The following is a 228,948-nucleotide window of genomic DNA, read 5'->3' on the forward strand; positions in this document are numbered from 1 at the left end:
AACGATGTGGAAGGGCTCCTTGTCCTTCGAAACACCGATGCTGTGGGCGGTCGGCTTCCTGATCACCTTCACCTTCGGTGGTCTGACCGGTGTCATCCTGGCCTCGCCGCCGATGGACTTCCACGTCTCGGACTCGTACTTCGTGGTGGCGCACTTCCACTACGTCGTCTTCGGCACCGTCGTCTTCGCGATGTTCTCCGGCTTCCACTTCTGGTGGCCGAAGATGACCGGCAAGATGCTCGACGAGCGCCTCGGCAAGATCACCTTCTGGACGCTGTTCATCGGCTTCCACGGCACCTTCCTGGTCCAGCACTGGCTGGGCGCCGAGGGCATGCCGCGCCGGTACGCCGACTACCTGGCGGCCGACGGCTTCACCGCGCTGAACACGATCTCGACGATCAGCTCGTTCGTGCTCGGCCTGTCGATACTGCCGTTCCTCTACAACGTGTGGAAGACGGCCAAGTACGGCAAGAAGGTCGAGGTCGACGACCCGTGGGGCTACGGCCGCTCGCTCGAGTGGGCGACGTCCTGCCCGCCGCCGCGGCACAACTTCCTCACCCTGCCGCGGATTCGCAGCGAATCCCCGGCGTTCGACCTGCACCACCCCGAGATCGCCGCTCTCGACCAGCTCGAGAACGCGCCTCACGGTGAGAAGGCTCTCGCGGGCGGCAAGGAGGCCGGCAAGTGAAGATCCAGGGCAAGATGTTCATGTGGCTGAGCGTCTTCGTCCTCGCCATGGCGGTCGTCTATGGCGTGTGGTCGAAGGAGCCGGCCGGTACCACGGCCCTCTTCCTGGCCTTCGGCCTGTGCATCATGATCGGCTTCTATCTGGGCTTCACCGCCCGGCGGGTCGACGCGGGTGCCCAGGACAACAAGGAGGCGGACGTCGCGGACGACGCCGGCGAGGTCGGGTTCTTCAGCCCGCACAGCTGGCAGCCGCTCTCCCTCGGGATCGGCGGCGCGCTCGCCTTCCTGTCGGTCGCGATCGGCTGGTGGCTGATGTACTTCTCGGCTCCGCTGATCTTGATGGGCCTGTGGGGCTGGGTCTTCGAGTACTACCGCGGTGAGAACCGCACCCAGTAGCACACGCCGAGCGCTCTGGAGCCCGGACACTCCGACACGGAGGGTCCGGGCTCCTGCTTTTGCCGCAATCCGGTTCACTCGTACGTGTCGCCCAGCGCGCCGCGGTTGACGGGGCTTCCTAGCGTGAAGCCATGAACCACTCACCCCGCACCACCCGCACCGCAGTCGGCTGCACGCTGCTGGTGATCGCCCTCGGCGCGGGCGTCACGGGCTGCGGCAGCGACGGCAACCCGCTGTCCGCCGCGCCGTACGACGCGGCGGACCAGATCGCCTTCAACGGCCCCTCCAAGGGCGAGAAGAAGGCCGACCCGGACAAGCCCCTGGAGGTCACCGCCGAGGGCTCGGACGGCCGTATCACGGACGTCACGGCCATGGACGGCAGAGGCCGGTACGTGGCCGGTGAACTCTCCGCCGACGGCTCCCGCTGGCACAGCACCTCACCACTCGCCGCGGACGCCCACTACACGGTCCGGGTGAGCACGGAGGACGAGGACGGTGCGCCCGGCCGCAAGGTCCTCACCTTCGACACCGGCAAGCCCCTCACGAAGAAGCGACTGAAGGTGGCATTCGGGCCGCAGGCGGGCACGTACGGCGTCGGCCAGCCCATCACGGCCGAACTGGACCAGCCAGTCAAACTGAAGGCCCAGCGGGCCGTGATCGAACGGGCCCTCAAGGTCGAGTCCACGCCGGCCGCTGAGGGCGCCTGGCACTGGGTGGACGACAAGGAACTCCACTACCGTCCCAAGGAGTACTGGCCCACCCACGCCACCATCCGGGTCCGCAGCACCCTGGAGGGCATAAAGATCAGCGACCGCCTCTGGGGCGGCAGCACCAAACCACTGAAGCTCACCACGGGCGACAGGGTCATCGCCGTGACGGACGCGTCGTCCCACTCCATGACCGTCTACAAGAACGGCGAGGCGATCAACGACATCCCCGTCACCACCGGCAAGGCCGGCTTCGAGACCCGCAACGGCGTCAAGGTCGTACTCGGCAAGCAGTACTTCGTACGAATGCGCGGCACCAGCATCGGTATCGCCGAGGGTTCCTCGGAGTCGTACGACCTGCCCGTCTACTGGGCGACCCAGGTCACCTACAGCGGCGAGTACGTCCACGCCGCCCCCTGGTCCGTCGGCTCCCAGGGCTACGCCAACGTCAGCCACGGCTGCACCGGCATGAGCACCGGCAACGCCGCCTGGTTCTACGAGAACGTCCGCGCGGGCGACCTCGTCGAGGTCGTCAACTCCTACGGCGAAACGATGGAACCCTTCGGCAACGGCTTCGGCGACTGGAACCTGGAGTGGAAGAACTGGCGGCACGGCAGCGCCCTGCTCAAGGGCAACCCGGAGGGTCCGAAGCCGGAGGACGCGTCAAGGCTGCGACCTGCGGCCGTGTGACCTGCCTAGGCGCTCAGCGCACTCTTCCCGCGCAACAAGGAAGCCAACGCCGAGGCGAACTCCACCGGATCCACCGGCAACGTCACGGCGGCCTCGGCCCGGCTCCAGGTAGCCAGCCAGGCATCCTGAGGCCGCCCGATGAGCACCAGCACCGGCGGGCAGTTGAACACCTCGTCCTTGATCTGCCGGCAGACGCCCATGCCACCCATCGGCACGGCCTCACCGTCCAGGACGCAGACGTCGATCCCGCCCTTGTCCAGCTCCGTGAGCACGGCAGCCGGCGTCGCACACTCCACGAACTCCACGACGGGCACGTCCGGAGCCGGCCTGCGCCCGGTCGCCAGCCGTACCTGCTCACGGGTGTTGGAGTCGTCGCTGTAGACCAGCACCGTGGCGGTCGCCTGCATTGTTCCTCCGCGTCGTTGGTCGGGAACCTGCCGCGGATGCTACTCCCTCGGACTCTCCGTCAACACCTGTTGGAACACCCCTGCGATGGGCCATACGGGCAGTCCACGAGCTGCGAACACTCCGAACGGCACCCCCCGGAGTGAGGGCGGGATAAGCGACCGACATAATGTCGGTCGTGGCGACAGCAACGACAGTAGATACCGGGCACGCGCACCCGTCGGTCAACCGGCCGAACCTCACCAGCGTCGGAACCATCATCTGGCTGAGTTCCGAGCTGATGTTCTTCGCGGCCCTCTTCGCGATGTACTTCACCCTGCGATCGGTGACGGGACCCGATCACTGGAAGGAGATGGCGCACGCCCTCAACGTCCCCTTCTCCTCGGTGAACACCACGATCCTGGTGCTCTCCTCCCTCACCTGCCAGCTCGGCGTCTTCGCCGCCGAGCGCGGTGATGTGAAGAGGCTCCGGGGCTGGTTCATCATCACTTTCATCATGGGTGCGATCTTTATCGGCGGTCAGATCTTCGAGTACACGGAGCTGGTGAAGAAGGACGGGCTCTCGCTCTCCTCGGACCCGTACGGCTCGGTGTTCTACCTGACCACCGGCTTCCACGGCCTGCACGTGACGGGCGGCCTCATCGCCTTCCTGTTCGTTCTCGGCCGCACTTACGCGGCCAAGAGGTTCACTCACGAGCAGGCGACCGCCGCCATCGTCGTGTCCTACTACTGGCACTTCGTCGATGTCGTCTGGATCGGCCTCTTCGCCACGATCTATTTGATCAAGTAGCCGGGCCCGCTCCCGAACATTCCAGAAGCATCGACGCAGAAGATCCTGACACCGGGGTAATCCGTGAAAAAGCTCTCCGCACGACGACGCCATCCGCTGGCGGCGCTCGTCGTCCTACTCCTCGCGCTGGCATGCACCGGGGGGCTGTACGCCGTGTTCGCGCCTGCGGACAAGGCGCAGGCAGATACAACCGCCCAGTCCCTCGCCATCGACGAGGGCAAGAAGCTCTACGCCGTCGGCTGCGCCAGCTGCCACGGCACCGGCGGTCAGGGCACCTCTGATGGTCCGAGCCTCGTGGGCGTGGGCGCCGCGGCCGTCGACTTCCAGGTCGGCACCGGCCGCATGCCGGCCCAGCAGCCCGGCGCGCAGGTCCCGAAGAAGAAGGTCATCTACTCGCAGGCAGAGATCGACCAGCTGGCCGCGTACATCTCCTCGCTGGGTGCCGGTCCGACCGTCCCGACCGAGGCGGAGTACGGCCCCGAGGGCGCCGACATCGCCAAGGGCGGCGAGCTGTTCCGCACCAACTGCGCGCAGTGCCACAACTTCACCGGCAAGGGCGGCGCGCTGACGCACGGCAAGTTCGCACCGGACCTTGAGGGCGTCGACCCGAAGCACGTCTACGAGGCCATGCAGACCGGCCCGCAGAACATGCCTTCCTTCCCCGACACCACGCTGTCGGAGCAGAACAAGAAGGACATCATCGCGTACCTCGACGCGGTCAACGGCGACGACACCGAGAGCCCCGGCGGTCTTGAGCTGGGCGGACTCGGTCCGGTCAGCGAGGGCCTGTTCGCGTGGGTCTTCGGACTCGGCGCGCTGATCGCGGTCGCCGTCTGGGTCGCCGCTCGGACCGCAAAGGCCAAGAAGTCATGAGTAGCCAAGACATTCCAGAAGAGAACCTGCCCGCTGAGCAGGACACGCACGGCGCAGTAGGCGTCGCGGACGAGAAGCACCCGTTCGCCGACCCCGGTCTGCCGCCCCACGAGCACCGCGTCCAGGACATCGACGAGCGGGCCGCCAGCCGGTCCGAGCGCACGGTGGCCATGCTGTTCACGCTGTCGATGCTGGCCACCGTCGGCTTCATCGCGTCGTTTGTGACGATCCCCGCCGACAAGTCGGTCTACATCTTCCCGCTGGGCCACATCAGCGGGCTGAACTTCGCGCTGGGCATGACGCTCGGCATCGCCCTCTTCGCCATCGGCGCGGGCGCGGTCCACTGGGCCCGCACGCTGATGTCCGACGAGGAGATGGTCGACGAGCGCCACGCGATCGAGGCGGAGCCCGAGGTCAAGGCCAAGGTCATGGCCGACTTCAAGCAGGGCGCCAAGGAGTCCGCGCTCGGCCGCCGCAAGCTGATCCGCAACACGATGTTCGGCGCGCTGGCCATGGTCCCGCTCGCCGGCGTCGTCCTGCTGCGCGACCTCGGCCCGCTGCCCGAGACCAAGCTCCGCCACACGAGCTGGCGCAAGGGCAAGCTGCTCGTCAACATGAACACCGACGAACCGCTGCGTCCCTCCGACGTCGTGGTCGGCTCGCTCACCTTCGCCAAGCCCGAGGGCCTGGAGGAGCACGACGAGGACTTCCAGCAGCACATCGCCAAGGACGCCCTGATGATCGTCCGGATTCAGCCGGACAACATCAAGGACAAGCGCGAGCTGGAGTGGTCCCACGAGGGCATCGTGGCGTACTCGAAGATCTGCACCCACGTCGGTTGCCCGATCTCCCTGTACGAGCAGCAGACGCACCACGTCCTCTGCCCCTGCCACCAGTCCACCTTCGACCTCTCCGACGGTGCCCGAGTGATCTTCGGTCCCGCCGGTCACGCCCTGCCGCAGCTACGCATCGGCGTGAACGACGAGGGCTACCTCGAGGCGCTCAGCGACTTCGAAGAGCCCGTCGGTCCTGCATTCTGGGAGCGCGGATGAGCACTGAGACGACCACCAACGACTCGCGCTCGCGCGAGAAGGCGCCGGGCGGCGAGCGCGTCGCCGACTGGGCCGACGGCCGGCTGGGGATCTACTCCCTGGCCAAGACCAACATGCGCAAGATCTTCCCCGACCACTGGTCGTTCATGTTGGGTGAGGTCTGCCTCTACAGCTTCATCATCATCATCCTCACGGGTGTGTATCTGACGCTGTTCTTCCACCCGTCGATGAACGAGGTGGAGTACCACGGCAGTTACATCCCGCTTCAGGGCCAGCTGATGTCGGAGGCGTTCAGCTCCACGCTGCACATCTCCTTCGACGTCCGCGGCGGTCTGCTCATCCGGCAGATCCACCACTGGGCGGCGCTGGTCTTCCTGGCCGCCATGTTCGTGCACATGATGCGGGTGTTCTTCACGGGCGCGTTCCGCAAGCCGCGTGAGGTCAACTGGCTGTTCGGCTTCCTGCTGTTCGTCCTGGGCATGTTCACCGGCTTCACCGGCTACTCGCTCCCGGACGACCTGCTCTCCGGCACCGGTGTCCGCTTCATGGAGGGCGCGATCCTGTCCGTGCCCATCGTCGGCACGTATCTGTCGTTCTTCCTCTTCGGCGGCGAGTTCCCGGGCGGCGACTTCGTGGCCCGCTTCTACTCGATCCACATCCTGCTGCTGCCGGGCATCATGCTCGGCCTGGTGGTCGGCCATCTGATCCTGGTCTTCTACCACAAGCACACGCAGTTCGCGGGCCCCGGCCGCACCAACAAGAACGTCGTCGGCATGCCGCTGCTGCCGGTGTACATGGCCAAGGCCGGAGGCTTCTTCTTCCTGGTCTTCGGTGTCATCGCGGCCATCTCCGCGATCGCCACGATCAACCCGATCTGGGCCATGGGCCCCTACCGTCCGGACCAGGTGTCGACCGGCGCCCAGCCCGACTGGTACATGGGCTTCTCCGAGGGCCTGATCCGCGTCATGCCCGGTTGGGAGGTCAACTTCTGGGGTCACACACTCGTCCTGGGTGTGTTCATCCCGCTGATGATCTTCCCGCTGGTCCTGGTCGCGATCGCGGTCTACCCGTTCATCGAGTCCTGGGTCACCGGCGACAAGCGCGAGCACCACATCCTGGACCGCCCGCGCAACGCGCCGACCCGTACGGGCTTCGGTGTCGCCTGGATCACCTGGTACATGGTGCTGCTGATCGGTGGTGGAAACGACCTCTGGGCCACCCACTTCCACCTGTCGATCAACGCCATCACCTGGTTCGTCCGGATCGCGTTCTTCGTCGCCCCGGTCCTCGCGTTCATCGCCACCAAGCGGATCTGCCTCGGCCTCCAGCGTCGTGACCGGGACAAGGTGCTGCACGGCCGTGAGTCGGGCATCATCAAGCGTCTGCCGCACGGTGAGTTCGTCGAGATCCACGAGCCGCTCAGCCAGGACGCGCTGTACACCCTCACGGCTCATGAGCAGTACGAGCCGGCCGAGATCGGCCCGCTGGTCGACGAGAACGGTGTCGAGCGCAAGGTGAAGGGCTCCCAGAAGCTGCGCGCCAAGCTCAGCAAGGCGTACTACGGCGACGAGAGCCAGATCGCCAAGCCGTCCGTCGAGGAGTACAAGGAGATCACCAGCGGCCACGGCCACCACTGACGCTCCGCTGAGTGCCGGTGATATGTCCGTTGTCGTCTGCGGCGCCGTTGTGGCTGGTCGCGCAGTTCCCCGCGCCCCTAAAGGGGCGCGGCCGAACCGCGGACTCGTCAGGACCGCTAGCCACGCCACGGTTGAAGGGCCCCCGTCCGGTCTTCGGACGGGGGCCCTTCGCCATGCCCGCGGCTGGATAGGGTGGGCTCACACTCTTCTACGACCCACAGGAGCGGCTATGAGCGCTGTGACCCCCGCTGGAGGCGACATCGCGGCGGGCCGTTCCTGGCCAGAGGTGCTGAACGGGCTGCTGGAGGGCCGGGACCAGAGCGCCGACGACACGGCCTGGGCGATGGACCGGATCATGCGTGGCGAGGCGACCGACGCACAGATCGCCGGGTTCGCGGTTGCGCTGCGCGCCAAGGGCGAGACCGTGGAGGAGATCGCCGGGCTCGTCCGGACGATGTACGAGCACGCGAACGTGATCGAGGTGCCGGGGCGTACGGTCGACATCGTCGGCACGGGCGGTGACGGCGCCAGGACGGTGAACATCTCCACCATGTCCTCGATCGTCGTCGCCGGTACGGGCGCGAAGGTCGTCAAGCACGGCAACCGGGCCGCGTCCTCGGCGTCCGGCGCCTCGGACGTCCTGGAGAAGCTGGGCGTCAATCTGGAGCTGACGCCGCAGCGGGTCGCCGAGGTCGCCGAGGTCGCCGGGATCACCTTCTGTTTCGCGGTGAAGTTCCACCCGGCGCTGCGTCATGTGGCGGCGGCGCGTGGCCAGTTGGGGATCCGGACGACGTTCAACTTCCTCGGGCCGCTGACCAACCCGGCGAAGGTGAGGGCCCAGGCGGTCGGCGTCGCGGACCTCCGGATGGCGCCGATCGTGGCCGGCGTCTTCGCCGAGCGCGGCAACTCCTCCCTGGTGTTCCGCGGCGACGACGGACTGGACGAGCTGACCACCACGGCCACCTCCCGGGTGTGGATCGTCCGCGACGGCAAGGTCACCGAGGAGTCCTTCGACCCGCGCGACGTCGGCCTCGAAATGGTGCCGGTGGAGGCGTTGCGGGGCGCGGACTCCTCGTACAACGCGGAGGTCGCCCGGCGCCTGCTGGACGGCGAGACGGGCCCGGTGCGGGACGCCGTGGTGCTGAACTCGGCGGCGGCGCTGGTGGCGCTGGAACCGGCCGGTACGTCGCTCGTGGAGCAGATCCGCGCCGGGATGGAGAAGGCCGCCGAGTCGATCGACTCCGGCGCGGCCAAGCTGACGCTGGAGCGCTGGGTGGCCGCCAGCAACAAGTAGCGGTCCACGGTCACGTCCCGCAATCCGGACACGGGTTGCGGGACGTCGATCATTTCACGTACTTTCCTGCCCAGGTCATGAGTGACAGTCATGAGGCCCCGGCCGACTGTCCGGCAACCCTCCGTCCGTGGCGGGGTGCCCCGGGTGAAGACCAGGCCGTAGGCAGCGAGGTCTGCGGCAAGCGCGGGCCCCTCGAAAGACACCAGGGGTCCTGGTCGTCGAGGAGCCTTCTGTGTCTGTCACCACCACTCGGTCCATTTGTGCCCCGCTGTCCGTCCTCGGCCGGGATGTCACCGTCCCGCTCGTCACCGGCGGCGAGGTCACCTACGCCGCGCTCGACTACGCGGCCAGCGCGCCCGCGCTCCAGCGGGTCTGGGACGACGTGGCGGCATACGCGCCCTACTACGGCAGTGTCCACCGCGGCGCCGGCTACCTCTCCCAGCTGTCGACCGACCTCTTCGAGAACGCGCGCAGGACCGTCGCCGAGTTCCTGGACTGCCGTACCGACGACCAGCTGGTCTTCACCCGGTCCACCACGGATTCGCTGAACCTCCTCGCCGCCGCCCTCCCCGCCGACTGCCAGGTCTTCGTCTTCGAGACCGAGCACCACGCCTCGTTGCTGCCGTGGCAGGACGCGAAGGTCACCTACCTCAACGCGCCGCGCACCCCGCAGCAGGCCGTACGGACCCTGGAGCGGGCCCTCGCCGAGCGTGACCCGCGGGGCCCGGCCCTCGTCTGTGTCACCGGCGCTTCCAACGTCACCGGTGAGCTGTGGCCGGTGCGGGAGCTGGCCGCCGCCGCGCACGCCCACGGCGCCCGGATCGTGCTCGACGCCGCCCAGCTGGCCCCGCACCACCCGGTCTCCGTCCAGGACCTCGACGTCGACTGGGTCGCCTTCTCCGGGCACAAGCTGTACGCCCCCTTCGGCTCCGGTGTCCTGGCCGGCCGCGCCGACTGGCTGAAGGCCGCCGACCCCTACCTCGCGGGCGGCGGCGCCAGCCGCAAGGTCACCCGGCGCACGGACGGGGGAGTGGATGTGGAGTGGCACGACACCGCCGCCCGGCACGAGGCGGGCTCTCCGAACGTCATCGGCGCCTACTCCATCGCCTCCGCCTGCAAGGCCCTCACCGAGGCCGGTTTCGACGCGCTGGTCGCCCGTGAGCAGTACCTGATCGACATCGTGCGTGCGGGGCTCGCCGAGGTGCCCGAGGTCAGGATCCTCTCCCTCTTCGGCGACGACGCCCCGCGCGTCGGGGTCATCTCCTTCGTCGTCGACGGCTGGAACAGCTCGCACTTCGCCGCCGCCCTCTCCGCCGAGTACGGCATCGGCGTCCGCGACGGCCTCTTCTGCGCCCACCCCCTGGTCCGCACCCTGCTCGGCAGCGACCCGCAGAGCCAGGGCGAGTGCGGCGCTCCCGAAGCCGCGCCCGGCGAGAAGTCCCTCAACGCCATCCGCGTGAGCTTCGGTGCGGGCACGCCGGACGAGCACGTCGAGCGTTTCGTGACGGCCGTGAAGGAGCTCGTCCGGGACGGCGCCCAGTGGAACTACCGCACGGAGGACGGGCGTTGCGTTCCCGACACCTCCGCGTGAACCGGTAGCCGGGCGCCCAGCAGGATCATCCTCAGCGCGCGCTCGGTGGCGTCGGTGAGCAGTTCCGAAGCCCGCACCAGCGCCTCGGCCAGCGCCATCGGCGCCGGCAGGATCCCGCTGCACGCGTCCACGCCCGGCACGTCGTGCGCGCCCTCGCCGAGGGTGCCCGCCAGCGCGAGCACCGGGCGTCCGTGCAGCTTGGCCCGCCGCGCCACCTCGGCGGGGACCTTCCCGCGCGGTGTCTGGTGGTCCAGGGCGCCCTCGGCGGTGACCACCAGGTCGGCGCGGGCCAGCCGGGCGTCCAGGTCGAGGTGGTCGAGCAGCACGTCGAAGCGGGGGAGGAGACGGGCGCCGAGGGCGGCGAGCCCGGCGCCCAGGCCACCGGAGGCGCCGGTGCCGGGACCGCCGTACAGATCGGTGCCGGTGACGGCCAGGTCGCGGGTGAGGACGCCGGCCCAGTTCTCCAGGCCTGCCGACAGCTCCTCCACCTGCGCGGGTGTCGCCCCCTTCTGCGGTCCGAAGACACGGGCCACGCCCCGCTCTCCGCACAGCACGTTGTACGGGTTGCAGGCGACGAGCAGCTCGACCTGCCGCAGGCGCGCGTCGAGGCCGGAACCGTCGATCCGGCGCAGGCGGCTCAACTCACGGCCGCCGTGAGGGAGTTCGAACCCGTCCGCGTCCAGCAGCCGGGCCCCGAGTGCCTGGAGCGCGCCCGCGCCACCGTCCGACGTACCCGAGTCGCCGCAGCCGACCAGGATCCGCCGTACGCCGGTGTCGAGCGCGGCGCGGATCAGCTCGCCGACGCCGTAGGTCGTGGTGGCGCCCGGGTCGCGCAGGGTGCGGGGGACGAGGGAGAGGCCGGCCACCGCGGCCATCTCCACGACCGCCGTGTCCCCGGAGCCGAGCAGCGCGAAGTGGGTGCCGAGGGTCTCACCGACCGGGCCCCTGGCGGGCAGCGCGACGAGCCGTCCCCCGGTCGCGGCGGCCAGCGCGGCCGCGGTGCCCTCACCGCCGTCCACCAGGGGGATGAGGTCGAGGGCGGCGTCCGGGAGGACCCGGCGGACGCCGTCGGCGATGGCGTCGGCGGCGGCCTGGGCGGACAGGGACTCCTTGAAGCCGCTGGGCGCTACGACGACTCGGGTCAGCATGGGATCTCCTAAGCGGTCTTGGGGAATTCGGGTGCGGAACCGCGCCCCGCAAGGGGCGCGGGGAACTGCGCGACCAGCCCCCACCGGCCCGCGGCGAACGAACCGCATATCCAGCGGAGCGCTTAGCGGGTCGGCGGGACGCCGAGCAGCGGCCATACCGCGACGGCGAAGAGCAGGACGAGCGCCGCCGTCAGCGGTGCCAGGACGGCGGACAGACGCAGCAGGTCGCGGGGTGTGTAGGTGGGGGTGCCGGGGATCTCCGCGAAGAGCGTGACCGGCTTGGCCGAGGCCGGGAGCGTGTGGCAGAAGCCCGCGGCGGCGGTGGACGCGAGGGCGGCGGCGACCGGGTTGACCCCGGCGCCGACGGAGGCCGCCACGACCAGCGGGACCAGCACCGACGAGCGGGCCGAGCGTGACTGGAGTACCAGGTGCGCGGCCGTGCTGACCGCGATCACGACCGCCAGGAAGACGGTCGGGGTGACTCCCGCGGGCAGCCCCGAGACCAGCCACCGCGCCGCGCCCGAGTCGGCGAGCGCGACACCCATCGCCATGGTCGCCGCCATGAACAGCAGCAGTGACCACGGCACCGTTTTCAGGGCGTCCTTCAGGCCTACGGTGCCCAGCGCGGGCGAGGCCGCCACGACCGCGCCGATCAGCGCGACGACCGCGGGCGGCACCCGGTGCAGCGGCTCGCAGCACCACAGCAGCACGACCGTGCCGAGCAGCAGCGCGCAGCGCGTCTCGGCCTGTGTCCAGGGACCGGTGACCGGGGTGTCGGTGTGCCGCTGGATCTGCTCGGCGGTGATGTGCACGGGGCCCCGGCGGTCCGCGCGGCGGGTGGTCGTCAGCAGGACGGCCTCCGCGGCCAGGTGAGAGGAGGCCACGGCCAGCGGCAGCCCCAGCAGCAGCCACTCGGTGAACCCGATCCGCTCGCCGGCCGCCTCCCACAGCACCGACACGGTGATCAGATGTGCGCCCGCCCCGATCAGCGTCGCCACCGCAGACAGAAGGATCACGGTCGGGAACAGCAGCGCCAGCATCACGACCAGTCGTTTCCGGTCGGCGAGCGCCTTGGCGAGGGCCAGGAAGACCGGGAGCGCGAGCGCCGCCCGGCCCGAGGTCGCCGGTACCGCGAACGCCGTGACCACCAGCGCGGCCGTCGTCAGGTGCACCAGCTGCCGTACCGTGCGGGCCCCGCCCACCAGGAACGCCGCCGCCCGCCCGGCGAGCCCGGTCCGGGCCACCGCCGCCGCCAGCACGAAGGCACAGATCAGCAGCCACACCGTGGAGTCGCCGAGGGTGCCGAACAGGGTGTCGCTGCTGATCACCCCGGTGACCGTGAGGGCGAGTCCGGCGCCCAGCGCGATGTACGTGTCGTCGATCGGCGTACCGATCCAGGCGCACGTCGCCAGCGCGAACACGACGAGGGTCAGCCGCGCCTCCCCGCCCAGACCGGGGAAGTTGCCCGGGACCGCGAGCAGTGCGCACAGGGACAGCGCCACGCACAGGGCGGTGGTGAGGCGGAGGTTCAGGGTCACGTCATCGAGAGTTCACCCGGGCCGTGAGTCTGCGATGAGCCGTGGATGAAGGGAACTTCACGCGGGCAGCCGGTACCCCATGCCACGGACGGTCTCCAGCCGCTCGGCACCCAGCTTCCTGCGCAGCGCCCGCACATACACGTCCACGATGTTGGAGCCCGGGTCGAAGTCGTAGCCCCACACGTGCGACAGGATCTGCTCGCGGGAGAGCACCTGGCCCGGATGGCGCAGGAAGAGTTCCAGCAGGACGAACTCACGGGCCGTCAGGTCGACCGTGCGTTCCCCGGCCCGTGCCCTGCGGGTCCGCAGGTCCAGGCTCAGCGTGCCGGACCTGAGCACCGTCACCTCCGGCGCGCGGGCCGCCGTACGCAACCTGAGGCGCACCCGGGCGAGGAGTTCCTCGAAGCGGAACGGCTTGGTCATCCAGTCGTCGGCGCCGCCCTCCAGACCGGCCACCGTGTCCCGTACCGAGTCCCGTGCGGTCAGCACGATCACCGGGACCGTCACCCGGGCCTCGCGCAGCTGCCGCAGCACGGTGAAGCCGTCCTGGCCGGGCAGGCCGATGTCCAGGACGACCAGGTCGAAGCTGCCGGTCAGGGCGTACTCGTAGCCCGCGTCACCATCGCCGACGACGGTGGTGGTGAAGCCGTTGGCACGCAGGCCCTTCTCCACGAACGAGGCGATGCGCTCCTCGTCCTCGACGATGAGAATGCGGTTCACGCGCGTGCCTCTTCCAGGGTGAGTACGAAGGTGGCGCCGCCGCCCTCGGTGTCGTGCAGGCGGATCCGGCCGCCGTGCGCCTCCGCGATCGCCCGCACGATCGACAGGCCGAGCCCCGCGCCCGAACCCCGGGCGCCGCGCCGGGCCGCGCCACGCCGGAAGCGATCGAAGATCACCTCGACGTCCTGGGGCTGGACGCCGGGCCCGGAGTCGGCGACGTACAGCTCGATGCGCGGCCCTTCGGCGCGGGAGCCGATGCGGACGGTCTGGCCGGGTGTGGTGTGCTGCACGGCGTTCTGCGCGAGCTGCACCATGGCCTGGGTGATCCGCTGGGCATCCAACTGGCTCTCCCGGTCGGCGACTTCGGCGAGCCTCCAGTCGCGGTCGCCGAGGGTGCGGGCCTTGACGTAGACGTCGGCGGTGAGTTCGGCGAGCTGGACCGGCTCGGGGGTGACGAAGTCGGGGCGCTCCGCCTTGGCGAGCAGCAGCAGGTCCTCCACGATCCGGCTCATCCGGTCCAGCTCGTCGGTGACCAGGCGGATGGTCTCCTCGCGCTCGGCGGGGTCGTCGCCCATCAGCTCCAGATGGCCGCGGACGATGGTGATCGGGGTGCGCAGCTCGTGGCCGGCGTCGTCGACGAACTCGCGCTGGGCGGCGAAGGCGCGCTCCAGCCGGTCGAGCATCGCGTTGAACGTCTCGGCGAGGGCCGCGATGTCGTCGTGGCCGTGCACCGGGATACGGCGGGTGAGGTCCTGTTCGGTGAGCTGTGCGGCGGCGGTCCGCACCAGCCGTACCGGCATCAGGATCCGTCCGGCGACCACCCAGCCGATGCCGGTGGTCAGCAGCAGCGCGACCCCGGAGATGGCGAGCAGGATGCGGAACACCTCGTCCGCGCGCGCCTGTTCACGCTCCGGGTGGAAGGCGACGACGAACGCCGCGTCGGGTGCGCTGCCGTGCCGCGCGACGGCGACCTTGGCCCAGCGGATCCCGCCGGAGGGCCGGTCCAGGGTGCCGGTGGAGTCGGGGGAGTCGAAGATGCGGCGCCGGGCGTCGGCGTCCTTGTGCAGGGGTACGGCGACCGGGATGTCACGTGGCTGGCGGATCTGCGCCGGGCCGCGGTCCGCCCGGCCGACCAGGCCGATCAGCTCCTCGTCCGAGTCGACGTACTGCCGCTCCAGGAAGACCGTGAGCAGCCGGGCGGGGTCGGTGAAGGGGCGGCCCGTCGCCGGGTCGACGCCGCGTTCCTCGAAGTTGGTGAACTCGCCCGCCTCCTGGGCGAGCAGGCCGCCGATCCGGTGGTCGGTGTCCCGCAGCAGGATCGAGCGGGTCGTGGTGGCCACCGAGGCGAGCGCGACCGTCATCACGAACAGCAGCCACAGCAGGATGCGGACCCGGGCGGTGACCCGGCGGGGCGGGCCGTCAGCCGTCGCCGAGTCCGTCGTCGGCAGGTCCGTCGTCCGATCCGTCCTGGCCTCGGTCGTCGTCATCGTCGTCCCCCGAGGGGCTGTCGGTCACCTCGGGCCGCGAGACCACCTCGTCGCTCGGGGTCGGCCCGGGCCGGGTGGGCGGGGCCGAGGGTGAGCCGCTGTCCAGCTCCACCTGGGAGGGGACCTTCGGGGACTGCGGGCTGTCGGCGAGAGCGAAACTGGTCGCGGCGATGCCGAGGGGGATCACCACGACGGCGGCGAGGGCCGCCAACCGGCGGGAGAAGACCATGGGCCCGATCCTGAGGGTCTCTCCCGGCGGCCCGGATGAGTGCAGGATGAAGAACTCTTCATCCTGGAAGGCGCGGGACCCTCAGTTGTCGAGCCCGATCGCGAACGCCGCCTCCAGGTCGTGCTGCGAGTACGTCCGGAACGCCACGTGCGTGTCGGTCCCCTCCACGCCGGGGATCTTGCTGATGCGGCCCGGGATGACGTCGGCCAGGTCCTCGTGCTCCTTCACCCGGACCATGGCGATCAGGTCGTAGGTGCCGGTGACGGAGAAGACCTCGCTGACCGAGTCCAGGGCGGCGATCGACTCCGCGATCTCGGGGATCCGGTCCACGCTGGTCTTGATGAGCACGATCGCGGTGATCACGGCTGTTTCTCTCCCTCGGGGGCCGGCGTCGCTGGGGTGCGCCTCACTCTAGTGGTACGGCTGAATCGGACCCACGCGTAACAGAGGCCGAGGCCGAAGCCCGCCAGGTGGGCCAGATACGCCACGCTCGGGCCCTGGGAGACGCGGGCCGCCGCCAGCCACTGGAGCGCCGCCCAGAAGGGCAGGACGACCCAGGCCGGGAAGCGCAGGGGCAGGAAGAACAGGAAGGGCAGAAGACTGGTCACCCGGGCCCCGGGGAACAGGTACAGGAACGCACCGAGGACCGCTGAGATCGCCCCGGAGGCGCCGACCAGGGACTGCTCCGAGTCGGCGTTGGCGGACGCGTAGGCCAGCAGGGCCAGATAGCCGCAGCCGAGGTAGAAGAGGGTGAACTGGAAGCGGCCCATCCGTTCCTCGGTCATCACCCCGAAGACGTAGAGGAAGAGCATGTTGCCCAGCAGATGCACCCAGCTGCCGTGCAGGAACAAGGCCGTGGCCGGAGTGAGCACCGCCCGCGCGGACCCCTCGAACAGCTCTGCGGGGACCACCCCCCAGCGATGGAAGTAGTCCCGCTGGGCGGTGAGCAGCGCGTCCCCGGTGCCGTACACCGGATTGAGCCCCGCCGCCGGTCCGATCAGGAAGAGCAGACAGCAGGCGGCGATCAGGGTGTACGTCATCGGTGCCGACGGCGCCCGGATGGCCTTGACCGCCGACGCGCTCCAGTTGCTGATCATGACCACAGAGCATGACGTAACGGGACGCAGCCGCACAGACCGCCTCGCCGCCGGGTGGGCCCGGTGGACGGACGGGCGTCGAGTACGCGCCAGGCCGTAGGGTTACGAGCCACACGCATCAGGGAAGCTGGCGTGTCACGGACACTAGAAGGAAAGCGAACAGTCACGATGACGGTTCCCCTGCCGACCGCCACGACGCGGTGGCGCTGCACCCTCTGCGGCAATCTCACGCGCTTCGACGTGACCCGCTCCTCGAAGGTCGTCGAGTACGTCCATCTCGACCTCGCCGGTGAGCCGAAGGTCGAGGAGCGCGAGGTGGTCACCGAGGCGGTCGAGTCGGTGCGGTGCCGCTGGTGCAACGCGGTGGATCAGGTGGAACTCGTGGACAGGCCGGGTGCCGGCTCCTGACGGGAGCGGCCCAGCACGGGCGATCCCTGCTCCGGGGGTCCCGCACAGGTGATGGGGTGTGACGGATGGTGGAGAGTACAGGCGGGGGGCCGGGCGACGGCGCCGCTGAGGTGCTCGACCGTCCGCTGCCCGACGGGGTGCGCCGCAGAGTCGTACAGATCGTCTCCGACGGTTTCGGCGGGCTGACCGTCGGGGAGCTGCCCGCACAGCTGCGGCAGTACGCCCGCTTCGCCCCCAATCGCCGGGCCAAGTTCGCCGGCAACGCGATGGCGGCCGCCCTGGAGACCGATCCGCTGTTCCGGCAGCGCATCGGCGAGAAGTTCAGAGAAGCCCAGCCGGAACTGTCCGGCGCCCTCGACTCCGGCTCGCCGCCCCCGGCCGCGGACCCGCTCGACGTGGCGGCCGCGGCCTATGTACTGCGCCCGACCGGCTGGGTGAAGCTCGTGACCGCGGCCGGCGAGGAGGCCCAGCGGGCCGACGCCGAGCGGGCCGACGAGGAGAGCCGCGCCGAACTGGAGCGGCTGCGCACCGACCTCGACCGGGCCCGTGAGCACACCCGGGCCGAGACCGAGCGGCTGCGCACCGAGCTGGACGCGGCGAAGAAGGAAGCCGACTCCCTCCATCGCAAGCTGCGCGCCGCCCTCAGTGACGTCAAGCGCGGCGAGGCGGCGCTGCGCAAAATGCACGGCGAGGTCGAGGCCGTACGCGCCGAGACGCACGCGCAGGTGTCCGCCGCGGAGAGCGAGTCCCGGCGGCTCAAGGCCCGGCTCGGGGAGGCGGAGGCCACGCTGGAGGCCACGCGCAGGGCGGCCCGGGAAGGCCGCAGCGTCGAGGACATGCGCGTACGGCTGCTGCTGGACACCGTGCTCGACGCGGCCCAAGGGCTGCGGCGGGAGCTGGCGTTGCCGCCGGTGTCGGTGCGGCCGGCCGAGACCGTGGATGCGGTCGAACCGGGACGAATGACCCCCAAAGACATCGCGGCGCGGGCATTGTCCGAAAACGACCCCGCGATTCTCGACCAGCTCCTGGCGCTGCCGCAGGCGCATCTGGTCGTCGACGGCTACAACGTCACCAAGACCGGCTATCCCCAAATGCCGCTGGAGAAGCAGCGGTTGAGGCTGCTGGGTCAGCTCTCGCAGCTCGCCGCGCAGACCGGCGCCGAGGTGACCTGTGTCTTCGACGGGGCCGAGCTGGCGGCGCCGGTGTTGCTCGCGCCGCCGCGCGGTGTGCGGGTGCTGTTCTCCAAACCGGGCGTCACGGCCGACGAGTTGATCCGCCAGCTGGTGCGCGCGGAGCCGCCGGGGCGTCCGGTCATCGTCGCCTCGACCGACCGTGAGGTCGCCGACGGGATCGCGAAGGTGGGCGCCCGGCCGGTCGCGTCTGCGGTGCTTCTCAAGCGACTGTCCTGAAGGTCAACGTACAGACTCAATGCCCGAATTGGCGGATCTGTCACGCAACGTAGTGTCAATCGTGCATCACCGCACGTGAGTTGCGGGTAAAGAATGCGGTCCGTAACCGGGATTTTTCGCCCAGGGATTTGATCTGATCACAGCTGTGTCACTAGGGTCTGGCTTCGAACCTCCGAGCGGGTGATCACTCTCAAGAAGGAGTTCGCCTCCGTGGCGTCCCATCGTCGACCCAAGCAGCCCAGTCGCACGCGCGTGACCGTGCTGACCACCGCAGCCGCTGCCGCTGTAGCGCTGAGCGCGCAGGCCGCCAACGCCGCGCCGAGCGAGAAGCCGAGCAAGGACGAGGTCAAGGCCAAGGTCGACAAGCTCTACGAAGAGGCGGAGCAGGCCACCGAGAAGTACAACGGGGCCAAGGAGAAGCAGGAGAAGCTCCAGAAGGAGATCTCCACCATCCAGGACAACGTGGCCCGCGGTCAGGCAGACCTCAACGAGCTGCGTGACTCCATGGGTCTGGCGGCCGCCGCGCAGTACCGCACCGGCTCCATCGACTCCTCCCTCCAGCTCTTCCTGTCGTCGAACCCCGACGACTACCTGGACAAGGCGTCCACCGCCGACCAGCTCAGCTCCCAGCAGGTCGAGCAGCTGAAGAAGATCCAGGACAAGCAGCGCGAACTCGCCCAGGACCGGTCCGAGGCGTCCGAGAAGCTCAAGGACCTCGCCTCCACCCGCACCGAGCTGGGCAGCAAGAAGAAGGAAGTCCAGGGCAAGCTCGCCGAGGCGCAGAAGCTGCTCAACTCCCTTACCGCCGCCGAGAAGGCCGCCCTCGCCGCCGCGGACGCACGCGCCAGCCGCTCGGCCTCCGAGCGCGTGGACCTCGGCAACACCGGCGCCGCCTCCGGCCGGGCCATGGCCGCCTTCCAGGCCGCCCAGAGCGTGATCGGCTCGCCCTACGTCTACGGCGCCTCCGGCCCGTCCTCCTTCGACTGCTCGGGCCTGACCTCCTGGGCCTTCGCCCAGGCCGGCGTCGGCATACCGCGCACCTCGCAGGCCCAGGCCACCGCCGGCACCCAGATCTACTCGCAGAGCGACCTCAAGGTCGGCGACCTGGTCATCTTCTACGGCGACCAGCACCACGTCGGCTTCTACGCGGGCAACGGCCAGGTGCTGCACGCTCCCCGCACCGGCGCGGTCGTGCGCTACGAGTCGATCAACAACATGCCGTTCCAGTTCGGCGTCCGGATCTGAGCCTGCGCTCAGCGCTCCAAGATCAGGACATCGTGCCGCCCGTTCGAGCGAATCACGACAACCGCAACTGACCCCGCGCCCCGCCGATGACCTGCGTCAGAGGCGGGGCGTCACGTTGTGTGCCCACGAAGGTCTTTGGTCGTCACCCCACCACGGGGCTACTGTCTGCCGCGTTTCCCTGTCCGCCAGCGGAAGGAGTGCGGCATCCGTGGGGTCCCATCGTCGCCTTGCACCGTCCGGATTCGACCGGGGCGCCAGCGCCGCGGTCTGTGTGCTGTCCGCCGCCGCCGCGGCCCTTGGCGCGTTTCCGGCGGGCGCCGCCCCGCACGACGACACGCGTGCCGAGGTGGACCGCCTCTACTCGGAGGCCGAGAAGGCCACCGAGGCCTACAACAAGGCCGACGAGCGCGCCGATGCGCTGCGCGACGAGGTCGGCAACGCCCAGGACCGGATCGCCCGGCAGCAGGAGCGCATCAACACGATGCGGGAGGCGCTCGGTTCGCTGGCCGGCGCCCAGTACCGCTCCGGCGGCATCGACCCCTCCCTCGCGCTGCTGTTCTCCGACGACCCGGAGGACTACCTCGACAAGGCCCTCGTCCTCGACCGGATCACCGCCCACCAGACGGGCGAGCTCAAGGATCTCCAGGACGCGATGCGCACACTCGCCGGGGAGCGCGCGGAGGCGGCCGGGAAACTCTTCGAGCTGGAGAAGAGCCGCAAGGCCGTCGCCTCCCACAAGAGGACCGTCGAACGCAAACTCGCCCAGGCCCGGCAGCTGCTCAACTCGCTGACCGCCGCCGACCGCGCCGCCTACGACCGCGCCTCCCGCTCCGGCCGCCTGGACCTGCCCGACTTCGGGGGCGCCGTTGCGCCCTCGGGCCGTGCGGCCGCCGCGGTCGCCGCCGCCATGTCCGCCGTGGGCAGGCCGTACGTCTGGGGCGCCAGCGGCCCCACCGGCTTCGACTGCTCGGGCCTGATGCAGTGGTCGTACGCCCAGGCCGGCGTCTCCCTGCCGCGCACCTCGCAGGCCCAGGCCGGAGCGGGCCAACAGGTCCCGCTGTCCGATGCCCAGCCCGGCGACCTGGTCACCTACCACGACGCCAGCCACATCGGGATGTACATGGGCAACGGCCAGGTGGTGCACGCCCCGTACCCCGGCGCACCCGTGCGCTACGACCCGGTGGGGATGATGCCGGTCTCGTCGGTGACGAGGGTCTGACCCGTACTCGACAGCCCCCGTACGATCGGGAACGTGGCTGGTCACGGGCGGGCATCAGGATCCGGAATCGCGGCGCTGTGTCTCCTGCTGCTCGTCGCCCTGGTGTCGTGCGGTGGGAGACCGGCGACCGACAGCACCCAGGCCGACGTACAACGCGTCCTCGACACCCGGGCGATGGCGATACTCGGCCACGACCAGGCGGCCTTCCGGCGCACGGGGGCGCCGGGCTGGTTCGGCAATCTGCGGGAAGTGCCCCTCGCCGACTGGTCCTACCGGGTCACGAGCGTGCTCGGCTCCGGTGACACGGCGACCGCCGAGGCCGAGCTGCGCTACCGCGTCGACGGGTACGACAAGGCACCCATCACCGTCGGCCGCACCCTCGACCTCAGCCGGCACGACGGGGGGCAGTGGTACGTCGACGCGGAGCGGCCCGAGAAGGAGTCCGCCGAGCAGCTGTGGGACCAGGGCGCGGTGAGCGTCGTACGGGGCGAGGAAAGCCTCGTGATGGGGGTCGGGCAGTCCCGGGAGCGGCTGGGCGAGTTCGCCGGTCTCGCGGACCGGGCGGTGCCCGCCGTGTCGGAGGCGTGGGGCATGGACTGGTCCCGGCATGTCGTGGTGCTCGTACCGAAGTCCCTGGAGGGCATGGCGGGGCTGCTGGGCTCGCCCGCCTCCTCGTACCGGGGGATCGCCGCGGTGACCACCGGCGAGACGGGCGCCCCGGCGGCCGCGCCCGCGGACCGGGTGATCGTCAACCCGGACGCGTACGGCGTCCTCGGCGACAGCGGCAAACAGGTCGTGCTCACCCACGAGACCACCCATGTCGCCACCCGCGCGCACACCGGCCCCGCGACCCCGCTGTGGCTGTCCGAGGGGTACGCCGACTGGGTCGGCTACCGGGCCTCCGGGCGCGCACCGTCCGAGGCCGCGCCCGAGCTGGAGCGCGCGGTGACCGACGGGCAGGTGCCGGCCGCGCTGCCCGAGGACGCCGACTTCGGCTTCTCCGGCGACGCGACCCGGCTCGCGCGCGCCTACGAGAGCGGCTGGATGGCCTGCCGGCTCATCGCGGACCACTGGGGCGAGGTACGGCTCGGCGAGTTCTACCGGGCCGTCGGCGACCACCAGGAGCGGGCGGGCGCGGTCGAGGACGCGATGAAGAGGGTGCTCGGGACGACGCCGGAGGAGTTCACCGAGCAGTGGCGGGAGTATCTGCGGGGCCAGTTCGGCTGATGCCCAGGTCTCAGGAGCGGAGGGAGGCCTCTTTGGTGCGGGTGGCCTGAGTGGGCAGGGGCATCGCGTCGGCGGCCGACACGGTCGATCGCCATAGGGCCCGGGCTGCCACGACCGTGGCGATCACCAGCAGGCCGTTGCGGACGAACAGGAGGGTGACGCCGAGGGTGTCGCTCGCCACGACATGGGCGAAGAAGACCGGGAACTCCAGCACCGTCACGAAGGACGCGGCCAGGACCAGCCCCGCGGGCAGCCGCATCGGGCTGGCGCGGAAGCACAGGCAGACGGCCGCCAGGCCCACCAGCCAGACCATGTACTGAGGGCTGATCACGCGGCTCGTGGTCGTGAACATCAGTACCGCCACGAACGCCGCGTCGGCGAGCGTGTGTGTCACGAACCGCCCGGCCATCAGCCGCCACAGCAGCAGCCAGCCGAAGGCGAGCCCGGTCAGGGCCAGGGCGGCGGTGCTCACGAGGCTCACGTACGGGCCGAGGAACTCGACCGAGCCGTAGTTGAGGAGCACCTCGCCGCTCCAGCCGAACTGCCGGGCCACATGGAAGACGAGGGCGCCCAGCGACTCGATCTCGGTGCCGCGGTCCCGCTGGAAGGTCAGGAAGGCGAAGGCACCCGGCATGGCGGCGGCGAAGAGCGCGGCCAGCGCCACCGCCGCGACCCCGGCCGCGGCCCAGGCCCGCCGCTTGAGCGCACCGACCAGCAGCAGCACCGGCCACACCTTGACCATCGCGCCCAGGCCCACCAGGGCGCCCATCACACGGGGGTGCCGGGCTCCGGCGAGCAGCGCGGCCACCGCCACGGCCGTGACCATCACGTCGTACCGCGCGTACACGGTCGGCCCGAGCAGCGGGACGCCCGCCACCCACACCCAGGCGCCGCGCAGCGAACGGCCGGGGCGCAGGCCCGCGTAGCGGAGCAGGGTGAGGACGGCCAGGTCGGCGAGGAAGGCCAGGACGAAGAAGGCGTTCGCGTAGTCCAGGAAGAACAGCAGCGCGGGGGAGAGGATCGCCAGGGCCGCGGCGGGCGGGTACTGCCAGGTGACGTCGTCGAGCGGGAAGGTGCCGGTGCGCAGCACCTCGAACCAGCCCTGGTAGATGACCGACACGTCGCTGGTGACGTCCGGGCCCGGGAAGACGAACACCTTGAAGACGAACAGCAGCAGCACCAGCCGGGTCAGGCCCCAGGTCCCCAGCAGCCACCCGAGCGACCGCCTCCCACCTGCAATGTCCACCTGAGCCCCTGTTCGTCCCGGTCCGGTCCTGGCAGGGCCATGATCTCCCACCGGTCTGTGCGTGAGCCATGGAGCACGGCCACCTGGACGCGCCCGGTAGGGTCGGCCGCGATGGACAAGACCCTCATTGTGACGAACGACTTCCCGCCCCGGCCGGGCGGTATCCAGGCGTTCCTGCACAACATGGCGCTACGGCTCGACCCGGAGCAACTCGTCGTCTACGCGTCCACCTGGAAGCGCAGCCGGGAGGGCATCGAGGCCACCGCCGCCTTCGACGCCGAGCAGCCCTTCACCGTCGTACGCGACCGTACGACGATGCTGCTGCCGACACCGCAGGTCACCCGGCGGGCGGTCGGGCTGCTGCGCGGGCACGGGTGCACGTCGGTGTGGTTCGGGGCGGCGGCGCCGCTCGGGCTGATGGCGCCGGCGCTGCGGGCGGCCGGGGCCGAGCGGCTGGTGGCGACCACACACGGGCACGAGGCCGGGTGGGCCCAGCTGCCAGCCGCGCGTCAACTGCTGCGCCGGATCGGGGAGTCCACGGACACGATCACCTACCTCGGCGAGTACACGCGCTCGCGGATCGCGGGCGCGCTGACGGCGCACGCCGCCTCGCGGATGGTGCAGCTGCCGCCGGGGGTGGACGAGAAGACCTTTCATCCGGGGTCGGGGGGCGCGGAGGTGCGGGCGCGGCTCGGGCTGACGGACCGGCCGGTGATCGTGTGCGTGTCCCGGCTGGTGCCGCGCAAGGGGCAGGACACGCTGATCCTCGCCATGCCCCGGATCCTGGCCAAGGAGCCGGAGGCCGTGCTGCTCATCGTCGGCGGCGGGCCGTACGAGAAGGACCTGCGCAGGCTGGCGGCCGAGACCCGGGTGACCGGCTCCGTACGCTTCACCGGTGCCGTGCCCTGGTCGGAGCTGCCCGCGCACTACGGCGCCGGGGACGTCTTCGCCATGCCGTGCCGCACGCGGCGACGCGGTCTCGACGTCGAGGGCCTCGGCATCGTCTACCTGGAGGCCTCCGCGACGGGCCTGCCGGTGGTCGCCGGCGACTCCGGCGGCGCCCCGGACGCGGTCCTCGACGGCGAGACGGGCTGGGTCGTGCGGGGCGGCTCCGCCGAGGAAGCCGCCGACCGCATAGTCACGCTCCTGGCAGACGCCGACCTACGCCGCAGGATGGGCGAGCGGGGCAGGGAGTGGGTCGAGGAGAAATGGCGCTGGGACCTACTGGCGGAAAAGCTCCAAACGCTCCTGTAGAGCAACGCCCTTAGGGGCGCGGGGAACTGCGCGACAAGCCACAGCCAACCCGCACCCGCCAACGATGAACGCGAGGCACCCCCCTAGGCGCCCCTACTTCTGATAAATCGCCTCGATCTCGTCCGCGTAGTCCTTCGCCACCACATTCCGCTTCAGCTTCAGCGACGGAGTCAGATGCCCCGACTCCTCGGAGAACTGAGACGGCAGAATGCGAAACTTCCGCACCGATTCCGCCTTCGACACCGCCGCATTGCCGTCATCCACCGCACTCTGGATCGCCGCGATCAGATCCGGGTCCTGATGCAGCGACGCAGCGGTGGAGCCCTCCGGCTTGCCGTGCTCGGCCGCCCAGCGACCAAGGAACTCCTCGTCGATGGTGATCAGCGCGCCCACGAACGGCCGCGCGTCACCGACCACCATGCACTCCGCGACCAGCGCATGCGCACGGATCCGGTCCTCGATCACGGCCGGGGCGACGTTCTTGCCGCCCGCGGTGACGATGATCTCCTTCTTGCGGCCGGTGATCCTCAGGTAGCCGTCCTCGTCCAGGGTGCCGATGTCACCGGTGTGGAACCAGCCGTCGGCCAGCGCCTCCTCGGTCGCACCCGGGTTGTTCCAGTACCCCGTGAACAGGTGCTCGCCGTGCAGCAGCACCTCACCGTCGTCCGCGATCCGCACCACGGAGCCCGGCAGCGGCTGGCCGACCGTGCCGATCTTCTGCCGGTCCCAGGGGTTGAACGCGGTCGCGGCACAGGACTCGGTCAGGCCGTAGCCCTCCAGGACCGTGAAGCCGATGCCGCGGAAGAAGTGACCCAGGCGCTCGCCGAGCGGGGCGCCGCCGGAGATGGCGTACTCGCCCTTGCCGCCGAGCACCGCCCGAAGCTTGCTGTAGACCAGCTTGTCGAACGTCTTGTGCTTGATCTTCAGACCGAGTGACGGGCCCGACGGGGTGTCCAGCGCCTTGCTGTAGGCGATGGCGGTGTCCGCCGCCTTGTCGAAGATCTTGCCCTTGCCGTCCGCCTGCGCCTTGGCGCGCGCCGAGTTGTAGACCTTCTCGAAGACGCGCGGCACGCCCAGAATCAGCGTCGGCCGGAACGCGGCCAGTTCGTCCGTGAGGTTCTTGATGTCCGGTACGAGGCCCAGCTTGATCGGCGCCATCATCGGCGCGACCTGCACGAGCCGTCCGAAGACGTGCGCGAGCGGCAGGAAGAGCAGCACCGAGCACTCGCCCGTGCGGAACAGCGGACGCAGGCGCTCCACGATGTTCCCGCACTCCGCGAAGAAGCTGCGGTGGGTGAGCACACAGCCCTTCGGGCGCCCGGTGGTCCCGGACGTGTAGACGATGGTCGCCGGGTCGTCGGCCTTCGCGAGCGAGCTGCGCTCCTCGACGGTCTGGTCGGCCACGTCCTGACCGAGCCGGCCCAGCTCCTCAAGACCGCCGGCCTCGATCTGCCAGACGTGCTTCAGGGCGGGCAGCCGGTCGCGCACCGACTCGACGGCGGCCGCGTGGTCGTCCATCTCCACGATGCAGGCGGTGGCGCCCGAGTCGCTGAGGATCCACTGCATCTGCTCCGGCGAACTGGTCTCGTACACCGGCACGGTGACCGCGCCCGCGCACCAGATCGCGAAGTCGAGCAGCGTCCACTCGTAGCGGGTACGGGACATCAGACCGACCCGGTCGCCCGGCTCGACGCCGGCGGCGATCAGGCCCTTGGCGGCCGCGTGCACCTCCGCCAGGAAGACGGTCGCCGTCACGTCCTGCCAGGCACCGCCCACCTTGCGGGCGATCACAGCGACGTCAGGATGCTGCGCGGCGTTTCTCCGGACGATGTCGGTGAGATTGCCGTCCGCAGGGACTTCGTACAAAGCCGGAAGGCTGAACTCGCGCAAGACTGCTGCTCCTCATAGGGCGCCGGCGCCACGACGTTGTGTGATGCGACGATGCGGTCCAAGACTCGGGCAGGTACTCGGGACCCCGACATGACCGTTGTTGAAAATGATCATTGTTGAAATCCTGAGTACGACTGGACTGCCCGGACGTTACCCGCCGGTATGGCGTCTTCGACAGGGGGTCCCGGCGAGATGTTCGCTGCGTCACACAGATTGGTGTTCCTTCGCGCACAGTAGTCCACGGTTTTGATGCCGTGCCAGTAACCGCAGGTCCAGCTGGCACTGTTCACGTACATCGCACACGCCTACCCTTGATCGCCATGGCACCCACACCAGCCGGTAACCGCCGGACACGTGTTCATGTGGTCAGTGACGTGCACGGAAACGCGCGTGACCTGGCCAGAGCCGGTGCGGGCGCGGACGCCCTGATCTGCCTGGGCGACCTGGTGCTGTTCCTCGACTACGCCGACCACTCGCGCGGCATCTTCCCCGACCTGTTCGGTGTCGCGAACGCCGACCGCATCGTCGAGCTGCGCACCGCCCGGCGCTTCGAGGAGGCGCGGGTGTTCGGGGCGAGCCTGTGGGCGGGCATCGGCGGGGACCGGGCCGCAGCGATCGAGAAGGCCGTACGCAAGCAGTACGCCGAGATGTTCGCGGCGTTCCCGACGCCGACGTACGCGACGTACGGCAATGTCGACATGCCGCCTTTGTGGGCCGAGTACGCAGGGCCGGGCACGACCGTCCTCGACGGGGAGCGGGTGGAGATCGGGGGCCGGGTCTTCGGCTTCGTCGGCGGCGGGCTCCGCACACCGATGCGCACGCCGTACGAGATCAGCGACGAGGAGTACGCGGCGAAGGTCGAGGCGGTGGGGGAGGTGGACGTGCTCTGCACACACATCCCTCCGGAGGTCCCCGAGCTGGTCTACGACACGGTGGCGCGACGCTTCGAGCGGGGCAGCAGGGCGCTGCTGGCGGCGATCCACCGGACCCGGCCCCGCTATGCGCTGTTCGGTCATGTCCATCAGCCGCTGGTGCGCAGGATGCGGATCGGGGCCACGGAGTGCGTGAACGTCGGGCACTTCGCGGGGACGGGGAAGCCGTGGGCGCTGGAGTGGTGACGGTCCCCCGACGGCGGTGAAGGCGGCAAGGCGGGTGCGCGGTAGCCTTCACGCTGCACACACGTGCTCACGAGGACGATCTCGATGGTCTACCGGCCCGCATCTGGAGGAGCCACAGCGATGGCGGAACACACCAGCTCGAGCATCACGATCGAGGCGGCACCGGCCGATGTCATGGAGGTGATCGCCGACTTCGCCCGCTATCCCGACTGGACCGGCGAGGTGAAGGAGGCGGAGGTCCTCCGGACGGACGGTCAGGGGCGTGCCGAGGAGGTCCGTCTGGTGATGGACGCCGGGGCGATCAAGGACGACCAGACGCTGGCGTACACCTGGACCGGGGAGCACGAGGTGTCCTGGACGCTGGTGAAGTCCCAGATGCTGCGGTCCCTGGACGGCTCGTACATCCTCAAGCCGGCCGGCGCCGGTTCGACCGAGGTCACCTACCAGCTGACCGTCGACGTCAAGATCCCCATGCTCGGCATGATCAAGCGCAAGGCCGAGAAGGTCATCACCGACCGGGCGCTCGCGGGACTGAAGAAGCGGGTGGAGTCCGGGGAGAAGTAGCCCTGGAGGCTGTGCCGGGCCCCGGTCCGGCCGACGGTACGCACAGGTACCGTTCACCCCCATGCGCACCATCCTGATCACCGGCCCGGGCGGCAGCGGTCGTACGACCGTCGCCGCCGCCACCGCGCTCGCCGCCGCCCGTGACGGCATCGAGACGCTCGTGCTGAGCGGCGATCGGACGGACACGCTCGGAGCCGCGCTGGGGGCAGATGTCGGACCGGCGCCGACCCGGGTCGCCCCGCACCTCACCGCCTGGCGACCGGACGCAGCCGGAGCGTTCCGTGCCGACCTCGCCGCCTTCCAGGAACGCGCGACCGCCGCCTTCGAACTGCTCGGTGCCTCCCGGCTCGACCCGGAGGAGGTCACCCCGCTCCCCGGCGCGGAAGAGCTCACGCTGCTGCGCGCACTGCGGGACGCCGCCCTCGCGGAGGCGCACGAACTGCTCGTCGTGGACCTGCCGGCCATCCCGGACGCCCTGGCTCTGCTCTCCCTGCCCGAGGAGCTCCGGCGCTATCTGCGCCGCCTGCTCCCGCCCGAGCGGCAGGCGGCCCGCGCCCTGCGGCCCGTGCTGGGGCGGCTCGCCGGGGTTCCCATGCCCGCGGAGTGGCTGTACGAGACCGCCGCCCGCTGGGACACCGAGCTCGCCGCCGTCGAGGCCGTCGTCGCCGACCGGAACACCGTCGTACGGCTCGTCGCGGAGCCCGGTCCGGGCGGCGCCGACGCCGTACGCACGGCCACCCTCGGTCTCGCCCTGCGCGGCCTGCGCCCCGATGTCCTCGTCGCCAACCGCGTCCTGCCCGACACCGCCGCCGACAGCTGGCTCTCCGGGCCCGTCGCCCAGCAGCGCAAGGCACTGGAGGACTGGGAGGGGGCGTACGAGGTCCACATCGCCCCGCATCTCGGCCGTGACCCCCGCGGCGCCGACGACCTCACCGCCCTCACCGTCCCCGTTGTCAACACACGCCCCTCCACCGTGGAGTGGCCGGTCACCGACCGGCTCGCCGACGACGGCGACAGCCGGATCTTCGTATGGCACATCCCGCTGCCCGGCGCCCTGCGGGACGACCTGGACCTCGTCCGGCGCGGCGATGAACTCGTCGTCAGCGCAGGGCAGTTCCGCCGTATCGTCGCGCTGCCGTCCGCCCTGCGCCGCTGCACCGTGGAGGGCGCCGCCCTGCGCGACGGCGAGCTGCGCGTCCGGTGCGCGCCGGACCCCGATCAATGGCCGAGGACCCGGTGAAACCGGTACGCCCGTTCGGGTAACGTCGTAGAGACGAACCGTAGTCAGGAGTCCGTCATGAGCGAAGAGCGCGAAGAGCGCCCCGCGTCCGACGCCGCTCAGGAGAAGCTCGAGAAGTACGAGACCGGCGAGCGGCAAACTGTCGACGAGGCACGCGCCACCGACGCCGACGCCTGGGCGACGGCGTGTGCCGAGGACCTCGCGGCGGAGAAGGCCCGCCGCCGCACTGCCTACGGCCCGCCGCCCGGCTCGGCCGCCGAGGAACTGCGCAAGTTCGTCGACACCGTCGCGGACAAGCTGTCCGGCCTTCAGTCCCCGCTGCTCGGTGCGGTCGCGGGGCCGGCCGCCGAGCAGGTGGTGCGGCAGGTGGTCCAGCAGGCGAAGGCCGCCGTCGAGCCCGTCATCGAACGCAACCCGGACATCTTCGACCACCTGGCGGCGGCCGGCAACGAACTCCTCGCCGCCTACCGCTCCGCCGTCCAGGCCCAGGAGGGCCGCTGGACCGGCCGGATCGACGAGCTCGACGAGTCCACCGACGACAACCCTGACGACCCCGGCGAGGGCACCGGCCCCGGCCAACGCATCGACTTGGACTGAAGCCCCTGTCTCGGGTGAGCGGCAGGTGCCCCCATCAGCTCCGCCGTGACTCCCTCCAGGCCCGCCCTACGGGCGGACGACGGGACCCTGGCGGCAGGCCCTCGGGTACGGTTGGCCGTAGCGGGGCTCGACCGAAACTGAGGGATTCATGGGACTCACCATCGGCGTCGACATCGGCGGCACGAAGATCGCGGCCGGCGTGGTCGACGAGGAAGGCAACATCCTCTCGACCCACAAGGTGCCGACCCCGGGTACGCCCGACGGCATCGTGGACGCCATCGCCTCCGCCGTGGAGGGGGCACGTGCCGGGCACAAGATCGTCGGCGTGGGTATCGGTGCCGCCGGTTACGTCAACCGACAGCGCTCGACGGTGTACTTCGCGCCCAACATCGACTGGCGCCAGGAGCCGCTGAAGGAGAAGGTCGAGCAGCGCGTCGGCCTCCCCGTGGTCGTGGAGAACGACGCCAACGCCGCCGCGTGGGGCGAGTACAAGTTCGGCGCCGGCAAGGGCCACCGCAATGTCATCTGCATCACGCTCGGCACCGGCCTCGGCGGCGGCATCATCATCGGCAACAAGCTGCGCCGCGGCCACTTCGGCGTCGCCGCCGAGTTCGGCCACATCCGGATGGTCCCGGACGGCCTGCTGTGCGGCTGCGGTTCACAGGGCTGCTGGGAGCAGTACGCGTCCGGGCGGGCCCTCGTCAGATACGCCAAGCAGCGCGCCAACGCCACCCCCGAGAACGCAGAGATCCTCCTCGGCCTCGGCGACGGCTCCCCCGACGGCATCGAGGGCAAGCACATCTCCATGGCCGCCCGCCAGGGCGACGCCGTCGCCGTCGACTCCTACCGGGAACTGGCCCGCTGGGCCGGCGCCGGCCTCGCCGACCTGGCCTCCCTCTTCGACCCCTCCGCCTTCATCGTCGGCGGCGGCCTCTCGGACGAGGGCGAACTGGTCCTCGACCCGATCCGCAAGTCCTACAAGCGCTGGCTGGTCGGCGGCAACTGGCGCCCGGTCGCCGAGGTGATCGCCGCGCAGCTGGGCAATGAGGCAGGCCTGGTGGGCGCGGCGGACCTGGCAAGGGAGCCGGACCCGATCATGTAACGGTCACTTGACGCCCTGAGGGGCGCGGGGAACTGCGCGACAAGCCACACACGACCGGTAGTCGCCCACCAACCCCGCGCCCCGAGCTGTTCGGCGTACATTGATCGACATGTCGCAGCTCCCTGACTCCCGCACAGAGCCCGACGGTTCAGCCCTCATCCGCGTCCTGAGCTACAACATCCGCTCGATGCGAGACGACCCCACCGCCCTCGCCCGCGTCATCAGCGCCTGCGCCCCCGACCTGGTCCTGATCCAGGAAGCCCCCCGCTTCTTCCGCTGGCGCAAGAAGCTCGCCCGCCTGGCACGCGCGGCGAACCTGGTGATCCTCTCCGGCGGAGGCACGGCAGCCGGACCCGCGATCCTGTGCAACCTCCGCGCCACGGTCGAGCGAACAGAGGACGTCCTCCTCCCGCTCACCCCGGGGCAGCACCGCCGAGGCTTCGCCACCGCCGTCGTACGCTTCGGCTCCACCCGCCTCGGCGTGCTGAGCTGCCATCTGTCGCTACAGAAGGACGAGCGCTACGACCAGTCCGGCATGCTCCTCGACCGCCTCGCCGGCATGGGTGTGGACCACGCGATCGCCGGCGGCGACCTCAACGAACGCCCCGGCGGCCGCGCCTTCACCCGGCTCACCGAGCCCCTCCAGGACTGCTGGGCCACCGCCCCCTGGGGCGGCGAAAACACCTGGACACACACCGAACCCCACCGCCGCATCGACGCGATCTTCGCCACGAAGGGCATCGAGGTACTCGGCTGCGGGGTACCCGTCGGCCACCCCGGAGTGACCGAGGCAGATCTGAGGATGGCGACGGATCACTTGCCCGTGCTGGCCGCCCTCAGAATTCCGGCCTCTTAGACGACCGCACCCCGCCCCGGATCGTCGTCGTCCTCGTCATCCGTGCGCATCCGCATCACCAGCGTGGCGAAGCCGCCCACGAAGCCGCCGATGCCGAGCGTGGTGAGCCACCAGGTCATTTCCCAGCCGAGCAGGACCGCGAGCAGCAGCAGGAGCGGCCCGCCGATCACACCCAGCCAGGCGAACTTGGAGGTGGCGTCGGCGGCCGGCAGCGGCGGCGGCTCGGGCGGTACGAAGTGGCCCTCGTCGTCCTCGGTGAAGTCGTCCTCGGACGGCTCGGGCGCGGTGTAGTCCCGGGGGCCGCCGACACCGGGCGCGAAGGAGACGGAGCTGCCCAGCGGCTTGGCCGGTTTGTCGCCCTCCGCCGGCTCCTCGGCCTCTTCGGCTTCCTTGGCCTCCGGCGTCTCCTTGGGGCTCTCGTCGTTGGTCTCCGGCTCCAGCAGCGCCAGGTCCTCGACGGACTTGAAGGGCTTGGAGCCCGGCGGGTCCGGCGGCTCGGCGCCGTACCCCTCGACGATCGCCTCCCACGCGGCGGCCTCGTCGAAGGGCACACCCTGCTCGTCCGGCTCGCGGTCCTCGCGGTCGGAGTCGTGCTCAGCCACCTGCGGCCGTCCCTTCCTTGCCGAGACTGGGTGCGAGCCGGCCGATGAACGCGAAGCTCTCCGCGAAGATCCGGTCCGCGTCGTGGTCCAACGTCGCCACGTGGTAGCTCTGTTCCAGCAGGATCTCCTGCACGTCCGTCGACGAGATCCGGCTGAGGACCCGCGCCGAGTCGGCGGGCGGCACGACGTGGTCCTGCGGGCTGCGCAGAAGCAGCAGCGGCTGGGTGACCTGCGGCAGCTCTCCGTCGACCTGCTGGAAGAACCTTCGCAGGGAGTGCGCCGCGTGCAGCGGCACCCTGTCGTACCCGATCTCCACGCTGCCGGGCAGGGCGATGTCGCTGGCGATCCCCTTCGTCGTACGGACGAGGTGGCGGGCGACCGGAAGGGCGTACGCCGCGAGGCCGTGCACCTTGTTGGCGGGGTTGACGACCACGACGCCGCTGATCGCGTCCCCGTGCTTGGCGGCCAGCCGCAGGGCCAGCGCGCCGCCCATGGACAGGCCCGCGACGAAGACCTGCGTGCAGCGCTCGCTCAGGGCGCGCAGCTCGCGGTCCACCTCGGCATACCAGTCCTGCCAGCCGGTGAGCTGCAGGTCCTCCCAGCGCGTGCCGTGCCCGGGCAGCAGCGGCAGGGAGACGGTCAGGTCGCGCTCGGCGAGATACTCCGCCCAGGGGCGCAGCGACTGCGGTGAGCCGGTGAAGCCGTGGCACAGAAGGACGCCGATCTCCCCGCCCTCGTGGCGGAACGGCTCGGCTCCAGGGAGGAGCGGCACCTTCGGTCTCCTGTTCTCGGGGGCGGTTGCAGGTACTTCACCGTACGCGACCGCACTGACACCGACCAGGGTCGTCGGGTCCTTTGACAGTGCGCCGGGTTAAGGTCTGACCGACGAACACAGGAGGCATTCGGTTGTTGTACGGCGCGATGAAGGTATCCATCGGGGGGCCGCTGAAGCTCGCCTTCAGACCCTGGGTGGAAGGCGTGGAGAACGTACCCGCCGAGGGCCCCGCGATCCTGGCGAGCAACCACCTGTCGTTCTCGGACTCGTTTTTCCTGCCCGCGGTCCTCGACCGCAAGGTCACCTTCATCGCGAAGGCCGAGTACTTCACCACCCCCGGCATCAAGGGCCGGATGACCGCCGCCTTCTTCAAGGGCGTCGGCCAGCTGCCCGTGGACCGTTCCGGTGCGCGGGGCGCCGGCGAGGCCGCCATCAAGAGCGGCATAGACGTGCTGGAGCGCGGTGAGCTGTTCGGGATTTACCCGGAGGGCACGCGCTCGCCCGACGGCCGCCTCTACCGGGGCAAGCCCGGCGGCCTCGCGCGCGTGGCGCTCGCGAGCGGTGCGCCCGTCCTCCCGGTCGCCATGATCGACACGGAGAAGATCCAGCCGCCGGGGAAGGTGATGCCGAAGCTGATGCGCCCGGGCATCCGCATCGGCAAGCCGTTGGACTTCAGCCGCTACAGCGGCATGGAGCACGACCGTTTCGTGCTGCGCGCGGTGACCGACGAGGTCATGTACGAGATCATGAAGCTCTCCGGCCAGGAGTACGTCGACATCTACGCGACCGCCGCCAAGCGGCAGATCGCGGAGGCGGCCAAGGCCGAGAAGGACGCGGAGAAGGCGGCCAGGGCCGCGCTCGCGCAGGCCGAGAAGGAACGTGCCGAAAAGGAGAAGTCCGAGTCCTAGGCAGGCAGTCCGGGACTCAGGGGGTGGGGGATATGACCAAGCGCGAGCGCGTCATGCGAATGTCGGTCGAGCAGCCGCTGTGGCGTGCCCTCACCGGCTACCGGATCCTGACCCTGCTCTATGCGATCGGGCTCTTCGCCACCTCCTACGACGAGTTCACCCGCCCCTGGGTGGCCATCGCCTTCTACGCCGTGCTGTCCGTCTGGACGTTCGCGACCCTGCCCCGGGTGGCGAACGCGGCGAGCTGCACCAAGCGGTTCCTCGCCGTCGACCTCACCATCGCGCTCACCGGCATCCTGCTCACCGGGCTCGCCGCCAGCCCCGAGCGGATCGACGCCGGCGGCTCGACCCTGCCGTCGATATGGACCGCCGGTTCCGTGCTCGCGTTCGCCATCAAGGGCGGCTGGCGCTGGGCCGTCTTCGCCTCCACACCGGTCGCCGTCGCCAACCTGATCTACCGCGGCGCCCCGGCCCGCGACACCGTCCACAACGTGATCCTCGTCTGGGTCGCCTCCATCGCCATCGGCTACGTCGTCGAGGTCGCCCGAGCCTCCGAGCGCACCCTCGCCCGCGCCCTGGAGATCGAGGCCGCCACCCGTGAGCGGGAGCGGCTCGCCCGGGACATCCACGACGGCGTCCTCCAGGTCCTGGCGATGGTGCAGCGGCGCGCCGCTGTCGTCGGCGGCGAGGCGGCCGAGCTGGGCCGCATGGCGGGCGAGCAGGAGGTGGCCTTGCGCACGCTGGTCTCCGGCGGCCTGGTGCCCGTCTCCCGGGTGTCGGAGGACGTGGCCGAGGGGGCGGTCGTACGAGCCGTCGAAGAACCGGACGACGACGGACCTGTGGACCTGCGCTCGCTGCTCGCCCCCTTTGCGGGCGCCCGGGTCAGCCTTGCCGAGCCCGGTGCCCCCGTGCCGCTGCCGTGGGCCGCGGCGAAGGAACTGGCCGCGGCCGTCGGAGCCGCCCTGGACAACGTCCGCAAGCATGCGGGGGAAGACGCCCGGGCGTGGATCCTGGTCGAGGACGAGGCCGACGAGGTCGTGGTGACCGTACGGGACGAGGGGCCAGGCATCCCCGAGGGACGGCTCGCACAGGCCGAGGGCGAGGGGCGGCTAGGGGTCGCCCTGTCGATCCGGGGGCGGCTGCGCGACATCGGCGGCAGCGCCGAGCTGATCTCGGTGCCGGGGCAGGGCACGGAGGTCGAACTGAAAATGCCGAAGCAGATGTCACGGGGGACGCGATGAGCGAGCGACAGAGCCCGATCAAGGTGATGGTGGTCGACGACCACCCCATGTGGCGTGACGCCGTCGCCCGGGACCTGGGCGAGTCCGGCTTCGAGGTGGTGGCCACCGCGGGCGACGGCGACCAGGCCGTGCGCCGTGCCAAGGCCGCCGTCCCGGACGTCCTGGTGCTCGACCTCAACCTCCCCGCGAAGCCCGGTGTCCAGGTCTGCAAGGAACTCGTCGGCCACAACCCGGGGTTGCGCGTCCTGGTGCTCTCGGCGAGCGGTGAGCACGCCGACGTACTGGAGGCGGTGAAGTCGGGCGCGACCGGCTATCTGCTGAAGTCGGCGTCGACCGAGGAACTGCTCGACGCGGTGCGCCGTACGGCCGTCGGTGACCCGGTGTTCACGCCGGGCCTGGCCGGCCTTGTCCTCGGCGAGTACCGGCGGCTGGCCTCCGAGCCCGAGTCGGCCGCGCCGGACGCCGAGCATCCCAGGGCCCCGCAGCTCACCGATCGGGAGACCGAGGTACTGCGGTTGGTCGCCAAGGGCCTGAGCTACAAGCAGATCGCCGAGCGTCTCGTCATCTCGCACCGGACGGTGCAGAACCACGTGCAGAACACCCTCGGCAAGCTCCAGCTGCACAACCGCGTGGAACTCGTGCGGTACGCCATAGAGCGCGGACTTGACGACGAGTAAACCGACCGCCGGATGATTCACCGGAATTGCGCTTCCGACCCATCCCTAGGTGACCTGGATCACTATTAGCGTGGCCCTCACCAGGCAACCGCGGCGAAGGGACATTTCCATGCGGGTCGGAGTACTGACCGGAGGCGGCGACTGCCCCGGGCTCAACGCCGTCATCCGGGCCATCGTCCGCAAGGGCGTGCAGGAGTACGGCTACGACTTCGTCGGCTTCCGGGACGGCTGGCGCGGTCCCCTCGAGAACGACACCGTACGGCTGGACATCCCCGCCGTACGCGGCATCCTGCCTCGTGGCGGCACCATCCTCGGCTCCTCGCGGACGAATCCGCTGAAGCAGGAGGACGGCATCCGCCGCGTCAAGGAGAACCTCGCCAAGCAGGAGGTCGAGGCACTCATCGTGATCGGCGGCGAGGACACCCTCGGTGTCGCGGCGCGGCTGTCCGACGAGTACGGCGTGCCGTGCGTCGGCGTCCCCAAGACCATCGACAACGACCTGTCCGCCACGGACTACACCTTCGGCTTCGACACCGCGGTCAGTATCGCCACGGAGGCGATCGACCGCCTCCACACCACCGCCGAGTCGCACATGCGTGTCCTCGTCTGCGAGGTCATGGGCCGGCACGCGGGCTGGATCGCCATCCACTCCGGGCTCGCGGGCGGCGCCAACGTCATCCTCATCCCCGAGCAGCGCTTCGACGTCGACCAGGTGTGCGCCTGGGTCACCTCCCGCTTCAAGGCGTCGTACGCCCCGATCGTCGTCGTCGCCGAGGGCGCCATGCCCAAGGACGGCGACATGGTGCTCAAGGACCAGTCCCTCGACTCCTTCGGGCATGTGCGGCTGTCCGGCGTCGGCGAGTGGCTGGCCAAGGAGATCGAGAAGCGCACCGGCAAGGAGGCCCGCACCACCGTGCTGGGGCACATCCAGCGCGGCGGCACACCCAGCGCCTTCGACCGCTGGCTCGCCACCCGCTTCGGGCTGCACGCCATCGAGGCCGTCCGCGACGGCGACTTCGGCAAGATGGTCGCGCTGCGCGGCACGGACATCGTCCGCGTCCCGATCGGCGAGGCCACGGCCAAGCTGAAGACGGTCGACCCGAAGCTCTACGAGGAGGTCGGGGTCTTCTTCGGCTGATCCGGCAGTGTGTGGTTATGGGCCGTACATTCGGCCCATAACCCCTCGGCACGTCCTCGACTACAGGGCCGGCCGTCGCTCGGAGAACGTGCTGGTGCCGTGCAGCTGACCGACCAGTTCACGGACGACGGCGGCGCCGTTCAGCGTCAGCACGGACTCCGGGTGGAACTGGATCCCGGCGAAGCCCGGGCCGCGCAGGGCGTGGACCTCGTACGACGCGCTGCGGCTGACCTCGATGCCGTGCGCGGCCAGTTCCTCGGCCGTCCCGTCGTCGCAGCGCGCCACGAAACTGTTGTAGAAACCGACGGTCTCCGGCCGCCCGAACAGCTCGATCTCCGTCTGCGCACCCTGGTACGGGACCTCCTTCCGTACGATCTCCAGGCCCAGCTCGGCCGCGATCAGCTCGTGCCCGAGGCAGACACCGAGGACGCCGTGCCGGTTGCCGCCACGGATCACCTCGGCGGTGAGGCCGCGCAGGAAGCTCATCTTGGGGTCTGTCAGGTCACTCGGGTCGCCAGGACCAGGGCCGAGCACCACCGGGCCGTCGTGCGTGACGACGGCTTCCCGGACGCCCGGTTCGTCGTAGCGGCGAACGGTGACGCTGAGCCCGGACGACCGCAGGACGTGCGCGAGCATCGCGGTGAAGGTGTCTTCCCCGTCGACGACCAGGGCGTGTCCGGCGAGCTCTGTGGAGGGCTCCTGCATCCGCAGCCAGAAGGGGGCCAGGGCTTCCCGGCGCCCGTCCAGCGCGGCCCTTACACGCGGGTCGTCGGCCAGCCGGGGTCGCTTGTTCTCCTCGCGCGGTCTGGACGGGCGTACGCCCAGAGCCGCCAGCACTCCGGCCGCCTTGGCGTGTGTCTCCGCGACCTCGCTCGCCGGGTCCGAGCCGCGGACGAGCGTGGCGCCGACCGGTACCCGCAGCCGTCCGTCCATGTCGATGTCGGCGGTGCGGATGAGGATGGGGGAGTCCAGGGTCTGGGCACCACCGGAGTCCTGGCCGAGCAGCGCGAGCGCACCCGCGTAGTAGCCCCGCCCGCCGACCTCGTGCCGCTCGATGACCCGGCAGGCGTTCTGCACGGGGGAGCCGGTGACGGTGGCCGCGAACATCGTTTCGCGCAGGACGTCCCGCACGTCCAGTGAGGACTTCCCCCGCAACTCGTACTCGGTGTGCGCGAGATGCGCCATCTCCTTCAGACGGGGCCCGACGACCACCCCGCCCATGTCGCCGACCGTGCACATCATCTTGAGCTCCTCGTCGACGACCATCGACAGCTCCTCGATCTCCTTGCCGTCGGCGAGGAAGTCGAGCAGGTGCTCGGGGGTGGGGCCTTCGGCCGGGTAGCGGTACGTCCCGCTGATCGGGTTCATGACGACGGTGCCGCCTGACATGCGCACGTGTACCTCGGGGCTCGCGCCGACCAGCGTGCGGTCTCCGGTGTGGACGACGAACGTCCAGTACGCACCCCGCTCGCCCTCCAGGAGCCGCCGGAACAACGCCAGCGCGTCGGCCCTGGAAAATCCGGGGATCTCACCCTCGTACGTCCGCCGGATGACGAAGTTGGCGCCCTCGCCCCGCCCGATCTCCTGCCGCAGCACCCGCCCGACGATCTCCGCGTACTCCTCGTCGCCCACGTCGAAGCCGCCGCCCTCGACCCGGACGTCATGCGTGGGGAGCTGTCGCAGGGCCTCGGTGAGCGGGATGCCGTACCGCTCCTCGGGCGTGAGCACCGTCAGCGGTGTGCCGTCGTCGCGGACGTCGAAGCCGCGCTCGCGGATCTGGCGGTACGGGATGAGCGCGAGGCCCTCGTCGGGGAGGTCGGCGAGGCGGTCGTACGTGCGGACCGGGCCGAGGAGCAGCTCGACGGTGTCCTGGTCGTGTCCTGGGGTGCGGCGGCGGAGCAGGGCGAAAGGGCGGTCGTCGTGCGGGAGCTGCGCCAGGTCCATGGTTCCTCTTCCGTGGGTGATCGGGGAGGAACGGTCCGGGTGCCGAAAACACCGAAGGCCGCCCCTCGGGCGGCCTTCGCGAAGTGGTGCGTACGCGCAGTCAGTGGGCCGCCGGAGAAGCGGTCCACCACCAGTTCTGGATCGAATGCGCGAACATGGGGCGCACCCTACCCGAAGTCCTGGCGTACCGGATGTCTCATTTCCTGGGCACCGTCCTGAGACCGTGACATCACCCCGTAATGTTGAGGTCGTGACCGTGAACGCTAAGACCAGCGCGCGCGCTGGCAACACCTGGCGAGACCTGCCCGCGGCGCAGCAGCCCGAGTACCCCGACACCGAGGCTCTGCGCACAGTCGTTGCGGAGCTCGAGTCGTATCCGCCGCTCGTCTTCGCGGGCGAGTGCGACCAGCTGCGTGCCCGGATGGCGGCCGTAGCCAAGGGAGAGGCGTTCCTGCTCCAGGGCGGCGACTGCGCGGAGGCCTTCGACGCGGTCTCCGCCGACCAGATCCGCAACAAGCTCAAGACGCTGTTGCAGATGGGCGCCGTGCTGACGTACGCCGCCTCGGTACCGGTCGTGAAGGTCGGCCGGATCGCCGGCCAGTACTCCAAGCCGCGCTCCAAGGGCACCGAGACCCGCGACGGCGTGACCCTGCCGACCTACCGCGGCGACTCGGTCAACGGCTTCGACTTCAACGAGAAGGCCCGGATCCCGGACCCCGAGCGGCTGAAGCGGATGTACAACGCGTCCGCGTCGACGCTGAACCTGGTGCGCGCCTTCACCACCGGTGGGTACGCGGATCTGCGTCAGGTGCATGCCTGGAACCAGGACTTCGTGAAGTCCTCCCCGTCCGGGCAGCGTTACGAGCAGCTGGCGCGGGAGATCGACCAGGCGCTGAACTTCATGCACGCCTGCGGGGCCGACCCGGAGGAGTTCAGGACGGTCGAGTTCTACTCCTCGCACGAGGCGCTGCTGCTCGACTACGAGTCGGCGCTGACCAGGGTCGACTCCCGCACCGGGCAGCTGTACGACGTCTCCGCGCACATGGTGTGGATCGGTGAGCGCACCCGGCAGCTGGACCACGCGCACATCGAGTTCGCCTCGAGGATCCGCAACCCGATCGGCATCAAGCTCGGCCCGACGACGACGGCCGAGGAGGCGCTGGAGTACATCGAGCGCCTGGACCCCGAGCGTGAGCTGGGCCGGCTGACCTTCATCGTCCGGATGGGCGCCGACAAGGTCCGGGACAGGCTCCCCGAGCTGATCGAGAAGGTCACCGCCTCGGGCGCCACGGTGGCCTGGGTGACGGACCCGATGCACGGCAACACCTTCGAGGCGGCCTCCGGGCACAAGACCCGCCGCTTCGACGATGTGCTGGACGAGGTCAAGGGCTTCTTCGAGGTCCACAAGTCGCTGGGCACCCACCCGGGCGGTATCCACGTCGAGCTCACCGGTGACGATGTCACCGAGTGCGTGGGCGGCGGCGACGAGATCTTCGTCGACGATCTGCACCAGCGCTACGAGACGGCCTGCGACCCCCGGCTGAACCGCAGCCAGTCCCTCGATCTGGCCTTCCTCGTCGCCGAGATGTACAGGGACCAGTGACGGGTTCGCCTGTTACAAGCACATGAAGTAGGGCGTGGATCACATACGATCCACGCCCTACAGCACTTTTAGGCCGCCCGTGAGACGGGTAAGGTTAGGTTAGCCTCACCGATTATCGGGACGGCACGACCTTACGAAATCCCGTCGGGAGGTGACCCGCGTGTACGTCTGCAACTGCTTCGGAGTGACCGAGGCGCAGGTGAAGAAGCACGCGGAGGGCGGCGCCTGCTCCCCCCGCCAGATAGCCTCGGCCTGCAAGGCGGGTACGGACTGCGGGTCGTGTGTACGCCGGATCCAGGCGCTCCTGGGCCGAGACGCGTGTCCCAGACGTGAGCCGGCCGATCGGGGCCAGCCGGCGCTTGCCGAACTGGAAGGGCTGGAAGAAGCCGCCTAGCCGGCCGCTCGACTAGCTCGGCTGCTCGATCTGCTGCGCGATGTAAAGCGCCTCCCCGAGCTTCTCGATGAGTTCCAGCTGTGTGTCCAGATAGTCGATGTGGTGCTCCTCGTCCTCGAGGATCGACTCGAAGATGTTCGCGGACGTGATGTCGCCCTTCGTGCGCATCACCTCGATACCGCGCTTGAGGCGGTCGATCGCCTCGACCTCCACCTGCCGGTCGGCCTGGAACATCTCGGTGACCGTCTGGCCGACCCGCACATGGAACAGACGCTGGTAGTTGGGCAGGCCGTCCAGCATGAGGATGCGCTCGGTGATCTTGTCCGCGTGCTTCATCTCGTCGATGGATTCTTCACGCGTGTACTTGGCGAGCTTGGTCCAGCCGTTGTTGTCCTGGATCCGGTAGTGCAGCCAGTACTGGTTGATCGCCGTCAGCTCGCCGGTGAGCTGTTCGTTCAGAAACTCGAGGACCTCGGGGTCGCCCTGCATCGCAGAGGCTCCTTCCAAGCGGGGAACTGGCAGGTTGCGCCGCATCCTTGCACCGGTGACAAAGATCGTCCAGTAAGTCTTCACTTAGTAAGTAAGGGCATGCTTAGTCCGATTTGTACGGCCGAGGGTGGGGCTGGTCGGGTGCACTGCCTCGGGTCTGTCAGGATGGAGACATGGGTCAGCCGGTGGAGAGCGAATCTGGAGGAGTGGCGCAGCCGGAGCTTCCGCCGGGGCAGCGAGTGCAACGCGGCTGGCCGGTCACGCACTACGGCCCCGTCCCCAAGTTCCGGCCCGAGCGCTGGGAGTTCAGGGTCTTCGGCGCCACCGCGGACGGCGAGAAGCGCTGCTGGACCCACGAGGATTTCGCGGCCCTGCCGTACGCCAGCGTCGTGGCCGATCTGCACTGCGTGACCAAGTTCAGCATGATCGGCGCGGAATGGGGCGGCATTCCGGCCCGTGCGATCCTCGAGATCGCCCCGCCCGCATCCGAGGTCACCCATGTGATGGTGTGGGCGGAGTACGGGTTCAGCTCCAACCTGCGCCTTGCGGACTTCGCCGCCGAGCGCACGATCTTCGCCACCCACAAGGACGGCGAACTGCTCACCGCCGAGCACGGCTTCCCGCTCCGCCTCGTCGTCCCCCATCTGTACGCCTGGAAGGGCCCCAAGTGGGTCCGCGGAGTGGAGTACATGACCGCCGACCGCCGTGGCTTCTGGGAGGAGCGCGGCTATCACAACCTCGGCGATCCCTGGAAGGAACAGCGGTACTCGTACCAGGAGGAGCCGGGGGACGGGCCCGACCTCTGAGCTCTCCCGGCGTGCCGGTCAGTGGTGGTACTGCTGCACCACCGCATGCCCCTTGCCCCGTCAAGGGCCGTTTCGCGCCGGTAAGCTCGTTGCCGGTTACTACGACAACCATGCAGGGAGCCCCGGATGGCCGTCTTCAACGTGATCTTCTCGGAGGCGGCGGCGCGGGTGCGCGACAGTCTTACGGACGACCGCCTTCTGGCGCTTCGGCGTGGCCTCGCCATACTGGCCGAGGACCCGCGCAGTAAGATCTCCGCTGCTATCTCGGGAGATGAGAACACCCGCTCGGTCGCGCTGACCCACACCATGGCGATCGAGTACGTCATCAGTGACGGCCTGCTGATCGTGCTCGTGGTCCACCTTGTCGACACCTCGCACGTGCTGGTCGAGACCGAGGACTGACCCGCGGAATCAGCCGTCGCGGAGCTTCTTCAGCCGCTCCACGTCCGCCGCGTGCCCCTGCTTTCCGCCCGGCGTCTCGATGATCAGCGGTACGCCCTCGGTCGCGGGGTGGGTCATCAGCGCGCGGAACGGGTCCTCGCCGATATGACCGGCGCCGATGTTCTCGTGCCGGTCCTTGTGGGCGCCGACGACGTCCTTGGAGTCGTTGGCGTGGATCAGCTTCAGCCGGCCCTCGCCGACCGTGTCCACCAGCAGGTCGAGCGTCTGGTGCATACCGCTCGGGCCGGTCAGGTCGTGTCCGGCGGCGAAGATGTGGCAGGTGTCCAGGCAGACGCCCAGCATCGGATGGGCGTCCAGCGCCTCGAAGTACGGCCCGAAGTCCCAGGTGCGGGAGCAGAGCGAGGCCCCCTGGCCCGCCGTCGACTCCAGCAGCAGAAACGGGTCGTCGTCGTGGGTCAGCTCATCCAGCAGCGGCAGCAGATACTCCCGTACCTGCTTGAGCGCCACGGAACGCTCGCGGCCGCCGGTCGCGCTGCCCGTGTGCACGACCACGCCCAGCGCCCCGATCTCCCGGCCGCGCCGAAGCGAGTGCCGCAGCGACTCCACCGACCTCTCCGCGGTGGCCTCGGTGTGCGAGCCGAAGTTGATCAGGTACGGGGCATGGACGTACGCCGGGATCGACTCGGCGGCACAGGCGGCCCGGAACTCCTCGTCCTGCCGTGGGTTCCCGGTGGGCGTGGCCCAGCCGCGCGGGTTCGCGACGAAGACCTGCACGGTCTCGGCCTTGAGGTCACGGGCGTACGACAGGCCTACGGAGTTCAGGCCGCCGGCGACGGGGACATGCCCGCCGACGGGATTGCGGAGCTGCTTGCCGGTCACGTGCGCGTGCGTCCCGTCAGCGGATCTCGATGGTGATCGTCGACCCCTTGGGGGCCGTCTTGCCGCCCTTCACGGACTGCTTCTTGACGGTGTCGCCGAACAGCCCGAGCAGCCCGCGGTCCTCCTCGACCTCGAAGCCGGCCGCCTCCAGTTCCGCCCTGGCGTCGTCCACGTTGTCGCCGACCACGTCCGGGACCTCGATCATCTCGGGGCCCTTGGACAGCGTCAGCGTCACCGTGTCGCCCTCGGCGGCCTCGCTGCCGGGGTCCAGGGACTGGCGGGCGACCTGGCCCTTGTCGAACTCCGAGTTGACCTGCTCGGCGGCGACCCGCACCTTCAGGCCTGCCTCCTCCAGCTCCGCCCGCGCGTCCTCCAGGCTCGCGCCGGTGACGTCGGCCACCTCCACCGGGCTGCCCTTGCTGACGGTGAGCGCGATCGCGGAACCGGAGCGCCGGGTGGTGCCCGCAGCCGGGTCGATGCTGATCACGAAGCCCGCCTCGACGTCCTCGCTGAACTCCCGGGTGACCATGCCCGGCGCCAGCCCTTCCTGCTTCAGCACGGACCTGGCCCGGTCGAGCTGGTAGCCCTCCACATCGGGCACCTTCACCGTCTGCGGGCCGTCGGAGACGGTGAGCGTCACGGAGTCGTTCTGCCGTATCCGCTCGCCCACCTCCGGATCGCTGCTGATGACCGAGCCACGCTTCACGGTGTCGCTGTAGGCGCGCTTGACCTGGCCGGTCTCGAGCCCGGCCGCCTCCAGGCGGTCGCGGGCCTGTGCCTCTGTCTTCGTCACCAGCGGCGGGACCTTGGTGAACTGGCCGGAGTTGATGTACCAGACGCCCGCGCCGAGGCCGAAGACCAGCAGGACGGCCGCGATGATCGTGAACAGCCGGCCCCGGGGCGCCCGGGCGGAGCGCCGCGGCGGCAGGGGCGGCGGGCTCTCGAAGCGGCTCGTGCGGTGGACCTCGGGCTCGTCCTCGTTCACCGGCAGTGAGCGCAGCATGGTCAGCGCACGCGGGATCACGCTCGTACGGTCGTCGGCGCCCAGGTGTTCGGCCGTGAGCGCCTGCGGTGGCACCGCGTCCAGCTGGTCCGCGCCGAGCGCGCCGCGGACCTCCCGCGCGTGCGCGAGCAGCGCCACGGCGTCGTACGGCCGGAGGTCGGGCGTGCGGGCGGTGGCCGACGCCACCAGCTCGTCCAGCTCGTACGCCAGTCCGGGCACGGCGGCCGACGGGGGCGGCACGTCCTCGTGCAGGTGCTTGTAGAGCACTATGGCGGGGTTCTCGCCCTGGTGCGGGCGGTCGCCGGTGAGCATCTCGTAGAGCATCACGCCGCACGCGTACACGTCGACGCGGGGGTCGGTGGTGCCGTTCTCTATCTGCTCGGGGGCGAGATACGAGACCGTCCCGAGGACCGCCCCGGTGGTGTTGGTGACCGTGTCCACGGCCCGGACGAGCCCGAAGTCGGCGACCTTGACCCGGCCGTCGTCCCCTATCAGCACGTTCTCCGGCTTCATGTCCCGGTGCACGAACCCGGCACGGTGCGCGGCGCCGAGCGCGGCGAGCACGGGCTCCAGGATGTCGAACGCGGCGCGCGGCTGGAGCGCCCCGCGCTCGCGCAGGACGTCACGGAGCGTGCAGCCGGCGACGTACTCCATGGCCAGATAGACGTACGACCCGTCGGTCCCCTGGTCGAAGACCTGCACCACATTCGGGTGAGCCAGCCGCGCCACGGACTTCGCCTCGCGAATGAACCGATCCACGAAGGAGCCGTCGGCCGCGAGGGTGGGGTGCATCACCTTGAGTGCGAGAACGCGGTCGAGCCGGGTGTCCACGGCCCGGTAGACCGTGGCCATCCCGCCGACGGCGATCCGCGCGTCCACGCGATACCTGCCGTCGAGCACCTGCCCGACCAGTGGGTCATGAAGGGTCGTATCCACGCAGGTGAGTCTACGAGCCGTCGCTGACACAACAGCAGTTTCGGCCGGGATCGGGGCGGGACTGAAGCGTACCTGTGACGCACGCCTCACCGAATCAGAAGGCAGGCCGCTCCGGGTCCAGCCGTGCCAGGCCCTCCGCCGGTGACGACGCCTCCGCGAAGTGCCGCCGGGGAATCCGCCCCGCCAGCCGGGCCAGCCGGCCCGCCTCCACCGCATGCCGCATGGCCTCAGCCATCCGAGCCGGCTCCTGCGCGCGCGTCACCGCTGAGGCAAGCATCACACCCGCGCACCCCAGCTCCATCGCCAGCGCCGCATCCGACGCCGTACCCGCACCCGCGTCCAGGATCACCGGCACGCGTGCGTGCTCCACGATCAGCTGGAAGTTGTGTGGGTTGCGGATGCCGAGCCCGGAGCCGATGGGCGAGCCGAGCGGCATGATCGCCGCGCAGCCGACGTCCTCCAGTTTCCGTGCCAGGACCGGGTCGTCGTTCGTGTACGGCAGCACCGTGAACCCGTCGTCCACCAGCGTCTCCGCCGCCTCCAGCGTCTCGATCGGATCCGGCAGCAGCGTCCGCTCGTCGGCGATGACCTCCAGCTTGACCAGGTCGCTGCCGAGCGCCTCCCGGGCCAGCCGGGCGGTGAGGACGGCTTCCCCGGCGGTGAAGCAGCCCGCGGTGTTCGGCAGCACCCGGATGCCGAGCTTCTCCAGCACCGACAGCACCGAACCGTGCACATCGGGGTTCACCCGCCGCATCGCGACCGTCGTCAGCTCCGTGCCGGAGGCGACGAGCGCCCGCTCCAGCACCTCCAGGCTGGGCGCACCGCCCGTACCCATGATGAGCCGGGACGAGAAGGCCGTACCGCCGATGACAAAGGGGTCGTCAGCCATGGGTCAGCCTCCTTGGACGGCGGTGAGGACTTCGACGCGGTCTCCCTCGGAGAGGGACGTGGCGGGCCACTCCGCGCGCGGGACGACGGTTTCGTTCAGGGCGGCGGCCACTCCGGAGGGCGCCGCGGTGAGGGACTTCACGAGCGTGTCGAGGGCGGTGGCGTCGGAGATCTCCCGGCGCTCACCATTGATCCAGACGTTCATACGGGCAGCTCCGAGAGGGCGCCGAAGCGCTTCGGGGTGAAGGGGCGGGCCACGTCCGGGAGTTCACCGGTGGCCAGCGCGTGCGCCATGGCGTCGCCGGTGACCGGCGTGAGCAGCACGCCGTTGCGATAGTGGCCGGTGGCCAGCAGGAGTCCGGGGAGTTCCGTCGGGCCGAGCAGCGGCGCGTTGTCGGGGGAGCCGGGGCGCAGTCCGGCCCGGGTCTCCGTCAGCGGCAGCTCGGTGATGCCGGGGACCAGCTCGTGCGCGTCGCGCAGCAGTTCGTAGACGCCGCCCGCCGTCACCGTGGTGTCCCAGCCCAGCTCCTCGCTGGTCGCGCCGACGACCAGCTCGCCGTTCTCGCGCGGCACCAGGTAGACATGGCTGCCGCGGACCATGGCGCGTACGGTGCGGCTCAGGAACGGCGCGCACCGCTCGGGCACGGTCAGCCGCAGCACCTGCCCCTTCACGGGGCGTACGGGCGGGAGTACGTCGTCCGGGACGCCCGCGAGCTGCCCGCTCAGGCTGCCGCCGGCGAGGACCACCTGCCCCGCGCCCACGGTCCCGCCGTCGCGCGTGACGACTCCGGCCGCCCGCTCCCGTACGACCGACAGCCGCTCGGCCCACGTCCGGTGGAAGACCACCCCCGCCCGCTCGCACGCGGCGACCAGCGCACGGGTGAGGCGCCGCGGGTCGATCTGGTGGTCCCCGTCGACCCGCAGCCCGCCGCGCACACCCGGCGCGAGCATCGGCTCCAGACGCCGGCACTCCCGCCCCGAAAGCCATTCGGAGCCCAGCCCCGACTCCCGTTGCAGCGCGTGCAGTTCGCGCAGATGGGCGCGGTCGTCGGCGTCCAGCGCGACGGCGAGCGTGCCGCACTGGCGGTAACCGAGGTCGTGGCCCGTCAGCTCGGTGAGCTCGGCCGCGAAGTCCGGGTAGCGGCGGGCCGAGGCGAGGTTCAGGCCGAGCAGGGTCTGCTCGCCGTAGTGAAGTTCCGTGACGGCGGCCAGCATCCCGGCCGCCACCTGTGCGGCTCCGCCGCCCGGTTCGGGATCCACGACGGCAGTGGCGAACCCGCGCTGCGTGGCCCGCCAGGCCGTCACGAGTCCGATGACCCCGCCCCCGATGACCAGGACGTCTGCTGTGTCGGATGCTTTGTCGGACGTATGCGACATGGGCGTCCAGCCCCTCCCTTCGCCGGCATGACCCGGATCAGGTTCGTACGGTCGGAGGCCGCCAGCCTCCCTCTCAGCCCGGTGCGTCCGGGCTCCCGCGAGTGCTTGTACGTTGGCCAGCCTAGCCCGACCCTCCGCGCCTCTGTAAGGGAGCCTGTTGTCATGCCCCGCTCGCTCGACGGCCTCGTCCTTGCCCCGGTCGCCGACCAGGCTCCAGGTCAGGTGGGTACGCGTACCCGGTTCACGTACCACGAGGTGGACGGGACGATCTGGGCCGAGTACGCGGGCGGGGATGTCGTACGCGGGCATCTGGTGGGCACGCGTGACGGCGACCGGCTCGACTTCCGGTACGTACAGCTCAAGCAGGACGGGACGACGTCCTCCGGGCGCTGCGTGTCGACGGTCGTCGAGCTGCCGGACGGGCGGGTGCGGCTGGACGAGACCTGGGAGTGGGAGTCGCAGCCGGGCAGCGGAACGAGCGTGGTGGAGCAGGTCGACGAGGTTGTGGAACAGATCACTGAACCCGGCCCCTGACTGACAGAACGTCAGTTGTCTATGGTGATCAGGTGAGCGAGCAGACGCAGGAACGAGGCACGTCACAGCCGCGGCGCGTGGTCGTGGCCGGCGCGGGCATGGCCGGCGTACAGACCGCGGTCGCCCTGCGCGAACAGGGCTTCACCGGCAGCGTGACGCTGATCGGCGCCGAGCCCCACCAGCCGTACGACCGGCCGCCGCTGTCCAAGGCCGTGCTGCTCGGCAAGGCCGAGGGCTCCGCCTTCGACGTGGACTTCGAGGCGCTCGGCATCGACCTGGAGCTGGGGCGCGAGGTGCTGGGCGTGCGCCCCGGCGACCACGAGCTGGACACCGAGACCGGGCCCGTCCCGTACGACATCCTGGTCCTCGCCACCGGCGCGGAACCGATCCGGCTGCCGGGCGCGGAGGGCATCCCCGGCGTCCATCTGCTGCGCACCCTGGACGACGCCGAACGGCTGCGGCCGGTGCTCGCCCGGCAGCACGACATCGTGGTCGTCGGCGCGGGCTGGATCGGCGCGGAGTTCGCCACGGCGGCGCGCGAGGCGGGCTGCGCGGTGACGGTCGTGGAGGCCGCCGACCGGCCGCTCGCGGGCGCGCTGCCCGCCGAGGTGGCCGCGCCCATGGCCGCCTGGTACGCCGACAGCGGCGCGGTGCTGCGGACGCACGCGCGCGTGGAGCGCGTCGAGCCCGGCTCGGTCGTCCTCGACGACGGCTCACGGCTGCCCGCGGACGCCGTCGTGGTCGGCATCGGCGCCCGGCCCGCCACCGCCTGGCTCGCCGGTTCGGACATCACGCTGGGCAGGTACGGCGAGGTCGTGGCCGACGACCGGCTCCAGACCTCCGTGCCGGACGTCTACGCGGTCGGCGACTGTGCCTCCTTCCCCTCGGGAAGGTATGGCGAGCGCCTGCTGGTCCACCACTGGGACAACGCCCTCCAAGGCCCCCGCACGGTCGCGGCGAACGTCATCGGCGAGGCCCCGGCGGTGTACGACCCGGTCCCGTATTTCTGGTCGGAGCAGTTCGGCCGCTTCGTCCAGTACGTCGGCCACCACGCGTCGGCCGACACGACCCTGTGGCGCGGTGACCCTTCCGGCCCGTCCTGGACGGTGTGCTGGCTCCGTGAGAACCGGCTGGTCGCCCTGCTGGCGGTCGGCCGGCCCAGGGACCTGGCCCAGGGACGGCGGCTGATCGAGGCGGGCGCCGAGATGGATCCGGTGCTGATCCCGGACCCGGCGAGGCCGCTGAAGACGGCGACGGCGTAAGGCGTCCGTGAGCGGCGGCCGGCGACGGTGTGAGCCGATCGGGCGTGGCGGAAGCGGACACGGCGTAACGTGTTCGCGCAGGTCGGACGGGCCTGGCTTCCGACTGTCAGTCCGGGATGGCACGCTTGTCCCGTGACCGAGATTGACGCAAAGATCGATGCTCTCGTCCCCGCCTGGCTCACCCTGCCCGACATCGCAGAGATGCTCGATGTCGAGGTGACGCGCGTCCGGCAGCTGGTCAAGGAGGGCCAGCTCATCGCCGTACGCCGTGGTGAGAACCGCGCGCTGCACGTCCCCGCCGCCTTCATCGACGGGGACAAGGTCGTCAAGGGCCTGTCCGGGACCCTGACGCTCCTGCGGGACGACGGCTTCTCCGACGAAGAGATGCTCGAGTGGCTGTTCACCCCCGACGCGAGCCTGCCCGGCACCCCCGCGCAGGCCTTGAGCGAGAATCGCGGCACGGAGGTGAAGCGCCGCGCCCAGGCGCTCGCCGTCTGATCACCGCACGCTGACCTGAACACCGTCCGGCGTACGGGCCGCGGCCCACGGAGGCCGCGGCCGCGGTCCGGTGCGGCCCACAGCGGCCGACGGACACCGGCGACGGCACGCGCCGTGGCCCGTACGCCACAGACATCGCGGTGGCCCGCAGGCCACCGAACAACGGGGGAGACCCATGCCCGACACCGCCGCCACTTCGCGCGCCCGGCTCGCCGACGCGCGGGTCTACCTGTGCACGGGCGCCCGCAAGCGCCAGGGCGATCTGCCCGAGTTCCTCGACGCGGTCCTGGCGGGCGGTGTCGACATCGTGCAGCTGAGGGACAAGGGCATGGAGGCGGCGGAGGAGCTGGAGCACCTCAAGGTCTTCGCCGACGCCTGCGCCCGGCACGGCAAGCTCTTCTCGGTCAACGACCGGGCGGACGTCGCCCACGCCGCCGGCGCCGACGTACTCCATCTCGGCCAGGGCGACCTGCCCGTCCCAGCGGCCCGGGCGATCCTCGGCGACGACATCCTCATCGGCCGCTCGACACACGCCGAGTCCGAGGCCGCCGCGGCCGCCGTCCAGGACGGCGTGGACTACTTCTGCACCGGCCCCTGCTGGCCGACCCCCACCAAGCCCGGCCGCCACGCCCCCGGCCTCGACCTGGTCCGCCACACCGCCGCCCTCGGCACCGACCGCCCCTGGTTCGCCATCGGCGGCATCGACCTGTCCAACCTCGACGAGGTGCTGGATGCGGGCGCCCGCCGGGTCGTGGTCGTCCGGGCGATCACGGAGGCCGAGGATCCGGGGGCCGCGGCGGCGGAGTTCGCGAAGCGGCTGAGGGCGACCTGAGCGGCCCCCGGCGAAGTCGGCCGGGGTTCGGCAGCGCCCCAAAGGGGCGCGGGGAACTGCGCGACCAGCCACGACGGACCCGCGGCCGACAGACGACCCCATCGCGGCACTACCCGCGGAGCGTTCCGCCAACTTGTCCGATGGGTGGACAGTAAGACGACAAACCGGGCAAATTCCCGGAGTCCGGTTGGGGGACCGCCGGGCCGCCACTAACCTGCCGGTATGGCCCTCGGAACCGCATCCACCAGGACTGACCGCGCACGCACCGTGCGTGACATGCTCGCCAGCGGCAAGAAGACGTACTCGTTCGAGTTCTCCGCACCGAAGACCGCCAAGGGCGAGAAGAACCTGTGGAACGCGCTGCGCAGGGTCGAGGCGGTCGCTCCCGACTTCGTCTCCGTGACCTACGGCGCCGGCGGCTCCACCCGCGCCGGCACGGTCAAGGAGACCCAGCAGATCGTCGCGGACACCACGCTCACGCCGGTCGCCCACCTCACCGCGATCGACCACTCCATCGCCGAACTGCGCAACATCATCGGTCAGTTCGCCGGCGTCGGCATCCGCAACATGCTCGCGCTGCGCGGCGACCCGCCCGGCGACCCCATGGCCGACTGGGTACAGCACCCGAAGGGCCTCACCTACGCCGCCGAACTCGTGCGGCTCATCAAGGAGTCGGGCGACTTCTGCGTCGGCGTCGCCGCCTTCCCGGAGATGCACCCGCGCTCCGCCGACTGGGACACGGACGTAGCGCACTTCGTCGACAAGTGCCGGGCCGGCGCGGACTACGCGATCACGCAGATGTTCTTCCAGCCGGAGTCCTATCTGCGCCTGCGTGACCGCGTCGAGGCCGCCGCCTGCGACACCCCGGTGATTCCCGAAGTGATGCCTGTCACCAGCGTCCGGATGCTGGAGCGGTTGCCGCAGCTCAGCAATGCCGCCATCCCGGCCGGTCTGAAAGACAGAATCCTCACAGCAAAAGACGATCCGGCCGCTGTACGCTCCATTGGGATCGAGTTCGCCACGGAGTTCTGCGCGCGACTGCTGGCCGAGGGAGTCCCCGGACTGCACTTCATCACGCTCAACAACTCCACGGCGGCGCTGGAAATCTACGAAAACCTGGGCCTGCACCACCCACCGCAGGCCTAGACCGGCCGCACGGGTATACGACACACTGCGTAACGGCCACTGGGAGAGGGGCGTACATGGGCTGGACGGTCCTCTACATCGCGTTCGGCATCGTCGCGCTATGGCTGCTCGGTGAGGTGCTGCTTCAGTACAAGGCGCGGCTGCGCTGGCGGCTGCTTGCCTTTGTCGGCTTCCTCGGCGTTGTACTCGGGGTGCTGATCCCTTCTGTCATCGTCATCGGCCTGGGCGCGGCTGCCTTCGCGGTCGGCCAGACCTACGTCACGCTGTCCTTCCGCCGCGGCTTCGCGGCCGGCTGGGCGGTCACCGGCCGCCCGTCCTTCGGCGGCAGCAAGCGCCGCCGCGGCGAACCGGACCGCCAGGACCCGACCCTGGAGGTCACCGACCTCCAGGCGTCCGACGGCGGCTACGGCCCCGACGACATCAAGTACGGCCGGCCCAACGCCGGTTACGGCCAGGACGACGAGTACGACCGCGACGACGTCTTCACGCCCCAGCGAGCCGCCAATCCCACGGCCGCCGAGACGACCGCGGTCTACGAACCCCAGCCCCTGCCGGACGACACCGGTTCCTACGGCATATACAGCGACGCCGCATACCAGGCCGGCGCCGACCCGTCGTACGCGGCCGCCGGCCAGCCCCAGGACCAGTACGCGGCGGCTGCCCAGACCCAGGACCAGTACGCGGCTGCCGCCCAGGGCACCGACCAGACCTACGCGTACGACTACTCGGGCTACGACCAGCAGCAGTACGGCTACGACGCCAACGGCCAGCAGCAGTACGCCGCGTACTCCGACCCGTACATCGGCACGCAGACCTACGACGGCTCCGGGTACGACCCCACCTACGGCGCCCAGCAGCAGTACGGCCAGCAGGGCTACGGCCAGGACCAGTACGCCACCGGCACCTACGGCACCGAGACCCCGTCCGGCGGTGTGTGGGTCCCGCAGCAGCGCACCGACGAGACCTACGGCGGCGAACTGCCGCCGGAACAGCCCTATCCGTACCAGGGCAATGGGCAGCCGCAGGGGAACGGGTACGACGAGCAGCAGTACCGGTTCTGAACCGCCCTCAGCCAGTCACGCATCGGCTCACTGAGAGCCGCGGAACTCCGGCCCCTCCACGATCAGTCCGGCGACGAGCGCGCCCGACATGCCTGCGTGGGGAAGACCCCCGCCGGGGTGCGACCAGCCACCGACGCTGAACAGGCCCGGTATCGCCGTGCTGTTGGCCGGGTGCAGCAAGGTCCCCTCCGCCGCGGCCAGCGAGGGTGCGGGGACGCCACCGCCCTCGGCGCCGGTCTCCTGCCGTGTGTGCTCCGGTGTACGGACCTCGCGCCACAGCGTCCGCTCGCGCAGCCCGGGTATCGCGCGCTCGGCCTCGGTGACCATCCGGTCCGCGAAGGCGTCGGCGGCGCCGGGCGCGGTCCAGTCGTGCTGGGTCTGTGACGGCACCGTCGCCGTGAGCACCACCGACTCGTGCGCGTCGTCGGGACGCAGGGCCGGGTCGTCCGGCCGGTCGATCCGGACCGTCGGCCGCGCGGGCGGCTCACCGAGCCCGAAGAGGTCCAACTCGCCCTCCCGGTCCGGGGTGTGCACCACCGTGCGGTGCGCGGTCCCCGCCTCCTGCGCTCCGCGCAGCGCCAGGCAGACCACGACCCGGCCGGGGGACATGCCCTCCGGGCTGGGCTCGACCGCCTCGGGCGGGTACAGCTCGCGGCCGCGCGGCAGACCGCCCAGACGCCACGGTCCGTTGCCGACCACCGTGTCCGCTTCCGCCACGCTCCCGTCGGCCAGCTCCACGCCCGCCGCCCGGCCGTCCTTCTCCACGACCCCGGTGACCTCGGCACCGAAGTGGAACTCGACCCTGCGGGCCAGACACCGCTCGTACACCGCGCGCGCCAACTCCCGCATACCGCCGCGGACATACCAGGTGCCGAAGGCGTGCTCCATGTACGGCAGCACGGCCGCGCCGGCCGGGGCGACTCGCGGATCCAGGCCGTACGCGAGCGCGTGGCTCTCCAGCAGGGAGGTGAGCCGGGGGTCGCGCAGCTCCCAGGCGCCGACCTCGGCGAGCGTGCCGGCCCGGCGGGTGCGCAGCAGGCGTTTGTGCGGGACCGCCGGGTAGGGCTCGCGCTCGGCCAGCACCGACCAGTCGGGCCACAGGGGCTCCTCCAGGAGCGGCCGGCGTGTGCGGTCCCAGGCCTCGCGGGCCCGGACCAGGAAGTCGCCCCAGCGGCCGCCGGCGCCGACGCCCAGCGCCTCGTCCAACGCCGCGACGACGCCCGCGCGCGAGGCGTTCGGCAAGCACACCTCGGTTCCGTCCGCGAAGACGTGCCGCGCCGACGGGTCGACCTGGGCCAGCTCGACGCACGCCTCCAGAGGCTCCTTGCCGGTCTTGAGGAACAGGTCGCGGTAGACCGCGGGCAGCGGCAGCAGTCCGGGGCCGGTGTCGAAGGCGAACCCGTCGCGCTCGAGTCGGCGCACCGCACCGCCGTACGTCTCCGTACGCTCGTACACCGCCACCCGGTGGCCCGCGACGGCCAGCCGGGCGGCAGCCGCCAGCGCGCCCATCCCGGCGCCGATCACCGCAATTCGTGCCATGCGTGGGACTTTATCGGCCGCCACTGACAACGCCGTCGCGGGAGGTCAGTCGGGGGATTTTTCCACCTGCGCGGCGATCCGTTTCTCCTCCCGGCGTTGGGCCCTGCGCCGCAGAAACCGCCGGATCCGGGAGACCAGGAAGAACAGCGTGCCCAGCCCGGCCACCAGCAGCACGCCCGCGATGATCGCCGCCGCCTCGGGGTTGAACATCGCGAACGTGACGATCCCGCCGACCCCGAGATCCTCGGCCAGACTCACGATCACGTTGCTGAACGGCTCCGGCGAGGTGTTGACCGCCATCCGCGTCCCGGCCTTGACCGTATGGCTGGCCAGTGCCGTCGAGCCGCCGATCAGCCCCGCCGCCACGTCGGAGAGCGAACCGCTCTGCCCCGCGAGCAGCGCCCCCACCCAGGCACCGGCGGCCGGCCGCACCAGCGTGTGCACCGAGTCCCACGCCGAGTCGACGTACGGGATCTTGTCCGCCACCGCCTCGCACAGGAACAGCACGCCCGCTGTGACGAGGACCTCAGGGCGCTGCAACGTCTCGGGGACGTCCTCGCTCACGCCCGTCGCACCGAACACGCCGAGCAGCAGCACCACGGCGTAGGCGTTGACACCGCTGGCCCAGCCGCTGGTGAAGACAAGAGGGAGTACGGACACGGACGCGATCGTAGCCAGTAGGCGGCACGGTGGTGTGGGCCCGCGTGCGCAGGACTGAGTACCCGTACCTAGTACGTGAGATGAGTACGCGCGCGGATGGGGCCCGACCTGCGTGAACGAGAGAGTGGAGGCACGGAGAGGGGCACGGCTTCGGCACCGGCGACACGGGGCGCCGGAACGGAGTCGGCCCACGATCCGCTCCTTCCGCCGGCGGATGCCGGCGGGAGCGAGACGGGGGACCCGGGGGAATGACCGAAACGGGGTCCAACGGGGGACACGGGGGACTACGGGGGAGCACGAGGAAGCGCCGGTTCGATGATGGCCCGCGGGGGACGCGGCCACATCGGACCGGCGCTTTCCTCTGCGCTCTCTTCCCTGCCGCTATCTCCTGCCGCTCACGCGTCCCTGGAGCAGCCGCGAGAGCGCCGCGTGCACATCGTCCAGCGACCGTTCCGGCTGGAAGGCCTGCCAGTCGAGGGCGGCCACCAGCACCATGCCGACGAGCGCGGACGCGGTCAGCGGGATGTCGATCTCGTCGCTGAACTCGCCGCCCTCGATGCCCTCGCGCAACACGTCCTCGACGACCGCCACGGCCTGCTGCCGCACCACCATCAGGGTGGACTGCCAGGACCGGTTGGTGCGCCACAGCTCGGCCACGTACAGCTGTGTGAACGCCGGATAGCGGTCGATGAAGACGAGCCCGGCCCGGATCATCGCGTCCAGGGCGTCGACCCTGCTGCCGCCCTCCCGGGCGGTGCGGTCGGCCGCCTCCCGAAGGGAGGCGGTGAGGAGCCCCACGCCGTGTCGCAGCAGCTCCTCGAAGAGGACGGACTTGCTGGCGAAGTTGTAGTAGACCGTGCCCTTCGCGACCCCGGCGCGCTCGGCGATCTCGTCCACGGTGGTGGCGGAGAAGCCTTGCTCGGCGATGAGCGTGACGGCTGCCTCGTAGAGCTTCTGCCGGGTGGCCTCGCGGCGTGCACTGCCGCCCGACGTGGCGCTGCTGCTTTCCATGGTCCCGATTCTCACAGGAGCCGTCTCAGGAGGAGTCACCGCAGGGCTCACAGGGTCAGTTCCGGGTGCAGCCGGTCCAGCGTCCACACCTGGCGACGGCGGGCCGACAGGGCGGTCAGTGCGAGGGCGCCCGCGGTGAAGGCGGTGAGCACCACGCACGCGTGCCACACCGGTTCCAGGCCGCCGCCCGTGATGAGCCTCCTCAGGGCCTCGACGACGTAACTCATCGGCAGGAAGGGGTGGATCGCGTTGAAGAAGCCCGGACTGGTCTGCACGGGGTATGTGCCGCCCGCGGACGTCAGTTGGAGCATCAGGAACGCGAGGACGAGGATCCGGCCCGCCGCTCCGAAGCGAGCGTTCAGCCACTGCACGATCGCCGCGAAGCACGCCGTCACCAGGAACAGGAAGCCCACCGTTCCGGCCGCCCGCGCCATCTCCAGGCCGATCGCCCAGTGCAGCACGGACATGAGGGCCACGGTCTGGAGCACACCGATCGCCACCACCGGCAGCCAGCCGGCCAGCGCGATCCGCCAGGCCGAGGCACCGGCGGCGAGTGCGCGCCGGTTCATCGGCGTGATCAGCATGTAGGCCACCATCGCGCCCACCCACAGGGACAGCGGGATGAAGTACGGGGCGAAACCGGTGCCGTAGTTGGGCGCCTTGTGCAGGTCCTGGGAGACGAGCCGGACCGGATCCGCCATCACCCGGGTGCGCTCGTCCCGGTCCTGCGTGTCGTAGTCGGGGATCTGGTCCGCGCCGTCGTGCAGTCCGCCGGCGAGCTGCACCGAGCCGTCGACGAGCTTGTACATACCGCCGCTGAGATCGTCCGCGCCGGTCTTGAGCTCCCCGACGCCCTCGTCCAGATCAGTCGCGCCGGTCTTGGCGGTGCCGAGCCCCGAGTACAGCTTCTTGGCGCCCGCGGCGACCTCCGTGGCCCCCTTGTTGAGGTCGTTGATCCTGGCGACGGCGGCGTCCAGGTCCTCGGAGAGGTGCGGCGCTCGGTCGGCGAGCGCCTGGGCCTGCTGCTGGAGCGTGCCGAGGTTGTTGTCGAGCTTCTTGAGGTCGCCGTTCTGGTCGGCGATCAGCGTGTTGAGGTCGTCGGCGATCTTCGCTACGTCGCTCGCGGCCTGCCGGGCCTTCTTCAGGTCGGCACAGGCGGTGTCGGGCAGTACGGCGTCCTCGCAGCGCCTTCTGTAGACGTCGTCCAGCGTCTCGGAGGCCGAGTGGGCGCCCTTCGAGGCGACCGGCGCGGCCTCCACGAGGGCGTCGAGGTGGTTGCGGATCGCGCCGGACGAGTCGGCGACCAGCTGGGCGGTGTCACCGATCGTCTTCTCGTTGCCCTTCAGGAACGGCCCGATCTTCTCGTCGACCCCGTTGACCTTGTCCGCGAGCGTCCGCGTGCCCTCCGCCACCCGCCGCGAGCCGTCCTCCAGATCCCCCGCACCCTGGTTGAGCTTCGCAAGGCCCCTGGACAGCTCGCCGCTGCCGTCCTTGGCGTCCTTCAGACCCTCCGCGAGATCCTGGGAACCCCTCTCCGCCTTGCCGATACCGCCCTTGAGCCTGTCGGCCCCGTTCGCGGCCTTGACCGTCTGCCCGTGGATGTCGGAGAACGAGATGAAGATCTTGTCGAGGAAGGACCGCGAAGCCTTCGTGGACGCGGCCTGGCGCACCTCGCCGAACACCGTCCGCGAGATCTGCCCGACGATGTAGTTGTTCGCGTCGTTCGTCCGCACCTGGAGCGCGCCCGTCTCGGGCGAGTCGCCCGCACTGGAGGCGACCCGGGCACTGAAGTCGGCCGGCATGGTCAGCGACAGGTAGTACGTGCCGTCCTCGACCCCCGCGCGGGCCTCGGCGGCGCTCACCTCGCGCCAGTCGAAGACCTCGCTGTCGCGCAGCCCCTCCGTGATGTCGTCGCCGGCCGTGAGCTTCCTGCCCTCGGCCGTCGCCCCCTTGTCGTCGTTCACCAGGGCCACGGGGATCTTGTCCAGACGGCCGTACGGATCCCAGAACGACCACAGGTACAGCGCGCCGTACAGCAGCGGCAGCAGCAGGAGTGCGACGAGCGCGGCGCGCGGCAACTTCCCCCGGCCGAAGCGCCTCAGTTCAAGCGCGGCCAGTCGCGGCGAGCGCATCGGCTTTCTCCTTCTCGTGGGTGGTCACAGTGAACGTGTCGTCCGGGGCCTGGCTGCACACCGCCACCACCGTCGTCCCGGACTCGGCGAGGGACCTCAGCAGCGCCCAGACCTCATCCCGCTCGGCGTTCGACAGCGTGAGGTCGGTGTCGTCGACGCCGAGCAGCCGCGGGCGCCCGATGAGAGCGAGGGCCAGCGACAGCCGCAGCGCCTCCAGCCGCTCCAGATCACGTACGGCCGTCCGGGACCCCTTGGGCAGGGCCTCCCGGTCGAGGCCTACGGCGGTCAGTGCGGCCTCGACCCGCAGCCCGTCCTCGGTCGCGCGCTCCCTGCGGGGCCGCACCAGAGCGCGCAGGGAGCCGCCGAACCGGCGCTGAAGCAGCGCCCGTTCGTGCAGGTGCTCCCCGACGGTCAGGGCCGGGTCGAGGTCGGTGACACCGGCGACGTGCGCGAGCGCGCTGACCCGGCGTACCGCCGCCATCCGCTTCGGCAGCCCGAACTCGCCGACGGTGGCCATCCCCTCCGTGGCCTTCATCCGCCCCGTGAGTGCGAGCAGCAGGCAGGTGCGCCCGGACCCGGACGGCCCCTCGACCGCGACGAGCGAGCCGGGCCCGGCCTCGAAGGAGACCCCGCGGAAAGCCCATCCGCGGGGTCCCTCGAGCCCGAAGTCCCGGGCCGTGACAGCGAGTCCGTTCACGGCTCCCCCTTCTCCGGAATTTGAACTGACTGGTCAGTGTAAAAGCTAACCCGAACTGTCGATCGAAGCAAAACACCAGGTCAGAACGGATTGTCAGTGGCATACCTCACGATGGGCACATACGGCACCTCGTAGCAGGGCGTGCCGTCCACAGACGACAGGAGGTTCGTCATGGCCAGCTATCACGCAGCAGCCGCCCGCCGGCGCCGTGCCACCGGCCCTGCCCCCTCACTGACCGGCCCGGCGAGCGACGTGCACCCCGTACTGCGCCGGGCCACGGCCCCGCCCGCCGCCCTCGACATGCTCGCCCAGGCCCGTGCCGGACTGGACGAGGCCGCCGTTCTGGAAACGCCGAACGAGCGCTATGCCACGGCTCACCTCGCGGCCCTGCGCACCGCTGCCGCCGTGCTCGCCGCCAGGGGGCGCCCGGAGCCCGCGCCGCGACGTCGGGCCCGTATCAGGAGCGCCTGGGAAGCGCTCCCCGAAATCGCGCCCGAGCTCACCGAGTGGAGCGCCTTGTTCGCTTCAGGGGCCCGGCGCCGGGCTCGGGCCGAGGCGGGCATCCAGGGTGCGGCCAGCCGCCGGGACGCCGACGACCTGATACGCGACGTGGCGATGTTCCTGCGCCTCGTCGAGCGGATGCTGGTCCTCCAGCCGGTCCTCCCCCAGCCACGCCAGGACGGGGATCATCCGGAGGAGGGCCGGGACGCCCCACGGGACATGCCGGACGCGGGCTGACCGGGGGCTCCTGTCCGGGGCGCGGAGCATCGCGGTGCCCGGCACCGCAGGAACCGGCTGCGGTGCCGGAGGCAATAGGGTGGAGAGCGCCTGACGCCTTTCCTGGTCCCGCTGCCGGGGCCGGGGAGGCAGCCCGTTCGCTCCGCCGTGTGAGGCGGTGCCGCGCCGAGGAGTCAACTGCCGTGTCGGACCCGATGCGCCCGCCCGTCTCCCACCCCCGCCCTCACTCGACATCGCTGAGCTCCGACCCCTCCCGGCCCCGCGCCTCTCTCCGTACCGCCGTGGTCTGGGACGTCCTCCAGGACGCCCTCGACCGCCGGGTCAAGGCCACGGGCCGGGAGTCGCTGGACGTTCTCGACACCGGAGGCGGCAGCGGCAACTTCGCGGTGCCCGTGGCCCGCCTCGGCCACCGCGTCACCGTCGTCGACCCCAGCCCGAACGCGCTGTTCGCCCTGGAGCGCCGGGCCGCCGAGGCCGGCGTCGCCGACCGTGTGCAGGGCGTGCAGGGCGACGCCCACGGCCTCTTCGACGTGGTCGAGCGGGGCGGCTACGACATCGTGCTGTGCCACGGCGTCCTGGAGTACGTGGACGACCCTGCCGAGGGCGTCCGCAACGCCGTGGCCGCCCTGCGCAGCGAGGGCATCCTCAGCCTGCTCGCCGCCGGTCTTGGCGGCGCCGTCCTGGCGCGTGCCCTCGCCGGTCACTTCAAGGAGGCCAAGCAGGCGCTCGAGGACCCGAACGGCCGCTGGGGCGCCGGGGACCCCACGCCGCGCCGCTTCACCGCCGACCAGCTCACCGGACTGGTCGAGGCCGCGGGGCTCGGCGTCGGCGCCGTGCACGGCGTACGCGTGTTCGCCGACCTCGTCCCCGGCGTGCTGGTGGACACCGAACCCGGAGCCCTGGACGCGCTGCTGAAGCTGGAGGCCGCGGCCGCCGAGCTCGCGGCGTTCCACTCGGTGGCCACGCAGCTTCATGTGCTCGGCGAGACTCGGGGTGCGCTCGAGGCCTGAGCCATCTCCCGTGGTGAGGCGCTGATCAGGTACTTGGCTGCACATGGAGTACGCCACAGGCCCCCCGATCGGGCGCTCTGCGCCGTATGATCGAGGGAGACCGCTCGGCATGACGGGTCGGCTGCTGGGGAATGGAAGCTTCAGCGGGCCGGGACGTCCATGGCGGATTCCGGTTGGCCAATTGGCGTAGAGGGGCGGGTTTCACGGGGGCGATTCCCTGCCTATCCTGAAGGGACCCCCCGGGTCGCCCCGGCGACTGCACGATGAGGAGGACTCCGTGCCGCTCTCGGAGCACGAGCAGCGAATGCTCGAGCAGATGGAGCGAGCGCTGTACGCCGAAGATCCCAAGTTCGCGACAGCGCTTGAGGGAAGCGGGCTGCGCACGTACACCCGGCGACGGGTCTACCAGGCGGTCGCGGGCTTCCTCGTAGGTATCGCGCTCCTCATGGCGGGAATGGTCGCCAAGCAGGTCTGGCTCAGTGTGGTGGGCTTCCTCGTCATGCTGGGCTGTGCGGTGCTCGCCGTGACCGGCTGGCGCAAGGCTCCCAAGCCGGGCGAACAGCCCGCCGCCACCGGCGCCGCCCCGCAAGCGGGCCGTCAGGGACGGCAGCGGCGTTCCCTGATGGACCGTATCGAACAGCGCTGGCAGCGCCGCCGCGATGAACAGGGCGGCAGCCAATAGCTCCACGTCCACGACTCGCTTGAGTATGGCGTGAGGGGGTGACCACCGGATGGTGGTCACCCCCTCACGTATGCCCTCCGACAGCTGTCCCGCAAGCGGCGGGCCCCTCCTTCCGAAGCGCTGAGGCTTCGGAAGGAGGGGCCCGACCGAGCGGATTCAGCCAGGTTCCGCGACCTGGTGCGGCTCGGCTCTCAGCTCTGCTGCCCCGACGGCTTGCGCAGGGTCGGTCGTGCGGCCGCCGCGCGTGCCTTGAACCCGGTCCACCAGGCCGACGTCGCCCAGACCACCCGTACGGCTGACCGCGGAGCGAAGAGTGCACGCAGCTTGGTGCCGCGGTCGGCCGTGCTCCGCAGGGCACCGATCACTTGGCGGACGTCCTCCGCGAGGCCCGCCGTCGGGCTCGGCTGCGGGGCGTAGAGGACCTGCTCCACCGCGTCCGCCACCCGGTGCACCGAGGCTGCGGCCACCGGATCGAGATGGCCGAGCCGGACGATGCGGGCGGCTGCCTTGCGCGGTGTCTGCGACTCCTCCGGCATGATGCCGAAGTCCCAGGCCGTGTCCGTCAGTTCCTGCCAGACCGACAGAGTGTGCAGCGCCGTGCCGGCCTCGCTGCGGCCGTGCGCCCCCAGCCGTGCGGCCCGGATGCGCAGCCGCCACAGCATCGGGGCCAGCGGGATCGCCACGGCCGCGAGCCCGCCGAGGATCCAGGCGAGGAAGACGTACCACTTCGGACCGTCGTCGCCTCCGCTGAGTGCGGCCGCCTGGGACTCGCTCGGGCACGCCTGAAGCTTCTTCTGCTCCGGCGTGCAGGTCTCGCTCGCCGAGGCGGACGCGGACGGCGCCGTGCTCGCCGACTCGGTCGGCTGCGTCACCTCCGGAAGCGTGCTGCCGGGGTTGTCCGGCTGGGTGTACTCCGGCGTCGTACCGCGCGTCGGGGTCGGCTCGAAGCGGGTCCAGCCCACGCCCTCGAAGTACAGCTCGGGCCAGGCGTGCGCGTCCCTCAGCGACACCGACACCGAACCGTCCGCCTGCGGCGAACCAGGGGCGAAGCCCACCGCCACCCGGGCGGGTATGCCCAGGCTGCGGGCCATCGCCGCCATCGCGAACGAGAAGTGGACGCAGAAGCCCTGCTTGTCCTTCAGGAAGCGGGCGATCGCCGCGGAGCCGCTGCCCACCTGGACCTGGGTGTCGTACTGGAAGCCGCCGGTCAGCGAGAAGTACTCCTGGAGCTTGACCGCCTGCTGGTAGTGGTTCGTCGAGCCCTCGGTCACATCGCGCGCCGTCTCGGACACCACCGACGGCAGCGAGTCCGGCAGCCGGGTGTACTCGCGCTTCAGGGCCGGGTCGGGCTCCGGCGCCGAAGACAGCTGTTCCGCCGTCGGCTGGACGGCGAGGCTCGTCACCTCGTACGTCTGACCGCGCGTGTTCTGGCCGTGGTCGCCGACCAGGGTCATGCCCACGGGTTCGTACCGCCAGCTGCCCTCGATGTCGACGCCGCTCGGCGGATACGGCATCGGCAGCCAGTTCTGGGCGTACCAGTCGGCCGCCGTGATGCGGGTCTGGACCACGGAGCGTCGGACGTCGGCCCCGAGGCCGGTCGGCGGCGGGAGCGAGTCCGGTACGGCGATGATGTCGCGGCGGGACGGCTTCCAGGTGGTGCCGTCGAAGTCGTCCAGGGACACGATCCGCAAGTACAGGTCCGAGGCGTCTTCCGGGTTGGTGCGCAGGGACATGACCTGGCGGTCCTCGTCCACGTTCAGATTGTCGCGCAGGGAGACCAGCGGGTTCACCGCGGAGATCGTGCCGCCGCCTCCGTTGCCGGAGCCGACGCCCGCCCCGGCGCCGTCCAGCAGACCGCCGTTCATCGACGGCAGGGCGAGTGGCACCACCAGGGCGAGGCCCAGCGCGACCACTCCGATGCGCCTGCCGGTGCGGATCGGCGCCACCGCGCCGCCGGTCTCCGTGCTCGGGCCACGTTGAGCGCCGCCGAAGACCCGGCCCCACTGGGAGAGCCGGTCGCGCCCCTCGGCGAGGAGCAGCATCAGGTAACCCGCGGCGGCGACCACGAACCACAGCCAGTCGGCGCCGCCGTCGGACAGCCCCGCCGCGACCGAGTACAGCGCGAGCAGCGGCAGTCCGGCCGGGGCCGCGCTGCGGAACGTCACCGCGAGGATGTCCACCGCCAGCCCGATGATCAGGACACCGCCGACCAGCATCAGCCGGATGCCGGGATTCAGCGGTGCCGGGATCGAGTAGCGGTTGATGTCGTCCGAGCCCTGCTGGAGCAGCACGCCGAACTGCTGGAAGGCCTCCGGTCCGGGGATCAGGCCGACGAGGGCCTGCTCACGGACGAAGGCGAGGGTCAGCAGCATCAGCGTGACCAGCGCCTGCACGACCACGGTCAGCGGCCGGGCCAGCGGCACCCGCCGGGTCGCCGCGCCCACGCCCATCTGGATCGCCAGCAGGAAGGCCGCCTGGAGCAGCCAGGTCGCCGGGTCGACCAGCGGCAACAGGGCCATGGCCGACATCAGCGTGGCCGCCCAGGCGCACAGCGCCAGTCGTGCCCGCCCGCTCATGACCGCCCCTCCCCGCTCGCCGCGGCCATACTCGTGCGCTCGCGGTCCGCCTGACGCCACAGGTCGTTCAGCGAAGAGCCCCGCGGCACGCTCACGGCAGTCCAGCCCGCCTCGCGCAGCATCCGCAGTCGCTCCTCGCTCCTCTCCAACGGCCCGGACACATCGGTCGGTTCCCGCACCCACGTGTCACTGTCCAGCAGGAAGGCGACCGCACCTCCACTGCGCTGCCGCATCTTCGCGGCCACCGTGGCCTGCTCCTCGTCGAGGTCACCGAGGAAGGCCACCAGCAGCCCTTCGTTGCCGCCGCGCAGCACGTCGTACGCGCGCGACAGACCCGCGCCGTCCGAGTGGTCGACCACCGCGAGGGTGTCCATCATCAGCCCGGCCGCGTCCGCCGACTCCTGGCTCGCGCCCGCGAACCCTTCGGCGCCCTCGCCCGGCACCGAGGTGCCGGTATCCGTCAACAGCCGTACCGAAAAGCCCCGTTCGAGCATGTGCACCAGCACCGAGGCGGCACCGGACACCGCCCACTCGAAGGCCGAGTCGGGGCCCGCGCCCTCGTAGGCGAGACCCCGGGTGTCGAGCAGCACCGTGCAACGAGAGCGCTGCGGCTGCTCCTCGCGGCGCACCATCAGCTCGCCGTAGCGCGCGGTCAGGCGCCAGTGCACCCGGCGCAGATCGTCGCCGTAGCGGTACCCGCGCGGGATCACGTCGTCCTCGCCGGCCAGGGCCAGCGAGCGCTGCCGCCCGTCGCCGTACCCCTTCGCCTCGCCGCTGAGCCGCACCGGCGGCAGCGGTTCCACGCGCGGGATGACGGTCAGGGTGTCGTACGTCGAGAAGGACCGGGTCAGTTCGCACATGCCGAACGGGTCGGTCAGACGCAGCTGGAGGGGCCCGAGCGGGTAGCGGCCGCGCAGGTCGGAGCGGACGCGGTAGGACACCTCGCGCCGGCCGCCGGCCTCGACCCGGTCCAGGACGAAGCGGGGGCGCGGGCCGAGGACGTACGGCACCCGGTCCTGGAGCATCAGCAGGCCGGTGGGCAGCCGCGAGACGTTGTCCATCCGGAGGTGGACCCGGGCCTCGCTGCCGGCGGGCACGCGCGCGGGGGAGAGCCGGCGACTGCCGGCGACCCGGTAGCGGGTGCGGTAGAGCACCGTCGCGCACACCAGGGGCAGGGCGGCCAGCAGCAGGCCGACCCGCAGCAGGTCGCTCTGCCCGAGGACGTACGCACAGATCGCCGCCGCCACTCCGGCGGCCAGGAACGAGCGTCCCCGCGTGGTCAGCCCCGCCAGCGCCGTGCGCACACCGCCCTTCTCGCCCCGGTCGTCCTCCGCCGCGTGCGGAGTGCCACCGGTGGTCATCACAGCCTCCGCGGCGGCTGTTGGCCGTACGCCGTGGCGCCGTGGGCCAGGCCGATGCCGGACTGCTGCTGGGGCGCCGCGGGAACCGGGGTGCGCTGGAGGATCTCCTGCACCACTTGCTCCGCCGTACGACGGTTCAGCTGGGCCTGGGCGGTGGGGAGCAGCCGGTGGGCCAGGACGGCCACGGCGAGGGCCTGCACGTCGTCCGGCAGTGCGTACTCCCGGCCGCTGAGGGCGGCGGACGCCTTTGCCGCGCGCAGCAGGTGCAGCGTCGCGCGCGGGGAGGCGCCGAGTCTGAGGTCGGGGTGGCTGCGCGTGGCGGCGACCAGGTCGACGGCGTACCGCCGGACCGCTTCGGCGACGTGCACCTCGCGCACGGCCTCGACCAGCTTCACGATCTCGTGCGCATGGGCCACCGGCTGGAGATCGTCCAGGGGGTTCACCCCGCCGTGGATGTCGAGCATCTGAAGCTCGGCCTCCGCGCTCGGGTAGCCGATGGAGACTCGGGCCATGAAACGGTCGCGCTGGGCCTCCGGCAGCGGGTAGGTGCCCTCCATCTCGACCGGGTTCTGCGTGGCCACCACCATGAAGGGGCTCGGCAGCTCGTACGTCGTCCCGTCGATGGTGACCTGGCGCTCCTCCATGGACTCCAGCAGCGCGGACTGGGTCTTCGGCGAGGCGCGGTTGATCTCGTCGCCGATCACGATCTGGGCGAAGATCGCGCCGGGCTTGAACTCGAAGTCACGGCGCTGCTGGTCCCAGATGGACACACCTGTGATGTCCGAGGGCAGCAGGTCAGGCGTGAACTGAATGCGTCGTACCGAGCAGTCGATGGACCGCGCCAGTGCCTTTGCCAGCATCGTCTTGCCCACACCGGGAACGTCTTCGATCAGAAGATGCCCCTCGGCGAGCAGTACGGTCAGCGAAAGCCGTACGACCTCGGGCTTGCCCTCGATCACTCCTTCCACCGAACTGCGGACACGCTCCACAGTGGCGGTCAGATCAGTAAGGCTCGCTCGATCGTCATAGGTCGTCACCCGGCCCTCCTCGGCCCGTTCTGTCCGGGCCGTCGCTCTGCGATGCGGACCGGCCCACCCCTGGAACACGGACACCACGCGTGAATGGTTCCGCGTGACGCCACACCCGCATTCTTGCTGCCGTTACCGATTCGTGTCACTCGCCTGTGGACAACTGGCCGCGATTTGCCGGTCTTATGGCCTTTTGGGGGCCACGGGACCGGAAATCAACAGCGAAACGACAGCTTTGGCGGGTGGTTACACGGGTCGATACGGACGGTTACGCGGGATCGATCTCCCGCAGCAGACCGGTCTTCACGTCAAATACGAAGCCCCGCACGTTGTCGCTGTGCAAGAGGAACGGCGAGGTGCGCACCCGCTGCATCGACTGCCGTACGTCCTGGTCGACGTCCCGGAAGGCCTCCACCGCCCAGGCGGGGCGCTGGCCGACCTCCATCTCCAGGTCGTGCCGGAAATCCTCGGTGAGGCTCTCCAGGCCGCAGCCGGTGTGGTGGATGAGTACGACGCTGCGCGTGCCGAGTGCACGCTGGCTGATGGTCAGGGAGCGGATCACGTCGTCGGTGACCACTCCGCCGGCGTTGCGGATGGTGTGACAGTCGCCCAGCTCCAGGCCGAGCGCGTCGTGCAGGTCGAGTCGGGCGTCCATACAGGCCACGACAGCGACCTGGAGAACGGGCCGGGCGTCCATCCCCGGATCGGTGAAGGCGGCGGCATACCGCTCGTTGGCCTCGACGAGGCGGTCGGTAACGGTCTCGCCGGCCGATATGGCGCCCTCGGGACCAGCGGGTACCGATGCAGAAGTCGTCATACCCATGACGGTACTGGTCACGTGCGATCGCGGCCCGCTGCGGGAGGGGACAAAGAACGTCATTGAGTCTTGTTGTGAGGTAACCCACAAGATGGACCGGAGAGCGTCCGGACGAGTGGTTTTCCGCGCCGGACCGCTTCGTGTGTGCCCCGAGCCGCGACGCGCAGGCCGGTTGATTGACCGCGAGACAGCGTGGACTAAAGTGACGCGAAGCGGGAGGCGAGACTCTCCCTGCTGGACTGAATTCCCCGGAGACCCCGGTGATTTTCCGGAGATCTCCTCGCGTGCGCGGCGCGTACGTACGGCTCGGCCTCCTCCCGCTCCCGGTCGGCTGACGCTTCCGGCGCCGGCCGGCCTCCCCTTCTCTGGGGGTCCCCCCGGATTGTCGGGGGAGGGCGGGGACCCGGCGGTGCGTGCGGGCCCGCCGGAACTGAGAGGGCCCCTTGAGCCAGAGTCGACACGTCCCGGTGATGCTCCAGCGGTGCCTGGACCTGTTGGCCCCCGCTCTCCAGACCCCGGGATCAGTGGTCGTCGACTGCACGCTCGGCCTCGGCGGCCACAGTGAAGCCCTGCTCACCCGGTTTCCCGAGGCCCGGCTGGTCGCCCTCGACCGGGACAAGGAGGCCCTGCGCCTGTCCGGCGAGCGGCTCGCGCCCTTCGGTGATCGGGCCACCCTGGTGCACGCCGTGTACGACGAGCTGCCCGACGTCCTGGAACGGCTCGGCATCGCGCGCGTGCAGGGCGTCCTGTTCGACCTCGGCGTCTCCTCCATGCAGCTCGACGAGGCCGACCGCGGCTTCGCCTACGCCCAGGACGCGCCCCTGGACATGCGCATGGACCAGACGACCGGCGTCAGCGCCGCCGAGGTCCTCAACACCTACCCGCCGGGTGAACTCGTCCGGATCCTGCGCGCGTACGGCGAGGAGAAGCAGGCCAAGCGGATCGTGGGCGCGGTCGTGCGCGAGCGCGAGAAGGAGCCGTTCAGCAACAGCGCCCGGCTCGTGGAGCTGATCCGGGACGCGCTGCCGCAGGCCGCCAAGCGCACCGGCGGCAATCCGGCCAAGCGCACCTTCCAGGCCCTGCGTATCGAGGTCAACGGGGAACTCTCGGTCCTGGAGCGGGCGATCCCGGCCGCCGTGAAGACGCTCGACGTGGGCGGACGCATCGCCGTCCTGTCGTACCACTCGCTGGAGGACCGGCTGGTCAAGCAGGTGTTCGCGGCCGGCGCCGCCACCACCGCGCCCCCCGGGCTGCCGGTCGTCCCCGAGCAGTACCAGCCCCGGCTCAAGCTGCTCACCCGCGGTGCCGAACTTCCCACGGAGGAAGAGGTCGCCGAGAACCGGAGAGCGGCACCGGCGCGACTGCGCGGAGCTCAGCGCGTCAGGGAGGACGTGGAGTGAGGGGTGTGAGGGGTTTGAGTGAGTTGGGAAACCGGACTCGGTACGGTCTGAGTGAGTTGGGGAACCGGACTCGGGGGAGGGCGAGTGAGTAGGAAACCCCAACTGAGGGGTCGGGCGGCCCGTCTTGCCCGGCTCTTCCCGGGAGCGACCGGCCGCAGCCAGGCCGCCCGTACCCCCTTCGTCCTCCTGGTCGTCCTCCTGCTCGGCGGCGGCCTCATCGGGCTCCTGGTGCTGAACTCGGCGCTCAGCGAAGGGGCGTTCCAGCTCGACGACCTCCAGAAGGAGACCAAGAGCCTCACCGACGAGGAACAGGCTCTCCAGCGGGACGTGGACACCTACTCGGCCCCCGACGCCCTCCAGCGCCGCGCCCGCGAACTCGGCATGGTCCCCGGCGGCGACCCCGCCTTCCTCGACCCCGACGGCACCGTGAAGGGCGTCCCCTCACCCGCCGACGCCGTCCAGTCCGACGCGTACGCCCCGCTCGTCCTCGCCCCCGAGGCGCTGCCGGCCGGCCCGGCGGCAGACACGGCGGCAGACCCGACGGCGCCCCCGACGCCCGCTGCACCGGCCGCCGCCGTACCGCAGACGCCCGCTGCGCCCGCACCACAGGCCCCCCTCGCCACCCCCACCCCGACCACGACCCCCGGCAGGTGACGGAAGTGTCCGACAGGGAACCGCCGCGCCGCCGAGTGCCCGGCCCGGCCCGGCCCGACCGCCCTCGGAGCCAGCGACGTCCGGGTCCGGGCGCGCGCCCGGCCCGCCGCCCCGGCCCGCCCACCGCCCGCCCCGGTGTCATCCGGCTGGGCAGCCCCCGCCCCCGGCTGCGTCTGGTCAGCCTCGCGCTGACCCTCGTGCTGATCGCGTTCGTCGTGCGACTGCTCCAGGTCCAGGCCGTCGACGCCGACACCCTGGCCGCCAAGGCCGGGCAGAACCGGTATGTGGGCCGCACCCTGGCCGCCGAGCGCGGTGAGATCACCGACCGCAACGGCGTCGCACTCGCGACCAGCGAGGACGCGTACGACATCACGGCCGACCCCACGCTGTTCAGCCCTGAGCAGCTGAAGATCGACGACGCACCCGAACAGGCCGCCGCGCTCCTCGCCCCGATCCTCGGCGTGGACCAGGACGGCCTGGTCAAGAAGCTCAGGCCGGAGAACAAGGAGCTCCGCTACGCCCTGCTGGCGCGTCGGCAGACGCCCCAGGTCTGGCAGCAGATCAAGGACCTGAAGAGCACGCTCGCCACCAAGGCCGCGAGCGACAAGAGCACGGTCAACGTCCTCGCGGGCATCCTCGCGGACCCCACCAGCAAGCGGGTCTACCCCAACAGCGACCTCGCCGCCGGGATACTGGGCTGGGTCAACGCCGACGGCAAGGGCGGCGGCGGTGTCGAGCAGCAGCTGAACTCCGAGCTGGCCGGCAAGGACGGCAAGATCCGCTACGCCCAGTCCGGCGGCCGCCAGGTCCCCACCGTGGGCTCCACCGAGACGCCCGCCGTGCCCGGCAGCGACGTCGAGCTGACCATCGACCGCGACATCCAGTGGGCCGCCCAGAAGGCGATCACGGACCAGGTGCGGGAGTCCGAGGCGGACCGCGGGTACGTGATAGTTCAGGACACCCGGACCGGCGAGATCCTGGCCATGGCCAACTCGCCCGGCTTCGACCCGGGCGACCTCTCCCAGGCCGACGCGGAGTCCCTGCACAACTGGGCCATCGAGGACGCGTACGAGCCCGGCTCCACCGCCAAGGTCATGTCGATGGCCGCCGTACTCGAAGAGGGTGTCGCGACTCCGCAGACGCATGTCGTCGTGCCCAACCGACTGCACCGCGGCGACCGGCTGTTCAAGGACGACATCGACCACGACACCTGGTACCTGACGCTCAACGGCGTGCTCGCCAAGTCCAGCAACATCGGCACGATCCTGGCGACCGGCCAGCTCGGCAAGACCCAGGCCGAGTCCAACCAGGTCCTCTACTCCTACCTGCGCAAGTTCGGCCTCGGCAGCTACACCGGGCTGGGTATCCCCGGCGAGACCAAGGGCATCCTCGCGCCGCCCGGCCAGTGGTCGACCTCGCAGCAGTACACGATTCCTTTCGGCCAGGGCGTGTCCATCAACGCGATGCAGGCGGCGTCCGTCTACTCCACGATCGCCAACGGTGGCGTACGCGTGGAGCCCTCGCTCGTACGCGGCACCACGGGCGCCGACGGCCTCTTCACTCCCGCCTCGACGCCCAAGAAGAGCAGGGTCGTCAGCGAGAAGACGGCCAAGACCCTCGCCCAGATGCTGGAGTCCGTCGTGGACGACCGGGACGGCACCGGCACCAAGGCGCGGATTCCCGGCTACCGCGTCGCGGGCAAGACCGGCACCGCCAACCGCGTGGATCCGGCCACCGGCCAGTACCACGGCTACACCTCGTCGTTCGCCGGGTTCGCGCCCGCCGACAACCCCCGCATCACGGTCTACTGCGCCATCCAGAACGCCACCGCGGGCAGCTACTTCGGCGGCCAGATCTGCGGACCTGTCTACAAGCAGGTCATGGAGTTCGCGCTGAAGTCCCTCCAGGTCCCGCCGACCGGGGCCAAGGCCGCCAAGCTCCCGGTCAACTACGGACCCTGATCAGTACCGAGCCACCGAGCCACCAGGAACCACCTCGTGACAACGAACACCCCCGATTCCGGGAACCAGGGCCTGCCCCCGCCCTCACTTCGCTCCGAGGCGGGTGGGCCCGGTACGCTCACCGCCGTGCCACAAGCTGATCAGTCCCAAACCACCCAGAAGGGCGCACCCGTGACATATCCGGGACCGCCCAGGCCGACTCAGGTCTCCGCCACAGCCCTCGCGGAGCTCGCCGACCAGCTGGGTGTCGCGCAGCCGGAAGTCGCCGCCGAGGTCACGGGCATCACCCATGACTCGCGCGCGGTCCGCCCCGGCGACCTGTACGCCGCCCTCCCGGGGGCCCGCATGCACGGCGCCGACTTCGTGACGCAGGCCGCCGGCCTCGGCGCGGTCGCCGTGCTGACCGACCCGACCGGCGCCGAACGCGCCGGAGCGACCGGGCTCCCGGTGCTGGTCGTCGACGACCCGCGCGGACGGATGGGCGAGCTGGCGGCCACGATCTACGGCCATCCCGGCCGCGATCTGCTCCAGATCGGCATCACCGGCACCTCCGGCAAGACCACGACCGCCTACCTCGTGGAAGGCGGCCTGAAGACGGTCAAGGCGACCGGACTCATCGGCACGGTCGAGATGCGCATCGGCGACGAGCGCATCAAGTCCGAACGCACCACCCCCGAAGCCACCGACCTCCAGGCCCTGTTCGCCGTCATGCGCGAGCGCGGTGTCGAGGCGGTCGCCATGGAGGTCTCCAGCCACGCGCTGGTCCTCGGCCGGGTCGACGCCTGCGTCTTCGACATCGCCGTCTTCACCAATCTCAGCCCGGAACACATGGAGTTCCACTCCGACATGGAGGACTACTTCCGGGCCAAGGCACAGCTGTTCACGCCGAAACGCAGCAAACGCGGCGTCGTCAACCTCGACGACGAGTACGGTCGCCGGCTCGCCAAGGAGTCCGCCGTCCCGGTCGTCACGTTCTCCGCCGAGGGCCACCCCGACGCCGACTGGCGTGCCGATGACGTACAGGTCGGGCCCATGGACTCGGCGTTCACCGCCATCGGTCCCAAGGGCGAGCGGATCGCTGCCAGGTCGCCCCTCGCCGGGCCCTTCAACGTGGCCAACACCCTCGCCGCAATCGTCGCCCTCGCCGTCGCGGGCCTCGACCCGCAGGCCGCCGCCGACGGCATCGCCGCCGTGCCGGGCGTGCCGGGCCGTCTTGAGCGGGTGGACGCCGGACAGCCGTATCTCGCGGTCGTGGACTACGCCCACAAGACCGACGCCGTCGAGTCGGTGCTCCGGGCCCTGCGCAAGGTCACCGAGGGCAAACTGCACATCGTGCTCGGCTGCGGCGGCGACCGTGACAAGACCAAGCGCGAGCCGATGGGCGCCGCCGCGGCCCGGCTCGCCGACACCGCCGTACTGACCTCCGACAACCCCCGCTCCGAGGACCCCCTGGCGATCCTCGCAACCATGCTTCAGGGCGCGGCGTCCGTACCAGCACATGAGCGCGGCGAGGTCCAGGTCTTCGAGGACCGGGCCGCCGCGATCGCCGCCGCCGCCGCCCGCGCGCAGCCCGGGGACACCGTGCTGGTCGCGGGCAAGGGCCACGAGCAGGGCCAGGACATCGCCGGAGTCGTCCGTCCCTTCGACGACCGCCAGGTGCTTCGCGAAGCTATCCAGAAGACCCAGGGATGAACTTGTGATCGCCCTCTCTCTCGCCGAGATCGCAGCAGTCGTCGGCGGGCAGACCCACGACATACCGGATCCGTCCGTCCAGGTCACGGGACCGGTCGTCCGGGACTCCCGTGAGGCGGGCCCCGGCAGCCTCTTCGTCGCCTTCGCCGGTGAGCGCGTGGACGGCCACGACTTCGCGGCCGCGGTCGTCGAAGCGGGGGCGGCCGCCGTCCTGGCGTCCCGCCCCGTGGGCGTCCCCGCCATCGTGGTCGAGGACGTCCAGGCGGCCCTCGGCGCGCTCGCGCGTCATGTCGTACGACGGCTCGGCACGACCCTCGTGGCACTCACCGGCTCCGCAGGCAAGACCAGCACCAAGGACCTCATCGCCCAGGTGCTCCAGCGCAAGGCGCCGACCGTGTGGACGCCCGGCTCGTTCAACAACGAGATCGGGTTGCCGCTGACCGCGCTCAGCGCCACCGAGGAGACGAAGTTCCTCGTCCTGGAGATGGGCGCCCGCGGTATCGGCCACATCCGCTATCTCACGGATCTGACGCCCCCGAAGATCGGCCTCGTCCTGAACGTCGGCACCGCCCACATCGGCGAGTTCGGCGGCCGCGAGCAGATCGCACAGGCGAAGGGCGAACTCGTCGAGGCCCTCCCCGAAGACGGCGCCGCGATCCTCAACGCGGACGATCCCCTCGTACGGGCCATGGCATCCCGTACGAAGGCGAAGGTGATCCTTTTCGGAGAGTCCGGCGAAGCGGACGTACGCGCCGAGAACGTGCGGCTCACGGACAGTGGACAGCCTGCTTTCACTCTCCACACACCCTCCGGTGCAAGCGACGTGACCATGCGCCTGTACGGTGAGCACCACGTGTCGAACGCGCTCGCCGCGGCCGCCGTCGCCCATGAGCTGGGCATGTCCGCGGAAGAGATCGCCACCTCGCTCTCCGAGGCCGGCTCCCTCTCCCGTTGGCGGATGGAGGTCACGGAGCGCCCGGACGGCGCGACGGTCGTCAACGACGCCTACAACGCGAACCCCGAGTCCATGCGAGCCGCCCTGCGCGCGCTCGCGGCCATGGGCAAGGGGCGGCGGACCTGGGCGGTGCTCGGCAAGATGGCCGAGCTCGGGGACGAGGCTCTCGCCGAGCACGACGCGGTCGGACGGCTCGCCGTCCGGCTCAACGTCAGCAAGCTCGTCGCGGTCGGGGGCAGGGAAGCGTCCTGGCTCCAACTGGGCGCATATAACGAGGGTTCGTGGGGTGAGGAGTCGGTGCACGTGTCCGACGCACAGGCGGCGGTCGACCTGTTGCGCAGCGAATTGCGCCCGGGAGACGTCGTACTCGTGAAGGCGTCCCGGTCGGTCGGGCTCGAGAGCGTGGCGCAGGCGCTCGTCGAGACCGGTGCCGAGGGTGAGGTTTCCGCCCGATGATGAAGCAGATCCTGTTCTCAGGAGTCATTGGCCTCTTTCTGACCCTGGTCGGCACCCCGCTGCTGATCAAGCTGCTGGCCCGCAAGGGCTACGGCCAGTACATCCGGGACGACGGCCCGCGTGAGCACGCCAGCAAGCGCGGTACGCCGACGATGGGCGGTATCGCCTTCATCTTCGCGACCATCGCCGCCTACTTCCTCAGCAAGGTGATCACCGGCTACGAGCCCACCTTCTCCGGGCTGCTGGTGCTGGGCCTGATGACGGGCATGGGTCTCGTCGGCTTCCTCGACGACTACATCAAGATCGTCAAGCGTCGGTCGCTGGGCCTCAGGGCCAAGGCGAAGATGGCCGGCCAGCTGATCGTCGGTATCTCCTTCGCGGTGCTCTCACTCCAGTTCGAGGACGCCCGGGGACAGACGCCGGCCTCGACGAAGCTGTCGTTCATCACGGACTTCGGCTGGACCATCGGCCCGGTGCTGTTCGTCGTCTGGGCGCTGTTCATGATTCTCGCGATGTCGAACGGCGTGAACCTGACGGACGGTCTGGACGGCCTGGCCACCGGCGCCTCCGTCCTCGTCTTCGGCGCCTACACCTTCATCGGCGTGTGGCAGTTCCAGGAGTCCTGCGCCAACGGCGAGACCCTGACGAACCCGAACGCCTGCTACGAGGTACGAGATCCACTCGACCTCGCCGTCATCGCCTCCGCGCTGATGGGCGCCTGTCTCGGCTTCCTGTGGTGGAACACCTCGCCCGCCAAGATCTTCATGGGCGACACCGGTTCGCTCGCGCTCGGCGGTGTGCTCGCGGGTCTGGCGATCTGCTCCCGCACCGAGCTGCTGATCGCCATCCTCGGTGGCCTGTTCGTCCTGATCACCATGTCGGTGGTCATCCAGGTCGGCTCCTTCCGCATGACCGGCAAGCGCGTCTTCCGAATGGCGCCACTCCAGCATCACTTCGAACTCAAGGGCTGGTCAGAAGTGCTCGTCGTGGTCCGCTTCTGGATCATTCAGGGCATCTGTGTGATCGTCGGACTGGGCCTCTTCTACGCGGGATGGGCAGCAGAGAAGTGACCGACTGGCAGGGGAAGCGTGTCACCGTCGCCGGACTCGGCGTCTCCGGCGTCCCGGCGGCCAAGGTCCTGCACGGCCTCGGCGCGCAGGTCACCGTCGTCAACGACGGCGATGACGCACGCGCGCGTGAACAGGCCGCGGAACTCACGGCGCTCGGCATCACCGTCCGCCTCGGCGACGGCGCGACCCTGCCCGAGGGCACCGACCTGATCGTCACCGCACCCGGCTGGAAGCCGGACAAGCCGCTGTTCACGGCGGCACGCGCCGCCGGCATCGAGATCTGGGGCGACGTCGAACTGGCCTGGCGGCTCCGCGGCCCGGACGCGGCGCCCTGGCTGGCGGTCACCGGCACCAACGGCAAGACCACCACCGTCCAGATGCTCGCCGAGATCCTGAAGGCGGCGGGCCTGCGCACGGCGGCCGTCGGCAACATCGGCATCTCCCTGCTGGACGCGGTCCTCGGCGAGGAGCAGTACGACGTCCTGGCGGTCGAACTCTCCAGCTACCAGCTCCACTGGGCACCCTCCCTGCGCGCCCACTCCGCCGCCGTCCTGAACCTCGCCCCCGACCACCTCGACTGGCACGGCTCCATGGAGGCGTACGCCGCCGACAAGGGCCGCATCTACGAGGGCAATCGCGTCGCCTGCGTCTACAACGTCGCCGACAAGGCCACCGAGGACCTGGTCCGTGCGGCCGACGTCGAGGAGGGCTGCCGGGCGGTCGGCTTCACCCTCGGCACCCCCGGCCCCTCCCAACTCGGCGTCGTGGACGGCATCCTGGTCGACCGCGCCTTCGTGGAGAACCGGCAGCAGAGCGCCCAGGAGCTGGCCGAGGTCACGGACGTCCGTCCGCCCGCCCCGCACAACATCGCCAATGCCCTTGCCGCGGCGGCCCTCGCGCGTGCCTTCGGGGTGCCCGCCACGGCCGTACGGGACGGGCTCAGGAACTTCACGCCGGACGCCCACCGCATCGCGCACGTCGCCGACGTGGACGGGGTCGCCTACGTCGACGACTCCAAGGCGACCAACACGCACGCGGCCGAGGCCTCGTTGGCGGCGTACGACTCGATCGTCTGGATCGCGGGCGGTCTGGCCAAGGGAGCGACCTTCGACGAGCTGGTCGCCAAGTCGGCGCAGCGGCTGCGCGGGGTGGTGCTGATCGGCGCCGACCGGGCGCTGATCCGTGAAGCCCTTGTGCGACACGCGCCCGAGGTACCCGTAGTCGACCTCGACCGGACCGACACTGGGGCGATGCTCGCGGCGGTCCAGGAGGCGCGGCGACTCGCTGTTGCCGGAGACACGGTGCTGTTGGCACCTGCCTGTGCCTCCATGGACATGTTCGCCAACTACAACAAGCGCGGAGACGCGTTCGCGGAGGCGGTTCGCGAACTCGGCGCCTGACCCGGCCGCCGCCTGCCGGGCGACCTTGGGAGGGACGCGTGGAGCCGTCGAGGCCGACGTACAGCGGAGGCACCGATGCCCAGTAGCCGTACCGGACGCCCGCCCGTGCAGCAGCGGGTCGGGCGGCCGGCGTCGTCCCGGACCCCGCACGAGAACCCCGTACAACGGCTGTACGCGCGCGTCCGAAAGGCCTGGGACCGCCCGCTGACGGCGTACTACCTGATCCTGGGCGGCAGCCTGCTGATCACCGTGCTCGGTCTTGTGATGGTCTACTCGGCCTCCCAGATCACCGCGCTACAGCTGTCGTTGCCGGGGTCGTACTTCTTCCGCAAGCAGTTCCTGGCCGCCGTCATCGGCGCGGCGCTGTTGTTCGCCGCCTCGCGGATGCCGGTCAAGCTGCACCGGGCGCTGGCCTACCCGATGCTGGCGGGCGCCGTGTTCCTGATGGCCCTGGTGCAGGTGCCCGGGATAGGGCTGGCGGTCAACGGCAACCAGAACTGGATCTCCATCGGCGGCCCCTTCCAGCTCCAGCCCAGTGAGTTCGGCAAGCTCGCGCTGGTGCTGTGGGGCGCCGACCTGCTCGCCCGCAAGCAGGACAAGAAGCTGCTCACCCAGTGGAAGCACCTGCTGGTGCCGCTCGTTCCGGTGGCTTTCATGCTGCTCGGGCTGATCATGCTCGGCGGCGACATGGGTACGGCGATCATCCTCACCGCGATTCTTTTCGGCCTGCTGTGGCTGGCGGGGGCGCCCACCAGGCTGTTCGTCGGAGTGCTGTCGGGCGCGGCCTTCGTGGGCGCGATCCTGATCAAGACCAGCCCGAACCGCATGGCCCGCTTCGCCTGTATCGGCGCCACCGAGCCCGGCACGGGCGCCGCGGACTGCTGGCAGGCCGTGCACGGCATCTACGCGCTGGCCTCCGGCGGACTCTTCGGTTCCGGACTCGGTGCGAGTGTGGAAAAATGGGGCCAACTCCCCGAAGCGCACACGGACTTCATCTTCGCCGTCACCGGTGAGGAACTGGGCCTGGCGGGGACGCTGTCGGTGCTCGCCCTCTTCGCGGCTCTAGGCTATGCGGGTATCCGCGTGGCCGGACGCACGGAGGACCCCTTCGTGAGGTATGCCGCGGGAGGTGTGACGACCTGGATCACCGCTCAGGCAGTGATCAACATCGGTGCGGTGCTCGGTCTGCTGCCGATCGCCGGCGTCCCCCTCCCGCTGTTCTCCTACGGAGGTTCCGCCCTGCTGCCGACCATGTTCGCCATCGGGCTGCTGATCGCCTTCGCACGCGACGAGCCCGCTGCGCGGGCGGCGCTGTCGATGCGGCAACCCCGCTTCGGCAGAAAGCGGGCGGGAGGCCCTGTGCGGGGGCCTCGGAGATGGAACACGATGCGACGGCGTGCCTCGGCGGCGCGCTCGTCCGGAGAGCGGTGAATTTCGGTGCATGTCGTACTCGCCGGTGGGGGGACCGCCGGCCACATCGAGCCCGCGCTCGCCCTCGCGGACGCCCTGCGCAGGCAGGACCCCACCGTGGGAATCACGGCCCTGGGCACGGAGCGCGGTCTGGAGACCCGACTCGTACCCGAGCGCGGTTACGATCTCGCGCTGATCCCCGCCGTACCCCTGCCGCGCAAGCCAACCCCCGAGCTGATCACCGTCCCGGGCCGGCTGCGCGGCACGATCAAGGCGGCCGAGCAGATCCTGGAGCGCACCAAGGCGGACGCGGTCGTCGGCTTCGGCGGCTATGTCGCCCTGCCCGGCTACCTCGCCGCCAAGCGCCTGGGCGTGCCGATCATCATCCACGAGGCCAACGCCCGCCCCGGCCTCGCCAACAAGATCGGCTCGCGGTACGCCGCCAAGGTGGCCGTCTCCACCCCGGACAGCAAGCTGCGTGACGCCCGCTACATCGGCATCCCGCTGCGCCGCTCCATCGCCACCCTCGACCGGGCCGCCGCCCGCCCCGAGGCGCGGCACCTGTTCGGCCTCGACCCCAACCTGCCCACGCTGCTGGTCTCCGGTGGCTCCCAGGGCGCCCGCCGCCTCAACGAGGTGGTCCAGCAGGTCGCCCCCTACCTCCAGCAGGCCGGGATCCAGATCCTGCATGCGGTCGGCCCGAAGAACGAACTGCCGCAGGTGCAGCAGATGCCGGGAATGCCCCCGTACATCCCTGTACCGTACGTGGACCGGATGGACCTCGCATACGCGGCGGCCGACATGATGCTCTGCCGTGCGGGCGCGATGACCGTCGCCGAACTCTCCGCCGTCGGACTCCCGGCCGCCTATGTCCCGCTGCCCATCGGCAACGGCGAACAGCGGCTGAACGCCCAGCCGGTGGTCAAGGCCGGCGGCGGGCTGCTGGTCGACGACGCGGAACTCACCCCCCAGTGGGTGCAGCAGAACGTCCTGCCCGTGCTCGCCGACCCGCACCGGCTGTACGAGATGTCCCGCGCCGCCAGCGAGTTCGGCCGCCGGGATGCCGACGAACTGCTCGTCGGGATGGTGTACGAGGCGATCGCCTCGCGTCGTGCACGTCACTGAGACTTGACGGAGGGCAGGGAGCGTGGCCGGACCGACGACCGCCGAACGCGGTGAAAGCCAGCAGGAGTCGGCCGGCCCGCCTCCCGTACGACGCTTGCGGCGAGCGAGGCTTCGTATGATCGTCATCCTGGCTGTGGCCCTGATGCTGGTCGGGGCCGGCTCGGTCTGGCTGCTCTACGGCTCGAAGTGGCTACGCGTGGAGCGCGTATCGGTCGCGGGGACACGGGTGCTGACGCCGTCTCAGGTGCGCGAGGCCGCCGACGTACCGGTCGGGGCGCCGCTGATTTCCGTCGAAACCGATGCGATCGAGGCACGGCTGAGCCGAAAATTGCCCCGAATTGACTCGGTTGACGTGGTCCGCTCGTGGCCCCATGGAATCGGCCTGAAAGTGATTGAGCGAGTTCCGGTTCTGATTGTTGAAAAGGGCGGAAAGTTCATCGAAGTGGACGATGAAGGTGTCCGATTCGCCACGGTTTCCGAGGCCCCGAAAGGCATCCCCGCACTCGAATTGACGCCGTCCCGCAAGGGCTCCAGCGCCGTGAGCCTGCGCCGCTTCGGCGAGGGCCGACTGGTGCGCGAGGCCGTACACGCCGCCGGTGCCATTCCGGCCGCCGTCGCCCGTGACACCCGGACCGTCAAGGTGAGTTCGTACGACGAGATCTCACTGGAGTTGAGCGACGGCCGGACCGTCGACTGGGGGAGTGCGGAGAACGGAGCCGCGAAGGCGCGCACTCTCACGGCTCTCATGAAAGCATCGCCGGATGCGCGGCACTTCGATGTCAGCGTTCCCACCGCCCCTGCGTCATCGGGGAGTTGACGCACATCCGCGCAGGCCAGCACCCTGGTTGGGCAGTGCTACGCCTGATCACATAGGGTGAAAAGAAAAACGGGAGGTTCGGCGTGTTCGTTGAACGTGCGCCACTTGTCGACTTAGTGTCCTGTTCAGAAGAGTCCAGGGAACAGACACACTGGTAACCCTAAACTTCAGCGTTAGGGTTCGGGTCGGCGTTCGGACCGTCCCAATCGGCATCAGTCGTCGGATCGCGGCGCACCCGCGAGAGGGCGACACGTAACTCGAGGCGAGAGGCCTTCGACGTGGCAGCACCGCAGAACTACCTCGCAGTCATCAAAGTCATCGGTGTCGGCGGCGGTGGTGTCAATGCCATCAACCGGATGATCGAGGTCGGTCTCAAGGGTGTCGAGTTCATCGCCATCAACACCGACGCCCAGGCCTTGTTGATGAGCGACGCCGACGTCAAGCTCGACGTCGGCCGCGAACTCACCCGCGGACTAGGCGCCGGAGCCAACCCGGCCGTCGGCCGGAAGGCCGCCGAGGATCACCGTGAGGAGATCGAAGAGGTCCTCAAGGGGGCCGACATGGTCTTCGTGACGGCCGGTGAAGGCGGCGGCACCGGCACCGGCGGCGCGCCCGTCGTGGCCAACATCGCCCGGACCCTCGGCGCCCTCACCATCGGCGTGGTCACCCGCCCGTTCACCTTCGAGGGGCGGCGCCGCGCCAACCAGGCAGAGGACGGCATCGCCGAACTCCGCGAAGAGGTCGACACCCTCATCGTCATCCCGAACGACCGGCTGCTGTCCATCTCGGACCGCCAGGTCTCGGTCCTCGACGCCTTCAAGTCGGCCGACCAGGTCCTGCTCTCCGGTGTTCAGGGCATCACCGACCTCATCACCACGCCCGGTCTGATCAACCTCGACTTCGCCGACGTCAAGTCGGTCATGTCCGAGGCCGGTTCGGCCCTGATGGGCATCGGCTCGGCCCGCGGCGACGACCGCGCCGTGGCCGCCGCCGAGATGGCGATCTCCTCGCCGCTGCTGGAGGCGTCCATCGACGGCGCCCGCGGAGTCCTGCTCTCCATCTCCGGCGGCTCCGACCTCGGCCTGTTCGAGATCAACGAGGCCGCCCAGCTGGTCAGCGAGGCCGCCCACCCGGAGGCCAACATCATCTTCGGCGCGGTCATCGACGACGCCCTCGGCGACGAGGTACGGGTCACCGTGATCGCGGCCGGCTTCGACGGGGGTCAGCCGCCGTCGAAGCGGGACAACATCCTCGGCTCGTCCTCGGTCAAGCGTGAGGAGCCGACTCCGGTACGGCAGGCCGAGAGCCGTCCGTCCTTCGGCTCGCTCGGCAGCGTCAAGCCGAAGGAGGAGCCGGAGCCCGCGCCGGAGCCGGTGAACGACATCCCGGTCGCCCCGCCGGTCCCGCCGTCCCGGTCCTACTCGGACAGCGCGGCCGAGGAGCTGGACGTGCCGGACTTCCTGAAGTGATAGGACAGCGCGGACACGTGAGCGGCGCGCACTTCGCCTTCACCGACCGGTGGGGCGGGGTGAGCGCCGCTCCGTATGAGGAGCTCAACCTCGGCGGCGCGGTCGGCGACGACGCAGACGCCGTACGGACCAATCGCGAACTGGCCGCCAAGTCGCTGGATATCGATCCGGCCGACGTGGTCTGGATGAACCAGGTGCACGGCAACGACGTTGCGGTGGTGGACGGGCCCTGGGGAGACCGGCCCGTTCCACAGGTCGATGCGATCGTGACCGTGCAGCGCGGTCTCGCCCTCGCCGTTCTCACCGCCGACTGCACGCCCGTGCTCCTCGCCGACCCGGTCGCCGGGGTCGTCGCCGCAGCTCACGCGGGTCGGCCCGGCATGATCGCCGGAGTCGTCCCCGCCGCGCTACGCGCGATGACGGACCTGGGTGCCGAGCCGTCCCGGATCGTCGCCCGCACCGGACCCACCGTCTGCGGGCGGTGCTACGAAGTGCCGGAGGCGATGCGCGCCGAGGTGGCCGCCGTCGAGCCGACGGCGTACGCCGAGACGAGTTGGGGCACGCCGGCGGTCGATGTGAGCGCCGGTGTGCACGCACAGCTCGACCGGCTCGGGGTGCGCGACCGGGAGCAGTCGCCGGTGTGCACGCTGGAGTCGGGCGATCACTTCTCGTACCGCCGCGACCGCACCACCGGTCGGCTCGCGAGCTATGTCTGGCTGGACTGATGGGGCATGACGGACCGTAAGGGCGAACTCGCCGTAAACCTGGCGAAAGTGGAGGAGCGCATCGTCGCCGCGTGCGTGGCCGCCGGGCGTAAGCGTGAAGAGGTGACCCTGATCGTGGTCACCAAGACGTACCCGGCGAGCGATGTGCGCATCCTGTCGGAACTCGGTGTGCGGGACGTCGCCGAGAACCGCGACCAGGACGCGGCGCCCAAGGCCGCCGAATGCTCGGATCTGCCCCTCGCCTGGCACTTTGTCGGTCAGTTGCAGACCAACAAGGTGCGCTCCGTGGTCGGTTACGCGGATCTCGTGCAGTCCGTCGACCGTTCCAAGCTGGTGACGGCACTCTCCAGGGAGGCCGTGCGGGCCGGGCGTGAGGTGGGCTGCCTGATCCAGGTCGCGCTCGACGCGGGCGCGGGCGCGGGCGGGAGAGGGGAGCGGGGCGGCGTGGCACCCGGCGGAATCACGGAGTTGGCCGATCTGGTGGCCGGGTCCGAGGGGCTGCGGCTGGACGGACTGATGACCGTCGCGCCGCTCACCGGTGAGTACGCGGGACGCGAACTGGCGGCGTTCGAGCGCATGATGGATTTGTCGACTGACCTGCGCCGGAGGCATCCGGCTGCGAACATGGTCTCGGCAGGAATGAGCGCGGACCTCGAACAGGCTGTGGCAGCCGGAGCGACACATGTGCGCGTCGGCACCGCGGTACTCGGAGTCCGCCCTAGGCTCGGGTAACGTCGCCAAGAGTCGGACCACAGCAGAAAATATGGTCATTACCGCTGAACAGCGGGCGTAACGACCTCGTGGATCCCTGGCACTTGGCAGTCGTCAGCCGATCCACCACAGAGCGGAGGACTCAGAGCAATGGCCGGCGCGATGCGCAAGATGGCGGTCTACCTCGGCCTCGTGGAGGACGATGGGTACGACGGCCGCGGTTTCGACCCCGACGACGACTTCGAGCCCGAGCTGGATCCGGAGCCCGAGCGGGACCATCGGCGACACGAACCGTCGCACCAGTCCCACGGATCACACCAGTCCCAAAGGGATGAATCGGTACGAGTGGTGCAGCCTCCGGCGCCGCGCGATCCGGTGCCCCACGCTGCCGCACTGTCCGCGGAATCCGGGCGTCCGGCGCGCATCGCGCCCGTGGCGTCCATCACACAAGAACGTCAAAGCATGGAGAAGAACGCACCGGTGATCATGCCCAAGGTCGTGTCGGAACGAGAGCCTTACCGGATCACCACACTCCACCCGCGGACCTACAACGAGGCCCGTACCATCGGGGAACACTTCCGTGAGGGCACCCCGGTGATCATGAATCTGACTGAGATGGATGACACAGACGCCAAGCGACTTGTCGACTTTGCGGCCGGTTTGGTGTTTGGTCTTCACGGCAGCATCGAGCGGGTGACGCAGAAGGTGTTTCTGTTGTCGCCTGCTAACGTCGATGTCACGGCGGAGGACAAGGCCCGTATCGCAGAGGGCGGGTTCTTCAACCAGAGCTGAGACGCACCACCGGAAACAGCAGTACCGAAAAGCATGGATCAGGGGAGAGGGAAGCAAGGGTCATGAGCGTGGTCCTGGATGTCGTCTACATCGCGCTGATGTGCTTCCTCATCGTGCTGATCTTCCGGTTGGTCATGGACTACGTCTTCCAGTTCGCCCGCTCATGGCAACCCGGCAAGGCGATGGTGGTCGTTCTGGAGGCCACCTACACTGTCACTGATCCACCGCTCAAGCTTCTGCGGCGGTTCATTCCGCCGCTGCGTCTCGGGGGCGTGGCGCTTGACCTGTCCTTCTTCGTACTGATGATCATCGTCTACATCCTGATCTCGATCGTGAGCCGGCTGTGAGCGATGTGAACTACCGTCTTGCCGATGCCGACGACTACGTTGAGGTGAAGAGATGCCGTTGACCCCCGAGGACGTGCGGAACAAGCAGTTCACGACCGTCCGCCTCCGAGAAGGCTATGACGAGGACGAGGTCGATGCCTTCCTCGATGAGGTCGAAGCCGAACTGACCCGCCTGCTCCGCGAGAACGAGGACCTGCGCGCCAAGCTGGCCGCGGCCACGCGTGCTGCTGCCCAGAACCAGCAGAACATGCGCAAGCCCCCGGAGGGTCCCGGTCCGCAGGACCAGCAGCAGGGTGGGATGCCGCAACAGGGCGGTATGCCGCAGCAGGGCATGCGAGGGCCGGGCGCCCCCGTGCCCGCCGGCATATCGGGCCCGCCGCAGCAGCAGATGGGTGGCCCCATGGGTGGCCCGCCCCAGCTGCCGAGCGGTGCACCGCAGCTGCCCGCCGGTCCTGGCGGTCAGGGTGGCCCGCAGGGTCCCGGTCCGATGGGCCAGGGCCCGATGGGTCAGGGTCACATGGGTGGCCAGCCCCCGATGCAGCAGCAGATGGGTGGCCCGATGGGCGGCCCCATGGGCGGTCCGATGGGCGGCCCCGGTCAGGGCCCTGGTGGCGACAGCGCCGCCCGTGTCCTCTCGCTGGCCCAGCAGACCGCCGACCAGGCGATCGCCGAGGCCCGTTCCGAGGCCAACAAGATCGTCGGCGAGGCACGTTCGCGTGCCGAGGGTCTCGAGCGTGACGCTCGTGCCAAGGCCGATGCCCTTGAGCGGGACGCGCAGGAGAAGCACCGTGTCGCGATGGGCTCCCTGGAGTCCGCCCGCGCCACGCTGGAGCGCAAGGTCGAGGACCTGCGCGGCTTCGAGCGCGAGTACCGCACGCGGCTGAAGTCGTACCTGGAGTCGCAGCTGCGTCAGCTGGAGACCCAGGCCGACGACTCGCTGGCTCCGCCGCGCGCCCCGGCCACGGCTTCCCTCCCGCCGTCCCCGGCGCCTTCCATGGCTCCGGCCGGTGCGAGTGCGCCGTCGTACGGCAACCCGGCGATGGGCGGTGCCCCGTCTCCTGCCGCTCCGTCCTACGGCGGCCAGCAGCAGATGTCGCCGGCGATGACCCAGCCGATGGCGCCGGTGCGGCCGCAGGGTCCGGGCCCGATGGGGCAGGCTCCCTCGCCGATGCGGGGGTTCCTCATTGACGAGGACGACAACTGACGGTTCGTAGTACGGCGTAGGCGTCGGCAGCGTTCAGGGCGGGGCCCCGGGTTTTTGATCCGGGGCCCCGCCCTTTGCTGTGCGCGTTCGCGGGAGTTTGCGGTGCTTGTTCGGGCCTGGGTGGCGTGTCCGACGCACACAACGCCGAAGGCCCGGGCCGACCAAGTTTTTCTTGGCGGCCCGGGCCCTGAAGGGGCGCGGGGAACTGCGCGATCAGCCACGGACCAGCCGCACGGGCAGACGAGACCTTGCTCGGCAGACGCGGGGCCTTCCAGCGGAGTGCTACGCCTTACGCAGGCGGAACGTCAGGGTCAGTCCCTCGTCGGCAAAGGCGGAGCCATACGTGTCGTCCGCCTCGCCCTGGGCGAAGTCCGTGGACAGGACCTCGTCGGCGATCAACTCCGAGTGTTCCGACAGAGCGGCGATCACTGCGGGATCCGTCGCCTCCCAGCGGAGCGCAATGCGGTCGGCCACGTCGAGGCCGCTGTTCTTGCGGGCCTCCTGGATCAGGCGGATCGCGTCACGGGCGAGGCCGGCCTGGCGGAGTTCCTCGGTGATCTCCAGGTCCAGGGCGACCGTCGCACCGGAGTCCGACGCCACGGACCAGCCCTCGCGCGGGGTTTCCGTGATGATCACCTCGTCGGGAGCGAGGGTGACCGTCTCGCCGTCGACCTCCACCGACGCCGTGCCCTCGCGGAGCGCCAGGGACAGCGCCGCCGCGTCCGCGTCGGCGACGGCCTTCGCCACGTCCTGGACGCGCTTGCCGAACCGCTTGCCCAGGGCGCGGAAGTTGGCCTTCGCGGTCGTGTCCACCAGGCTGCCGCCGACCTCGCTCAGCGACGCGAGCGAGGAGACGTTCAGCTCCTCCGTGATCTGCGTGTGCAGCTCGCGGTCCAGGGAGTCGAAGCCCGTCGCCGCCACCAGCGCCCGCGACAGCGGCTGACGGGTCTTGACGCCCGACTCCGCGCGCGTGGCACGGCCCAGCTCGACCAGCCGTCGTACGAGCACCATTTGATGGGACAGCTCAGGGTCGATGGCGGACAGGTCCGCCTCCGGCCAGGACGTCAGGTGCACCGACTCCGGGGCGCCCGGCGTGACCGGCACGACCAGGTCCTGCCAGACCCGCTCCGTGATGAACGGCGTCAGCGGGGCCATCAGCTTCGTGACGGTCTCGACGACCTCGTGCAGCGTGCGCAGCGCGGCCTTGTCGCCCTGCCAGAAGCGGCGGCGGGAGCGTCGTACGTACCAGTTGGACAGGTCGTCGACGAACGCCGACAGGAGCTTGCCGGCGCGCTGGGTGTCGTACGACTCCAGGGACTGGGTGACCTGGTCGGTGAGCGCGTGCAGTTCGGACAGCAGCCAGCGGTCCAGGAGCGGGCGGTCGGCCGGGGCCGGATCGGCCTCGCTCGGGGCCCAGTTGGAGGTGCGGGCGTACAGGGCCTGGAAGGCGACCGTGTTCCAGTAGGTGAGGAGGGTCTTGCGGACGACCTCCTGGATCGTGCCGTGGCCCACGCGGCGTGCCGCCCACGGGGAGCCGCCGGCCGCCATGAACCAGCGGACCGCGTCGGCGCCGTGCCGGTCCATCAGCGGGATCGGATCCAGGGTGTTGCCCAGGTGCTTGGACATCTTGCGGCCGTCCTCGGCGAGGATGTGGCCGAGGCAGACGACGTTCTCGTACGAGGACTTGTCGAAGACCAGCGTGCCGACCGCCATCAGCGTGTAGAACCAGCCGCGGGTCTGGTCGATGGCCTCGCAGATGAACTGCGCCGGGTAGCGGGCCTCGAAGAGCTCCTTGTTCTTGTACGGGTAGCCCCACTGCGCGAACGGCATCGAACCCGAGTCGTACCAGGCGTCGATGACCTCCGGCACGCGCGTGGCCGGCTTGGCGCACTGCGGGCAGTCGAAGGTGACGTCGTCGATGAACGGGCGGTGCGGGTCGAGCCCCGACTGGTCGGTGCCCGTCAGCTCGGTCAGCTCGGCGCGGGAGCCGGCGACCGTGAGGTGGTCGTCCTCGCAGCGCCAGATGGGCAGCGGGGTGCCCCAGTAGCGGTTGCGGGACAGGGCCCAGTCGATGTTGTTGTTCAGCCAGTCGCCGTACCGGCCGTGCTTGACCGTGTCCGGGAACCAGTTGGTGTTCTCGTTCTCCTGGAGGAGGCGGTCCTTGATGGCTGTGGTGCGGATGTACCAGGACGGCTGCGCGTAGTAGAGGAGCGCGGTGTGGCAGCGCCAGCAGTGGGGATAGCTGTGCTCGTACGGGATGTGCTTGAAGAGCAGGCCGCGCTGCTGGAGGTCTTCGGTGAGCCTTTCGTCCGCCTTCTTGAAGAAGACGCCGCCGACGAGCGGGACGTCTTCCTCGAAGGTGCCGTCGGGGCGGACCGGGTTCACGACGGGCAGGCCGTACGCGCGGCAGACCTTGAGGTCCTCCTCACCGAAGGCGGGGGACTGGTGGACCAGACCCGTGCCGTCCTCGGTCGTGACGTACTCGGCGTTGACCACGTAGTGGGCGGGCTCGGGGAACTCCACGAGCTCGAACGGGCGTTGGTATGTCCAGCGCTCCATCTCGGCGCCGGTGAAGGTCTGGCCGGTGGTCTCCCAGCCCTCGCCGAGGGCCTTGGCGACGAGCGGCTCGGCGACGACGAGCTGCTCCTCGCCGTTCGTGGCCACTACGTAGGTGACCTCGGGGTGGGCGGCGACGGCCGTGTTGGAGACCAGGGTCCAGGGGGTCGTCGTCCAGACGAGGAGCGCGGCCTCGCCGGCGAGCGGACCGGAGGTGAGGGGGAAACGGACGAACACGGACGGGTCGACGACCGTCTCGTAGCCCTGCGCCAGCTCGTGGTCGGACAGACCGGTGCCGCAGCGCGGGCACCAGGGGGCGACGCGGTGGTCCTGGACCAGCAGGCCCTTGTTGAAGATCTCCTTCAGAGACCACCAGACGGACTCGATGTACTCGGGGTCCATCGTGCGGTAAGGGTCATTGAGGTCGGTCCAGTAGCCCATGCGGGTCGTGAGCTCTTCGAAGGCGTCCGTGTGGCGGGTCACCGACTCGCGGCACCTGGCGTTGAAGGCGGCGATGCCGTACGCCTCGATGTCCTTCTTGCCGGAGAAGCCGAGCTCCTTCTCGACCGCCAGCTCCACCGGCAGGCCGTGGCAGTCCCAGCCCGCCTTGCGGGCCACGTGGTAGCCGCGCATGGTGCGGAAGCGAGGGAAGACGTCCTTGAAGACGCGGGCCTCGATGTGGTGGGCGCCCGGCATGCCGTTCGCGGTGGGCGGGCCCTCGTAGAACACCCACTCGGGGCGGCCCTCGGACTGCTCCAGGGTCTTGGCGAAGATCTTCTGCTCACGCCAGATATCGAGCACGGCGTGCTCGAGCGCGGGCAGGTCGACCTGGGCGGGCACCTGGCGGTACGTCGGCGTTGTCATCAGCGAGCTTCCTCCGGCGGACTTTCTGCCTTCCGACCGGAGGGACGAGAGCTACGTCTTTCCTTACGCCGCCTTCGGCGCGCTCCCGCGGTACCACCCTCCTTGGCTCCCCGGTGTGCCGTGCACACCAGTGAGCCCCCTCATTGGGGTCGCGATGCCGGGTCTACCACCCTTCACAGGGTTTCTTCCGGCGGCTCCGGGGTGATCTTCGCGTCGCGCTCGCCCCCGGGCTCTCACCGTCCCCGGGTCGCTCTGGGCTGCGTACGCCGCTACTCGTCCCCATCCACGCTTTTCGCTCCGCCCAGTGTACGGCGCCGCGCGGACAGTGGCCGACCGGATTTCCGGTGGCCGGCGGAGGACGGGCGGCGGGTCCCGGGATGACCCGATTGGTCAGGTGCGCGCGTTCGGATCCTGGGACGTCGGGCTGGGCGGATTACCCGGCGGCGAGCTGGGCACAACGGATGAAGGCTTCCCGCCCGGCGCTTGCGGGGCGGGCGAATCGGGCGGCGTGCCCCGTTGCCGCGGGACTCAAGTCGATTTATCGTCCCAGCACGATTCGCGAGCAAGATCACAATATGTGAAGGGGCCGCGGCCATGGTGGCGAAGAAGACCGCTGTACAGCAGTCGGCGTCCGGCAAGGCCGCGAGTACCTCCGGTGGTGCGGCCAAGGACGTGAGCGGCAAGAAGAGCGCGCAGGGGGGTTCCGCGGGGGAGGCGGGGAAGGCAGCGAAACCGGTGAAGACGGCGCGGGGGGCTACCGCCCGAGGGAAGGCGGCGGCAGAGAAGAAAGCAGTGGCTGAGAAGAAGGCGGTGGCTGAGAAGAAGGCGGTGGCTGAGAAGAAGGCGGTGGCTGAGAAGGAGGCCGTGGCATCCAAGGCGGCCGTGAAGAAATCGGCCGCCAAGAAGACAGCCACGAAGAAGACAGCCACCAGGGAAACGGTCGCCAAGAAAACGGCCGTCAAGAAGACCGCCGTCAGGAAAGAGACGGCGACATCGAAGGCTGCGGACGAGAAGACGACTGCCAAGAAGGCGGTGGCCAAGGAAGCCGTACCGAAGAAGGCCGCCGCGAAGAAGGACGCCACGGCGGACGCCACAAAGAAGGCGGGCGCGAAGAAGACAGCCGCTCCGAAGAGTGCCGCCGAGCAGGGCGGCACCCCGAAGGGCTCGCCTGCGAAAAGCACCTCCAAGAAGAGCGCGGCCAAGAAGAGTGCGGCCAAGAAGAGCACGGCCGAGAAGAGCACGGCCAAGACGGTGGGCGCGGCCGAGGCCGCGAAGCAGACGGGAGCCACGACGGTGGTTGCGAAGAAGACTTCTGTAACGGCCACGGCGGCGAAGACCGCCGTTCCCAAGGCACGGGTTGCCGCGGCGGTGGTGCCGGGCGAGCTCGCGGTGCGCCCGGGTGAGGACCCCTGGACCCCGGAGGAGGTCGCGGAGGCACGCGCCGAGCTGCTGTCCGAGGGGACGCGGCTGCGCACCGAGATCACGTCGTCCGAAGAGTCGCTCGCGGGTCTGATGCGGGACTCCGGGGACGGCGCGGGCGACGACCAGGCGGACACCGGTACCAAGAACATCACGCGAGAGCACGAACTGGCCCTCGCCGCCAACGCGCGCGAGATGCTCATCCAGACGGAGCGCGCCCTGAAGCGGCTCGACGCGGGCACGTACGGCCTGTGCGAGAACTGCGGGAACCCCATCGGGAAGGCCCGCATGCAGGCCTTCCCGCGGGCCACTCTGTGCGTCGAGTGCAAGCAGAAGCAGGAGCGCCGGTACTGACCGGCGGCCGAGTCGTCGTACGCCTCCTGCGCACATGGGTCCCAGGAGGCGTGCCGTACCCTCGTGCTCAGTCAGGCACCTAGGTTGAGGGACTCACGTGGCAGAGGCGGAGCGCATCATCGGTACGCCGGATTCCCCCGAGGGGGCTGGAGCGGAGTCGGAGCAGTCGCCCAGCCCTGATGGGCAGGAGAGCACCGGTGAGCGGCCCAGGGGCAAGCGCCGGATCGCCGTTCTGTTCGCCGTGGCCGCGTTCGCGTACGCCCTGGACCTGATCAGCAAGATGATCGTGGTCGCCAAGCTGGAACACCACGAGCCGATCGAGATCATCGGGGACTGGCTGAAGTTCGAGGCGATCCGCAACGCGGGCGCGGCCTTCGGCTTCGGCGAGGCCTTCACGATCATCTTCACCGTGATCGCGGCGGCCGTGATCGTCGTGATCGCCCGCCTCGCCCGCAAGCTGTACAGCCTGCCCTGGGCGATCGCGCTCGGCCTGCTGCTCGGCGGTGCCCTCGGCAACCTCACCGACCGGATCTTCCGCTCGCCGGGCGTCTTCGAGGGCGCGGTCGTCGACTTCATCGCGCCCAAGCACTTCGCGGTGTTCAACCTGGCCGACTCGGCGATCGTGTGCGGCGGCATCCTGATCGTGCTGCTGTCGTTCCGGGGGCTCGACCCGGATGGCACCGTCCACAAGGACTGAGCACGCGTTCGGGGGTGTCGGTGGTGTCCGGCATACTCGACGGGTGAGCACCGTTCCCGAGATCCGTACCCTGCCCGTGCCCGACGGCCTGGAGGGCGAGCGCGTCGACGCCGCCATCTCCCGCATGTTCGGCTTCTCCCGTACCAAGGCCGCCGAGCTGGCAGCGGCGGGGAAGGTCACGGTCGACGGCTCGGTGGTCGGGAAGTCCGAGCGGGTGCACGGCGGCGCCTGGCTCGAGGTCGAGATGCCGCAGGCGCCCGCGCCGGTGCAGGTCGTGGCCGAGCCGGTCGAGGGCATGGAGATCATTCACGACGACGAGGACGTGGTCGTGATCGACAAGCCGGTCGGCGTGGCCGCGCACCCGAGCCCGGGCTGGTCGGGGCCGACCGTCATCGGCGGGCTCGCCGCCGCCGGATACCGCGTCTCGACGTCCGGCGCCGCGGAGCGCCAGGGCATCGTGCACCGCCTCGACGTCGGCACGTCGGGTCTGATGGCGGTCGCCAAGTCCGAGCGCGCGTACACCTCACTGAAGCGTCAGTTCAAGGAGCGCACGGTCGACAAGCGCTACCACACGCTGGTCCAGGGTCACCCCGACCCGACCAGCGGCACCATCGACGCGCCCATCGGCCGCCACCCCACCCACGACTACAAGTGGGCGGTCACGGCCGACGGCAAGCCGTCCGTGACGCACTACGACCTCATCGAGGCGTTCCGCGCGGCCTCCCTGCTGGACGTGAAGCTGGAGACCGGCCGCACCCACCAGATCCGCGTCCACATGGCCGCCCACCGCCACCCCTGCGTCGGCGACCTGACCTACGGCGCCGACCCGACCCTCGCCAAGCGGCTGCACCTGACCCGCCAGTGGCTGCACGCCGTACGGCTCGGCTTCGAGCACCCCGGGGACGGGCAGTGGGTCGAGTTCGCGAGCGACTACCCGGCCGACCTCCAGAAGGCGCTGGACCAGGTCCGCGAGGAGACGTACGGATGAGCTCCCCCGCGCCGTCGTACGGGGTCCGGGTCGCCGACGGTCCCGCCGACCGCGAGGTGTGCTTCGCCGTGCGCAAGGAGGTCTTCGTCGTCGAGCAGGGCGTGCCCGAGGATCTCGAGTACGACGCCTACGACGCCGTAGCGGTGCATGTGCTGGCCGTGCGGGAGGACGGGGTGCCGCTCGGGGCCGGGCGCCTGCTGTGCGGCGAGGCCGCCGCCGCGAAGAACGGCGGTGATCCGTCGGTCGGCTCGCTCGGCAGGCTCGCGGTGACGGAGGCGGCACGCGGGCTGGGCCTGGGAGCGGCGCTGGTGCGGGCCATCGAGGACGCGGCACGCGCGCGTGGGCTGCGGGCCGTGGATCTGCATGCGCAGACCCAGGCGACGGGGTTCTACGAGCGGTTGGGGTACGCGGCGTACGGGCCGGAATTCCTGGACGCGGGGATACCGCATCGAGCGATGCGACGGTCTCTCTAGGAGCCAGGAAGGACCGGAAACAACGGGTGTGCGTGGCACGCTGGGCGTCTGGGTGTACTTGATCGTCTAGACCGCCGGAGTGCTGACCGTGGATCAGTTGGCCCTGCTGTTCGTGATGTTGCTCGGGGCCGTGGTGAGTGTCCCGGTCGGGGATCGGCTGGGGCTGCCGGCTCCGGTGCTGATGACGCTGCTCGGGATCGTCCTCGCGTTGCTGGAGTTCGTGCCCAACGTCAGTGTCGAGCCGGACCTGATCCTCCCGCTGCTGCTCCCGCCGCTGCTGTACGCCGCCGTACGAAGGACGTCGTGGCGGCAGTTCGCGGCGAACAGAAGGCCCATCTTCCTGCTGGCCGTGGCGCTGGTGTTCGTCACCAGCGTGTGCGTGGCCGTCGTCGCCAACGCGATCGTGCCGGGACTGCCGATCGCCGCCGCCGTCGCTCTGGGCGCGCTGGTGGCGCCGCCCGACCCGGTGGCGGCGACCGCCGTCGCCGGGCAGCTCGGGCTGCCGCGCCGGCTGGTGTCCATCCTGGAGGGCGAGGGGCTGTTCAACGACGTCACGGCGATCGTGCTGTACCACGTGGCGATCGCCGCCGCCGTCAGCGGCACGTTCTCGCCCTGGCAGGCCGGGCTCGACCTGGTGCTGTCGGCGGTCGTCGCGCTCCTCGTCGGGCTCGCGCTCGGCTGGGGTGCGAACAAGCTGATGGATCTGCTCGGGGACGCGACACTTCAGATCGGGCTGACGCTGCTGGTGCCGTACGCCTCGTATGTGCTGGCGGAGGAGCTGCACGGGTCCGGGGTGCTCGCCGTGCTGGTCACCGCGCTGTTCCTGGCCGAGTACGCGACGGATGCCGACGACGTGCTCACGCGGCTTGCCGGGCACACCTTCTGGGACGTCGTCGACACGCTGGTGACCGGCGTCGCGTTCGGGCTGATCGGCCTTGAGCTGCACAACGCCATCCGGACGGCGTCCGGGCGGTGGGGTGAGCTGCTCGGGTGGGCCGCGGCGATCGTGGGTGTGGTCGTGGCCGTACGGCTGTTGTGGCTGCTGCCGGCCAGCTGGCTCACGAAACGGTTGCATGCGCGGCGGGACTACGACGAGGAAATTCCGGTGGGCTGGCGGGAGACCGTCGTGATGTGGTGGTCGGGGATGCGCGGGGTGGCGTCCGTGGCGTTGGCGCTGGCGATTCCGCTGGAGACGGATTCCGGGGCCCCGTTTCCCGATCGGGACGAGATCGTCTTCATCGCGTTCGGGGTGATCATGGCGACCCTGGTGGTGCAGGGACTGACGCTGCCGTGGCTGGTGAAACGGCTGGGCGTGCAGGCCGACACCGAGCGGGAGAAGGAGTTCGAGCGGGCGCTGGCCGTGCGGGCGGCGAAGGCGGCCAAACGGAGGCTTCGGGAGATCGAGGCGGTGGAGGAGCTGCCGGAGGAGCTGTCCGAGCAGTTGCTGCGGAGGGCCTTCGACATCGGGGTGCGGATCAGTCCCGGGCTGGGGGAGGAGGAGCGGCGCGAGGGGCATGAGCAGCGGGTGCGGAGGGTCAAGCGGGTGCGGCGGATTCAGAGCGAGATGCTGAGTGCGGCGCGGCATGAGGTGCTGGCCGCGCGGAGTGAGGCGGGGGCGGATCCCGAGGTGGTGGACCGGGTGCTTCGGCAGCTGGATGTGCGGAGTTTGCGGTGACCGGTGGGTGGGGGTGGCTTGCGGTCGCAGGTTTGCCGTTCACCGCGCGGGAATCCCGCTCAACATCCTGACCGCACCCGCGTCAACGGTCCGACGCGCGCGGTGATTCATGGGCCCGCCGGGGTGCCGTGCCCTCGCGGGGAGCGCGGCCGTTGGACTGGCCCGGCGGCAGTACCGCGTCCGCCGTGTTCACGCGAGGCAGGGCGTACGGATGGTGCTCGGCCAGCCAGCGGATCATCCGCTCGCGCACCCTGACGCGTACCGTCCAGATGTCGTCCGCGTCCTTGGCCGTCACCAGCGCCCGTACCTCCATCGTGCTCGCGGAGGCGTCCGTGACGTCCAGGCCGTAGTGGCGGCCGTCCCAGGCCGGGCACTCGCGCAGGATGTCGCGCAGTTGCTCGCGCATCGCCTCCACCGGGGCCGAGTGGTCGACCTGCCAGTAGACGATGCCGGTCATCTGGGCGCCGCCGCGCGACCAGTTCTCGAAGGGCTTGGACGTGAAGTACGACACCGGCATGGTGATCCGGCGCTCGTCCCAGGTCCGTACGGTCAGGAACGTCAGCGTGATCTCCTCGACCGTGCCCCACTCGCCGTCCACCACGACGGTGTCGCCGATGCGCACCATGTCGCCGAACGCGATCTGTAGCCCCGCGAACATGTTGCCCAGCGTGGACTGTGCGGCGACACCGGCGACGATGCCGAGGATGCCCGCCGACGCCAGCAGCGAGGCGCCGGCCGCGCGCATCGCCGGGAACGTCAGCAGCATCGCGGCGACGGCCACCACGCCGACGATCGCCGCGACCACCCGTGTGATCAGGGTCACTTGCGTACGGACCCGCCGGACCCGGGCCGGGTCGTGGTGGGCGCGCGCGAAGCGGGAGTACGACGTCTCGACGACCGCCGCGGCGATCCCGACCACCAGCCAGGCGGCCGACCCGATCAGCACCAGCGTGAGGAAGCGGCCGACGCCGACCTTGTGGTCCTCCAGCAGCTTCGCCGCGTCGTACGACCCTCTGAGCATCGCCGCGCACAGCACGAGCTGGTAGGGAATCCGGGCGCGGCGCAGCAGACCCCACAGCGGCGTCTCGCTGTGCCGTTCGTCCGCCTTGCGCAACAGCAGGTCGGTGGCCCAGCCGATGAGCAGCGGCAGCACGATCGAGCCGCCGATGACGATCAGCGGGCGGAGTATGTTCTCCATGCCTCCGAACGTAACCGGCCGACCGGGGTCGTGAACATGCCGCCCCCGGCGTTGTCGTACCCGGCTGGCACCATGGCCTCATGAACATCGTGCTCTTTCACTCGACCTTTGGCCTCCGGCCCGCGGTGCGCGCGGCGGCCGACCGGCTGCGCGACGCCGGACACGAGGTGTGGACGCCGGACCTCTTCGAGGGGCGTACGTTCGAGACGGTCGAGGAGGGCATGGCCCACAAGGACGAGGTCGGCAAGGACGAGCTGCTGAAGCGGGCCGTGCTGGCCGCCGCGCCCTACTCCGAGCGGGGGCTGGTGTACGCCGGGTTCTCGCTCGGCGCCTCCATCGCGCAGACCCTGGCGCTGGGCGACGAGAAGGCACGCGGGCTGCTGCTTCTGCACGGCACGTCGGACCTCGCGCCGAACGCCTCGGTGGACGATCTGCCGGTGCAGCTGCATGTCGCCGAGCCGGACCCGTTCGAGACGGACGACTGGCTGAGCGCCTGGTACTTGCAGATGGGGAGAGCGGGGGCCGACGTGGAGATCTACAGATACGCCGGGGCGGGCCATCTGTACACCGACCCCGACCTTCCGGACTACGACGAGGAGGCCGCCGAGGCCACCTGGCGGGTGGCGCTCGGCTTCCTCGACAGCCTGGACTGAGCGTCCGCTACACCGGGTCGTAGGTGCGCTCGACCTTCTGCGTGCCGCTGCGGGTGCGGTACGAACGGGCCCAGGACGCGGTCGCGTTCTGCTTCGTCTTGTCGGAGAGGGCGTAGTAGTCCATCTGCGCGCGGTCGGCCGTGATGTCCAGGACGCCATAGCCGTGACGGTCGGTGTCGACCCAGTGGACGTGTCGGTTGGCGGCTTTGATGATCGGCGCGGCGATCGCGGAGACCGAGCCCTCGGGGACCTTCACGATGTCGTCGAGGTTGTCGGAGGTGACCGAGGTGATGACGAACTCCGTGGCGGCCGAGGCGGACAGCGGATACGTCCCGGCGTCCACCGGCACGTCGTTGGCCCACGCCATGTGGATGTCGCCGGTCAGGAACACGGTGTTGCGGATCGCGTTCGACCGCAGATGCGCGAGGAGTTCGCGGCGGTCGTCCGTGTAGCCGTCCCACTGGTCGGTGTTGAGGGCGAGGCCCTCCTGCGGCAGGCCCAGCAGCTTGGCCAGCGGCTTGAGCAGGTCCGCGGAGAGCGAGCCGATGGCGAACGGCGAGATCATCACCGAGTTGCCGACCAGCCGCCAGGTCGTGTCGGAGGACTTCAGGCCCGCCTTCAGCCAGTCGAGCTGGGCGCGGCCGGTGAGCGTACGGTTCGGGTCGTCGACGTCGCCGTTGCCGACGGAGACCTGCTGCGAGCGGAAGGAGCGCAGGTCGAGCAGGGAGAGGTCGACGAGCTTGCCGAAGCGGAGGCGACGGTAGGTGGTGCCGGCGATCGCCGGACGGACCGGCATCCACTCGAAGTACGCCTGCTTGGCGGCGGCCTGGCGCGCGGCCCAGGTGCCCTCCGTGCCCTCGGTGTGGTTCTCGGCGCCGCCCGACCAGGAGTCGTTGGCGATCTCGTGGTCGTCCCAGATCGCGATGACGGGCGCCTTCGCGTGCAGGGCCTGTAGATCCGCGTCCGTCTTGTGCTGGCCGTGCCGGGTGCGGTAGTCGGCGAGCGTGAGGATCTCGTGGGTGGGCGCGGTCTGCCGTACGACGGTGCCGCGCGTGCCGTACTCGCCGGTGCCGTACTCGTAGATGTAGTCGCCCAGGTGCAGCCAGGCGTCCAGGTCGCCGCGGGCCGCGAGATGGCGGTACGAAGCGAAGTAGCCGGCCTCCCAGTTGGCGCAGGAGACCACTCCGAAGCGGAGGCCCGCGACGGAGGCGTCGGCCGCCGGGGCGGTGCGGGTACGGCCGGCCGGGGAGTCGGTGCCGTCGGCCGAGAAGCGGAACCAGTAGTCGGTCGCGGGTGCCAGGCCGCGGATGTCCGCCTTGACCGTGTGGTCGGTGGCGGCGGTCGCCTTGGTGGAGCCCTTGGCGACGACGTTCGTGAACGCCTTGTCCGTGGCGACGGTCCAGCTCACCTCGGTGTCCGGACCGAGCCCGGAGCCGGGTATCGCCGCCGCGGTTGGGGTCACCCGGGTCCACAGCAGGACGCCGTCGGGGAGCGGGTCCCCGGAGGCGACGCCGTGCAGGAACGCGGGGGTCTCGGCGGCGGCTCGCGCGGGCAGCGCGGCGGCGAGCGGGCCGGCCAGAACGGCGGTGGCGGCCGCGGCCTTGACGACCGTACGGCGGCGCGGTGCAAGCGGGTTGGCGCTCTGTGAAGTTCTGTATCGACTGGTCACGAGCGATCAGGTTACTGATCGGTACGAACGAGAGCGGGCGAACTCGTAAAAGTTCGCCCGCTCTTCGGCTGGAGGTCGACTGGACCCGTGACGGGACCGTCAGGCCTTGAGGGCCGCCTCGATCGCCGTGTTGAAGTCGGCCACCGTCATGGGCACGTTGCCGTCGGAGGCCGTCAGCGTCTTGCCGTCCATCTTCAGCGTCGGGGTGCCGGTCACGCCGCTGTCGTTGAACGTGGCCGACATGTCCAGCGCCCACTTGTCGTAGGTGCCGTTGTTCACGGCGTTCTGGAACTCCTTGTTGTTCTTCAGGGCGTCGACCGTGTTCGCGATCTCGATCAGGTAGGCGTCGTCCTTGAACTTGTCGTCCGTCTCCTCCGGGTGCCACTTCGCCGAGTACATGGCGGTCTTGTACTCGAGGAAGGCCTCGGGGCTGACGTTCAGTGCGGCGCCGAGAGCGCTGAGCGCGTTCTTGGAACCCTCGCCGGGAGAGCCGTTGTCGATGAAGGTGGCGCCGACGTACTGGACCTTGAACTTGCCGTCCTCGACGTCCTTGTCGAGGGTCGAGCCGACGGCCTGCTCGAACTGGGCGCAGATCGGGCAGCGCGGGTCCTCGTACATGACCAGCGTCTTCTTGGCGCTGCTCTTGCCGATGACGACGGTCGTGCCGTTCTTGCCGGTGGTGTTGGCCGGCTTGACGAGCTTGTCGTCCTTCGCGGCCTCCCAGTAGCCGGGCTTGTTGCCCTGTACGACCGCGTAGCTGATGCCGCCGGCTATCGCGAGGACACCGACAATCGAGAGGGCGACGATGACCTGGCGCTTGACCTTGTTGCGCTTGGCCTGCCGCTCGCGTTCCTGGCGCAGCCGCTCGCGGGCGGCGGTCTTCGCGGCCTGGCTGTTCCGCTTGCTCATGGGGTTCTCCATTGGGGACGCGCACGTGTCGTGCGCGGGATACGTATGGGGGACTGCTGGTGCTCAGTGGCTGATCGCGTGAAGGCTCAGGCGAAGGCGGTCGGGCACGGCGGTCCGCGGCGTCCCAGGGAGTGCACGAGGATCCGGTCGCGGGAGATGGCCGGACGGTGGGCCGAGCGCGGCAGGCGGCGGGCCGACGCGGCCGGGCGTACCGTCACCGCGGCGGCCGCGAGGAGCAGCGGCCGGAACGAGGTGGCCGCCACCGCGCGCAGCAGCTGGGCCAGGGCCCGCTCGCCGCGGCGCAGATAGGCGGCGGCCAGGAGCCCGACGCCGATGTGTGCGCCCAGCAGCAGCCAGGCCGTCGCCGGGTCGGCGTGGGCCAGCAGGGCGGCGGCCCGGTCGGGGCCCGCGCCCGTGACCCGGGCGAGCGGGGTGCCGATCCCGGTGCCGTCGCCGCACAGGACGTCGAAGCCGACGGAGCGCAGTGGGCCCGCGACCGGGCCCCCCGCGGCGCCGTAGCAGACATGCTGGCCGGTGGTGAAGACCGTGTCGGCGGCCAGCTCCAGCGGGATCAGCAGGGCGGCGATCCGCCCGAACCCGCGCTCACGGCCGGCCAGTGCGAAGGCGATGACGAACACGGCGGCAGCGACCGCGGCCACCGTGTTCAACGGGAGCGGGACCCGGGACAGCAGCACGTGCGACGCGGTGCTGAGCGTCACGACGAGTGCCGTGAACAGCGCCGCGCGTACGGCTCTGAGCTGGGTCCCGGATATGTCCATAGCGGAGGAGAGTCTGTCACGTGGGCCTGTAAGGCACCCCTAAAGGAGCCCTGTGAGTGGCCCTTCCGTCACAGACCCGGAATCCGGCCGTTGCGGAACAGGTCCACGAAGATCTGGTGGTCGGCACGCGCGCGTGCGCCGTACTCGTGCGCGAAGTCGACCAGCAGGTCCGCGAAGCCGTCCTCGTCGGCGGCGATCGCCGCGTCGATGGCCCGCTCGGTGGAGAAGGGCACCAGGGACTCGCCGGACTGGTCGTCCGCCGCCCCGTGCATGCTTGCCGTCGCCCGGCCGAGGTCGGCGACGACCGCCGCGATCTCCTCCGGGTCGTCGATGTCGCCCCAGTCCAGGTCGACGGCGTACGGCGAGACCTCGGCGACCAGCTGACCCGTGCCGCCCAGCTCGGTCCAGCCCAGCCACGGGTCGGCGTGTGCCTGGAGGGCGCGCTGCGAGATCACCGTGCGGTGGCCCTCGTGCTGGAAGTAGTCGCGGATCGCCTGGTCGGTGATGTGGCGGGAGACGGCCGGGGTCTGGGCCTGCTTGATGTAGATCACCACATCGTTCTCCAGGGCGTCGCTGTGGCCCTCCAGAAGGATGTTGTACGACGGCAGACCGGCCGATCCGATACCGATGCCGCGGCGGCCGACCACGTCCTTCACCCGGTACGAGTCCGGGCGGGCCAGCGAGGTCTCCGGCAGCGTCTCCAGGTAGCCGTCGAAGGCGGCGAGCACCTTGTAGCGCGTGGCCGCGTCCAGCTCGATGGAGCCGCCGCCCGGCGCGAAGCGGCGCTCGAAGTCACGGATCTCGGTCATCGACTCGAGCAGCCCGAAGCGGGTCAGCGAGCGGGCGTCACGCAGCGCGTCGAGCAGCGGGCCCTGGGCGGTGTCCAGGGTGAAGGGCGGCACCTCGTCGCTCTTGGCGCCGGTCGCCAGGGCGTGCACCCGCTCGCGGTAGGCCGCCGCGTAGATCGACACCAGCTCGCTGATCTGCTCGTCACTGAGCGCCTTCGCGTACCCGATGAGGGCGATCGAGGCGGAGAAGCGCCTGAGGTCCCAGGTGAAGGGGCCGACGTACGCCTCGTCGAAGTCGTTGACGTTGAAGATCAGGCGGCCTGTGGAGTCCATGTACGTGCCGAAGTTCTCCGCGTGCAGATCGCCGTGGATCCACACGCGCGAGGTGCGCTCGTCGAGGTACGGGCCGCCCCGCTTCTCTGCGTCCATGTCGTGGTAGAAGAGGCACGCCGTGCCCCGGTAGAACGCGAACGCCGAGGCCGCCATCTTCCGGAACTTCACCCGGAACGCGGCCGGGTCGGCGGCCAGGAGCTCGCCGAAGGCGGTGTCGAAGACGGTGAGGATCTCCTCGCCGCGGTGCTCGGCGCTGAGCTGCGGGACCGACATTGCCTGGTGCCTCCTGGTGCGGGGTGGTGCGTGACATGTGGGGCGGATGTGACGTCCGTATGGACGGTGCCGTCCGTCCTCTTCCAACGCACGAAGGTACGTGGGAGTGCCCGCGGAGTGTCAGTCCCGAGGCATAGACTTCGACGCTGTCCCCCCAGACTGTCCGCAGCCTGTCGCCGAGCGTTTTCCTTGGAGGCCACGCCGTGTCAAAGCCGCCGTTCACGCACCTGCACGTCCACACTCAGTACTCGCTGCTGGACGGTGCCGCGCGGCTCAAGGACATGTTCAACGCGTGCAACGAAATGGGCATGACCCATATCGCCATGTCCGACCACGGCAACCTCCATGGGGCGTACGACTTCTTCCATTCCGCGAAGAAGGCCGGGGTCACCCCGATCATCGGGATCGAGGCCTATGTCGCCCCCGAGTCCCGGCGCAACAAGCGCAAGATCCAGTGGGGTCAGCCGCACCAGAAGCGGGACGACGTCTCCGGTTCCGGTGGTTACACCCACAAGACGATCTGGGCGGCGAACAGCACGGGCCTGCACAACCTCTTCAAGCTGTCCTCGGACGCGTACGCCGAGGGCTGGCTGCAGAAGTGGCCGCGGATGGACAAGGAGACCATCTCGCAGTGGAGCGAGGGCCTCATCGCCTCCACCGGCTGCCCCTCCGGTGAGCTCCAGACGCGTCTTCGTCTCGGCCAGTTCGACGAGGCCCTGAAGGCCGCCTCCGAGTACCAGGACATCTTCGGCAAGGACCGCTACTTCCTGGAGCTGATGGACCACGGCATCGAGATCGAGCGCCGGGTCCGCGACGGCCTCCTGGACATCGGCCGGAAGCTCGGCATCCCGCCGCTGGTCACCAATGACTCGCACTACACGTACGCGCACGAGTCGACCGCGCATGACGCGCTGCTGTGCATCCAGACCGGCAAGAACCTCTCCGACCCGGACCGTTTCAGGTTCGACGGCACCGGCTACTACCTGAAGTCCACGGACGAGATGTACGCGATCGACTCCTCGGACGCCTGGCAGGAGGGCTGCGCCAACACCCTCCTGGTCGCGGAGCAGATCGACACCACCGGCATGTTCGAGAAGCGCGACCTCATGCCGAGGTTCGACATCCCGGAGGAGGGCTACACCAACACCACCTGGTTCAAGGAGGAAGTGCGGCGCGGCATGATCCGCCGCTATCCGAACGGTGTCCCCGAGGACCGGCAGAAGCAGGCCGAGTACGAGATGGACATCATCATCCAGATGGGGTTCCCGGGGTACTTCCTCGTCGTCGCCGACTTCATCATGTGGGCCAAGAACAACGGCATCGCGGTCGGCCCCGGCCGAGGCTCCGCGGCCGGTTCGATCGTCGCGTACGCGATGGGCATCACCGACCTCGACCCGATCGAGCACGGGCTGATCTTCGAGCGGTTCCTCAACCCCGAGCGTGTCTCCATGCCCGACGTCGACATCGACTTCGACGAGCGCAGGCGCGTCGAAGTGATCAGGTACGTGACCGAGAAGTACGGCGCCGACAAGGTCGCCATGATCGGGACTTACGGCAAGATCAAGGCCAAGAACGCGATCAAGGACTCCGCGCGCGTGCTCGGTTACCCGTACGCGATGGGCGACCGCCTCACCAAGGCCATGCCCGCCGACGTCCTCGGCAAGGGCATCGACCTCAACGGCATCACCGACCCCACGCACCCGCGCTACAGCGAGGCGGGCGAGATCCGCGGGATGTACGAGAACGAGCCGGACGTCAAGAAGGTCATCGACACCGCCAAGGGCGTCGAGGGTCTGGTCCGGCAGATGGGCGTGCACGCCGCCGGCGTCATCATGTCCAGCGAACCGATCATCGACCACGCCCCGATCTGGGTGCGGCACACCGACGGCGTGACCATCACGCAGTGGGACTACCCGCAGTGCGAGTCGCTCGGCCTGATCAAGATGGACTTCCTGGGCCTCAGGAACCTCACGATCATGGACGACGCCGTGAAGATGGTGCGGTCCAACAAGGGCATCGACCTGGAGATGCTCTCGCTCCCGCTGGACGACCCGAAGACCTTCGAACTGCTCTGCCGCGGTGACACGCTCGGTGTGTTCCAGTTCGACGGCGGCCCGATGCGCTCGCTGCTGCGCCAGATGCAGCCCGACAACTTCGAGGACATTTCCGCCGTCTCGGCCCTGTACCGGCCGGGCCCGATGGGCATGAACTCGCACACGAACTACGCCGAGCGCAAGAACGCCCGGCAGGAGATCACGCCGATCCACCCGGAGCTCGAAGAGCCCCTGAAGGAGACGCTCGGTCTGACCTACGGCCTCATCGTGTACCAGGAGCAGGTGCAGAAGGCCGCGCAGATCGTCGCCGGGTACTCGCTCGGCGAGGCCGACATCCTGCGCCGCGTGATGGGCAAGAAGAAGCCCGAGGAACTGGCGAAGAACTTCACCATCTTCCAGGAGGGCGCCCGTAAGAACGGCTTCTCGGACGCGGCGATCCAGGCCCTGTGGGACGTCCTGGTCCCGTTCGCCGGATACGCGTTCAACAAGGCGCACTCCTCCGCCTACGGCCTGGTCACCTACTGGACCGCCTACCTCAAGGCCAACTACCCGGCCGAGTACATGGCGGCGCTGCTCACCTCGGTCAAGGACGACAAGGACAAGTCGGCCGTCTATCTCAACGAGTGCCGCCGCATGGGCATCAAGGTGCTCCCGCCGAACGTCAACGAGTCGATGCACAACTTCGCCGCCCAGGGCGACGACGTGATCCTCTTCGGCCTGGAGGCCGTGCGCAACGTCGGCACGAACGTGGTCGACTCGATCATCCGGTCCCGCCAGGCCAAGGGGAAGTACGCGTCGTTCCCCGACTACCTGGACAAGGTCGAGGCCGCCGCCTGCAACAAGCGCACCACCGAATCACTGATCAAGGCCGGTGCGTTCGACAGCATGGGGCACACCCGCAAGGGCCTCACCGCGCACTTCGAGCCGATGATCGACAACGTGGTCGCGGTCAAGCGCAAGGAGGCCGAAGGACAGTTCGACCTCTTCGGCGGGATGGGCGAGGAGGACACCAGCGAGCCCGGCTTCGGACTCGACGTGGAGTTCACGACCGACGAGTGGGACAAGACGTATCTGCTCGCCCAGGAGCGGGAGATGCTCGGTCTGTATGTCTCCGACCACCCGCTGTTCGGCCTGGAGCATGTGCTGTCCGACAAGGCCGACGCGGGCATCGCCCAGCTCACCGGAGGTGAGCACGCGGACGGCGCGGTCGTCACCATCGGCGGCATCATCTCGGGCCTCCAGCGCAAGATGACCAAGCAGGGCAACGCCTGGGCGATCGCCACGGTCGAGGACCTCGCCGGTTCCATCGAGTGCATGTTCTTCCCGGCGACCTACCAGCTCGTGTCGACCCAACTCGTCGAGGACGCCGTGGTGTTCGTGAAGGGCCGCCTCGACAAGCGCGAGGACGTGCCGCGGCTCGTGGCGATGGAACTCCAGGTCCCCGACCTGTCGAACGCAGGCACCAACGCGCCCGTGATCCTCACCATCCCGGCCACCCGGATCACCCCGCCCATGGTCAGCCGCCTCGGGGAGATCCTCAGCCATCACAGGGGCGACAGCGAGGTGCGGATCAAGCTCCAGGGGCCGACGAAGACGACCGTACTGCGCCTGGACCGGCACCGGGTGAAGCCGGATCCCGCGCTGTTCGGCGATCTGAAGGTGCTGCTCGGACCGTCCTGCCTGGCCGGCTGAGCCGCGGTCGTGAATGAGGGGCGCACCTGTGCCGGGTGCGCCCCTCGTCATGTGCCCGGGCTGCAACAGCCCGTTATGAAGATGTCAGTTGTGGCCGAAGCGCTTCTGCTTGCCCTTGCGCGCGACATCGCCGGGGGTCACCTGGGACATGCGCTGCTCGGCCTGCGCCTCCATCGAGGACTGCTGGGCCTGCTGCTGCCCGCGCTCGGACTGCGGCTGCTTTCGGTCCTTGTTCTTGTTCTTGGCCATGGTGATCTGCCTCCTGAGGGGGATCTAGGGGCCAGGGCCGCGACCAGATTCACATAGGCTGACAAAGAACGCATTTCGGATAATTACCGTGTGTGACAGGGCTTATCGGGGAGCGATGCGTCGAAACGCCACGCCGAAGATCGAGTTCGGGCCGTTAACCCAGGCGTGGTCGGGCAGACTCGAAGGAAGCCCGAAGCAAACCTCCCGGAAAGAGGGTGGATCGCGTGGACCGCTGCATCGTCCTGGTAGACGCCGGGTATCTGCTGGGGGCCGCCGCCTCTCTTCTCGCCGGAGAACCCTCCCGTTCCCGCATCACCGTCGACCACACCGCCCTCATCCAGGGCCTGCGCGAACGCGCCGAGTCGGATACGGAACGACCGCTGCTGCGCATCTACTGGTTCGACGGCGCCCCCGACCGCGTCCCGCAGCCCGAGCACCGCAGGCTGCGCGTGATGCCCCGGGTCACCGTCCGGCTCGGCGCCCTGACCCGCAGCGACGGCCGCTGGGCCCAGAAGGGCGTCGACGCCGCGATGCACGCCGAGCTGACCGAGCTGGCCCGTAACCGCGCCTGCTCCGACATCGTCCTGGTCACCGGCGACGGCGATCTGCTGCCGGGCATGATGGCCGCCAAGGAGCACGGGGTCGCCGTACACCTGTGGGCCGTACAGGCCGCCGACGGGGACTACAACCAGTCCGAGGACCTGGTCGCCGAGGCCGACGAGCGGCGCGTGCTCGACCGTACCTGGATCACCAAGGCGGTACGGGCCAAGGACCTCGGCGGGATCTGCGCGCCGCCCCCGGCGCCGAGGCCCGAGATCGCCGCGATCCTCTCCGCGCCGCTGCCGGAGTCGGCGCCCTCCTCGGGCGAGCGGCCCACCGAGGAGCGGGAGCACCCCCCGGCGGCCGCCGCTTCCGAGAACGGCACGCAGGAGCGGGTGCCATCACCCAAGGGTGTGCCCACCCCCAAGGACCTGGCCGCACTGCGCGCCCCCGGCACCCAGACCGACCGGCAGCCCGCGAGCGCGACGCTGCGGTGGTCCTCCGACAAAGGGTGGGTCGACCGGCCCGGCGGCGCGGCCGAGCCGCCCGAGGTCGCCTCGATGCCGACGCTGGCGCAGCTGACCACGGCGGAGCAGCGGTGGGCCGACCGGGAGGAGGACATCACCACGGTCGGCGGGGATCCGTACGAGGTGGGGCAGGTGTTCGCGCGGCGATGGATGGAGCGGCTCGGGGACCAGAGTCACCTACAGAAGCTGTCGGGGATGTATCCGCGGGTTCCGCACCGGATCGACGGGGAGCTGCTGCGGTACGCCGCCCGGTTCGGGCTGCTCGCGCACAAGGACGATCAGATCGACGAGCATGACCGGTATGCGATCCGCGCCGGGTTCTGGCGGGAGATCGATGTGCGGACGGCGGCGGAACACGCTCCCGCGGGGGAGTGAAACGGCACATACGCCGCCCCCAAGGGCGAGCGGAGGCGGTCGACCCCGTACTCTCATCCCTTGTGAGTACGCGCGCGGGACAGGCACTTCGGCACGGTGGGAATGTCGTGTGCGCGGTTCGCGGGCTGACCAAGACCTATCCGGCGGTAAGAGGCCGGCGCGGGGTTCCCGCGACGCCCGAGGTCAGGGCAACGGACGAGGTACGGCTGGACATCCGGCGGGGTGAGATCTTCGGGCTGCTCGGGCCGAACGGGGCCGGGAAGACCACCCTCGTACGACAGCTCACCGGGCTGATGCGGCCGGACAGCGGCAGCGTGGAGATCCTCGGGCACGACATCGTGCGGCATCCGGAGCGGGCCGCACGCATCCTCGCCTACCTCGGGCAGGAGTCCACCGCCCTCGACGAACTCACCGTGTCGCTCGCCGTCGAGACCACCGGGCGGCTGCGCGGGCTGGAGGTGCGGCAGGCGCGGGCCGAGCGGGACGACGTACTGGACGAGTTGGGCCTGACGCCGCTCGCCGGGCGGCCGCTGCGGAAGCTCTCCGGCGGGCAGCGGCGGCTGGCGTGCTTCGCGGCGGCGCTGGTGGGGGAGCGGCCGCTGCTGGTGCTCGACGAGCCGACCAGCGGCATGGACCCGGTGGCCCGGCGGGCCGTGTGGTCCGCCGTCGACCGGCGCCGGGCCGAACGCGGCACCACCGTCCTGCTGGTCACCCACAACGTCATCGAGGCCGAGACCGTCCTCGACCGGGTCGCCGTCCTCGACCAGGGACGCGTGATCGCCTGCGACACCCCCGCCGGGCTCAAGGAACAGGTCGCCGGGGAAGTGCGGGTCGAGCTGGTGTGGCGCGACCGGGCGCCGCTGGAGGTGCCCGAGGTCGCCGCGCTGCGGGAGAGGGCCGTGGAGTCCGGGCGCCGCTGGACGCTGCGGCTCGCGCCCGAGGAGGCCCGGGTGGCCGTCGCCACGGTCACCGGCGGGGCCGCCTTCACGGCCCTGGACGACTTCACGCTCGCCACGCCGAGCCTGGAGGACGTGTATCTGGCCCTGGGCGGCAATCCGAAAGGGCTGGTGAAGGCATGAGTGCGTGGGCCGTCGTATCCGTATGGGACGGAGCTAAGCGCTCCGCGGGCTGTGTCAGTTTGCGGCTCCGCCGCGGGGCAGCGATGGGCCGTCGATCGCCTGCGGGCCCGTTGTGGCCGGTCGCGCAGTTCCCCGCGCCCCTGCGGGGCGCTGCCGAACCGCAGCCGACTTCAACAGGCCCCGGAGCCGGAGTAGGCCGTACGAAGGGGAGCAGCTCGACGTGACTGTCGTATCCGCCGATGTTCTGCCGGGCGGTGCCCTGGGCGTGGAGGAGGCCGCCGACGGGGCGGCCGAGCTCGGGCCGCGGGCGCGGCTGTGGCCCTCGCTCGCCGCCGTGTACCGGGCGCAGCTGTCCCGGGCGCGGGTCGCGCGGATCCCGCTGCTGTTCGTGGCGACCTTCCAGTCGATCGGGATCATGATCCTGATGCGCGGAGTCGTGGACGGCGGTGACGAGGCCTGGTCCGTGGTGGCCGGGGCGTCGGTGCTGGTCGTGGCGTTCGTCGCGCTGAACCTGCTGGCCCAGTACTTCGGGCAGCTGCGGGCCAGCGGAGGGCTCGACCACTACGCGACGCTGCCCGTGCCGCCCGCGGCGGTGGTGCTGGGGGCGGCGGGCGCGTACGCGTCGTTCACCGTGCCGGGGACCGTCGTGACGGCGGTGTTCGGGTGCGTGCTGTTCGGGCTGCCGCTGTCGCATCTGTGGGTGCTGGTGGCGGTGATCCCGCTCGCCGGTGCCGCGCTCGCCGGGCTCGGCGCGGCCCTCGGGCTGCTTGCGCCGCGGCCCGAACTGGCCACGGTGCTGGGGCAGTTGGGGATGTCGGCGGCGCTGCTCCTTGGCGTGCTGCCGGCCGACCGGATGCCGGGGTTCGTGCAGTTCGCCCGCGATCTGCTGCCGTCGACGTACGGGGTCGAGGCCTTCGCGCGTACGTTCGGGCCGCATCCGGACTGGGCCTTCGTGCTGCGTGACCTCGCCGTCTGCGGAGTCGTGGGCGTGGTGTCGCTGGCCGTCGCCACCTGGGCGTACCGTCGAGCGGCCGTCCGGTGACGCGCCGCACAGGCGGGACTGGCACGATGTCAGGGTGACCGCACCGCTGACGCCTCCTCCGCCGCCACATGAACAGCCGCCCCACGGAGGGTGGCCGCCGTCGCCTGCGGGCCCTTCGCCGGCCGCGCCGGGATACGGGGCCCCTGCGCCGCGTGATGTCGGGTACGGGTACGGACAGGACGGGCCCGGGATGAAGACGGAAGTGCGGGAAGCCGCGGTCGTCACCGTCGCGGTGGCGCTGAGCGGGCTGCTGCTCGGGGTGCTGTGGGCGTGGCTGGCGCCGCGCGTGCCGCTGGTGGGCGACGTCGTCGACAAGAGCTGGGTCGTCTACCTCAAGGACACCGAGGGGGAGCAGGCGATCGGGGTCGATGGCACGTTCGCTCTGCTGGCGTTGGCCTTCGGCGTGGTGAGTGCGTTCGTCGTGTTCCTCGTACGGCGGCGTGGGGGCGTGCCACTGGTGGTGGGCCTGGCCGTCGGTGGGCTGCTCGGGTCGCTGCTGGCCTGGCGGCTCGGCATCTGGCTCGGGCCCGAGCAGGATGTGGTCGCCCACGCGAAGGACGTGGGCAAGGGCGTTGCGTTCTCCGCGCCCTTGGAGCTGGGGGCCAAGGGCGCGCTGCTGGCGTGGTCCCTGGCCGGGGCGGTGGTGCACCTGGGGCTCACGGCGCTGTTCGGGCCGCGGGATCCGGATCCGTACCAGCAGGGGTCGTACGGGGCGCCGCAGACGTAGGGCCGGGTTGCCTGCGGCACCCGTTGCTGTCGTTCAGCGAGTTACGCCGGTCGCCTCCCGTGATTCGCTCGGCCCTTCTTGATGCGCCACTTGCGTTTCCGGGTCTTCTTCGACATGTTCCCTCTGCTTAACCGAGGAAGGGACCGGCGTCGAGAGGTCAGGCGCGGGCGATCGGGGCCAGGGTGGCGTCCGTGAGGTCGGTCAGGTCTTTCGGGGACAGTTCGACCTCCAGCCCCCGGCGGCCCGCCGAGACGCAGATCGTGTCGAAGCCCGCTGCCGAGGCGTCCAGCACGGTGCGCAGCTTCTTGCGCTGGCCCAGCGGGGAGATGCCGCCCCGGACGTAGCCCGTCGTGCGTTCCGCGAGGGTCGGGTCCGCCATCGTCGCGCGTTTGCCGCCCACCGCTGTCGCCAGGGCCTTGAGGTCCAGGGAGCCGGACACCGGGACGACGCCGACCACCAGTGTGCCGTCGACGTCCGCGACCAACGTCTTGAACACCCGCTCAGGGGAGACGCCCATCGCCTCGGCCGCCTCCTCGCCGTAGGAGGGATGCGCGGGGTCGTGGTCGTAGGCGTGGACCGTGAACTCCGCGCCCGCCACCGTCAGGGCCACGGTCGCCGGTGTCCCGCCGGGCTGTTGCTGCTTCTTCGACTTCTTCGCCATCCGGCCTGTTCCAGGTTCAGTTCTGACTCGTCGGGCCGCGCGTCAGATCCGACGCCGGCAACGACGGCAGATTACGGATGATGGCCGTCTCGGAGCGAAGGAGTTTCAGTTCGTCGCGCAGCCGGGACGCGGTGTCCGGGGCCTGGAGCAGGCGCTGCTTCGCCGGTGTGTCCAGCATCATCGCGGCCGCCACCAGGTACGACACGACCGACGGCTCGTCCGGCAGCTCCGCGCCGGTCGTCAGCGACCGCTCCCGCGCGCCCGCCAGCCGCTTCTGGTACTGGCGGAAGGCCCGCAGCACGCCCTGGGCCAGCGGTCCCGCCTCGTCGCCCGGCTCCTCCGGCAGTTCCTCCAGCTCGGCCGTCAGGAACGGGCCGGATGAGTCGACCGACAGCAGCCGCACCCGGGTCGTCCCCGTCGCCAGTACCTCGAACGTACCGTCGGCCCGCTCCCGGATCGTCGCCGCGTCGGCCACACAGCCCACGCCGTGGAAGGCCTTGACGGGGTCGGCGCCGAAGCCGGCCGCGGGCCCGCGATCGGGCAGGGCTGTCGGGTCCGGCATGCCGGGCGCGCTGGCGGCCACCTCGTGGCCGTCGCGGATCGCCACGACGGCGAACCGGCGCGATTCGTCCTCGGGGGACTTGAGCAGTTCGCGCATCATGGCGCGATAGCGCTCCTCGAAGACGTTCAACGGGAGCACGAGTCCCGGGAACAGCACCGAGTTCAGGGGGAAGAGCGGAAGCCGGACGGTGGTCACGGCGCAAAAGCCTAGTGGGCGCGGGAGAACGCGCGTGCCCACCGCCCACCTGGTGGGCAGCTCGCGAACCTCCTCAGCTCCGTCGCAGCAGCCGCGTGGCCCCCGCCGCCACCGTCGTCGCGAGGATCCAGCCGAGCAGAATCATCGCCGCGGCCAGCCACTGCCAGCCGCCGCGCAGCTGCCAGAAACCCACCTGGCCAAGGTCGATGACCGGGAGGAGCAGGTCGAGGGCGAAGAGGGCCGGGTTCCACGCCGGGTGCTCGCCGGACTTGATCGGCGGATGGTCGGCGTGGACGAAGGCCACCGAACTCGCCGCCCACAACAACGCCATCCAGACCGCCGCCCGCCCTGGCCGGTAGCCGTAGGCCACCGTCAGGTCCTGCGCATACCCCCACAGCTTGGCCGCCGGCGGCAGGGTCTCGCGGCGGCGGCGCTGCTTGGCCAGCAGCACCTCGCGGGCGTCCTCGTCCTCGCCGCCGGCCCGCAGGACGGTGGCCAGCCGCTCGTACGGCTCCGGGTTGTACTCGGCGGTCGCGGCGGCCACCCACTCCAGCCGCTCGGCGAGCGGGAACGGGCCGCGCGGCACGATGTTCTCGTAGGCGAAGCCGCCCATGTGCAGCCGCCCGGGGCCGGGCCAGCTGTCCGTCCGGTCCATCAGGTTGACGATCTTCGCCCCCGAGAGCACGACCCGCCCACGCGCCGGCCGCTCCCCGAGGAAGCGCAACTCCGGCGTCTGTACCCGGCGCAGCGACAGCTCCTGCTCGTCGGTGAAGACGAACCGGGCCCGCTCGAAGTCGACGGAGTCCCCGAACCGCCCGTCGTCCAGCCGCACCCCGCCCTCGCACTCGACCCGCTGGACCCGGGTCCCGCGCGCGGGCGTGGTCCCGCTCAGCAGCACGCTCCCGACACCGGCGGGGGTCAGATACAGCGTCCGCCCGACGGTCAGCTGCGGCGCGTTCAGCGCGAACCGGGTGTACGGGTTGGCCAGCCGGGCGCCGCGCAGGCTCAGCGACACGCCGACGTTGGCCCCGCGCAGCCGCAGCTCGCCGTGCGACTCGAGCAACTCGGCCTGGAGGTCCTGCCCGATGGTGATGCCGTCGCCGGAGATGGAGCGCCCGCTGCGGTCGCGGTAGACGATGGCCTGGTTGAGCAGCAGATCCGTACCGATGTGCGCGTCGGTCAGCCGTACGCCGTTGTGGAAGCGGCAGCGCGGCAGATGCAGATCGCCCTCCGTCGCCACCCGCGCCGCCTCCAGGCGCGGCACCGAGCAGTCCACCAGCCGTACGGTCGTGAAGCGGGCCTCCGGCAGCAGGATCTCCCGCTCGAAGCGGCAGCCGCGCAGCTCGACATACGGGGTGATAGTGCCGCCCGCGAGGTCCAGGGTGCCGCTGATCTGGACTCCGGTGAGCTTCAGGGAAGCCACCCGGCCCGTGAGCGGGGGCGGTCCGTCCAGGAGCAGCCAGCACACGATCCGCGCCCGCACGGTCCGCTCGGGTCCCCACGGGTGTCCGCCGTGCGGATCGTCGACGATCGCGTCGCCGCTGCTCAGGTCGTACACGCTGCCGTTGCGGAAGGCCTGCCACATGCCGGCCTCGGCGGCGGTCAGATCGTCCGGCAGGTCTCCGGCGCGGATGCCGGCCCCCTCGGTCACAGTCGTCCCTTCCTCCTGTTACTGATGGGTTTCGTACAACTGTTCATGCCCGCTGAGTGACGCCCCGAACGCTAAAGGTGAAGGGGATCTTCCACGTCATGTATCAGCCATTGATACGTGCGAACGACGCCCGACTCCGGTCTGCGAGAATTGAGCCCGTGATCTCCCGAATCGATCTGCGCGGCGACGCCCTTCCCGAGGGCCCCGCCCTGCGCGACCTGCTGCCCCGAGCCGACTTCGACGTACAGGCCGCCCTGGAGAAGGTGCGTCCGATCTGCGAGGCCGTGCATCATCGGGGCGACGCGGCGCTGATCGACTTCGCGGAGAAGTTCGACGGGGTCAGGCTCGACCGGGTGCGGGTGCCGGCCGAGGCGCTCGAAAAGGCTCTCGAAGAACTCGACCCCGCCGTCCGCGCGGCCCTGGAGGAGTCCATCCGGCGCGCCCGTCTCGTCCACCGCGAGCAGCGCCGCGGCACGCACACGACCCAGGTCGTGCCCGGCGGCTCGGTCACCGAGAAGTGGGTGCCGGTCGAGCGGGTCGGGCTGTACGCCCCCGGCGGCCGGTCCGTCTACCCGTCCTCCGTGATCATGAACGTCGTGCCCGCGCAAGAGGCCGGCGTCGAGTCGATCGCGCTCGCCTCCCCGGCCCAGGCCGAGTTCGGTGGCCTCCCGCACCCGACGATCCTCGCCGCGTGCGCGCTGCTCGGCGTCGACGAGGTGTACGCGGCCGGCGGCGCCACCGCCGTCGCGATGTTCGCGTACGGCACCGAGTCCTGCCCGCCCGCCAACATGGTCACCGGCCCCGGCAACATCTGGGTCGCCGCCGCCAAGCGCTACTTCACCGGCAAGATCGGTATCGACGCCGAGGCGGGCCCGACCGAGATCGCGGTCCTCGCGGACGAGACGGCCGACCCCGTGCACGTCGCCTCCGACCTGATCAGCCAGGCCGAGCACGACCCGCTGGCGGCAGCCGTGCTCGTCACGGACTCCGTGGAGCTGGCGGACGCGGTCGAGAAGGAGCTGGAGCCGCAGGTCGCGGCCACCAAGCACATCGAGGACCGGATCGTCCCGGCGCTGAAGGGCCGGCAGTCCGCGATCGTCCTCGTCGACGGCATCGACGAGGGGCTGCGGGTGGTCGACGCGTACGGCGCCGAGCACCTGGAGATCCAGACCGCTCAGGCCGTCGAAGTCGCCGACCGGGTCAGGAACGCGGGAGCGATCTTCATCGGCCCCTGGGCGCCGGTCTCGCTCGGCGACTACGCCGCCGGGTCCAACCACGTCCTGCCCACCGGCGGCTGCGCCTGCCACTCCTCGGGCCTGTCGGTCCAGTCCTTCCTGCGCGGCATCCACATCGTCGACTACACGAAGGACGCGTTGGCCGACGTGGCGCATCACGTGGTGACGCTGGCGGAGGCGGAGGACCTGCCCGCGCACGGCGCGGCGATCAAGGCCCGTTTTGCCGGAGGCGAACAAATCGGGCACAGCGACTGGAAGGTACCCGAGGGCAAGTGACCGGCATCGACGATCTCCCCGTACGGGACGAGCTGCGCGGCAAGTCCCCTTATGGCGCGCCCCAGTTGGACGTCCCCGTACGGCTGAACACCAATGAGAACCCCTACCCGCTGCCCGAGCCGTTGGTCGAACGGATCGCCGAGCGGGTGCGCGAGGCAGCCCGGAACCTCAACCGCTACCCGGACCGGGACGCCGTCGAGCTGCGCACTCAGCTCGCCAGGTACCTGACCGACACCTCCGGTCACGAGGTCGGCCCGGCGAACGTCTGGGCGGCCAACGGCTCCAACGAGGTCATCCAGCAGCTGCTCCAGACCTTCGGCGGCCCAGGCCGTACCGCGATCGGCTTCGAGCCGTCGTACTCGATGCACGCGCTCATCGCGCGCGGCACGGGGACGGGCTGGATCTCGGGCCCGCGGGGCGACGACTTCACGATCGATGCCGAGGCCGCCGGGAAGGCGATCGCCGAGAACCGGCCGGACGTCGTCTTCATCACCACCCCCAACAACCCCACGGGCAACGCCGTTCCGCCCGAGACGGTCCTCGCGCTGTACGAGGCCGCGCAGGCGGCGAAGGCGTCGATGGTCGTGGTCGACGAGGCGTACATCGAGTTCAGCCACGGCGACTCGCTGCTGCCGCTGCTCGAAGGTCGGCCGAATCTCGTCGTTTCGCGGACGATGTCGAAGGCGTTCGGCGCGGCCGGACTCCGCCTCGGCTACCTCGCCGCGCACCCGGCCGTCGTCGACGCCGTCCAGCTCGTACGGCTGCCGTACCACCTCTCGGCGATCACCCAGGCGACCGCGCTTGCGGCCCTTGAGCACACCGACACGCTGCTGAAGTACGTCGAGCAGCTGAAGGCCGAGCGGGACCGGCTGGTGAACGAGTTGCGGGCGGCCGGCTACGAAGTCGTCGAGTCCGACGCGAACTTCGTGCAGTTCGGCCGGTTCGAGGACTCCCACACGGCCTGGCAGCGGATCCTCGACCAGGGCGTCCTGGTCCGGGACAACGGCATCGCGGGGTGGCTGCGGGTCAGCGCCGGAACCCCCGCTGAAAACGACGCGTTCCTCGACGCGGTACGTGAACTGAAGAAGGAGCAGAACGGATGAGCCGCGTAGGACGCGTGGAGCGAGTCACGAAGGAGACCTCGGTTCTCGTCGAGATCGACCTCGACGGCACCGGGAAGACGGATATCTCCACGGGCGTCGGCTTCTACGACCACATGCTCGACCAGCTCGGCCGGCACGGTCTGTTCGACCTGACCGTGAAGACCGAGGGCGACCTGCACATCGACTCGCACCACACCATCGAGGACTCCGCCCTCGCGCTGGGCGCCGCCTTCAAGCAGGCGCTCGGCGACAAGGTGGGGATCTATCGGTTCGGCAACTGCACGGTCCCCCTGGACGAGTCGCTCGCCCAGGTGACGGTGGATCTCAGTGGCCGCCCGTACCTCGTGCACACCGAGCCCGAGAAGATGGCGCCGATGATCGGCGAGTACGACACGACGATGACCCGGCACATCCTGGAGTCCTTCGTCGCCCAGGCCCAGATCGCGCTGCACGTGCACGTGCCGTACGGGCGCAACGCCCACCACATCGTGGAGTGCCAGTTCAAGGCGCTGGCGCGGGCGCTGCGGTACGCGAGCGAGAAGGATCCGCGCGCCGCCGGCATCCTGCCGTCCACGAAGGGTGCGCTGTAAAGCCATGAACGGTCTCTCCACGGTCCTGATCGTCGTCGGGCTCTTCCTGGTCGGCGGCATCATCTCCTTCGCCAAGCAGCAGATGCCGAAGGGCCTCATCGTGCTGCTCTCCATCGGTGCCGCGATGTGTCTTCTCGCCGGTGTCGTGAGACTGGAGGTGTGGAATTGAGCGCACCCAAGAGCGTGGTCGTCTTCGACTACGGCTTCGGCAATGTGAGGTCGGCCGAGCGTGCCCTCGCGCGCGCCGGGGCCGATGTCGAGATCACCCGTGACTACGACAGGGCCATGAACGCCGACGGGCTGCTGGTGCCCGGCGTCGGGGCCTTTGCGGCCTGTATGAAGGGGCTGACCGAGGCCCGCGGCGACTGGATCGTCGACCGTCGCCTCGCCGGCGGCCGTCCCGTCATGGGCATCTGCGTCGGCATGCAGATCCTGTTCGCGCGCGGCATCGAGCACGGCGTGGAAACCGAGGGCCTCGACGAGTGGCCCGGTTCGGTCGAGCCGCTCCAGGCCGACATCGTGCCCCACATGGGCTGGAACACCGTGGACGTCGCGCCCGGCTCCGAGCTGTTCGCCGGTCTCGACACGGACGCGCGCTTCTACTTCGTGCACTCCTACGCCGTCCACGACTGGCACCTCGAAGTGCAGAACCCGACGATGGCCGCGCCCAAGGTCACCTGGTCGACGCACGGCAAGCCCTTCGTGGCCGCCGTGGAGAACGGCGCGCTGTGGGCGACGCAGTTCCACCCCGAGAAGTCCGGCGACGCCGGAGCCCAGCTCCTCACCAACTGGATCGGAACACTGTGAGCAAGCTCGAACTCCTCCCCGCCGTCGACGTCCGCGACGGCCAGGCCGTCCGCCTCGTGCACGGCGAGTCCGGGACCGAGACCTCCTACGGCTCCCCTCTGGAGGCCGCCCTCGCCTGGCAGAGCTCCGGCGCCGAGTGGCTGCACCTGGTCGACCTGGACGCCGCGTTCGGCACGGGCGACAACCGTGATCTGATCGCCGAGGTCACGAAGGCCATGGACATCAAGGTGGAGCTGTCCGGCGGTATCCGCGACGACGCCTCCCTCGCCGCGGCCCTCGCGACCGGCTGCACCAGGGTGAATCTCGGTACCGCCGCGCTGGAGACCCCGGACTGGGTCGCCAAGGTCATCGCCGAGCACGGTGACAAGATCGCGGTCGGTCTCGACGTACGCGGCACGACCCTGCGCGGCCGCGGCTGGACCCGTGACGGCGGCGACCTCTACGAGACGTTGGAGCGCCTCAACGAGGAGGGCTGCGCGCGGTACGTGGTCACCGACATCGCGAAGGACGGCACGCTCCAGGGCCCGAACCTGGAGCTGCTGAAGAACGTCTGCGCGGCGACGGACCGCCCGGTCGTGGCCTCCGGAGGCGTGTCCTCGCTGGACGACCTGCGGGCCATCGCCGAGCTCGTACCTCTCGGCGTCGAGGGTTCGATCGTCGGGAAGGCCCTGTACGCCAAGGCGTTCACCTTGGAAGAGGCCTTGGAGGCGGTAGCCCGGTGAGCGACGTACGGCGTGTCACGACCGGTGCGCCCTGGGAGGAGGCCTTCGGCTACTCCCGCGCGGTGGAGCTGCCGAACGGCCTGGTGCTGGTGTCCGGTTGCACGTCCATAGTGGACGGGGAGATTGCCGGCGGCGGTCCGTACGAGCAGACGGTCAACGCCTTCAACGTCGCGTTCGCGGCGCTGGGGCAGCTGGGTCTCGGCCGGGACGACGTCGTACGCACGCGTATGTACATCACCCATGCCCGGGACGTGGACGATGTGGGACGCGCTCACAAGGAGCTGTTCGACGCCGTTCGGCCCGCCGCATCCATGATCATCGTCTCCGGCTTCGTGGACCCCAGTCTGGTCGTCGAGGTCGAGGTGGAGGCGTTCCGAGGAGATACCGCAGCATGACCCTGGCCGTACGAGTCATCCCCTGCCTGGACGTGGACAACGGCCGGGTCGTCAAGGGCGTCAACTTCCAGAACCTGCGCGACGCGGGCGACCCCGTCGAGATGGCCAAGGTGTACGACGCCGAGGGCGCCGACGAGCTGACCTTCCTGGACATCACCGCGTCGTCGGGCAACCGCGAGACGACGTACGACGTGGTGCGCCGCACCGCCGAGCAGGTGTTCATCCCGCTCACGGTCGGCGGTGGCGTCCGTACGGCCGAGGACGTGGACAAGCTGCTGCGGGCGGGCGCCGACAAGGTGGGCGTCAACACGGCGGCGATCGCCCGGCCGGAACTGATCCGCGAGATCGCCGAGCGCTTCGGCCGGCAGGTCCTGGTCCTGTCGGTGGACGCACGGCGGACTCCGTCCGGGAGCTTCGAGGTCACGACCCACGGCGGCCGCAAGAGCGCCGGCATCGACGCCGTCGAGTGGGCGCACCGGGCCGCCGAGCTGGGCGCGGGCGAGATCCTGCTCAACTCGATGGACGCGGACGGCACGAAGGACGGCTACGACATCGAGATGATCGAGGCTGTTCGCAAGCACGTGACGGTGCCGCTGATCGCCTCCGGCGGGGCGGGCACGCTGGCCCACTTCCCGCCCGCCATCGCGGCGGGCGCGGACGCGGTGCTGGCCGCGTCCGTCTTCCACTTCGGCGATCTGCGGATCGGTGAGGTGAAGGGGACGTTGCGGGGGGCGGGGCACCCCGTACGGTAGTTCGAGCTTTCGCTCTCGGTAGTGAACGCGGTAGTGATCAAGGTTCTGCGCTGCCTATGGTGCTCATATGCCTGGAATCACGATTGAGTTCACCGAAGAAGAGCTGGCCGAACTGCGCGCCGAGGCCAAGGAGCAGGGCGTCGCGATCAAGCGGCTGGCGCACGACATACTGACCGAGGATGTCGTGCGGAGGCGGCAGAAGCAGCGGTTCGTCGAAGGTGCCTCCAGGTACGCCCGGGAGATCATGGCCGACTTCGAAGAGCGCTTCCCGGAGGGGCTTCGGTGACGCTGTACGTCGACTCGGGCTGGGTCCTGAACGTTCAGATCGAGGTCTCGCCCGCGAACACACCGATCCGCGACTGGGGCGCGCTGTACTGCATGGCAGAGCGGCACAGATACGAGCGCATCGCGGACGAGCCCTACTACGAGGAAGCCGAGGCGCGCGCGGCGACGTTCCTGCACACAGCCCTGCGACTGCGGCCGTTCACGGACTACAACGCGTCGATCGGCATCGGCTGTGTACGCGCGTACATGGAGGAGTCCGGGTTCCCGATCAATCCCAAGGCCGGGGACTGGGCGATACTCGTCGCCGACATCCGCAGCGATGAGGCCGGACTCACGGAGACCGCCCGCCTGCTGCGTGCCTGGGCTTCGTGAGCCGGTGACCGACTCCGACATAGCCCCGCCCAGCCTCAGCACGCTCAGCACCGACCGCCCCGCCCACCGCGACCCCAACGTCCTGCGCTGGCTCGTCGCCTACACCGCCTCGATGATCGGCGACAGCGTCTACTACGTCGCCCTGTCCTGGGCGGCCGTACAGTCCGGCACGCCCTCGCAGGCCGGGCTTGTCATGGCGGTCAGCGCATTGCCGCGGGCGCTGCTGATGCTGGGCGGCGGAGTGGTCGCCGACCGGTTCGGGCCGCGCAGGGTCGTGATCGGCAGCGACTCGGTGCGCTGCGCGGCCGTGCTGGCGGTGGCGGCACTGCTCTTCTTCACCAGCCCCGGCCTGTGGCCGCTGGCAGCCCTTGCGTTGGTCTTCGGCGCCGTCGACGCCGTGTTCCTGCCCGCTGTGGGCGCGCTCCCCGCGCGCGTGACGACGCGTGGGCAGCTCGCGCGCGTGCAGGGCATGCGAGGCCTGGCGATCCGGTTCGCGCTCGTCGTGGGCGCGCCTCTTGGCGGCTTCGGCGTGGCGGCGGGCGGTGCGGCGACCGCGTTCGCGCTGGCCGGGCTGCTGATCGCCGTATCGGTGCCCCTGCTGGTGTCCATACGGATACGGGAGCTGCCGCCCGACGACGAAACCGACGCCCATGACTCCACCGCCTGGGGCGACCTTGGGGCGGGCCTGCGCTACATCCGCCGCCACCGCGTCCTCGCCCCACTGGTGCTCGCCATCGCCCTGGGCGATCTCGGCTTCGTCGGCCCGCTGAACGTCGGCCTGACCCTGCTGGCCGACGAACGCGGCTGGGGCGCCTCCGGGGTCGGCTGGGTGCTCGCCGGGCTCGGCACCGGCGCGGGGGCCGCCGCCCTGCTGCTGGCCGTACGCGGTCGCATCCCGTACGCCGGACACGTCGCCGCCTACGCCCTGCTCGCGGGCGCGGTCGCGATGGGTGCCCTCGCCTACGCGCCCGGCGTGATCGTGGCCGTCGGCACGGCCCTTCTCATCGGGCTGCTGGCCGGGCTGAGCGGTGCGCTGTGCGGGGCGCTGCTCCAGACCCAGTCCGACCCCGCCTACCTGGGCCGCGTGACCGCGGTGGCCGGCCTGGTCAGCCTCGGTCTGGCCCCGCTGAGCATGCCGGTGTCGGCGGCGGCCATCGGGGCATGGGGGACCGGCCCGGTGTTCGTGGTCAGCGCGGTGGTGTGCGGGCTCGGCGGGGTGGTCGCCCTGTGCGTGCGCGACCTGCGCCGCGCCGAGCTCCCCAGGTGACCGCTCAGATCCCCAGCTGCTTCGTCGCGCTCAATTTGGTGATCGCGTCCTCTTCGCCCTCCAGCTCCACCTTGGCGGCGCTCTGCCTGCCGTACGCGAACAGCAGCAGTTCCGACGGGGTGCCGGTCACCGTCACGACCGGTGTGCCGCGGTGTGCGACCGCCGTCTGGCCGTCCGGGCGGCGCAGGACCAGACCGGTCGGGACGCCACGGCCCATCAGACGGGCGGAGCGCTCCAGGCGGGACCACAGGGCGTCCTGGAAGACCGGGTCGAGCTCGCGCGGCGTCCAGTCGGGCTGGGCGCGGCGGACGTCCTCGGTGTGGACGTAGTACTCGATGGTGTTGGACATCTCGTCGAGCTGCTTGAGCGCGAACGGCGAGAAGCGCGGCGGGCCGGTGCGGATCAGCTGGATCAGCTCCTCGTACGGCTTGGCGGAGAACTCCGCCATCACCCGTTCCAGGCGCGGCGCCAGCTGCTTGATCAGGATGCCGCCGGCGGCATCGGGGCGACGCTCGCGCACCACCACGTGCGCGGCGAGGTCACGGGCCCGCCAGCCCTCGCACAGGGTCGGGGCGTCCGGGCCCTCGGCCTCCAGCAGGTCGGCCAGGAGAAGTCGTTCACGCTTGGCGAAAGTCGACATGCAGTCAGCGTACGGCCACACAACGGGTCCGCCCAATGGACGCAGCCCCGGGTTTGTCAGTACGGCGCGGCACAATGGTCGGCATGACCAGCACGCCCCGGCAGTCCAGCCGCCTCGCCCCGGAGATCGCCGCGCGCCTCAAGCGCAGCGCGGACGGGCTCCTGCCCGCCATCGCCCAGCAGCACGACACCGGTGAGGTGCTGATGCTCGGCTGGATGGACGACGAGGCGCTGCACCGCACCCTGACCACCGGCCGCTGCACGTACTGGTCGCGCAGCCGCCAGGAGTACTGGGTCAAGGGCGACACCTCCGGCCACTTCCAGCACGTCAAGTCCGTCGCCCTGGACTGCGACGCCGACACCGTGCTGGTCAAGGTCGACCAGGTCGGCGCCGCCTGCCACACCGGCGCGCGCACCTGCTTCGACGCCGATGTGCTGCTCAAGGACGGCGCCGACTCCGGCCCGTCCGCAGCGGATCAGTAGGGTCAGCCGCCATGGACCTCGAGACGTTCCGCAAGCTGGCCACCGACCGCCGCGCCATCCCCGTCACCCGCAAGCTCCTCGCGGACGGCGACACCCCGGTCGCGCTCTACCGCAAGCTCGCCGCCGAGCGCCCCGGCACCTTCCTGCTGGAGTCCGCGGAGAACGGCCGCTCCTGGTCCCGCTACTCCTTCGTGGGAGTGCGTTCGGCGGCGACGCTCACCGAGCAGGACGGCCAGGCCCACTGGCTCGGCACCCCGCCCGTCGGCGTCCCCGTGGACGGCGACCCGCTGGCCGCCCTGCGCGCCACCATCGAGGCCCTGCACACCCCCCACCAGGAGGGCATGCCGCCCTTCACCGGCGGCATGGTCGGCTACCTCGGCTACGACATCGTGCGCCGCCTGGAGAAGATCGGCCCCGGTGACCGGGACGACCTCCAGCTCCCCGAGCTGACGATGCTCCTCACCAGCGACCTCGCCGTCATGGACCACTGGGAGGGCTCGGTCCTGCTGATCGCCAACGCGATCAACCACAACGACCTCGACACGGGCGTCGACGAGGCCCACGCCGACGCGATGGCCCGCCTCGACGCCATGGAGGCCGACCTCGCGCGCGCGGTCGCCCAGCCGCCCGCCGTGCTCCCGCCCTCCGAACTCCCCGAGTACACCGCGCTGTGGGGCGGCCCCGACTTCCAGGAGGCCGTCGAGGACATCAAGGAGCGCATCCGGGCCGGCGAGGCCTTCCAGGTGGTCCCCTCCCAGCGCTTCGAAACGCCGTGCACGGCAAGCGCGCTCGACGTCTACCGGGTCCTGAGGGCGACCAATCCGTCGCCGTACATGTACCTGTTCCGCTTCGAGGGCTTCGACGTCGTCGGCTCGTCCCCCGAAGCGCTCGTCAAGGTCGAGGACGGACAGGCGATGGTCCACCCCATCGCCGGCACCAGGCCCCGCGGGGCCACCCCGCAGGACGACCAGGCCCTCGCCGACGAACTGCTCGCCGACCCCAAGGAGCGCGCGGAGCATCTGATGCTCGTCGACCTCGGGCGCAACGACCTGGGGCGGGTCTGCGAGCCGGGTTCCGTGGAGGTCGTGGACTTCATGTCCATCGAGCGCTACTCGCATGTGATGCACATCGTCTCGACGGTCACCGGCCGGATCGCTCCGGGCCGTACCGCCTTCGACGTGCTCACCGCCTGCTTCCCGGCAGGCACCCTCTCCGGCGCCCCCAAGCCCCGCGCGATGCAGATCATCGACGAACTCGAGCCGTCCAGGCGGGGGTTGTACGGCGGCTGCGTCGGCTACCTCGACTTCGCGGGCGACTCCGACACCGCCATCGCCATCCGCACGGCACTGCTGCGCCACGGCACGGCGTACGTCCAGGCCGGCGCGGGCATCGTCGCCGACTCCGACCCGCTCGCCGAGGACACCGAGTGCCGCAACAAGGCGGCGGCGGTGCTGCGCGCGGTGCACACGGCGAACCGGCTCGGAAAGTAGGACGGGTCTCACGTGAACCCCGGGTGACGGTTCGCCCGGTGTTGGAGCGATAGTGGAGTACGTGACTGCTGTTCCTCACCCCCGTTCCGAAGCCGCCGGACCCGCCCGGGCCGGCCGCCTCAGCCTCGCCGTCGCCCTTTTCGCCGGCGCGCTCGGCGCGGCCGTGGCGCTGCTGGCCACCCGCCAGCGGTGGTCGGAGGGCACCGCGACCGTGGCCGGCGGCTCCTTCCCGCTGACCGCGAGCGGCAGCGACGTCACGGGCGTGCCCGCGGCCCTCGCCATAGTGGGCCTCGCCGCGCTCGTCGCCGTCTTCGCCGTCCGCAAGGCCGGGCGCCTGCTGGTCGCGGCCCTGCTCGCGCTGTCCGGCGCCGGGATCGTCGCGGCGGCCCTGTTCGGCACCTCCGACAGCTCCGCGCTCGACGAGCAGGCCGCCAAGACCACCGGCGACACCGCCGCCACCGTCGACGCGCTCAGCCACACCGCATGGCCGTACGTCGCGGCGGTGGGCGGCGTCCTGATCCTGCTCGCCGGACTGCTCGCCCTGCGCTACGGCCGGCTGTGGCCCGCGATGTCCGGCCGCTACGAGCGCTCCGGTGCGCCCCGGCCGCGGCGCAAGGCCCCCGTCGTCGACCCCGACCGGCCCGAGGACCTGTGGAAGGCGCTGGACCGCGGCGAGGATCCCACCGGCGCGTGACGCTCCGCTGGGGGTGGCGGGATGGGTCGTCGTTTGGCTGCGGGCCCGGTGGGGGCTGGTCGCGCCCAGGCGGCGGAGCCGCATATCGATACAGCCCCGCGCCCCTTCGGGGCACGACCTGACCGGCGCGTCTGATCCACAGGGCCTACCCCCGAGCACGGCATGCGCGCCCGTGCGGGACAATGATGGCGAGCGTTCGGCTCACACAGGCATACAGCAACGAGGAGCAAGCAATGGCGGGCAGCAGCCACGGTCACACCCCGGCCGCCTGGACCGGTGTCACGATCGCCTTCATCGGTTTCTGCGTCTCGGGCGCCTTCATGGTGCTGGCCAACCCGGTGGGCTTCTGGGCGGGCATGGGCGTCGTGGTCATCGGCGGCATCGTCGCCTGGATCATGCAGGGCATGGGCCTCGGCCAGCCGAAGGACGCCCACGCGTCCTACCAGGCGCTCTCGGAGAAGCACGAGCCGGCCGGTGTCAACGGCTGAAGTCCCGTACAGCGCAAGCACCGTGTGAGGGGCGGACCGGCGTGGCGCCGGGGCCGCCCCTCACGCGTGCGCGGGGCACAATGCAAGACGTGAACCTCGACAGCCCGAACGCCACACCGTCCCACGCCGGGGCCGTCCTCGGGCGGCTGGCCGTGCCCGTGGGGATGATGGCGGCCGTCGCCGGGGCCTTCGCGTACGTCGGGACAGTGGACCCGAACGAGCCCGGTCACTACCCCGCCTGTCCGCTCCTCCAGTACACCGGCGTCTACTGTCCCGGCTGCGGCGGCCTGCGCAGCGCGCACGCCGTCGTCCACGGGGACTTCCTGGCGGCGCTCCAGGACAACGCGGCCGCGGTGGTCGGCTTCGCGCTCTTCGCCGTCGTATGGACCGTCTGGGTGGTCCGCGCGGCGCGTGGCCGGCGGCCACTGCGGATCGAACTCGGGTCGGCGCACCTGTGGACCGTCGGGGCATTGCTGCTGGTCTTCACGGTTGTCCGGAACTTGCCGTTCGGTGGCTGGCTCCACCCTTGATCAATTGGCGAACGTCCAGGTAATGGGACCGGCGTCAACCGGATGCGAGGCCTACGCCTTCCTCCGGATACCATCGAAGTGACCATCCGTTCTCGCTGGTCGCTGGAACTGTCAACCGTCTGGAAGGGGGCCGCTCGCGTGAGTGTGCTCGACGAGATCATCGACGGAGTCCGTGCCGACCTCGCGGAGCGGCAGGCGCGCGTCAGCCTCGACGAGCTCAAGGAGCGCGCGGCCAAGGCTCCCGCGGCCAAGGACGGTCTGGCCGCCCTGCGCGGGGACGGCGTCAAGGTCATCTGCGAGGTCAAGCGCTCCAGCCCCTCCAAGGGCGCGCTGGCCGCGATCGCCGACCCGGCCGGACTCGCCGCGGACTACGAGGCGGGCGGCGCGGCCGTCATCTCCGTCCTCACCGAACAGCGCCGCTTCGGCGGCTCGCTGGCCGACCTGGAAGCGGTCCGCGCCCGCGTGGACATCCCGGTCCTCCGCAAGGACTTCATCGTCACGTCGTACCAGCTGTGGGAGGCCCGGGCCTACGGCGCCGACCTCGTGCTGCTGATCGTCGCGGCCCTCGACCAGCCCGCCCTGGAGTCCCTCATCGAGCGCGCCGAGTCCATCGGGCTCACGCCGCTCGTCGAGGTCCACGACGAGGACGAGGTGGACCGCGCGGTCGACGCGGGCGCCAAGGTCATCGGTGTCAACGCGCGCAACCTCAAGACCCTCGAGGTGGACCGCGGCACCTTCGAGCGAGTGGCGCCGGAGATCCCCGAAGGCATCATCAAGATCGCCGAATCCGGCGTCCGCGGCCCCCACGACCTCATCGCCTACGCCAACGCCGGCGCCGACGCGGTCCTGGTCGGCGAGTCCCTCGTCACCGGCCGAGACCCGAAGTCCGCGGTGGCCGACCTGGTCGCAGCGGGCGAACACCCCGCACTCCGCCACGGCCGCGGCTGACCCCCCGCTAGGCTTGCCCCGATGACTCTCCCGATGACCGTGCCGACCACGGACCGCTACGCCCGCCTCGCGCGCGGCTGCCGCCCCCGTGGCTGCCGCGCGCCCGCACGCAGGGTGCACGGCCGCCGGGTCCGCTACGTCATCGGTGACGAACCTGGGCAGGTAAACGGCCAGCGATGGCAACGCCCCTTCTTTTAGGGGCGCGGGGAACTGCGCGACAAGCCACGGACGGCCGGCAGCCGTCCAGAAAGCCCCGCCCCCACGGCGAATAGTGTCATTCCACAAACTCACCGTGAGGTTTCCGCATGCCCAGCGACTTCTTCATCCCCGACCCGGAGGGTCAAATCCCCAGCCCCGAAGGCTACTTCGGAGCGTTCGGCGGCAAGTTCATCCCGGAGGCCCTCGTCGCCGCCGTGGACGAGGTGGCCGTCGAGTACGACAAGGCCAGGCACGACCCCGAGTTCGCCCGCGAGCTCGACGACCTGCTGGTCAACTACACCGGCCGCCCGTCGGCGCTCACCGAGGTTCCTCGTTTCGCCGCCGAAGCGGGTGGCTGCCGTGTCTTCCTCAAGCGCGAGGACCTGAACCACACCGGCTCGCACAAGATCAACAACGTGCTCGGCCAGGCCCTGCTCACCAAGCGCATGGGCAAGACCCGAGTGATCGCCGAGACCGGCGCCGGCCAGCACGGCGTGGCGACGGCGACGGCCTGCGCGCTGTTCGGCCTCGAATGCACCATCTACATGGGCGAGATCGACACCCGGCGCCAGGCCCTGAACGTGGCCCGGATGCGCATGCTCGGCGCCGAGGTCATCGCCGTGAAATCCGGATCGCGCACCCTCAAGGACGCGATCAACGAGGCGTTCCGCGACTGGGTCGCCAACGTCGACCACACCCACTACCTGTTCGGCACCGTCGCCGGTCCCCACCCCTTCCCCGCCATGGTGCGCGACTTCCACCGGGTCATCGGGGTCGAGACCCGCCGCCAGCTCCTGGAGCGCGCCGGACGGCTGCCCGACGCGGCCGTGGCCTGCGTGGGCGGCGGCTCCAACGCCATCGGCCTCTTCCACGCCTTCATCCCGGACCCGGACGTACGCCTTATCGGCTGCGAGCCCGCCGGGCATGGCGTCGAGACGGGCGAGCACGCGGCCACGCTGACCGCCGGTGAGCCCGGCATCCTGCACGGCTCCCGGAGCTACGTCCTTCAGGACGAGGAGGGCCAGATCACGGAGCCGTACTCGATCTCGGCCGGTCTGGACTACCCGGGCATCGGGCCCGAGCACTCCTACCTCAAGGACAGCGGGCGCGCCGAGTACCGGGCGGTCACCGACGACGCCGCCATGCAGGCACTGCGCCTGCTGTCGCAGACCGAGGGCATCATCCCGGCGATCGAGAGCGCGCACGCGCTCGCCGGTGCGCTCGAAGTCGGCCGGGAGCTCGGCAAGGACGGGCTGATCGTGATCAACCTGTCCGGCCGCGGCGACAAGGACATGGACACCGCCGCCCGCTACTTCGGGTTGTACGACACCGACGCCGAGGTCGCCGCCGACGCCGGCAGCGAGACCGCTGAGATCGAGGGGGACGCCAAGTGAGCGGCAACATCCAGCTGTTGACGGACACCCTCGCCGGCGCGAAGGCGGAGGGCAGGTCCGCTCTGATCGCCTACCTCCCGGCCGGATTCCCGACCGTCGACGGCGGCATCGAGGCGATCAAGGCCGTCTTCGACGGCGGCGCCGACGTCGTCGAGGTCGGCCTGCCGCACAGCGACCCGGTCCTCGACGGACCTGTCATCCAGACCGCCGACGACATCGCCCTGCGCGGCGGCGTCAAGATCGCCGACGTCATGCGCACGGTCCGGGAGGCGTACGAGGCGACCGGCAAGCCGGTGCTCGTGATGACGTACTGGAACCCGATCGACCGCTACGGCGTCGAGCGCTTCACCGCCGAGCTCGCCGAGGCGGGCGGCGCGGGCTGCATCCTGCCCGACCTGCCCGTGCAGGAGTCGGCGCTGTGGAGGGAGCACGCCGAGAAGCACGGCCTCGCGACGGTCTTCGTCGTGGCGCCCAGCAGCAAGGACGAGCGGCTCGCGCAGATCACCGCGGCGGGCAGCGGCTTCGTCTACGCCGCCTCGCTCATGGGTGTCACCGGCACCCGTGCGTCGGTGGGCGCGCAGGCCCAGGACCTGGTCCAGCGCACCCGGGCCACCGGCACCGACCTGGCGGTCTGTGTCGGGCTCGGTGTCTCCGACGCGGCCCAGGCCGCCGAGGTCGCCGGCTTCGCGGACGGCGTGATCGTCGGGTCGGCCTTCGTGAAGCGGATGCTGGACGCGGCGGACGACACAGCCGGTGTCGAGGCCGTCCGCGCCCTCGCCGGTGAGCTGGCGAAGGGCGTGCGCGGCCAGGCATAACGGAATATTCGGTCACTCGAACGGGTGGACCTGGGGCCGGGGAGGCGCGGTGCGCCTCCCCGGTTCGTTCTGTGGGGTGTGAGCGAGAAGAACCGTGAGGGAAAGCGCACCGCCCGCGAGCGGCTGGCGGACGAGCGCGAGAAGCAGAAGTCCGCGGACAAGCGACGACGGACCCTGATCGTGGGCGCGAGCGTCGTCTGCGTCCTGGGTCTCGCGGCGGTGATCGGCGTCGTCGCGGCGAACGCGGGCAAGGACGACAGCGAGAGCGCAGGGCCGCTCGTGGCGCCCTCGGGGGCGAACGGCGAGGAGAACCTCGCCATCCCGGTCGGCAAGAGCAGCGCCAAGTCGACGCTCACGGTCTGGGAGGACTTCCGCTGCCCGGCCTGCAAGGCCTTCGAGACGGCATACCGCTCGGCCATCCACGAACTGACGGACGCCGGGCAGCTCAGAGCCGAATACCGCCTCGCGACGATCATCGACGGCAACATGGGCGGCACCGGCTCCCGCAACGCGGCCAACGCCGCGGCCTGCGCCCAGGACGCCGGAAAGTTCACCGCGTACCACGACGTGCTGTACGACAACCAGCCGCCGGAGACCGACGACGCCTTCGGCAAGAACAGCAAGCTCATCGAGCTGGCCGCCAAGGTCGACGGTCTCGACACCCCGGCCTTCCGCACCTGCGTGGAGAAGGGGACGTACAACACCTGGGTCGGGAAGTCCGCGGACGCCTTCCAGAAGGGCGGCTTCAGTGGCACGCCGACCGTGCTGCTCGACGGCAAGAACATCTCGCAGGACCAGACGATGACGCCGGCGAAGCTGAAGCAGCTGGTACAGCAGGCGAACCAGGGGTGAGCCGGGGGCGCCCCCCGTTATGGACCCGTAGCCGGGCTGCTTGCCGTGGGTGCGGCCCGGCAGGGTAGCGTCGACCTTGCCATGGAACTTGCCTACATTCCCAGCCCGTCGCGCGGGGTGATCCACCTCGGCCCCATTCCGCTGCGCGGCTATGCGTTCTGCATCATCATCGGCGTCTTCGTCGCCGTCTGGCTCGGCAGCAGGCGCTGGGTCGCCCGGGGCGGTCGGCCCGGCACGGTGGCCGACATCGCCGTCTGGGCGGTGCCCTTCGGCCTCGTCGGCGGCCGGCTCTACCACGTGATCACGGACTACGAGCTGTACTTCAGCGAGGGCCGCGACTGGGTGGACGCCTTCAAGATCTGGGAGGGCGGCCTCGGTATCTGGGGCGCGATCGCGCTCGGTGCGCTGGGCGCGTGGATCGGCTGCCGCCGCCGCGGCATCCCGCTGCCCGCCTACGCCGACTCCGTCGCGCCCGGCATCGCTTTGGCGCAGGCGATCGGACGCTGGGGCAACTGGTTCAACCAGGAGCTGTACGGGCGGGAGACCGACCTTCCCTGGGCCCTGCACATCACGTCCTCGGCGGACGGCCGGGTGCCCGGGTACTACCACCCGACGTTCCTTTACGAGTCGCTGTGGTGCATCGGCGTCGCGGTTCTCGTCATCTGGGCCGACCGCCGCTTCAAGCTCGGACACGGGCGGGCCTTCGCGCTGTACGTCGCCTCGTACTGTGTCGGCAGGTTCTGGATCGAGTACATGCGGGTCGACGAGGCCCACCACATCCTGGGCCTCCGCCTCAACAACTGGACCGCCCTGGTCGTGTTCCTGCTCGCGGTGGTGTACATCGTGGTGTCGGCGAAGAAGCGGCCGGGGCGGGAAGCGATCGTCGAACCGGATCCGGAGGTCGATGCGGATGCGGATGCCTCCGGCGGTTCGGCCGAGGGTGCGGATAAGGGTGCGGATGAGGCCGGCGGTGCTGAAGAGGCCGACGGTGACGAGGAGAAGGACGGGGCTGAGACCGAGTCCGGGTCTGCGAAGAAGACCTGAGGTTTGGTTGTACGTGGATGAGGGCGCCCGTGTCGACACGGGCGCCCTCATCTGTGTGTGCGATCAGTTTCGGCGCGCCAGGGACAGTGTTCGCTGCGCCGCTGCCACCACCGCCGCGTCGATGAAGGTGCCGTCCGGGAAGGCCTGGGCGCCCTGGTCCTCCGTGGCCGCCTTGATGATCGTCTCTGCGTGTTCCAGCTCCTCCTCCGTAGGGAGGTAGGCGCGTTCGATGACCGGGAGTTGGCGGGGGTGGATGGCGGCGCGGCCCAGGAAGCCGAGGGTGCGGCCGTGGGCGCAGGATGCGGTCAGGCCGTCCAGGTCGCGGGTGTCCGGGTGGACCGACTGGGGCGGTGGCGGGAGGCCGGCCGCACGGGCGGCGACGATCACGCGGGAGCGGGGCCAGTCCAGGCCCGCGTCGTCCCGTACGCCCAGGTCGGCCCGGAGGTCCGCCTCGCCCAGGGCGATGCCGTGGAGTGCCGGGTGGGCGGTCGCGATCGCATGGGCGTGTTCGATGGCGAGGGCTGTTTCCAGGAGGGCGTACAGGGGTGGGCCGGTGTGGAGTTCCGCGATGTGGACGACCTGTTCGGGGGTTGCCACCTTGGGGAGGCGCAGGCCTGAGACGCCCGGGAGGGGTGCCAGCGTCCTGAGGTCGGCCGTCACGAACGGGCCGTCCAGGGCGTTGACGCGGACGTGGACCGGGAGCGGCTGGGGGGCGCGGAGGAGTTCGGCCGTCGCCGCGCGGGCGTACTCCTTGCGGTCCGGGGCGACCGCGTCCTCCAGGTCGATCACCACCACGTCGGCGCCCGAGGCGAGGGCCTTGGTGACGATGTGCGGGCGGTCGCCGGGGACGTAGAGCCAGGTCAGGGGGAAGGTCACCGTACGGCTCCCTCTTTGCGCAACGCCTCCAACTCGGCGGTCGTCAGGCCGAGTTCGGTGAGGACCGGGTCTGTGTCCGCGCCGTGCGGGCGGCCCGTCCAGCGGATCGCGCCGGGGGTTTCGGAGAGGCGGAAGAGGACGTTCTGCATGCGCAGGGGACCCAGTTCCGGGTCGTCGACGGTGGTGATCGTGTCGAGGGCCTGGTACTGCGGGTCGGTCATCACATCCCGTACGTCCTGGATCGGGGCCACCGCCGCCTCCGCCTTCTCGAAGGCCGCGAGGACCTCGGTGCGGGGGCGTTCGGCGATCCAGGTGCCGACCGCCTCGTCGAGGACGTCGGCGTGGCGGGCCCGGTCGGCGCCCGTCGCGAACCACGGTTCGTCGATCAGGTCCGGGCGGCCGACGAGACGCATGACGCGTTCCGCGACCGACTGGGCCGAGGTCGAGACGGCGACCCAACTGCCGTCCGCGGTGCGGTAGGTGTTGCGCGGGGCGTTGTTGGCGGACCGGTTGCCGGTGCGTTCCTGTACGTATCCGAGCTGGTCGTACCAGGTCGGCTGCGGGCCGAGCACCGTCAGGATCGGTTCGATGAGGGCCATGTCGACGACCTGGCCCGCGCCGGTGCGGTCGCGGCCGGCGAGTGCGGTCATGACGGCGTACGCCGTCGCGAGGCCGGCGATCGAGTCGGCGAGGCCGAAGGGCGGGAGCGTCGGGGGTGCGTCCGGTTCGCCGGTGATCGCGGCGAAACCGCTCATCGCCTCGGCGAGGGTGCCGAAGCCGGGGCGGTGGGCGTAGGGGCCGAACTGGCCGAAGCCGGTGATCCGGGTGAGGACCAGACGGGGGTTGGCGGCCGACAGTTCCGGCCAGCCGAGGTCCCACTTCTCCAGGGTGCCGGGACGGAAGTTCTCGATGACGACGTCGGCCGTGGCGGCGAGGCGGAGGAGGGTGGTGCGGCCGCCGGGTTTGGAGAGGTCCAGGGTGATCGTGCGCTTGTTGCGGCCGAGCAGCTTCCACCAGAGGCCGATTCCGTCCTTGGACGGGCCATGACCTCGGGCGGGGTCCGGTCTCCTCGGATGCTCGACCTTGATGACCTCGGCGCCGAAGTCCCCGAGCAGGGTGGCGGCGAGGGGGCCGGCGAAGAGGGTGGCCAGGTCGAGGACGCGGAGGCCGGTGAGGGGCGGTGCAGTCATGACGTGACCTGCGCGTCGATCTCCTGGCGGGTCGGCATCGACGCCGACGCCCCCGCCCGCTGCACGGACAGTGCGGCCGCCGCGGCCGCCCACGCCAGCGCCTCCCGCACGGGGCGGGTCTCGGCGAGCGCCACCGCGAGGGCGCCGACGAAGGTGTCGCCCGCGCCGGTCGAGTCCACGGCGGTGACCTGCGGGGCCGGTACGGTGACCGGCTCCTGGCCGCGGGCCGCGTACAGGCTGCCGGCCGCGCCCAGAGTGATGACCACTTCCGGCACCTGGTCGAGCAGCACGTACGCGGCGGCGCGGGGGTCGGGGACACCGGTCAGGGTGGCCGCCTCGTGCTCGTTCGGAACCAACAGGTCGGTGGCGGCGAGGAGTTCGGGGGGCAGCGGCTGGGCCGGGGCGGGCGTGAGGATCGTACGGACGCCATGGGCCCGTGCCGCCCGGGCGCCGGCGAGGACCGCGGCGAGCGGGATCTCCAGTTGGAGGAGGAGTGCGTCGGCGGTGGCGATCAGGCCCTCGTCGCCGGGGGCGAGGTGGTCGACGGTGCCGTTGGCGCCGGGGATCACGACGATCGCGTTGCTGCCCTCGTCGTCGACCACGATGTGGGCGGTGCCGGACGGGCCCTCCGTGGTGCGCAGGTGGTCGGTGTCCACGCCGGAGTGCTCAAGGGTGGAGCGCAGGCGGCTGCCGAAGCCGTCGTTGCCGACCGCGCCGATCATCGAGACGGTGGCGCCCGCGCGGGCCGCGGCGATCGCCTGGTTGGCGCCCTTGCCTCCCGGGATCGTACGGAACTCCCGTCCCGTCACTGTCTCTCCGCGGGCCGGGGCCTTCTCGACGTAGGCGACGAGGTCCATGTTCGTGCTGCCGAGTACGGCGATATGGGTCATGGGCGAGACGCTTCCAGGTGGGTGAGGTGGGCGAGGGCGTCGAAGGCGGTGCCGTCGAAGTCGCCGACGGAGGTGGCGAGGCGGTTCTTGAGGGGGGCCGTCCAGCGGTCGGGGAGTTCGGCGGGGGAGCCGGCGAGGAGGGCGGCGATGCTGCCGGTTGTCGCGCCGTTGGAGTCGGTGTCCCAGCCGCCGGAGACGGCACGGCAGATGGAGGTGGTGAAGTCGCCGTTCGCGTGGGTGAGGGCGGCGGTGATGAGGGCGGTGTTGGGGATGGCGTGGACCCAGTGGTGGTCGGCGTAGGTGGTGTGGAGTTCGTCCACGACGGCTTCGAAGTGCGGGTGCTTTTGCGCGAGTTGGATGCCGTGGTGGACGGCTGCTGCCAGGCGGGACTGCGGGGGGACGACTGTCAGGCCCGTTCGCAGGCAGGTGTGGATGTCGTGGGTGCCGGTGGCGGCGGTGGCGATGACGGCCGCGGTGAACATCGCCGCGTAGACGCCGTTCGCCGTGTGGGTGAGGGTGGCGTCTCGGTGGGCCTGGGCCGCGGCTGCCGCCGGGTTGCCGGGGTTGGTCCAGCCGTGGATGTCCGCGCGGATCAGGGCGCCGATCCATTCGCGGAAGGGGTTGCGGTGGCGGGCCGTGTGCGGGGGGCTGATGCCGGTGAGGAGGTTGCGGTAGGCGACGCGTTCGGCGGTGAAGGTGCGGCCTGCGGGGAGTTCGTCCAGCCAGAGGGTGGCTACGTCTTCGGTGGTGAAGGTTCTGCCGTGGCGTTGGAGCAGGAGGAGGTTGAGGAGGGGGTAGTTGAGGTCGTCGTCCTCGGGCATCCCGTCGATGTTCTCGGCGAGGGAGGTTGGTGCGGAGCGGCGGTTCCAGGGGTACTTCGCTGCGAGGTCTGAGGGGAGCCCTTCGGCTGTGAAGTACGTGTTGAGGGGCCAGTTGCCGGTGGCCTTGGCGAGGTGGCGGATGGCGTGGAGAGGGAGCTTCTCTACTGGTTTGCCCAGGAGGCAGCCTGCTGCTCTGCCCAGCCAGGCGGCTTCCAAGTGGGCCTGCGTTGTGGCTGGGCGGGGGTCGGTCGCGCAGCCCGGCGTTGGCGGGGTGCCGCCTGCGCCCACCCGTGCCGCCCCAGCGGCACGACTGCCCGCAGGCTGCGGGGATGACCATGCAGCACAGCTGGCCTTGATCTTCTCCAGGTCCGTTGGCTCCTGGTGCTCCAACTCGCTGGGCGAGTCCGCCAGTTCGTCCAGCAAGTTCTCCGCCAACTGCCTCAGGTACGGGGATGCCGGATCCGCAGATGCGCCCGCGCGGAGCGGAGCCTGCTGTCCGCCCGCTGCTCTCCACCGTGCCGCAATCGCCGAAGCCTCGCGGCCGTCCAGGGCCGCCTGTCGCAGCTCGTGGCCGAGGAGGTCCTCCGGCTGGACCCAGGTCAGTCGGAGCATTCCGGGACCCCCAGCTCGGTGAGTGCCTGCTCATGGGCCCGGCGTCGTCGTACGTCCCGTTCGAAGATCTCCCGGGTCACCTGGGTCAGTGTCGTCGCCGGTTCCCAGAGGTCGAGGCGGCCGGCCTCCGAGACCGTCTTCGACCAGTCCTCCGGGACGGGGGAACCCAGGGCGCCGGCCAGGGCCCCCGCCATCGTGGCGATGGAGTCGCAGTCGCGGCCGTAGTTCACCGAGCCGAGGACCGCGTGGCGGAAATCGCCGTCGGCCACCACCAACATGCCCAGCGCGATGGGGAGTTCCTCGATCGCGTGCAGGCGGGACGGGCGGCGGGCCGCCAGGGAAGGGGAGCGGTAGTCCGGGCCGACCGTGTCGTACGGAGCGACCGCCTCTCTGAACGGAGCCAGCGCCGACTCGAAGTCCGAGTAACCGGACGCCACTTCGCAGACCCGCTCGATCGCTTCCCGGGTGCCGTCCTTCGCCAGGGAGAGGCAGGTCGTCACGACCGAGTCCGGCGTCGCGCCCGGCGTGCAGGCCGCGGCGACCGCTGCCGCGAAGACGCCCGCCGCCTCGCGGCCGTACGACGACTGGTGGGCACCCGCGATGTCCAGGGCCTCGGTGTACGCGCCCGTCGGGTGGGCCGCGTTGACCAGGCCGACCGGGGCCATGTACATCGCCGCACCGCAGTTGACGATGTTGCCGACGCCTGCCTCCCGGGGGTCGACATGGCCGTAGTGGAGCCTGGCCACAAGCCATTTCTCCGCTAGGAAGACCCGCTGAAGCAAGAGCGCCTCCGTCTCCAGCTCCGGGATCCAGCGCGGGTTCGTCATCAGGTCCGGCACCAGGTGCTCGGCGATCGCGTACGCGTCCAGGTGGTCGCGGACCTGTGCGTACACCCGTACCAGCGCGTGCGTCAGCAAGGTGTCGTCGGTGATGTGGCCGTCGCCCTTGTGGTACGGGGCGATGGGGCGGGCCGTGCGCCAGGCGTCGCCGTTCCAGGGGCCGACGATGCCGTGGACGCGGCCGCCGTGGCGTTCGAGGATCTGCTCGGGGGAGTAGCCCTCGACGGGGCCGCCGAGGGCGTCGCCGACTGCTGCTCCGACGAGGGCGCCGGTGATGCGTTCGCTCAGAGTGATCGCTGCGCTTTCTTCTCCTTTGGGCGTCATGCCCCGAATCATCCTCCCGGTGCGGCCGGTTGTGCGGCTTCCAGGAGTTCGGCGAGTTCCACCAGGTCGGTGCCGGTCAGACGGGGGAGGGCGCAGCCGGAGAGGGTGCGGCAGGTGTCCCGCCAGCTTGCCGGGATCGACTCGCCGCCGCCGAGCGCGCCGGTCAGGGCGCCGGCGAGCGCCGGGGCCGAGTCCGCGACCCGGGACAGACAGGCCGCCGCGGGTACCGCCTCGGCGATCCTGCCGTGCGCCGCGGTCGCCAGGGCCAGGGCGACCGGGACCGTTTCGGCGGCGGCGATGCCGTAGCTGTAGACATGGTCGACGATCTGGTGCTCCAGGAGCGGGATCAGGGCGAAGGCGCTCTCGGCGTCGGCCGCCAGCTTCAGCGCGTGGCGGGCGTTGCGGCCGGCCTCGGTGGACTCGGGGAGCTCGGCGAGGGCGGCCCGGGCGCATGTCTCGACCTCCGCTCCGACCAGCGCCAGCGACACTGCCGCCGCCATCGCCCGCGCGCCGTGCACCCCGTCGCCGTCCTGGGTGTAACGGGCGTCGAACTCGGCGAGCGAGGCGGCGAGTTCGGGGTCGCCGGGGTGGGCGACGGCGAGCACACAGGCCCTTACGCAGGCCGCGTCGTCGAAGTAGTGCGGGTTGTCGTGGCCGGTGGCGGGCGGGCGCAGTCCGGTGGCCAGGTTGCCGAGACCTGCCCGGACCGAGATACGGGCGCGCAGGGGGAGGACCGCCGACTCGATCTCGGGGGCGCGTTCGGCCGCCGCCGCGACTTCGCTGGCGACCGCGTTCCAGGTCAGGTCGATGGCGGCCCGCGTACGGCGCTCCCGGCTCAGGTCGCCCAGCGCACTGTCGTCCCCGGCCCGCAGCACGGCCTCCGCCGCGAACGCCGCCCACTCCGCGTCGTCGGACGGGCCGAGGCGGAGCGGCTCCGGGGGCTGGTTCAGCGCGATCGGCACGGGCAGCGTGGTCGTCGCGTTCTGCTCCGCGAACGTGTCCAGTTCGCGCGTCAGCCGCCGGGTCCACTCCGGCATCCGGGCCGCCCGATGCCGGGCGGCGGGCCACCCGGCGGCATCCCCCGCGGCCAGCCCCAGCAGCAGCCCCTCCACCCGCCCGGTCACGGCCGCACCTCGTCCTCGTCGGCGGCGAGGACATAGAGGGCCACCGGATCGGACTCTGCCCGCCCCTCATCTCGTACGAGATCGTCCTGCCGTACGGCGGTCTCCGTGTCCTCTTCTCCCGTCAGCAGGTCCGCCACGTCCAGCACGTGGTGGCCGGCCATGGACGGGAGGCAGCTGCCGCGGGCCGGGCCGATGGCCGCCGCCCAGTCGGCCGGGATGGCGGATGCGCCCTGGGTCGCACCGGCCAGCGCGCCCGCGACCGCTGCCGTGGTGTCGGCGTCGCGGCCCATGTTCACGGCGGTCAGCACGGCCTGGACGAAGTCACCGTCGGCGGCGGCGTAGGCGCCGAAGGCGAGGGCGACGGCCTCGGGGGCTAGGTCGGTCCAGGGGTAGCCGCCGATGACCACCGAGGAGCGGACCGCGCGTTCGCCGCGGTGGGCGACGGCGACGGCGCGGCGCAGGGAGCGGGCCGTCCAGGAGTCGTCCGGGACGACGGCGAGGGCGGATGCCACCACCGCGATCGTCGGGGCGCCCGCCATCGCCGCCGCGACCCCGGCCGCCACCGCCTGACCGCCGTAGATGCCCTCGCCGTCATGGCTCACCGAGCCGTCGATCGCCACCAGGCGGGCCGCTTCGGCGGGGCGTCCGGCCGCGAAGACACCGAAGGGAGCCGCGCGCATCGCGAGACCGTCGCTCCAGGCGTGGCGGTGCTGGGCGGAGATGGGGGCGGCGAGGCCGCGGCGGAGGTTCTCCAGCGTGCCGCGTTCGCTGAAGCCGGCGCCGCGGAAGGGGCCCTCGTCGCGGTCGGCGATCCACTTGTGCCAGGCCGTTTCCACATGGGCGGGGGTGAGGGCGCTGCCGTGGCGGGCGAGCAGCAGGCCGGAGAAGATCGCGTACTCGGTGTCGTCCGTGCCTGCCGGCTCCTCGGCGACGTAGCCGGTGATGCGGCCCCAGCGGGCGCGGATCTGGGAGGGCTTCATGTTCTCGGCGGGGGCTCCGAGGGCGTCTCCGACGGCGAGGCCGAGCAGCGCGCCGCGCGCCCGGTCGCGGAGTTCGGCGGCGCGCCCAGGTGTCGGGACCGAGGGAACGCAGGCGATCGATGCCATAGGGGGCCTCTCCTCCGGGGGCTCCTCCCAGGGCGCGGAACCCTTTGCGGATGTGTCCCACCGGAGAGGTTCGGCAGAGCCGGAGGCGGCTCAGCGTCACCCGGTCGACATATGTGCACACCCTCTATCGAATGAGCGCTCGACGGTAAAGCCGCAGGTTAGCCGAGCCTTTCCTTGCTGGCGAGAGAGGAATGAGGGGCGTATGTTTGATGTTGTCGAAGAATAGATCCTATCTAGATTTAGCCTCATAGTCTTAGGGGACCCGGCATGGCCATCATCGAAACCGAAGCGGCGCTCCACGAGGCGCACCGCGACAACCACACCCACCGGGATGTGAACGGCGGCTGGCTGCGCCCCGCCGTCTTCGGGGCGATGGACGGTCTGGTCTCCAACCTCGCCCTGATGACGGGTGTCGCGGGCGGTGCGGCCGGTCAGCGGACCGTCGTCATCGCCGGGCTCGCGGGCCTTGCCGCCGGCGCCTTCTCCATGGCCGCCGGTGAGTACACGTCCGTCGCCTCGCAGCGCGAGCTCGTCGAGGCCGAACTGGACGTGGAGCGGCGGGAGCTGCGCAAGCACCCCAAGGACGAGGAGGCCGAGCTCGCGGCGCTCTATGAGGCCCGCGGGGTCGAGCCCCGGCTGGCGCGGGAAGTGGCCGGGCAGCTCTCGCGCGACCCCGAGCTGGCCCTGGAGATACACGCCCGCGAGGAGCTCGGCATCGACCCCGGTGATCTGCCGTCGCCGCTGGTCGCCGCCGTCTCGTCGTTCGGCTCCTTCGCGCTGGGCGCCCTCCTTCCCGTGCTGCCGTATCTGCTGGGTGCCACTGATCTCTTGCCGTCCGTGCTGCTCGCACTGGTCGGGCTGTTCGCCTGCGGTGCCGTGGTGGCCAGGGTGACGGCACGGACCTGGTGGTTCAGCGGGCTCCGGCAACTCGCGCTCGGTGGCGCGGCGGCCGCTGTGACGTACGCCCTGGGCAGCCTCCTCGGAACCGCCGTAAGATAGGGGGACTCGCTCTTATGCGTTGGGCCGCATAAGTAGCCGTTACTCGCTGGTTTCGATTGCTTAACCACGGGGCATGAGCCGTAAGCGCTGTGGGCAATGAGGCCTGCCGCGCACCCCCGGGGTCAGCGACGACGCCTCCCCCGCCCCTGGACTGACGGACATCGATCTGTCCGCTTCGGTCCCCATTGCTTCCGCCGCCGTGCGCGGTACCCCCGCCGCGACCGCGGCGTCCGCATGTTGGGACGCGGTATCCGGTTCCCGAGAACCGCCCCATCATGTAACCTGCACGAAATTTTGCACTCACGCAGAGGGCCAGCGTCGTCCCTCGGCAACTGCATATGCCAAGTTGACGACGACGGGAGAGCCGATGCGTACGCCGCGCCAGCCGTCCCAGCACTCCACGAATGGCCAGAACTGGTCGTTCATGGATGCTCGCCCTGCTGCGCAGGGTATGTACGACCCCCGCAATGAGCACGACGCCTGTGGCGTCGGCTTCGTGGCCACCCTCACCGGTGAGGCGAGCCATGCGCTGGTCGAACAGGCGCTCACGGTTCTGCGCAACCTGGAGCACCGCGGAGCCACCGGCTCCGAGCCGGATTCGGGTGACGGCGCCGGCATCCTCTCCCAGGTTCCCGACGCCTTCTTCCGTGAGGTGGCCGGTTTTGAACTGCCGCAGGCCGGTGCGTACGCCGTCGGTAACGCCTTCCTGCCCGATGCGGGCGCGGACGAGGTCGTCTCACAGATCGAGACGATCGCGGTCGACGAAGGGCTGACGGTCCTCGGCTGGCGCGAGGTGCCGGTCGCACCCGAACTCCTCGGCGCCACCGCCCGCTCGACGATGCCGGCTTTCCGGCAGATCTTCGTCACCGACGGCTCCGCTGAGCCCGCTACGGGTATCGACCTCGACCGCAAGGCCTTTGTGCTGCGCAAGCGCGCCGAGCGCGAGGCCGGCGTCTACTTCCCGTCGCTGTCCGCGCGGACCATCGTCTACAAGGGCATGCTGACCACCGGCCAGCTGGAGCCCTTCTTCCCGGACCTGTCCGACCGCCGCTTCGCCTCCGCGATCGCGCTCGTGCACTCCCGGTTCTCCACGAACACGTTCCCGTCGTGGCCGCTCGCCCACCCGTACCGCTTCGTCGCGCACAACGGCGAGATCAACACGGTCAAGGGCAACCGCAACTGGATGCGGGCCCGTGAGTCGCAGCTGGTATCGGACCTGTTCGGCTCCTCCGACAAGGACCTGGAGCGCATCTTCCCGGTCTGTACGCCGGACGCCTCCGACTCGGCCTCCTTCGACGAGGTCCTCGAACTCCTGCACCTGGGCGGCCGTTCGCTGCCGCACTCCGTGCTGATGATGATCCCGGAGGCGTGGGAGAACCACGACTCCATGGACCCGGCCCGGCGCGCCTTCTACCAGTTCCACGCCACGATGATGGAGCCCTGGGACGGCCCGGCCTGTGTCACCTTCACCGACGGCACCCAGGTCGGCGCCGTGCTCGACCGCAACGGCCTGCGTCCCGGCCGCTACTGGGTCACCGACGACGGCCTCGTGGTCCTCGGCTCCGAGGTCGGCGTCCTCGACATCGACCCCGCCAAGGTCGTCCGCAAGGGCCGGCTCCAGCCGGGCCGGATGTTCCTCGTCGACACCGCCGAGCACCGCATCATCGAGGACGACGAGATCAAGGCCCAGCTCGCGTCCGAGATGCCGTACGGGGAGTGGCTGGAGGCCGGCGAGATCGAGCTGTCGGACCTGCCCGAGCGCGAGCACATCGTGCATACGCACGCCTCGGTCACCCGCCGCCAGCAGACCTTCGGCTACACCGAGGAAGAGCTGCGCGTCATCATCGCGCCGATGGCCAAGACCGGCGGCGAGCCGCTCGGCTCCATGGGCACGGACTCGCCGATCGCCGCGCTGTCCGCGCGCCCGCGGCTGCTGTTCGACTACTTCACCCAGCTGTTCGCACAGGTCACCAACCCGCCGCTGGACGCGATCCGCGAGGAGCTGGTCACCTCGCTGCGCTCCTCGCTGGGCCCGGCGAACAACATCCTGGAGCCGACCGCCGCCTCGTGCCGCTCGGTCACCCTGCCCTTCCCGGTGATCGACAACGACGAGCTGGCCAAGCTCATCCACATAAACGCCGACGGCGACATGCCCGGCATGAAGGCCGCGACCCTGTCCGGCCTGTACCGGGTCTCCGGCGGCGGCGACGCCCTCGCCGCGCGCATCGAGGAGATCTGCGCCGAGGCCGACGCCGCGATAGAGAACGGCGCCCGGCTGATCGTCCTGTCGGACCGCCACTCGGACGCCGAGCACGCGCCGATCCCGTCGCTGCTGCTCACCTCGGCCGTCCACCACCACCTCATCCGCACCAAGCAGCGCACCCAGGTGGGCCTGCTGGTCGAGGCCGGAGACGTCCGCGAGGTGCACCACGTCGCGCTGCTCATCGGCTTCGGCGCCGCCGCCGTGAACCCGTACCTGGCGATGGAGTCCGTCGAGGACCTGGTCCGCGCGGGTACGTTCCTTCCCGGTATCGAGGCCGAGCAGGCCATCCGCAACCTGATCTACGCGCTCGGCAAGGGCGTCCTGAAGGTCATGTCCAAGATGGGCATCTCGACCGTCGCCTCCTACCGCGGCGCGCAGGTCTTCGAGGCCGTCGGTCTCGACGAGGCCTTCGTCGAGAAGTACTTCAACGGCACCGCCACCAAGATCGGCGGCGTCGCCATCGACGTCATCGCCGAGGAGGTCGCCGCCCGTCACGCCAAGGCGTACCCCGTCTCCGGCATCGCTCCCGCGCACCGCGCGCTGGAGATCGGCGGCGAGTACCAGTGGCGCCGCGAGGGCGAGCCGCACCTGTTCGACCCGGAGACGGTCTTCCGCCTCCAGCACTCGACCCGCACCGCGCGCTACGACATCTTCAAGAAGTACACGGACCGTGTGAACGAGCAGTCCGAGCGGCTGATGACGCTGCGTGGGCTCTTCGGCTTCCAGTCGGACCGGCAGCCGATTTCCATCGACGAGGTCGAGCCGGTCTCCGAGATCGTCAAGCGCTTCTCGACCGGCGCCATGTCGTACGGCTCCATCTCCAAGGAGGCGCACGAGACCCTCGCCATCGCCATGAACCAGCTGGGCGGCAAGTCCAACACCGGTGAGGGCGGCGAGGACGCGGACCGGCTGTACGACCCGGCGCGCCGTTCGTCGATCAAGCAGGTCGCCTCCGGCCGCTTCGGCGTCACCAGCGAGTACCTGGTCAACGCCGACGACATCCAGATCAAGATGGCCCAGGGCGCCAAGCCCGGCGAGGGCGGCCAGCTGCCCGGCCACAAGGTGTACCCGTGGGTGGCGAAGACCCGGCACTCGACGCCGGGCGTGGGGCTCATCTCCCCGCCGCCGCACCACGACATCTACTCCATCGAGGACCTGGCCCAGCTGATCCACGACCTGAAGAACGCGAACCCGCAGGCGCGGATTCACGTGAAGCTGGTCTCCGAGGTCGGTGTCGGCACGGTCGCGGCCGGTGTCTCCAAGGCCCACGCGGACGTCGTCCTGATCTCCGGCCACGACGGCGGCACGGGTGCCTCGCCGCTCACCTCGCTGAAGCACGCGGGCGGCCCCTGGGAGCTCGGCCTCGCCGAGACCCAGCAGACCCTGCTGCTCAACGGCCTGCGCGACCGCATCGTCGTACAGACCGACGGCCAGCTGAAGACCGGCCGTGACGTCGTCATCGCCGCGCTGCTCGGCGCCGAGGAGTTCGGTTTCGCGACCGCGCCGCTCGTCGTCTCCGGCTGCGTCATGATGCGCGTCTGCCACCTGGACACCTGCCCGGTCGGCATCGCCACCCAGAACCCGATCCTGCGGGAACGGTTCGCGGGCAAGGCCGAGTACGTCGTGAACTACTTCCGGTTCATCGCCGAGGAGGTCCGCGAGATCCTGGCCGAGCTGGGCTTCCGCTCCATCGAGGAGGCCGTCGGCCACGCCGAGACGCTCGACGTCACCCGTGCCGTCGACCACTGGAAGGCGCAGGGCCTGAACCTGGAGCCGCTGTTCCACGTCCCCGAGCTGCCCGAGGGCGCGGTGCGCCACCAGCTGATCGAGCAGGACCACGGCCTGGAGAAGGCGCTCGACAACGAGCTGATCAAGCTCGCCGCCGACGCCCTGGCCGCCGACTCGGCGACCGACGCCCAGCCGGTGCGCGCCCAGGTCGCGATCCGCAACATCAACCGCACGGTCGGCACCATGCTCGGCCACGAGGTGACGAAGAAGTTCGGCGGCGCGGGTCTGCCCGAGGACACCATCGACATCACCTTCACCGGCAGCGCGGGCCAGTCCTTCGGCGCCTTCCTGCCGCGCGGTGTCACGCTGCGCCTGGAGGGCGACGCCAACGACTACGTCGGCAAGGGTCTCTCCGGCGGCCGTGTCATCGTCCGCCCGGACCGGGGCGCCGACCATCTCGCCGAGTTCTCGACGATCGCGGGCAACACGATCGCGTACGGCGCGACCGGCGGCGAGCTGTTCCTGCGCGGCCGTACCGGCGAGCGCTTCTGTGTCCGCAACTCCGGCGCGCTCGTGATCTCGGAGGGCGTGGGCGACCACGGCTGCGAGTACATGACCGGCGGTCACGCGGTGGTGCTCGGCGAGACGGGCCGTAACTTCGCGGCCGGCATGTCCGGCGGTATCGCGTACGTCATCGACCTGGACCGCGACAACGTCAACGTGGGCAACGTGGACGCGGTCGAGGCCCTCGACGACACCGACAAGCAGTGGCTGCACGACGTGGTGCGCCGCCACCAGGAGGAGACCGGCTCGACGGTCGCCGAGAAGCTCCTGGCGGAGTGGGACACGGCCGTGGACCGCTTCAGCAAGATCATCCCCAGCACGTACAAGGCAGTGCTCGCCGCCAAGGACGCCGCCGAGCGAGCCGGTCTCTCCGAGACCGAGATCACCGAGAAGATGATGGAGGCGGCGACCAATGGCTGATCCCAAGGGCTTTCTCAACCACGGCCGCGAGGTCGCCAAGTCCCGCCCGGTGGACGTACGTCTGAAGGACTGGAACGAGGTCTACGTCCCCGGCTCCCTGCTGCCGATCATCAGCAAGCAGGCCAGCCGGTGCATGGACTGCGGTATCCCGTTCTGTCACAACGGCTGTCCGCTGGGGAACCTGATCCCCGAGTGGAACGACTACGCCTACCGCGAGGACTGGCAGGCCGCCTCCGAGCGTCTGCACGCCACCAACAACTTCCCGGAGTTCACGGGCCGGCTGTGCCCCGCCCCGTGCGAGTCGGCGTGTGTGCTCGGCATCAACCAGCCCGCGGTGACCATCAAGAACGTCGAGGTCTCGATCATCGACAAGGCCTGGGAGACGGGCGATGTCGCCCCGCAGGCCCCGGAGCGGCTGTCCGGCAAGACGGTCGCGGTCATCGGCTCGGGCCCCGCGGGCCTCGCCGCCGCCCAGCAGCTGACCCGGGCGGGCCACACGGTCGCCGTCTACGAGCGCGCGGACCGGATCGGTGGCCTCCTCCGTTACGGCATCCCCGAGTTCAAGATGGAGAAGCGGCACATCAACCGCCGTATCGAGCAGATGCGCGCGGAGGGCACCCGCTTCCGCACCGGCATCGAGATCGGCCGCGACCTGAAGGCGACGGACCTGCGCAAGCGGTACGACGCCGTGGTCATCGCCGCCGGTGCCACCATGGCTCGTGACCTCCCGGTCCCCGGCCGCGAGCTCAAGGGCGTCTACCAGGCCATGGAGTACCTGCCGCTGGCCAACAAGGTCCAGGAGGGCGACTTCGTCGCGCCCCCGATCTCGGCCGAGGGCAAGCACGTCGTCGTCATCGGCGGCGGCGACACCGGCGCCGACTGCGTCGGCACCGCCCACCGCCAGGGCGCGGCCTCGGTGACGCAGCTGGAGATCATGCCGCGCCCGGGCGACGAGCGGAACACGGTCGTCCAGCCCTGGCCGACCTTCCCGATGCTCTACAAGGTGACGAGCGCCCACGAGGAGGGCGGCGAGCGCGTCTACTCGGTGTCCACGACCCACTTCGAGGGCGACGAGGACGGCAACGTCCAGTGGCTGCACCTCACCGAGGTCGAGTTCATCGACGGCAAGCTGACCCAGAAGCCGGGCACCGAGCGCAAGATCCCCGCTCAGCTGGTCACCCTTGCCATGGGCTTCACGGGCACCGACCGTGAGAACGGCCTGGTCGACCAGTTCGGCCTGGACCTCGACGAGCGCGGCAACATCGCCCGCGACGCCGACTTCCAGACCAACGTGCCGGGCGTGTACGTCGCCGGTGACGCGGGTCGCGGTCAGTCGCTGATCGTGTGGGCGATCGCCGAGGGCCGCTCGGCCGCCAAGGGCGTCGACCGCTTCCTGACCGGTGCCAGCGACCTGCCGGCGCCGATCCGCCCGACGGACCGTGCGCTGATGGCCTGATCCGGCCCCAACAGACGTCCCGTACAAAGGCGTACGGGCTGGTTGTCTGGGGGGATACCCCCCAGACCCCCCTCAGACGGCGCCTGCCCTTGTCCCCGACCGGACGATGGGGCAGGCGCCGCCGCTTTCTGCTCTCCGCGCTCGGCGGTTCGGTGCTCCGAACGCCTGTGGACGGAGGGAGAGGTGGGGCCGAAGTGCCGTAGCCTCGGCGTCAGTCCTGGTGAGCGGAGGGGGAGTCGGCATGGCCGCGATCAGTCTCAGCAAGGTGGAGGAGACCGCGCCCGCGCTGGTCAGCCTCTACAAGAGCGCCGGGGTGTCCCTCACGAAGCACGGCCTGGACGGACAGCGGGCGGCGGTCTACCTGGTGGTCGACTACTCCGGGTCAATGAAGCCGTACTACCAGGACGGCAGTGTGCAGGCGCTCGCCGACCGGGTGCTCGGACTGTCCGCCCACTTGGACGACGACGGGACCGTGCCCGTGATCTTCTTCTCCACGGACGTCGACGCGGTCACCGACATCGCCCTCGCCGACCATCGCGGCCGCATCGACCGGATCGTGGCCGGACTCGGGCACATGGGCAGGACCAGCTATCACCTCGCCATGGACGAGGTCATCGGCCACTACCTCGACAGCGGCTCCCAGGACCCGGCCCTGGTGGTCTTCCAGACCGACGGCGGCCCGATCAACAAGTTCGCCGCGGAGCGGTATCTGTGCAAGGCGGCCAAGCTGCCGATGTTCTGGCAGTTCATCGGCTTCGGGGACCGATCGAGCAAGCAGTTCGACTTCCTGCGCAGGCTCGACGACCTGGCCGTGCCCGGCAAGCGGGTCGTCGACAACGCCGGCTTCTTCCACGCCGGTGCGGACCCGCGGACGGTGTCCGACGGCGAGTTGTACGACCGTGTGGTGGGCGAGTTCCCGAAGTGGCTGGTGGCCGCGCGGGCGCAGGGGATCGTACGACCGTAATGATGATGATCGTACGGCCGTACTGGTGACGGGTCGTTCGGCACCGTTGGCTTGAGCGGGCCCCCGTGCCACCCTGAGGTTGATCCGACGGGGAGGCGACGACGCATGGACGGCGCACGATCGGGGAACACCGCGGCGCGCAGAGGCGAGGCACCGAAGGGCGAGAAGCTCGCCGACTGGGCCGACGGGCGGCTCGGGCTGTATGCGCTGGCCAAGGCCAATATGCGCAAGGTCTTTCCGGACCACTGGTCGTTCATGCTGGGCGAGGTCTGCCTCTACAGCTTCCTCATCCTGATCCTCACCGGCGTCTATCTCACGCTGTTCTTCGAGCCGAGCGGCATCGAGGTCGTCTACAACGGCTCGTACGAGCCGCTCAACGGTGTGGTGATGACCAGGGCGTACGAGTCCACGCTCGACATCAGCTTCGATGTGCGCGGCGGGCTGCTGATAAGGCAGATCCACCACTGGGCGGCGCTGGTCTTCGTCGCCGGCATGCTCATCCACATGATGCGGGTGTTCTTCACCGGCGCGTTCCGCAAGCCGCGCGAGCTCAACTGGGTGTTCGGCTGGACCCTGCTGTTCCTCGGCATCATCACCGGTCTGACCGGCTACTCGCTCCCCGACGACCTGCTCTCCGGCACCGGCATCCGCTTCTCGCAGGGCGCGATCCTGTCCGTCCCGATCGTGGGGACGTATCTGTCCTTCTTCCTCTTCGGCGGGGAGTTCCCGGGGCACGACATCATCTCGCGGCTGTTCCCGATCCACGTCCTGCTGCTGCCCGGGATCATGCTGGGCCTGGTGGTCGTGCATCTGATCCTGATCTTCTACCACAAGCACACGCAGTACCCGGGGCCCGGCCGCAATCAGAAGTCGGTCGTCGGCATGCCGTTCCTGCCCGTCTACATGGCCAAGGCGGGCGGCTTCTTCTTCCTCGTGTTCGGCGTGCTGACCATCCTGGGCGGCATCGCCAGCATCAACCCGGTCTGGGCCTTCGGCCCCTACCGGCCCGACCTCGTCACCACCGGCGCCCAGCCCGACTGGTATCTGGGCTTCTCCGAGGGACTGATCCGGGTGATGCCGGGATGGGAGATCAACGCCTGGGGCCACACCCTGGTGCTGGGCGTGTTCATCCCCTTCTCGCTGTTCCCGCTGATCCTGCTCGCCATCGGTCTCTATCCCTTCATCGAGGCGTGGATCACCGGCGACAAACGCGAGCACCACATCCTGGACCGCCCGCGCAACGTCCCTGTGCGCACGGGCCTCGGCGCGGCCTGGCTCAGCCTGTACGCGGTGCTGCTGATCGGCGGCGGCAACGACATCGTGGCCACGCATCTGCATCTGTCCATCAACGCGATCACGTGGTTCGTGCGGGTGGCCTTCTTCGTGGTGCCCGTGCTGACGTTCATGGTGACGAAACGGATCTGTCTCGGCCTCCAGCACCGCGACCGGGACAAGGTGCTGCACGGCAGGGAGACCGGCACCATCAAACGTCTCCCGCAGGGCGAGTACGTCGAGATACACGAACCTCTCGCCCAGGAGCAGCTGCACACCCTCACCCAGCACGAGCAGCTTCCGGCGTACGAGGTCGGCCCGCTCGTCGACGCGGGCGGTGTCCGGCGGCCGGTCAAGGTCTCGCAGCGGGTCCGGGCCCGGTTGGCGCGGGCCATGTTCGGGCCCGAGACGAGCATCCCGAAGCCGACGGCCGAGGAGTACCGGCAGGTCACGAGCGGCGACCACCACCACTGACGACCAGGGCCCGGCACTCGTCCGGCGTGCCCCAGGCGGTACGCAGGGCACGGGCCTTGGTCAGCCACAGGGACAGGTCGTACTCCGCGGTGTAGCCGATCGCGCCGTGCAGTTGGAGCGCGGTGCGGGCCGTCGTGTACGCCGCCTCGCACGCCGTGACCTTTGCGGCGGCGATGTCCGCGGTGTCCATGGTCAGCGCGGCTCCGAAGAGCAGGGGGCGGGCGAACTCCAGGGCGATCTTCGCGTCGGCGAGCCTGTGCTTGACGGCCTGGAACGAGCCTATGGGGGCGCCGAACTGGGTGCGCTGTCTGACGTAGGCGACCGTCTTGTCGAGGAGGGCGAGCCCGACACCGAGGGCCTGGGCCGCGACGGCCAGGCGGGCCCAGGCGAGTGCCTGCTCGACGGGTGGGGTGGGGGTGAGGAGTTCGCCGCCCGGGGTGAGGGGGGTGAGGCGGCGGGCGGGGTCGAGGGACGGGCGCACGGGGCCGTGGCCGGGGGCCAGGTGCAGGCCGTCGGGGGTGAGGGCGAGACGGGTCGTGGCCGCGTCGCCGTCGAGGGCGTACGGGCTGTCGTACGCCACCGTCGCCATGGTCTCGCCCGACGCCAGTGGGGAGAGCAGGCGTTCGGTCTTGTCGAGCAGTACCGCCGCTGTCACCGTCTCCACCAGGGGTCCGGGAACCGCATGCCGCCCCAACTCCACAAAGGCGACCGCGAGTTCGACGGGTCGGGGGCCCAGTCCGTCGTACTCCTCCGGTACGGCCAGCGCGAACACGCCCGCCTCCGCGATACGGCGCCACAGCGCGCGGCCGCTTCCATGGTCACCGCGACTCCAGTCCCGTACCACCGAGGGCGTGTCGGCGGCCGTCAGCAGCGCGTCCAGCGAGGCGGCGAACGCGCGCTGTTCGGCGTCGAGCAGGAAACGCATCAGCGGCGTCCCTTCGGCAGGCCGAGCAGGCGTTCGGCGATGATGTCGCGCTGGATTTCGTTCGTGCCCGCGTAGATGGGGCCGGCGAGTGCGAAGACGTACCGCTCCGTCCAGTCCGTGTCCGCCAATTCGCCGTCCGCGCCGAGGAGATCGAGGGCCGTCTCGTGCAGCGCGATGTCGTACTCGGACCAGAAGACCTTGTTCAGGCTGGACTCCGGGCCGAGTTCCTGGCCGTCGAGGAAGCGGGAGGCGGCGGCGTAGGTGAAGAGCTGGTAGGCGCGGGCGTCGATCAGGGCGTCGGCCACGCGGTTCTTCCTTGTCTCCGGACTGCCGTGCGCCTGCCAGAGGTTCAGCAGGCGGTCGGCGCTCGCGAGGAAGCGGCCGGGGGAGCGGAGGGTGAGCCCGCGTTCGTTGCCCGCTGTCGACATGGCGATCCGCCAGCCCCGGCCGGGTTCGCCGATCACGTCCTCGTCGGGGACGAACACCTCGTCCAGGAACAGCTCGGCGAAGGCCGGTTTCCCGTCGAGGCGGCCGATCGGGCGGACGGTGACGCCCTGGGCGCGCAGGTCGAACATCAGGTAGGTCAGGCCCTGGTGGGGTTTCGGGGTGTCCGGCTCGCTGCGGAACAGGCCGAACGCGCGATCGGCGAACGCGGCCCGTGACGACCAGGTCTTCTGCCCGGTCAGGAGCCAGCCGCCGTCCGTGCGGACGGCTTTCGAGCGGAGGGACGCCAGGTCGGATCCGGCCTCGGGCTCCGACCACGCCTGGGCCCAGATCACCTCGCCGGAGGCCATCGGTGGCAGCACGCGCGCGCGTTGTTCCTCCGTGCCGTGGTCGAAGAGGGTGGGCGCGAGGAGGCTGATGCCGTTCTGGCCGACGCGGCCCGGTGCGCCTGCCGCGTAGTACTCCTCCTCGAAGATCAGCCATCTGATCAGGCCCGCGTCCCGGCCGCCGTACGCGCTCGGCCAGTCCACCACCGACCAGCGGTCCGCGGCCAGTTCGGCCTCCCATGCGCGGTGTGCGGCGAAGCCCTCCCCGGTCTCCAGGGAGGGAAGCGGGGCGGACGGCACGTGCGCGTGCAGCCAGGCTCGGGCCTCGGCCCGGAAGGCGTCCTCGTCCTGTGTGAAGGCGAGATCCATCGGCGGCGTCCCTTCGGCTGCGGTCTCCTCGGCAGTCTTCCCTAACAAGTGTTTGGTAGGTTAGCGTGGCCCTATGACAGGCGTCGAGAGTCCGGCGTACGTGCCCGGGCACGGGCTGCTGAAAGGCCGCACCGCCGTCATCACCGCGGCGGCCGGCGCGGGGATCGGCGGGGCGACCGCGCGGCGCTTCCTGGAGGAGGGCGCGCGCGTGCTGATCAGCGACACCCATGTGGGGCGGCTCAAGGAATACGAGGCGGAGCTCGCCGGGGAGTTCGGGGCGGCGGTCGCCGCGCTGCCGTGCGATGTCACCGACGAGGCGCAGGTGCACGCGCTGTTCGAGGCGGCACTCGCCTTGCACGGCCGGCTGGATGTCGTCGTCAACAACGCCGGGCTCGGCGGCACTTCGGACCTCGTCGAGATGACCGACGAGCAGTGGTCGAGGGTGCTGGATGTGACGTTGAACGGCACGTTCCGGTGCGTGCGGGCGGCCCTGCGGCTGTTTCGGGCGAGCGGGGACGGCGGCGTGATCGTCAACAACGCCTCCGTCGTCGGCTGGCGCGCCCAGGCCGGGCAGGCGCACTACGCCGCCGCGAAGGCCGGGGTGATGGCGCTGACCCGGTGCGCGGCGCTGGAGGCCGCCGAGTTCGGAGTGCGGATCAACGCGGTGTCGCCGAGCCTCGCCATGCATCCGCACCTGGTGAAGGTGACCAGCCCCGAGCTGCTGGCCGAGCTGACCGAACGGGAGGCCTTCGGACGGTACGCGGAGCCCTGGGAGGTGGCCAACGTGATCGTGTTCCTTGCGTCGGGCTACTCCTCGTACATGACCGGAGAAGTCGTCTCCGTCAGCAGCCGGCATCCCTGACGACGGAGCAGACCACAATGTGTTCGTGCCTACGAAGAAGAAGCCCCAGGTGACCGCCGCGCCCGAGCGCCGGCGCGAGCTCCTCGACACCGCCGCCGAGGTCTTCGCCGAGCAGGGTTACAACGCCACCACCGTCCGCAAGATCGCGGACCACGCGGGGATGCTGGCGGGCAGCCTCTACTACCACTTCGACTCCAAGGAATCGATGCTGGAGGAGATCCTGCGGACCTTCCTCGACGAGCTCTGGGACGGGTACGACACCGTCCTGGGCGCCGCCGAGCTGGGCCCGCGCGAGACGCTCGAGGCCCTGGTCACCGAGTCGTTCCGGGAGATCGACCGGCACCGCGCCGCCGTCGCGATCTACCAGAAGGAGTCCAAGCACCTCGTCGCGCAGGAGCGGTTCACGTTCCTCGCCGAATCACAGCGCAAGTTCGAGAAGGCGTGGCTGTCCACGCTGGAGCGGGGGGTCGCGGCCGAGGTCTTCCGGTCCGACCTCGACGTCCGGCTCACCTACCGGTTCGTGCGGGACACGGTGTGGGTCGCCGCGTCCTGGTACCGGCCCGGCGGACACCACAGTCCGGAGGAGATCGCCCGGCAGTACCTGTCGATGGTGCTGGACGGGATCGCCGTACGTGAATAGTCGTTGACGTGCCCTTATCTGTGAGGGAGTTGCCATGGCCGAGGCCTATGTCGTCGAAGCGGTCCGTACGCCCGTCGGGCGGCGCGGGGGAGGACTGAGCAAGGTCCATCCGGCCGACCTGGGCGCGCATGTGCTGAAGGAACTGGTCGGGCGCTCGGGCGTCGATCCCGCCGCCGTCGAGGACGTCGTCTTCGGGTGCCTGGACGCGGTCGGGCCGCAGGCCGGCGACATCGCGCGCACCTGCTGGCTGGCCGCCGGGCTGCCCGAGGAGGTGCCGGGCGTGACGGTGGACCGGCAGTGCGGCTCCTCGCAGCAGGCCGTGCACTTCGCGGCGCAGGGCGTGCTCTCCGGGACACAGGACCTGGTCGTCGCGGGCGGCGTGCAGAACATGTCGCAGATCCCGATCGCCTACGCGACCCGGCAGGCCGCCGAGCCGCTGGGATTCACCCAGGGCCCCTTCGCGGGCAGCGAGGGCTGGCGGGCGCGGTACGGGGACCGGGCGGTGAACCAGTTCGTCGGCGCCGAGATGATCGCCGGCAAGTGGGGCATCAGCAGGGAGGACCAGGAGGAGTTCGCGCTGCGCTCGCACCGGCGGGCGCTGCGGGCGATCGACGAGGGGCGCTTCGACCGCGAGACCGTGGCGTACGGCGGGGTGACCGTCGACGAGGGGCCGCGCCGGGACACCTCCCTGGAGAAGATGGCCGGGCTGAAGCCGGTCATCGACGGCGGCACGATCACGGCTGCCTGTTCCTCGCAGGTCTCCGACGGCGCGGCGGCGATGTTGCTGGCCTCGGAGCGGGCGGTGCGCGAGCACGGGCTGACGCCGCGCGCCCGCGTCCACCATCTCTCGGTGCGCGGCGAGGACCCGATCCGGATGCTGACCGCTCCGATACCGGCCACCGCCCACGCCCTGAAGAAGACCGGCCTGTCCATCGACGCCATCGACCTCGTCGAGATCAACGAGGCCTTCGCACCGGTCGTCCTGGCCTGGCTGAAGGAGACGGGAGCCGATCCGGAGAAGGTCAATGTCAACGGGGGTGCGATAGCCCTGGGCCACCCGCTCGGCGCCACCGGCGTGAAGCTGATGACGACCCTCCTGCACGAACTGGAGCGCACGGGCGGCCGCTTCGGGCTTCAGACGATGTGCGAGGGCGGGGGTCAGGCGAACGTGACGATCGTCGAGCGGCTCTGAGGAGAGCGGCGAGAGGACGGCTGCCCACCCCGCCGGACGGAGTCCGGCGCAGGCTCCCGAAGCCTGGGAGGCCCTCTGGGGCCGAGCAGTGCGAGGGGGCCGTCGGGGATGGTGCCGATGTGCGAGGGCGGGGGCCAGGCGAACGTGACGATTGTCGAGCGGCTCTGAGGGACGACAGAGACGACAGAGACGACAGGGGCGGCCGTAGGTCAGCGTGCGAGGGAGAAACCCAGCACCACCGCCGCGGACACCTCCACCATGCCGGGCGCCAGATCGCCCGCCGAACCGCCGCCCCCACCGTGGTCTCCGCGGTACTGGCGGAACTTGTACGACTCCGGGTCCACGTCCTGGATGTGCAGCACCGTCCCCAGCGGCACGCCCGCCGCCTCCGTGTAGACCTCGGCCTTGCGACGGGCGGCGGCCACCGCCTTCCGTCGGGCCTCGTCCCGCAGCGCGGGCTTGTCGTGTACGTCGAACTCCACGCTGTCGATGCGGTGCGCGCCCGCATCGACCGCGTCCACGATGAGTTGCTGAAGGTCGTCGAGCGCCTCGGTCTCCACCACGTACGAGGCCGTGCAACGGTAGCCGAGGAACTTCCGGTCGCTGCCGTAACCGTCGTACTCCGAGCTGAGCTTGAGCCGGGAACCGGACACCGAGGCGTCCGGTATCCCGTGTCCGCGCAGCACCTCGCGCAGCCGCGTCACCGCCCCGCCCGCCTCCTGGAACGCCCTGTCCGGCGCCGGCTCCAGCACATCCACCGTCAACTTCACCCGCACCAACTGGGGCTCGACCCGCACGCTGCCCGCCCCGAACACACTGAGCCCCCAGGGCTCGCTGATCGTCTCCGTCATGCGGGCATTGAATCACCGGACACCGACAACCCATCCACGATTTCCCGGGCCTCGGCCATCACCCGTTCCACCAGCTCCACACACGACGGCAGGTCCTCGATCACCCCCGCGACCTGGCCCGCGGCCATCACGCCCAGGTCTGTGCGTCCGTCCACCATCGACGCCCTGAGCAGCATCGGCGTGTTGGCGGCGAGCAGGACCTGGCTCCAGGACAGGTCCTTTCCGTGTTTCAGGGCGAGGCCGTCGCGGATCATCGCCGGCCAACTGAGGCCGGACAGCTTCCGGAAGCGGGCGGCGTGGCGCACGGCCCGCAGCAGGGTTCTCGCGCGGCCGGAGTGCTCCAGGGAGTCGACCAGTTCCGTGCGGAGCATGCGGTGGGGCAGGCCGTCGACCGCTGTGGTGACCGTGACATCCCGGACGGTGGCCGTCAGGTACCGCGCCTTCACCGCGTCCGGCACCGTCGAGTCCGAAGTGAGCAGGAAACGGGTGCCCATGGCGATACCCGCCGCCCCGTACGCCAGTGCCGCGACCAGACCCCGCCCGTCGTGGAAGCCGCCCGCCGCCACGACGGGTATCCGCACCGCGTCCACGACCTGGGGCAGCAGCACCGTCGTCGCGACCTCGCCGGTGTGCCCGCCGCCCTCGCCGCCCTGCACGATCACCGCGTCCGCGCCCCAGCCCGCGACCTTCTCGGCATGACGCTTGGCGCCGACGGTCGGGATCACGACCACGCCGGCGTCCTTGAGCGTGCCGATCAGCTCGGGAGAGGGGGCCAGGGCGAATGAGGCGACCCGGACGCCCTCCTCGACCAGGATCCGCACCCTGTCCCCGGCGTCCGAGGCGTCGGCGCGGAGATTGACCCCGAAGGGCGCCGTCGTACGGGACTTGACCTCGCGGATCGCCTCACGCAGCCGGTCCGTGGTCATCGTCGCCGAGGCCAGGATGCCGAGCGCCCCCGCGTTCGCCGTCGCCGAGACCAGACGCGGGCCCGCCACCCAGCCCATCCCCGTCTGCACGATCGGGTGGCGGACCCCGACCAGCCGGGTGAGCGCGGTGTCCATCAGGTCTTCGCCTCCTCGGGTACCTCGCGGGCGCGGGTGTCGGCCGGATCGATCTCCTCCCGGATCAGGCGCAGTTCCACGGGCGTCGGCTCACGGGTGTACGGCACTTCGTCCGGGATCGTGAGTGCGAACCCCGTCGCGTCCCTGACCTCCTCGACAGTCACGCCCGGATGCAGCGAGGCCAGCCGCATCGAGTGGTCCGGGGTCGCGAAGTCGAAGACGCCGAGGTCGGAGACGACACGGGGGATGCGGTGGTGACGGGCGCCGGCCGCGCGGTCGTACCCCACCCCGCACACCATGTCGACCTTCTCCACGAAGACCCGCAGGGAGTGCTTCGGGACCCAGTAACTGGTCGGGTTGTTGAGGGTGTTGACCGGTGCTCCCCGGACTCCCAGCAGCTGCCGTTTCGGTTTCTCCCAGTCGCCGATGCACGAGATGTTCTGGTTGCCGAAGCGGTCGATCTGACTCGCGCCCATCATCACGTGCCGCCGGCCCGAGGTGACCAGGGTCAGATGCTGCCGGTACGGCAACCAGCCCTCGACGGTGCCGTCCACACCGACCAGCATCGCCTCGCCGTCGGTCAGCAACAGGTCCGGTGAGAAGGTGAGCCGGGCCAGGCGCGCGCCTATGGACGGGATCAGGCCCATGGGGCTCGCCAGGATCTCACCGGCACCGCGCCAGGCTTCGGCGCAGGCGATCACGCAGTGTTCACTCCGTGTCGCGGTCATGTCCCCTCCGCATCGGGCCCGTTATCGGGCCCGTTGAGGAACCGCTCGGCGAACTCCGCCCAGGGTGTGGTGGCGTACTCCTTCTGCCTGGCCTCGTCGCGGCCGTAGTCGGGCGCGCAGGACGTGAAGTGCGCGCCGCCCGGCGCCTCGACCACGCCGGTCACCGTGTGGCGTTTGATCAGCAGGGTCTGGGGTGCGCCCTCCTTGGTCAGCTCGGCGGTGTCGACGATCCGCTCGCAGGAGACGAACGCCGCCTCCGCGGCCTCGCAGAACAGGTCGTCGAAGTACGGGTCGGGCCCCAGACACTGGCCGTTGCCCCGTCGGTCGGCGCGATTGACGTGGACCAGGGCCGCGTCCAGCCGCAGGGCGGGCATGGCCACGAACGTCTCCCCGTCGTCGTACGGCGAAGTCACCGTCCGCAGGCCCGGGTTGACCCGCATCACATCCGATCCGATTCCGGCCCGCACGGGCAGGAACGGCAGTCGGTTCGCCGCCGCGTGCAGGCCCCACATGAACATCGCCTCGTCGATCTCCATCAGCTCCAGCGCCCCGCGCTCGCGGGCCGCCCGGAAGTGCGGTTCGAGGGGGATCGAGTCGAGGGTGGCGAAGGGGGCGACCAGTTTGCGGATCCGTCCGGCGGCGGCGAGCATGCCGACGTCCGGGCCGCCGTACGACACCACCGTGAGATCGGTGATGCCGGACCTGAGCAGTGCTCTCACCAGGGCCATCGGTTTGCGGCGCGAGCCCCAGCCGCCGATGCCCAGGGTCATGCCGCTCTCCAGCCGGGAGACGGCCTCGCCGGCCGTCATCGTCTTGTCGCCCACTCAGTCACCGTCCTTTCCAAAGGAGTTGTGTCCAAAGGTGTCGCGGACCCGGTCGCCCACGCCGCTCACGCTCGCCTCGAAGGTGAACCCCTGCTCGAAGCGGTAGCTGCGGCGTACGTCGACCGGGTCGATGCCGTTGATGGCGGCCTTGGCCAGCCGGAGCAGCTCCCCGTCCTTGGCGGCTATCTCGCGGGCCAGGTCGAGGGCGGCGGCGCGCAGTTCGGCACGCGGCACCACCCGCCACACCGAGCCGTGCGCGTGCAGCTCGGCCGCGCTCGCCGTGCGCGAGGTGTAGTACAGGGCGCGCATCAGGTGCTGTGGGACCAGCCGGGCCAGATGGGTGGCGGCGCCCAGCGCTCCACGGTCCAGCTCGGGCAGCCCGAACGCGGCGTCCTCGCTCGCCACGATCACATCCGCGTTCCCCACCAGACCGATGCCTCCGCCCAGGCAGAAGCCCTGCACCGCCGCGACCACCGGCACCTCGCACTCGTACACCGCCGAAAAGGCCGCGAAGCAGCCCCGGTTGGCGCCGACCAGCGCGCTCTGCCCGCGCGCCTGTATCTCCTTGATGTCCACGCCCGCGTTGAACCCCCGCCCCTCGGCCGCCAGCACCACGCACCGGACCTCCGGGTCGCGGCCGGCCGTGCGCACCGCGTCGGCCAGCGCGAACCAGCCGTCCACCGGCAGGGCGTTCACCGGTGGGAAGTCGACCGTGACGACGGCGATTCCGTCTTTTTCGGCCCCCTTTTCCGGGGACGAGGTGGAGACACCCATGGACGCATCAGCTACCTTCGCACTCAGCTGCCTTTCCACCAAACATTTGTTAGGTGTGAGGCTTCGAAGCTAGCAGCAGGCGGATCTCGGCGGGAGGCCCTGTGGAAAACCGAGCGCCAGACCCTGTGGAAAACTCCGGCGGCCCCCGCGACCGGCCTCGCGACCGGCCCCTCAGCGGCCGCGTCGCCGTCGTCACCGGCGGCACCCGCGGTGTCGGCGCGGGGATCGCGAAGGCGTTCGTCGAGGCGGGCGCTGAGGTCGTCACGTGCGCGCGCCGGCCGCCCGAAGACCCGGTCAAGGGAACCGAGTTCGTGCCCGTGGACCTGCGGGACCCGGACGCCGTACGCGCCTTCTTCGCCGGACTGCCCCGGCTCGACGTGCTCGTCAACAACGCGGGCGGCGGCCCTTACCGGCGGCTGGCGGACGCGGGAGCCGAGCGGCACGCACGGGTCGTCGAGCTGAACCTGATCGCCCCGCTGACGGCGTCCCTCGCCGCGTACGAGCACCTCCGGCAGGCCCGTGGCGCGGTCGTCATGATCGGCAGCGTCAGCGGCAGCCGCCCCTCGCCCGGCTCGGCGGCGTACGGCGCGGCCAAGGCGGGCCTGGAGAGCCTCGCGCGTTCGATGGCCGTGGAGTGGGCGCCTGAGGTCCGGGTCAACACCCTCACCGTCGGCATGGTCCGCACGGAGCTGTCCCATCTGCACTACGGCGGCGAGGACGCCATCGAGGCGGTCGCCCGCACGGTCCCGCTCGGCCGCCTCGCCGAACCCGCCGACATCGGCGCCGCCGCGGTCTTCCTCGCCTCCGACGCGGCCGCCTACATCAGCGGGGCGAGCCTGCTGGTGCACGGGGGAGGGGAGCGGCCGGCGTTCCTGGATGCCGCAACTGCCAACAAGGAGACGTGAGATGAGCGCGGCGAAGAAGGGCGCCGTGTGACGAGGTCCGGCGAAGAGGTGGGTCGTGTGACGAGAACCGGTAGCGCGAGGGCGATGAGTCGACAAGGAGACGGGATATGACCGGAATCTGCGACGGACGGGTCGTGATCGTCACCGGCGCGGGCCGTGGCCTCGGCCGCGCCCACGCGCTCGCGTTCGCCGCCGAGGGCGCGCGAGTCGTCGTCAACGACCTCGGGGTCGGCCTGGACGGCACGCCGGGGCCCGACAGCCCCGCCGCCCGAGTCGTCGACGAGATCCGCGCCGCCGGCGGTGAGGCGGTCGCACACGGCGGCGACATCGCCACGACCGACGGCGCCATCTCCCTGATCCGGACCGCCCTGGAGACGTACGGCCGGCTCGACACCCTCGTCAGCAACGCGGGCTTCCTGCGCGACCGGATGCTGGTCAACCTCGACGAGAACGACTGGGACGCCGTCGTACGCGTCCACCTCAAGGGTCACTTCCTGCCGCTGAAGCATGCCGCCGCGCACTGGCGTGCCGAGGCCAAGGCGGGCCGTCCGCCCAACGCCCGGATCGTCCACACCAGCAGCGGAGCGGGGCTCCTCGGCTCGGTCGGGCAGGGCAACTACAGCGCGGCGAAGGCCGGGATCGTCGGGCTGACGCTGGTCGCGGCGGCCGAGCTGGAGCGGTACGGCGTCCAGGTCAACGCGATCGCTCCGGCGGCCCGGACGCGGATGACGGAACGCACCTTCGCCGACACCATGGCGGCCCCCGACGCCGGCTTCGACGCCATGGCCCCGGAGAACGTCTCTCCCCTTGTCGTCTGGCTCGGTTCCACCGCGAGCGCCGGCGTCACCGGGCGCGTCTTCGAGACCGAAGGCGGGCGGATCACGGTCATGGAGGGCTGGCGTGCGGGGCCGACCGCCGACAAGGGGGCGCGGTGGGGTGCGGGGGAGGCGGGGGAGACGGTGCTGAAGTTGCTGGAGGAGGCGGAGGTGCCGGGACCTGTTTACGGGGCGTAGCGAAACTCCCTCAAGGGGCGCGGGGAACTGCGCGACCAGCCACAACGCACCCGCAGACAAGACACCACCCCCAATTCAGGTATCGCACTCCAGCACCGTCCGGCACAAGGAACACCGCGCCCGCATCCGCCCCCGCACCGGCACCCTGATCCGCTGGTGGCAGGTCGGGCAGGGGAACGTGACGCGGAGGTGGCCGCCGCCGTCGGGGCTGAAGGTGTAGGGGACGCCGGTCTGGGGGCCGTGGGCGTGGCGGCGGTCGCGGGCGTAGCGGCGGCGGCCCGCCCAGCCGGCCGCGGTCAGCGGGGGCTGCTGCTCGTCCTGGCGGGCCTGGACCATGCCCTTCGTGTACGCGGTGTAGGCCTGCGGGCTGGTGAACCACACGGACGGGTCCTCGCCGAAGACCAGGGAGCGCTTGGCCAGGACGTAGCCGAACTCCTCCGGCGTCAGATAGCCGAGCTTCTGCGACGACGCCGCGTCCTCCCGGTAGGCGTCGAGGAGCAGCCAGCCGGCACCCAGATACGTCGTCGCGGTGTCCGTGAGGATCTCGTTGTCGCGGGTGCCGGGGAAGGACAGGTCGAGGCGGTGCAGATAGACATGCATGATCTCGTGGGCGAGGGCCGCGCCGATATCCCGCCGATGCGTACGGAAGCGGTCGTTCAGTTCGATGAAGTACTCCGGGCCCGCGGTGAGTTCGACGTTCGCGGCGTGCTTCATCTCCCGGAAGCTGACGATCACCCGGGCGTCCGGGAGCCGGTAGTGCCGTACCAGCTCCCGGGCCACCCGCTGGGCGCCCAGATACAGCTCGTCGGTGTCGCAGAACGCCACGTCGACGGGGGCCACGCTGGTCGGGAACGTCTGGACGGTGTCGTACGACAGCCGCTTGTAGAGCGCGGTGATCGAGGCCCGCACCGTCTCCAGGTGCGGGTAGCCGTGCTCGACCGGACCGTCGTTCGCCACGCCCGTACCCCCAAGACGCCCTCAACCCGATTCCACTCTACGAGGGTATGAGCGGATTCCGAGGGTCGGTTCCCAGGCGAAGCCCGGCCTGCGCCGACGGCCCCTCGAACTCCAGCACCCACACCTCGTTGACGCCCTCCCGCAGCACCGGGCCGGGGACGTACAACGACCGCTGCGGGCCCGCCGACCAGTAACGCCCCAGGTTGAAGCCGTTGATCCACACGAACCCGCGCGTCCAGCCCGGAAGCTCCAGACAGGCGTCCCCGGCGTCGCGGACCGTGACCGTACCCCGGTACAGGCCGGGGGCACCCTCCCCGGTCAGCGGCTCGAAAGGCACGCCTGACACCCCGGCGTCGAAGGCGTCCAGACGCAGTCCACGCGCGCGTACCCCGTGCAGGAACTGCCGCTCGTGCAGGATGCCCCCGGTGATGCCCTTGGGCTCGCCGCTGCGGGGGCCGTAATTGACCCTCCCCAGGGACTCCACCCACAGCTCCACGCGCGCGTGCCCGGCAACGGGCTCCTTGAGCCGCTCGTCGCCCTCGGTGAGCACCCCGGCGCGCTCCCCGTCGACGTACACCACCGCCAGATCCCGCAGCCCGCGCGCGATCAGCGGATACGGCTGCCGCGGCCCCGGCACGGTGACCTCGTACCGTACGACACCCCGGTCGACGTCCAGCTCCTCGAAGGAGGGCGGGACGGGAGACGTCGTCTCGGGGCCGCCGAGCGTCTGAAGTACGGCGCTCAGGGGCGCGAAGTCCGCGAGGTCCACGTCGGCGGGGGCGCCCAACGGCGCTGGTGCGGGCGGGGGTTCGGGCAGGGGACCGTCGGCGTACGCGGCGAGCACCTCGCGCAGGCGCCGGAACTTCTCAGTGGTGCGGCCGTACTCGTCGATCGGGGCGTCGTAGTCGTACGAGGTCACGTCCGGCTCCAGCGGCCCGTCGTGCATGTCGCCGCCGCCCCGGTTGGCGCCCGCCCAGCCGGCGAAGCTGGTGCCGCCGTGCGCCATGTAGAGGTTGACCGAGGCACCGCACTCCAGGATCTCCCGCAAGGTTTCGGCCGCGTCGTCGGCGTCGCGTACGGCGTGCTCCCCGCCCCAGTGGTCGAACCAGCCGCACCAGAACTCCATGCACATCAGCGGACCCTGGGGACGGTGCCCTCGGAGCGTCTCGAACGCCACGCGCGCGTGGGAGCCGAAATTCACCGTGGCGAGTACCCCGGGCACGGATCCGCCGGTGAGCATGTGGTCCTCCGGGCCGTCCGAGGTGAACAACGGCACCGTGACGCCCTCGTCCCGCAGCACGTCGGCCAGGCGGCGCAGATACTCCGCGTCCGAGCCGTAGCTGCCGTACTCGTTCTCGACCTGCACCATGATCACCGGACCGCCGCGGTCGATCTGCCGGGGCACCACCTCCGGCAGCAGCCGGCGGAACCAGTCCTCCACGGGACGCAGAAAACGCTCGTCACGCGTGCGTGGATGTCCCGGCACCCAGTGCGGCAGCCCGCCGTTCTCCCACTCGGCGCAGATGTAGGGCCCCGGCCGGACGATCGCCCACAGGCCCGCCTCCCGGGCCGCGTCCAGGAACCGGCCGAGGGCGTCGACGTTCCGGAAGCTGCCGGGGGCGGGCTCGTGCAGATTCCACGGGACGTACGTCTCCACGCAGTTCAGGCCCAACGCCCGCAGCATCGCCAGCCGGTGCCCCCACTGCGCCTCGTGCACCCGGAAGTAGTGCAGCGCGCCGGACAGCAGCCGCACCGGCCGCCCGTCCAGCAGAAAATCCGTGTCCCCCACAGTGAACTCGCTCATGCAGCCACCCTCACCCCTGGCGGCGATCACGTCCATGGACAAAGATCGGCGCTGCTTGGACGCAAACGGCACGGAGTGGAGGCGACCGCGGATGTACCACACCTGGATGCGGTTCTTCACGCCCGGCCCCGCCCACCTCCGGCTCGGCCTCGTCTGCCTCGGCGTCGGCCTCCAGTACGGCGCCCTGCCCACCGTGGGACCGCGCACCCTCGACAGCCACGTCGCCGTGGTGATCAGCACGGGCGGTGGCTGGTACGCCGGCCCCGACGGCCGCCGTACGACCGTCACCGCGCCCGCCCTGCTGTGGCTCACGCCCGGCGTCCCGCACCACTACGGGCCCGACCACGACACCGGCTGGGACGAGGGCTTCGTCGGCTTCGCCGGGCCCGCCACCGCCACGTACACCGAACTCGGCTACATCGAACCCGGCCGCCCCGTGGTGCCCCTCTCGGATGCCAGCGGCCCGCGCGGCGTGATCGGCCGCATCGCGCGTGCCGCCCGCCGCGACAACCCGCTCCTCGAAGTGGAGACCGGCGCCGCCGTCCACGAACTCCTCGTCGCCCTGCGCCGCGCCCGCGCCGACCTCACCCCCGACGGCGACCAGGTCCTCAAGGCGCTCGCCCGCGATGCCTGTCTGCCGATGTCGGTCGCCGACCACGCCGCCCGGCACGGCATGACCACCGCCGCACTGCGCACCGCCGTCCGCCGCGGCGCCGGCTGCTCACCCAAGGACTACCTGCTCGGCATCCGCCTCGGCCGCGCCAAGGAACTCCTCGCCGGCACCGAACTCCCCGTCGCCGCCGTTGCCCGCCGCGTCGGCTACGACGACCCCGCCTACTTCTCCCGCCTGTTCACCCGCCGCGTCGGCATGCCTCCCGTCCGCTTCCGCGCCCAGGAGGGCCGCGCCGTCCCCGGCGGCTGGAGCGACCGCGTCCCCGACCCCGACGACCCGCCCGTCATCGATCGCACGCACACCCCCTGAGCGGCTCCGGGGAAGTTCAGGCACGCCCTCACGCCGCCCGGCACGCTCCCCCACTGCCTTGAGGGCGTGGGAGGTGCCCCCACTCCCCGCACCGGCCAAAGGCCCAAGCAGCTCCGCTATGAGGGCCTTCGTCCGGCACTCGCCCAGCCTTCGTCCGGGGACCCCCAGAGCACGCACCGAACGACGCGGAACGCACCCGCACTTCCCCGGAGCCGCTCAGCCACAACTGGCCGCCTTTCACCGCCGTGATGAACGGCCGCCGGGGTGCCCCGTAGGGTTTTGCCCATGACCACCAGCAACACCGGAACCGGTGACGTCGACCCTGCGGTCCGTGAGGAACTCGCCCGGCTGCGCGACAGCATCGACAACATCGACGCGGCCGTCGTCCACATGCTCGCCGAACGCTTCAAATGCACCCAGGAGGTCGGCCACCTCAAGGCCGCCCACCGGCTGCCGCCCGCCGACCCCGCCCGCGAGGCCCGGCAGATCGCCCGGCTGCGGGCGCTCGCGGAGAGCGCCAAGCTCGACCCCGCATTCGCTGAGAAGTTCCTGAATTTCATCATCGGCGAAGTGATCAGGCACCACGAGAGCATTGCCGAGAACGGCTCCGCACCGGCGGCCAATTGACCTCGGACTACGCCACTGGGGCGTGACACGCGGGCCCGTGAGGTGCATGCTGCGCGGTGCACTCCTTGTCAGCTGACGAGCACGCCGCGTCAGCGCCCGGACATAAGCTGGTTGTCCACGCGGGAGGGAGGCCGGGCCATGCCGTCGGAATCCAAGATCCTCATCGTCGACGACCATAAGGACACGCTGTACGCGCTGGAGAGCGCCCTGGCGCCGCTGGGCTATCTGCTGGCCCGCGCCACCAGTGGCGACGAGGCGCTCAAGCACGTGCTCCGCGGCCAGGTCGGCCTGCTGCTGCTCGACGTGTGCATGCCCGGCGTCAGCGGCGTCGACGTGGTGCGCTACATGCGGCGCGTGGAACAGACCCAGCACATTCCCGTCATCCTGCTCACCGGCTTCGGCGCGGACCAGGAACTGACCTCCACCGCCTTCGGACTCGGCGTCGCCGACCTCGTCATGAAACCCATCGACCCCTGGGCCCTGCGCACCAAGGTCCGCTACCTGTACGACACCCACCAGCGCCACCTCGCCGTCGAACGCGAGGTCCGCGAACTGCGCGCTCTCCTCAAGGACCTGTCCTCGCGCCCCGCCCTGCCCCACCCCGATGCCCGCGTACCGAACCAGCGGCCCCCGGGAGCACAGACCGGAAGACTCGAGCAGGGCCGGACCTAGTCGGCGCACGAGCGCACACGGTCCGCGTTGTCCGCGGGCCGCCCGGACATAGGCCGCGTACCGATCCGGCCCTGTGCGTTGTCAGTGGCATCAGGCAGCATGTCCTGCATGTCCGTACTCACGCGCGACGAAGCGCAGACCCGTGCCCAGCTCCTCGACGTCCACCGCTACACGATCGAACTCGATCTGACGACCGGGGACGAGACCTTCGACTCCCGTGTGGTCATCCGGTTCACCGTGCGCGGGGACCAGGCGGCCGCGGACACCTTCGTCGAGCTCAAGCCCGCGGAGCTGCGCTCCGCCACCTTGGACGGACAACACCTCGACCCGCACACCCTCGACGAGAACCGGCTGCCGCTGAAGGGCCTCACCCCCGGCGAGCACGAACTGCACCTCGACGCCGTCATGCGCTACTCCCGCACCGGCGAGGGCATGCACCGCTTCACCGACCCCACCGACGGTGAGACCTACCTCTACACCCAGCTGTTCATGGAAGACGTCCAGCGCGTCTTCGCCGCCTTCGACCAGCCCGACCTCAAGGCCGTCTTCGACCTCACCGTCAAGGCACCCGAAGGCTGGACCGTCCTGTCCAACGGCATCACCGAACACCTCGGCGAAGGCCGCTGGCAGGCGGCGGCCACCCCGCTGATCTCCACCTACCTCGTCGCCGTCGCCGCCGGCCCCTGGCACTCCGTGCGCACCGAACACCGCGGCCTGCCCTTCGGCCTGCACTGCCGCCGCTCCCTCGCCCCCTACCTCGACACCGACGCCGAGGAACTCCTCGAGATCACGCGCGCGTGCTACGACCGCTACCACGAGAAGTTCGACGAGCCCTACCCCTTCGACTCCTACGACCAGGCGTTCGTCCCCGAGTTCAACGCCGGCGCCATGGAGAACCCCGGCCTGGTCACCTTCCGCGACGAGTTCGTCTACCGCTCCGCCGTCACCGACACCGAGCGGCAGACCCGCGCCATGGTCATCGCCCACGAGATGGCCCACATGTGGTTCGGTGACCTCGTCACCCTCCGCTGGTGGGACGACATCTGGCTGAACGAGTCGTTCGCCGAGTACATGGGCTACCAGACCCTCACCGAAGCCACCCGCTTCACTGACACCTGGGTGGACTTCGGCGTCGTCCGCAAGGCCTGGGGCTACGACGCCGACCAGCGCCCCTCCACCCACCCCGTAGCCCCCGAAGCCGTCGAGGACACCGCCTCCGCCCTGCTCAACTTCGACGGCATCTCCTACGCCAAGGGCGCCTCCGCACTACGTCAACTGGTCGCCTGGCTCGGCGAGAAGGACTTCCTGGCCGGCATCAACACCCACTTCGCCCGCCACAAGTTCGCCAACGCGACCCTCGCCGACTTCATCGACTCCTTGGCCGGCGCCACCGAACGCGACGTCCACGCCTGGGCCGACGCCTGGCTGCGCACCACCGGCGTCGACACCCTCTCCCCCCGCATCGCCCCCGCCGACGACGGCACCTGCACCCTCACCGTCGACCGCGCGGGCAGCCGCCCCCACCACATCGCCGTAGGCCTCTACGACATCGACGCCACCGACGAGGGCCGCCTCACCCTGCGCACACGCTTCGACCTCGACGTCCCCGAGGCCGCCGGCCGGCCCATCGGCAAGCGCCCCGCGCTGCTCCTGCTCAACGACGGCGACCTCAGCTACGCCAAGGTCCGCTTCGACACCGACTCCTTCCGCGCCGTGCACACCGGCCTGTCCGGCCTGCCCGACCCCCTCACCCGCGCGGTCGTCTGGAACGCCCTCAGGGACGCCGTACGTGACGGCGGCAGCACCCATGGAGGGACGTCCCCCGAACCCCCGACGTCCCCCGCCGCCTACCTCGAGGCCGCCCGCACCCACCTCCCGCACGAGACCGACCTCGCCCTCGTCCAGGGCGTCCTCGCCTTCGCCTCCACCCACATCACCGACCGCTATCTCACCCCCGAGGAGCGCCCCGCAGCGCTGGCCACCCTCTCCGCCCTCTGCCGCGACCTGCTGCGCCGCACCGAGGACGGCGACAACCCCGGCCTGCGCCTGATCGCCGTACGCCACTTCATCGACGTCGCCGCCCACCCCGACACCATCGCCGCCTGGCTCGCCGACGGCACCGTGCCCGGCGGCCCCGACCTCGACCCCGAGCTGCGCTGGCGCGTCCTGGCCCGCCTCGCCGTCCTCGGGGCCACCGACGAGGCCGCCATCGCCGCCGAGCTGGAACGCGACCCCAGCGCCACCGGCCAGGAGGGCGCCGCGCGCTGCCGGGCGGCCCTGCCCGACCCGGAGTCCAAGAGCCGTGCCTGGGAGGCGATGTTCGCCACCGACGACCTCTCCAACTACCTGTTCATCGCCACCGCCCAGGGCTTCTGGCAGCCCGAACAGGCCGATCTCGTACGGGAGTACGTGCCGCGTTACTACGCGGACGCGGTCGCCGTGGCCGCCCGCCGCGGCCCCGCCATCGCCGACGCCGCCGGCCGCTGGGCCTTCCCCGCCCACGCCGTCGACGCCGACACCCTGCGCCTGGGCGAGGCCTGCCTGCGCGACGGCGACCCGATCCCCGCCCTGCGCCGCAAGCTGATCGACCAACTGGACGATCTGGCAAGGGCGTTGCGGGTGCGGGAGGCGTAGCAGCCGCTGTCGCCTGCGGGCGCGCGTGTCCGGGCGGTGACTCAACTCCCGGACACGCCCCCATAAACCCCGGCCCATGCCCCGCAGCGACACGTACCCCCTTTCGGGTTCAGATCGTTGGGCTTTTCGGGCGCCACCACGCAACCGCGTACAAGCTGGAACTCCCTCTGCCCGGCGCCCGGAGGACACCCATGAGTACGCTGCTGCCCCTCGCCTCGGAACCCCAAGGCCCCCACGCCCTGCGGCCGTTGCTCGACACCGTCCTCGACGCGCTCCGGGACGGCGGGCGGGCACGAGGCGGCCCGCTTCCCGCGGGAGGCCCGGACGCGGTCGCCGCGCGCATGCGGGACGCGGTGGGCGACGTACTGCCCGACGCGGGCGACCCGGACGCCCTGCGCGCCCTCGTGCACGCCCTCGCCGAAGGCGCCGCCGACCCGGCGCACCCCCTGTGCGCCGCCCATCTCCACTGCCCGCCCCTCGCCGTCGCCACCGCCGCCGACCTCGCCGTGTCCGCCCTGAACCCGTCGATGGACTCGTGGGACCAGGCACCGGCGGCGTCGGAGCTGGAGGAACTGGTGACACGAGCACTCGCGAACGAGGTCTACGCAGAGGTACCCAGGGGCGCGGGGCTGTATCGATATACGGCTCCGCCGCGATGGGGGTCCCCCCGCTCGAGCGAAGCCGAGAGTGGGGGAGAAGCCGAGAGTGGGGGAGCGATCGGCCCCCACCGGCCCGCAGCCGACAACGCACAGAACCACCCCGACGCCCTGGTCACCACCGGCGGCACCGAATCCAACCAACTCGCCCTTCTCCTCGCCCGCGAAGCACACGGCGGCAAGGTGCGGATGGTGATCGGTGCCAACGCTCACCACTCACTGCCGCGCGCCGCCTGGCTGCTCGGCCTGCCCGATCCCGTAGTCGTCCCCGCCCCCGCCGGCACCCTCGATCCCGCCGCCCTCGACGAAGCCCTCGGCACCCTCCCCGGCCCCCGCGGCTCTGTCGTAGTGGTCGCCACCGCAGGCACCACCGACGCCGGGCTCATCGACCCGCTCCCCGACATCGCCGCACGGTGCCGAGCCCACGGCGCGCGGTTCCACATCGACGCGGCCTACGGCGGCCCGCTTCTCTTCAGCCGCCGGCACCGCGCCCAGCTCACCGGACTGGCAGCCGCCGACACCGTCACCCTCGACCTGCACAAACTCGGCTGGCAGCCGGTCGCCGCGGGACTCCTCGCCGTCAAGGACGCCCGCGACCTCACCGTGCTGCACCACCACGCCGACTACCTCAACGCCGACGACGACACCGAGGCCGGCCTCCCCGACCTGCTCGGCCGCTCCCTGCGCACCACCCGCCGCCCCGACGTCCTCAAGATCGCCGTCACCCTCAAGACCCTCGGCCGGACAGGGCTCGGCGCGCTGGTCGACCAAGTCTGCGACCGCGCCCGCGAGTTCGCCGCACTCGTCGAGGAACACCCCGGCTTCGAGCTCTACGACGACCCCGCCATCAGCACCGTCCTGTTCCGGCCCGTCGCGGCCACCGACGACGCCGTCGCCGCCGTACGCCGAAGACTTCTCATCGACGGCCGCGCCGTCCTCGGCCGGGCACGACTCGGCGGCCGGCTCTGGCTCAAGGCGACCCTTCTCAACCCCGCTACCCGGCCAGGCGACCTCGCCGGGCTCCTGAAACTCGTGGAAGGAACCACCCCCCGATGACCCACCCCCCACACCACGAGCCCGACGCACCGCGCGACCTGGTCGGCATCGGCATCGGCCCCTTCAACCTCTCCCTCGCCGCACTCGCCCACCCCCTGGCCGAACTCGACGCCGTCTTCTACGACCAGCGCCCCGCCTTCGACTGGCACCCCGGTCTGCTCATCGAGGGCGCCACCGTCCAAGTCCCCTTCCTCGCCGACCTGGTGACCCTCGCCGATCCCGCCAGCCCCTGGACGTTCCTCAACTACCTCAAGGCCCGCGAGAGGCTCTTCCCCTTCTACTTCGCCGAGCGCTTCCACATCCAGCGCGCCGAGTACGACGCCTACTGCCGCTGGGTGTCGGAGAACCTCCCCGAACTCCACTTCGGCCACCAGGTCGACGCCGTCCGCTTCAACCCCGAACGCGACGTCTTCGAGGTCGACTTCACCCAGCTCGACAGCGACGGCGAAGCCGAGTCCCTCGGCCGGACGTACACGCGGAACATCGTCCTCGGCATCGGCACCGAGCCGTATGTCCCCGAACCGCTGAAACCCCTCGTGGAGGCGCCCGCCGTCCCCGTCATTCACGCCGCCGACTACGTCGCCCACCGCGACAGTCTGCTGGCCGCCGGGCACGTCACGGTCATCGGCTCAGGACAGTCCGGCGCCGAGATCTTCCTCGACCTGCTCCGCCACCGCCCCGCCGGCCGCGAGCAGCTCCGTTGGCTCGGCCGCACCGAGGCCTTCGCGCCCATGGAGTACTCCAAGCTCGGCCTGGAACACTTCACGCCCGACTACACCCGCTACTTCCACGCCCTCGCCGAACCCGTCCGCGACCGGCTCGGCACCTCGCAGTGGCAGCTCCACAAGGGCATCGACACCGACACCATCGCCGCGATCCACGCGGAGCTCTACCGCCGCACCCTGCACGGCGGCTGGCCCGACGCCGTCCTCACCCCCGGAGTCCGCGTCCGCACCGCGGGACGTGTGGCCACCACCAAGGTCGAGCTCCACGTCGAACACATCCAGCAGAACACCCGCTCCCGCCTCACCACCGACGCCGTCGTCCTCGCCACCGGCTACCGCGAACGTCCCCTCGACCGCATCCTCGCCGGCCTCGACCCCTACCTGCGCCGCGACAACCGTGAACGCCCGCGCATCGACGAACAGTTCCGTCTCGTCCTCGCCCCGACCGTCACCGGCTCCGGCTGCCAGGTCTACGTGCAGAACGCCGAACGCCACACCCATGGTGTCGGCGCCCCCGACCTCGGCCTCGCCGCCTGGCGCAGCGCCACCATCCTCAACTCCCTCACCGGCGAAGAGGCCTACCCCCTCCCGCGCCGCACCGCCTTCACCACCTTCGGCCTCGACCAGCAGCCCTACGTGCCGAACCCCCGCCGGGCGCCGGCACTCACGCCCCTGGTGCAGGGACGGTAGGAAAACCGCAACAGGGCGGCCCTCCTGTTGCAGCAACCGGCACGGGAAGGCCCCCTAAAGCTGTGTATGGCCTCTACAGTCACTCTGGTAACAGCATTTGCGGACACCTGTACGACCCGAGTGAAGAAGCGTGGAAGGAGACGAAAAAAAGGCCACTCGAATATTCCATGCCTCTCCCTGGCAACCGGACGCACTGATACCGTCCCGTCCATGTCGCTGCAACGGGGGCGTCTGATCTGGGCGATAGTTCTTTTCGGGGGAATGCTCCCCGTGATCTATTTCCCGGCGGACGATCATTTCTTTCGCTTGGTGATCGACTTATTGGCGCTGTCGGCCGCGGGAATCCTGTTCCTCGCGATGCGTGCCATGACGCACCGGCCCGCACCAACTCCGGCGGCAGGGCAGCAGGAGTGGCTCACCGCGCCGAACGGCGTGCACCGGCCTCCCCCCACCCGCCCCGCGCCCGCCGCAACGTCCGCGTCCTTGCCCCGAACCGCCGCCGTCACGTCCGTGCCGCGCTTCGGGGCCGGATCGAAGGCCCAGCGTTTCCCCTGGGTACTGCCCGTACGGCCGGCCTCCTCCGGTGTCGCCGCCGACGAGGCATCGCTCGGCGACCTCGCCGTACGAGCCGCCTCACTCGTCGGCCCGGGACACCGCTGCCAGGAGCCCGCCACCGCCCGCCAGGACGCCTACCGCCTGGCACGGGACGCGGCCGGCGACCACCTGCTGCTGGCCATCGCCGACGGAGTCTCCAGCAGCAGCCACGCCGAACTCGGGGCCGCCGTCGCGGCGAGCACGGCCATCACCTACCTCCGACGCCAACTGGACCAGCCCGACGCAGCGGTACGGCTGTCGGCCGCGGAACTCTTCGAAGAGGCCGCCACGGCGATGCGGCGCGAGGCCGGGCGGCGCGGGCTGGACCCCGCCGACGTCTGCGCGGTCCTGTTCGTCGCCGTCATCCCCACCCGGCCGGCCGTCCCGTCCGGCGAGCGCACCATGTGGGCCGCCTGGCTCGGTGACGCCTCCCTGTGGCGGCTCGACGACCGGCGCTGGCGCCACACCGCGGGCGACCGCAAGGAGGCCACGCACGGCTACGACTCCAACGCCGTCACCCACACCCTCCCCGCCGACCCGCAGGCCGCCCGCGAGACCCAACTCGCCCTGCGCCCCGGCGACGTGCTGTCACTCGTGTCCGACGGAGTCGGCGACGGCCTCGCAAGCATCGAGGAACTCAACACCTATCTGGCGGACCACTGGCAGCTGCCGCTGCCCATCGCCTCCTACCTCAACGACGTCGGCTTCGACGCCGAACGGTTCCTCGACGACCGTACGGCCGTCACCGTCTGGATCGACCCCGACGCCCGCTCCCGGCCCTACGACAGCCCCAACGCACCGGCCGGTGCGAGGCACGCCGCTCAGGAAGGGTGGCCGTCGTGACCACGGACTCCTCGGCGTGGGCCGTGCTCCCGGTCACCTCGCTGGCCGACCTGGGCGCCCTCGGTGAACAGATCGCCACGAACAACGGCCAGAGTTCCGAAGTGACCCGCGTCAGCCACCACGGCACCGGGCCCGACCTGCTCTTCAAGCGTTACAAGGAACCGCTGGGCGACACCGACAGCGACCGGCTCGACGAGCTCGTCGCCTTCGGCCGCTCCGACGCGGCCGCCGGCCGCCCGTCCCGCGAGGTGCTGCTGAGCCGCACCTCATGGCCCGTCGCCCGCGTCACCGACGACACGTCCGCCACCGTCGGCTGCCTCATCCCGATGGCCCCGGACGCCTTCCGCTCGGACGGCGGCCGATACCGCGAGATCGACACCCTGGCCCGCCCCGACGCGCGGCTGGCGAGAAACGGCGGCACCCCGCCGACCCCCGAACAGCGCATCACCGCCTGCCAGAGCCTCGTCGGCATCGCCGTCGCACTGGAGCAACGCGGGCTCGTCTACTCCGACTGGAACTACGCCAACGCCTTCTGGAACCCGGCCGACCACTCCGTCTACCTCATCGACATGGACGGCTGCGCCAAGGGCACGGGCACCGACATCCACCAGCCCGGCTGGCAGGACCCGCGGGCCCGGACCGGTACGCCCGCCGACCTGAGTACCGACCGCTACCGGGTCGCGCTGCTGACCGCACGCTGCCTCACCGGCGAGCGCAACCTCGCGGAAATGCTTCACACACTCGACGACCCGCCGAACGGCGTCCCGCGCAAGGTGGCCCAGCTGCTCCTCGACATGCTCTGGGCCGAGAACCGCGAGACCAGGCCCCCCAGTTCGGCGCTGCTCGCCGCGCTGCGCGACGGCCCCGAGCTCAGGTTCTCCGTAGTGCGCGCCGAGTTGCCCGAGCGGCCACCCGCCCGGCGCAGCGACACGGCGGAGCCGCTGAAGTCGGTCATCACCAAACCGGTCAGGTCCAGCGCCTCGTCCCGGCCCGAGGACCCGGACCAGTCGTTCCTGGACCCCCGGGGGGCCTGGGCCATCGGGGTCCTGTTCGCCGTCATCGTCATCGTGGTGATCGTCATCGGCGTGGCACAGGGCTCCTGACGCCGGGCCCGACAGGACGTACCCCGGACTTTGCCCCGGACGCACCCCGGGCCAACGCCCCCACCCCATCAGATCAGCAGAAGAGGAACGCGGATGAACACCCAGGACGACGCGATGCCCGGCGCGGACACCAACGCCTACCGCATGCGGCAGAAATGCCTGCCGACCTATCTCGTGATCGACGCCTCGACCTCGATGCAGCCGCACCAGGACACCCTCAACCGGACTCTCGCCCAACTGCACGCCACCATCTCCGAAAGCCCCCGGGTCTCCGAATTCGCTCACATGTCCCTCATCGCATTCGCCAGCGACGCACACCTGATCATCGAAATGACCGACCTCGATCGCATTCAGGCGATGCCTGAAGTCGTGTGCAACGGGCGTACGAATTACTCCGCGGCATTCGATCTCGTCCGCAGCCGCATCGAAACGGACGTCGACGATCTGCGCGGCATGGGCATGGCCGTCCTGCGCCCGGTCGTGTTCCTCCTCACCGACGGCCTTCCGACCGACGACGGCTGGCACGACGCGTTCCGGCGACTGGTCAACCGCTCCTGGTCCCGGTACCCGCACGTCATCACCTACGGCTTCGGCGCCGCCGACCCGGACGTGCTCGGCAAGGTCGCCACCAAGGCCGCCTTCCTCGCCGACGCGGACACCGACCAGGACCACGCCCTGCTGGAGGCACTCGGCAGCCTCCTCAACTCCCTCGTCGCCTCCTCACGCGCGGGAGAGATGCAGATACCCCGATCCGCTCCCGGGTTCACCGCACAGCCGGTCAGCGAGGAGTACCTGACCGTCCCGGCCGAGTACATGGACTGATCGCCATGTCCGCCCGCCGCACCACCCGGTCGCCCGACCGGCTCCTGCTCACCGCCACGGCCCTGGTCGCGACAGCGGTCATGCTGCGCCTGCTGTCCCCCGACAGCCAGGCCGACGCAGGAACCGAGCCGTCACCCACCCGCTCCGGCTCCACACAGCACAAGAAACCCGGACCACCCGTCCCACGGCCCACCACATGGACCTCACACAACCCGCAACAGCCCCCGGCCGACCTGCCCGGTTCCTGACCGGCGACCGGCGACCGGAAGCCGACGCGGCACCACCCCACGCACACGCCCCATGACGAGAGGAGGCAGCCGATCATGACCAGCCCGACCCTCCAGTGCCCGCGCTGCGGAGCCGCCAACGACCGCAACTACACCACGTGCTCCGGCTGCGGCACCGTACGCGTCATCAACCCCACCGACGGAGCACACCCGGCCGCACCCGCCAGACCCGCCGCACCGCCCCAACCCCGCACCGCCCCACCGCTCAACGTCAGGACCCACCCCACCGTCGCCGCACCCCAGACGCCCCCCGCGCCCCGCTTCGCCCGCGACATCACCCGCTACCTGTGCACCGCCGTCCACACGGACACCAAGTTCGCCCGCCATGCCGTCGAGCAGATCGTCGAGGAACCACGCCGCGCCATCGCCTCCTCGCCGGGCGTCGACCTCGGCTGCGTACTCAGACACGCCCTGGCAGCCCGCCGCCGCCAGGTACGGCGGGACGTCGTACTCGCCCTGCTGCTCCTGGCCGTGGTGATCATGCTGCCGTTCCTCTCCTTCGCAGCACTGGTCCTGGGCTACCTCGTGGCCTGGCTCATCGTCGCCGTCGAATCCCTCTCGGTGCACTACGGCGTCGTCGCCGGACAACTCAGCCGAGAGAACTTCAACCCGGACCAGGCCCCCCAACCCCTCAGCTCCGAGAAGCGACGCCGCATCGAGGCGATCGAGACACGCGACCGGGGCAACGTCGTCGTCTCCTCGCTCTACGCCCCCTTCATCGGCTACGGACAGACGACCAGCACCTGGTCCTTCGCCCTCGACACGGCACGCGCCGAAGAGGGCAAACAGGTCATCCCCTTCACCGTCCACGAGATCAACGACCATCTCGCCGCCCGCGTCGGAGACCTGAAGCTGCCCGGCGTCCACGTCGAGAACCTCCTGCTCGTCAACGGCAAGGACCTGCTCTACGGCGTCGACGACCGAACCCGGACCGAACTGCTGCCCGACACCGCCGGACCACCCAGCGCGAAGGTCTCACCGGACCTGATGCACGAGCTGCGCGAGGACGGCAAGGGCCGCGCCCGCCCCTACCTCTCCATCCGGGTCACCGGCTGGAGCGGCGAACTCGCCACCACCTTCTTCCTCAGGTGCGCACTGCTGTCCGACCGCAAAATGCTCTTCATCGAAGGCAGCAGCTCCCTCCTCGCCCCCGTGCGCGAGCGCTACCGCATCGCGGACCAACTGCTCGGCTCACCCACCTTCCGCCAGTGGTGGACCCTCGTCAGCCAAGCCGGAGTCCGCGCGCCGGCAGTACTGATCGGATCACCCTTCTCCGTCATCGCAGGCCTGTTCGCACCGCTCAACGAACAGAGCAAGCAACAACGCCAGGCACGGGAGATCCGCCACCGCACCTTCAACTACGGCGCATCCTTCAGCCTCAGAGACGCCGCGAGCGACCAGCTCTACTACCGCTACTTCCAGCAACTCGACCGCGAGTTGTACGTGAAGATGGTCGAACACCGGGTGCTCGACGCCCTGGTGGAGTTCCTGGAAGACCACAACATCGACACCAGCGAACTGATCCAGCGTCAGACCACCATCAACAACACCGGCCTGTACGCGGGCGGCAACGTGACACTCCAGGGCTCCGCCGTAGGCGTCGGCGGCAGCATCGCCGGAGTCTTCCGGCGCGGCCAGACGACCGGCGGCCCCGGAGGGCCCGCCGGGCCAGGACACGCCGGCGCCCCCGCCGCCACCCCACCCGCGAACCAAGGAAGGTGACGACATGCCAGAAACCGGCAACAACAGCGGCATCAACGCCGGCGGCGACCTCCACATCGACCGCAGCGCGGTCGCCGTCAACCACTCGTCCGCCACCGTCGGCCCCGCGGACGAGCCCGACCGTGACGCCGCCATCGCCGAACTCCGCACCGCCGTAGGACTGCTGCTGGAACAACTGCGCAGGTACCAGGACCAGTACGAGGACGGCGCGGAACTCGTCCAAGCCGCCGAGCACGTCGACGAGGAACTCGCCCAGGACGAGCCACGTCGCACCGCACTCCTGCGCTGGCTCGGCTTCATCGCCCCCGGCGTCCAGGCCACCGCCGCGATCGCGGGCGACGTGGCCGCCATTCAGGACAGCGTGACCAGCCTGCTCTGACACCACGCGCAAGGCCGGCGGCAGACACCACCGGCCTTCGCGCGCCCCCAGCCCGACGCACTAGAAAACAGGCGTGCCCTCACGGGTCAGCTTCCAGTCCACCGACGCAAAGTCCTTCGGATCCAGCTCACCCTTCGCGGTCACCCACTCCGCGATCCGCGTCCGGATCTCCGTCGACTCCGACCACAGCTCCTGCGCCGACGCCACGTGCGGAAACGCCCCGCCGCCATTCGCCCGGTAGTTGTTCACCGCGAACACGAACTGCTGCGCATCGTCCAGCGCGACACCGCCGTACGTCAGATTCTTGATCCGCGAACCCGCCGCCTGCGCGATGTCGATCTCGTACGCCAGCCCCGACACATAGTCGTAGTTGTAATCCGGACGGTTGCCCGCGTTCGTCAGCTTCTCCACGTCGACCGTGGCGTCCGCCGCCGTCTGCACGAAATACTCCGCCGAAAACTCCAGGTACGCCTTCACCTGCGCACCCGTCATCAGCTTCGCGACCAGCGTGTTGTCGTACACATACAGGCCCGACAGATCCCGGATCGTCACATCACCGGCCGGGATCTGAGACGTCCGCGAGAACGGCGACGCCTGCGCGATCACCGGCAGCGACGCGTACTCCGTACTCGCCAGCGCCGCCTTGACCACGTCCTCCTGCACCTTGGTGATCAGATCGATGATCGGCGCGTCCTTGTAGCGGGCATCCACCGTCGTCAGCGTCTCGGTGGCCGTACCGACGACCTGGTTGACGTACTCCACGACGATGTCGTGCTCGTCCTTCAGCAGCTTGGTGATCCTCGGATCGTCGGCGACCGTCTTCGAGTCACGCACCGACGCCTTCACCGACTCGACCGTCCAACGGCCCTTCTCCAAGACCAGCTCGAAGTCGAACAGCGACAAGCGCTCCGCATAACACAGCGGCTCCGACAGCACGACCGTCTTGCCGGTCTTCTCATTCGTGACCAGCAGCTCCGCGATCTCCGTGTGCGCGTGCCCCACCAGAATCGCGTCAATACCCGGCACCTGCTGCGCCACCAGAGCGGACGAGTTCTCGACGTACGGCAGCTGGTCACCGTACGACGACGTACCCGACGAACCGGAGTGCGCCGACACCACCACCACATCCGCGCCCATCGACCGCAGCTTCGGCACCCACTTCGCCGCCTGCTCCTCCAGACCCGGGAACGTCAGCTTGCCCTCGACATACGCCTTGTCCCAGATCGCGATCCCCGGGTTGGTCAGACCGAGGACGGCGACCTTGACCGGCGGCGCGCCCTTCACATGGAACTTCTTGATGAAGTACGGCGGGAACGCGGGCTTGAGGGTCTTCGCGTCCAGCGCGTTCGCACCCAGCAGCGGAAAGTCGCACTGCTCCTCGAACTTCCGCAGCGTCTCGATACCGTAGTTGAACTCATGGTTGCCCAGCGCCACCGCGTCATACCCGATCGCGTTCATGGCCTGCGCCATCGGGTGGACCGGACCACCCTTCGCCGTGATCGGGTCCACCTTGGCGTAGTAGTACGTCAACGGAGTGCCCTGAATCGTGTCGCCCGCGTCCAGCAGCAGCGTGTTACAGCGGCCCTTCTCCTCCCGGACCTGATTCACCAACGTCGAGATCCGGGCCAGACCCTGCGCATTGCCCTTGGCGTCGGTGTACTCCGCGTCCTTGAAGTAGTCCCAGTTGAAGACATGGCCGTGCAGGTCCGTCGTCCCCATCACCGTGAACGAGTACCGCTTCGCCGACTTCGGGCCCTTCCTCGCCTCCGCGGCCTCGGCCGCCGGAGCCGCCGCCGCGCCGGCCAGCGCGACCCCCGCTCCCGTCACGGCGGACTTCTTCAGGAACTTCCGACGGTTCAACGGCATCTCTCGACACTCCTCGGGCCACGGTCAATGACGCGCGTAGACCGAACACGATCGACGACGCGCGTAGATTCTGACCCGGACATGCCGACCAGCAACAGGCCCCGCAGGTTTCGATCTGATGACCCCACCTGTGAACTCGCCGACCCTGCAAGCGAGTAAGACATGCCAGAGTGGGACGTATGACCACCCCAACCCCAGACGAACCCCACCCCGCCGTCCCCTACGGCACCCCCGACGCCCCCCGCATCGCCGTCCGCGGCGAAGCCCGCCTCGAAGTCGACCCCGAAATCGCCCGCATCGGCATCACCGTCGCCTCCCGCGGCAAAGACCGCCGCACCGCCCTCGACGACCTCACCCGCCGCAACACCACCGTCCTCGACCTCATCAAGACCTACGGCGACACAGTCGAACACCTCGAAACCGGCTCCTTCTCCATCAACCCCGAACTCAAAGAACACGGCCGCGGCGAACGCATCCACGCCTACCACGGCCGCGTCCGCATCACCGCCGAACTCACCGACTTCACCGCCCTCGGCGAACTCACCACCCGCCTCGCCGACCAAGAACTCACCCGCGTCGACGGCCCCTGGTGGGCCCTCCGCCCCGACTCACCCGCCCACCGCCAAGCCCGCCAGCACGCAGTCAAGGAAGCAGTCCAGCGCGCAAGGGAATACGCCGAAGCACTCGGCACCACACTCGCGGCCCTCGTAGAGCTCGCCGACATCGGAGCCGAAAACGCCGAGCCCTACCCAGTCGCCGGCAGCGGCCGCATGCGCTCCGCATCCTTCGCCGCCGAAGACACCGCCGCCGCCCTCGACCTCGAACCCCAACGCCAACGCGTCTACGCCCAGGTCAACGCACGATTCACCATGACACCGCCCCGCCTCTGACCCACCACCCCGCACAACCGGACCCCGTAAATGCGCGACAGGCTCCGAAATGCTCATCGGAGCGCCCCGGCGCACAATTCAACACTTGTCAATAGCCCTTCACGCAAAGGTTGTTGAGTAGTCATGCGCGGCCAATTCTCTACCCACGGGTAAGGCCTAGGCTCGAAACATGCGCCGAGCAAAGATCGTCTGCACCCTGGGACCCGCCACCGACTCATACGACCAGATCAAGGCCCTGGTCGAAGCCGGAATGGACGTCGCCCGATTCAACCTCAGCCACGGCACCTACGCCGAGCACGAGGAGCGCTACCAGCGCGTGCGAAAGGCCTCCGACGAGACCGGCCACAGCGTCGGCATCCTCGCCGACCTTCAAGGCCCGAAGATCCGACTCGGCCGCTTCACCGAAGGCCCCGTACTCCTTGAACGCGGCGACACCTTCACCATCACCGTCGAAGAAGGCGCCCACGGCGACCGCCAGCAGTGCGGCACCACCTACGACGGCCTCGCCACCGACGTCACCCCCGGCGAACGCATCCTCGTCGACGACGGCAAAGTGTGCCTGGAGGTCACCGAGGTCGACGGCCCCCGCGTCCACACCACGGTCGTCGAAGGCGGCATGATCTCCGACAACAAAGGCCTCAACCTCCCCGGCGTCGCCGTCTCCGTCCCCGCCCTCTCCGACAAGGACGAAGCCGACCTCCGCTGGGCCCTGCGCATGGGCTGCGACGTCATCGCCCTCTCCTTCGTCCGCAGCGGCCGCGACATCGACGACGTCCACCGCATCATGGACGAAGAAGGCCGCCGCCTCCCAGTGATCGCCAAAGTGGAGAAACCGCAGGCGGTCGAGGCGATCGACGACATCGTCGCCGCCTTCGACGGCATCATGGTCGCCCGCGGAGACCTCGGCGTCGAAATGCCGCTCGAACAGGTCCCCCTCGTCCAAAAGCGCGCGATCAAGCTGGCCAAGAGGAACGCCAAGCCGGTCATCGTCGCCACCCAGATGCTCGACTCGATGATCGAGAACTCCCGCCCGACCCGCGCCGAGGCGAGCGACGTCGCCAACGCGGTCATCGACGGCACGGACGCCGTCATGCTGTCCGGCGAGACCAGCGTCGGCAAATACCCGATCGCGGTGGTCAGGACGATGTCGAAGATCGTCGAGGCGGCAGAGGAAGACCTCCTGGCGAAGGGCCTCCCGCCCCTGACCGAACGCAACAAGCCCCGCACGCAGGGGGGCGCGGTGGCGAGGGCGGCGGCTGAGATGGGCGACTTCTTGGGCGCGAAGTTCTTGGTCGCCTTCACCCAGTCCGGAGACACCGCCCGCCGCCTGTCGCGCTACCGCTCCCCGATCCCGCTGCTGGCCTTCACGCCGGAGCCGGCAACGCGATCGCAGTTGAATCTGACGTGGGGTGTGGAGACGTTCCTCGGGCCGCACGTGGACTCGACGGATGCGATGGTCGACCAGGTGGACGAGTTGCTGCTGAAGTACGGCCGGTGCGAGCCGGGCGACGTCGTCGTGATCACGGCGGGTTCGCCGCCTGGTGTATCGGGGTCGACGAACCTCGTGCGGGTGCACCACATCGGGGAGGACGACAAGTAGGCGGCACTTCAGTACTTGGGGCCTACGTGGGTGTCCATTAGGGCTACGGAGGCTTTGCGGGCGATGGAGATGTTGAACGGGTCGCTGCCCCGGGCGAGGCTGGTCCACTCGACGCCGACCTTGTCGAGGGCATTCGTGAAGAGCCGCCGGATGTCGTCCGACTTGTTGGCGAAGAAGTAGCGGGGGTACTCGTAGCGCTTGCGCTCACCGGCCACCATGCGGGTCGTCCAGTTGGTGATGCGGCAGCCGTCGGAGTGGATGAGGCCCCGGATGAATTCCCAGGGGTGGGCGTCGACGATTGCCTGCTGCCAGGGTTCGAAGGCGATGCGGCGCTCGTGCTTCTTGCCAGGGCCGTGCTGGGGGAACAGGCAGTGCAGGTGCTTCGAGTACACCTTTACGTTGCTGCAGCCGGTCCTGCGGACGCGGCAGACGGAGTTGTCGGGGAAGACCGCACGCATGGCCTGCTCGCAGTCGTCCATGAGGCCGGGCCATGATTCGGCGCAGGTGATCATGAGGTTGGGTGCTCGATGCTCGGAGTAGTGGCTGATGTGGCCGTCGCCGAGGTAGAGGCCCAGTAGGTAGCTGTACGCCGGCTCGTCGAGGGTGCGCCCGTCGCATCGGGGGCACTTGGGATCGTGTCGGCCGGGACATTCGCCGCGTTTCGCTCGGTCGAGGTGCTTCCAGTAGCCGATCGTCCCCAGCGGAACATTGAGCCGTCGAGCCACGTCGGCGTTCTTTGAGCCGTTGCGCAGCAGCGTGACGGCTTTCTGTCGCACATCAGTGCCGTGGAAGTTCATGTGGACACTCTGTGAGAGTGATCGCGACGACACGCAGCAAAAAGCGGATGTTCACGAGAACGTGGACATCCGCTTATCGGCGTGACCTTGGAATCAAAGGAAAAGTGCCCCAGGTGGGATTCGAACCCACACTGTCCGCTGTTTGAGAGCGGCCTCTCTAACCGGTTGGAGTACTGGGGCCTTGGAAAGGAAGGAGAAGTGCAACCCCTCGCGCCACCACCTTACCGCAGCTAGGTACTCTCTTGTCAGCAGCACCCTGCCCCAACCGAGGAGCCCCCGTGACCGCCCCCGAGTCGCCCCAGCCCGTAGACGCGCCCGACGACGACAAGTCGCACGTGCCTCCGCTGACGACCCGTGTCGTCATTGCCGAGGACGAGGCACTGATCCGGCTCGATCTGAAAGAGATGCTGGAGGAGGAGGGGTACAGCGTGGTCGGTGAGGCCGGTGACGGTGAGCAGGCCGTCGAGCTGGCCCGGGAGCACAAGCCGGATCTGGTGATCCTGGATGTGAAGATGCCGAAGCTGGATGGCATCTCTGCCGCCGAGAAGATCGCCGAGGAGCGCATTGCCCCCGTCCTCATGCTGACCGCCTTCTCCCAGCGCGATCTTGTCGAGCGCGCCCGCGACGCCGGTGCGATGGCGTATCTCGTGAAGCCGTTCAGTAAGAGTGACGTCGTTCCGGCGATCGAGATGGCTGTTTCTCGGTTCACGGAGTTGAAGGAGTTGGAGAAGGAGGTCGCGGACCTCAGCCTTCGGCTTGAGACTCGGAAGCTTGTCGATCGGGCGAAGTCGATTCTTCAGACGGAGTACGGGCTGACCGAGCCGGCTGCGTTCCGGTGGATTCAGAAGACGTCGATGGATCGCCGGATGTCGATGCAGCAGGTCGCTGAGGCGGTTATTCAGGACGCTGATGAGAAGAAGGGCAACGGCAACTGAGCCCACGCCCCGTGCCCCTGAGCTGACGACGAGGCCCGCGCCCCCTGGACTGGGGGCGCGGGCCTCGTCGTAGACGCGTGGAAGCGAAGGACTTCAGTCCTCGCCGAGGTATGCCTTCCGTACCGACTCGTCGTGCAGCAGGTTTTGTCCGGTGCCGGAGAGGACGATGCTGCCGACCTCCATGACGTGGCCGTGGTCGGCCAGGGACAGTGCGGCCTGGGCGTTCTGTTCGACCAGAAGAATGGTCGTGCCCTGGGACTTGAGTTCGGCGATGGTGGCCATGATTTTCTGCATCATGATCGGCGAGAGGCCCATGGAGGGTTCGTCGAGCATGAGCAGTTTGGGCTGGGACATGAGTGCGCGGCCCATGGCGAGCATTTGCTGTTCACCGCCGGAGAGTGTGCCTGCGGCCTGCTTGCGGCGTTCTCCGAGGATGGGGAAGAGGTCGTAGGCGCGTTGGATGTCCTTTTCGATGGCGGGTTTGTCGTTGCGGAGGAAGGCGCCGAGGCGGAGGTTGTCCTCGATCGTCATGCGGGGGAAGATGTGCCGCCCCTCGGGGGAGTGGGCGAGTCCCATGGAGACGATGTTGTGGGCGGGGATCTTTTTCAGCGATTTGCCGTTGAATTTGATCTGGCCGCCGACCGGCTTCAGTAGCCCCGACAGGGTGCGCAGTGTGGTGGTTTTGCCGGCGCCGTTGGTGCCGATGAGGGTGACGACTTCGCCGGCGTCGACCTTGAAGGAGATGCCTTTGACGGCTTCGATTTTGCCGTAGGCGACCCGGAGGTCTTCGACTTCGAGCATGACGGTCATCGGTCGTTCTCCTTGCCGGGCGCCGCGTCCGTGGTGATGTCGGCCTGTGCCTCGGCGGCCTCGACCTCCGCGACCTCGGCGTGGCCGGGGTCGCCTTCGAAGGGTTCGCCGAGGTAGGCGGCGATGACGCGTTCGTCGCCCTGCACGGTGGCGCTGTCGCCTTCGACGAGTTTTTCGCCTTGTACGAGGACGGCGACGCGGTCGCAGAGGTTGAAGATGAACCGCATGTCGTGCTCGATGACGAGGACGGCGATGCCCATGTCGCGGATGGCGAAGACGAGTTCTTCGGTGGCCCGGGTTTCCTGCGGGTTCATGCCGGCGGTGGGTTCGTCGAGGAGGAGCAGGCCGGGTTCGCTGGCGAGGGCTCGTGCGATCTCGAGCTTGCGCTGTTCGCCGTAGGGGAGGTTTCTGGCGAGGTGGTCGCGTTTGTCGGCGAGGCCGATGAACTCGAGGAGTTCCATGGCGCGTTCTTCGGAGGCTTTTTCGGCTTTCTTGAAGCCGGGGCCGCGTAGGAGTGCGGACCAGAGCCCTTCTTTGGTGCGGGTGTGGCGGCCGACGAGCACGTTTTCCAGGACCGTCATGTTGGAGAAGAGTCGGATGTTCTGGAAGGTGCGGGCGACGCCGGCCGCGGTGACCTTGAAGGACTGGGGCGGCAGGATGTTGCCTTTGTAGCGGACCTCGCCCTCGGTGGGGATGTAGAGGCCGGTGAGGCAGTTGAAGAAGGTCGTCTTGCCGGCGCCGTTGGGGCCGATGAGTCCGACGATTTCTCCGCTGCTGACGGTGAGGTCGACGTTGCGTACGGCGGTGAGGCCGCCGAAGCGCATGGTGACGCCGCGTGCGTCGAGGACGGTTTCGCCGGGGGCGCTGGCGCCCGGGGCGGCGTCCTTGGTGGTGGTGTCGGTAGTCATCGTGGTCAGGCCCCTGCCTTGCTGAGGACTGTGGGCGCTTCTGCTTCCTCGTGGAATTCGAGCTGGCGGCGCCGGTTCGGGATGAGGCCTTCCGGACGGAAGCGCATCAGCAGGACGAGCGCGAGACCGAAGGCGAAGAGCTGGTAGTCGCCGAGGAACTGGAGCTTGGCGGGGATGAGGTAGAGGAGTGCGGCGCCGACGAGTGGGCCGCTGATGGTGCCCATGCCGCCGAGTACGACCGCTGCGAGCAGGAAGGCCGAGTTGGGCGGGACGACGTGGGCGAACTGGTATTGCTCGGGGGTCACGGTGTAGGTGACGTGGGCCTGGACGGATCCGGCGAGTCCGGCGAGTGCGGCGCCGAGGGCGAAGGCGACGAGCTTGACGCGGAAGCCGTTGATGCCCATGGCGAGGGCGGCTGTTTCGTCTTCGCGGATGGCGACCCAGGCGCGGCCGATGCGGGAGTCGCCGCTGCGTCGGAAGACGACCACGACGACGAGGGTGATGAGGAGCATCAGCAGGAAGTAGTTGGCGAAGCGCGCGATGGTGAATCCGCCGAAGCTGTGTTCCGCGCCGAAGTCGAAGCCGAAGATGCTGAGGTTCGGGATCGAGGAGATGCCGTTGGAGCCGTTGGTGATGTCGGGTCCTGAGGTGCCGTCCATGTTGAGGACGGTGATGCGGAAGATCTCACCGAAGCCGAGGGTGACGATGGCGAGGTAGTCGCCGCGCAGTCGCAGGGTGGGGGCGCCGATGAGGACGCCGAAGACCATGGCGACGGCTGCGCCGAGGAGGGCGGAGGCCCAGAACGGCAGGTGGATGTCGAACGGTGAGGAGGGGGAGCCGGAGACCATGGCCGCGGTGTAGGCGCCGACGCCGAGGAAGGCGACGTATCCGAGGTCGAGGAGGCCGGCGAGGCCGACGACGATGTTGAGGCCGAGGGCGACGGTGGCGAAGATCAGGATGTAGACGCCGATGGTCGCGTACTGGTCGTCGGACTGGGTGAAGGGGAATGCGGCGGCTGCGACGAACGCGCCGATCATTGTCACCGTGCGGTGCTTGGAGGTGAGCTCGGAGACCCTGTTCACGAGTCCGGCCTTGGCCGCGGCGGCGAAGCCGAAGCCGGCGGTGATGAGGAAGCCGACGAAGAGTTCGTCGTACTCGGTGCCGATGCCGTAGGTGAAGACGGTCAGGCCGAGGGCGAGTGCGGCGACGATGACGAGGATTTCGGCGTACGCGGGCAGCTTGCGGGCCGGGGTGGTGGTGCCGGAGGCGAAGGCTGCCTTGATGATGGCGCCGGTGTGCCGTGCGTTGTGGCGGAACTGCTCCCAGCCGGTGTCGTCCGGGTCGGAGGGGTCGGGCGCCGGCCGCTGGAACGGCAGGGAGAGCGCGCCGAGCAGGGCGGCGAGGGTGGCGATGGCCACGATCCAGCCGCCGGGTTCGAGGTTGGCCAGGCCGCCGAGTTGGGCGCTGATCGCGATGATCGTGTACCAGGCGGTGGCGAATGCGGCGAGCGCGGCGGTTTTGATGGCGCTGTCGGCGCCTGCCGGTACGAGCCAGCGCAGGCCCTTGATGCCGTAGGAGGCGAGGCCGAAGAGTGCGGTGAGGGCGCCGCCGATGAGGACGAGGACCTGTAGGCCGCCGGGGTAGCCGTAGACCGTGAGGTCGCCGGGGAAGGCGGAGGTCCAGGTCCAGGCGAGGAAGGTCGAGATGACGGTGAGGATTCCGCCGCCGGTGGCGAGGGCGCGTCCGATGTGCGGCGGGATGCCGATGAGTCCGGAGGTGGCGCCGGTGGGGTCCTGGGCGGGCGTCTGGGGGGTGCTGGTCTGTGTGGTCATAGGTCTCACGCCCTGTCCGCGACGCGCTCGCCGAGCAGGCCCTGTGGCCTGAAGAGGAGCACGAGGATGAGGAGTACGAAGGCCCAGACGTTGGCCCAGGACTGGCCGCCGAGCTGCGACATGCCGGGGACGTCGGCGATGTAGGCGGTGGCCATGGTCTCGGCGAGGCCGAGGACGAGGCCGCCGATCATGGCTCCGTAGATGTTGCCGATGCCGCCGAGGACGGCTGCGGTGAAGGCCTTGAGGCCGAGGATGAAGCCCATGCGGAAGTCGATCTGGCCGTATTTGAGGCCGTAGGCGAGGCCTCCGACGGCGGCGAACGCGGCGCCGAGGGCGAAGGCGACCACGATGATGCGGTCGGTGTTGATGCCCATGAGCTTGGCGGTGTCGGGGTCCTGGGCGGTGGCCTGCATGCCGCGTCCGGTGCGGGTCTTCATGACGAAGTAGGCGAGGATCGCCATGCTGATGGGGGCCGCGATGAAGAGGAAGATGTCACCGGTCTGGATGGTGACGCTGCCGATTTCGAAGGGGCCGCCTTCGATCTGGGGGAAGGTGCGCGCCGACTTGGCGTTGGGGTACCAGGCCCATACCGCCTGCTGGAGGGCCAGGGAGAGGCCGATGGCGGTGATGAGGGGGGCGAGGCGTGGTGCGGTGCGCAGGGGGCGGTAGGCGAACCGTTCTGCGCCTACGGCGACCGTTACGGCGACCAGGATGGCGCCGACGAGCATCAGTGGCAGGGCGATGGCCATGGAGGTGCCGTCGGGCAGTACGTACATGTAGACCGTGAATGCGCCGAAGGCGCCGGTCATGAAGATCTCGCCGTGGGCGAAGTTGATGAGCTGGACGATGCCATAGACCATCGTGTAGCCGATGGCGACCAGCCCGTACATGGATCCCAGTAGCAGGCCGTTGACCAGCTGCTGCGGCAGTTCGTTCACCGCATGTCCTCCGAGACGTTCGGATAGTCGAGGGTGTGGCCGGATGTGAGTGCGCGCGGGGCGCCTGTGGTGCGGCGCCCCGCGCGGCTCATGAGTGGTGCGGTGTGGGTCAGCCCGTGTAGGTGCCGGACTTGACCGCTGCCCAGTCACCGGCCTTGACGGAGTAGACGGTGAGCTGCTTGTTGGTCGCGTCACCGTATTCGTCGAAGGCGACCTTGCCGGTCACGCCGTCGAAGGTGACGTTCTGCATGGCCTCGGTGACCTTGGCGCGGGCGTCGTCGGGAAGCTTGCCGTCGTTGTCCTCGACGACCTTCTTCACGGCTTCGATGATCGCCCAGGCCGAGTCGTAGGAGTAGCCGCCGTAGGCCTCGTAGGCCTCCTTGTAGCCCTCGGTCTTGTAGTTGGCGACGAACTCCTTGGCGGAGGGGAGCGTCTCGACCGGGGCGCCGACGGAGGTGGCGAGGTCGCCGGTTCCGCTGGCGCCGGCCAGCTTGATGAAGTCGGCGCTGTAGATGCCGTCGCCGCCGACCAGCGGGATCTTGGCACCGGCGGCCTTGATCTGCTTGCTCAGCGGACCGGCCTGCGGGTACTCGCCGCCGTAGTAGACGACGTCTGCACCGGAGGTCTTCACCTTGGTGGCGACGGCGGAGAAGTCCTTGGTGTCGGGGTCGATGTGCTCGGTGCCGACGATCTTGCCGCCGAGCTTCTTGAACTCCTCGGAGAAGGTGGCGGCCAGGCCGGCGCCGTACGTCTTCTTGTCGTCGATGACGTAGACGCTCTTCTTCTTGGCGTCGTTGAAGACGTACTGCGCGGCGAACGGGCCCTGGATGGCGTCCGTGGTCGCGGTGCGGAAGTACGACTTGTACGGGCGGGCCTTGGTGGTCTGCCAGTCCGTGCCCTGGGTGAGGGCCGGGTTGGTGTTGGCGGGGGAGACCTCGACCAGCTTGGCGTCGTCGAAGACCTTCTGCATGGACTCGGCGACGGAGGAGTTGAGGGGGCCGACGACGCCGAGGACGTCCTGGTCGGCGACGAGCTTGGTGGCGTTCTGCTGGCCCGAGGAGGGCTGCGCCTGGTCGTCGAGGGCCTGGATCTCGAAGGTGACGCCGTCGACGTACTTTTCCTTGTTGGCCGTCTTGGCGGCGAGGTCGACGGAGTTCTTGATGCCGAGGCCCAGTGCGGACAGGTCGCCGGTCAGCGGGGCATCGACACCGATGACGACCTTGGTGCCTCCGCTGTCCGAGCCGCCGCCGTCCTCGTCGCGAGAGCCGCAGGCGGTGAGGGTGAGCGCTCCCGCCGCCAGCGCGGCGGTTATGGCGATGAGTGAACGTTGACGCACGATCAGTCCTTTCCCTGGCGCGGCCCTTCCCCCTGGAAGAGGCCGAGTCGAGCGCTGGACGCTGGACCGAAGTGGTTCGAATCCGACGGCGCGGTGACTGGCCGTGACTCTAAGCGGGTAGAGGGAACCTGGAGGAGTGTCTGGCCAAGGCTGTGACGCTCTTGTTATGACACGACGTAATGCAGAGCGGTACTCGATGGGCGGAAGAGTAGAATTCCGGCCGATTTGCCCCGTCCGCATAGTGAGAACCCGCAGGAAGCGCCGCGAGGGTTTCAGTAGTGTTCTTGGGGTTTGGTAGTGACATGGAATCGTTGCCGCAAGCTACTTGAAGGGCTTCTGAGAGGTCCTGTGAATAGCGCTCGCCCAGGATGAAACTGTGGTCCTCTATTGCGCGCGTATTACGCAGAGTTACGTCCAGGAAAGGAAGTCCGGCATCCGTCGGCACATGTGCGCAATCCGTGACATGCATGGTGATCACGATCCTGCGAGGAAATTCGGGCCTGGTACGGAACGGAGGCCGGGGTGCCGAGGTCAGGGAAAGCCCGGAGTAGGGCTGGCTGATGCGCTCCATGGTCACCGGCGCGCCGGACCCTGGGATGACCATGACCAGGATCGCGAAACTGAAGCTGCCGCTCGGGCTGTTCGCCGGCGGGAGTTCCCGGCCCAGGTAGTCCATGTCGACGGTCTGGGAGGGGAATGCGGGAGGGTCAGGCTCCGGCTCCTGCGGGCGGGTGGCGTAGAGGTAGCCCCCGCCCACGAGTGCGACGGCGGCCGCTGCGGATGCGATGAGGGTACGGCGGTGCCGGGCGCAGAGGGCTGCCAGGCGTCCGTGCGGGGCTTGGGGGAAGGGTTCGGCGGAGTCCCACGCGCGCGTGTCCTCGCCCGGCTCGACGGGGCCGACGCCGCTCACTGCCAGGGGCCTTCGGTCGGGCCGCCGTCGCGGTACAAGTCCGTGCAGCCCGCGCGCACTTCGCGGTCGATCAGTCGCTCCGCGGCCGCCGCCCCCGCGCGCTCGCGTTCGGCCCGGGCGGCGTCCACGACGTCCCTGAGGAGCTCGTACTGCCCGTTGGACAGGCCCATCGACTGGTAGTCCCCGTAGGTGTCGCTGTCCAGTACCTCACGCGACCAGTACGAGACGATCCGCGTGCACAGGTCCTCCGGTGGTGTCGCCGGCGCCGACGGTGAGCGGGAACCGGCCTGCGCTCCCGTCTCCGCGGCAGTCCCGTCCGGCGCTCCGGTGTTCCCGCAGCCCGTGGCCGCGCAGCCCGTCAGGAGCACCAGTGCGAGCGCCGCACCCGGCCGGAGGGGCCGTTCCGTTCCCATGCCATGACGCTAAGCCGCCGAGTGCCCGGGATCAACGGTGCTGCGGACGCGGGGAGTTGCTTCACCCCGGTTCAGCCCGCCGCCCGAATCCGCGCGGCGTCCCCGGGGTTCACGTCCCGCAGCATGCAGGTCAGCCGTGCGCTGCACACCCGCTTGCCTGCCTCGTCGCTGATGACGATCTCGTACGTCGCCGTGGAGCGCCCTCGGTGCAGGGGGGTGGCCACGCCGGTCACGAGCCCGGAGCGGGCGCCCCGGTGGTGGGTGCAGTTGAGGTCGACTCCTACGGCGATCTTGGAGCTGCCGGCGTGGAGCATGGAGCCGACGGAGCCGAGGGTCTCGGCGAGCACGGCGGAGGCGCCGCCGTGCAGCAGTCCGTACGGCTGGGTGTTGCCCTCGACCGGCATGGTGCCGACGACGCGGTCCGCCGAGGCCTCGACGATCTCCACGCCCATGCGCGTGCCCAGGTGTCCGGCCGAGAACATGGCGATGAGGTCGACGCCGAGCGCGGCGTACTCGTCGATGACCTCTTGCGGGAACTTCACGTGCTGCTGCTCGCCCATGGGGCCCGGCTCCGTTTCGTCGGCGGTCGCGTGTGTCGGTCGCAGTCGACTGAGCAAACGCTCAGTCGGTCGCCGATTGTTCCAGACGTACGACGACGGACTTGCTGGCCGGGGTGTTGCTGGTGTCCGCGGTGGCGTCCAGCGGGACCAGGACGTTGGTCTCGGGGTAGTAGGCGGCCGCGCAGCCCCGGGCGGTCGGGTAGTGCACGACGCGGAAGCCGGGCGCGCGGCGCTCGACGCCGTCCTGCCACTCGCTGACGAGGTCGACGTACGAGCCGTCCGCGATGCCGAGGTGCCGGGCGTCCTCGGGGTGCACGAGGGCGACCCGGCGGCCGTTCCTGATGCCGCGGTAGCGGTCGTCGAGGCCGTAGATCGTGGTGTTGTACTGGTCGTGCGAGCGCAGAGTCTGGAGCAGCAGCCGTCCCTCGGGCAGCGCCGGGTACTCGACCGGCGCGGCGGTGAAGTTGGCCTTGCCGGTGGCTGTCGGGAAGCGGCGCTCGTCGCGCGGGGCGTGCGGCAGCGCGAAGCCTCCGGGGTGCGCCACGCGCGCGTTGAAGTCCTCGAAGCCGGGGACCACGCGCGCGATGCGGTCGCGGATCGTCGCGTAGTCCTTCTCGAACTCCTCCCAGGGGGTGCGGGATTCGTGGCCGAGGACGCGGCGGGCCAGGCGGGACACGATCGCCGGCTCGGACAGCAGCTGCGGGCTCGCGGGCTCCAGGCGGCCGCGGGAGGCGTGCACCATGCCCATGGAGTCCTCGACGGTCACCACCTGCTCGCCGCTGCCCTGAAGGTCGCGCTCGGTCCGGCCGAGAGTGGGCAGGATCAGCGCACGCGCGCCCGTGACGGCGTGCGAGCGGTTGAGCTTCGTCGACACGTGCACGGTGAGACGGGCGCGCCGCATCGCCGCTTCGGTGACCTCCGTGTCGGGGGAGGCGGAGACGAAGTTGCCGCCCATCGCGAAGAAGACCTTCGCCTTGTCGTCGCGCATCGCGCGGATGGCCCGCACGACGTCGTAGCCGTGCTCGCGCGGCGGTGCGAAGCCGAACTCCTTCTCCAGGGCGTCCAGGAAGGCGGGGGCGGGCCGTTCGAAGATGCCCATGGTGCGGTCGCCCTGCACGTTCGAGTGGCCGCGCACCGGGCACACGCCCGCGCCCGGGCGGCCGATGTTGCCGCGCAGGAGAAGGAAGTTGACCACCTCGCGGATGGTCGGCACGGCGTGCTTGTGCTGGGTGAGACCCATCGCCCAGCAGACGATCGTCCGCTCGGAGGCGAGGATCATGCCGAGGGCTTCCTCGATCTGTGCGCGGGTGAGGCCCGTCGCCGTCAGGGTCTCGTCCCAGTCGGCGGCGCGGGCGGCCTCGGCGAACTCCTCGTAGCCGTGCGTGTGTTCGCGGACGAAGGCCTCGTCGACCGCACCTTCGGTCTGAAGGATCAGCTTGTTGAGGAGGCGGAAGAGGGCCTGGTCGCCGCCGATGCGGATCTGTAGGAACAGATCGGTGAGCGCGGCACCCTTGAGCATGCCCTGCGGGGTCTGCGGGTTCTTGAAGCGCTCCAGGCCCGCCTCGGGCAGCGGGTTCACGCTGATGATCCTCGCGCCGTTGGCCTTGGCCTTCTCCAGGGCGGAGAGCATGCGCGGGTGGTTCGTACCCGGGTTCTGGCCTGCGACGATGATCAGGTCGGCCTTGTAGAGGTCCTCGAGCAGGACGCTGCCCTTGCCGACGCCGATCGTCTCGGACAGCGCCGAGCCGGACGACTCGTGGCACATGTTGGAGCAGTCCGGCAGGTTGTTCGTGCCGAACTCTCGGGCGAACAGCTGGTAGAGGAACGCGGCCTCGTTGCTCGTACGCCCGGAGGTGTAGAAGAGGGCCTCGTCCGGGGAGCCCAGCGCGGTCAGCTCCTCGGCGACTATGTCGAAGGCGCGCTCCCAGCTCACCGGCTCGTAGCGCTCTCCCCCTTCGGGGAGATACATGGGGTGCGTCAGCCGCCCCTGCTGGCCCAGCCAGTAGCCGGAGCGGGTCGCGAGGTCGGCGACCGTGTGCGCGGCGAAGAACTCCGGGGTGACCCGGCGCAGGGTGGCCTCCTCGGCGACCGCCTTCGCGCCGTTCTCACAGAACTCCGCCGTGTGCCGGTGCTCCGGCTCCGGCCAGGCGCAGCCCGGGCAGTCGAAGCCGTCCTTCTGATTGACGCGCAGAAGGGTCAGCGCGGTCCGCTTCACACCCATCTGCTGCTGCGCGATACGCAGGGTGTGCCCGATGGCCGGGAGCCCCGCCGCCGCGTGCTGCGGCTCGGCGACCTGCGGCGCGTCCTGAACCGGATCGCCCTGGGGCGGCTTCGTTGCCATCGCACGCTCTCCTATACGACTGCTGCCACTGCGTGTGTGAGGTACATCTCCGATCCTCCCACGCGCCGGTGACAACGATCGAGGTCGGTCTAGGCGCAGGGCGCAGGCACTGCCTGCGGGGACCAGCCGGGCACCGCCGATCCGTCGGTGGGTCCCGACTGTCAGTGCCACGTGGCAGGATCGGGGACGTGGCAGAAACAGCATCGAAGAAGACCGACAGCGCCCCCGGCGGCGACCGCCCGCGGCTGATGCTCATGGACGGGCACTCGCTGGCCTACCGCGCGTTCTTCGCGCTGCCCGCGGAGAACTTCACGACCGCGACGGGCCAGCCGACGAACGCGATCTACGGCTTCGCGTCGATGCTGGCCAACACGCTGCGCGACGAGGCGCCCACCCACTTCGCGGTGGCCTTCGACGTCTCCCGCAAGACCTGGCGCTCCGAGGAGTTCACGGAGTACAAGGCGAACCGCTCCAAGACCCCGGACGAGTTCAAGGGCCAGGTCGAGCTGATCGGCGAGCTGCTGGACACCATGCACGCACAGCGTTTCGCGGTGGACGGCTTCGAGGCGGACGACGTGATCGCCACCCTCGCGACCCAGGCCGAGGCCAACGGCTTCGAGGTGCTGATCGTCACCGGCGACCGGGACTCCTTCCAGCTGGTCTCCGAGCACACCACGGTGCTGTATCCGACGAAGGGCGTCTCCGAGCTGACCCGCTTCACCCCGGAGAAGGTCTTCGAGAAGTACGGATTGACGCCGGCGCAGTACCCCGACTTCGCGGCCCTGCGCGGCGACCCGTCCGACAACCTGCCGGGCATCCCGGGCGTCGGCGAGAAGACCGCCGCGAAGTGGATCAACCAGTTCGGCTCCTTCGCGGAGCTGGTCGAGCGCGTCGACGAGGTCAAGGGCAAGGCCGGGCAGAACCTGCGCGATCACCTGGAGGCGGTCAAGCTCAACCGCCGGCTCACCGAGCTGGAGCGGCAGGTCGAGCTGCCGAAGACCGTCACCGACCTCGAGCGCGCGCCGTACGACCGCAAGGCGGTGGCGATGGTGCTGGACACCCTGGAGATCCGCAACCCCTCGCTGCGCGAGCGCCTCTTCGCCGTCGACCCCGGCGCCGAGGAGGCCGAGTCCACCCCGGTCTCCACGGAGGGCGTCGAGCTGGACGGCAAGGTGCTCACCACCGGCGAGCTCGCTCCCTGGCTCACCGAGCACGGCACCGACACCCTCGGCATCGCCACCGTCGACACCTGGGCGCTCGGCGCGGGCTCGGTCGCCGAGGTCGCGCTGGCCGCGCCCGGGGGAGCCGCCGCCTGGTTCGACCCCGCCCAGCTGGACGAGGCCGACGAGACGGCGTTCGCCGCCTGGCTGGCCGACGCGGGCCGCCCCAAGGTCTTCCACAACGCCAAGGGCGCCATGCGCGTCTGCGCCGAGCACGGCTGGACCGTCGACGGCGTGACCATGGACACCGCACTCGCCGCCTACCTGGTCAAGCCGGGCCGCCGCTCCTTCGACCTGGACGCGCTGTCCCTGGAATACCTCCACCGCGAGCTCGCCCCCGCCGCCGCGGCCGACGGCCAGCTCGCCTTCGGCACGGACGACGGCGCCGAGGCCGACGCCCTGATGATCCAGGCCCGCGCCATCCTCGACCTCGGCGAAGCCTTCGGCGAGCGGCTCAAGGAGGTCGGCGCCGCGGACCTCCTGCGGGACGTGGAGCTGCCGACCTCCGCGCTGCTGGCCCGTATGGAGCGGCACGGCATCGCCGCCGACAAGGCCCATCTGGAGGCCATGGAGCAGATGTTCGCCGGCGCCGTGCAGCAGGCCGTGAAGGAGGCGCACGCGGCGGCCGGGCACGAGTTCAACCTGGGCTCGCCCAAGCAGCTCCAGGAGGTCCTCTTCGGCGAGCTGGCCCTGCCCAAGACCAAGCGCACCAAGACCGGCTACACCACCGACGCCGACGCGCTGGCGTGGCTCGCCGCCCAAACGGACAACGAACTGCCGGTGATCATGCTCCGCCACCGTGAGCAGGCCAAGCTGCGCGTCACGGTGGAGGGCCTGATCAAGACGGTCGCGGCGGACGGCCGTATCCACACCACCTTCAACCAGACCGTCGCGGCGACGGGCCGCCTGTCGTCGACCGACCCGAACCTCCAGAACATCCCCGTGCGCACCGACGAGGGCCGGGCGATCCGCCGCGGCTTCGTCGTCGGCGAGGGCTTCGAGTCCCTGATGACGGCGGACTACAGCCAGATCGAACTGCGCGTGATGGCCCACCTCTCCGAGGACGAGGGCCTGATCGAGGCGTTCACCTCGGGCGAGGACCTGCACACCACGGCGGCCTCGCAGGTGTTCGCAGTCGAGCCCGCCGGGGTGGACGCGGAGATGCGCCGCAAGATCAAGGCGATGTCGTACGGCCTGGCGTACGGCCTGTCGGCCTTCGGCCTCTCCCAGCAGCTGAACATCGAGGCGGCCGAGGCGCGTGCCCTGATGGACGCGTACTTCGAGCGCTTCGGCGGCGTGCGGGACTATCTGCGCCGGGCGGTCGACGAGGCACGGGCGACCGGCTACACGGCGACGCTCTTCGGCCGTCGCCGCTACCTCCCCGACCTCAACAGCGACAACCGCCAGCGCCGCGAGGCGGCCGAGCGCATGGCCCTCAACGCCCCCATCCAGGGCACGGCGGCCGACATCGTCAAGATCGCCATGCTCAACGTCGACCGGGCCCTGCGCGAGGCCGGCCTCACCTCCCGCATGCTGCTCCAGGTCCACGACGAAATCGTCCTGGAGATCGCCCCCGGAGAGCGTGCCGCCACGGAGGAACTCGTCCGCCGTGAAATGGCCGCCGCCGTCCACCTCAGCGTCCCCCTGGGCGTCTCGGTGGGCGCGGGCCCGGACTGGGAGTCGGCGGCACACTAAGCTCCGCTGGATCTGCGGTTCGTTCACCGCGGGCCGGTGGGGGCTGGTCGCGCAGTTCCCCGCGCCCCTTGGGGCGTTGCAGTCTCGCCTGCCGACAGCACAGGGTGGCCCGAGTGCCGAGTCAGCAATGACTCACCCGGCACTCAGCGCCCCAAAGGGGCGCGGGGAACTGCGCGACAAGCCCCCACCGGCCCGCAGCCCCGACACAACCCTTACCCGGCAGACGCTCAGGGACCCGGCCCCACCCCCGGAGGGCCCGTCACCCACGTGGCCCCCGCGAAGACGCCCCCGCCCCCGCCGCCCGCAAAGATGCCCGCATGGGTATACGCATGCTCAACCGCCGGACGGCGTGGGCACAGGCGCAGGCGAACGCCGCCGCGGCCCCGTCCACGCCGCCCTCACCGGTCCCGGTCTTCTCGGCCGCCGCAAGCACCGCCCGCATCCCCACCGACCTGCCGGCAGCCCTCCGCGGGGCGACCGCAGGGCTACGGCACCGTCTCACCCGCCGCGAACAGGCCGCCGTACACCTCCCCGGGAAGAAACCCGACTGGCGTCTCTGGACCGACCTGGCCCGCAGCTACATGGCCCTCGTTCTCTCCCGGCTGCCCCGGTCCCGTCCCGTGCAGACCGTCACCGTGTTCATCGCGAGCGGGTCCACCGTCAGCGGGCGACCGGACGGCTCCGCTCCGGAACCGCCGGGGACCCGCGCCACACCCTGACGCCGACGGCGTACAGCAGCAGCCCCACGACCAGGCCGGCGCCCGCCCCGAAGCACAGGGTCGGAATCAGTTCCCAGGGTTTCGCGGTGGAGCCCCAGTACGCCCACCCGTCGCCCACCACCGCCCTTGCAGGAGCCGCTTCGCGGCGCAGTTCCCATACGCGCGCCGCCCGCTGCACCGCCCCCACCACCGCACACCCGCCGATCACGGCACCGGCGGTCCACCGGTCCCGTACCGACAGAGAAGGCACCCCGACCGGCTCGACCGCCGGCGCTCGCCGCAGCGCGTACGCCACGAACGCGGCGATCACGAGCGCGGCGACCGCCGAGCCGCCGTACTGGAGGTACCAGTACAAGGGCGAGCCCGCCACCTCCTCGCCCAGGACGGGAAACATCCGCATCCCCCACCGGTCGAGATGCGTGAACGCGTCCCACACGACATGGGTCAGCGCGCCGAGCACGGCGGAGACGTACCACCACGCCACCAGCGAAGGCCGTACACGCGCGCGTGGCGCCCCGCAGCGCAGCAAGGAGGCCACCCGGCCCTGCCGCTCCCGTGGCAGCAGTGCCACCAGAGGTTCACGCGCCAGCAGCCACAGCCCCACGAGAGCCCAGGCGATGACCACATCGACGGTGAAGACGCCGGCGAACGAGTGCGTGACATCGCCGAACTCCATCGCCCCGGACAGGACACTCGCCGCGTAATAGGTCATGTCGGGCGCGAAGGAACCGGCCACGAGGACGGCCGGTACGAGCGGGCCGCGGCCGGTTCCGTCGGGTCGCAGGGCGGGCAGCACGGCCGCCGCATGGCTCAGCGTGAACGGCAACTGCATCCCCCGCGACGGACGTTGGCGGACCTGCCGGTCCTGATGATCACCAGCGTCCAGTATGCGGGATGACCGGGGCCGCCGCGGCGGCCCAACGACATATGGCCAACCGGTTAAGACCCGGCTCGAACGGGTGCCCGTGCAAAGCAAGTTGTCGTAGGGTCACGTGAGTCGGCATACCGAGAAGCGTGACCGGCCACTCGAAACAGAACACCGTAGGCGCCGCGAGGGCAACCCCCGCGGCGGGCCGATCGTCACTACAGGGCGAACAGAGCAGCTGGAGAGGGGCGCAGAGCGCCCCACGGGAGGGGTTCACGTTATGGCGGCGCAATTCGGCAGGAGGCTGCGCTCGGGTGCGGCAACGACGGCCGTGGCCGCGTTGGCGGTCGCAGCGCTGTCCGCGTCCCAGGCTCCGGGGGTCACGGTCGACGACTCCGGCAGACGGACCGCCGGCGACGCCCAGTCCGCCCCCGATGTGGACCCCTCGGGCACCCCGGAGAGCGCGACCGGCAACTCGCCGTATTACACGGACCTGCCGCCGCTCAACACCCCCAGCCCCACGCCGACCATAGGCACCCCCGTCTCCACCGGGGCGGCGGAAGCAGGCATACCCGCGACCGTCCTCGACGCCTACAAGAAGGCCGCGACGTCGCTCCAGGAGTCCAAGCCCGGCTGCAACCTGCCCTGGGAACTCCTCGCCGCCATCGGCAAGGTCGAGTCGGGCCAGGCCCGCGGCGGCAGCGTCGACGCCGCCGGCAACACCCTCACCGCGATCCTCGGCCCGCAGCTCAACGGCAACGGCTTCGCGAACATCAGCGACACCGACGGCGGCGTGTTCGACGGTGACAGCTCGTACGACCGTGCCGTGGGGCCCATGCAGTTCATCCCGTCCACCTGGTCGTGGGCGGGCCGCGACGGCAACGGCGACGGCGAGAAGGACCCCAACAACGTCTACGACGCCGCGCTCGCCGCCGGTCACTACCTGTGCCGCTACGGCTGGGACCTGTCCACCGAGTCCGACCTCAACAGCGCGATCCTCAGCTACAACAACTCGCAGGACTACCTGAACCTCGTCCTGTCGTGGCTGGAGTACTACCGCAAGGGCACGCACGAGGTCCCGGACGGCACGGGCACGCTGCCGAACGACCGCAGCGACGACAACAACAGCGGGGCGAGCCCCGACCCCTCGCCCAAGCCGCCGGGCACGGTGTCACCGAGCCCGAAGCCCCCCGCGAACGGTGGCGGCGGCTCCGGGAGCCCGAGCCCGAGCCCGAATCCGCCGTCGGGTTCCCCGAGCCCCAGCCCCACGCCCACCGACACGGTGGATCACCTGGAAGACGCGGGCACCGCCAAGCTCACCGCGATGGCGGGCGACGCGTTCACCCAGAAGATCAGCGCCCGTGCCGAGACCGAGGACGGCGAGGCGGTCGGCAAGGTCAGGATCCGCTTCACGATCACCGGCAGCTCCGACGCCACCTTCACCGGCGGCGAGAGCGTGGCCACGGTCGTCACCAGCACCTCCGGAGTCGCCGTCGCGCCCGCGCTCAAGGCGGGCGAGAAGACGGGTGACTTCACCGTCCGTGCCACCGTCGTCGGCCGCACGGTCAGCGCTCTCGACTACACGGCCACCGTCACCGAGCGCGTCGCCAGTGTCCTCGCCCGCACCAGCAGCACCGCGCTGACCTGCCCCGTGGGCGGCGAGTTCGCCGAGCAGGTCGAGGTGAAGGCGACGTACCGGGGCGAGGCCGCCGGCAAGGTCGCGGCCACCGCCACGCTGATCAAGTCGGTGCTCGACGCGTCCGAGAACGACAAGGGCCCCTACTTCAAGGACGCGGACGGCAAGCCCGTACGCACCCTGAAGACCCTGAAGACGGACGAGAACGGCCTGCTCAAGCTGCCCAAGCTGTACGCGGACGACACCGCCGGCGCGTTCCTGCTCCGCATCGACACGGCGGGCGGGGCGACGCTCACGATCACGCTGACGGTGGAGAAGGCCGCGGAGACGTCCTCGCCGAGCCCGTCCGCGAGCCCCAGCGCGTAACCCTTCGTCACACAACGACGGCGCCCCCTCACCGAGGGGGCGCCGTCGTTGTGTGTGCAACGTGTTCTCATCTCATCCGCCCGTTGCTACGGTGCCGGACCTGACGATGTATCAGTTCCGCCCGTCGGGAGGCGTCCGTATGCGCGCCCTGATCGCCGCCGCGACCGGCCTCGCCGTCGCGCTCGCCCTCGTGTTCACCATCACGGCGCTGGGCTCACCCACGGGAGAGACCTCCCCCAAGCCGCTCCTGACAACGGTGCCCACACACCCCTGACCACCCGGGAGGGAGGCCGAGATGCGCCGCAAAGCCAGTCTGATCCTGCTCGCCCTCGCCGTGTTCTTCGCGGCGCTGTCCCCACTGCTGCGCTGGTACGCCTTCCCGCGCCTCGCCAAGATCCCGGCGAACCAGTACCAGGACATGGTCCTCGAAGCGAAGGACGCGACCCTCCTCGACTACGGCACCATGCAGGCCCGCAAGGTCCCCAAGGTCACCATCGTGCAGACCCTCAAGGGCAACGTGGAGGAGTCCGAGAAGATCGAGAAGACGGCGGGGAAGGACATCGTCGTCTGGGACGGGCTGTCGTACGTCGTCGGCCCCGACGGCAAGATGGTCTCCAAGATCCCCGAGCGTTACATCTTCGACGCCCACAGCCAGGAACCCGTCCACGCCACGGGCGAGATGGTCGACGGTGACCCGGTGCGCCGGGACGGCATCGAGTTCAAGTGGCCGTTCATGACGGAGAAACGGAACTACGAGTACTTCGACGCGCAGGCGCGCGTGACGGCTCCGATCCACTACAAGGGCACGCAGGACTTCCGCGGCGTCGAGGTGTACTACTTCGAGCAGACCATCCCGTGGACGAAGGTGCCGATGCCCAGGACGATGCCGGTCGCGGGCATCACGCCGGAATCGGTCGCCAAGACCGGCACCACCCGCTGGTACACCACGGTCCGCAAGTTCTGGGTCGAACCCCTCACCGGCGCCCCCGTCTACGGCGAGGAGATCCACAAGGAGGAGCTCCGCGGCGGCACCCTGCTCGGCGACCGCGACAAGGTCACGGCGTTCGCCGGGCACGTGAAGATGCGCGAGGACTACATCGACTCCACCGTCGACCTGGTCAAGTCGAACCGCACCCTCGTCCTGCTGATGACGTCGTACCTGCCGTGGGGCTTCCTCGTCCTCGGCGCCGCCCTGCTGTCCCTCTCGCTCTACCTGGAGGCGCGCAGCCGTCGCCCGGCCGACCCCGCGAGTGCGCGGACGGCGGCCCCGGAGCCGGTCAGCGCCTGAGCCGGGCGTTGGTGTGCCGGGTCGGCTCGGCGGTGGCGGGGTCCTCGGGCCACGGGTGCTTCGGATACCGGCCGCGCAGCTCCGCCCGTACGCCCTTGTAGCCGTCCTTCCAGAAGGAGGCGAGGTCGGCGGTGACGGCGGCGGGTCGGCCGGCGGGGGAGAGCAGATGCACCAGAACCGGCACGCCGGCGACGACCGGCGACTCCTGGAGCCCGAACATCTCCTGCAACTTCACCGCGAGGACGGGCTGTTCGGGGTTGGCGTAGTCGATCCGAATTCTGGACCCACTGGGTACGGTGATCCGCTCGGGGGCAAGCTGGTCGAGCCGTGCGGCGTCACCGGAGGCCCAGGGCAGCAGCCGCGTGAGCCCCGCTCCGGCGTCGATCCGGGCCAGCTCCCCGCGCCGCCGCGCCCGGCTCAACTCGGGCTCCAGCCACTCCTCCACGCGCGCGTGCAGCGCGTCGTCGGAGACGTCGGGCCACGGCTCACCGAGGTGCAGGTACAGAAAGGCGAGCCGTTGCCGCAGTACGTCCGCGTCCGGCGACCAGCGCAGCAACGCGAGCCCTTCCTGCCGCAGCCCCTCAAGAAGGGCATCGCGTACGAGAACGGGGTCGGGGCTCCTGAGCGGCCGCACCGCCAGCTCGATGGCCCCCAGCCGTTCCACCAGCCGTGCGACGACGTCCCCGTCGGCCCAGTGCACCTCCTGGTCCTCGGAATACAGTGAAGCCGCCGCCGACCGGGCCATGTCCTCGTCCACATCAGCGGCGAGCTGCACACGCGCGTGTCCCTTGCCGATGGGCCGATCCGCCGCGGCCACGGCGATCCAGGGAGCGCCGCGGAGCCGGCTGCCGTCACCGAGTTCGGCGCGGGTTCCGGAGGCCATCAGATAGGAACCGCCGTCCCTCTTTGCGACGCGCTCGGGAAACGCCAGGGCGGTGACGAGCCCGGCAAGACGGTCGTCGGAGTCACGGGCGGGTGGATGGGAGCCCCCTTCCGAGGCGGCGCGCAGTCGCCGTACCTCCGTCCGCCACCGCCCCGCATAGGCGTCACCGCCGCGCCGGGCAGTGCGCAGAGCAGCCGCCAGGTCATCCCCGTAGTCCCGCGGCACCTCTTCGGAGAGCAGCGCCACGACGTCGGCACCCGCACCAGGGCTGTCCAGCAGGGCCCGCCCCAGCCGCGGATGCAACCCCAGCCGAGCCAACCGCTTCCCCCGCTCCGTGGCCCGCCCGACGGAGTCCACCGCACCGATCGCCGACAACACGGCCCGGGCCGCCGCCATCGCCCCACCCGGCGGCGGATCCAGCAAGGCCAGACCGGTGGCCTCAGGATCCCCCCAGCACGCCGCCTGGAGGGCGAACGCCGTCAGATCGGCCACCTTTATCTCCGGCGACGGGAAACGCGGCAGCCGTGCGTCCTCGGCCTCCGCCCAGCACCGGTACACCGCTCCCGGCGCCTCACGCCCGGCCCGGCCCGCCCGCTGCCGCCCCGCCGCCTGCGAGGCCCGTACCGTCGTCAGCGCGCTCAGCCCGCGCGCGTGATCGACCCGCGGCTCCCGTGCCAGCCCCGAGTCGACGACCACCCGTACTCCGGGAACCGTCAACGAGGACTCGGCGACGGACGTCGCCAGCACCACCCGGCGCCGCACAGCGGAAGACAGCACCGCATCCTGTACCGCCGCCGGCGCCCGCCCGTGCACCTGAAGCACATCGACATCCCCCAGACCGTCCAACTGCCCGGCCACACGGGCGATCTCCCCGACCCCCGGCAGGAAACACAGCACGTCCCCCGCCCCCTCGGCCAGCGCCCGCCGCACCACCGACGCCACATGCGCGAGCAGCGCCGGGTCCACGCGCATCCCGTGCGGCGGTCGTACCGGACGCGGCGGCGGCGCCCACACCACCTCCACCGGATACGAGGCCCCCTCGGCCTCGATCACGGGCGCCCCGCCCAGCAGTCGCGCCCACCCCTGCGCGTCGGTCGTCGCGGACGCGGCGACCAGCCGCAGCTCCGGCCGCAGGGTCTGTCGTACGTCCCACAGGAACGCCGCCACCGTGTCCGCGTCCAGATGCCGCTCATGGCACTCGTCGAGTACCACCACGTCCACGCCGGCCAGCTCCTGGTCGCGCTGAAGCCGCTGCAACAGCACACCGGTCGTGACGACCTCCACGCGCGCGTGCCGCCCTACGACCCGTTCCCCGCGCACGGTGTAGCCGACGCTCTCACCGACCTTCTCGCCCAGCAGCCACGCCATCCGCCGGGCCGCCGCCCGTGCCGCGATCCGTCGCGGCTCGGCGACGATCACACGACGTGCGGGGCCGTCCCCGAGCAGGCCGGCCAGCGCGAGCGGCACGAGGGTCGTCTTGCCCGTTCCGGGCGGTGCCACGAGGACCGCGGTGCCGTGCGCGTCCAGCGCATCGTCCAGTCCGGGCAGGGCACCACGTACCGGCAGCGCGTCCAGGGCGTCATAACGGATCACGCCCCCTAGTGTCGTACGCCCTCCGGACGACCCTGCACGCGCGCGTGCCTCAGTCCCGCTCGCACACGAAGATCGCCGTCCCCGGGAGCTGCCGCCCACGCAACGGTGACCAGCCGCCCCACTCCGATGTGTTCCAGGCCGGCCACTCCGGCTCGACCAGGTCCACCAGCCGGAAGCCCCCCGCGACGACATCACGGACGCGGTCGCCGAGCGTCCGGTGGTGCTCCACGTACACCGCGCTGCCGTCGTCGTCCTGCTCGACGTACGGCGTGCGGTCGAAGTAGGAGGCCGACACGCTCAGCCCCTCGGGGCCGGGCTCGTCCGGGAACGCCCAGCGGATCGGGTGCGTGACGGAGAAGACGAAGCGGCCACCGGGGCGAAGCACTCGGCGGACCTCGCGCAGGACCAGGACCGGGTCGGCGACGAAGGGCAGCGCCCCGTAGGCCGAGCACGCCAGGTCGAAGGAGGCGTCGGCGAAGGGCAGGGCGCCCGCGTCCGCCTGCACCAGCGGGAACGCGGCGCCGATGCGCAGTGCGTGCTGGAGCTGGCGGTGGGAGAGGTCCAGGGCCACCGGGCGGGCGCCCTGGGCGGCCAGCCAGCGGGCGCACTGGGCCGCACCGGCGCCGATCTCCAGGACGTCCCTGCCCTTCAGATCCTCCGGCGGGCCGAGCAGTTCCGCCTCCACCTCGTCCAGGCCCTCGGGGCACCACACGAATCGCTCGTCCCCGAGGAACGTGCCGTGCTCGGTCTGGTACTCGTCCGCGTTTCGGTCCCACCAGCCCCGGTTGGCCCGGGCGCTCTCCGTGACTCCTGCGTCACGTCGGGTGGCTTCCGGCTCGAACGCTTCGGGCTCTTGGATGATCGGCTCCCTCGTATTAATCTGCGGGCTCTTCCGTCCAACCTCGTGCGGTGGTGTCACGCGCGGGGCTTCTTGGGCCATGCGTGGCCTCAAGGGACACGTATTGTGCCGGGATTGCGGCGATCCGCCCCGGGTGTGCGCCTTCGCGCATTGACCCTGTCCGGCTGCCCCCGTATGCTACAAGTTGCGCTGTGGGCCTGCGCTCCTCAGACGTAGCAGGCCGCGCTCGCATCTGTTGTATGTCCCCTCGGTTGTCGAGGCGCCACCAGCTGTTTTGGGTGGCGCTTCCTAGGCTGTCCGGCTTCTACAGAGCGAAACGGGCTCCCGGCGTAAGCAGTACCTACGACTTCAATGTCCGTACCGGAGCCCTTTCCCACATGACGAGCAGCACCGAGACCACCGCCACCACCCCGCAGGTTGCGGTCAACGACATCGGTAACGAGGAAGCCTTCCTCGCCGCTATCGACGAGACGATCAAGTACTTCAACGATGGTGACATCGTCGACGGCGTCATCGTCAAGGTTGACCGGGACGAGGTTCTCCTCGACATCGGTTACAAGACCGAAGGTGTCATCCCGAGCCGTGAGCTCTCGATCAAGCACGACGTCGACCCGAACGAGGTCGTCGCCGTCGGTGACGAGATCGAAGCCCTTGTTCTCCAGAAGGAGGACAAGGAAGGCCGCCTGATCCTCTCGAAGAAGCGCGCCCAGTACGAACGTGCCTGGGGCACCATCGAGAAGATCAAGGAAGAGGACGGCATCGTCACCGGTACCGTCATCGAGGTCGTCAAGGGTGGCCTCATCCTCGACATCGGCCTCCGCGGCTTCCTCCCGGCCTCCCTGGTCGAGATGCGCCGTGTTCGCGACCTCCAGCCCTACGTGGGCAAGGAGCTCGAGGCCAAGATCATCGAGCTGGACAAGAACCGCAACAACGTGGTCCTGTCCCGCCGTGCCTGGCTGGAGCAGACCCAGTCCGAGGTCCGCCAGACGTTCCTCACGACCCTCCAGAAGGGTCAGGTCCGTTCCGGCGTCGTCTCCTCGATCGTCAACTTCGGTGCCTTCGTGGACCTGGGTGGCGTCGACGGTCTGGTCCACGTCTCCGAGCTGTCCTGGAAGCACATCGACCACCCCTCCGAGGTTGTCGAGGTCGGCCAGGAAGTCACCGTCGAGGTCCTCGACGTCGACATGGACCGCGAGCGCGTCTCCCTGTCGCTGAAGGCGACCCAGGAAGACCCGTGGCAGCAGTTCGCCCGCACCCACCAGATCGGCCAGGTCGTGCCCGGCAAGGTCACGAAGCTGGTTCCGTTCGGTGCGTTCGTCCGCGTGGACGAGGGCATCGAGGGTCTGGTCCACATCTCCGAGCTGGCCGAGCGCCACGTGGAGATCCCGGAGCAGGTCGTCCAGGTCAACGACGAGATCTTCGTCAAGGTCATCGACATCGACCTCGAGCGCCGTCGCATCAGCCTCTCGCTGAAGCAGGCCAACGAGTCCTTCGGTGCCGACCCGGCCTCGGTGGAGTTCGACCCGACGCTGTACGGCATGGCCGCGTCGTACGACGACCAGGGCAACTACATCTACCCCGAGGGCTTCGACCCCGAGACCAACGACTGGCTCGAGGGCTACGAGTCCCAGCGTGAGGTGTGGGAGAACCAGTACGCCGAGGCGCAGACCCGCTTCGAGCAGCACCAGCAGCAGGTCATCAAGTCCCGCGAGGCGGACGCTGCGGCTGCCGCCGAGGGCGGCGACGCGGCGGGTGCGGCTCCGGCCGCGTCCGGCGGTGGCGGTGGCGGCGGTTCGTACTCCTCCGAGGGCCCGGACAACTCCGGTGCGCTGGCCTCGGACGAGGCGCTTGCCGCTCTGCGGGAGAAGCTGGCCGGTGGTCAGAGCTGAACGCTGGCCGACTGAGGCATAGCGGTTAGTTGAGGGGCCGTACCTTTCGAGGTGCGGCCCCTCAGTCTTGTGCGCATTCGGTTGTGGTTTGTCTGCGGGCCGGCTGTGGCTGGTCGCGCAGTTCCCCGCGCCCCTGAGGGGGCGTTGCCCTCGCCCTTGCAGAAACGTGCGGGATACACGAGTTACTGATGGGCCGTAACCGGCCATTGGGAGGCTTCCCCGGTCATTCATGATCGGAAAGGAAAGCCGAACACATGGCACAGACTCCGAGCGGGCCCGGCGCCAGTCGCCGCACTTTCCTGCGCAACGTCGGTCTCACCAGCGGTGCGGGCACGATGTTCGCCACCATGGGGGCCCTCGGGCTCGCGCCCACCGCGCAGGCCGCCCAGCGTGAAGAGCCCTTCCGTGCGCTCAGTGCGGGCGACTTCACGCTCACCGGACGGGGCGCCGCGAAGGTCGTCATCGTGGGCGGCGGCATCGCGGGACTCGCTACCGCGTACGAACTGGGCAAGGCCGGCTACGACTGTACGGTTCTGGAGGCCAGGGACCGCACGGGCGGCCGTAACTTCACCGTCCGCGGCGGGGACACGACCGTCGACCTCTACGGCAACAGGCAGACCGCGCGCTTCGGCGACGGCGGGTACATGAACGCCGGTCCCGCGCGCATACCGCAGTGGATGGTCACCCTCGACTACTGCCGGGAACTCGGCGTTCCCATCGAGGTGTTCACCAACGTCAACGCGGACGCGTACATCTACAACGAGTCCGCCGGGATGACCAAGCCGATGCGCTACCGCACGGCCAAGGCCGATGTCTACGGCTATGTGTCCGAGTTGCTCGCCAAGGCCACCAACAAGGGGGCACTCGACAAGGAGTTGACGGCCACCGACCAGGAGCGGCTCGTGGAGTTCCTCAAGGACTGGGGCGAACTCGGCGACAAACTGACGTACGAGGGCGGCGAGCGCCGCGGGTACACCACCGTCCCCGCCGCCGCAGGGACCCCCGGCGTGCTGCTCGGGGACCTCCCCACCGCCTCCGAGGTCCTCGCCGGCGGCGCCGGGCGGTACTTCTCCTTCGAGTTCGGCTTCGACCAGGCCATGCTGATGTTCCAGCCGGTCGGCGGCATGGACCGGATACCCAAGGCGCTGACCAAGGCGATCGGCGCGCACCGGGTGCGTACGGGGGCGGTCGTCTCGAAGATCACCGACACCGGCCGGGGGGTGTCCGTGGCGTATGCGCAGGGCGGGCGTACGAAGGTCGTCGAGGCCGACTTCTGCATCGCGGCCCTGCCGCCCAACATCCTTGCCAAGGTGCCCCACAACCTGGGCTCCGGGGTGCAGTCCGCGCTGGAGGCGATCACGCCGTCGTCCGCGGGCAAGATCGGGCTGGAGTACAGGTCCCGCTGGTGGGAACTGGACCACCACATCTACGGCGGCATCACCGAGACCGACCAGGACGTCACCCACATCTGGCATCCCTCGTACGGCTTCCACGGCGAACGCGGCATCGTCATCGGCTACTACAACTACGACGACGACGCGGACGCGTACGCGAAGCTCAGCCCCCAGGGGCGCGAGGCGCGCGCGGTGGCCGCTGGAGTGAAGATCTACGGCGAGAAGTACCGCAGCGAGCTTGCCTCCTCCTTCTCGCACCACTGGCGTCAGACGCCCCACCTGGAGGCCGCCTGGCACGACACACCCGGCGGCCCCGACGACGTCCGCTACAAGCCGCTGAACGAGCCGACCGGCCGTGTCTACTTCGCCGGCGACTGGCTCAGTTACACCGACGCCTGGCAGCACGGCGCGTTCACGTCCGCCCGGAAGGCGGTGACAGCCCTCCACGCGCGCGTGCTGTCCTCGTGAGCCGCTGGGGTGGCGGTCGACTACAGACCACAGCGCCGCAGGATGCCGTATGAAAAGGCAGTGAGAGACGCCTGATCAGGGACACGGGTGGGAATGCCCGTGTCCTGGGCTGTGTTGTGCAGTACGAACACGAGGAGGAGCGGTCACAGTGCTTGATCCGCAGGGTTTGTACGCATGGGAGCCGAAGGGCCTGGCGGTCGTCGACATGGCGCTCGCCCAGGAGTCGGCCGGCCTTGTCATGCTCTACCACTTCGACGGCTACATCGACGCGGGCGAAACCGGAGACCAGATCGTCGACCGGATCCTCGACACGCTGCCCCACCAAGTGGTGGCCAGCTTCGACCACGACCGGCTCGTGGACTACCGCGCCCGCCGCCCGCTGCTGACGTTCCGGCGCGACCGGTGGACCGAGTACGAAGACCCCACCATCGAGGTGCGGCTGGTCCAGGACGCCACCGGAGCGCCCTTCCTGCTGCTGTCCGGCCCCGAGCCGGACGTGGAGTGGGAGCGCTTCGCCGCGGCCGTCCAGCAGGTCGTGGAGCGGCTCGGCGTGCGGCTGTCCGTGAACTTCCACGGCATTCCGATGGGTGTCCCGCACACCCGCCCCGTCGGTCTCACCCCGCACGGCAACCGCACCGACCTGGTTCCCGGCCACCGCAGCCCGTTCGACGAGGCGCAGGTGCCGGGCAGCGCCGAGGCGCTGGTCGAGTACCGCCTCATGGAGGCCGGTCACGAGGTCCTGGGCGTCGCCGCGCACGTGCCGCACTACATCGCGCGTTCCCCGTACCCGGATGCCGCGCTGACCGTCCTGGAGTCCATCACCGCCGCGACCGGACTGGTCCTCCCGGGCATCGCGCACTCACTGCGCACGGATGCCCACCGCACGCAGACGGAGATCGACCGGCAGATCCAGGAGGGCGACGAGGAGCTCGTCTCCCTCGTCCAGGGCCTGGAGCACCAGTACGACGCCGCCGCGGGCGCCGAAACGCGGGGCAACATGCTCGCCGAACCCGTGGACATTCCGTCGGCGGACGAGATCGGGCAGGAGTTCGAGCGCTTCCTGGCGGAGCGCGAGGGGGACACCTGACCGGGTGCCCTGTCAGTGGCAGGCCCTAAGCTGCCGGTCATGCTGAAAGTGGGTCTGACCGGTGGCATCGGCGCCGGCAAGAGCGAGGTGTCACGGCTGCTCGTCGAGCAGGGTGCCGTCCTCATCGACGCGGACCGCATCGCGCGCGAGGTCGTCGCGCCGGGAACTCCCGGTCTCGCGGCGGTCGTCGAGGCCTTCGGTACGGAGGTCCTCGGCGTGGACGGCAGCCTGGACCGGCCCAAGCTGGGCTCGATCGTCTTCGCCGACCCCGAGAGACTGGCCGTGCTGAACGCGATCGTGCACCCACTGGTGGGAGCCCGCTCGCGTGAGCTAGAAGGCGCCGCCGCCGAGGACGCCGTCGTCATCCACGATGTCCCGCTCCTCGCGGAGAACAGCCTCGCGCCGCTGTACGACGTCGTGGTCGTCGTCGACGCCAGCCCCGAGACCCAGCTCGACCGGCTCGTCCGGCTGCGCGGCATGACCGAGGAGGACGCACACGCGCGTATGGCCGCACAGGCCACCCGCGAGAAGCGCCTGGAGATCGCGGACATCGTCATCGACAACGACGTACCGTTGGAGGAGCTTCAGGCGCGCGTGCGTGAGGTCTGGGCGGATCTGGTCAGACGGGCGCACGCGTCGCGGTAGTCGTCCGAAGGGGGCGGGACCGATCGTCGTCGTGGCGTTCTTGATGCTGGGTGGCCTGGTGGCGCTGCTGGCCGGAGCGTACGGTCTGCTGCGGACGCGGCGCATCACCGAGGCGGGACAGGTCACCGAGGCGCTGGTGAAGCCTCCGCCGCCCGGCTCGGAGCGCCCGCTGTTTCAGTTCGAGACCCCGGACGGTCGGGTCGTAGAGATCGTCTCGCCGGTCCCGCGCAGCCGGCGTCTGCCACTCGCCGCCGGCGGTCGGGTGCGACTGGCGTACGACGCCGCCGACCCGCGCGAGACGGTGCTGCTCGGCGGCGAGCGCACGGGCCTGGACCGGGGGTTCGCGGTTGCCGGAGCGGCATTGGTGGCGCTCGGGATTGTGCTCGCGGCCGTAGTGCTGTGACCGTGATCCCGGACGGGCGGCCAAGAAATGCCGGCTGTGGAATCGCCGCCCTGTTGCGGGCGTTGAAGTTGTTGAGTCAGGGAAGGACTGTGCCGTGCCCGAGACCAGCGGATCGACCGGACGTACACCGGAGACGCATGTCATCGACTTTCGTGCCGCCGAGCATCTGCTCGCCGCACGGGACCCGCGGGGCGCGGTGAAACTGCTCGACAGAGTGATCGCGGCGCACCCGGAGAACACCGCTGCACGGCTGCTGAGAGCGCGGGCGTTCTTCGCGGCCGCGCAACTGCGACCTGCCGAGTTGGAGTTCACCATCGTCCTGGAGCGCGAGCCGGACAACGCGTTCGCGCATTTCGCCCTTGCCCGCACCTACGAGCGCCAGGCGCGGCACGACGAGGCCAAGCGCCACTTCCGGCTGGCGGCCGCGCTGGATCCGAACCCCGAGTACCTGAAGGCGGCACGCTTCGACTCGTGAGCGTCCGGTGGCGCGCTACGGGTGCCGCTGCCCCGGAGTCCGGTGCGGAGGTCGCTGCTCCGGCGGCTGGTACGGCGGTATGTCGGGGCCCGGCTGGTAGTGCGGGCCCTGGCGCATGTGCCGCAGGATCAGCGTCATGTCGACGGTGATCACCAGCCACAGCACCCCGCAGGCGACGGCCCACCCGGGACGTCCGGCGAGCGCGAACGCGACCGTACCGAAGATCGCCCAGACCAGCCCCCACACGCTCAGCCAGAAGCGCGCCCGCAGAGCACTGCGCGCGGTCGCCGGTTCACTGCCCGTACGCATCGGGATCACCACTCCTGTCTGCAACGTACTCCTCGGCTCGGACGTTCACCAAGGAGCTCAGTAGCTGCCCGAGGAGGGGGAGACCACGCCGTGCTGCCCGACACCGACGAGTTGCCCGAGATCCTGCTCGACCTTGCCGTACCCCACGAGGACATCAACGAACTGGTCGCACTGCGGCGCACACTGACCGCCGATGCCGGAGCGATGCGGCTCCTGGAGGAGTGCGTCGAGGAGCTGGTGCGCGACATCGGGGAGATGGGGAAGGGACCACGGCTCGGCGAACGCGTCGCCGAGGCCCCGGCGGCGCTGGACCACTACTTCGCCGTGTACGTGTTCGTCGCGGCGCTGCCTCATACGCGCGCGTACCACCGCGCACGGGGCATCCCCGCGGACGTGTCCCGGCGCACCCTCGCCGACCTCGGGCGGAACATGGCGGTGCACCGGCGGCGGTACGGCCGGGGCGGGCTGCACGTGGTGAGCTGGCTCAGCAACCACTTCCGCGGGGAGCTGTACCAGCTGGGGCGGCTACAGTTCGAGCGGGCACGGCTGGGGGAGCGTACGGGGTCCGCCCTCGCTGCGGCCGGGCTGGACGTGGCTCCCGGCACGCCCTGTCTGAACCTGCACATCTGCGACTTCCACGGTCCGCTGGCGCCCGCGGCCTGTGACCGTTCGCTGGCGCTGGCCCGGGAGTTCTTCGCCCGGCACTACCCGCAGGAGCGGTGGCAGGTCGCGGTCTGCCATTCCTGGCTGCTCGACCCGCAGTTGAAGCAGTATCTACCGGCGGATTCCAACGTCGTCCGGTTCCAGGAACGCTTTCGGGCCATCTGGAATGACCGGGAGGACTTGCAGCGCGCGGACACGGAGCCGGTGCAGTTCGTCTTCGGAAACCCGGATCTGCCCGTGGAGAGCCTGCCTCGGCGTACGTCGGTGGAGCGGGCGGTCGGGGATCATCTGCGGGCGGGCGGTCACTGGTACATCGGGCATGGGTGGTTTCCTTTGTGAGCGGTTCCTTTGCGAGCGGGGCTCCGAGTGGAGTCTGTTGTGCGGGGGCGGTAACTCGAACGGGTGAACTGGGGCGGGGTGGGAACGGCCGTGCGGATGCGGGCCGTTGTGCGGGCATGGGGCTGAACATGCGAAGTGGACATCAGGGGACGGGACCCGGGGCGATCACCCCGGACGGCTGCGCGGTCGAGTTCTACTCACGGCTGCCTGTCGGGGAAGAGCCGGACATCATCGCCGGGGCCGTGCCGGCGGGCGCACACATCCTGGAGCTGGGCTGCGGCGTGGGGCGCATGACCCATCCGCTCCTGGAACGCGGCTTCACGGTCACGGCGGTGGACGAATCCGCGGAGATGCTCGAACGCGTCCGCGGGGCCCGCACGATATGCGGCCCGATCGAGGGCCTCGACCTGGACGAGACATTCGACGTGGCGCTGCTCGCGTCGTTCCTCGTGCACACCGGCGACGTCGAGGTGCGGCGAGGCCTGCTGCGGACCTCTGCGCGCCATCTCGCCGACGGTGGTTGCGTGTTGATCCAGCGGGAGGGGGAGGACTACCACACGAACGTGCCGCGCGAGCGTCTCGATCCCAGCGGTTTCACCGTGCGGGTCGCGTCCTCGGAGCCGGTCGGCGACGGGGTGAACTCGGTGCGCGCGGAGTTTGAGTTCCCGGACGCGGTCTGGACCCAGACGTTCCGGGCCCGGCCGCTGACGAAGGAGCAGTTCGAGGAGGCGTTGGCGGAGGCGGGGCTGAAAGTGGACAAGTACCTGACGGACGACCGGATATGGGTGCGGGCGGTTCCAGTCGACAGAGGGTGAGCTGACGGGACGGAGGCGAGTTGCCGGACAGCGATGAGTTGCCGGACAGCGATGAGTTGCCGGACAGCGATGAGTTGCCGGACAGCGATGAGTTCTGGAGTGGGTGCCGGTCTTCTTCGGTGACAGCAACACGGACCGCTTCACCCAGGAGAACCCGATGTCCCAGACCACCGCCTCCGTCGCCACTGCCGCTTCCGCCACGGCCCGCCCGGTCATCGCCGAGTCCGCGACCGCACAAGGCCGCCGTGCCCGCATCGCCCTGCGCGGCCTACAGGTGCTGCTCGCCCTCTTCTACGTGATCGCGAGTGCGCTGCCCAAGCTGATCGCGCACCCCGCAGCCGCCGAGAGCTTCGACAAGATGGGCTGGGGCAGCACGGGGATGTACATCATCGGCGTCCTCGAACTGGCCGGAGGCGTAGCGCTGTTGATCCCGGTGTTGCAATCGGTGGCGGCGATGGCGCTGAGCGGTCTGATGGTGGGCGCGTTCGTCGTCACGCTCACCTACCTCAACGGGGAGAACGCCGCGACCCCGCTGATCCTCATAGTCCCGCTCGCGCTCATCGCCTGGGCTCGGCGAAGGCACAACGCGGACCTGCTGCGGCTGGTGCTACGGCGGGCGTGAGGGAGACCGGCCGGGGCAGGCCGCCGCTGTGAGGTCGGTGCCCTTCCGGGCACCGGCCGTCGAGCGGTGTCCAGGCCCGGCGCGCTCCCGCCTTTCGACTGCGCTTCGGTTGCCTGACCGCGTCCCGCCGTCGCCGGCCACCGAGCCACCGGGTCACCGGGGCACGGGCCACCGTGGCACCGGGCCACCGAGCCCCCCTGGCATCCGCGATCAGTGGCCTTCGGGACGGCCTCCCGTAGGACGGCCGCCCAGTCCGCGCAGCGCTCGCAGGCGTTCCAGCTCGCGTCGATCGCGCTTGGTCGGGCGGCCGGTGCCGCGGTCGCGGACGCCGGCCGGGGCGACGGCCTCGCGCGGTGGGGGCGGCGGACTGTTGTCGACGTAGCACTGGACGGCCACCGGGGGGCCGACCCGCTTGCGGATCAGGCGCTTGACGACGACGATCCGTTCCCGGCCCTCGTGCCGGAGGCGGACCTCGTCTCCGACGCGGACGGAGTGGGCGGGCTTGACGCGCTCGCCGTTCACCCGGACATGGCCGCCCTTGCAGGCGGCGGCGCCCATCGAGCGGGTCTTGACCAGCCGTACGGACCAGATCCAGCTGTCGATGCGGACGGTCTCGCCGCTCTGCGGGCGGGCGGCGTCGGCGGCGGCGATCGCGTCGCCGGGCGCGGGGGCAGTCGCCGGGGCGTCGTCGCCGGCCGGTCCATCCGGTCCATCCGGTCCATCCGGCCTCGTCGGCGCTTGCCCGGTCGGAGCCGTGCCGGAGGCATCTGACCCGTCGGGCCCGTCGGTGCCCTGGGGCGTGCCAGGTCGCCCGTCGTGCGTCTCGTCGTAGTCCGCAGCTTCGGAAGCCATGTCCTGACCCTAATCCCCGTACGGGGTGAATCGGCCGGGATTTCCCAGGGGGAAGCGGCTGCCGGCGGGACTGCCGGGGTGGCCTGGGCGTAGGTCTACCGTGGGCCCTATGGACGTCCTTGCCGATCTGGACCAGCGGGTCGCGGGCTGTAGGGCCTGCCCGCGGCTGGTCGCCTGGCGCGAGGAGGTGGCTCTTACCAAGCGCGCCGCCTTTGCCGACTGGACGTACTGGGGGCGGCCGGTGCCGGGGTTCGGGCCACCGGACGCCCGGCTGCTGATCGTGGGACTCGCGCCCGCCGCGCACGGTGGGAACCGCACGGGACGGATGTTCACCGGCGACCGTTCCGGGGATGTGCTGTATCAGGCGCTGTACGACGTCGGGCTGGCGTCGCAGCCCACCTCCGTTGCGGCCGACGACGGTCTTGAACTGCATGGCGTCCGCGTCACCTCGCCCGTGCACTGCGCGCCGCCCGCGAACAAGCCCACCCCCGGCGAGCGGGACACGTGCCGCCCCTGGCTCGTTCAGGAGCTGACGCTGCTGCGGCCGACGCTGCGGGCAGTGGTGGTGCTCGGCGTCTTCGGCTGGCAGGCCACGCTGCCCGCGCTGGCCGAGGCGGGGTGGGGCGTGCCGAGGCCGCGTCCCGTCTTCGCGCACGGGGCCAGGGTCCCGCTCGACGGTCTCGATCTCTTCGGCTGTTTCCACGTCAGCCAGCGCAACACCTTCACCGGTCGGCTCACCCCCGCGATGCTGCGGGACGTACTGCGCGACGCGGCTGGGGTGGCCGGGCTGCGCCATACGAAATAACGAGGCGACCCGGACCTCGTACGGACATTAGGGTGCGCGGATGCCCCTCTACCCGGAGATCGAACCGTACGACCACGGCATGCTCGACGTCGGTGACGGCAACCGCGTGTACTGGGAGACCTGCGGCAACCCGCACGGCAAGCCCGCGCTGGTGCTGCACGGCGGTCCGGGATCCGGCTGTACGCCGTACCCGCGGCGCCTGTTCGATCCCGCCGTCTACCGGATCGTGCTGCTCGACCAGCGTGGATGCGGGCGTTCGACCCCGTCCGCGGGCGCGTACGACACCGACATGAGCGTCAATACGACCGCTCACCTCATCGCCGATCTGGAGCTGCTGCGGCGGGAGTTGGGGATCGGGCGGTGGCTGGTGTGGGGCGTGTCGTGGGGCTCGGTGCTGGGGCTGCGGTATGCGCAGACGTGTCCGGGGGTGGTTTCGGAGCTGGTGCTGACGGGGGTGGCGACCGGGGCGAACCCCGAAGTGGCCCTGCTGACCAGGGGGCTTGGGAAGATCTTTCCGGCGGCGTTCGAACGGTTCGTCGGTGAACTGCCCGTCCATGAGAGGGACGGCAACCTCGCGGCCGCGTACAACCGGCTGCTGGAATCACCGGACGCCGGGGTGCGGGCGCGGGCCGCGCGGGCCTGGACCGACTGGGAGACCGCGATCATTCCCGCGCCGCCGCGTTCGGTGCCGCGATACGAGGATCCGGTGTTCCGTCTCGGCTTCGCCCGCACCGTCACGCACTACTGGGGCAACGACAGCTTCCTGGGCGAGGGCAACGACCAGGGCGTCGTACTGCGCGATGCGCACGTGCTCAAGGGCATCCCCGGCACGCTCGTCCAGGGCAGTCTGGACTTCGGCAACCTGATCGGCATCGTCTGGCGGCTTCATCACGCCTGGGAGGGAAGCGAGTTGGTGATGATCGACGAGGTCGGACACGATGCCGGGGCGCCGGGCGTGGCCGAGGCGCTGGTGGCGGCGACGGACACATACGCGGTCCGCTAGGGGATTTCGGCCCCGCCGAACAGCTGCCGTACCGTCGACCGGTAGTTGGTCCGGACGTGGGCGAGTGCGTGCGCGCGGGCCCGCTCCGGGTCGCCCGAAGCGATCGCCTCGTACAACTCGCGGTGTTCTACGAGGAGTTGGCTCCATTCCTCGTTCCGTCGGGTCATCCAGCGGAGGCGGCCGGCGACCGGTTCGAGGGCTTTGATCAGCAGGCTGTTGTCCGCCATGGCCACGATGCGGTCATGCAGACGGCTGTTGACGTCGGTGATGGCCTCCGCGTCCCCCGCCCCGGTCGCGGCGGCCGCGAGGCCGAGCAGCTCCTCGACCTCGGCCAGGTCCTGCGGTGTCGCGCGGGCCGCGGCCAGTCCCGCCGCGTACACCTCCAACGCCTCGCGCAGCTCGAAGAGTTCCCTGACATCGCTCGGGGTCAGCCGCCGCACGACCGTACGGCGGGGCGTCTCGAAGTGGACGAAGCCCTCGGCGACCAGGGCCCGGATCGCCTCCCGGACCGGAACCCGCGAGACCCCGAACCGCTCGGCGAGCTCCCGCTCCACCAGCCGGTCGCCGGGGCGGAGGCGGCCCGCGATGATCTCCTGCCGCAGGGTGGCCAGAACGCGCTCGCGGATTGCGCCCAGGGGTTCGGTCTTCGTCGGGGAGCTCATGGAGCCATCTTCTCCGACTCCGGGGGTGTTTTACGGAGCGTTAACGGCACCGACATCGGTCGGAACGGTTGACGGTAGGACCATGTCGGCAGTTTGGTATACCAAACGCGTTGCCAAGCGACCGGAAACAAGCCACCGCAAGCAGCTCTCCTCCGTCCCCCGTCCATGGAGGCCTCGTGTCCCTCGCCGACCGTGCCGAAGCCACCGGCACAGCAGCGTTCGTCCCCGATCCCCGGCTCACCAACGAAGACCTCGCGCCCGCGGGCAAGCGCAACTGGAAGGTCTTCGACCTCTTCGCCATGTGGATGTCCGACGTCCACAACCTCGGCAACTACACGTTCGCCGCGGGACTGCTCGTCCTCGGCATGAACGTGTGGCAGGTCTTCACGTCCCTGCTCGTCGGCTTCGTGATCATCTACATCGGCATGAACTGGATGGGGAAGATCGGCCAGCGCCACGGCGTGCCCTTCCCGGTCGTCAGCCGCATCAGCTTCGGCGTCTGGGGCGCCAACATCCCGGCGCTGATCAGGGCCGTGATCGCCATCATGTGGTACGGCATCCAGACCTATCTGGCGTCCGTCGCGGTCAACGTGATGCTGCTCGCCGCCTGGCCGGGCCTGGAGTCCTGGACCCACAACTCCTTCCTCGGCCTCGACGCGCTCGGCTGGGTCTCCTTCCTGTCGCTGTGGCTCCTCCAGGCGATGATCATCAGCCAGGGCATGGAGTCGGTACGGAAGTTCCAGGACTTCTGCGGCCCGGCGATCTGGCTGGTCATGATCGCGCTGGCGGTCTGGGTCCTCGCCAAGGCCGGCTGGACCATCTCGCTCACCTCGACGCCGCACCCGGTCTCCGTCGGCGAGCAGTGGCGGCAGTGGTTCGGCGCGATCGGGCTGATCCTCGCCACCTACGGCACGCTGATGCTCAACTTCTGTGACTTCTCCCGCTTCGCGCCCGACTACCGCACCGTGCGGCGCGGCAACTTCTGGGGCCTGCCCATCAACTCGACGGCGTTCGTGGTCGTCTCGGTGATCGTCACAGCCGGCTCGCTGGAGGTCTTCGGCGAGGCCATCACCGACCCGGCGGCGCTGGTCGCCAAGGTCGGCAACACCTGGGTGCTGGTGCTGGCGGCCCTGACCTTCGCCATCGCCACCATGGGCGTCAACATCGTCGCCAACTTCGTCTCACCGGCGTACGACCTCGCCAACGTCTGGCCGCAGAAGATCACCTTCAAGGTCGGCGGCATGATCAGCACGGTGGCGGCGCTGGTGGTGACGCCGTGGAACCTCTTCTCGAACCCGACGGTCGTCCAATACTTCCTCGGCGGCCTGGGCGCCTTCCTGGGACCCCTCTTCGGCGTGATCATGGTCGACTACTACTGGGTCAAGCGCGGCCGGGTCGATGTCAACGAGCTCTTCGACGCCACGCCCGGCTCCCGCTACTACTACCGCAAGGGCGTCAACCCCAAGGCCCTGTGGGCGTTCCTGCCGGCGGCGGGGGTCGCGGCGGTGCTGGCGCTGGTGAAGACGTTCAGCGATGTGGCGCCGTACTCGTGGTTCATCGGGACCGCGTTGGCGGCGGGACTGTATGTGCTGCTGTGCCGAAGCGAGCGGGCGGCCACCCCCGCGTCCGTTCCCGAGAAGCCCGTGGAGGTCTGAGGAACGTGCGGATCGTCGTCACCAACTGCAACACCACGCAGGAGATGACCGCGGAGATCGTACGAGGTGCCCGGGCCGCCGCAGGCCCGGGCACCACCGTGACCGGGCTGACCCCCGCGTGGGGACCCGAGTCGGCGGAGGGCTGGCTGGACAGCTATCTGTCGGCCGCGGCGGTCATGGATGCGCTGCGGACGTACGAGGGTCCGTCGTACGACGCCGTAGTCATGGCGGGCTTCGGGGAGCACGGACGAGAGGGTGTCCGGGAGTTGGTCGACGTACCGGTCGTCGACATCACGGAGGCGGCGGCGCATCTGGCCTGTCTGCTCGGCCGACGGTACGGCGTGGTGACCACGCTGGAGCGGACGTGCGGGCAGATCGAGGACAGCCTGGAGACGGCCGGCGTCGGGCGCAATTGCGCAACCGTCGTGGGCACGGGACTGAGCGTGCTCGACCTGGGCGACGCGGCGCGCACGGAGGCGGCCTTCCTGACGGCGGCCGAGCGGGCGTGCGCGGCCGGGGCGGAGGTGCTCGTGCTGGGCTGCGCCGGGATGACGGGGCTGCGGCGGGCGGTGGGGGAGAAGCTGGCTGTTCCCGTCGTCGACGGGGTCGCGGCGGCGGTGAAACTGGCGGAGTCGCTGGTGGGCTTGGGCCTGACGACGAGCCGGGCGGGGAGCTACGCGAGGCCGGTGCCGAAGGGGCGGGTGTGGGGGGCTCCGTCGGAGTAGCCGCCCGCGAACGGCTGCTCAGGGCCGCCAGGCATACCGAATATCGGGTTCCCGCTCCTCGTTGCCGCTGCCGTCGGTGCGGTGGACCTCCGCGAAGCCATGACGTTCGTAGAAGCGCTGCGCGGGGTGGTTGACCTGGAAGGCCCGCAGGGCGAGGCCGATGGGGCCGAGTTCCCTGACCAGCGTGATGAAGCGGTCCCCGATGCCCCGACCACGCCAATCGGGGTCGAGAGCACGACGGACGTCATGAACCTGCTCCTTCCGGGACGACGGCCGTCGCTGTGATCTCCACCAGCTGCCCGGTGTAGCCGAGGCAGGCGACACCGAGCAGCGTGGACGAGTGAGGGCCCGCACTGAGCCCGGACGCCTCGACCACGTCCCACACGGCGGAGAGCACGGCGGTCTCACTGCTCACGACGTACACATCCGTCGACACGACATGCGCCAAGTCACTCCCGACTGCCCGTAGTTGCTCACGAAGGTTGGCAATCACCTGCTCGGCCTGCCGCACCGGATCGCCCTCCCCGACCAGCTTCCCTTCGGCGTCGAGCGGCACGGCCCCGGCAAGGAACGCGAGCTTCGTGCCGGCCTCGACGACGGAGGCGTGGGAGTAGGTGGGCGGAGCAAAGAGGCTGGGGACGGTGACGCGCTGGATCATGGCGGCTCCTCGTGCGGTGGACGGCCAACCTGCCGATCATCCGGGTCGTCGCCCGGGTACGGCATCTGAATTTCCACGGTGCAGTCGGCCCCGTCGACCGGCTCCGCCGCGATCCGGGCCAGCACCACTTGCCGTCGGCGCTGGGCGGCGGCCGTCGCCGACGCGGACCGTCGCGCGGCTGCCGCCGCCACAGTCCGGAACTCCTCGCTCCGCTCGGCGGCCGCTACCCGCTCCACCAGATAGAGCCGGATCTTCGGGGCCGACCGGAAGTGCGGATTGACCCGCAACAGATCGGGCTCACCGAGCAGTCGGCGCACCATCCCCGCCGTCCAGCCACGGGCACGCAGCCCGGCCGCCGAGATGTGCGTGCGCGCCGCCTGCACGCAGTCGCCGTCGTCTTCCGCGCCCCGTTCCTGACCGTCCTCATCCCGCTCCAGCATCGTCATCGCGCAACCCCCGTAGCGCTCCCATCCGTCACGTTCTGTGACGGTGAGATCAATTAGAGCGCACGCCACTGACAATCGCCCCGGCCGTATTCGCATCGCGGAGGCGAGGCCGATGCGCCTACGCTGCCTGCCGGTCCCGGACCACCCTCCTCACCCGATGGAGCCTCACGTGCCAGGTCTCACCGACGCCGCGTTCCTCGACTCCACGGCCGACCGCCTGGCCTCCCTGCCCACGGTCCGGGCCGTGGCCCTCGGCGGCTCCCGCGCGCAGGGCACGCACACACCGGAGAGCGACTGGGACCTGGCCGTCTACTACCGCGGCTCCTTCGATCCCGCCGACCTGCGCGCCATCGGCTGGGAGGGCGAGGTCTCCGAGGTGGGCGGCTGGGGTGGCGGGGTGTTCAACGGGGGTGCGTGGCTGACGATCGACGGGCGGCGGGTCGATGTGCACTATCGGGATCTCGACGTCGTGGAGCACGAGTTGGCCGAGGCGGAGGAAGGACGGTTCCGGGTGGAGCCGTTGTTGTTCCATCTCGCCGGGATTCCCAGCTACTTGGTGGTCGCGGAGCTTGCCGTCAACCGCGTGCTCCGGGGGGAGCTGCCGCGGCCGGCCTCGTATCCGGGGACGTTGCGCCGTTCGGCCTCCGAGCGATGGCACGGTACGGCCTGCGCCACGCTCGCGTATGCGAAGGCCAACCATGTCGGGAAGGGGCGTCTCACCGAGGTGGCGGGAGCCCTGGCCACAGCCGCCGTGCAGGCCGGGCATGCGGTGCTCGCGGGGCGGGGTGAATGGGTGACGAATGAGAAGCGGTTGCTGGAGCGGGCCGGGCTGCGCGAGGTCGATGACCTTGTCGCCGGTCTCGGCGCCGGCCCGGACGCCTTGTCCTCGGCCGTGGCGAGGGCGGAGTCACTGTTCGCATCGCATGTGGAGCGCGCGGTGTTCCGCGATCCTCGGTGAGCGGAACCAGGCCCGCAAGACCGCCCGCCGCACGGTCGTTCTCGCCCGACGCCTCCCACCGGTGATTGCGTTCATAAAGAACGCGGGTTTCCCGCCTGTCGTCACACCCCAGTAATGCGACCGTTCCATCCCCTCCAACTTCGCGAACTACCCTGGAAACCACACCCCGAAGCCCGGCCACCGTCGCCCGAAGGCAAACCCCCGCCCTCGTCCTGACAGGAGCCCTGTGTCACGCCCCGCGTTCGTCCTGCCGCCCTGGCTCGCCCACACTCTCCGCGCCCAGCGCGGTCCGGTGCCCTGGAGCGCGGTGACCCGGGGAGCACTTGCCGCCGGGCCCCTCCTCCTCACCTCCGTGCTTCTCGACCGCGCCTCTCTCGGCGTCGTCGCTGCCATCGCCGCCATGCTGGCCGGGATCAACGACCGGCCGGGGAGTCGGCGGGCGTCCGTCAGGAGGCTCGGGGTGCCCGCGCTTGCCGGAGCGGCTGGGCTGCTTGTCGGGACGTACGCCGGACAGCACACCGGAGCCCTCGCGCTGACGCTGATCCTCACCGGCCTCGGGCTCGTCGCCGGAGGTGTCAGCGCCACCGGCCCCGTCGCGTCCGGGGCCGGAACGCAACTGCTCGTCGCATCCGCCATCGGGGCCGGGATGCCGCTGCCCGAGCCGGGGTGGCTGCGGGCGCTGGCCTTTCTCGTGGGGGCCGGGTGGCTGCTCGCGCTGAGGCTGGTGCTGCCGACGCCCGGGGCGATCGTCGGCGACTATCGGTTCGACGGGGAGCGGGACGCCGTCGCCGGTGTCTATGACGCCGTGGCCGAACTGCTCGACGCCGCGGGGAGCGAGCACGCCACCTCTCGTCGCGTCTCCCTCACCGCCGCCCTCGACCACGCACAGGATGCTCTCGCCGGGCCCCGGCTGCGGCGGTACGCCAGTTCCTCGGCCGAGCGGCGGTTGCGTGCGCAGTACGCCGCCGCGTTGCCGCTCGCCGAGGCGGCGACCGCGCTGGCCTGGGCCGGGGAGGGCGTGAGCGCGCGTGCCTCCGAGGGGGTGCGTCGGCTCGCCGCCGCCGTACGCGGGAACACGCACACCGGGCCGCTGCCCGCGCCCAACCGGTCCGCGCCCGCCCTGCGCGCCCTTGACGACGCCCTTCTGCACGCCGCCGAGGTGTTCGACCAGGGGGACGGGCGTGACCTGCACACCCGTAGGCGGTCCGGGACAGCGCTCTTCCGTTCCGCCTTCGGGGCCGGCGGGCGTGAGTACGGGCTGCGGGTCGCCCTCTGCTTCGGGGCCAGCGTCGCCATCGCCCAGGCGCTGCATCACGCCCAGTGGTACGGGCAGCACGAGCACTGGTACTGGCTGCCGGCCACCGCCGTCTTCCTCGTCAAGCCCGACCTCGGGCCGCTCGTCTCGCGGGTACTGTGCCGGGCCGCGGGGACGGTCCTCGGCGCTCTCGTCTTCGCCGGGTTGGCTGCTGTGCTGCCCCAACCCGGCGGGCTCATCGCGCTCGTGGCCCTCAGCGGTGCCCTCATTCCCGTCGCCACGCGCCACTTCGCCGCCCAGACCGCCGTCGTCACCGTTCTCGTCCTCGCCCTGGTGATGGTCGGCGGTGAGCCCGCGGCCGCCTGGAGCCGCATCGGCGAGACACTGCTGGCCTGCGCCATCGTGCTGGTGGTGGGCCATCTGCCGATGCCGGGGCAGCGGGGCGGCCGAGTCCGGGCCCGGCTCGCGGTGGCGGGCGATGCCGCGCACGCCTACCTGACGCACGTCCTGGGCGAGTCCGCCGCCCCAGCGGTGCGTGCCGTGAGCGAGCCCGCTGCGCCGGCGACGCGTATCCCGAGCGAGCCTGCCGCCCCGGCAACCCGCATCCCGGGCAAGCCCGCCGCCCCGTCCCCGCGCCGGTCCGACGCCCGCCTCCTCCGCTGGACGCTTCGCCGCGAGGCCTACCGCACGCTCGCCGAAGCCCGTACCGCCATCGCCCTCGCCGCGGCCGAACTCCCCGCCCTCGCCCGGCACTCGGAGGGCGCGGACGAGATCGTCGCCGTGCTCGAACGGATCGTCGACACGACCACCGCGTGTGCCGTGCACCTGGACGACTCCGGCCGGCTCACCCCGCGGCACACCGACCGCCTCGCCGCCCTTCTCGACGAACTCGCCGCGCACCGGGAGCGGGTGGGCCTACCCACCGGCCGACCCACCCCCGAGCTGCCCGTCGCCGTCTAGGACGTCAAGCACCGTGTGCACCAACGCCGTCCCCGGTCCCGTCTCCCCGCCCGGCCCCGGCACATGCCTGACCGCCTCCGGCACCAGCTCGCCCCCGCACCGCGAGCATGTCACCCGCGCCTCGGCCGCATGCCCGCACGTCTCGTGCACCAGCCTCAACGGAGGCCCTGCCACCGCCCGGTGCCGGTCGCCCCACGTCATCAGCGTCAGGACGACGCCGTACAACTCCCGTCCTGCGTCGGTGAGTTCGTACTCGTACCGGGTGGGCCGCTCCTGGTACGCCACCCGCTCCACGATCCCCTCGGCGACCAGATGGTCCAGCCGGTCCGCCAGGATGTTCGTCGCGATGCCCAGGTCGGCGCGCAGATCCTCGTAGCGGTTCAGGCCGAGGAAGAGGTCGCGCAGGATCACGACCGTCCACTGGTCCGCGACGACGGCGGCGGCCCGCGCCACCGAGCAGTGCATCCGCGCGAAACGCTCACCTCTCATGCCGTCAGGGTAGTTCCTTGCGGTCGGCAAGCGACCCGCCTAGCCTCTTCGTAGAGGGTCACTTGCAAAGAGCAAGTGATCGGTCTGGAGGTGCCCATGTACCACGCCATCGTCCGCCGCAAGGTCCGCACCCTCTGGCGTACCGTCGGCAGCGGCGGGTACCGGCAGGCCGTCGCACTCGCCGCCCCTGACGTGCACTTCCGCTTCATCGGCGACACTCCGATGAGCGCCGACCTCCGCGGCCGGGACGCCTTCGCCGCCTGGTTCGAGCGGTTCGAGGAGATCTTCCCGGGGCTCCGGCTCACCCTCCAGGACGTCGCCGTCCAGGGCCCGCCCTGGAACACCACCGTCGCCACCCGGCTGCACATCCGCGGCACGCTCGCGGACGGCAGTCCGTACGAGAACGAGGCCATGCAGTGGGTACGGCTGCGCTGGGGGCGGATGGTCGAGGACATCGTCCTGGAGGACACGCTGCGGCTCGACCGGGCCTACCGGACGCAGACCGCCGCCCTCGCTAGCTGACCCGCACCCACACCGGCGCATGGTCCGACCCCGGCTCCCCGCGCCGCTCGGCAGGGTCCGGCCCCACGGACGGCAACCACGGCATGGCCGAACGGCCGGGCCCCGTCTTCGCCTCCGTCACACGGCGCACCAGCCGATGGCTCACCAGCACCTGGTCGATCAGCTCCCGCCGCCCGGAGTTGATGCGCGAGAAGCGCTGCTCGGCCGGTATGAGCGGGGCCACGTTCCACAGGCGGGCCGCGTCTCCGTTGTCGGTCGCCTTGAATCCGGGCGTGCCGATCTCGGAGCCGGGCGGGCCGAGCAGGATCTGAGTGGTGGCCGCCTGCACCTCGTCGTTCAGATCGCCCAGTACCACCACGTCCCGCTCACGGCCGTCGCCCGCGAGCAACTCGTCCGCGAGCGCACGCAACGCCGTCGCCTCAGCCGTCCGCCGGTACAGCGCGTACGCCCCGAACCGCGCCCGCTCGCCCTCGTCGCGCGCGTGGAAGCGGCCACCCGGGTACGTCAGCAGCTTCGACTTCAGATGGCAGACCGCCGCCCGCAGCGGGCCCGCCTCCGTCGTCGTCTCCACCGCCAGGAAGCCGCGGCCGGCCTTCGACACGACCGTGCCCTCGTCGTCTACCTGCACCGGGCGCAGCTTCACCGGGAACGCCGTCGTGTCGGCCAGTACCTCCAGCGGCGTACGGCTGAGGAAACCGACCCGGATGCCCCGGCTGTCGGCGTGCCGGGAGAGCGCGGTGTGCCAGGTGCCGCCCACCAACGCCAGCAGGTCCCGCAGCGCCTCGTCCTCCCCGACCTCCTGCACGCCGAGCAGCGTCGGTTCGAACCCCGTGATCACGGCGGCCAGGGAGCGGAGCTTCGTCTTGTACTCGGCCTTGTCCCTGGGACCGGACGGGCCGCCGGGCAGAAAGAGGTTCTCCAGGTTCCAGGTGCCGATGATCATGCCGGGCTCCTTTCCAGAAGCCGTGTGGGCGGCTGTGGTGTAGCCAGGGTGACGGCCCGGGGCCGCCCGGCGACAGGGTCGCGACGGGATGCGCGGTTCGGCTCACGCCAGCGCACGACACCGTCGTACGTTGGCCCAATGACGCCTTCTCCCGCGGAAGCTGATCTCATCATCACCGGGTGCACCGTCCTCGTGCACGACGATCACGAGCGGATCGGGTTCGAGGAAGATGCCGCCGTCGTCGTTCGGGACGGGCTCGTCGAGGCTGTGACCAGCGCCGCCGAAGCCGTCGGCCTGGCGGCCCGCGAACGGATCGACGCGCGCGGCCAGGTCGCCATGCCCGGGCTCGTCAACTGTCATACGCACGCCCCGATGGTCGCCCTGCGCGGCGTCGCCGAGGACCTGCCGACCGACGAGTGGTTCAACGACGTCGTCTGGCCCGTCGAGTCCAACCTCACCGAGAAGGATGTGGAGTTGGGGGCGCGGCTCGCCTGTGCCGAGATGATCCGCGGCGGTGTCACCTGCTTCGCCGACCACTACTTCGCCATGGACGCGGTCGCCGCCGTCGTCGACGAATGCGGGATCAGGGCTCATCTCGGTGAGGCCTTCTTCTCCTCCCAGGGTCCTCAAGGGCGGGAGAAATCCCTGGATTTCGCGCTACGGAACAGGGGCGGTGCCGGCGGCCGTATCACCACCACCCTCGCCCCGCACGCCCCCTACACCGTCGACGACACCGACCTCGCCGCCACCGCAGCACTCGCCCGCGAACACGGCCTCCCCGTCCATATCCACGCCTCCGAGAACCGCGACCAGGCCGACACCAGCCTCGCCCGCCACGGCCGTACTCCCATCGAAGTCCTCGCCGGCACCGGGCTCCTCGACACCGACCTCCTCATCGCCCACGGCACCGGCATCCTCGACCGCGACCTGCCCGTCCTGGAGCGCGCCACGGGACGTGTCGCCGTCGCGACCGCACCGCGCGGCTATCTCAAGTTCGCCTGGCCCGACACCACCCCTGTCCGCGCGCTGTACGACATCGGCATCCCCGTCGGACTCGCCACGGACGGCGCCGCCTCCAACAACTCCCTCGACGTATGGGAGTCGATGGCGCTCACCGCCCTCATCCAGAAGTCGACCGAGGGCGACCCACGCTGGCTGACGGCCCGTCAAGCCCTGCACCACGCCACGCTCCAGAGCGCCCGGGCGGTCGGGCTGGGGCAGTCGGTCGGCAGCATCGCCCCCGGCCGCCGCGCCGACATCATCCTCGTCGACCTCACCGGCCCGCACACCCAGCCCGTCCACGACCTCGCCGCGACCCTGGTGCACAGCGCCCGCTCCGCCGACGTCCGCACGACGATCGTCGACGGACGGATCCTGATGCGCGACCGCGAGCTGCTGACCCTCGATGTGCCGGGTGTCGTAGGGGAGTTGGGGGAGCGGCTGCCCGCGCTTCTGGACCGGAGCCATGGCAAGCGGATCCAGGAGTACGACACGTGAACGCTCCGCTGGGGGTGCCGCGATGGGTTGTCGGTTGTGTGCGGCGTCGTCGTGGCTGGGCGCGCAGTTCCCCGCGCCCCTTCGGGGCGCGCCCAGCCTGCCTAGGCTGATCCGCATGGATCTCGCCGATGGCCTTATCGACCACCCGTACGACGTCTACCGGCGCCTGCGTGACACCGCGCCCGTGCACCGTATCGCCGGCCCCGACGGCACTCCCGCGTGGCTCGTCACCCGGTACGACGACGTGCGCGCGGCCCTCGCCGATCCGCGGCTGTCCCTGGACAAGCGGCATGCCACGGCGGGCACCTACAAGGGGTTCTCGCTGCCGCCCGCGCTGGACGCCAACCTCCTCAACATGGACCCGCCCGACCACACCCGCGTCCGCCGCCTGGTCGGCCGGGCCTTCACCACACGTCGTATCGAGCAGCTGCGTACGCCTGTCCGGCGCACCGCCGACCAACTCCTCGACGCGCTCGGCCCGCACGGCACCGCCGACCTCGTGGCCGCCTACGCCGCGCCACTGCCGATCACCGTCATCTGCGATCTGCTCGGTATCCCGGACCAGCACCGCCTGGACTTCCGCGTCTGGACCGACACACTCGTCGCCCCGGATCCGGCCGCACGGCCCGAGGCCGCCAAGGAGGCGGTGGTGGCCATGCTCGGCTACTTCACCCAACTCCTCGCGGACAAGCGACGCGAGCCCGCGGACGACCTGCTCTCCGACCTGATCGCCGTCCGCGATGAGGGCGACCGGCTCAGCGAGGACGAGCTGATGTCCCTCGCCTTCCTCATCCTCTTCGCCGGCTACGAGAACACGGTGCAGCTCATCGGCAACGCCGTGCTCGCCCTGCTGCAACACCCCGAGCAACTGGCCGACCTGCGCAAGGACATGTCGCAACTCCCTGGCGCAGTACAGGAGTTCCTCCGCTACGAAGGTCCCGCCCTGCTCGCCATCCGCCGCTTCCCTGTCGAGGACGTGACCATCGGCGGCGTCACCGTCCCCGCCGGCGAAACGGTCTGGGTGTCCCCGTCCGCCGCGGACCGCGATCCGGCCCGCTTCCCCGACCCCGACCGCCTCGACCTCGGCCGCGACGCCTCCGGCCACCTCGCCCTCGGTCATGGCATCCACTACTGCCTCGGGGCGCCGCTGGCCCGCGCCGAGACCGAGATCGCCCTGGCCGCGCTGTTGGAGCGGTTCCCGGAACTGGCGCTCGGTGAGGGCGAGTTGCGGTGGCGGCCCTCGCTGCGCGCCCGGGGTCTGGTCGCGCTTCCGGTGACGTACTGAGAAACCGAGAAAAAAATCTTCGCGAGCCGCGATGAGTTCCGCGCTTCCCTCCGGTCACCACCCAGAACGGGACCGTTGTACAGGAGGAGCCATGTCGCTTCCGGAGATTGTCTCGCGCGAACAGTGGCGCGCGGCGCGTGAGGAACTGCTGATCAAGGAGAAGGTCATCACGCGCGCGCGGGACACGCTCAACGCGCAGCGGCGCGGGATGCCCATGGTCGAGGCCGACACGGAGTACGTGTTCGAGGGCGGCGACGGCAAGGCCACGCTGTTGGACCTCTTCGAGGGCCGGTACCAACTCGTCGTCTACCACTTCATGTTCGCGCCCGAGTGGGACGCCGGCTGCCGCAGCTGCTCGGGCTTCCTGGACCAGATCGGCCATCTCGCGCATCTGCACGCGCGCGGGACGACGTTCGCGGCCGTCTCCAGGGCGCCGTACACGAAGATCCTGCCGTTCAAGGCGCGGATGGGGTGGACGCTGCCCTGGTACTCGTCGTACGGCAGCGACTTCAACCATGATTTCGAGGCGACCCTGGAGCACGAGGGGGAGCTCTCCGAGCGGCCCGGCGTCAGCTGCTTCCTACGGGACCGCGACCGTGTCTTCCACACCTACTCGACGTATGAACGAGGCCTCGACGGGCTCGGCTCCACCACCAGCCTGCTGGATCTGACCGCGCTGGGGAGGCAGGAGGAGTGGGAGGAGCCCAAGGGACGCGCGTCCGCTCTCGGTGCGCCTGCCGGCAGTGAGCGCATTCGGTATCACGACGAGTACGAAGACTGACGCAGAGAGTGACAGTTGCTTCGAATTAGTGAACGAGTCCTCACGCTCTGCGGTGGACGAGTGTCAACTATGTCTCAGTACCGTCACTTCGCGAGGCGTTCACCCCGACTTTGGCGTTTAACTCTATGAGTCAGCGCTACATGGAGGTGGCAGGGTGAACGGGCGAACAGTGCTTGAGCGCTTTCCCGCAGGTGGACCGCGAGGTTCCTGGCCGGCGGAGGAGTTCGCACAGGCGCAGCGTCGGAAAGGCCTGCCCGCGGAGGTCGTGATGGACCTCGCCACGGACACGTTCCTGGTGATCGTGCGGGGCGGCGACGCCATCACTGACATCGCAGCGTGACGGTGCGGTACAGCGCCCCGTAAGGGGCGCGGGGAACTGCGCGACCAGCCCCCACCGGCCCGCAGCAAGCGAACCGCATATCCAGCGGAGCGCCTAGCTCGCCTTCGGTACCCGCGTCGTGAACTGTTCCGCCTGGAGGGAGTACAGCTCCGCGTAGACGCCGCCGGTGGCGAGCAGTTCGTCGGGTGTGCCCGACTCCACGAGCCGGCCCTGGTCGAGGACGTGCACCAGGTCCGCATGGCGTACGGACGCCAGTCGGTGCGTGATGAGGATGACCGTCTGGCCGGTGGAGGCCAGGGCGCGGATCTTCTCGAAGACCTCCAGTTCGGCCCGCGCGTCCAGGGCCGCCGTCGGCTCGTCGACGATCAGGATGTTGCCGCGCCGGTAGGCCGCCCGTGCGATCCCGAGCCGCTGCCACTGGCCGCCGGACAGCTCGTGCCCGCCGCTGAAGTGCCGGGCCAGCAGGGTGTCCAGGCCGCGCGGCAGGTCGGCGACCACGTCCTCGGCGCCGGCCTCGGCGAGGGAGGCGGCCATGCGTTCCTCGGTGAGGGGAGCGGAGGAGCGGCCGACGGCCACATTCACCCGGGCCGTGAACGGCCAGCGCTTGAAGTCCTGCGCCACCATCGCGATGCGCTCGGCGAGTTGGTGCCGGTCCGCGCCCGCCGCGTCGACGCCGTCCCACAGGATCCGGCCCCCGTCCGGGATGTACAGGCCCGCGAGCAGCTTCACCAGGGTCGTCTTGCCGGAGCCGTTCTCGCCGACGAGCGCCACGATCCGGCCGAGCGGGATGGTGAGCGTGACATCGTCCAGGGCGGGGCGGGTGGACTCACCCGGGTAGCTGAACGTGACCTTCTCGAAGTGGATCTCGCGTGGTTCCTCGGGCAGGGCGTCACCGCCGACCGGGATCGCCCGTTCGGCCGCCTCGACGTACAGCCGTTGCAGATCGCCCACGAACAGCGCCTCCTCGTGCAGCGCGTTGACCTCCAGGACGAGGGTGTCGAGGCTGGAGGAACCGGTACGGATGGCGATCACGGCCGTGCCCGCCACCGACAGGGCCATCGCCCCGGCGAGCAGCAGACCGCCGAGCGTGGCGTACGTCGCCACCATCGCGAGGCCCGTCCAGGCCGCCGCGAACAGTCCCGTACGGGCCGCGAGCCGCGCCAGCCGTGCCTGCTCCGCCTCCGCCGTCTCCGCCATCGCCCGGTAGTGGCGCAGCAGGAACGGGCCGACACCGTGCAGCCGGATCTCCGGTGCCGCGGCGGGCTCGGTGAGCAGCTCGCTGATGAGGTGCCCGGCACGGACGTGCTGCACCCAGATGTGGAACGACTCGTACCGGCGCCGTGCGTTCGTCAGTGCACTCCACGCGCTCGGCAGCGTCATCGTCGCGAGGAGGGGCAGCAGGGCCGGATGCAGGACGGTCAGGACGCCGGCCGCCGCGATCAG

Annotated in this window: 214 protein-coding genes, 1 tRNA gene, 1 pseudogene and 2 riboswitches (1 of these 218 only partly in view); of the genes and pseudogenes, 137 read left to right on the top strand and 79 right to left on the bottom strand. The window is 70.3% G+C overall.

The features are described 5' to 3' along the window. From KCH87_RS18870 to KCH87_RS18880, 3 genes are all read left to right on the top strand, one after another. On the top strand, nt 1-688 hold a 688-nt coding region (locus tag KCH87_RS18870), incomplete at its 5' end, for a cbb3-type cytochrome c oxidase subunit I (protein ID WP_210587315.1). After that, a complete protein-coding gene (locus KCH87_RS18875; RefSeq protein WP_210587316.1) occupies nt 685-1,083 on the top strand; it encodes a cytochrome c oxidase subunit 4 in 399 nt (132 codons plus the stop codon). The genes KCH87_RS18870 and KCH87_RS18875, both read left to right, overlap by 4 nt. A gap of 131 nt (nt 1,084-1,214) precedes the next feature. Next, entirely contained in the window at nt 1,215-2,480 is a 1,266-nt protein-coding gene (locus tag KCH87_RS18880; protein ID WP_210587317.1) for an Ig-like domain-containing protein, read from the top strand. A 5-nt stretch (nt 2,481-2,485) separates the two neighbouring features. On the opposite strand, the gene KCH87_RS18885 is transcribed toward KCH87_RS18880, so the two are convergent. Further along, a complete protein-coding gene (locus KCH87_RS18885) occupies nt 2,486-2,887 on the bottom strand; it encodes a response regulator transcription factor (protein ID WP_210587318.1) in 402 nt (133 codons plus the stop codon). Nucleotides 2,888-3,054: 167 nt separating this feature from the next. On the opposite strand from KCH87_RS18885, the gene KCH87_RS18890 reads away from it, so the two are divergent. From KCH87_RS18890 to KCH87_RS18915, 6 genes are all read left to right on the top strand, one after another. Beyond that, complete coding sequence (locus KCH87_RS18890) at nt 3,055-3,675, top strand: heme-copper oxidase subunit III (RefSeq protein WP_210587319.1); 621 nt, start codon at nt 3,055-3,057, stop codon at nt 3,673-3,675. 63 nt (nt 3,676-3,738) lie between these two features. After that, the gene (locus KCH87_RS18895; protein WP_210587320.1) at nt 3,739-4,548 is read left to right on the top strand and encodes a c-type cytochrome; all 810 of its coding nucleotides are present in this window, start codon (nt 3,739-3,741) and stop codon (nt 4,546-4,548) included. Then, nucleotides 4,545-5,600, top strand: a complete 1,056-nt coding sequence (locus tag KCH87_RS18900) for a ubiquinol-cytochrome c reductase iron-sulfur subunit (RefSeq protein ID WP_210587321.1) — start codon at nt 4,545-4,547, stop codon at nt 5,598-5,600. The genes KCH87_RS18895 and KCH87_RS18900 overlap by 4 nt, the downstream gene beginning before the upstream one ends. Continuing rightward, on the top strand, nt 5,597-7,237 hold the full coding sequence (locus KCH87_RS18905; protein WP_210587322.1) for a cytochrome bc complex cytochrome b subunit: 1,641 nt from the start codon (nt 5,597-5,599) through the stop codon (nt 7,235-7,237). The genes KCH87_RS18900 and KCH87_RS18905 overlap by 4 nt, the downstream gene beginning before the upstream one ends. A gap of 229 nt (nt 7,238-7,466) precedes the next feature. Continuing rightward, complete coding sequence (gene trpD, locus KCH87_RS18910; protein ID WP_210587323.1) at nt 7,467-8,531, top strand: anthranilate phosphoribosyltransferase; 1,065 nt, start codon at nt 7,467-7,469, stop codon at nt 8,529-8,531. 73 nt (nt 8,532-8,604) lie between these two features. After that, nucleotides 8,605-8,721: riboswitch (SAM riboswitch) on the top strand. Nucleotides 8,722-8,763: 42 nt separating this feature from the next. Further along, nucleotides 8,764-10,122, top strand: a complete 1,359-nt coding sequence (locus KCH87_RS18915; RefSeq protein ID WP_210587324.1) for an aminotransferase class V-fold PLP-dependent enzyme — start codon at nt 8,764-8,766, stop codon at nt 10,120-10,122. Here KCH87_RS18915 and KCH87_RS18920 read toward each other — a convergent pair. The 7 genes from KCH87_RS18920 to KCH87_RS18950 all read right to left on the bottom strand — a co-directional run bounded on the left by KCH87_RS18920 (nt 10,077) and on the right by KCH87_RS18950 (nt 16,341). Then, nucleotides 10,077-11,270: a glycerate kinase gene (locus tag KCH87_RS18920; protein ID WP_210587325.1), complete on the bottom strand. Its 1,194-nt coding sequence runs from the start codon at nt 11,268-11,270 to the stop codon at nt 10,077-10,079. The two genes, KCH87_RS18915 and KCH87_RS18920, sit on opposite strands and share 46 nt — an antisense overlap. 122 nt (nt 11,271-11,392) lie before the next feature. After that, nucleotides 11,393-12,808: an SLC13 family permease gene (locus KCH87_RS18925; protein ID WP_210587326.1), complete on the bottom strand. Its 1,416-nt coding sequence runs from the start codon at nt 12,806-12,808 to the stop codon at nt 11,393-11,395. Nucleotides 12,809-12,865: 57 nt separating this feature from the next. Then, nucleotides 12,866-13,528 (bottom strand): response regulator transcription factor, encoded by a 663-nt coding sequence (locus KCH87_RS18930; RefSeq protein WP_210587327.1) that lies wholly within the window; start codon nt 13,526-13,528, stop codon nt 12,866-12,868. Then, nucleotides 13,525-15,015: a HAMP domain-containing sensor histidine kinase gene (locus tag KCH87_RS18935; protein ID WP_210587328.1), complete on the bottom strand. Its 1,491-nt coding sequence runs from the start codon at nt 15,013-15,015 to the stop codon at nt 13,525-13,527. The genes KCH87_RS18930 and KCH87_RS18935 overlap by 4 nt, the downstream gene beginning before the upstream one ends. After that, on the bottom strand, nt 14,948-15,244 hold the full coding sequence (locus KCH87_RS18940) for a small secreted hydrophilic protein (protein WP_210587329.1): 297 nt from the start codon (nt 15,242-15,244) through the stop codon (nt 14,948-14,950). Before KCH87_RS18940 ends, KCH87_RS18935 begins: the two co-directional genes overlap by 68 nt. An 81-nt stretch (nt 15,245-15,325) precedes the next feature. Beyond that, nucleotides 15,326-15,607 carry an Lrp/AsnC family transcriptional regulator gene (locus tag KCH87_RS18945; RefSeq protein WP_210576181.1) on the bottom strand — a complete coding sequence of 94 codons (282 nt, stop codon included), beginning with the start codon at nt 15,605-15,607 and terminating at the stop codon, nt 15,326-15,328. Further along, entirely contained in the window at nt 15,604-16,341 is a 738-nt protein-coding gene (locus KCH87_RS18950) for a rhomboid family intramembrane serine protease (protein ID WP_210587330.1), read from the bottom strand. The genes KCH87_RS18945 and KCH87_RS18950 overlap by 4 nt, the downstream gene beginning before the upstream one ends. Nucleotides 16,342-16,509: 168 nt before the next feature. Between KCH87_RS18950 and KCH87_RS18955 the strand changes: the two genes are divergently transcribed. The 5 genes from KCH87_RS18955 (at nt 16,510) to KCH87_RS18975 (ending at nt 21,849) form a co-directional block, all read left to right on the top strand. Beyond that, nucleotides 16,510-16,749, top strand: coding sequence for a hypothetical protein (locus KCH87_RS18955; RefSeq protein ID WP_210587331.1), 240 nt, complete (start codon nt 16,510-16,512; stop codon nt 16,747-16,749). A gap of 65 nt (nt 16,750-16,814) precedes the next feature. Continuing rightward, nucleotides 16,815-18,158: an NYN domain-containing protein gene (locus KCH87_RS18960; protein ID WP_210587332.1), complete on the top strand. Its 1,344-nt coding sequence runs from the start codon at nt 16,815-16,817 to the stop codon at nt 18,156-18,158. 210 nt (nt 18,159-18,368) lie between these two features. Then, on the top strand, nt 18,369-19,403 hold the full coding sequence (locus tag KCH87_RS18965; protein WP_210587618.1) for an NlpC/P60 family protein: 1,035 nt from the start codon (nt 18,369-18,371) through the stop codon (nt 19,401-19,403). Between the two features lie 208 nt (nt 19,404-19,611). Beyond that, on the top strand, nt 19,612-20,622 hold the full coding sequence (locus tag KCH87_RS18970; protein WP_210587333.1) for an NlpC/P60 family protein: 1,011 nt from the start codon (nt 19,612-19,614) through the stop codon (nt 20,620-20,622). A 33-nt stretch (nt 20,623-20,655) separates the two neighbouring features. Then, nucleotides 20,656-21,849 carry a hypothetical protein gene (locus tag KCH87_RS18975; RefSeq protein WP_210587334.1) on the top strand — a complete coding sequence of 398 codons (1,194 nt, stop codon included), beginning with the start codon at nt 20,656-20,658 and terminating at the stop codon, nt 21,847-21,849. Between the two features lie 10 nt (nt 21,850-21,859). Here KCH87_RS18975 and KCH87_RS18980 read toward each other — a convergent pair whose 3' ends face one another. Further along, a complete protein-coding gene (locus KCH87_RS18980; RefSeq protein WP_210587335.1) occupies nt 21,860-23,095 on the bottom strand; it encodes a glycosyltransferase family 87 protein in 1,236 nt (411 codons plus the stop codon). A 111-nt stretch (nt 23,096-23,206) separates the two neighbouring features. On the opposite strand from KCH87_RS18980, the gene KCH87_RS18985 reads away from it, so the two are divergent. After that, complete coding sequence (locus KCH87_RS18985; protein WP_210587336.1) at nt 23,207-24,349, top strand: glycosyltransferase family 4 protein; 1,143 nt, start codon at nt 23,207-23,209, stop codon at nt 24,347-24,349. Nucleotides 24,350-24,442: 93 nt separating this feature from the next. On the opposite strand, the gene KCH87_RS18990 is transcribed toward KCH87_RS18985, so the two are convergent. Then, nucleotides 24,443-26,239 carry a long-chain fatty acid--CoA ligase gene (locus KCH87_RS18990; RefSeq protein WP_210587337.1) on the bottom strand — a complete coding sequence of 599 codons (1,797 nt, stop codon included), beginning with the start codon at nt 26,237-26,239 and terminating at the stop codon, nt 24,443-24,445. Nucleotides 26,240-26,601: 362 nt separating this feature from the next. On the opposite strand from KCH87_RS18990, the gene KCH87_RS18995 reads away from it, so the two are divergent. From KCH87_RS18995 to KCH87_RS19020, 6 genes are all read left to right on the top strand, one after another. Beyond that, complete coding sequence (locus KCH87_RS18995) at nt 26,602-27,357, top strand: metallophosphoesterase (RefSeq protein WP_210587619.1); 756 nt, start codon at nt 26,602-26,604, stop codon at nt 27,355-27,357. A gap of 120 nt (nt 27,358-27,477) precedes the next feature. Beyond that, nucleotides 27,478-27,921: an SRPBCC family protein gene (locus KCH87_RS19000; protein ID WP_210587338.1), complete on the top strand. Its 444-nt coding sequence runs from the start codon at nt 27,478-27,480 to the stop codon at nt 27,919-27,921. Nucleotides 27,922-27,982: 61 nt separating this feature from the next. Beyond that, nucleotides 27,983-29,161: an ArsA family ATPase gene (locus tag KCH87_RS19005; protein WP_210587339.1), complete on the top strand. Its 1,179-nt coding sequence runs from the start codon at nt 27,983-27,985 to the stop codon at nt 29,159-29,161. 57 nt (nt 29,162-29,218) lie between these two features. Next, nucleotides 29,219-29,758 (top strand): DUF5304 domain-containing protein, encoded by a 540-nt coding sequence (locus KCH87_RS19010; RefSeq protein ID WP_210587340.1) that lies wholly within the window; start codon nt 29,219-29,221, stop codon nt 29,756-29,758. A 148-nt stretch (nt 29,759-29,906) separates the two neighbouring features. Next, entirely contained in the window at nt 29,907-30,860 is a 954-nt protein-coding gene (locus tag KCH87_RS19015) for an ROK family glucokinase (protein WP_210587341.1), read from the top strand. A 109-nt stretch (nt 30,861-30,969) separates the two neighbouring features. Beyond that, entirely contained in the window at nt 30,970-31,716 is a 747-nt protein-coding gene (locus KCH87_RS19020; RefSeq protein WP_210587342.1) for an endonuclease/exonuclease/phosphatase family protein, read from the top strand. On the opposite strand, the gene KCH87_RS19025 is transcribed toward KCH87_RS19020, so the two are convergent. Together KCH87_RS19025 and KCH87_RS19030 are read right to left on the bottom strand one after the other, a co-directional pair. After that, nucleotides 31,713-32,318 (bottom strand): hypothetical protein, encoded by a 606-nt coding sequence (locus KCH87_RS19025; protein WP_210587343.1) that lies wholly within the window; start codon nt 32,316-32,318, stop codon nt 31,713-31,715. The two genes, KCH87_RS19020 and KCH87_RS19025, sit on opposite strands and share 4 nt — an antisense overlap. Next, entirely contained in the window at nt 32,311-33,090 is a 780-nt protein-coding gene (locus KCH87_RS19030; protein ID WP_210587344.1) for a carboxylesterase, read from the bottom strand. The genes KCH87_RS19025 and KCH87_RS19030 overlap by 8 nt, the downstream gene beginning before the upstream one ends. A 149-nt stretch (nt 33,091-33,239) precedes the next feature. Between KCH87_RS19030 and KCH87_RS19035 the strand changes: the two genes are divergently transcribed. From KCH87_RS19035 to KCH87_RS19050, 4 genes are all read left to right on the top strand, one after another. Next, nucleotides 33,240-34,001, top strand: coding sequence for a 1-acyl-sn-glycerol-3-phosphate acyltransferase (locus KCH87_RS19035; protein WP_210587345.1), 762 nt, complete (start codon nt 33,240-33,242; stop codon nt 33,999-34,001). A 32-nt stretch (nt 34,002-34,033) separates the two neighbouring features. Continuing rightward, nucleotides 34,034-35,242 (top strand): MacS family sensor histidine kinase, encoded by a 1,209-nt coding sequence (gene macS / locus KCH87_RS19040; protein ID WP_210587346.1) that lies wholly within the window; start codon nt 34,034-34,036, stop codon nt 35,240-35,242. Then, the gene (locus KCH87_RS19045) at nt 35,239-35,919 is read left to right on the top strand and encodes a response regulator transcription factor (protein WP_210587347.1); all 681 of its coding nucleotides are present in this window, start codon (nt 35,239-35,241) and stop codon (nt 35,917-35,919) included. The genes macS and KCH87_RS19045 overlap by 4 nt, the downstream gene beginning before the upstream one ends. Nucleotides 35,920-36,028: 109 nt before the next feature. Beyond that, nucleotides 36,029-37,057 (top strand): 6-phosphofructokinase, encoded by a 1,029-nt coding sequence (locus tag KCH87_RS19050; RefSeq protein ID WP_210587348.1) that lies wholly within the window; start codon nt 36,029-36,031, stop codon nt 37,055-37,057. A 60-nt stretch (nt 37,058-37,117) separates the two neighbouring features. Here the strand turns inward: KCH87_RS19050 and KCH87_RS19055 are convergent, their stop codons facing one another. Together KCH87_RS19055 and KCH87_RS50765 are read right to left on the bottom strand one after the other, a co-directional pair. Continuing rightward, complete coding sequence (locus tag KCH87_RS19055) at nt 37,118-39,001, bottom strand: anthranilate synthase family protein (protein ID WP_210587349.1); 1,884 nt, start codon at nt 38,999-39,001, stop codon at nt 37,118-37,120. A gap of 100 nt (nt 39,002-39,101) precedes the next feature. Continuing rightward, nucleotides 39,102-39,158, bottom strand: a complete 57-nt coding sequence (locus tag KCH87_RS50765) for a trp operon leader peptide (protein ID WP_142195936.1) — start codon at nt 39,156-39,158, stop codon at nt 39,102-39,104. A gap of 93 nt (nt 39,159-39,251) precedes the next feature. Between KCH87_RS50765 and KCH87_RS19065 the strand changes: the two genes are divergently transcribed. After that, a complete protein-coding gene (locus KCH87_RS19065) occupies nt 39,252-40,604 on the top strand; it encodes a class II 3-deoxy-7-phosphoheptulonate synthase (RefSeq protein WP_210587350.1) in 1,353 nt (450 codons plus the stop codon). A 151-nt stretch (nt 40,605-40,755) separates the two neighbouring features. After that, nucleotides 40,756-40,998 carry a bacterioferritin-associated ferredoxin gene (locus KCH87_RS19070; protein WP_210587351.1) on the top strand — a complete coding sequence of 81 codons (243 nt, stop codon included), beginning with the start codon at nt 40,756-40,758 and terminating at the stop codon, nt 40,996-40,998. A 12-nt stretch (nt 40,999-41,010) separates the two neighbouring features. On the opposite strand, the gene bfr is transcribed toward KCH87_RS19070, so the two are convergent. After that, the gene (bfr, locus tag KCH87_RS19075; RefSeq protein ID WP_210587352.1) at nt 41,011-41,487 is read right to left on the bottom strand and encodes a bacterioferritin; all 477 of its coding nucleotides are present in this window, start codon (nt 41,485-41,487) and stop codon (nt 41,011-41,013) included. Nucleotides 41,488-41,660: 173 nt separating this feature from the next. On the opposite strand from bfr, the gene KCH87_RS19080 reads away from it, so the two are divergent. Together KCH87_RS19080 and KCH87_RS19085 are read left to right on the top strand one after the other, a co-directional pair. After that, nucleotides 41,661-42,293 carry a sulfite oxidase-like oxidoreductase gene (locus KCH87_RS19080; RefSeq protein ID WP_210587353.1) on the top strand — a complete coding sequence of 211 codons (633 nt, stop codon included), beginning with the start codon at nt 41,661-41,663 and terminating at the stop codon, nt 42,291-42,293. Nucleotides 42,294-42,419: 126 nt separating this feature from the next. Continuing rightward, on the top strand, nt 42,420-42,695 hold the full coding sequence (locus KCH87_RS19085; protein WP_210587354.1) for a hypothetical protein: 276 nt from the start codon (nt 42,420-42,422) through the stop codon (nt 42,693-42,695). A gap of 9 nt (nt 42,696-42,704) precedes the next feature. Here KCH87_RS19085 and KCH87_RS19090 read toward each other — a convergent pair whose 3' ends face one another. From KCH87_RS19090 to thiO, 5 genes are all read right to left on the bottom strand, one after another. Continuing rightward, nucleotides 42,705-43,574 carry a deoxyribonuclease IV gene (locus tag KCH87_RS19090; RefSeq protein WP_210587355.1) on the bottom strand — a complete coding sequence of 290 codons (870 nt, stop codon included), beginning with the start codon at nt 43,572-43,574 and terminating at the stop codon, nt 42,705-42,707. A gap of 16 nt (nt 43,575-43,590) precedes the next feature. Next, nucleotides 43,591-45,513, bottom strand: a complete 1,923-nt coding sequence (pknB, locus tag KCH87_RS19095) for a Stk1 family PASTA domain-containing Ser/Thr kinase (RefSeq protein ID WP_210587356.1) — start codon at nt 45,511-45,513, stop codon at nt 43,591-43,593. A 94-nt stretch (nt 45,514-45,607) separates the two neighbouring features. Beyond that, nucleotides 45,608-46,402: a thiazole synthase gene (locus KCH87_RS19100; RefSeq protein ID WP_210587357.1), complete on the bottom strand. Its 795-nt coding sequence runs from the start codon at nt 46,400-46,402 to the stop codon at nt 45,608-45,610. A gap of 3 nt (nt 46,403-46,405) precedes the next feature. Continuing rightward, nucleotides 46,406-46,606 carry a sulfur carrier protein ThiS gene (thiS, locus tag KCH87_RS19105; RefSeq protein ID WP_210587358.1) on the bottom strand — a complete coding sequence of 67 codons (201 nt, stop codon included), beginning with the start codon at nt 46,604-46,606 and terminating at the stop codon, nt 46,406-46,408. Further along, nucleotides 46,603-47,778, bottom strand: coding sequence for a glycine oxidase ThiO (gene thiO / locus KCH87_RS19110; protein ID WP_210587359.1), 1,176 nt, complete (start codon nt 47,776-47,778; stop codon nt 46,603-46,605). Before thiO ends, thiS begins: the two co-directional genes overlap by 4 nt. Next, a riboswitch (TPP riboswitch) is annotated at nt 47,776-47,887 on the bottom strand. It overlaps the preceding gene by 3 nt. A 53-nt stretch (nt 47,888-47,940) precedes the next feature. Here thiO and KCH87_RS19115 point away from each other — a divergent pair. From KCH87_RS19115 to KCH87_RS19140, 6 genes are all read left to right on the top strand, one after another. After that, nucleotides 47,941-48,312 (top strand): hypothetical protein, encoded by a 372-nt coding sequence (locus KCH87_RS19115; protein ID WP_210587360.1) that lies wholly within the window; start codon nt 47,941-47,943, stop codon nt 48,310-48,312. Between the two features lie 32 nt (nt 48,313-48,344). Continuing rightward, nucleotides 48,345-49,574: an NAD(P)/FAD-dependent oxidoreductase gene (locus KCH87_RS19120; RefSeq protein WP_210587361.1), complete on the top strand. Its 1,230-nt coding sequence runs from the start codon at nt 48,345-48,347 to the stop codon at nt 49,572-49,574. A 132-nt stretch (nt 49,575-49,706) separates the two neighbouring features. After that, nucleotides 49,707-50,072: an Rv2175c family DNA-binding protein gene (locus tag KCH87_RS19125; protein WP_210587362.1), complete on the top strand. Its 366-nt coding sequence runs from the start codon at nt 49,707-49,709 to the stop codon at nt 50,070-50,072. Nucleotides 50,073-50,247: 175 nt separating this feature from the next. Further along, on the top strand, nt 50,248-50,904 hold the full coding sequence (thiE, locus tag KCH87_RS19130) for a thiamine phosphate synthase (RefSeq protein WP_210587363.1): 657 nt from the start codon (nt 50,248-50,250) through the stop codon (nt 50,902-50,904). Nucleotides 50,905-51,126: 222 nt separating this feature from the next. After that, nucleotides 51,127-52,050 carry a methylenetetrahydrofolate reductase [NAD(P)H] gene (metF, locus tag KCH87_RS19135; RefSeq protein WP_210587364.1) on the top strand — a complete coding sequence of 308 codons (924 nt, stop codon included), beginning with the start codon at nt 51,127-51,129 and terminating at the stop codon, nt 52,048-52,050. A gap of 56 nt (nt 52,051-52,106) precedes the next feature. Then, the gene (locus KCH87_RS19140) at nt 52,107-53,111 is read left to right on the top strand and encodes a hypothetical protein (protein ID WP_210587365.1); all 1,005 of its coding nucleotides are present in this window, start codon (nt 52,107-52,109) and stop codon (nt 53,109-53,111) included. A 27-nt stretch (nt 53,112-53,138) separates the two neighbouring features. On the opposite strand, the gene KCH87_RS19145 is transcribed toward KCH87_RS19140, so the two are convergent. The 5 genes from KCH87_RS19145 to KCH87_RS19165 all read right to left on the bottom strand — a co-directional run bounded on the left by KCH87_RS19145 (nt 53,139) and on the right by KCH87_RS19165 (nt 59,150). After that, a complete protein-coding gene (locus KCH87_RS19145) occupies nt 53,139-54,650 on the bottom strand; it encodes an NAD(P)/FAD-dependent oxidoreductase (protein WP_210587366.1) in 1,512 nt (503 codons plus the stop codon). A gap of 45 nt (nt 54,651-54,695) precedes the next feature. Beyond that, a complete protein-coding gene (locus tag KCH87_RS19150; protein WP_210587367.1) occupies nt 54,696-55,310 on the bottom strand; it encodes a DUF4126 domain-containing protein in 615 nt (204 codons plus the stop codon). 381 nt (nt 55,311-55,691) lie between these two features. Continuing rightward, nucleotides 55,692-56,321, bottom strand: coding sequence for a TetR/AcrR family transcriptional regulator (locus KCH87_RS19155; protein ID WP_210587368.1), 630 nt, complete (start codon nt 56,319-56,321; stop codon nt 55,692-55,694). A 47-nt stretch (nt 56,322-56,368) separates the two neighbouring features. Then, on the bottom strand, nt 56,369-58,453 hold the full coding sequence (locus tag KCH87_RS19160) for a YhgE/Pip domain-containing protein (RefSeq protein ID WP_210587369.1): 2,085 nt from the start codon (nt 58,451-58,453) through the stop codon (nt 56,369-56,371). Further along, a complete protein-coding gene (locus KCH87_RS19165; protein WP_210587370.1) occupies nt 58,425-59,150 on the bottom strand; it encodes an ATP-binding cassette domain-containing protein in 726 nt (241 codons plus the stop codon). The genes KCH87_RS19160 and KCH87_RS19165 overlap by 29 nt, the downstream gene beginning before the upstream one ends. A 171-nt stretch (nt 59,151-59,321) precedes the next feature. On the opposite strand from KCH87_RS19165, the gene KCH87_RS19170 reads away from it, so the two are divergent. From KCH87_RS19170 to KCH87_RS19180, 3 genes are all read left to right on the top strand, one after another. Continuing rightward, nucleotides 59,322-59,888, top strand: a complete 567-nt coding sequence (locus KCH87_RS19170) for an SAV_6107 family HEPN domain-containing protein (RefSeq protein WP_210587371.1) — start codon at nt 59,322-59,324, stop codon at nt 59,886-59,888. A gap of 182 nt (nt 59,889-60,070) precedes the next feature. Further along, nucleotides 60,071-60,898, top strand: coding sequence for a methyltransferase (locus tag KCH87_RS19175; protein WP_210587372.1), 828 nt, complete (start codon nt 60,071-60,073; stop codon nt 60,896-60,898). A gap of 277 nt (nt 60,899-61,175) precedes the next feature. Further along, a complete protein-coding gene (locus tag KCH87_RS19180; RefSeq protein WP_210587373.1) occupies nt 61,176-61,580 on the top strand; it encodes a DUF3040 domain-containing protein in 405 nt (134 codons plus the stop codon). A gap of 191 nt (nt 61,581-61,771) precedes the next feature. Here KCH87_RS19180 and KCH87_RS19185 read toward each other — a convergent pair whose 3' ends face one another. The 4 genes from KCH87_RS19185 to KCH87_RS19200 all read right to left on the bottom strand — a co-directional run bounded on the left by KCH87_RS19185 (nt 61,772) and on the right by KCH87_RS19200 (nt 67,362). Further along, on the bottom strand, nt 61,772-64,156 hold the full coding sequence (locus KCH87_RS19185; RefSeq protein ID WP_210587374.1) for a DUF3488 and transglutaminase-like domain-containing protein: 2,385 nt from the start codon (nt 64,154-64,156) through the stop codon (nt 61,772-61,774). Then, on the bottom strand, nt 64,153-65,517 hold the full coding sequence (locus tag KCH87_RS19190; protein WP_210587375.1) for a DUF58 domain-containing protein: 1,365 nt from the start codon (nt 65,515-65,517) through the stop codon (nt 64,153-64,155). Before KCH87_RS19190 ends, KCH87_RS19185 begins: the two co-directional genes overlap by 4 nt. Further along, nucleotides 65,517-66,554, bottom strand: a complete 1,038-nt coding sequence (locus tag KCH87_RS19195; RefSeq protein ID WP_210587376.1) for a MoxR family ATPase — start codon at nt 66,552-66,554, stop codon at nt 65,517-65,519. The genes KCH87_RS19190 and KCH87_RS19195 overlap by 1 nt, the downstream gene beginning before the upstream one ends. A 259-nt stretch (nt 66,555-66,813) precedes the next feature. Further along, nucleotides 66,814-67,362 carry a carbonic anhydrase gene (locus KCH87_RS19200; protein ID WP_210587377.1) on the bottom strand — a complete coding sequence of 183 codons (549 nt, stop codon included), beginning with the start codon at nt 67,360-67,362 and terminating at the stop codon, nt 66,814-66,816. Nucleotides 67,363-67,805: 443 nt separating this feature from the next. On the opposite strand from KCH87_RS19200, the gene rsmH reads away from it, so the two are divergent. The 16 genes from rsmH to KCH87_RS19280 all read left to right on the top strand — a co-directional run bounded on the left by rsmH (nt 67,806) and on the right by KCH87_RS19280 (nt 85,550). Further along, nucleotides 67,806-68,762 (top strand): 16S rRNA (cytosine(1402)-N(4))-methyltransferase RsmH, encoded by a 957-nt coding sequence (gene rsmH / locus KCH87_RS19205; protein ID WP_210587378.1) that lies wholly within the window; start codon nt 67,806-67,808, stop codon nt 68,760-68,762. Between the two features lie 84 nt (nt 68,763-68,846). Next, entirely contained in the window at nt 68,847-69,416 is a 570-nt protein-coding gene (locus KCH87_RS19210) for a septum formation initiator family protein (protein WP_210587379.1), read from the top strand. Nucleotides 69,417-69,421: 5 nt separating this feature from the next. Continuing rightward, the gene (locus tag KCH87_RS19215; RefSeq protein ID WP_374199008.1) at nt 69,422-71,377 is read left to right on the top strand and encodes a peptidoglycan D,D-transpeptidase FtsI family protein; all 1,956 of its coding nucleotides are present in this window, start codon (nt 69,422-69,424) and stop codon (nt 71,375-71,377) included. A 171-nt stretch (nt 71,378-71,548) separates the two neighbouring features. Continuing rightward, on the top strand, nt 71,549-73,069 hold the full coding sequence (locus KCH87_RS19220; RefSeq protein WP_210587620.1) for a UDP-N-acetylmuramoyl-L-alanyl-D-glutamate--2,6-diaminopimelate ligase: 1,521 nt from the start codon (nt 71,549-71,551) through the stop codon (nt 73,067-73,069). 4 nt (nt 73,070-73,073) lie between these two features. Beyond that, the gene (murF, locus tag KCH87_RS19225; protein ID WP_210587381.1) at nt 73,074-74,480 is read left to right on the top strand and encodes a UDP-N-acetylmuramoyl-tripeptide--D-alanyl-D-alanine ligase; all 1,407 of its coding nucleotides are present in this window, start codon (nt 73,074-73,076) and stop codon (nt 74,478-74,480) included. Then, entirely contained in the window at nt 74,477-75,550 is a 1,074-nt protein-coding gene (mraY, locus tag KCH87_RS19230; RefSeq protein ID WP_210587382.1) for a phospho-N-acetylmuramoyl-pentapeptide-transferase, read from the top strand. The genes murF and mraY overlap by 4 nt, the downstream gene beginning before the upstream one ends. Continuing rightward, complete coding sequence (gene murD / locus KCH87_RS19235; RefSeq protein WP_210587383.1) at nt 75,532-76,950, top strand: UDP-N-acetylmuramoyl-L-alanine--D-glutamate ligase; 1,419 nt, start codon at nt 75,532-75,534, stop codon at nt 76,948-76,950. The genes mraY and murD overlap by 19 nt, the downstream gene beginning before the upstream one ends. A 75-nt stretch (nt 76,951-77,025) precedes the next feature. Continuing rightward, nucleotides 77,026-78,381: a putative lipid II flippase FtsW gene (gene ftsW / locus KCH87_RS19240; protein WP_210587384.1), complete on the top strand. Its 1,356-nt coding sequence runs from the start codon at nt 77,026-77,028 to the stop codon at nt 78,379-78,381. A 6-nt stretch (nt 78,382-78,387) separates the two neighbouring features. Further along, on the top strand, nt 78,388-79,485 hold the full coding sequence (gene murG / locus KCH87_RS19245) for an undecaprenyldiphospho-muramoylpentapeptide beta-N-acetylglucosaminyltransferase (protein ID WP_210587385.1): 1,098 nt from the start codon (nt 78,388-78,390) through the stop codon (nt 79,483-79,485). 22 nt (nt 79,486-79,507) lie between these two features. Then, nucleotides 79,508-80,302 (top strand): FtsQ-type POTRA domain-containing protein, encoded by a 795-nt coding sequence (locus tag KCH87_RS19250; protein ID WP_210587386.1) that lies wholly within the window; start codon nt 79,508-79,510, stop codon nt 80,300-80,302. A gap of 278 nt (nt 80,303-80,580) precedes the next feature. Next, a complete protein-coding gene (gene ftsZ, locus KCH87_RS19255; RefSeq protein WP_210587387.1) occupies nt 80,581-81,771 on the top strand; it encodes a cell division protein FtsZ in 1,191 nt (396 codons plus the stop codon). Then, nucleotides 81,768-82,496, top strand: coding sequence for a peptidoglycan editing factor PgeF (gene pgeF / locus KCH87_RS19260; RefSeq protein ID WP_210587388.1), 729 nt, complete (start codon nt 81,768-81,770; stop codon nt 82,494-82,496). The genes ftsZ and pgeF overlap by 4 nt, the downstream gene beginning before the upstream one ends. A 6-nt stretch (nt 82,497-82,502) precedes the next feature. Next, nucleotides 82,503-83,228 (top strand): YggS family pyridoxal phosphate-dependent enzyme, encoded by a 726-nt coding sequence (locus tag KCH87_RS19265; protein ID WP_210587389.1) that lies wholly within the window; start codon nt 82,503-82,505, stop codon nt 83,226-83,228. Between the two features lie 129 nt (nt 83,229-83,357). Beyond that, nucleotides 83,358-83,999: a cell division protein SepF gene (locus tag KCH87_RS19270; protein ID WP_210587390.1), complete on the top strand. Its 642-nt coding sequence runs from the start codon at nt 83,358-83,360 to the stop codon at nt 83,997-83,999. Nucleotides 84,000-84,061: 62 nt separating this feature from the next. Beyond that, nucleotides 84,062-84,346 carry a YggT family protein gene (locus KCH87_RS19275; RefSeq protein WP_007448661.1) on the top strand — a complete coding sequence of 95 codons (285 nt, stop codon included), beginning with the start codon at nt 84,062-84,064 and terminating at the stop codon, nt 84,344-84,346. A 52-nt stretch (nt 84,347-84,398) separates the two neighbouring features. Then, nucleotides 84,399-85,550 carry a DivIVA domain-containing protein gene (locus tag KCH87_RS19280; RefSeq protein WP_210587391.1) on the top strand — a complete coding sequence of 384 codons (1,152 nt, stop codon included), beginning with the start codon at nt 84,399-84,401 and terminating at the stop codon, nt 85,548-85,550. 282 nt (nt 85,551-85,832) lie between these two features. Here the strand turns inward: KCH87_RS19280 and ileS are convergent, their stop codons facing one another. Then, entirely contained in the window at nt 85,833-88,970 is a 3,138-nt protein-coding gene (gene ileS / locus KCH87_RS19285; RefSeq protein WP_210587392.1) for an isoleucine--tRNA ligase, read from the bottom strand. A 594-nt stretch (nt 88,971-89,564) separates the two neighbouring features. Between ileS and KCH87_RS19290 the strand changes: the two genes are divergently transcribed. From KCH87_RS19290 to KCH87_RS19310, 5 genes are all read left to right on the top strand, one after another. Beyond that, nucleotides 89,565-90,743, top strand: coding sequence for a TraR/DksA family transcriptional regulator (locus KCH87_RS19290; RefSeq protein ID WP_210587393.1), 1,179 nt, complete (start codon nt 89,565-89,567; stop codon nt 90,741-90,743). A 97-nt stretch (nt 90,744-90,840) separates the two neighbouring features. Next, complete coding sequence (gene lspA, locus KCH87_RS19295) at nt 90,841-91,440, top strand: signal peptidase II (RefSeq protein WP_210587394.1); 600 nt, start codon at nt 90,841-90,843, stop codon at nt 91,438-91,440. Between the two features lie 43 nt (nt 91,441-91,483). After that, nucleotides 91,484-92,428, top strand: a complete 945-nt coding sequence (locus KCH87_RS19300; protein ID WP_210587395.1) for an RluA family pseudouridine synthase — start codon at nt 91,484-91,486, stop codon at nt 92,426-92,428. Next, nucleotides 92,425-92,901 (top strand): GNAT family N-acetyltransferase, encoded by a 477-nt coding sequence (locus KCH87_RS19305; protein WP_210587396.1) that lies wholly within the window; start codon nt 92,425-92,427, stop codon nt 92,899-92,901. Before KCH87_RS19300 ends, KCH87_RS19305 begins: the two co-directional genes overlap by 4 nt. Before the next feature lie 88 nt (nt 92,902-92,989). Then, nucleotides 92,990-94,576, top strand: a complete 1,587-nt coding sequence (locus tag KCH87_RS19310; protein ID WP_210587621.1) for a Na+/H+ antiporter — start codon at nt 92,990-92,992, stop codon at nt 94,574-94,576. An 82-nt stretch (nt 94,577-94,658) separates the two neighbouring features. On the opposite strand, the gene KCH87_RS19315 is transcribed toward KCH87_RS19310, so the two are convergent. Beyond that, on the bottom strand, nt 94,659-95,774 hold the full coding sequence (locus KCH87_RS19315) for a mechanosensitive ion channel family protein (RefSeq protein WP_210587397.1): 1,116 nt from the start codon (nt 95,772-95,774) through the stop codon (nt 94,659-94,661). An 80-nt stretch (nt 95,775-95,854) separates the two neighbouring features. Here KCH87_RS19315 and KCH87_RS19320 point away from each other — a divergent pair, with 80 nt between their 5' ends. Then, entirely contained in the window at nt 95,855-96,427 is a 573-nt protein-coding gene (locus KCH87_RS19320; protein ID WP_210587398.1) for a dienelactone hydrolase family protein, read from the top strand. A 7-nt stretch (nt 96,428-96,434) separates the two neighbouring features. Here KCH87_RS19320 and KCH87_RS19325 read toward each other — a convergent pair whose 3' ends face one another. The 4 genes from KCH87_RS19325 to KCH87_RS19340 all read right to left on the bottom strand — a co-directional run bounded on the left by KCH87_RS19325 (nt 96,435) and on the right by KCH87_RS19340 (nt 101,178). Then, nucleotides 96,435-98,096 (bottom strand): alkaline phosphatase, encoded by a 1,662-nt coding sequence (locus KCH87_RS19325; RefSeq protein WP_210587399.1) that lies wholly within the window; start codon nt 98,094-98,096, stop codon nt 96,435-96,437. A 99-nt stretch (nt 98,097-98,195) separates the two neighbouring features. Continuing rightward, on the bottom strand, nt 98,196-99,005 hold the full coding sequence (locus KCH87_RS19330) for a thioredoxin domain-containing protein (protein ID WP_210587400.1): 810 nt from the start codon (nt 99,003-99,005) through the stop codon (nt 98,196-98,198). 86 nt (nt 99,006-99,091) lie between these two features. After that, nucleotides 99,092-99,784 (bottom strand): hypothetical protein, encoded by a 693-nt coding sequence (locus KCH87_RS19335; RefSeq protein WP_210587401.1) that lies wholly within the window; start codon nt 99,782-99,784, stop codon nt 99,092-99,094. 68 nt (nt 99,785-99,852) lie between these two features. Continuing rightward, nucleotides 99,853-101,178 carry a DUF2252 domain-containing protein gene (locus KCH87_RS19340; RefSeq protein WP_210587402.1) on the bottom strand — a complete coding sequence of 442 codons (1,326 nt, stop codon included), beginning with the start codon at nt 101,176-101,178 and terminating at the stop codon, nt 99,853-99,855. Between the two features lie 203 nt (nt 101,179-101,381). On the opposite strand from KCH87_RS19340, the gene dnaE reads away from it, so the two are divergent. Next, nucleotides 101,382-104,924: a DNA polymerase III subunit alpha gene (gene dnaE, locus KCH87_RS19345; protein WP_210587403.1), complete on the top strand. Its 3,543-nt coding sequence runs from the start codon at nt 101,382-101,384 to the stop codon at nt 104,922-104,924. Nucleotides 104,925-105,008: 84 nt separating this feature from the next. Here dnaE and KCH87_RS19350 read toward each other — a convergent pair whose 3' ends face one another. Beyond that, complete coding sequence (locus KCH87_RS19350) at nt 105,009-105,173, bottom strand: hypothetical protein (protein ID WP_210587404.1); 165 nt, start codon at nt 105,171-105,173, stop codon at nt 105,009-105,011. A gap of 224 nt (nt 105,174-105,397) precedes the next feature. Between KCH87_RS19350 and KCH87_RS19355 the strand changes: the two genes are divergently transcribed. From KCH87_RS19355 to KCH87_RS19370, 4 genes are all read left to right on the top strand, one after another. Then, nucleotides 105,398-106,615: an NYN domain-containing protein gene (locus KCH87_RS19355; RefSeq protein WP_210587405.1), complete on the top strand. Its 1,218-nt coding sequence runs from the start codon at nt 105,398-105,400 to the stop codon at nt 106,613-106,615. 107 nt (nt 106,616-106,722) lie between these two features. Next, on the top strand, nt 106,723-107,694 hold the full coding sequence (locus KCH87_RS19360) for an ABC transporter ATP-binding protein (protein ID WP_210587406.1): 972 nt from the start codon (nt 106,723-106,725) through the stop codon (nt 107,692-107,694). Nucleotides 107,695-107,914: 220 nt separating this feature from the next. Next, nucleotides 107,915-108,736, top strand: a complete 822-nt coding sequence (locus tag KCH87_RS19365; RefSeq protein ID WP_210587407.1) for an ABC transporter permease — start codon at nt 107,915-107,917, stop codon at nt 108,734-108,736. Between the two features lie 34 nt (nt 108,737-108,770). After that, nucleotides 108,771-109,463, top strand: coding sequence for an AAA family ATPase (locus KCH87_RS19370; RefSeq protein ID WP_210587408.1), 693 nt, complete (start codon nt 108,771-108,773; stop codon nt 109,461-109,463). Between the two features lie 157 nt (nt 109,464-109,620). Here KCH87_RS19370 and ybaK read toward each other — a convergent pair whose 3' ends face one another. The 3 genes from ybaK to KCH87_RS19385 form a co-directional block, all read right to left on the bottom strand. Beyond that, nucleotides 109,621-110,124 carry a Cys-tRNA(Pro) deacylase gene (gene ybaK / locus KCH87_RS19375; RefSeq protein ID WP_210587409.1) on the bottom strand — a complete coding sequence of 168 codons (504 nt, stop codon included), beginning with the start codon at nt 110,122-110,124 and terminating at the stop codon, nt 109,621-109,623. 16 nt (nt 110,125-110,140) lie between these two features. Continuing rightward, nucleotides 110,141-110,881, bottom strand: coding sequence for an LON peptidase substrate-binding domain-containing protein (locus KCH87_RS19380; protein WP_210587410.1), 741 nt, complete (start codon nt 110,879-110,881; stop codon nt 110,141-110,143). Nucleotides 110,882-110,954: 73 nt separating this feature from the next. After that, nucleotides 110,955-112,532 (bottom strand): oxidoreductase, encoded by a 1,578-nt coding sequence (locus KCH87_RS19385; protein ID WP_210587411.1) that lies wholly within the window; start codon nt 112,530-112,532, stop codon nt 110,955-110,957. A 158-nt stretch (nt 112,533-112,690) separates the two neighbouring features. Between KCH87_RS19385 and hisD the strand changes: the two genes are divergently transcribed. From hisD to KCH87_RS19440, 11 genes are all read left to right on the top strand, one after another. Next, complete coding sequence (gene hisD, locus KCH87_RS19390; protein ID WP_210587412.1) at nt 112,691-114,043, top strand: histidinol dehydrogenase; 1,353 nt, start codon at nt 112,691-112,693, stop codon at nt 114,041-114,043. Next, nucleotides 114,040-115,146 (top strand): histidinol-phosphate transaminase, encoded by a 1,107-nt coding sequence (locus KCH87_RS19395; protein ID WP_210587413.1) that lies wholly within the window; start codon nt 114,040-114,042, stop codon nt 115,144-115,146. Before hisD ends, KCH87_RS19395 begins: the two co-directional genes overlap by 4 nt. Further along, complete coding sequence (gene hisB / locus KCH87_RS19400) at nt 115,143-115,736, top strand: imidazoleglycerol-phosphate dehydratase HisB (RefSeq protein ID WP_210587414.1); 594 nt, start codon at nt 115,143-115,145, stop codon at nt 115,734-115,736. The genes KCH87_RS19395 and hisB overlap by 4 nt, the downstream gene beginning before the upstream one ends. 4 nt (nt 115,737-115,740) lie before the next feature. After that, nucleotides 115,741-115,905, top strand: coding sequence for a hypothetical protein (locus KCH87_RS19405; RefSeq protein WP_210587415.1), 165 nt, complete (start codon nt 115,741-115,743; stop codon nt 115,903-115,905). Further along, nucleotides 115,902-116,543 carry an imidazole glycerol phosphate synthase subunit HisH gene (gene hisH, locus KCH87_RS19410; RefSeq protein WP_210587416.1) on the top strand — a complete coding sequence of 214 codons (642 nt, stop codon included), beginning with the start codon at nt 115,902-115,904 and terminating at the stop codon, nt 116,541-116,543. Before KCH87_RS19405 ends, hisH begins: the two co-directional genes overlap by 4 nt. Then, nucleotides 116,540-117,265 (top strand): bifunctional 1-(5-phosphoribosyl)-5-((5-phosphoribosylamino)methylideneamino)imidazole-4-carboxamide isomerase/phosphoribosylanthranilate isomerase PriA, encoded by a 726-nt coding sequence (priA, locus tag KCH87_RS19415; RefSeq protein WP_210587417.1) that lies wholly within the window; start codon nt 116,540-116,542, stop codon nt 117,263-117,265. The genes hisH and priA overlap by 4 nt, the downstream gene beginning before the upstream one ends. Then, on the top strand, nt 117,262-117,660 hold the full coding sequence (locus KCH87_RS19420; RefSeq protein ID WP_210587418.1) for a RidA family protein: 399 nt from the start codon (nt 117,262-117,264) through the stop codon (nt 117,658-117,660). The genes priA and KCH87_RS19420 overlap by 4 nt, the downstream gene beginning before the upstream one ends. Next, nucleotides 117,657-118,412 (top strand): imidazole glycerol phosphate synthase subunit HisF, encoded by a 756-nt coding sequence (gene hisF, locus KCH87_RS19425; protein WP_210587419.1) that lies wholly within the window; start codon nt 117,657-117,659, stop codon nt 118,410-118,412. The genes KCH87_RS19420 and hisF overlap by 4 nt, the downstream gene beginning before the upstream one ends. Nucleotides 118,413-118,479: 67 nt before the next feature. Then, a complete protein-coding gene (locus KCH87_RS19430) occupies nt 118,480-118,698 on the top strand; it encodes a hypothetical protein (protein ID WP_210587420.1) in 219 nt (72 codons plus the stop codon). Next, the gene (locus KCH87_RS19435) at nt 118,695-119,069 is read left to right on the top strand and encodes a hypothetical protein (RefSeq protein ID WP_210587421.1); all 375 of its coding nucleotides are present in this window, start codon (nt 118,695-118,697) and stop codon (nt 119,067-119,069) included. The genes KCH87_RS19430 and KCH87_RS19435 overlap by 4 nt, the downstream gene beginning before the upstream one ends. Before the next feature lie 4 nt (nt 119,070-119,073). Continuing rightward, a complete protein-coding gene (locus KCH87_RS19440) occupies nt 119,074-120,336 on the top strand; it encodes an MFS transporter (protein WP_308298862.1) in 1,263 nt (420 codons plus the stop codon). Nucleotides 120,337-120,340: 4 nt separating this feature from the next. Here the strand turns inward: KCH87_RS19440 and KCH87_RS19445 are convergent, their stop codons facing one another. Continuing rightward, nucleotides 120,341-120,976 carry a TIGR03085 family metal-binding protein gene (locus tag KCH87_RS19445; protein ID WP_210587423.1) on the bottom strand — a complete coding sequence of 212 codons (636 nt, stop codon included), beginning with the start codon at nt 120,974-120,976 and terminating at the stop codon, nt 120,341-120,343. Nucleotides 120,977-121,059: 83 nt separating this feature from the next. Here KCH87_RS19445 and hisI point away from each other — a divergent pair, with 83 nt between their 5' ends. From hisI to lgt, 11 genes are all read left to right on the top strand, one after another. Further along, nucleotides 121,060-121,458, top strand: a complete 399-nt coding sequence (hisI, locus tag KCH87_RS19450; RefSeq protein WP_210587424.1) for a phosphoribosyl-AMP cyclohydrolase — start codon at nt 121,060-121,062, stop codon at nt 121,456-121,458. An 11-nt stretch (nt 121,459-121,469) separates the two neighbouring features. Then, nucleotides 121,470-122,948: an anthranilate synthase component I gene (locus KCH87_RS19455; RefSeq protein WP_210587425.1), complete on the top strand. Its 1,479-nt coding sequence runs from the start codon at nt 121,470-121,472 to the stop codon at nt 122,946-122,948. Nucleotides 122,949-123,000: 52 nt separating this feature from the next. Continuing rightward, entirely contained in the window at nt 123,001-123,642 is a 642-nt protein-coding gene (locus tag KCH87_RS19460; protein WP_210587426.1) for a TIGR02234 family membrane protein, read from the top strand. Between the two features lie 233 nt (nt 123,643-123,875). Beyond that, a complete protein-coding gene (locus tag KCH87_RS19465) occupies nt 123,876-124,130 on the top strand; it encodes an HGxxPAAW family protein (RefSeq protein ID WP_210587427.1) in 255 nt (84 codons plus the stop codon). An 80-nt stretch (nt 124,131-124,210) separates the two neighbouring features. Continuing rightward, a complete protein-coding gene (locus KCH87_RS19470; protein ID WP_210587428.1) occupies nt 124,211-124,660 on the top strand; it encodes a DUF2752 domain-containing protein in 450 nt (149 codons plus the stop codon). A gap of 138 nt (nt 124,661-124,798) precedes the next feature. Then, a complete protein-coding gene (trpC, locus tag KCH87_RS19475) occupies nt 124,799-125,608 on the top strand; it encodes an indole-3-glycerol phosphate synthase TrpC (RefSeq protein ID WP_210587429.1) in 810 nt (269 codons plus the stop codon). A gap of 21 nt (nt 125,609-125,629) precedes the next feature. After that, nucleotides 125,630-125,806 carry a tryptophan biosynthesis modulator TrpM gene (gene trpM / locus KCH87_RS19480; RefSeq protein WP_210587430.1) on the top strand — a complete coding sequence of 59 codons (177 nt, stop codon included), beginning with the start codon at nt 125,630-125,632 and terminating at the stop codon, nt 125,804-125,806. A 107-nt stretch (nt 125,807-125,913) separates the two neighbouring features. Continuing rightward, nucleotides 125,914-127,200 (top strand): tryptophan synthase subunit beta, encoded by a 1,287-nt coding sequence (gene trpB / locus KCH87_RS19485; RefSeq protein ID WP_210587431.1) that lies wholly within the window; start codon nt 125,914-125,916, stop codon nt 127,198-127,200. Beyond that, on the top strand, nt 127,197-128,015 hold the full coding sequence (trpA, locus tag KCH87_RS19490; protein WP_210587432.1) for a tryptophan synthase subunit alpha: 819 nt from the start codon (nt 127,197-127,199) through the stop codon (nt 128,013-128,015). The genes trpB and trpA overlap by 4 nt, the downstream gene beginning before the upstream one ends. 78 nt (nt 128,016-128,093) lie before the next feature. After that, nucleotides 128,094-128,867, top strand: coding sequence for a thioredoxin domain-containing protein (locus KCH87_RS19495; protein ID WP_210587433.1), 774 nt, complete (start codon nt 128,094-128,096; stop codon nt 128,865-128,867). 81 nt (nt 128,868-128,948) lie between these two features. Continuing rightward, nucleotides 128,949-129,911: a prolipoprotein diacylglyceryl transferase gene (lgt, locus tag KCH87_RS19500; RefSeq protein WP_210587434.1), complete on the top strand. Its 963-nt coding sequence runs from the start codon at nt 128,949-128,951 to the stop codon at nt 129,909-129,911. A gap of 63 nt (nt 129,912-129,974) precedes the next feature. Here lgt and KCH87_RS19505 read toward each other — a convergent pair whose 3' ends face one another. The 7 genes from KCH87_RS19505 to KCH87_RS19535 are packed head-to-tail and all read right to left on the bottom strand — an operon-like array spanning nt 129,975 to nt 137,693. Continuing rightward, nucleotides 129,975-130,787: a CoA ester lyase gene (locus KCH87_RS19505; protein ID WP_210587435.1), complete on the bottom strand. Its 813-nt coding sequence runs from the start codon at nt 130,785-130,787 to the stop codon at nt 129,975-129,977. Further along, entirely contained in the window at nt 130,784-131,977 is a 1,194-nt protein-coding gene (locus tag KCH87_RS19510; protein WP_210587436.1) for a CaiB/BaiF CoA-transferase family protein, read from the bottom strand. Before KCH87_RS19510 ends, KCH87_RS19505 begins: the two co-directional genes overlap by 4 nt. Next, the gene (gene rbsK, locus KCH87_RS19515; protein WP_210587437.1) at nt 131,974-132,867 is read right to left on the bottom strand and encodes a ribokinase; all 894 of its coding nucleotides are present in this window, start codon (nt 132,865-132,867) and stop codon (nt 131,974-131,976) included. Before rbsK ends, KCH87_RS19510 begins: the two co-directional genes overlap by 4 nt. Further along, nucleotides 132,864-134,300: an ADP-ribosylglycohydrolase family protein gene (locus KCH87_RS19520; RefSeq protein WP_210587438.1), complete on the bottom strand. Its 1,437-nt coding sequence runs from the start codon at nt 134,298-134,300 to the stop codon at nt 132,864-132,866. The genes rbsK and KCH87_RS19520 overlap by 4 nt, the downstream gene beginning before the upstream one ends. Next, nucleotides 134,288-135,463, bottom strand: a complete 1,176-nt coding sequence (locus KCH87_RS19525; RefSeq protein WP_210587439.1) for an ADP-ribosylglycohydrolase family protein — start codon at nt 135,461-135,463, stop codon at nt 134,288-134,290. The genes KCH87_RS19520 and KCH87_RS19525 overlap by 13 nt, the downstream gene beginning before the upstream one ends. An 8-nt stretch (nt 135,464-135,471) precedes the next feature. Beyond that, complete coding sequence (locus KCH87_RS19530; protein ID WP_210587440.1) at nt 135,472-136,587, bottom strand: ADP-ribosylglycohydrolase family protein; 1,116 nt, start codon at nt 136,585-136,587, stop codon at nt 135,472-135,474. Then, nucleotides 136,584-137,693, bottom strand: coding sequence for an ADP-ribosylglycohydrolase family protein (locus KCH87_RS19535; protein ID WP_210587441.1), 1,110 nt, complete (start codon nt 137,691-137,693; stop codon nt 136,584-136,586). Before KCH87_RS19535 ends, KCH87_RS19530 begins: the two co-directional genes overlap by 4 nt. Before the next feature lie 267 nt (nt 137,694-137,960). Here KCH87_RS19535 and KCH87_RS19540 point away from each other — a divergent pair, with 267 nt between their 5' ends. The 5 genes from KCH87_RS19540 (at nt 137,961) to KCH87_RS19560 (ending at nt 147,833) form a co-directional block, all read left to right on the top strand. Next, nucleotides 137,961-138,692, top strand: a complete 732-nt coding sequence (locus tag KCH87_RS19540; RefSeq protein WP_210587442.1) for a VIT1/CCC1 transporter family protein — start codon at nt 137,961-137,963, stop codon at nt 138,690-138,692. Nucleotides 138,693-139,059: 367 nt separating this feature from the next. Next, the gene (gene gltB / locus KCH87_RS19545; protein WP_210587443.1) at nt 139,060-143,667 is read left to right on the top strand and encodes a glutamate synthase large subunit; all 4,608 of its coding nucleotides are present in this window, start codon (nt 139,060-139,062) and stop codon (nt 143,665-143,667) included. Continuing rightward, nucleotides 143,660-145,123, top strand: a complete 1,464-nt coding sequence (locus KCH87_RS19550; protein ID WP_210587444.1) for a glutamate synthase subunit beta — start codon at nt 143,660-143,662, stop codon at nt 145,121-145,123. Before gltB ends, KCH87_RS19550 begins: the two co-directional genes overlap by 8 nt. A 241-nt stretch (nt 145,124-145,364) precedes the next feature. Beyond that, complete coding sequence (locus KCH87_RS19555) at nt 145,365-146,087, top strand: VWA domain-containing protein (protein WP_210587445.1); 723 nt, start codon at nt 145,365-145,367, stop codon at nt 146,085-146,087. A gap of 105 nt (nt 146,088-146,192) precedes the next feature. Then, nucleotides 146,193-147,833: a cytochrome bc complex cytochrome b subunit gene (locus KCH87_RS19560; RefSeq protein WP_210587446.1), complete on the top strand. Its 1,641-nt coding sequence runs from the start codon at nt 146,193-146,195 to the stop codon at nt 147,831-147,833. Here KCH87_RS19560 and KCH87_RS19565 read toward each other — a convergent pair. Both KCH87_RS19565 and KCH87_RS19570 read right to left on the bottom strand, forming a co-directional pair. After that, nucleotides 147,808-148,758, bottom strand: coding sequence for an acyl-CoA dehydrogenase family protein (locus KCH87_RS19565; protein WP_210587447.1), 951 nt, complete (start codon nt 148,756-148,758; stop codon nt 147,808-147,810). The two genes, KCH87_RS19560 and KCH87_RS19565, sit on opposite strands and share 26 nt — an antisense overlap. Then, nucleotides 148,758-149,897, bottom strand: coding sequence for an acyl-CoA dehydrogenase family protein (locus tag KCH87_RS19570; RefSeq protein WP_210587448.1), 1,140 nt, complete (start codon nt 149,895-149,897; stop codon nt 148,758-148,760). The genes KCH87_RS19565 and KCH87_RS19570 overlap by 1 nt, the downstream gene beginning before the upstream one ends. 73 nt (nt 149,898-149,970) lie before the next feature. On the opposite strand from KCH87_RS19570, the gene KCH87_RS19575 reads away from it, so the two are divergent. The 3 genes from KCH87_RS19575 to KCH87_RS19585 are packed head-to-tail and all read left to right on the top strand — an operon-like array spanning nt 149,971 to nt 152,591. Then, nucleotides 149,971-150,759, top strand: a complete 789-nt coding sequence (locus tag KCH87_RS19575) for an SDR family oxidoreductase (protein WP_210587449.1) — start codon at nt 149,971-149,973, stop codon at nt 150,757-150,759. A gap of 25 nt (nt 150,760-150,784) precedes the next feature. Further along, nucleotides 150,785-151,399: a TetR/AcrR family transcriptional regulator gene (locus KCH87_RS19580; RefSeq protein WP_210587450.1), complete on the top strand. Its 615-nt coding sequence runs from the start codon at nt 150,785-150,787 to the stop codon at nt 151,397-151,399. Between the two features lie 34 nt (nt 151,400-151,433). Next, nucleotides 151,434-152,591, top strand: coding sequence for an acetyl-CoA C-acetyltransferase (locus KCH87_RS19585; RefSeq protein WP_210587451.1), 1,158 nt, complete (start codon nt 151,434-151,436; stop codon nt 152,589-152,591). Nucleotides 152,592-152,800: 209 nt separating this feature from the next. Here the strand turns inward: KCH87_RS19585 and KCH87_RS19590 are convergent, their stop codons facing one another. Genes KCH87_RS19590 through KCH87_RS19610 form a run of 5 tightly spaced genes read right to left on the bottom strand, consistent with a single transcriptional unit; the run spans nt 152,801 to nt 156,829 of the window. After that, nucleotides 152,801-153,442 (bottom strand): SIMPL domain-containing protein, encoded by a 642-nt coding sequence (locus KCH87_RS19590; RefSeq protein WP_210587452.1) that lies wholly within the window; start codon nt 153,440-153,442, stop codon nt 152,801-152,803. Then, nucleotides 153,439-154,503 carry a nitronate monooxygenase family protein gene (locus tag KCH87_RS19595; protein WP_210587453.1) on the bottom strand — a complete coding sequence of 355 codons (1,065 nt, stop codon included), beginning with the start codon at nt 154,501-154,503 and terminating at the stop codon, nt 153,439-153,441. Before KCH87_RS19595 ends, KCH87_RS19590 begins: the two co-directional genes overlap by 4 nt. After that, a complete protein-coding gene (locus KCH87_RS19600) occupies nt 154,503-155,231 on the bottom strand; it encodes a CoA-transferase subunit beta (protein WP_210587454.1) in 729 nt (242 codons plus the stop codon). The genes KCH87_RS19595 and KCH87_RS19600 overlap by 1 nt, the downstream gene beginning before the upstream one ends. Next, nucleotides 155,228-156,055, bottom strand: coding sequence for a CoA transferase subunit A (locus KCH87_RS19605; RefSeq protein ID WP_210587455.1), 828 nt, complete (start codon nt 156,053-156,055; stop codon nt 155,228-155,230). Before KCH87_RS19605 ends, KCH87_RS19600 begins: the two co-directional genes overlap by 4 nt. Next, nucleotides 156,056-156,829 (bottom strand): enoyl-CoA hydratase family protein, encoded by a 774-nt coding sequence (locus tag KCH87_RS19610; protein ID WP_210587456.1) that lies wholly within the window; start codon nt 156,827-156,829, stop codon nt 156,056-156,058. A 125-nt stretch (nt 156,830-156,954) separates the two neighbouring features. Between KCH87_RS19610 and KCH87_RS19615 the strand changes: the two genes are divergently transcribed. Both KCH87_RS19615 and KCH87_RS19620 read left to right on the top strand, forming a co-directional pair. Beyond that, nucleotides 156,955-157,734 carry an SDR family oxidoreductase gene (locus tag KCH87_RS19615; RefSeq protein WP_210587457.1) on the top strand — a complete coding sequence of 260 codons (780 nt, stop codon included), beginning with the start codon at nt 156,955-156,957 and terminating at the stop codon, nt 157,732-157,734. A 107-nt stretch (nt 157,735-157,841) separates the two neighbouring features. Beyond that, entirely contained in the window at nt 157,842-158,747 is a 906-nt protein-coding gene (locus KCH87_RS19620; protein WP_210587458.1) for an SDR family oxidoreductase, read from the top strand. 75 nt (nt 158,748-158,822) lie between these two features. Here KCH87_RS19620 and KCH87_RS19625 read toward each other — a convergent pair whose 3' ends face one another. Next, entirely contained in the window at nt 158,823-159,704 is an 882-nt protein-coding gene (locus tag KCH87_RS19625) for a hypothetical protein (protein ID WP_210587459.1), read from the bottom strand. Between the two features lie 37 nt (nt 159,705-159,741). Then, entirely contained in the window at nt 159,742-161,508 is a 1,767-nt protein-coding gene (locus KCH87_RS19630; RefSeq protein WP_210587460.1) for a beta-galactosidase family protein, read from the bottom strand. Nucleotides 161,509-161,599: 91 nt separating this feature from the next. Here KCH87_RS19630 and KCH87_RS19635 point away from each other — a divergent pair, with 91 nt between their 5' ends. From KCH87_RS19635 to KCH87_RS19690, 12 genes are all read left to right on the top strand, one after another. Further along, the gene (locus tag KCH87_RS19635) at nt 161,600-162,490 is read left to right on the top strand and encodes an AraC family transcriptional regulator (RefSeq protein ID WP_210587461.1); all 891 of its coding nucleotides are present in this window, start codon (nt 161,600-161,602) and stop codon (nt 162,488-162,490) included. A gap of 285 nt (nt 162,491-162,775) precedes the next feature. Further along, nucleotides 162,776-163,117 (top strand): chorismate mutase, encoded by a 342-nt coding sequence (locus KCH87_RS19640; protein ID WP_210587462.1) that lies wholly within the window; start codon nt 162,776-162,778, stop codon nt 163,115-163,117. Between the two features lie 138 nt (nt 163,118-163,255). Next, the gene (locus KCH87_RS19645; protein ID WP_210587463.1) at nt 163,256-163,789 is read left to right on the top strand and encodes a two-component system response regulator; all 534 of its coding nucleotides are present in this window, start codon (nt 163,256-163,258) and stop codon (nt 163,787-163,789) included. 108 nt (nt 163,790-163,897) lie between these two features. Next, nucleotides 163,898-166,423: an aminopeptidase N gene (gene pepN / locus KCH87_RS19650; protein ID WP_210587464.1), complete on the top strand. Its 2,526-nt coding sequence runs from the start codon at nt 163,898-163,900 to the stop codon at nt 166,421-166,423. A 191-nt stretch (nt 166,424-166,614) separates the two neighbouring features. After that, nucleotides 166,615-168,135 carry an aminotransferase class V-fold PLP-dependent enzyme gene (locus KCH87_RS19655; protein WP_210587465.1) on the top strand — a complete coding sequence of 507 codons (1,521 nt, stop codon included), beginning with the start codon at nt 166,615-166,617 and terminating at the stop codon, nt 168,133-168,135. Then, nucleotides 168,132-169,550, top strand: coding sequence for a lysine N(6)-hydroxylase/L-ornithine N(5)-oxygenase family protein (locus tag KCH87_RS19660; RefSeq protein WP_210587466.1), 1,419 nt, complete (start codon nt 168,132-168,134; stop codon nt 169,548-169,550). The genes KCH87_RS19655 and KCH87_RS19660 overlap by 4 nt, the downstream gene beginning before the upstream one ends. Before the next feature lie 309 nt (nt 169,551-169,859). Further along, a complete protein-coding gene (locus KCH87_RS19665; protein ID WP_210587467.1) occupies nt 169,860-170,987 on the top strand; it encodes a protein phosphatase 2C domain-containing protein in 1,128 nt (375 codons plus the stop codon). Beyond that, nucleotides 170,984-172,090: a hypothetical protein gene (locus KCH87_RS19670; RefSeq protein WP_210587468.1), complete on the top strand. Its 1,107-nt coding sequence runs from the start codon at nt 170,984-170,986 to the stop codon at nt 172,088-172,090. Before KCH87_RS19665 ends, KCH87_RS19670 begins: the two co-directional genes overlap by 4 nt. Nucleotides 172,091-172,183: 93 nt before the next feature. Further along, nucleotides 172,184-172,912, top strand: coding sequence for a VWA domain-containing protein (locus tag KCH87_RS19675; RefSeq protein ID WP_210587469.1), 729 nt, complete (start codon nt 172,184-172,186; stop codon nt 172,910-172,912). A 5-nt stretch (nt 172,913-172,917) separates the two neighbouring features. Next, nucleotides 172,918-173,160 (top strand): hypothetical protein, encoded by a 243-nt coding sequence (locus KCH87_RS19680; protein ID WP_210587470.1) that lies wholly within the window; start codon nt 172,918-172,920, stop codon nt 173,158-173,160. 75 nt (nt 173,161-173,235) lie between these two features. Continuing rightward, on the top strand, nt 173,236-174,921 hold the full coding sequence (locus KCH87_RS19685; RefSeq protein ID WP_210587471.1) for a TFIIB-type zinc ribbon-containing protein: 1,686 nt from the start codon (nt 173,236-173,238) through the stop codon (nt 174,919-174,921). A gap of 4 nt (nt 174,922-174,925) precedes the next feature. Beyond that, nucleotides 174,926-175,300, top strand: coding sequence for a hypothetical protein (locus tag KCH87_RS19690; protein ID WP_210587472.1), 375 nt, complete (start codon nt 174,926-174,928; stop codon nt 175,298-175,300). Nucleotides 175,301-175,360: 60 nt separating this feature from the next. Here the strand turns inward: KCH87_RS19690 and KCH87_RS19695 are convergent, their stop codons facing one another. Next, nucleotides 175,361-177,166 carry a bifunctional UDP-sugar hydrolase/5'-nucleotidase gene (locus KCH87_RS19695; RefSeq protein WP_210587473.1) on the bottom strand — a complete coding sequence of 602 codons (1,806 nt, stop codon included), beginning with the start codon at nt 177,164-177,166 and terminating at the stop codon, nt 175,361-175,363. 179 nt (nt 177,167-177,345) lie between these two features. On the opposite strand from KCH87_RS19695, the gene KCH87_RS19700 reads away from it, so the two are divergent. Beyond that, the gene (locus KCH87_RS19700) at nt 177,346-178,056 is read left to right on the top strand and encodes an SIMPL domain-containing protein (protein WP_210587474.1); all 711 of its coding nucleotides are present in this window, start codon (nt 177,346-177,348) and stop codon (nt 178,054-178,056) included. 169 nt (nt 178,057-178,225) lie between these two features. After that, nucleotides 178,226-179,656: a pyruvate kinase gene (pyk, locus tag KCH87_RS19705; protein ID WP_210587475.1), complete on the top strand. Its 1,431-nt coding sequence runs from the start codon at nt 178,226-178,228 to the stop codon at nt 179,654-179,656. An 8-nt stretch (nt 179,657-179,664) separates the two neighbouring features. Here pyk and KCH87_RS19710 read toward each other — a convergent pair whose 3' ends face one another. Continuing rightward, on the bottom strand, nt 179,665-180,453 hold the full coding sequence (locus tag KCH87_RS19710; RefSeq protein ID WP_210587476.1) for a helix-turn-helix domain-containing protein: 789 nt from the start codon (nt 180,451-180,453) through the stop codon (nt 179,665-179,667). A 105-nt stretch (nt 180,454-180,558) separates the two neighbouring features. Further along, a tRNA-Leu gene (locus KCH87_RS19715) sits at nt 180,559-180,633 on the bottom strand. A 98-nt stretch (nt 180,634-180,731) separates the two neighbouring features. Between KCH87_RS19715 and KCH87_RS19720 the strand changes: the two genes are divergently transcribed. Continuing rightward, a complete protein-coding gene (locus KCH87_RS19720; protein WP_210587477.1) occupies nt 180,732-181,388 on the top strand; it encodes an ANTAR domain-containing response regulator in 657 nt (218 codons plus the stop codon). 93 nt (nt 181,389-181,481) lie between these two features. Here the strand turns inward: KCH87_RS19720 and KCH87_RS19725 are convergent, their stop codons facing one another. The 8 genes from KCH87_RS19725 to KCH87_RS19760 all read right to left on the bottom strand — a co-directional run bounded on the left by KCH87_RS19725 (nt 181,482) and on the right by KCH87_RS19760 (nt 191,436). Beyond that, the gene (locus KCH87_RS19725; protein WP_210587478.1) at nt 181,482-182,198 is read right to left on the bottom strand and encodes an ABC transporter ATP-binding protein; all 717 of its coding nucleotides are present in this window, start codon (nt 182,196-182,198) and stop codon (nt 181,482-181,484) included. After that, entirely contained in the window at nt 182,195-183,106 is a 912-nt protein-coding gene (locus KCH87_RS19730; protein ID WP_210587479.1) for an ABC transporter ATP-binding protein, read from the bottom strand. Before KCH87_RS19730 ends, KCH87_RS19725 begins: the two co-directional genes overlap by 4 nt. A gap of 5 nt (nt 183,107-183,111) precedes the next feature. Beyond that, a complete protein-coding gene (locus KCH87_RS19735; RefSeq protein ID WP_210587480.1) occupies nt 183,112-184,938 on the bottom strand; it encodes a branched-chain amino acid ABC transporter permease in 1,827 nt (608 codons plus the stop codon). Between the two features lie 5 nt (nt 184,939-184,943). After that, complete coding sequence (locus KCH87_RS19740) at nt 184,944-185,876, bottom strand: branched-chain amino acid ABC transporter permease (RefSeq protein WP_210587481.1); 933 nt, start codon at nt 185,874-185,876, stop codon at nt 184,944-184,946. Between the two features lie 109 nt (nt 185,877-185,985). Beyond that, nucleotides 185,986-187,212 (bottom strand): branched-chain amino acid ABC transporter substrate-binding protein, encoded by a 1,227-nt coding sequence (locus tag KCH87_RS19745; RefSeq protein ID WP_210587482.1) that lies wholly within the window; start codon nt 187,210-187,212, stop codon nt 185,986-185,988. A gap of 906 nt (nt 187,213-188,118) precedes the next feature. Then, a complete protein-coding gene (locus tag KCH87_RS19750; protein ID WP_210587483.1) occupies nt 188,119-188,535 on the bottom strand; it encodes a hypothetical protein in 417 nt (138 codons plus the stop codon). A gap of 71 nt (nt 188,536-188,606) precedes the next feature. Further along, nucleotides 188,607-189,095: a PaaI family thioesterase gene (locus tag KCH87_RS19755; RefSeq protein ID WP_210587484.1), complete on the bottom strand. Its 489-nt coding sequence runs from the start codon at nt 189,093-189,095 to the stop codon at nt 188,607-188,609. A gap of 61 nt (nt 189,096-189,156) precedes the next feature. Further along, nucleotides 189,157-191,436: an FdhF/YdeP family oxidoreductase gene (locus tag KCH87_RS19760; protein WP_210587485.1), complete on the bottom strand. Its 2,280-nt coding sequence runs from the start codon at nt 191,434-191,436 to the stop codon at nt 189,157-189,159. Nucleotides 191,437-191,624: 188 nt separating this feature from the next. Between KCH87_RS19760 and polA the strand changes: the two genes are divergently transcribed. Then, nucleotides 191,625-194,351 carry a DNA polymerase I gene (gene polA, locus KCH87_RS19765; protein ID WP_210587486.1) on the top strand — a complete coding sequence of 909 codons (2,727 nt, stop codon included), beginning with the start codon at nt 191,625-191,627 and terminating at the stop codon, nt 194,349-194,351. Nucleotides 194,352-194,668: 317 nt separating this feature from the next. Beyond that, nucleotides 194,669-195,070: a hypothetical protein gene (locus tag KCH87_RS19770; RefSeq protein ID WP_210587487.1), complete on the top strand. Its 402-nt coding sequence runs from the start codon at nt 194,669-194,671 to the stop codon at nt 195,068-195,070. Here KCH87_RS19770 and KCH87_RS19775 read toward each other — a convergent pair. Next, entirely contained in the window at nt 195,012-195,896 is an 885-nt protein-coding gene (locus KCH87_RS19775; protein ID WP_210587622.1) for a DUF4184 family protein, read from the bottom strand. The two genes, KCH87_RS19770 and KCH87_RS19775, sit on opposite strands and share 59 nt — an antisense overlap. 319 nt (nt 195,897-196,215) lie before the next feature. Between KCH87_RS19775 and KCH87_RS19780 the strand changes: the two genes are divergently transcribed. From KCH87_RS19780 to KCH87_RS19790, 3 genes are all read left to right on the top strand, one after another. Continuing rightward, a complete protein-coding gene (locus KCH87_RS19780; RefSeq protein ID WP_210587488.1) occupies nt 196,216-197,937 on the top strand; it encodes a lytic transglycosylase domain-containing protein in 1,722 nt (573 codons plus the stop codon). A 139-nt stretch (nt 197,938-198,076) separates the two neighbouring features. Beyond that, complete coding sequence (locus KCH87_RS19785; RefSeq protein ID WP_210587489.1) at nt 198,077-198,211, top strand: SPW_0924 family protein; 135 nt, start codon at nt 198,077-198,079, stop codon at nt 198,209-198,211. Nucleotides 198,212-198,232: 21 nt separating this feature from the next. Further along, nucleotides 198,233-199,225 carry a DUF3068 domain-containing protein gene (locus KCH87_RS19790; protein ID WP_210587490.1) on the top strand — a complete coding sequence of 331 codons (993 nt, stop codon included), beginning with the start codon at nt 198,233-198,235 and terminating at the stop codon, nt 199,223-199,225. Here KCH87_RS19790 and hrpB read toward each other — a convergent pair. Together hrpB and KCH87_RS19800 are read right to left on the bottom strand one after the other, a co-directional pair. Next, the gene (gene hrpB / locus KCH87_RS19795) at nt 199,215-201,701 is read right to left on the bottom strand and encodes an ATP-dependent helicase HrpB (protein ID WP_210587491.1); all 2,487 of its coding nucleotides are present in this window, start codon (nt 201,699-201,701) and stop codon (nt 199,215-199,217) included. The genes KCH87_RS19790 and hrpB overlap by 11 nt on opposite strands. Before the next feature lie 49 nt (nt 201,702-201,750). Next, nucleotides 201,751-202,620 (bottom strand): class I SAM-dependent methyltransferase, encoded by an 870-nt coding sequence (locus KCH87_RS19800; RefSeq protein WP_308298863.1) that lies wholly within the window; start codon nt 202,618-202,620, stop codon nt 201,751-201,753. Between the two features lie 317 nt (nt 202,621-202,937). Between KCH87_RS19800 and rpsA the strand changes: the two genes are divergently transcribed. The 6 genes from rpsA to KCH87_RS19830 all read left to right on the top strand — a co-directional run bounded on the left by rpsA (nt 202,938) and on the right by KCH87_RS19830 (nt 208,921). Then, nucleotides 202,938-204,449, top strand: a complete 1,512-nt coding sequence (gene rpsA, locus KCH87_RS19805) for a 30S ribosomal protein S1 (protein ID WP_210587493.1) — start codon at nt 202,938-202,940, stop codon at nt 204,447-204,449. 335 nt (nt 204,450-204,784) lie between these two features. Then, the gene (locus KCH87_RS19810) at nt 204,785-206,311 is read left to right on the top strand and encodes a flavin monoamine oxidase family protein (protein WP_210587623.1); all 1,527 of its coding nucleotides are present in this window, start codon (nt 204,785-204,787) and stop codon (nt 206,309-206,311) included. A 148-nt stretch (nt 206,312-206,459) separates the two neighbouring features. Continuing rightward, complete coding sequence (locus tag KCH87_RS19815) at nt 206,460-207,398, top strand: PAC2 family protein (RefSeq protein WP_210587494.1); 939 nt, start codon at nt 206,460-206,462, stop codon at nt 207,396-207,398. A 39-nt stretch (nt 207,399-207,437) separates the two neighbouring features. Further along, nucleotides 207,438-208,043 carry a dephospho-CoA kinase gene (gene coaE, locus KCH87_RS19820; protein ID WP_210587495.1) on the top strand — a complete coding sequence of 202 codons (606 nt, stop codon included), beginning with the start codon at nt 207,438-207,440 and terminating at the stop codon, nt 208,041-208,043. Between the two features lie 31 nt (nt 208,044-208,074). Next, nucleotides 208,075-208,446 carry a DUF3592 domain-containing protein gene (locus KCH87_RS19825; protein WP_308298864.1) on the top strand — a complete coding sequence of 124 codons (372 nt, stop codon included), beginning with the start codon at nt 208,075-208,077 and terminating at the stop codon, nt 208,444-208,446. 94 nt (nt 208,447-208,540) lie between these two features. Next, the gene (locus KCH87_RS19830; RefSeq protein WP_210587496.1) at nt 208,541-208,921 is read left to right on the top strand and encodes a tetratricopeptide repeat protein; all 381 of its coding nucleotides are present in this window, start codon (nt 208,541-208,543) and stop codon (nt 208,919-208,921) included. Between the two features lie 15 nt (nt 208,922-208,936). On the opposite strand, the gene KCH87_RS19835 is transcribed toward KCH87_RS19830, so the two are convergent. Next, the gene (locus KCH87_RS19835) at nt 208,937-209,230 is read right to left on the bottom strand and encodes a DUF6343 family protein (RefSeq protein WP_210587497.1); all 294 of its coding nucleotides are present in this window, start codon (nt 209,228-209,230) and stop codon (nt 208,937-208,939) included. Between the two features lie 90 nt (nt 209,231-209,320). Here KCH87_RS19835 and KCH87_RS19840 point away from each other — a divergent pair, with 90 nt between their 5' ends. The 3 genes from KCH87_RS19840 (at nt 209,321) to KCH87_RS19850 (ending at nt 211,669) form a co-directional block, all read left to right on the top strand. After that, complete coding sequence (locus KCH87_RS19840) at nt 209,321-210,232, top strand: acyltransferase domain-containing protein (protein WP_210587498.1); 912 nt, start codon at nt 209,321-209,323, stop codon at nt 210,230-210,232. A 128-nt stretch (nt 210,233-210,360) separates the two neighbouring features. After that, nucleotides 210,361-211,047, top strand: a complete 687-nt coding sequence (locus KCH87_RS19845) for a bifunctional 2-polyprenyl-6-hydroxyphenol methylase/3-demethylubiquinol 3-O-methyltransferase UbiG (protein WP_210587499.1) — start codon at nt 210,361-210,363, stop codon at nt 211,045-211,047. A gap of 157 nt (nt 211,048-211,204) precedes the next feature. Continuing rightward, complete coding sequence (locus KCH87_RS19850; protein WP_210587625.1) at nt 211,205-211,669, top strand: DoxX family protein; 465 nt, start codon at nt 211,205-211,207, stop codon at nt 211,667-211,669. Nucleotides 211,670-211,879: 210 nt separating this feature from the next. Here the strand turns inward: KCH87_RS19850 and KCH87_RS19855 are convergent, their stop codons facing one another. Beyond that, nucleotides 211,880-212,521, bottom strand: coding sequence for an RNA-binding S4 domain-containing protein (locus KCH87_RS19855; RefSeq protein WP_247196442.1), 642 nt, complete (start codon nt 212,519-212,521; stop codon nt 211,880-211,882). 109 nt (nt 212,522-212,630) lie between these two features. On the opposite strand from KCH87_RS19855, the gene KCH87_RS19860 reads away from it, so the two are divergent. Both KCH87_RS19860 and pip read left to right on the top strand, forming a co-directional pair. Beyond that, nucleotides 212,631-213,326 carry a uracil-DNA glycosylase gene (locus tag KCH87_RS19860; RefSeq protein ID WP_210587500.1) on the top strand — a complete coding sequence of 232 codons (696 nt, stop codon included), beginning with the start codon at nt 212,631-212,633 and terminating at the stop codon, nt 213,324-213,326. Between the two features lie 40 nt (nt 213,327-213,366). Next, entirely contained in the window at nt 213,367-214,329 is a 963-nt protein-coding gene (gene pip, locus KCH87_RS19865) for a prolyl aminopeptidase (RefSeq protein ID WP_210587501.1), read from the top strand. On the opposite strand, the gene KCH87_RS19870 is transcribed toward pip, so the two are convergent. After that, nucleotides 214,326-214,991 (bottom strand): GntR family transcriptional regulator, encoded by a 666-nt coding sequence (locus KCH87_RS19870; protein ID WP_210587502.1) that lies wholly within the window; start codon nt 214,989-214,991, stop codon nt 214,326-214,328. The genes pip and KCH87_RS19870 overlap by 4 nt on opposite strands. A gap of 176 nt (nt 214,992-215,167) precedes the next feature. Here KCH87_RS19870 and KCH87_RS19875 point away from each other — a divergent pair, with 176 nt between their 5' ends. Further along, nucleotides 215,168-216,646 (top strand): NCS1 family nucleobase:cation symporter-1, encoded by a 1,479-nt coding sequence (locus KCH87_RS19875; RefSeq protein ID WP_210587503.1) that lies wholly within the window; start codon nt 215,168-215,170, stop codon nt 216,644-216,646. Between the two features lie 5 nt (nt 216,647-216,651). Beyond that, a complete protein-coding gene (locus KCH87_RS19880) occupies nt 216,652-217,371 on the top strand; it encodes an aspartate/glutamate racemase family protein (protein ID WP_210587504.1) in 720 nt (239 codons plus the stop codon). A gap of 18 nt (nt 217,372-217,389) precedes the next feature. On the opposite strand, the pseudogene KCH87_RS49125 reads toward KCH87_RS19880, so the two are convergent. The 3 genes and pseudogenes from KCH87_RS49125 to KCH87_RS19890 form a co-directional block, all read right to left on the bottom strand. Next, nucleotides 217,390-217,602 (bottom strand): annotated as a pseudogene (locus KCH87_RS49125) (GNAT family N-acetyltransferase); the annotation flags it as partial. Between the two features lie 13 nt (nt 217,603-217,615). Further along, nucleotides 217,616-218,029: a RidA family protein gene (locus KCH87_RS49130; RefSeq protein WP_247196443.1), complete on the bottom strand. Its 414-nt coding sequence runs from the start codon at nt 218,027-218,029 to the stop codon at nt 217,616-217,618. Further along, complete coding sequence (locus KCH87_RS19890; protein WP_210587506.1) at nt 218,026-218,475, bottom strand: hypothetical protein; 450 nt, start codon at nt 218,473-218,475, stop codon at nt 218,026-218,028. Before KCH87_RS19890 ends, KCH87_RS49130 begins: the two co-directional genes overlap by 4 nt. A gap of 169 nt (nt 218,476-218,644) precedes the next feature. On the opposite strand from KCH87_RS19890, the gene KCH87_RS19895 reads away from it, so the two are divergent. Further along, the gene (locus KCH87_RS19895; protein WP_308298865.1) at nt 218,645-219,433 is read left to right on the top strand and encodes a nucleotidyltransferase domain-containing protein; all 789 of its coding nucleotides are present in this window, start codon (nt 218,645-218,647) and stop codon (nt 219,431-219,433) included. A gap of 226 nt (nt 219,434-219,659) precedes the next feature. After that, nucleotides 219,660-221,648 carry an FUSC family protein gene (locus KCH87_RS19900; protein WP_210587508.1) on the top strand — a complete coding sequence of 663 codons (1,989 nt, stop codon included), beginning with the start codon at nt 219,660-219,662 and terminating at the stop codon, nt 221,646-221,648. Here KCH87_RS19900 and KCH87_RS19905 read toward each other — a convergent pair. After that, entirely contained in the window at nt 221,604-222,137 is a 534-nt protein-coding gene (locus tag KCH87_RS19905) for a helix-turn-helix domain-containing protein (RefSeq protein ID WP_210587509.1), read from the bottom strand. The two genes, KCH87_RS19900 and KCH87_RS19905, sit on opposite strands and share 45 nt — an antisense overlap. A 96-nt stretch (nt 222,138-222,233) precedes the next feature. Between KCH87_RS19905 and KCH87_RS19910 the strand changes: the two genes are divergently transcribed. Beyond that, a complete protein-coding gene (locus tag KCH87_RS19910) occupies nt 222,234-222,659 on the top strand; it encodes a nuclear transport factor 2 family protein (protein ID WP_210587510.1) in 426 nt (141 codons plus the stop codon). Here the strand turns inward: KCH87_RS19910 and KCH87_RS19915 are convergent. Further along, nucleotides 222,652-223,602: an endonuclease/exonuclease/phosphatase family protein gene (locus tag KCH87_RS19915; RefSeq protein ID WP_210587511.1), complete on the bottom strand. Its 951-nt coding sequence runs from the start codon at nt 223,600-223,602 to the stop codon at nt 222,652-222,654. The two genes, KCH87_RS19910 and KCH87_RS19915, sit on opposite strands and share 8 nt — an antisense overlap. Nucleotides 223,603-223,740: 138 nt before the next feature. Between KCH87_RS19915 and KCH87_RS19920 the strand changes: the two genes are divergently transcribed. The 4 genes from KCH87_RS19920 (at nt 223,741) to KCH87_RS19935 (ending at nt 227,505) form a co-directional block, all read left to right on the top strand. Next, the gene (locus KCH87_RS19920; protein ID WP_210587512.1) at nt 223,741-225,099 is read left to right on the top strand and encodes an amidohydrolase; all 1,359 of its coding nucleotides are present in this window, start codon (nt 223,741-223,743) and stop codon (nt 225,097-225,099) included. A 115-nt stretch (nt 225,100-225,214) separates the two neighbouring features. Continuing rightward, nucleotides 225,215-226,384: a cytochrome P450 gene (locus tag KCH87_RS19925; RefSeq protein ID WP_210587513.1), complete on the top strand. Its 1,170-nt coding sequence runs from the start codon at nt 225,215-225,217 to the stop codon at nt 226,382-226,384. A 91-nt stretch (nt 226,385-226,475) separates the two neighbouring features. Next, nucleotides 226,476-227,165, top strand: a complete 690-nt coding sequence (locus KCH87_RS19930; RefSeq protein ID WP_210587514.1) for a DUF899 domain-containing protein — start codon at nt 226,476-226,478, stop codon at nt 227,163-227,165. Nucleotides 227,166-227,319: 154 nt separating this feature from the next. Beyond that, nucleotides 227,320-227,505, top strand: a complete 186-nt coding sequence (locus KCH87_RS19935; RefSeq protein WP_210587515.1) for a hypothetical protein — start codon at nt 227,320-227,322, stop codon at nt 227,503-227,505. Between the two features lie 93 nt (nt 227,506-227,598). Here the strand turns inward: KCH87_RS19935 and KCH87_RS19940 are convergent, their stop codons facing one another. Further along, nucleotides 227,599-228,948 carry the 3' portion of an ABC transporter ATP-binding protein gene (locus KCH87_RS19940; RefSeq protein WP_247196504.1) on the bottom strand. It continues 507 nt past the right edge of the window, so 1,350 of the gene's 1,857 nt are visible here — the last part of the coding sequence; the start codon falls outside the window, past its right edge; it ends in the stop codon at nt 227,599-227,601.

This window comes from Streptomyces sp. GESEQ-35, from assembly GCF_017948485.1.
In the GTDB taxonomy this organism is placed as follows: domain Bacteria; phylum Actinomycetota; class Actinomycetes; order Streptomycetales; family Streptomycetaceae; genus Streptomyces.

Coding starts and splice junctions, on each gene's coding strand:
- KCH87_RS18880 (WP_210587317.1), top strand. CDS start 1,215: ATGAACCACTCACCCCGCACCACCCGCACCGCAGTCGGCTGCACGCTG.
- KCH87_RS18885 (WP_210587318.1), bottom strand. CDS start 2,887: ATGCAGGCGACCGCCACGGTGCTGGTCTACAGCGACGACTCCAACACC.
- KCH87_RS18890 (WP_210587319.1), top strand. CDS start 3,055: ATGTCGGTCGTGGCGACAGCAACGACAGTAGATACCGGGCACGCGCAC.
- KCH87_RS18900 (WP_210587321.1), top strand. CDS start 4,545: ATGAGTAGCCAAGACATTCCAGAAGAGAACCTGCCCGCTGAGCAGGAC.
- KCH87_RS18905 (WP_210587322.1), top strand. CDS start 5,597: ATGAGCACTGAGACGACCACCAACGACTCGCGCTCGCGCGAGAAGGCG.
- trpD (WP_210587323.1), top strand. CDS start 7,467: ATGAGCGCTGTGACCCCCGCTGGAGGCGACATCGCGGCGGGCCGTTCC.
- KCH87_RS18920 (WP_210587325.1), bottom strand. CDS start 11,270: ATGCTGACCCGAGTCGTCGTAGCGCCCAGCGGCTTCAAGGAGTCCCTG.
- KCH87_RS18935 (WP_210587328.1), bottom strand. CDS start 15,015: ATGACGACGACCGAGGCCAGGACGGATCGGACGACGGACCTGCCGACG.
- KCH87_RS18940 (WP_210587329.1), bottom strand. CDS start 15,244: ATGGTCTTCTCCCGCCGGTTGGCGGCCCTCGCCGCCGTCGTGGTGATC.
- KCH87_RS18950 (WP_210587330.1), bottom strand. CDS start 16,341: ATGATCAGCAACTGGAGCGCGTCGGCGGTCAAGGCCATCCGGGCGCCG.
- KCH87_RS18955 (WP_210587331.1), top strand. CDS start 16,510: ATGACGGTTCCCCTGCCGACCGCCACGACGCGGTGGCGCTGCACCCTC.
- KCH87_RS18960 (WP_210587332.1), top strand. CDS start 16,815: ATGGTGGAGAGTACAGGCGGGGGGCCGGGCGACGGCGCCGCTGAGGTG.
- KCH87_RS18985 (WP_210587336.1), top strand. CDS start 23,207: ATGGACAAGACCCTCATTGTGACGAACGACTTCCCGCCCCGGCCGGGC.
- KCH87_RS19000 (WP_210587338.1), top strand. CDS start 27,478: ATGGCGGAACACACCAGCTCGAGCATCACGATCGAGGCGGCACCGGCC.
- KCH87_RS19005 (WP_210587339.1), top strand. CDS start 27,983: ATGCGCACCATCCTGATCACCGGCCCGGGCGGCAGCGGTCGTACGACC.
- KCH87_RS19010 (WP_210587340.1), top strand. CDS start 29,219: ATGAGCGAAGAGCGCGAAGAGCGCCCCGCGTCCGACGCCGCTCAGGAG.
- KCH87_RS19015 (WP_210587341.1), top strand. CDS start 29,907: ATGGGACTCACCATCGGCGTCGACATCGGCGGCACGAAGATCGCGGCC.
- KCH87_RS19020 (WP_210587342.1), top strand. CDS start 30,970: ATGTCGCAGCTCCCTGACTCCCGCACAGAGCCCGACGGTTCAGCCCTC.
- KCH87_RS19035 (WP_210587345.1), top strand. CDS start 33,240: ATGAAGGTATCCATCGGGGGGCCGCTGAAGCTCGCCTTCAGACCCTGG.
- macS (WP_210587346.1), top strand. CDS start 34,034: ATGACCAAGCGCGAGCGCGTCATGCGAATGTCGGTCGAGCAGCCGCTG.
- KCH87_RS19045 (WP_210587347.1), top strand. CDS start 35,239: ATGAGCGAGCGACAGAGCCCGATCAAGGTGATGGTGGTCGACGACCAC.
- KCH87_RS19050 (WP_210587348.1), top strand. CDS start 36,029: ATGCGGGTCGGAGTACTGACCGGAGGCGGCGACTGCCCCGGGCTCAAC.
- KCH87_RS19055 (WP_210587349.1), bottom strand. CDS start 39,001: ATGGACCTGGCGCAGCTCCCGCACGACGACCGCCCTTTCGCCCTGCTC.
- bfr (WP_210587352.1), bottom strand. CDS start 41,487: ATGCAGGGCGACCCCGAGGTCCTCGAGTTTCTGAACGAACAGCTCACC.
- KCH87_RS19080 (WP_210587353.1), top strand. CDS start 41,661: ATGGGTCAGCCGGTGGAGAGCGAATCTGGAGGAGTGGCGCAGCCGGAG.
- KCH87_RS19085 (WP_210587354.1), top strand. CDS start 42,420: ATGGCCGTCTTCAACGTGATCTTCTCGGAGGCGGCGGCGCGGGTGCGC.
- KCH87_RS19100 (WP_210587357.1), bottom strand. CDS start 46,402: ATGGCTGACGACCCCTTTGTCATCGGCGGTACGGCCTTCTCGTCCCGG.
- thiS (WP_210587358.1), bottom strand. CDS start 46,606: ATGAACGTCTGGATCAATGGTGAGCGCCGGGAGATCTCCGACGCCACC.
- thiO (WP_210587359.1), bottom strand. CDS start 47,778: ATGTCGCATACGTCCGACAAAGCATCCGACACAGCAGACGTCCTGGTC.
- KCH87_RS19115 (WP_210587360.1), top strand. CDS start 47,941: ATGCCCCGCTCGCTCGACGGCCTCGTCCTTGCCCCGGTCGCCGACCAG.
- thiE (WP_210587363.1), top strand. CDS start 50,248: ATGCCCGACACCGCCGCCACTTCGCGCGCCCGGCTCGCCGACGCGCGG.
- metF (WP_210587364.1), top strand. CDS start 51,127: ATGGCCCTCGGAACCGCATCCACCAGGACTGACCGCGCACGCACCGTG.
- KCH87_RS19140 (WP_210587365.1), top strand. CDS start 52,107: ATGGGCTGGACGGTCCTCTACATCGCGTTCGGCATCGTCGCGCTATGG.
- KCH87_RS19145 (WP_210587366.1), bottom strand. CDS start 54,650: ATGGCACGAATTGCGGTGATCGGCGCCGGGATGGGCGCGCTGGCGGCT.
- KCH87_RS19155 (WP_210587368.1), bottom strand. CDS start 56,321: ATGGAAAGCAGCAGCGCCACGTCGGGCGGCAGTGCACGCCGCGAGGCC.
- KCH87_RS19160 (WP_210587369.1), bottom strand. CDS start 58,453: ATGCGCTCGCCGCGACTGGCCGCGCTTGAACTGAGGCGCTTCGGCCGG.
- KCH87_RS19170 (WP_210587371.1), top strand. CDS start 59,322: ATGGCCAGCTATCACGCAGCAGCCGCCCGCCGGCGCCGTGCCACCGGC.
- KCH87_RS19185 (WP_210587374.1), bottom strand. CDS start 64,156: ATGAGCGGGCGGGCACGACTGGCGCTGTGCGCCTGGGCGGCCACGCTG.
- KCH87_RS19190 (WP_210587375.1), bottom strand. CDS start 65,517: ATGACCACCGGTGGCACTCCGCACGCGGCGGAGGACGACCGGGGCGAG.
- KCH87_RS19200 (WP_210587377.1), bottom strand. CDS start 67,362: ATGACGACTTCTGCATCGGTACCCGCTGGTCCCGAGGGCGCCATATCG.
- mraY (WP_210587382.1), top strand. CDS start 74,477: ATGATGAAGCAGATCCTGTTCTCAGGAGTCATTGGCCTCTTTCTGACC.
- murD (WP_210587383.1), top strand. CDS start 75,532: ATGGGCAGCAGAGAAGTGACCGACTGGCAGGGGAAGCGTGTCACCGTC.
- ftsW (WP_210587384.1), top strand. CDS start 77,026: ATGCCCAGTAGCCGTACCGGACGCCCGCCCGTGCAGCAGCGGGTCGGG.
- KCH87_RS19265 (WP_210587389.1), top strand. CDS start 82,503: ATGACGGACCGTAAGGGCGAACTCGCCGTAAACCTGGCGAAAGTGGAG.
- KCH87_RS19270 (WP_210587390.1), top strand. CDS start 83,358: ATGGCCGGCGCGATGCGCAAGATGGCGGTCTACCTCGGCCTCGTGGAG.
- KCH87_RS19275 (WP_007448661.1), top strand. CDS start 84,062: ATGAGCGTGGTCCTGGATGTCGTCTACATCGCGCTGATGTGCTTCCTC.
- KCH87_RS19280 (WP_210587391.1), top strand. CDS start 84,399: ATGCCGTTGACCCCCGAGGACGTGCGGAACAAGCAGTTCACGACCGTC.
- ileS (WP_210587392.1), bottom strand. CDS start 88,970: ATGACAACGCCGACGTACCGCCAGGTGCCCGCCCAGGTCGACCTGCCC.
- KCH87_RS19290 (WP_210587393.1), top strand. CDS start 89,565: ATGGTGGCGAAGAAGACCGCTGTACAGCAGTCGGCGTCCGGCAAGGCC.
- KCH87_RS19305 (WP_210587396.1), top strand. CDS start 92,425: ATGAGCTCCCCCGCGCCGTCGTACGGGGTCCGGGTCGCCGACGGTCCC.
- KCH87_RS19315 (WP_210587397.1), bottom strand. CDS start 95,774: ATGGAGAACATACTCCGCCCGCTGATCGTCATCGGCGGCTCGATCGTG.
- KCH87_RS19320 (WP_210587398.1), top strand. CDS start 95,855: ATGAACATCGTGCTCTTTCACTCGACCTTTGGCCTCCGGCCCGCGGTG.
- KCH87_RS19330 (WP_210587400.1), bottom strand. CDS start 99,005: ATGAGCAAGCGGAACAGCCAGGCCGCGAAGACCGCCGCCCGCGAGCGG.
- KCH87_RS19335 (WP_210587401.1), bottom strand. CDS start 99,784: ATGGACATATCCGGGACCCAGCTCAGAGCCGTACGCGCGGCGCTGTTC.
- KCH87_RS19340 (WP_210587402.1), bottom strand. CDS start 101,178: ATGTCGGTCCCGCAGCTCAGCGCCGAGCACCGCGGCGAGGAGATCCTC.
- KCH87_RS19350 (WP_210587404.1), bottom strand. CDS start 105,173: ATGGCCAAGAACAAGAACAAGGACCGAAAGCAGCCGCAGTCCGAGCGC.
- ybaK (WP_210587409.1), bottom strand. CDS start 110,124: ATGGCGAAGAAGTCGAAGAAGCAGCAACAGCCCGGCGGGACACCGGCG.
- hisB (WP_210587414.1), top strand. CDS start 115,143: ATGAGCCGCGTAGGACGCGTGGAGCGAGTCACGAAGGAGACCTCGGTT.
- KCH87_RS19405 (WP_210587415.1), top strand. CDS start 115,741: ATGAACGGTCTCTCCACGGTCCTGATCGTCGTCGGGCTCTTCCTGGTC.
- hisF (WP_210587419.1), top strand. CDS start 117,657: ATGACCCTGGCCGTACGAGTCATCCCCTGCCTGGACGTGGACAACGGC.
- KCH87_RS19430 (WP_210587420.1), top strand. CDS start 118,480: ATGCCTGGAATCACGATTGAGTTCACCGAAGAAGAGCTGGCCGAACTG.
- KCH87_RS19445 (WP_210587423.1), bottom strand. CDS start 120,976: ATGTCGACTTTCGCCAAGCGTGAACGACTTCTCCTGGCCGACCTGCTG.
- hisI (WP_210587424.1), top strand. CDS start 121,060: ATGACCAGCACGCCCCGGCAGTCCAGCCGCCTCGCCCCGGAGATCGCC.
- KCH87_RS19455 (WP_210587425.1), top strand. CDS start 121,470: ATGGACCTCGAGACGTTCCGCAAGCTGGCCACCGACCGCCGCGCCATC.
- KCH87_RS19465 (WP_210587427.1), top strand. CDS start 123,876: ATGGCGGGCAGCAGCCACGGTCACACCCCGGCCGCCTGGACCGGTGTC.
- KCH87_RS19470 (WP_210587428.1), top strand. CDS start 124,211: ATGCAAGACGTGAACCTCGACAGCCCGAACGCCACACCGTCCCACGCC.
- trpM (WP_210587430.1), top strand. CDS start 125,630: ATGACTCTCCCGATGACCGTGCCGACCACGGACCGCTACGCCCGCCTC.
- trpB (WP_210587431.1), top strand. CDS start 125,914: ATGCCCAGCGACTTCTTCATCCCCGACCCGGAGGGTCAAATCCCCAGC.
- lgt (WP_210587434.1), top strand. CDS start 128,949: ATGGAACTTGCCTACATTCCCAGCCCGTCGCGCGGGGTGATCCACCTC.
- KCH87_RS19510 (WP_210587436.1), bottom strand. CDS start 131,977: ATGACTGCACCGCCCCTCACCGGCCTCCGCGTCCTCGACCTGGCCACC.
- rbsK (WP_210587437.1), bottom strand. CDS start 132,867: ATGACCCATATCGCCGTACTCGGCAGCACGAACATGGACCTCGTCGCC.
- KCH87_RS19520 (WP_210587438.1), bottom strand. CDS start 134,300: ATGCTCCGACTGACCTGGGTCCAGCCGGAGGACCTCCTCGGCCACGAG.
- KCH87_RS19525 (WP_210587439.1), bottom strand. CDS start 135,463: ATGACGCCCAAAGGAGAAGAAAGCGCAGCGATCACTCTGAGCGAACGC.
- KCH87_RS19535 (WP_210587441.1), bottom strand. CDS start 137,693: ATGGCATCGATCGCCTGCGTTCCCTCGGTCCCGACACCTGGGCGCGCC.
- KCH87_RS19540 (WP_210587442.1), top strand. CDS start 137,961: ATGGCCATCATCGAAACCGAAGCGGCGCTCCACGAGGCGCACCGCGAC.
- gltB (WP_210587443.1), top strand. CDS start 139,060: ATGCGTACGCCGCGCCAGCCGTCCCAGCACTCCACGAATGGCCAGAAC.
- KCH87_RS19550 (WP_210587444.1), top strand. CDS start 143,660: ATGGCTGATCCCAAGGGCTTTCTCAACCACGGCCGCGAGGTCGCCAAG.
- KCH87_RS19555 (WP_210587445.1), top strand. CDS start 145,365: ATGGCCGCGATCAGTCTCAGCAAGGTGGAGGAGACCGCGCCCGCGCTG.
- KCH87_RS19560 (WP_210587446.1), top strand. CDS start 146,193: ATGGACGGCGCACGATCGGGGAACACCGCGGCGCGCAGAGGCGAGGCA.
- KCH87_RS19565 (WP_210587447.1), bottom strand. CDS start 148,758: ATGCGTTTCCTGCTCGACGCCGAACAGCGCGCGTTCGCCGCCTCGCTG.
- KCH87_RS19570 (WP_210587448.1), bottom strand. CDS start 149,897: ATGGATCTCGCCTTCACACAGGACGAGGACGCCTTCCGGGCCGAGGCC.
- KCH87_RS19575 (WP_210587449.1), top strand. CDS start 149,971: ATGACAGGCGTCGAGAGTCCGGCGTACGTGCCCGGGCACGGGCTGCTG.
- KCH87_RS19585 (WP_210587451.1), top strand. CDS start 151,434: ATGGCCGAGGCCTATGTCGTCGAAGCGGTCCGTACGCCCGTCGGGCGG.
- KCH87_RS19590 (WP_210587452.1), bottom strand. CDS start 153,442: ATGACGGAGACGATCAGCGAGCCCTGGGGGCTCAGTGTGTTCGGGGCG.
- KCH87_RS19595 (WP_210587453.1), bottom strand. CDS start 154,503: ATGGACACCGCGCTCACCCGGCTGGTCGGGGTCCGCCACCCGATCGTG.
- KCH87_RS19600 (WP_210587454.1), bottom strand. CDS start 155,231: ATGACCGCGACACGGAGTGAACACTGCGTGATCGCCTGCGCCGAAGCC.
- KCH87_RS19610 (WP_210587456.1), bottom strand. CDS start 156,829: ATGGGTGTCTCCACCTCGTCCCCGGAAAAGGGGGCCGAAAAAGACGGA.
- KCH87_RS19620 (WP_210587458.1), top strand. CDS start 157,842: ATGACCGGAATCTGCGACGGACGGGTCGTGATCGTCACCGGCGCGGGC.
- KCH87_RS19630 (WP_210587460.1), bottom strand. CDS start 161,508: ATGAGCGAGTTCACTGTGGGGGACACGGATTTTCTGCTGGACGGGCGG.
- KCH87_RS19635 (WP_210587461.1), top strand. CDS start 161,600: ATGTACCACACCTGGATGCGGTTCTTCACGCCCGGCCCCGCCCACCTC.
- KCH87_RS19640 (WP_210587462.1), top strand. CDS start 162,776: ATGACCACCAGCAACACCGGAACCGGTGACGTCGACCCTGCGGTCCGT.
- KCH87_RS19645 (WP_210587463.1), top strand. CDS start 163,256: ATGCCGTCGGAATCCAAGATCCTCATCGTCGACGACCATAAGGACACG.
- pepN (WP_210587464.1), top strand. CDS start 163,898: ATGTCCGTACTCACGCGCGACGAAGCGCAGACCCGTGCCCAGCTCCTC.
- KCH87_RS19655 (WP_210587465.1), top strand. CDS start 166,615: ATGAGTACGCTGCTGCCCCTCGCCTCGGAACCCCAAGGCCCCCACGCC.
- KCH87_RS19660 (WP_210587466.1), top strand. CDS start 168,132: ATGACCCACCCCCCACACCACGAGCCCGACGCACCGCGCGACCTGGTC.
- KCH87_RS19675 (WP_210587469.1), top strand. CDS start 172,184: ATGAACACCCAGGACGACGCGATGCCCGGCGCGGACACCAACGCCTAC.
- KCH87_RS19680 (WP_210587470.1), top strand. CDS start 172,918: ATGTCCGCCCGCCGCACCACCCGGTCGCCCGACCGGCTCCTGCTCACC.
- KCH87_RS19685 (WP_210587471.1), top strand. CDS start 173,236: ATGACCAGCCCGACCCTCCAGTGCCCGCGCTGCGGAGCCGCCAACGAC.
- KCH87_RS19690 (WP_210587472.1), top strand. CDS start 174,926: ATGCCAGAAACCGGCAACAACAGCGGCATCAACGCCGGCGGCGACCTC.
- KCH87_RS19695 (WP_210587473.1), bottom strand. CDS start 177,166: ATGCCGTTGAACCGTCGGAAGTTCCTGAAGAAGTCCGCCGTGACGGGA.
- KCH87_RS19700 (WP_210587474.1), top strand. CDS start 177,346: ATGACCACCCCAACCCCAGACGAACCCCACCCCGCCGTCCCCTACGGC.
- pyk (WP_210587475.1), top strand. CDS start 178,226: ATGCGCCGAGCAAAGATCGTCTGCACCCTGGGACCCGCCACCGACTCA.
- KCH87_RS19710 (WP_210587476.1), bottom strand. CDS start 180,453: ATGAACTTCCACGGCACTGATGTGCGACAGAAAGCCGTCACGCTGCTG.
- KCH87_RS19725 (WP_210587478.1), bottom strand. CDS start 182,198: ATGACCGTCATGCTCGAAGTCGAAGACCTCCGGGTCGCCTACGGCAAA.
- KCH87_RS19730 (WP_210587479.1), bottom strand. CDS start 183,106: ATGACTACCGACACCACCACCAAGGACGCCGCCCCGGGCGCCAGCGCC.
- KCH87_RS19735 (WP_210587480.1), bottom strand. CDS start 184,938: ATGACCACACAGACCAGCACCCCCCAGACGCCCGCCCAGGACCCCACC.
- KCH87_RS19750 (WP_210587483.1), bottom strand. CDS start 188,535: ATGGGAACGGAACGGCCCCTCCGGCCGGGTGCGGCGCTCGCACTGGTG.
- KCH87_RS19755 (WP_210587484.1), bottom strand. CDS start 189,095: ATGGGCGAGCAGCAGCACGTGAAGTTCCCGCAAGAGGTCATCGACGAG.
- KCH87_RS19760 (WP_210587485.1), bottom strand. CDS start 191,436: ATGGCAACGAAGCCGCCCCAGGGCGATCCGGTTCAGGACGCGCCGCAG.
- KCH87_RS19770 (WP_210587487.1), top strand. CDS start 194,669: ATGGGTATACGCATGCTCAACCGCCGGACGGCGTGGGCACAGGCGCAG.
- KCH87_RS19780 (WP_210587488.1), top strand. CDS start 196,216: ATGGCGGCGCAATTCGGCAGGAGGCTGCGCTCGGGTGCGGCAACGACG.
- KCH87_RS19785 (WP_210587489.1), top strand. CDS start 198,077: ATGCGCGCCCTGATCGCCGCCGCGACCGGCCTCGCCGTCGCGCTCGCC.
- KCH87_RS19790 (WP_210587490.1), top strand. CDS start 198,233: ATGCGCCGCAAAGCCAGTCTGATCCTGCTCGCCCTCGCCGTGTTCTTC.
- rpsA (WP_210587493.1), top strand. CDS start 202,938: ATGACGAGCAGCACCGAGACCACCGCCACCACCCCGCAGGTTGCGGTC.
- KCH87_RS19810 (WP_210587623.1), top strand. CDS start 204,785: ATGTTCGCCACCATGGGGGCCCTCGGGCTCGCGCCCACCGCGCAGGCC.
- coaE (WP_210587495.1), top strand. CDS start 207,438: ATGCTGAAAGTGGGTCTGACCGGTGGCATCGGCGCCGGCAAGAGCGAG.
- KCH87_RS19835 (WP_210587497.1), bottom strand. CDS start 209,230: ATGCGTACGGGCAGTGAACCGGCGACCGCGCGCAGTGCTCTGCGGGCG.
- KCH87_RS19845 (WP_210587499.1), top strand. CDS start 210,361: ATGCGAAGTGGACATCAGGGGACGGGACCCGGGGCGATCACCCCGGAC.
- KCH87_RS19850 (WP_210587625.1), top strand. CDS start 211,205: ATGTCCCAGACCACCGCCTCCGTCGCCACTGCCGCTTCCGCCACGGCC.
- KCH87_RS19855 (WP_247196442.1), bottom strand. CDS start 212,521: ATGGCTTCCGAAGCTGCGGACTACGACGAGACGCACGACGGGCGACCT.
- KCH87_RS19860 (WP_210587500.1), top strand. CDS start 212,631: ATGGACGTCCTTGCCGATCTGGACCAGCGGGTCGCGGGCTGTAGGGCC.
- pip (WP_210587501.1), top strand. CDS start 213,367: ATGCCCCTCTACCCGGAGATCGAACCGTACGACCACGGCATGCTCGAC.
- KCH87_RS19870 (WP_210587502.1), bottom strand. CDS start 214,991: ATGAGCTCCCCGACGAAGACCGAACCCCTGGGCGCAATCCGCGAGCGC.
- KCH87_RS49130 (WP_247196443.1), bottom strand. CDS start 218,029: ATGATCCAGCGCGTCACCGTCCCCAGCCTCTTTGCTCCGCCCACCTAC.
- KCH87_RS19890 (WP_210587506.1), bottom strand. CDS start 218,475: ATGACGATGCTGGAGCGGGATGAGGACGGTCAGGAACGGGGCGCGGAA.
- KCH87_RS19905 (WP_210587509.1), bottom strand. CDS start 222,137: ATGAGAGGTGAGCGTTTCGCGCGGATGCACTGCTCGGTGGCGCGGGCC.
- KCH87_RS19910 (WP_210587510.1), top strand. CDS start 222,234: ATGTACCACGCCATCGTCCGCCGCAAGGTCCGCACCCTCTGGCGTACC.
- KCH87_RS19915 (WP_210587511.1), bottom strand. CDS start 223,602: ATGATCATCGGCACCTGGAACCTGGAGAACCTCTTTCTGCCCGGCGGC.
- KCH87_RS19920 (WP_210587512.1), top strand. CDS start 223,741: ATGACGCCTTCTCCCGCGGAAGCTGATCTCATCATCACCGGGTGCACC.
- KCH87_RS19925 (WP_210587513.1), top strand. CDS start 225,215: ATGGATCTCGCCGATGGCCTTATCGACCACCCGTACGACGTCTACCGG.
- KCH87_RS19930 (WP_210587514.1), top strand. CDS start 226,476: ATGTCGCTTCCGGAGATTGTCTCGCGCGAACAGTGGCGCGCGGCGCGT.